The sequence below is a fragment of the Nonomuraea sp. NPDC004354 genome, assembly GCF_053602555.1.
This window is the reverse complement of record NZ_JBSGDV010000003.1, coordinates 530,172-755,051: the sequence shown is the minus strand read 5'-3', so window position 1 is coordinate 755,051 and position 224,880 is coordinate 530,172. Positions and strand designations below refer to the sequence as shown.

Below are 224,880 nucleotides of genomic sequence, written 5' to 3'. Positions count from 1 at the left end.
CCGCGGAGATGGCGACGCCCACCTGGGCCGCGCCCTTCTCCTTGACCGGGTAGACGGGCGCGCTCGTCGTCAGGCGCACCGGGCGCGGCGGCGCGGTGCCGTACACCTGGACGTCGTCCCACAGCAGGGTGCCGGAGGAGGCGGCCGGCAGGCGCATCGAGTAGCCCCACATGCGCTCCAGGTCGAGCTGCCCGTCGGTGGGGGCGCCGCCCGGCTGGTAGTCGCCGCGCCTGACGAAGTCGGCGAACTTCACCTCGACCCGCCGCCAGCCCGCCTCGGTGTCGGTGAACGACGACTCGAACAGCTCCGAGCTGCCGGGCCCGCCGCCGCCGTCCTTGATCTCGAAGAAGATCCGCTGACCCGAGCCCGTGCCTTTCACCGAGAAGGCGAAGCCCTCGTAGGGCGTCCAGTCCTGCGTGGCGGGCAGGTCGTGCGACCAGCCGCCCCACTGGCCGACGTCGTAGACGGTCTTCAGCACGCGGCTGGTGTCGGTCTCGATGCTGAGGGTGGGCGTGGACGCGGCGTCGTTGCCCCAGGCGACGACACCGGGCGGGAGGGTGTCGCTCTCGAAGTCGGTGACGGTCAGCGGGGCGGCCGCCTGGGCGGGGGCGGGGACGAAGCAGGTGGATAAGAGCAGGGCGATCGCGCTGAGGGCGCCGATGCGTCGGGGGGTCACTGCGCCTCCTGGCATGAGAGAGCGCTCTCTTGAGCGCACAGTCCTGAATTCAAGGCGTGAAGGAAAGGCGCGTCAAGGTGACCGGGCGGTTCGTCCGGCCTGCTCCGTATCGAGTGCCTGCCCGGGTCCGGCCCGCCGGCTGGTCGCCTCGGCACGCGAACGCCCCCGGACCCCCGCTCGGCAAGCGGGTGTCCGGGGGCGTCGCGAGGGTTATGCGGTCGGAGGTGCCTCGCCCGCCGGTGCCGGCGGCTCCGCCTCGGGACCCGACCGCAGCGCTCCGCCGATGGCGGCGATCGTGTGGGTCAGCCGCAGCCCCGACCCGTCGCGCCTGCCGATCTCCTCCGGCAGCGGCACCGGCTTGCCGACCGCCGACACCGCCTTGGCCGGAGCGGGACCCGCCCAGGCCATCAACAGCACGTCCTCCCCCTTGAGGAAGCGCTGCGCCCGCACGCCGCCGGTCGCCCTGCCCTTCGGCGGGAAGTCGGCGTAGTCGGACACCTTGCCGCCGCCCACCTGCGTGCCGGGCAGCGCCGTCGCCGAGCCCGCGATCGTCACCACCTGCGCCGGCACGGCCGGGTCGACCACGCCGAACCAGACGACCTTGGCCCCGCTGTCGAGCCTGATGCCCGCCATGCCGCCCGCCGGGCGCCCCTGCGGGCGGACCGTCGAGGCCGGGAAACGCAGCAGTTGCGCGTCGGAGCTGATGAACACCAGGTCGTGGTCCTCGGAGTCGAGCTCCACCGCGCCGACGACGGTGTCGCCGTCCTTCAGCCCGATGACCTCGAACTCGTCGCGGTTGCCCGGATAGTCGGGCACCACCCGCTTCACCACGCCCTGCGCGGTGCCCAGCGCCAGACCGGGACTGTCGGGATCGAGCGAGCCCAGCCCGACCACGACCTCGTCGGGTTCGAGCGCGACGTACTCGGCGATCGGGTGGCCCCCCGACAGCGAGGGCGGGTTGGCCGAGGGCGGCAACGTCGGCAGGTCGACCACGTTGACGCGGATCATGCGCCCCTGCGAGGTCACCACGCCGACCTGGCCCCTGACCGTGCTGCGCACCGCCGAGACCAGCACGTCGTGAGCCGAGCGCTCGCCGCCGCCCGCCAGCGGTGCGGCGTCGCCGGTGCGGGCCAGCAGCCCGGTCGACGACAGCAGCACCAGGCAGGGGTCGTCGGCCACCTGCAGCGTCACCGCGGCCGTGCGGGTCAGGCCCGACGACTCCAGCAGCACCGTACGGCGCGGCGTGCCGTACTTCTTCGCCACGTCGGCCAGCTCGCCCGAGACCACCTGGCGCAGCCGGGCGTCGGAGGACAGGATGTCGGTGAGGTCGGCGATCTCCTCCGACAGAGTCTCCTTCTCCCGGTCGAGCTCCAGCTTGTCGAAGCGGGTCAGGCGGCGCAGCGGGGTGTCGAGGATGTAGCCGGCCTGGATCTCCGACAGGTCGAAGACCTCCATCAGGCGGGCGCGGGCCTGCGCGGAGTCGTCGCTGGCGCGGATGACCTGGATGACCTCGTCGATGTTGAGCAGCGCGACGATCAGGCCGTCGACCAGGTGCAGGCGCTCCTCGCGCTTGCGCCTGCGGTGCTCCGAGCGGCGCCGGACGACCTCGAGCCGGTGCTCGACATAGACCTTGAGCAGCTCGCGCAGGCCGAGCGTGCGCGGCTCGCCGTCGACGAGCGCGACGTTGTTGATGCCGAAGGTCTCCTCCATCGGCGTGAGCCGGTAGAGCTCCTCCAGCACCGCCTCGGGGATGAACCCGTTCTTGATCTCGATGACCAGGCGCAGGCCCTTGTGCCGGTCGGTGAGGTCCTTCAGGTCGGCGATGCCCTGGAGCTTCTTGGCGTTGACCAGCTCCTTGATCTTGCCGATCACCCGCTCGGGGCCGACGTTGAACGGCAGCTCGGTGACGACGATGCCCTTGCGGCGCGGGGTGATCTGCTCGACCGCGCACTTGGCGCGCATGCGGAAGGTGCCCCGCCCGCTCTCGTAGGCGTCGCGCACACCCTGCAGCCCGATGATCATGCCGCCGGTCGGCAGGTCGGGCCCCGGCACGAACTTCATCAGCTCGTCGAGCGTCGCCTCCGGCTTCTTGATCAGGTGGCGGGCGGCCGCGATGACCTCGACGAGGTTGTGCGGCGCCATGTTGGTCGCCATGCCGACCGCGATGCCGGTCGTGCCGTTGACCAGCAGGTTCGGGAAGGCCGAAGGCAGGACCGTGGGCTCGGTCTCCTGGCCGTCGTAGTTGGGCTTGAAGTCGACGGTGTCCTCGTCGATCGACTGCACCATCAGCATGGCCGCGGGGGCGAGCCTGGCCTCGGTGTAGCGCATGGCCGCCGGCAGGTCGTCGGGCGAGCCGAAGTTGCCGTGGCCGTCGACCAGCGGGATGCGCATCGAGAACGGCTGGGCGCAGCGCACCAGCGCGTCGTAGATGGCGGTGTCGCCGTGGGGGTGGAGCTTGCCCATGACGTCGCCGACGACCCGCGAGGACTTCACGTGGCCGCGGTCTGGGCGCAGGCCCATCTCGCTCATCGAGTAGAGGATGCGGCGCTGGACGGGCTTGAGCCCGTCGCGCGCGTCGGGCAGCGCACGCTGGTAGATCACCGAGTAGGCGTACTCGAGGAAGCTCGTGCGCATCTCCGCGGACACGTCGATGTCGACGATCCGCTCCTCGAAGTCCTCGTCAGGCGGGGGTGTGGTCGTCCGTCGGGCCATGTCGAACATTGTGCCGAAGAATCTTGGGTGCCCGCGACTCGCGCGATGGGTTTGTCCGGCTTGCTGGTGAAAGTCGCCTGGCCCCAGGCGCGCGGGCCCTCATGACACTCCGGTCAGCCCCCTCTCCCACGCGCCCTGAAACAGACTGCGGGAGCCCTACCCGCCCTGAAGCGGGCCGCGGGAGCCCGTGCATCCTGGGGCGGGCCGCGGTAGCCCCGCGCGCTTTGGAACGGACCGCGGGAGTCCCGCGCACCCTGGAGCGCTGACCGCGGGAGCCCCACGCGCCCTGAAGCGGACTACGGGAGTCCCACTGAAACGAACTGCGGGAGTTCTACGCGCCCTGGAGCGGGCCGCGGGAACCACGTGCAGTGCCGCCGGGCCCGTGCGGCGGTCCGCGGCCGAGCCGGCCGGTGAGGGAGGCGGTCGGACTGCTCCGCCGGCCGGCGAAGTGGTGGCCGGACTGCTCCGCCGCCCGGCCGCCGGCGCCGAGGGGCTCCCGAGGCAGGGCCGGCGGCTCAGGTGGGACGGCGGGCGCCCGGCCACGGTCCAGGCGTCTCGCCCTCGTCCTCGTCGCCCGGCTCGTTCAGCCGCTCGTCATACACCTCGAACCCCCGCGCCCGATAGTTCGCCAGCGCCGCCGGGCCGTCGAGCGTGCAGGTGTGCATCCACACGCGTTCGGTGGCGGGCAGGTCGGGCCAGCGCGAGGCGAGGTCCCACGCGCGTGCCGTACCGACCGAGAGCAGGTGCCCGCCCACACCCTCGCCCATCGCGAACGGCAGCAGCCCGAAGTAGGCGATCTCCACCTGGGCGCCCGGCTGCGGGTCGAGCTCGAGGTAGCCGGCGGGTGTGCCGCGGTGCCAGGCGACCCAGGTCTCGAGGCCGGGCCTGGTCAGATAGGCCATCCACTCGTCGTAGGTCCAGCCGAGCCGGTCGGTCCACTGCCAGTCGCCGCCGACCGCCGTGTAGAGGAACCTGCTGAACTCGGGCGACGGCACCTCGGCGCGCACCACCTCAACCGGCAGCCTGGGCGGTTTGGCGGGGATCAGCGCCTCGGGTGAGCGCTGTTCCAGATACCAGGTGATGACATCCACGCCCGATATTTCAGCACGTCGTCCCCTTGGCGGGGACAACGAGGTCGGCCAGGTAGCGGTTGAGGTGGGCTCTGGCGCACGCGTTGCCCAGATAGAGCGTGTGGCCGGGGCCTTCGTGCCGCACCAGGCCGCTGCCCGGCACCTGGGCCAGCACCCGCGCCACGGCGTCCGACTCGCCCCAGGCGCCCGCGCCGACGAGCGGCGGCAGGCCCTTCGGCAGCGGGCTCGGCGGGTTGGTCACCTTCACCGGCCAGCCCACGCACGTCAGGGTCGCCGTCGCCAGCGTGTTGGCGGTGCCCGTGCCGGGCGCGATCCTGTTCAGCCTGGCCACGGTCGCGGCCATCTCCCGGCGGTCGGCGAAGCGCGGCCAGTCGGCGCACTCGGTCACGCCGGTCGCCGCGTCCGGATAGCGCAGGCCGCGGGCGGGCAGGAACCCCGACGCGTCGCCCCGCGCGGCCTTCTCGATCGCCGCCGACAGGGCAGGCCAGCCCTGCGGCCCCTGCCGGACGAACGCCATGGCCAGACCTTGCAGGTCACGACCGTCGTAGGCCACCCCGGCCCCGGCGGGGACGGGCGAGCGGTCGGCCCTGGCGACGAGCCGCCGCCAGAACGACGGCGTGCACGCCCGCTCCTCGCACGAGGCGAAGAACCTGCCCATGGCCTGCTCGTTCTGCCGGGCGGTCGCCTCCAGCTCGGCCGTCCAGTCGGCGGTGCTGTGGTTCCACGTGCCGTCCAGGACCATCGCCCTGACCTTGCCGGGGAACAGCCGGGCGTAGGCCTGGCCGTAGAAGCCGGCGTAGGAGGCGCCGTAGTAGGTCAGCCGGGGTTCGCCGAGCGCCTTCCTGATGGCCTCCATGTCCTTGGCGTGGTCGGCCGAGCTCATGTTCGCGAACAGCTCGGGGTCGCGGTTGCGGCACGCCTCGGCGATGCCGCGGTTGGTGTCGGCCATCCTGGCGAACTCGGCGTCGTCCTCGGGGAAGGCGGGGATCGGGACGCGCGTCCACACGCACGGCAGGCCCGTGCTGGTGCCCTGGAACTGCTCGCCGTAGCCGCGGGTGTCCCAGGTGACGATGTCCATCCGCGCGCGCAGCTCGGACCATAGCTGGGGCATGGACTCCGTCAGCTTGATCCCCGGCGCGCCCGGCCCGCCGTACGCGATGAGGACCGCCCCTGCCGACCGGCCCGTGGCGCGGAACCTGCCGACCTTGAGGGTGATCGTGCGCCCGTCGGGCTTGGACCAGTCCACGGGGACGGACACATCCAACCGCTCCATCCGCTCGGCCGGCCCGGTGGGCGGAGCGCTCCCCGTCGGGTTCGCCCTGGTGGACGGGTCCTGGGTCGGGGTGCCCGCCGTCAGGCGCACGGCGGCGGACGGGCCGGCGGCAGGCGGGTACGGCGCGGCGCCCGCGGGTGGGGAGGCGGTGAGGGTGGCGGAGCCGAGCAGGGCAAGGCTCACCAGAGCACGTGTGATCATGCGCGACACGCTGCCGGAGCATCGCGGCCCGGCACATCGGACCAGGGTCTGACATCCTCACCTCTCGCTCACTTGACCAAGCAATTGCTTGGCAAGTACGGTCCCGGGGAGGAGATCCCCTGGAGGCGTCATGATCGAGTTCCATCCGGTGACCAAGCACATCGGCGCCGAGGTGACCGGCGTCGACCTGCGCAAACCCCTCTCGCCCGAGGAGGTCGCCACCATCAGGCAGGGCTGGCTCGACCACCTCGTGCTCTTCTTCCGCGACCAGCACATCGACGACGACCAGCACCTGCAGTTCGCCCTCAACTTCGGCACGCTCAACCACCCCGCCTTCAAGAAGGACGGGGCCAGCCCCATCCACGTGCTCGACCAGACCGACCCCAAGGGCGAGGGCGGCGACGAGTGGCACAGCGACAACACCTTCGAGCCGACCCCGCCGATGGGCTCCCTGCTGCGCTGCGTCCAGCTGCCGAGCGTCGGCGGCGACACGCTGTGGGCCAACACCTACCTCGCCTACGAGACGCTCTCGCCGCCGCTTCAGCGCCTGTGCGACGAGCTGACCGCGGTCCACGACATCACCGGCTCCATGACCAAGGCCATCTCCAAGGGACACCCCTTCGACCTGGCCGAAGTCCAGGCCGCGTGGCCGCCGCTGGTGCGCCCTGTCGTCCGCACCCACGCCGAGACGGGACGCAAGGCGCTGTTCGTCAACCGCTCGTCCACCACCCGGCTCGTCGAACTCGGCGACAGGGAGAACGAGGCGCTGCTCCCCCTGCTGATCGACCACATCCGCTCGCCCGAGTACCAGGTGCGGCTGCGATGGCGTCCCGGCACGCTCGCCTTCTGGGACAACCGCTCTACCCAGCACTACGCCGTCGCCGACTACACCGAACGCCGCCGCATGCACCGCGTCACCATCAACGCCTTCCCCGAACACGCCGACCCCGCCTGACCCGTCTCCCGCGCCAGGCGGTCGCCCCGCCCGTCCAGGGGCTCGACGACTCCCACAGGCGATGGGCGATGTGACGGCGGCCCGCCGGAGTCCCGCTGGAGTGGCGTGGAGGACAGACCCCGGCCCCGCACCCACGGTGGGCGTGACCGGGCCTGCCGTACCGGAGGGGCCGGGCCTGCCGTACTGGAGGGGCCGGGCCTGCCGTACTGGAGGGGCCGGGCCTGCCGTACTGGAGGGGCCGGGCCTGCCGTACTGGAGGGGCCGGGCCTGCCGTACCGGAGGGGCCGGGCAGGGGGCCCTACAGGAGGGGCGGGCAGGGCCGTACGGGAGGGGCGGGCAGGGGCCGTACGGGAAGGGTGGGCAGGGCCCGTACAGGAGGGGCGGATAGGGGGCCCTACAGGGGATCTATCGGGGGTGGGGGCCGGGTCCGGCCGCGGATCGGGGATGCGGCGTGGCGCAGGCGGACGAATTCGTCGCCCGGACCTGGTAACAAGGACCACATGACTGATGCGGTCGCGATGATGCGGGAAGAAGCCGAAGCCCACCTCCGCGCGCTGGCGGGCGATCACGCCCGGCTGCGTGACGACCAGTGGTCGGCGATCGAGGCGCTCGTGGTCGACCGCCGCAGGGTTCTGGTGGTGCAGCGCACCGGCTGGGGCAAGTCGGCCGTCTACTTCGTCGCCACCGCGCTGCTGCGGGAGCTCGGCGAGGGGCCGACCGTCATCGTGTCCCCGCTGCTGGCCCTGATGCGCAACCAGATCGCCGCCGCCGAGCGGGCCGGGATCCGCGCCGTCACCATCAACTCCGCCAACCCCGAGGAGTGGGAGGAGATCTACGGCCGCGTGGCCGAGGGCCTGGTCGACGTGCTGCTGGTCAGTCCTGAGCGGCTCAACAACCCCGACTTCCGCGACAACGTCCTGCCCGAGCTGGCCGAGAGCGCGGGGCTGGTGGTGGTCGACGAGGCCCACTGCATCTCCGACTGGGGTCACGACTTCCGGCCCGACTACCGCAGGCTCGCCACGCTGTTCGAGGAGCTGCCGCCCGGCATCCCCGTGCTGGCCACGACCGCGACCGCCAACGCGCGCGTCACCCGCGACGTGGCCGAGCAGCTCGGTGGCGACGACACGCTCGTCCTGCGCGGGCCGCTGGAGCGCGACAGCCTGCACCTGTCGGTCGTCCGGCTGGGGAGCGCCGAGCAGCGGCTGGCCTGGCTGGCCCAGACGCTCCACGAGCTGCCGGGCTCCGGCATCGTCTACACCCTCACGGTCGCCGCGGCCCACGAGATCGCCACCTACCTGCGCGAGCAGGGGCACGAGGTCGCCGCCTACTCCGGCCAGACCGATCCCGCCGAACGTCTGGCCGCCGAGGAGGCCCTGCTCAACAACAAGATCAAGGCGCTCGTGGCGACCAGCGCGCTCGGCATGGGCTTCGACAAGCCCGACCTGGGCTTCGTCATCCACGTCGGCGCGCCGCAGTCGCCCGTCGCCTACTACCAGCAGGTCGGCCGCGCGGGCCGCGGTGTCGAACGGGCCGAGGTCATCCTGCTGCCCGGCACGGAGGACCGCGACATCTGGGCGTACTTCGCCTCGCTCGCCTTCCCGCCCGAGCCGGTCGTGCGGGCCACGCTCCAGGCGTTGGAGCAGGGCGGCGTGCTGTCCACCCAGGCCCTCGAGAACGTCGTCGACCTCAGCCGAAGCCGTCTGGAGATGATGCTCAAGGTCCTCGACGTCGACGGCGCCGTCCGCAGGGTCAAGGGCGGCTGGACGGCGACCGGCGAGGAGTGGGCCTACGACGCCGAGCGTTACGCCCGCATCGCCGCAGAGCGCAAGGCCGAGCAGGAGGCCATGCTCGGCTACCTGACCACGTCCGAGTGCAGGGAGGAGTACCTGCGCAGGCGGCTCGACGACGAGGCCGCGGCCCCGTGCGGGCGGTGTGACAACTGCACGGGCACGCACCGCTCGCCGGAGATCGCGGCGGCGGCGGTGGAGCGCGCCCGGCAGACGCTCGAGAGGCCGGGGGTCGAGGTGGAGGCGCGCCGGCAGTGGCCCACCGGCCTGGCCGACCTGTCCGGACGCATCAAGCCCGACCTGGGCGCCGAGCCGGGCAGGGCGCTGGGCAGGCTGACCGACATCGGATGGGGCAACCGGCTGCGGGAGCTGTTCAACGGACCCGACGCGCCGGTCCCCGACGACATGTTCAAGGCGGTCGTCCAGGTGCTGGCGGCGTGGGAGTGGCGGCAGCGGCCCGTCGCGGTGGTGAGCGTGCCGTCGGCGTCGCGCCCGGTGCTGGTCAGAGGGTTCGCCGAACGGCTGGCGCAGGTCGGCAGGCTCACCTACCTGGGCGAGCTGGGCTACCGGGCGGGCGCGCCGGGGCAGCAGTTCAACAGCGCCAAGCGGGTGCAGGCGATCAGGGCGACGCTGGCCATGCCGAGGGAGCTCGGCGCGGAGATCGCGCGGTGCGGCGGGCCGGTGCTGCTGGTCGACGACCGGGTGGACACCGGGTGGACGATGACACTGGCCGCGGCCCTGATCCGCCACGCGGGCGCGCCCGCCGTCATGCCCCTCGCCCTCGCCACCACCTCCTGACGCCGCGCCCCGGCCGCCCGCGGCCCGCCGCCGGTCCCGCGATGCGGGTCGTCGGGGCGGGCTCACCGGGCGGGCGGTCCTCCGGACGGAGGACGGGTGGCCACGCCTCAGCCGGTGACGCCGATCGTGGTCACGTCGTAGTGCTGGTAGACGCTGCTGACGTGGGCGTTCGTGACCCGCTTGCCCCTGATCAACCCCGCTTTGCTCCACAGCAGCGGCACCATCAGTCCTTCGTCCAGCACCCGCCGTTCCGCCTCCCGCCACAGCCGGAAGCGAGCCTGCGGGTCGAGCGTCCGCCGTGACTCGTCGATCAGCGCGTCGACCTCGGGCAGCCGCACGCCCACGTTGGCGGAGAACCCGCTGTCGACGATCTCCCTGCTGTCGATCAGCTGCGACAGCAGCGGGTCGGGGTCCGGCCAGTCCCCGGACCACCGCCGCATCACCAGCCCGATCTTCTCCTTGGTGAGCGCCGCCGGGTTGCCCAGCTTGTCGAACTCGTGCAGCACGTCCACGTTCTTCACCGTGACGTGGAAGCCCGCCGCCGTGAGGTTGTCGCGGATGGCGTTCCCGGCCGCCACGTCCGTCGGGCCGTTCCTGACCAGCAGCGTGAACAGGTCCCGGCCGCACGAGGCGGGAGAGGGCGCGGCCGTCGCGGTGGGGGAGGGGCCGTCCAGCTCGCCCCTGCCGGGAAGCGGCGGCGGCTGCAGGCGGGTGGCGATCTCGGTGCCGAAGGGGCCGTCGCCGTACAGGCGGTGGAGAACGCTCTTGCCGATGGCGGCGAGGACGGCCCTGCGGCACTCGCGCTGGTCCAGCGGCGCGACCCTCGTGTTGACGGCCAGGTAGCGCAGGTGGTCCAGGGACGGCGCGTCGGCCCGCGCGTTGAGCCGCGGGTCGGCCCGCACCGTGGCGAGGGTGGCCGGCAGCGGCGCGGCGTGCAGGTCCAGCTCGCCGGACAGGAGCTTCCGGTCGGCCTCCTCGCCGTCCATGCCCCAGGTGAGCTCGACCCGGTCCGGCAGAGCGGTGCGGTTCGGGTCGGTGGCCTGGTTCCAGGCGGGATTGCGGACGAAGGTCGCGGTCTTCCCCGCCTGGATGTCCAGCTTGTACGGGCCGGACGACAGGAGCTTGGCCGCGCCCTTGCGCACCGGCATCGTCACGGGCAGCGTCGCGATCTGGTTGAAGGTGGACATCGGCTTCTTGAGTCTGAAGACGATGGTCCTGTCGTCGGGGGTGCTGATCGCCTTGTCGGCGTCGGCGGCGGTGTAGCGGCCGGGCATGTCGAGCAGCCGCGCCAGCGGGTCGGGGCCGTTGGGCAGCAGCCTCCTGTCGCCCGAGCGCACGACGGCGTACTTCACGTCGCGCGAGGTGATCGGCGTGCCGTCCTCGAAGCGCAGCCCCTCACGGAGGGTGAAAGTCCAGGTCCTGCCGTTGTCGGTGGTCTCGCCGAGCTTCGCCGCCAGGTCGGGCACCACCTCGGTGCCGGCCGCGCCCGGCGCGGGCCGGTACATGGTCAGCGCGCGCCCGTAGAGACGGGCGTAGTTCCACATCTCGGTGTAGAAGGTGCCGGCCGGGTCGAGGTTGTCCAGGATGTTGGTCATGCCGATGCGCAGCGTGCCGCCCTTCCTGGCCGACGGGTTGACCACGCCGGTCAGGGCCGCGTTGAAGACGGCGGCGGTCCGGGTCGGGCTGGGTGTCGCCGTCACCTCGCCGCCCGTGCCGCTGTTCTGGCCCAGCCGCGGCCATGCCCACACCGCGACGCCCAGGACGACGGTCATCGCCGCCGCCCCGACCGGCAGCAGCACCTTCCACGCCCGGCCGGAAGGTCTGCCCACCGCCCCGGAGACCGGATACGTGGACAGGGTCCCCGGCGCCTGCCCGCCCCCCGGGTACGGCGCGGCGGTGACCGGCGTCGTCGCGCCCTGCGACGGCCGCGTCCACCCGGCAGCGTGCGGCCCGGGACCGCCGCCGTAGGGGGAGGAGACCGACACCGGGGGCGCCGACGTGCCGTAGGGCGGCTTGGAGGAGGGACCTGCAGGTGCCGGCCTGCCGTACGGCGGCGCGGGAACGGGAGCGGGTGGTGGTGCGGTGCCGTACGGCGGCGCGGAAGCGGGGGCCGGTGGTGGTGCGGTGCCGTACGGCGGCGCCTGCGGGCCCGAGCCCGCCCTGATCAGCTCCCGCAGCAGTTGCTCGGCCGTCGGGCGCGCCGCCGGGTCCTTGCCCAGCGACGCCCCCAGCAGCTCCCGCAGCGGCGCCTCCACCCCCGACAGGTCGGGTTCCAGGACCAGGATCCGATGCATCACCACCGGCAGCGGCCCGAACCCGAACGCCCCGCGCCCCGTGGCCGCGTAGACCATCGTGCCCGCCCACGAGAAGACGTCGCTCGCCGGGGAGGCGTCGCCGTGGAAGTGCTCGGGCGCCATGTAGGCGGGCGTGCCCACCACGCTCGTCGTCAGGCTCTGGCTCACGTCCAGCGCCCGCGCGATGCCGAAGTCGATCACCCGGGGCCCGTCCGGGGCCAGCAGCACGTTGCTCGGCTTGAGGTCGCGGTGGACGACCCCGGCGCGGTGGATCGCCGCCAGCGCGGTCGCGGTCGCGACCGCCAGCCGTACCAGGGAGGAGCCGGTCAGCGGCCCGGACTCGGCCACCTGCCGCTGCAGCGACGGGCCGGCGACGTACTCGCTGACGATGTACGGCTGGTCGTCGAGCGCGCCGACCTCCAGCACCCTGGCCGTGCAGAACTCGGCCACCCTGCGCGCCGCCTCGGCCTCGCGCCTGAAGCGCCGCACCGCCGAGGCGTCGTCGGCGAACCTGGCGTGCAGCATCTTGATCGCGACGGGTTCGCCGGACGGGGCGACGCCGCGATAGACGCTGCCCTGACCGCCTTCACCGAGAAACCCGGTGACCTCGTAGCCGCCGACGACACGGGGATCGCCTGGCCGTAACGGACGCACGCGGGCTCTTCACTCCCTTGTCAGGACATCGGGGAGTATCCACCATAGGCCGCGCTAGAGGCGGGGGCGAGCCCCGAGGTGAGAGATCGCCTTGGCGGCCAGGCGGCAGCCCGCCGTCAGCGCCTCGGCGGGCGGCTTGCCGGCCAGCCACGCGGGCAGGAACCCGGCGGCGAACGCGTCGCCGGCGCCGGTGCCGTCGACCACCCGGTCGACCGGCTCGGCGGGCACCTGGACCGGCTCGGGCCGGCCGTTGGTGTACCAGAGCGCGCCTTCGGCGTTCATCTTGATGACGACCTGCGGGAACCAGGCGGTGAGCACCTTGGCCGCCGCCTCGGGGTCGTCGCGGCCGGTCAGGATCTTGGCCTGGTCGGCGTTGGCGAACAGCAGCTTGGCGCCGTTGGTCCACTCGAGGAACGGCTCGGCGCCGGTGCGCTCCAGCGGCGCGGAGGAGGAGCAGTCGACCGAGATCGACATGCCCGACCTGCGGGCCATCTCGAGGGCGGCCTGACCGGCCTCGCGGGACCCCTCGTTGATCAGCGTGTAGCCGGACAGGTGGAGGTGGCCGCCGGAGTTGAACAGGTCGCGCGGCAGGTCCTCGGGTGACAGCGCAGCGTTGGCGCCCGGGTCGGACAGCATGGTGCGCTCGCCCTTGTGCGTGACGAGCACCACGCAGGTGCCGGTGGGCCGCTCGGGGTCCATGACGAGCCGGGCGTCGACGCCGTAGCCCATGAGCTCCATGTCGCGGTTGCGCCCGGTGATGTCGGCGCCGCGACGGCCGATGAAGGCGACCTCGGCACCCTCGACCGCCATCCAGGAGGCGATGTTGGCTCCGGAACCGCCACCGTGCATGGTCACGATCGCCGGAGTGTCGCTCGCCCTGGCCAGCGCGTAGCGGGCGCGCGCGACCGCATCGGTCATGAGATCGCCCACCACCACGACCCGCGTCATGATGTCACCGCCTTGCTGCAATCCTTCGCGCCTGACGCCGAAAAACTTAACAGCTTCAGGCCTGCTCGTGGGGCATACACCGGACACCCGTTCATAGTCGATGCACAAGCGTTGCCCAACGGACGCCGCACGTGGGGCGCGGGTCTACGCTCGGGACTGTGGAGGCAACCCAGTATCCCTCCCATTGGGAGGCGGACGTCGTCCTGGCCGACGGGGGCACCGCGCACGTGCGCCCGATCAGGCCCGCCGACGCCGACCGGCTTCGCGCGTTCTACTCCCGGCTGTCGGCCGAGTCGATCTACTTCCGCTACTTCGGTCCGCGGCCCAAGCTGTCGGACAGGGAAGTCGCCTTCTTCACCAACGTCGACTACGTCGACAGGGTCGCCCTCATCGCCACGATCGGCACCGAGATGGTGGCCGTCGTCCGCTACGACCGGGTCGGCCCCGCCGAGGCGGAGGTGGCCTTCCTCGTCGAGGACGCCCACCAGGGCAGGGGGGTGGCCTCGGTCATGCTCGAACACCTGGCCGCCACCGCCCGCGAGCGCGGCATCGAGACGTTCATCGCCGACGTGCTGCCCGCCAACATGCGGATGACGGGCCTCCTGCGCCAGGTCGGCTACACCGCGCAGAGCCGCTTCGCCGACGGCGTGGTCCGCATGACGCTCGACCTGACCCCCACCGAGACCTCGGCGGAGGTCACCGCCTCCCGCGAGCACCGGGCCGAGGCCCGATCGATCGCCAGGCTCCTCACACCCGGCTCGGTCGCCGTCATCGGAGCCTCCCGCGAGCCCGGCGGCGTCGGCCAGACCGTGCTGCGCAACCTGCTGGCCGCCGACTTCACCGGACCCGTGTACCCGGTCCACCGCGAGGTACGGGCGGTGGCGGGCGTGCGGGCCTACCCGAGCGTCAAGGACATCGACGGCGAGGTCGACCTCGCGGTGCTCGCCGTACCGGCCGACAGCGTGATCGACGTGGTCAAGGAGTGCGCGGAGAAGGGCGTGCGCGGGCTGGTCGTCGTCTCGTCCGGCTTCGGCGAGACCGGGCCGAAGGGCCGGGCGCGCCAGGACGAGCTGGCCAGGATCGCCCGCGCGTACGGCCTGCGCGTGGTCGGGCCCAACTGCCTCGGCATCGCCAACACCGACCCCTCCGTACGGTTGAACGCCACGCTCGCGGCGACGGTCCCCGGCAGAGGCAGGGTCGGCTTCTTCAGCCAGTCGGGCGCGCTCGGCACCGCCCTGCTGCAGCGGGTGGCCCAGCGCGGCATCGGCATCTCGAGCTTCGTCTCGGCCGGCAACAGGGCCGACGTGTCGGGCAACGACCTGCTGCAGTACTGGGAGGAGGACGAGGCGACCGAGGTCATCCTGCTGTACCTGGAGTCGCTGGGCAATCCGCGCAAGTTCACCCGCCTGGCCAGGCGCATCTCCCGCAGCAAGCCGATCGTGGCGGTCAAGAGCGGCGGCACCACCCAGGGCGTGCCCATCGGCCACTCCGCCTCGGCGCTGCGCCTGCAGGACAGCGCGCTCAGCTCCCTGTTCGAGCAGGCGGGCGTGATCAGGGTCGACGACCTCATCCAGCTGTTCGACGTCGGGCAGTTGCTGGCCTGCCAGCCGCTGCCCGCGGGGCCGCGCGTCGGGCTCGTCACCAACTCCGACGCGCTGGGCCTGCTGGCCGTCGACGCCTGCGTCAGCGCCGAGCTGGAGCCCCGGCCGCCGGTCAACCTGGGCGCCGCCGCCGGTGCCGCCGAGTTCGGCACGGCACTGGCGGGCGTGCTGGCCGATCCCGACGTCGACGCCGCCGTCGTGATCTACATGCCGCCCATCCCCGGCGACGCCACGTCGGTGGCGGCCGAGCTGGTGCGGGTGTCGCGCGAGGTGGGCAAGCCCGTGCTGGCCACCTTCGAAGGGCAGCTCGGCATGCCGCCCGAGCTGCGCACCGACCCCTCGGCCCTGCCCGAGCGCGGCTCGGTGCCCTCCTACGCGGCGCCGGAGGAGGCGGTCAGGGCCCTCGCCCACGTCGTCAGGTACGCCCTGTGGCGCAAACAGCCCCAGGGGGCGCCGCCCGAGCTCGACCACCTCGACACCGCGGCCGCCCGCGCCCTCGTGACGGACGCGCTCACCAGCCGCTCGCCCGAGCCCGAACCGGCGCGACAGGACACGCCGGACCCCTCCGCCGACCGCCTTGACGCCGGCCCCGTCGAGATCGACGCGACCGGGCTGCTGGCCTGCTACGGCCTCACCGTCTGGCCGGCCGAGGTCGTCGCCACCCCCGACGCGGCCGTCGCCGCCGCCGAACGCCTGGGCTGGCCGGTCGTGCTGAAGGCCGCCGACCCCGAGGCCGCCAAGCGGGCGGGCACCGTCCGCCTGGGGCTCACCTCGGCCGCCGCCGTCCGCCAGGCCTACGCCGATCTGGCCGGCCAGCTCGGCGCCGACGTGGTCCTCGCCGTGCAGCGGATGGCCCCGCAACCCGCGGTCCCTACCGTGGTGAACGTCCGGGAGGACCCCGCCTTCGGCCCGGTCGTCTCCTTCGGCCTCGGCGAGGTGACCGCCAGGCTGCTGCAGGACCGCGGCCACCGCCTCGCCCCGCTGACCGGCGAGGACGCCGCGGGGCTGGTGCGCTCACCGCGGGCCGCGCCGCTGCTGTTCGGCGAGTACGGTTACCCGCCCGTCGCGGTCGGCGCCCTGGAGGAACTGCTGGTCCGGGTGGGCCGCCTGGCCAACGACCTGCCGGAGGTGTCCAGGCTCGACCTCGATCCGGTGCTCGTGGGGGAGTCGGAGGTCGTCGTCCTGGGCGCGCGTGCCGTCCTCAGGAGTCCTGAGGGTCCGCGGCGCGACGGCGGCCCCCGCCGCCTCGCCTGACCGCGGTCGCCCCCTGTCTGCGCCGGGTTCGTGCCGCCTCGCCCGACCGCGGTCGCCCCTGCCTGCGCGGTTCGTGCCGCCTGGCCTGCCGGGCCGCGGCGCCGAGCGTCGAGGGCCTGCGCGGCCGCCCGTCCAGGTCCGGAACGACGAGTGTGAGCGGTGCTCGGGGGCTGGCAGGATGGATGCATGAGGGAAACCCGAGTCTCAGCCGCGGGCCTGCGTGAAGCGATCGAGCGCAGCGGCTACTACCCCGACCTCGTCACCGATGCGGTCGAATCCGCGCTGGGAAAGGAAGCGGTGACCGCCTACGTGGTGCACCACGAGGCCACGTTCGACCCGGCCATGGAGGTGCGCAGGCACGTCACCGTCCTGGTCCTGACGGGCACCCGGCTGCTGGTCTGCCACACCGACGAGCACCCGCCCGCCGAGGGGGTCTCGGCCTCGCACGCCTCCACCACCACCGAGGCGGTACGGCTGGCCCGCGTCCAGTCGGTCGCGGTGACCAGGGTCGTGCCCGATCCCGCCTCCTACGTTCCCGGCGTGCCGCCGACCGAGGTGACGCTCACGATCGGCTGGGGCGCCATCTCCCACGTCGACCTCGAACCCGCCACCTGCGGCGACGAGAACTGCGAGGCCGACCACGGCTACACCGGCGCGATCACCGCCGACGACCTGTCGCTGCGCGTCAGCGAGGCCGCCGACGGCCCCGAGGCGGTGGGTCACGTGCTCGCCTTCGCCAAGGCCCTGTCCGAGGCCACGGCCCGCGCCGCCGCCTGACGCGTCCGTTCCCGCGTAACGCCCCCTCCGCGCCTTCTCGCCGGCGCATGCCGGACCGGGACCACGCGACATCTCGGTGGACCGGCCCGGCATGCCCCGCCGCCGGGCGGGCAGGGGTTCCCCGTCCCGGATTCCCCACCGTGAGCCGGGACGGCCGGGCGGACGGCGGTGTCGAGGCCCTATCGCGAGATGGCCGGCGCCCGCTAGAACGGTTCCTGACATCCACGCGAGGCGAGCGAGGTGCTTGATGGACGACGTCCCGGCCACGCCGTACGACCGGGTTCCGCTGATCCCCGCCTACGGCGGCGCCTCCCTGGCCGACCTGCCGGGCTCCCTGCTGAGCGCGCTCGGCGCGGCCACTACGGCCGACGGCAACGTGCTGGGGCTGGAGCCGGCCGACCGGGTGTGCGTGTTCGTGGTCGACGGGCTCGGCGCCAGGCTCCTCGAGGCCCACGCCGACCGGGCCCCGTTCCTGGCCGCCGCCACGGCGCGCGCCGCCCTCACCGCCGGCTTCCCCGCCACCACCGTCACCAGCCTGTGCACGCTCGGCACCGGCCTGCCGCCCGGCGAGCACGGCATGATGGGCATGACGCTGGCCGTGCCCGGCCGCAACCACCTGTTCAACTGCCTGCGCTGGAGCCTGCCCAAGGGCCTGCCGCCCATGGACCCGCGCCGCTGGCAACCGGCCGAGACCGTCTACCAGCGCGCCGCCCGGGCGGGCATCGAGACCTCCTACGTGGCGCCGGCCGCGTTCGAGGGGACGGGACTGACCGACGCCGTCTACCGCGGCGTCCGCTACGTGCCCGCCGACACCGTCGACGAGCGGGTGGCCGGGGTGGCGGCCGCGCTGAGCGCGCCGCGCGCCTACGTGACCGTCTACTACGGCGACCTCGACGCCACCGGCCACCTGACCGGCTGGGGCAGCCCCGAGTGGCGCGACCAGCTCGAGATCGTCGACAGGATGGCCGAACGGCTGGCCGCGGCGCTGCCGCCCGGCTCGGCCCTGTACGTCACGGCCGACCACGGCATGGTCAACGCCGAAGAGAAGATCGACGCCCAGGCCACACCCGAACTGCGCGCGGGCGTGGCGATGTTCGGCGGGGAGGCCAGGGCCAGGCACCTCTACACCGAGCCGGGCGCCGCTCCCGCCGTCTTGGAGACCTGGCGGGACCTGCTCGACGGCAAGGCATGGGTCGTCTCACGCCAGGAAGCGGTGGAATCCGGGTGGTTCGGCCCCGACGTGCGCAGGGAATGGCTGGACAGGATCGGTGACGTCGTCGCCGTGCCGTACGCCGACTGTGCCATCCTCGCCTCTGAGACGCATCCGATCGAGGCGCTCTTCACCGGCTACCACGGCTCGCTCACCGCCGCGGAACAGCACGTCCCACTCCTGGAGGTATCCACCCGATGACCCTGATCAACCCGGCGGAGCTGGCCGCGATGGAGCAAGCCAGCGTGCTCGACGTGCGTTACCGGCGAGGCGGCCCGTCCGGGCGCGAGTCGTACGCCGAGGGGCACGTGCCGGGCGCCGTCTACTGCGACCTCGACGCCGACCTGGCCGCGCCGCCCAACGGCGGCGGCCGGCACCCGCTGCCCTCGGCCGAGGCGTTCACCGCCGCCATGCGCAGGCTCGGCGTCAGCGGCTCCCGTCCCGTCGTCGTCTACGACGACGCCGACTCCATGGCCGCGGCCAGGGCATGGTGGACGCTGCGCTACTTCGGTCACGAGGACGTCAGGGTCCTCGACGGCGGGTTCCGCGCGTGGACCGAGGCGGGGCTGCCGGTCTCCAAGGAGGAGCCGCACGTGTCCGGCGACTTCACGGCCAGGCCGGGCGGCATGCCCATGCTGACCGCCGAGCAGGCGGCCGAGCTCGCCGGCTCCGGCGTGCTCATGGACGCCCGCGCCGCCGAGCGCTACCGCGGCGAGGTCGAGCCGATCGACCCGGTCGCCGGCCACATCCCGGGCGCCGTCAGCGCGCCGACCGACCAGAACGTCGGGCCGGACGGCCGCTTCCTGGCCGCCGCCGCGCTGCGCGACCGCTTCGCCGCGCTGGGCGCGCTGGAGGGGGCGCGGGTGGGCGCCTACTGCGGGTCGGGCGTCACCGCGGCGCACGAGGTGCTGGCGCTGGAGCTGGCGGGCGTCCCCGCGGCGCTCTACGTCGGCTCGTGGTCCCACTGGATCAGCGACCCGTCCCGCCCGATCGCCACCGCCTGACCTCACCGCCACACCCGGCAGGACAGCCAGGGCCGCACCGCCCCGTCCGGCGCTGCGGCACGGCCGCACGCGCGACGGCCTGCCCGCCTTGCCGGCCACAGGCACACGCCCCGGGGGAGCCCGGCAGTCCCACCCGCCCTGGACCGACATCACGTGACGGCCGGGATGCGGCGGCCATGCCAACTCCGACGGCCGGGTCCTGCGGGGCAGCCGTCCCTCGACCGACGGTCACGTACCGCGGGACGAGGGCTCGACGGCCGGAGCGCCGGGCGGGCGTCTCTGGACTGACGGCCGGGTGCCGCCGGCCGGGTGGCTCTGGGTTGGGCAGGGTGCGGTCGGTTCTCAGGGGCCGGAGTCCGGTGCGGTGGGTCGGGTGTCGCGCAGGGCGGTGACGGGGAGCTCGCCGGCGCCGAAGCAGGTGAAGCCGAGCACGCCCGTCCTGCTCCCCGCCTCCGCCAACGCCACGGCGGGAGCCGTACCGGCGGCGAGCAGGTCGTGAAAGGCCGTCATCAGCGCTAGCGCCTCCTCGTCCGGCACCGGGATGAGCCCGCCCACCACACAAGAGGCGCCCTGCGCGAGGAACGTGCCCGCCAGGCCGAGCGGCGCCCCCTCGGCCGGGACCCTGGCCATCCCCGAGTCGCAGGCCGACAGCACGACCAGGCCCGGTGGCATCGACAGGGGCAGCAGGTCGTAGGCCATCAGCGGCCGGTCCTCCAGCTCGATGCTCGACAACAGCGGGCTTCGGGAGTGGAAGGTGCCATGGGCGGCCAGGTGCAGCACGTCGGCCCGGCCGAGGGCGGCGATCACGTCATCGGCGCGGGCGGGCACCTGCTCGGCGCGCCGGTGCGCGCCCACCACCCGCCGCACCTCCTCCTCGGCGTGCTCCAGCCCGGGCCCGGCCGCCGCCACCACGAGCGGCTCGCCGCCCCGAGCCGAAGCACCACTGATCGGCACGACACCCCCGGGCCGGACGGCACCATCAGAGGGAACCGCACCACCGCCCCCGACCGCGTCACCGAGAACCGCACCACCGCCTGCGACCGCGCCGCCCAGAACCGCACCACCGCCCGCGACCGCGCCGCCCAGAACACCATCGCCTGGGACTGCGCGACTCAGGACCGAGCCAGCGCCCGATACGGCGTCATCCCGCAGGGTGGTGCGATCGCATGAAGTCACAGGGGCGGCGGGCACGGTCGGCCCGGGCGAAGTCGCAGGGGGCGAGAGAACCGCATCCAGCGGAGCGGCCCAGCCCGGCGGGACAGATCGGTCCGGCGGGGCGGAGCCGTCCGGCGGGGCGGTGCGGCGGGTGCGGGCGGACAGCCAGGCGGCGGCACTGGGCGTGACGCTCACCGGCCGCCCGCGCAGCATCGGCAGCACCGACCACGGCAGTGTGTGCAGCGGCCCCGCCGGCACGACCACCAGCGGGCGTTGCGCCACCAGGTCGGCGATCGGCCCGAACAACGTCCCCTCCAGCGCGGCCGCCTCGACCGCGACCGGATCCCGCCGCGGATCGTCGGAGGCGTGGGCGCCGTCGCCGAGGCTCGCCCGGCGCAGGCCGTACCGGAGCCTGATGACGGCCTCGGCCACGCTGGTGACGTCGCCGAGGCGGCGCAGCGCGCACCCCGCCGCGGTGACCACCAGCACCAGCAGCGCCCCGTCATGGCACAGGAACTCCACCAGCGCCGCCTCGCCCAGCGCCGACGTCACGCTGTCGAGCGCGGGCGCGACGGGTCGGCCGCCGCAGACCGACCGCCAGCGTTCGGCCCATCCGAAGACGGCCTCCGGGCCGCCGCGCTCGATCGCCAGGCTGAGCCCGAAGGAGGCCAGGCGCGCCCCCGCCCGCACCCGGTGGGCCCGCAGCGAGGGGTCGTCGAAGCGTTCGGCGTCGGCGCCGAGGTCGCGCAGCCCGCGCAGCACCGCGCTGAACGCGGCCGTGCGGTCGTCGTTGATCCGGGCCAGCAGGGCCGCCGCATGCCAGCGCACCAGCGGTGGCACCTCGTCGAGGTCGTCGTCGGCACCGGCCAGGTGCTCGGCCTGCTGCGGCGAGGCCAGCCGCGTCATCCGCCGCATGGCCAGCGTGGGTGCGTCGATCATGAGCGGGAGCCGGCGTGGCTCCGTCGTGTGCGCGGCCGCGCGGGGATCGAGGAGGGCGAGCTGGGTCGTGGCCGTGCCGGTGTCGTCCAGCGCGAGGGCCAGCTCGGCCGCGGCGAGCCGGAGCGCGGCCGCGCCCGCGGCACAGGAGGTGGCGGCCAGTTCCCGCGCGCACTCCAGCAGCTCGGCCAGCAGGCCGGGGGAGGGCGGTTCGAGCACGATCCTGGCGCGTAACGCGACCTCGGCGGCCAGCGGCGCGGCGCTCTCGCGGCCATGGGCGCGCAGCTCGGCGGCCGCCCTGCCGGCGACGGCCAGCGCCTGGCGGGCGTCCCCGGTCAGCAGCTCCACCTGGGCCAGCAGCAGCCTGGCCTCCGCCAGCGCGGCCTGCGCGCCCGCGGCTTCGAGTTCGGGTACGGCGAGGCTGAGCATGGCCCTCGCCTCGCCGGGCAGCTGGGCGGCCAGTAGCGCTCCGGCGAAGTCGGCGCGCATCGTGGCCAGCCGTTCGGGGAAGCCGAACAGCGTGTCTTCACAGGCTCGGTAGTGGGCGAAGGCCGCGGCCACGTCGCCCTGCCGTACCGCCAGGAAAGGGAGGTTGGCGGCGGCGAGGCGGGCCAGGTGGGCCAGGCCCGCGCTCTGCGACAGCCGCAGGCACGCGGCGATGTCGGCGGTGGCCTGCCTCCAGCGGCTCTGGTAGGCGTGCACCAGGCCTCTGTTGAGCAGTCCGCCCGCCAGGAAACGCTGGTCGTCGACGGTGCCGGGCGCCTGCGCCAGCACGGCGACGGCCCGGTCGCAGGAGGCGACGGCCTCCTGGTAGCGGCCCAGGTGGGCCAGCGCCACCGCCCGCTGGGTGTCGAGCTTGGCGCGGTCGAGCGGCGACAGGTAGGCCCACGCCATCGCGGCGATGCGCAGCGCCTGAAGCGGATGACCGCGCTGGGTGCGCACGGTCACCAGCGACAGGCGCGCCTGCGCCAGGCGATCGGTGGGTGCGTCTCCCGTGGCGATCGCCTGGCGCAGGTGTAGTTCGGCGGCCTCCAGGTCCCCAAGCTCCCTGGAGGCAAGCGCCATGGCGCGAAGCGCGACGACGGCTGGTTCGACGGCCCCCATTCCGGAGGCGGCGGCATGGATGGCGCGGGCGCTGGCCAGCGCCCGCACCGGATCGATGCCTGACTGGAGGACCGCGTCCTCCGCCATCGCGACCAGCCTGTTCGTCACGGACGGATCCGCACCCAACCGGTGGCGACCGGGTGGTGCCCCGGCCGGTGGCAGACCACGCTGAACCAGCCCGGCGGCAAGCCCGTCGCCGCGAACTGGCCGGTCTCCCGCAGGTCACGCGAGACCGTGAGATGGGGGGTGCGGATGTCCACCGTGGCCCCGTCACCTGGATGCGGTGACACCCGCCCCGCCACATCGATGAGACCGTCCCCGATGGTCACCTCCAGATCGAAGGAGAGGTCCGCCGTGGCGAACCTGACCATGCGCGCCCCGTCCGCGTCACGTGTGCCACGCGTGGGCGCGCACTCCACGGGCCCGGCGGTGACCACCTCGGCCAGCCGGAGGGAGTACGCGTCACGGGCGGCGGCCGAGACGTGGGCGGGTATCGGGTCGTGCCCCGCGGCGATGCGGAGCGCGGCCAGGAGATACTCGTCGTTGATCATGGCACCTTTTCCTCTAGTGAGATTCGGGTGCGCAGTTTGTGGAGACAGCGCAGACGGGTGGGGCCTACGCTGCCGACCGGCACGCCCAGCCGTACCGCCATCTGGTGCGTTCCCGCGTCCGGAACGGTGGCCATCAGGCGGAGCAGGGTTCGGCATGGTTCGTCCAGGTCGGACACCGCCTGCCAGAGCAGGCGTCCCTCATCGGCCTCGAGGATCGCCGAGGCCGGGTCGGGATCGAAGGGACCGCCTTCAGGAAGGCAGAGGTGCGGGTGGCGGCCCGTCCCTCTTCGGATGATCTGGAGCGCCTCGCGCCTGGCCGCCGTGGCCAGCCAGGCGCCGACGCTCGCTGGATCCCTGATCGAGTGAAGGTGCTCGAGAAGCCGCAACCATGCACCCTGCACGGCATCAGCGGTGTCGGCTTCGTTGAGCCCGCACGCGCGGGCGACCGACCACATCCGCTGACCGAACCGTTCCTCCAGCCCGGTCCATGCGGAAGGGTCCCCGTCGGCAGCCGCTCGCAGCAGCTCCTCAGGGGGTCGGGATTCGCCCACGTTGCCTCCTCGTAATGAGACGAGGACTGAGCGTAAACTCTACAGACCCGAGGGGACGGCAACTCCCAGATCACGAATTTCCCGTGACCCCGGGAGGTCGGCGGCCTTGCGCGCCGCCGGCGCCGCCGCGAAGGCGCCCGACACCAGCGCGGCGGCGAACGACGTGCCGCTCCAGTGCGCGTAGCCGCCGAACTCGCCCCACTCCAGGAACGTGCTGGTCAGCCAGTCGGCTCGGGCCCAGGCGTCCACCCACGGGCCGAAAGCGGAGAACGGCGCCCGGCCCTCCTCCCGGGCGTCGAGGCCGCCGACGCCGACCACCCCCGGGAGCGCGGCGGGCCAGAAGGGCCGGTCGGAGGCGGTGTTGCCGGCGCAGGCCACCGTCACCGTGTCGCGCAGCGCGCCGAGCGCCTCGATCACCAGCCGGGAGGGCTGGTCGTCGAAGGTGTGGCAGCCGAGCGAGAGGTTCAGCACCTGCGGGGGGTTCTCGCGCAGCCGGTAGAGCGCGCGCAGCAGGCCCGCCTCGTCGCCGATGCCGTCCGCGCCCAGCACCCTGCCGACCCGCAGCTCGCTGCCGGGGGCGCGGCGCAGGATGAGGCCCGCGATGAAGGTGCCGTGCCCTGCCTGCGCCGCGAGCCCGCCCTCGTCGTCGCCTTCGCCGTTGTCCCGAGGCCGGTCGGCGGCCTCGGAGCCGACGCGGCCGTACCAGCGGCTGCCTGCCCACCAGGGGTGGGCCGCCACCCCGGTGTCGAGCACGCCGACCGTCACGGGCGATCCCTTGCCCGACGGCGCGGTCAGCGGCGCGGCCGGGAACGGCCTGGACGCCGGACCGCCGAACCACAGCGGCTGCCCCACCAGGACGTGGTTGGGCGAGGCCAGGAAGCCCTCCTCCCGCAGCCGCAGCGCAATCTCGCACGGATCCTCGCCGGGCGTCAACCTGATGCGGAAGACGCCGTCGGCCTCGGAGACCGCCTGTGTCCATTGCTCGGCGACTGACAGCGCGCCCCGCTCGGTCAGGACCTGGCCTGGGCGGATGAGCGCGGAGCCGACCGCTTGGATGTCCATGAACCGGTATCTTTCCGTGGCCGGGCAAGTGTCACGTGCCACAGCCGCAACATCTTGGTATAGCCCCCCTCTAGCACCCAGGGGCGACCGACGGTAGTCTCTCCCTAGTCACTTGTGATCATCCCAGGACGAGGCCGTTGGGGAAGGCGCACCTCGTACCGAAACGGGAGGTCCGGTGTCTGCTCGTGGCGTGCTGTACGTCCACTCGGCTCAGCCCGCGCTGTGCCCTCATATCGAATGGGCAGTCGCGGGTGTTCTTGGCGTACCCGTAGACCTGACGTGGACGCCGCAACCGGCCGCGCCGAACGTCGTGCGCGCCCAGGCCGAGTGGGAAGGGCGCCCGGGCATCGCCGCGGCCATCACCTCCTCGCTCATGGGCTGGCAGCGCATCCGCTTCGAGATCACCGAGGACGCCTCGCCCGGCGTCGACGGGTCCAGGCACGCCTACACGCCGACGCTCGGCGCCTTCTCCGCGGTGATCGGGGCGTCGGGAGACATCATGATCCCCGAGGACCGCCTGCGCGCGGTCATGCTCATGTCCGCCCAGGGCCGCTGCGTCCTGGAGGACGAGCTGGACAAGATGCTCGGCAAGCCGTGGGACGAGGAGCTTGAGCCCTTCCGCTACGCCGGCGACGGCGCCCCCGTCCGCTGGCTGCACGCCGCCGTCTGACCCGCGCCGCCTCCTCCTCCCGCCCGTGGGCCGCTCAGGCTCACGGGCTTCGTCATGCCCGCCCCCGCCCGAAGACCTCTCGCGAAGACCCTGCCCGGAGACACCGCGGCGAGATGCCCCCGGAGGTCTCGTCCGAAGACTCCGCCCGACGACCCGGGCCGGGGACCCGGTCCAGGGAGCCGGTCGGGGGACCCCGGATGGAGACGCCGCGGCGAGGTGCCGGGTTTCCGGCCGTACGGCGGGCGGGCTCCGCCGTACGGCAGGCGGGACGCGAGGGCCGGCTTCAGTGGGTCATGAGGGGCTGAACGGCGAGATGAAGCCTTCCCCACTCACCAGGCGTCCCAGATTCTTCTTCATCGCCTCGGAGTCGTTGAGATGCGGGAACGGCTCACCCGCGGGTACCGGCACCTCCAGGAAGTCGCACAGCGGCGCCCAGCCCTCCCGGACGTCGAAGACCAGCAGCCGCTCGGCGGGCAGGCTCTCCTTCACCTCGGCCACGTGCCGGTGGAAGGCGGCCACGGCGGTGTCCTCGTCGGGCAGGCCGGTCCTGAGGGAGTAGCCGGCGCCGAACGTGGAGCCCACGATGTGCTCCATGACGGGCCCGAGCCGCTCCATCGATCGGAACACCGTCGCGGCCGGCTCCGGCAGGTCGGCCGGCAGTTCCCTGCCGGGCCCGTTGGCGATCAGCTCCGTCATGCTGCGGTACCAGCGGTGCGGGTCGCGGACGGTCAGGACGACCTTCGCGTCCGGATAGGCGGCCGCCTGTTCGCGCCAGAAGTGGCTGGCCGGCCAGTCCATCGTGGACCGGTAGCCGTCGAGGACCGTCTCCCAGTCGACGGGGCCGCCCGAGGCGAGCGGCAGCCACCTGTCGACGTGGTCGGGGTTGGTCAGGACTTCGAACATGTGGTAGCAGGGGCCGAGTCCCAGCCGCTCGAGCGCGGCCTTCATCGAGCTGGTCCCGGTACGCGGGAAACCCGCGCCGATCACACGCAACACGTCATACCTCCGGTGGGGTGGATCCGGAAACCCGCGCGCGTGGCTCTCCCGCCGGGTGGTTCGCATTCGGAGCACGCCCTGCGCGCGGCGCGGTGTGACATCGCCTGTCAGGAAATGTCACACCGAGACGTTCCTGTCGCACCCAGGATGCACGCAAAGATCGCGACCGCCAACCCCGCCCCGAGGAAAGACCATGAACAGCCACCCGCGAGACGCCGCCACCCGCGAGACGCCGCCACCCCCGAAAACGCCGCCACCCCCGAAAACGCCGCCACCCTCGAACACGGCCACCCCTCGAAACGCCGCCACCCCCCGAAACGCGGCCACCTCCTGAAAAGGCCGGTGCCCCGCCACCCGGGCGGGTGGAGGGGCACCGGTCGTTGGAACGGCTACAGCGGGACGTTGCCGTGGGCGCCCCTGGCCGGGGTGGCCGCGGCGAGGACCCTGGCGATGGCGCCACGGGTGGCGGCCGGCTCGATGACCTCGTCGATCACGCCGATCTCCTGCGCCCGCCGCAACCCGCCGGCGAGCTTCTCGTGCTCCTCGGCCAGGCGCTGCTCCAGCTCGGCCCGCTCCTCCTCGGGAGCGGCCGCGAGCTCGCGGCGCTTGAGGACGCGGACGGCCGCGACGGCGCCCATGACGGCGACCTGGGTGGTCGGCCAGGCGAAGACCCTGGTCGCGCCGAGCGCGCGGGAGTTCATCGCGATGTACGCGCCGCCGTACGCCTTCCTGGTGACGAGCGTGACGCGCGGCACGGAGGCCTCGGCGAAGGCGTGCAGGAGCTTGGCGCCGCGGCGGACCACGCCGTCGTGCTCCTGGCCGACGCCCGGCAGGTAGCCGGGAACGTCCACCAGGACAACCAGCGGCACGCCGAACGCGTCACACATGCGAACGAAGCGAGCGGCCTTCTCGGCGGACGTGGCGTCGAGGCAGCCGCCCAACCGCAGCGGGTTGTTGGCGATGACGCCGACGGTCCTGCCGCCCAGGCGGCCGAGCGTGGTGACGATGTTGGGCGCCCACTTGGGGTGCAGCTCGACGCCCTGCTCGTCGAGCAGGCCGTTGACGAGCGGCTTGACGTCGTAGGCGCGCCTGGCCGACTCGGGAAGGAGGGGGGAGAAGTCGACCTCCTCGACCGAGGAGGTGCGCACCCTGCCCTGGTGGCCGAGCAGGACGGCCAGCCGGCGCGCCGTCAGCAGCGCCTCGGCCTCGGTCTTGGTGACGACGTGGACGACGCCGCTGCGCTTGCTGTGCGGCTCGGGGCCGCCGAGCGCGGCGCTGTCGACGTCTTCGCCGGTGACGCTGCGTACGACGTCGGGGCCCGTCACGAAGATGCGGCCCTGTTCGGCGAGGATCACGATGTCGGTGAGGGCGGGGCCGTAGGCGGCGCCGCCCGCGGCAGGGCCGACGACGACCGACAGCTGCGGCACGATGCCCGACGCCTTGGTCATCGCGGCGAAGACCCGGCCGACGGCGTGCAGCGACTCGACGCCTTCGGCGAGTCGCGCACCGCCGGAGTGCCAGACGCCGATGACCGGCACCCGCTCACGGACGGCCACGTCGTAGGCGTGCACGATGTGCTCGCAGCCCTCGCTGCCCATCGCGCCGCCCTGGAAGCGGGCGTCGCTGCAGAACGCGACGACGGGGACACCCTCGACACGGCCCATGGCGGCGAGGACGCCGCTCTTGTCCTGGGGAGTGATCGGACGCAGCGAGCCCTCGTCGAGCAGCGCGGTCAGGCGGACGACCGGGTCGCGAGGATCGGCGGGCGTCTCGTCGGAGGCGCCGGTCACCGCACCGTTGTCGAGCACGGTCATCCGGTGCTCCCTCAGTGGCTGGTGAAGACGACGGTCACGTTGTGGCCGCCGAACCCGAACGAGTTGTTCACCGCGGCGATGTCGCCCTCCGGCAGCTTGCGGGACTCGCCGTGGACGATGTCCACCTCGATGCCGTCGTCAGGGTTGGCCAGGTTGATGGTCGCGGGCACGATACGGCCCTCGAGGGCCTTCACCGTGAAGACCGACTCGATGCCGCCAGCGCCGCCCAGCAGATGGCCGGTCATGGACTTGGTGGAGGTGACCAGCGGGTGGGTGCCGATGGCCTTGGCCACCGACTGCACCTCGATGACGTCACCGGCCGGCGTGGAGGTGCCGTGCGCGTTGATGTGCTTGATGTCCTGGCCGGTCACGCCCGCGTCGGTGAGCGCCTGGGTCATCGCCATGATGATGCCCCTGCCCTCGGGCTCGGGCTGGGTGATGTGGTGGGAGTCGGCCGAGTAGCCGACGCCCGCGGCGTAGGCGTAGATCCGGGCGCCGCGCGCCTTGGCGTGCTCCTCCGACTCCAGCACGACGATGCCCGCGCCCTCGCCGAGCACGAAACCGTCGCGGTCGCGGTCCCACGGACGCGAGGCGCCCTGCGGGTCGTCGTTGCGGGTCGACATGGCCCGCGCGGCCGCGAAGGCGGCGATGTTGAGCGGGTGGATGGCGGCCTCGGTGCCACCGGCCACGACGATGTCGGCGCGGCCCGCCCTGATCATGTCCATCGCGTAGCCGATCGCCTCGGCGCCGGAGGCGCAGGCGGAGACGGTCGCGTGGACCCCTGCCATCGCGCCCAGATCGAGCCCGATCCAGGCCGCGGGGCCGTTGGGCATCAGCATCGGCACGGTGAAGGGCGACAGGCGGCTCCAGCCCTTCTCCTTGAAGGTGTCGTAGGCCGACAGCGTCGTGGTGATGCCGCCGATGCCGCTCGAGACGACCACGCCGAGACGCTCGGCGGCCACCTGCGGCGCGCCCGCGTCCTGCCAGGCCTCGCGCGCGGCCACCAGGGCCAGCTGCTCACTGCGGTCGAGCCGACGGGCCTCCGGCCTCGGCAGCACCTCGGACGGGTCGACGGCGGCGACGCCCGCGAACTTCACGGGGACGCTGTCGACCCAGTCCTCGGTGAGGGTCCGCACACCAGACTGACCGGCGAGGAGCGCCGACCAGGTCGAGGTGACGTCTCCACCGAGGGGCGTCGTCGCGCCGAGCCCGGTGACGACGACTCGTGCCCGGTTCGCACTCACGTGGTTACGCTCCTTGCTGATCAGAAGGGAAGGTTCAGGCCTGGATGAAGTTGAGGACGTCCTTGACCGTCTTCAGGTTCTTGAGCTGGTCGTCGGGAATCTCGACGCCGAACTCGTCCTGCGCGGCCACGGCGATCTCGACCATGGACAGGGAGTCGATGTCGAGGTCGTCCACGAAGCTCTTCTCCGGGGTGACCTCGGACGCCGGGATCCCAGTGATCTCGTTGACGATCTTGCCGAGGCCCTCGAGGATCTCCTGCTCGCTGACTGCCATGTCGGTAGTTCTCCTTTGGGATTCTTCTTGGGTGTTGTACGGCCGGCCGCGCCGGGCGCGGCGCGCCGTACAAGTCATGGGATCTCGACGACCTGGCCGGCGTAGGTCAGACCGGCACCGAAGCCGAGAAGGAGGGCCAGCTGGCCCGACTGCACCTCGCCGCGCTCGATCATGCGGGACAGCGCGAGCGGGACGGAGGCAGCCGACGTGTTGCCCGCCAGCACGATATCGCGTGCGATGACGGCGTTGTCCGCGCCGATCTTGCGGGCGATGGCCTCGATGATGCGGAGGTTGGCCTGGTGGGGCACGAAGGCCGCCAGGTCGGCGGGGTCCACCCCGGCACGCTCGCAGGCCTCCCTGGCCACGGGGTGAAGCGCGGTGGTGGCCCAGCGGAAGACCGTCTGACCTTCCTGGTGCAGGAAGGAGTCGCGGTCCTTGATGATGATGGCGTCGTACTTGTCGCCCGCGCTGCCCCACACCACCGGGCCGATGCCGGGCGTGTCGGAGGCCGTGACCACGGCGGCGCCGGCGCCGTCGGCGAAGATGACCGCCGTCGCCCTGTCGGTCCAGTCGATCCACTGCGACAGCTTCTCGGTGCCGACGACCAGGACGTTGGTGGCCTGCCCCGACCGTACGGCGGCGCTGGCCGCGCCGAGCGCGTAGCAGAAGCCCGCGCACGCGGCGTTGACGTCGAAGGCTCCGGGGGCCGCGATGCCCAGGCGGCTGGCCACTCGCGCGGCGGCGTTGGGGATCTGCGACTCCAGCGTGCAGGTGGCCACGATCACCAGGTCGATGTCGGCGGCGGCGAGACCCGAGCCGGCCAGCGCCTTGCCGCCGGCCTGGACGGCCATGTCGATCTCGGACTCGTTGGCGGGCGCGATCCTGCGCTCCTTGATCCCGACCCGCGACTGGATCCACTCGTCGTTGGTGTCCATCGTCTTGGCCAGGTCGTCGTTGGTGACGATGTTGGTCGGCTGGTAGTGGCCGAAGGCCAGGATCCTCGCCCCTGGGGCGACGTCGGGAATCCTCATTTGATCAGCTCCCTGGCCGCGTCGAGGTCGTCGGGGGTCTTGAGCGCGACGCTCTTCACGCCGCGCAGAGCGCGCTTGGCCAGGCCGGTCAGCGTGCCGCCGGGCAGCAGCTCGACCATCGTGGTGACGCCGAGCGCGGCCATGGTCTCCATGCAGGAGTCCCAGCGGACGGGGTTGCTGACCTGGTCGACCAGCAGCCTCACGAACTCCGTGCCGCTGCCGACGACCTGGCCGTGGGCGTTGGACAGCAGCTTGGTGTGCGGGTCGCCCGGCGTGATGCTCGCGGCGGCCGCGCGCAGGTGCTCCACGGCGGGGGCCATGTGGACGGTGTGGAACGCTCCCGCGACCTGCAGCGGGATGAGCCTCGCGCGGGCGGGCGGCTCCTCCTTGAAGGCGGCCAGCTGCTCCAGCGTGCCCGCCGCGACGATCTGGCCGGCGCCGTTGATGTTGGCGGGGGTCAGGCCGTGCTTGTCGATGGCGGCCAGCACGTCGGCCTCGACGCCGCCGAGCACGGCGGTCATGCCGGTCTCGGTGACCGCGGCGGCCTTGGCCATGGCCTGGCCGCGCTCGCGGATCAGCGCCAGCGACTGCTCGGGGGTGAGCACGCCGGCCAGCGCGGCGGCGGCGAACTCGCCGACGCTGTGACCGGCCAGCAGGTCGGGGGTGGCGCCGAGCGCCTCGGCGGCGGCCAGCGCGGCGGCCACCAGCAGGGGCTGGGCGACGGCGGTGTCACGGATCTCGTCGGCGTCAGCGGTGGTGCCGTAGGCGATCAGGTCGAGCCCGACGACCTCTGACCATGCCGAAAGCCTGTCGGCGAGGCCGGGCAGCTCTAGCCAGGGAGAAAGGAAGCCTGGAGTCTGGGCGCCTTGGCCCGGAGCGACGAGTACGAACACGAGACCCACGATGCCCTGTAGAGGTTTGACACGCGGATGGAGATCCGCACGAACTTTGTCCAGGGGGATTTGTAGGAACCCTACAGTGAGGGTTTCGGCCAGGTTACGTTAGTGCACGCCAGGTTACGGCGCTCTCCGACAGCCGTCCCAAAATCAGCCCGACCTGCAGGGTGAAGGCTGATCTGCCCTCGGTCGGCTGGTAGCCGGTCAGCTCGGTGATCTTCTTCAGCCGGTACCTGACCGTGTTCGGGTGCACGAACAGCAGCCTGGCCGTGGCCTCCAGCGAGGTGCCCTGCTCCAGGTAGGTGGCCAGGGTGTCGAGCAGCGGGGTGCCGGCCAGCGGCAGGTAGACGGACTCCACCAGCTGCTCCCTGGCGTCCTCGTCGCCGTCGAGGGCCCGCTCGGCCAGCAGTTCCTCGGCGTGCACCGGCCGCGGCGCGTCGGGCCAGCCGGCGGAGGCCTTCAGCCCCGCGATGGCGGCCCGCGCCGAGCTCGCGGCCGCGTGCAGGTCGGGCACCTCGGGCCCGATGACGATCGGGCCGGGACCGAAGCGCGGCACCACCTGTCTGGAGGCCTGCTCCACGCTCTGGGCGCCGCCCACGATCACGATCAGCCGGTCGGCCTGGACCCCCGCCAGCAGGTCCATGCCGATCCGCCGGCCCTTCTCCCGCAGGCTGTCGATGACCGCGCGCGGATCGTCGTCGGGCGCGTGCCCGGCGATCACCACGACCGGCGCGGACGTCCAGCCGAGCGCGGCCGCCCACGAGTGCAGGCCGTCGTCGACCTCGCCGCGCACCAGCGCGTCGACGATCAGCGCCTCGAGCCTGGCGTCCCACGCGCCGCGCGCCTCCGCCTCGCGGGCGTAGACCTGCGCGGCGGCGAAGGCGACGTCGCGGGTGTAGCGGAGCATCGCCTGCTCCAGCTGGTCGGCGCCGCCCGGAGCGGCCAGCTCGTCGGTCATCGTCTCGACGACCTCGACGACGATGCGGACGATGTCGACCGTCTGCTGCAGGGAGATGGAACGCTTCAGCTCGCGCGGCGCGGTGCCGAAGAACTCGATGCTCGGGGTGGGGCGGCCCTCGCCCGCGTGGGCGAACCACTCCACGAAGGCGGCGATGCCGGCCTGGGCGACCAGGCCGACCCAGGAGCGGTCCTCGGCGGAAAGCGCCCGGAACCACGGCAACCGCTCGTCCATGCGCGCCATGGCCGCGGTGCCCAGGGTGCCCATGTTGCGCTCGAGACGCCGGGTGGTGTCCTCGCGCGTCCGGTCCTCGTGGTCTGTCACGCCTCTAGAGTGCCAGGTCCCCAGGAGTGCGCCGGTCCGGCCCGGCCACGTGCGCGGGAGCGGGCCGGTCCGGCGCGGCCACGTGCGCGGCAGCGGGCCGGGGCGGCCGGGTGCGGGGAGTGCGCCGGTTGCCCGGTCGGACCCCGCCGGTCCGGTCCGGGCACGGGCTCGCCCGGGAGCAGGGGCGAGCCCGTGCCGGCTACTAGATGACGGCGACGGCGGTGATCAGGCCGATGACCAGGTGGGTGACGGCCAGCAGGCGGGCGCCGGGCTGCAACTCGCTCTCCTTGACCAGCTCGCGCACCGAGACGCCCGCGACCAGGTCGAACAGCAGCATCGCCACCGTCTGCACCGCGATGCCGACCAGTCCGAAGACGGCGGTGACGAGCAAGCCCTCGTGCAGCGCCCCGCCGGACGACCAGATCGAGGCGGCGACGATGAGGCCGACGGCGGCCAGACCCGAGGAGGTCAGCAGGGTGGCGTTGGGGTTGCGCTCATGCTTGATGACCGCGCTGAGCTTGCCCGGCGTGGCCAGGTCGATGACGTAGAAGCCGACGATCAGCAGGATCACGCCGAGGACGGCGTAGGCGGCGATGGCCAGCGCGCCGTTGGCCAGGTGGTCGATGAGGTTCACGGTGACTCTTTCTTCGCCGTCGAGCGCCTGGCACGGGCGCCGGGGGGCATGGGGGTCGGGTCGTGCCCGCCGGGGGAAGGCCGGGCGGGTGGGGCGGACAGGCCGGGGAGGAGGCGTGGGCGGCGGCGGTCACAGCTCGATCCTGTGGGGGACGAAGGACGAGGTGTCGTCGGTGATCAGCCCCGCGGTCTCGCGGATGCCGAGCCCGGCCGACTCGTCGGCGACCATCCACGCGCCGAGCACGGGCCGCTGCCCGTCGAACGAGGGCAGGGGGTCGAAGCCCTGGTAGACGTGGCCCTCGGCGCCGTAGGAGCCGGGGGTCTCCAGCGTCTCCGAGGGCGTGACGATCCGCATCGCGGCGCCCTCCCTGCCCAGCAGCGGCTTGACGATGTAGGAGGTCAGCTCGCGGGGGCCGTCGAGGTAGGCGGGCAGCAGGTTGGGGTGGCCGGGATAGAGCTCCCACAGCACGGCCAGCAGCGCCTTGTTCGACAGCAGCGCCTTCCACAGCGGCTCGATCCACGTGGTCGAGGCGGCGTGCCGTACGGCGTGCGCGCCGAAGTCGTCGGCCAGCATCCACTCCCACGGGTACAGCTTGAACGCCGAGCGGATCACCCGGCCCTCGACGTCGACGAAGCGCCGGTTGAGCGGGTCCCAGCCGATGTCCTCCATCGCGATGGCCACCGTGACGAGCCCGGCCTGGTCGGCGGTCTCCTGCAGGTAGGCGACGGTCATCGCCTCCTCGCCGGTCTCGTCCATGCTGGTCCAGGCGAAATGGGTCGGCCCGGTCGGCAGCACCAGCGCGCGCCACCTGTCGATCAGCCGCTCGTGGAGGGAGTTCCACTGGTCGTCGGCCGGGAAGCGGTCCCGCAGCCAGTACCACTGCACGACGCTCGACTCCACCAGCGAGGTGGGCGTGTCGGCGTTGTACTCCAGCAGCTTCGGCGGGGAGACGCCGTCGTAGCGCAGGTCGAAGCGGCCGTAGAGGTGCGGGTCGCGGCGCTCCCACGAGTGGGCGATCTCCTGCCACGTCCACTCGGGCAGCGCGAAGTCGGCGAAACGCCGTTCGGCGATGACGTGCTCGACCGCGGCCAGGCACATCCGGTGCAGCTCCTCGACCTGCGCCTCGAGGTCGAGCACCTGGTCCATGGAGAAGACGTAGTGGACGGACTCGTCCCAGTAGGGGCGGGGCAGGTGCGCGGCCTGCACCGAGCGGTGGAAGGCCAGGCCGTGGCCCTCGACGATCTTCTCCCAGCCGTCGCGGGGGGAGGCGTGCTCGCGCCGCATCAGGACCCCGTGGAGGTGCGGTTGCCGAAGCCGCTCCTGGAGATCTTGCCTGTCCGGGTGATCTCGTCGCCGCCCTTCGTGACGATGTACGCCCCGCGCGGGCGTATGGTCGTGCCCTTGGCAAGGCGGTTCTTGACCTTGGTGCCGCCGTAGTACCAGAGGAAGGCGCTGTGCCTGCCCGCGCCGTCGCAGCGGTCGTCGGACACGATCACGTAGCCGTCGTCGCTCTCGCTGTCGCGCCTGACGCAGCGGGCGACGACCTCGTCCTCTTCTTCCTCGTCTTCTCCAGCTTCTTCGGCTTCTTCGGCGAGGTCGTCCTCGGCGGAGGTGTCCTCCTCGGTGAAGGAGTCGGTCGCGACCTGTTCGGAGCCCACGTAGGTGGAGCCGCCCGAGGCGCAGCCCGACAGGACGACGGACGAGACGGTCACCACGGCCCCGAGCGTCACGGCGCCGGAGGAGAGCCTGCGGGCCATCAGCTGCCGCCTCCGCCCCTGCCGCCGAAGCCGCCGCGCTGGACGACGTGGCCGGTCCTGCTGGTGATGCGCGCCTCGGCGGGCCGTACCGTGGTGCCCTTGAGCACGCGCACGCCCGACCTGACGCCGCCGTAGTACCAGCCGTAGGCGCGGTGGGAGGAGTGCCCGCCGCCGCCGTCGTCGTCGCAGTAGTCGTCGTCGACGACCAGGTAGGAGCCGTCGGGGAGCTGGGTGTTGAGGTCGACGCAGTCGGCGCCGACCTCCTCGTAGTCGTCCTGTGCCGAGCAGAACCCGACAACCATCAAGGAGACCACGCCGAGCGCCGTCAGCGTGATCACCTTGGTCGACTTGCGGGAGCGGGTTTCTGCCATGGGGCTCCAGAGCTTATCGGGGGTTTATATCCGCAACAACGTTGTCGCCGAGAATGGGGTTCCCTTTGGGTAGGTATGCCGGCATGGAGCCGGTCCAGGCACTGCGTGACATCGCGTTCCTGCTGGAGCGCGCGGGCGAGCCCACCTACCGGGTACGGGCCTTCAGGAGGGCCGCGGCGACGGTGGAGGAGCTGCCGCGGGCCGAGCTCGTCCGGCTGGCGAGGGGAAACGCCCTGGCCGAGCTGCCGGGCATCGGCAAGGTCACCGCGCTGGCCGTCACCGAGGCTCTCGACGGGAAGGTGCCGACCTACCTGCGCAGGCTCCAGGCCACCGCGGGCGCCGACCTCGACGAGGAGAGCGCCGCGTTGCGGGCCGCGCTGAAGGGCGACCTGCACACCCACTCCGACTGGTCGGACGGCGGCTCGCCGATCGAGGAGATGGCCGCCTCGGCCAGGGCGCTCGGTCACGAGTACTGCGCGCTGACCGACCACTCGCCGCGCCTGACGGTCGCCCGCGGCCTGTCGGCCGAGCGGCTGCGCGAGCAGCTCGACGTGGTCGCCGGGCTGAACGAGCGGCTGGCGCCGTTCAGGATCCTCACCGGCATCGAGGTGGACATCAACGCCGACGGCTCCCTGGACCAGGATCCCGCCCTCCTCGCCCGCCTGGACGTGGTGGTGGCCAGCGTCCACTCCAAGCTGCGCATGGACGCCGAGGAGATGACGCGCAGGATGGTGACGGCGATCGCCGACCCCCACGTCGACGTGCTGGGCCACTGCACCGGACGGATCGTGAAGGGCGGCGGCAGGCGCGGCGGCCTGCGGCCGGAGTCGGACTTCGACGCCGAGCTCGTCTTCGAGGCGTGCCGCAGGTTCGGGGTCGCCGTGGAGATCAACTCCAGGCCCGACCGGCTGGACCCGCCGAAGCGGCTGTTGCGGCTGGCCTACGAGATGGGATGCGTGTTCGCCGTCGACTCCGACGCGCACGCCCCCGGCCAGCTGGACTGGCAGCGTTTCGGCTGCGAGCGGGCCGCGATGTGCGGGGTGGCGGCCGAGCGGGTGGTCAACACCTGGCCGGTGGAGCGGCTGCTGGAGTGGACGGCCGCGTAGCGGCGGTCCCCGTGGCTTTCGCATGTCTGCCGCCATGCCTGATTCGCTGAAAGTTTTCGTTGCAGTCTTGCAAGTCATCGAAACGCGGAGGTAGCGTCTGGGCGCGTCAGGCCACTCTCTGCACCCCCTGGAGATCCCCCATGGCCCACCTCGACCGCCGCCGTTTCCTCCAGCTCAGCGCGCTGGCCGCCGCGGGAGGCGCGTTGAGCGCCTGCGGTGGCGGCACCCCGGGCGCCTCGGCGGGAGGCACGGGCAAGATCACCGTCTGGAGCTGGCAGGGCCCGGCCGCGATGATGAAGCAGCTGGTCCCGGCCTTCGAGAAGCAGTTCCCCGCGGTCAAGGTCGACGTCCAGGACATCGGCAACCCGGCCATCTGGGACAAGATCACCGCCGGACTCTCGGCAGGCGGCCAGGGGCTCGGCGACGTGCTCCACATCGGCGTGGACTACCTGCCCGCCTACATCGAGAAGTTCCCCGGCGGGCTGGCCGACCTGACGCCGCTCGGCGCGGGCAAGCACAAGGAGGCCTTCGCCCAGGGCATGTGGGAGACCGTCAGCCGCGACGGCAAGGTCTACGCGCTGCCGTGGGAGGCCAACTCGGCCGGCTTCTACTACCGCGCCGACCTGTTCGAGAAGGCGGGCGTCGACGTCGAGTCGCTGCAGACCTGGGACGAGGTCATCGAAGCCGGCGTCAAGCTCAAGGAGAAGACCGGCGTCCAGCTCCTCGGCATCGACAAGCCCGCCTCCCAGGCCGACTCGGCCAACCTCTTCGAGATGCTGCTGCAGCTGCAGGACAGCTTCTACTTCGACATGCAGGGCAACATCACGCTCGACACCCCGCAGGCCGTCACCGCGCTCACCGTCATCAAGAAGCTCAACGACGCCGGCCTGGTCGCCGACCTGGCCGGCGGCTGGAACACGATGATCAGCGCGATGAAGAAGGGCGCGGTGGCGGTCCAGGCCATGCCGACCTGGTTCGGCGGCATCATCGAGGAGAACGTGCCGGGGGAGAAGGGCAAGTGGAAGGTACGGCTGCCGCCGGCCGTCACCCCCGGCGGCAAGGTCGCCGCGACCGTCAACTCCACCCACCTGGCCGTCGCCGGGACCAGCAAGGACCAGGCCGCCGCCTACGCCTTCGCCGAGTTCGTGCTGACCAGGCCGGAGAACCAGGTGGCGATCTACAAGGGCAAGGGCATCGCGCCCGCCCTGATGAAGGCCTACGACGACCCCGTCTTCCACGCCCCTTCGGAGTTCTTCAGCGGCCAGAAGAAGGGCGAGGTCTTCCTCGAGGCGCTCAAGCAGCCCTCCTACGTCACCAACTACTCCGCCGACTACCCCCGCGCGCTCAAGGCCGTGACCGACGCGCAGAGCAAGGTCCTGCTCAAGGGCGCCGACCCGGCCACGGTGCTGAAGGAGGCGGCCGACCTGGTCGCCCAGCAGACCGGCAGGAAGGTGCTGCGGTGACGGCCCTGGCCGAGCGCGCCCCCGCGGTGCGGCCGGCGGGCCTGCGGCGGTTGTCCGCGCTGCGGGTGGCGCCCTACCTGTGGGTGCTGCCGGCCCTCGTGCTCTTCGCGCTCTTCAAGCTCTACCCGATCGCCTGGTCGTTCTGGCTCAGCCTGTTCAAGACCGACGGCGCGCTGCAGACCTTCGCCGGCGCCGCCAACTACACGCGCCTGGCCGACGACCCGCTGTTCTGGACGGCCCTGCGCAACACCGTGGTGATCCTCGTCGTCCAGGTGCCGCTGATGCTGGCCATCGCGCTGGCGCTCGCGGTGGCCTTCAACTCGTCGCTGCTGCGGTTCAAGGCTTTCATCAGGCTCGGCTTCTTCCTGCCGATGATCACCGGACTGGTGGCCTACGGCCTGCTGTTCGCGGTCCTGCTCAACCCGCAGTCCGGGCTCGTCAACTGGGCGCTGGGCCTGGTGGGCGTCCCGCCGGTGCCGTGGCTGACCGACACGCTGTGGGCCCGTGTCTCCCTCGGGTTGGCGCTGACGTGGCACTACACCGGATACAACGCGGTGATCTTCCTTTCCCGGCTGCAGGCGCTGCCCCAGGACCTCTACGACGCGGCGTCGGTGGACGGGGCGGGCGCATGGCACCGCTTCAGGCACGTGACCCTGCCGGGGCTGCGGCCGGTCGTCCTGCTCACGCTGGTGATGTCCACGATCGGCACGCTCCAGCTGTTCGACGAGCCGTACGTGCTGACCGGCGGCGGGCCCGACAACAGCACGGTCACCGTCGGCCTGTACCTGTACAACACCGGCTTCAAGTACCTCGACTTCGGCTACGCCTCGGCCATCGCCTACGCGCTCGCCGTCATCATCGGGATCCTCGGGATCGTGCAGTTCCGCGTGCTGGGGGATCGGTCATGAGCCGGCAGATCATGCTGACCTCCGCCCTGCTGGTCGCGGTCGCCGTGGTGCTGGTGCCGTTCTACTGGCTGGTGGTCGCCGCCACGCACAGCACCGCCGAGGTCTTCGGCAGCCCGCCGCCGCTGCTGCCCGGCGGCCACCTGCTGGACAACCTCGCCGGTCTCGAGGCCGGCCTCGGCTTCAGCCGCGTCGTCGGCAACTCGCTGTTCATCGCCACGGTCTACACGCTGCTGGCCGGGCTGGTCTGCACGATGGCGGGCTACGGCTTCGCCAAGTACGACTTCCGCGGCAAGGAGGTGCTGTTCGGGCTGCTCATGCTGGGCCTGGTCATCCCCAGCCAGGTCACGCTCGTGCCGCTGTTCAAGATGATGCTGGCGCTGGAGTGGCTCAACACCTACCAGGCCGTCATCCTGCCGAACCTGGCGCTGCCCTTCGGGATCTTCCTCATGCGCCAGTCGATGTCCGCGCTGCCCTCCGAACTGCTGTCGGCGGGCAGGGTGGACGGCTGCGGCGAGCTGCGGCTGTTCTTCAGGGTCGTGCTGCCGCCGATCAGGCCCGCGCTGGCCGCGCTGGGCATCTACCTGTTCCTCTACCAGTGGAACGACTTCGTGTGGCCGTTGATCGCGCTGCGCACCAGGGACGCCTACACGATCCCCCTCGCGATCGCCGCCCTTCGGGGCGCCACCGAGACCGACTACGGCCAGATCCTCGCCGGCACGGCGGTCGCCGCGCTGCCGATGGCCGTCCTGTTCCTCCTCCTCCAACGACACTTCGTGTCCGGACTCCTCGCTGGAGCGGTGAAAGAGTGAGCGTCACGACCGCGGGCCTGGCGCCCGCGCCGACCGAGCACCTGCTGGACGACGTATGGCTGGCCGTACTGACCCGCGGCGCGCCGGCCGCCTGGCGGCTGGACGGCGACGTGCTGGAGATCGGCTCCCACGAGGAGCTGGAGATCCGGCTGTCGGTGCCGCTCGGCGACGCCGTCGGGTTCTGGCATCCGGCCTGCGACTGGCGGCGCACGCTGGTCGCCGACTGGGCCGGGTTCGAGCGGACCTCCCTGGTGAGGGGGGCGGCGGCCGGGTGCCTGTACGACAGCAGGGGCCGCACGCTGCTCGCCTTCGCCGCCGAGGACGCCGTGCCCGAGGTGACGATGCGGTTCGGGGTGTCGGAGGAGACCAAGACCTTCGTCGTGCACCTGGCCGTGCCGGCGGGGCCGTACCGGATCCGCCTCGCGGGGAGCGCACCCACGGTGGCGACGGCGATGCGCGAGCTGCGGCGCGCGCTGGGGGCGGGCGCCCGCCGGCCGGCGGAGGGGGCTCGCGAGCCGGTCTACTCCACCTGGTACGGCTTCGCGCAGGACGTCTCGGCCGAGGGCGTCGAGCAGGAGGCGGCGCTGGCGGTGTCGGCGGGATGCGGCACGCTCATCGTCGACGACGGGTGGCAGCAGCTGGGGCACGGCCGTGGATATCGGGGCGTCGGTGACTGGCAGCCGGACAGCGAGAAATTTCCGGACTTCGCGGGGCATGTCGCGCGGGTACAGGGCCTCGGCCTGCGATACCTGGTGTGGGTCGCGCCGCTGCTGCTCGGGCCCGACGCGGCCTGCTTCGACGAGCTCGAGCCCTACGCGCCCGCCATGGCGGGAGTGCCCGGCGCCAGGGTGCTCGACCCCCGGCGCCCCGAGGTCAGGCGGCATGTCGTCGCGCTGTGCGCCCGGCTGATGGAGTACGGGATCGACGGGCTCAAGATCGACTTCCTGGACGAGGCGATGGTCTACGCGGGCACGCCACCCCGCGGTGCCGACATCCATGACGTCGGCACGGCCATGCGGATGCTGGTGTCCGACGTCCGGCGTGCGGTGGGAGAGCGGGCGCTGCTGGAGTTCCGCCAGCCGTACGTGGGGCCCGGGATCGCCGGGCAGGCCGACCTGCTGCGGGCCGACGACTGCCCGGCCGACGCGATCGCGAACCGGGTCAGGACCATCGACACCGGATTCCTGGCCGTGGCCGGCGTCGTGCACGGCGACATGCTGATGTGGGACCCGCGGGGCGGCGCGCACAGCGCGGCCCGGCAGCTCATCGGCTCGCTGCACGCCGTCCCGCAGATCTCGGCGCGGCTGGCCGGCCTGCCCGAGGGGCATCTGCGGATGGTCGCGTTCTGGCTGGCGGAATGGCGGCGGCTGCGCGACGTCCTGCTCGACGGCCACGTGGAGCCGGGACGGCCCGACGAGCTGTATCCCGTGGTGACGGCCGCGCTCGGCGAGGAGTGCGTGATCTCGGTGAGCGCCGAACGGGTGGTGCCGGTCGACACCGCGGCCCACCGGGAGATCACGCTGGTCAACGGGACGGGCGGGGAGCGGCTGGTGCTGGAGGTGCGCGGGCCCGGCGCCCACGTGGCACGCCTGCACGCGCCCGACGGCTCTAGGATCGAGCCTGAGGTACGGCGGCTGGGCGCGGGGCTGGTCTCGCTGGCCGTACCTGCTTCGGGGCTGGTGGTCCTGAAGACCTCGGGTGAGGCGCTCCTGGAGGAGGAACGGTGAAGATCGGCATCACCGAGGTCGCCGCGCGCGCGGAGGTCAGCGAGGCCACGGTCAGCAGGGTGATCAACCGGCGGGCGGGCGTGTCCGCCAGGACCCGCGAGGCGGTCGAGCGGGCCATGGCCGAGCTCGGCTACGAGCGCTCGACCCGCGGCCAGATCGTCGCGGTGATCACGCCGTGGGTGTCGAACCCCTGGTTCGCCGAGGTCGCCGAGCTGATCGAGGCGGCGCTCGCCCCGCACGGGCTGAAGGGCGTGCTGTGCCCGGCGCTGCCCGGCGGGATACAGGAGCGCGAGTTCGTCTCCGCGCTGGCCGACCACGGCGTGGCCGCGGTGGTGTTCCTGTCGGCCAGCAACACCCTCGACGACCCCGACCCGGAGACCTGCAACATCCTGGCCGCGCGGCGGATCCCCTTCGTCGGCGTCAACGGCGGGTTCGCCGGCCACTCGATGCCCGTGCTGTCCACCGACGACGTCATGGCCGCCGAGCTGGCCGTCGACCACCTGTGGCGCCTGGGGCACCGCGCGATAGGGATGGCCTCGGGGCCCGCCGCCAACCGGCCCGCCGACCGGAGGGTCGACGGGTTCGTGACCGCCATGGCCCGGCGGGGGGTGGCGGACCCTGAGTCCCTGGTGACGCGGCAGTACTACACGATCGAGGGCGGGCAGACGGCGACCACGACGCTCCTCTCCCGGGGCGCCACGGCGGTCGTGGCGGCCAGCGACTTCATGGCGCTGGGCGCGATCAGAGCTGTCAGGCGCGCCGGCCTGTCGGTGCCCGAGGACGTCTCCGTGGTCGGCTACGACGGCTCCATGATCATGGAGTTCGTCGACCCGCCGCTCACGACCGTCCGCCAGCCGATCGACCGGCTGGCCAAGGAGGTGGCGCGCAGCGTCGTCGCGCTGGTGAGCGGGCGGGGCGTGCCGAGCGGCGAGCTGATGTTCGGCCCCGAGCTGGTCGTCCGTGGCTCGACGGCGGCACCGCGCTAGTCCTTTCCGAGAGTCCTTCCCCAGCAGACTCTGCCCAGCCGATTCATCCGATCATCGGGAGTATCCATGTTGGTGTTACCTGTCCTGCTCAGCTCCGTCCTGGCCGCCGGCCCTGTCGTCGTCGTCAACCCCGGCTTCGAGAAGGACACCGAAGGGTGGACCTTCACCGCCGGCACCGGCGTGGCGACCAACCGCCCCCACGGTGGCGCCAAGCTCGTCTACCTCGACGCCGGGCCCGGCAAGAGCGTCAGCCAGACGATCACCGTGCCCACGGCGGGCACCTACTCGGTGTCGGCGTGGATCGCCACAGGCGGGGCCGGCGGCACGTTCACCGTCCTGCGCGGCGGCACGCCCGTGGAGACGGTCACGCTGCCCTCGCGCGGCACCTACACCCGCTACACGATCTCCGACGTCGCCTTCGCCGAGGGCGACCGGCTCGGCGTCGTCTTCGGCTCGGGCTCCGGCTGGGTGAACGTCGACGACGTCATGATCTCGCCAGGGGCCACGGCCTCGCCCGCGGTACGCTCCTCCAACCCCAAGATCGTCGAGATGTTCGGGTGGGCCAAGGCCAAGGCAGGCTCCTGGGTGCACCAGAACGGCGTGCCCGGCCCGCTCAACGTGGACGAGCGCCAGCCGGGCGGCACGGGCGAGGGCGTCTACACCTCCTCCTACTGGGCCGGCTACGCCCACCGCAGCGGCTACTACTCGCGCGACTTCGCCCACCAGCTGGCCGGAGCCCACATCCTCGGGCTCGCCGAGCAGAACAAGAACATGCTGCGCTCCTTCGCCCGGTCGGCGACCGAGGAGCACAAGTTCTACCCGGTGTGGGCGCTGAACTTCGACGCCTCCACCTACCTGTCCATCGACTACCGCTCGCCCACCGACTTCGTCCGCGAGGTCCCCGCCACCTTCGAGCTGGTCGAGAAGGCCAACCAGGCCTTCAGATGGACCGGCGACCGTGCCTACCTCGACGACCCGGTCTTCTGGGACTACTACCGGCGCGCCACCGCCGACTTCGTCACCCTGCACGACGGCCTGCTGCCCAACGGCATCGCCGAGGGCACCGGCAGGGGCATCTTCCAGGGCACCGCCAGCTACAACGAGGTCGGCGGCGAGCCGCTGGCCGAGGCGGGCGACGCCATCGGATCGCAGTACCAGGCCCACAAGGCCCTGGCCGCGCTCGCCCGCGACAAGGGCGACCGCACGCTGTCCCGGGCCCAGGAGAAGCGGGCACGCGCGGTGAAGGAGTACTTCAACACCACGTGGAGCGTGAAGCAGGGCAGCGGCGAGTTCGTCAGGGCCTACACCGTCGACGGCACGCCGCTGACCGGCTTCGGCAAGGAGAACAGCTGGTTCATGCCGATGAAGGGCATCATCGACGCGGGGCCGCGCAACGACGCCTACCTCGACTTCGTCGACGCCGAGGCCTCGGGGGCGGGACGGCCGCGCAACATCGAGGCGATCACCTACCTGCCGGACACCTTCTTCCGGCACAACCGGGCCGGCACAGCGTGGAAGTGGATGCAGGACGTCTACGACAGGCGCGAGGAGCGGCACGTCAGCTCCCGCCAGGGGCTGAACGGCGACTACCCCGAGGTGCCGTTCACGCTGGTCAGCCAGACGGTCGAGGGCCTCATGGGGATCCAGCCCGACGCCCCGCGCAGGACCGTGGCCACCCAGTCCCGCCTGCCCGCGGACATCGGCTGGCTGGAGGTGGCCGACGTGCCCGTCGGCTCCGGCAAGGTGACCGTACGGCATGACGGGACGGACTCCAGCACCTTCACCAACAAGGGCGACGGGCCGGTGTTCTGGGAGGCCCGCTTCGCCGGCGAGCACCGGTGGCTGGAGGTCAACGGGCACCGCTTCCCCGGGATCCCGAAGGTGATCGACGGGGTGACGTACACGGTGGCCAAGGTGCCCGTCCGCGCGGGCGGGACGGCGACCGCCAAGATCCCCTCGTAGGCCGTCCCAGGCAGGGGCCCGCCCCGCGGCGTGCGGTGTCGTAGTGGCGCCGGGCGGGCTGCCGGTGGTCATGCCGGCCCGCCCCGCGGGCGCGCGGTGCCGTACCGCGTGATGGGGGCGCCGCGTCGGGCCCGCCGTGCGTGCGGCGGGCCTCTCGCGTGGCCACCGATGGTGACGGACGGGCGACACTGTTCTCACCATCGCCTGCCACGGCGGCGGAATTGTCGGCGGCGGCGCGTAGCGTTCCGGTTGTGAACCGTACCGATCGGCTCTACGCGCTCGTCGAGGACCTGCGCGCGATCTCCCCCAGATGCCGGTCAGCGCGCCAGCTCGCCAAGCGCTTCGAGGTCAGTGTCAGGACCATCGAGCGTGACATCGCCGCGCTCCAGGAGTCCGGCGTGCCCATCTACGCCGAGCCCGGCCGCAGCGGCGGTTACGCGATCGACAAGAACCACTCCCTGCCCCCGCTCAACTTCACCCCCGCCGAGGCGGTCGCCATCGCGATCGCGCTCAGCAGGGCGGGCGACCAGCCGTTCGGCCGCCAGGCGCGCAGCGCGCTGCGCAAGGTCGTCGCCGCGATGCCGGGCTCCGAGGGCGACCTGGCCAGGGAGCTGGCCCGGCGCGTCCAGCTCGTCGCCCCCCAGGAGACCGGCGAGGAGATCCAGCCGCTGGGCCGCGCGGGCGTCTCGCGCGCCATCGAGGACGCCCTGCTGCGCCGGCGCGTCCTCCACCTGGAGTACGCCGACAGGAAGGGCGCCCTCACCTCGCGCGACGTCGAGCCGGGGGTGTTCCTGGGCGGGCGCGGCGGCTTCTGGTACCTCGTGGCCTGGTGCCGCCTGCGCGACGACGTGCGGGTCTTCCGGCTCGACCGGATCGCCGCCGCGTCGGTGAGCGAGGAGCGCTGCCCCGACCGGCCACTGGAGGGGTACGTCACCGACGTGCCCGACATGATCGTCAGCGGCACGGTGCTCGACTAGGTGCTCGATTAAGCATTCGAAAACACCGACATAGGGTTGTCGCCATCGCGTCTTATCGTTGTCGTGTTCGAGAAACTTGACGACCTGGAGTGCACATGGTCAACACCGTGGCCTGGTTCGAAGTCGCCAGCGACGATCCCGAGGCGGCGCAGCGGTTCTACGGCGACCTTTTCGGCTGGACGTTCACCCCCGACCCGGATGCCCCGATGGACTACCGGATGATCCACGCCACCGGCGAGGAGCAGCCCGGGGGCGGCCTGTACGGCACCGGGGGCGAGGTGCCCAACCACGCCACCTTCTGCGTGCTGGTCGAGGACGTGGCGGCGACGTGCGCGAAGGTCGAGAGCCTCGGTGGCAAGGTGGTGCGCAAGGTCGTCGCCAACCCGGGCGGCACCAGCTTCGCCTACCTGCACGACGTGTCCGGCAACCTGTTCGGGATCTTCACCCCACCGGCCGGCTGACTCGCGTCACCCGTCCGCTGAAGGCCGGCGAGCCCTTCCCGCCGCCGCCCTGACCGGCGCCTTCCCCGCCGCGCGGACATGACGCAGCCTCCGCTTGCGCGACCCGGGTCACGGACCGCGCGGCAGGGGCACCGACCGCCTTCGGCGGTCCATCCTCCCTGGGCACGCCGCCAACCGCCGAGCGGCGGCGCGCCCAGGGCATCCACTCATCCCAGGCGGTGCCGACCACAGGGCACCCAACTCATCCCGGGCCAGCCACCACAGGGCATCCCCCGACACGGGCCGCCGACCGCAGTCCATCCACCCGACACGGGCCGCGCCCGGCCGCAGGGCATCCACTCATCCCCGGCGGCGACCGCAGGGCATCCGCCGGACACGGGCCGCGCCGGCCCGTGTTCGGCGGCGCCTCCGTCAGGAGGGGCAGGAAGCGCCCTCCTCGGGCATCTTGCCCTGGAGCAGGTAGGCGTTGACGGACCCGGCGATGCACTTGCTGCCCGACAGGTAGGCGCCGTGCCCCTCACCCTCGTAGGTGAGCAGGGTCGCGGTCTTCAGCTGCTTGGTCAGCTTGGGCCCCCACTGGTACGGCGTGGCCGGGTCACCCTTGCCCGCCACCACCAGGATCGGCCCCGACCCCGTAGCGTCCACCTTCTTGGCCTCGTCGCTGCCCGGCACGGGCCACACCCGGCAGATGGATCCGGCGCCCACGCTGCCGAACAGCGGTGAGATCTTCAGCGCCGCCTCCTCCGTGCGCACCAGCTCCTGCTCGCTGGGCCGCTCGGCGGTGTCCACGCAGGTGACGGCGGGGAAGCTGGACATCTCGGTGGAGTAGGTGCCGTCCGGCCTGCGCCCGGTGTAGGTGTCGGCCAGGTACATCAACGCCCCGCCGTCGCCCTTCAGCGCCGACGCCAGCGCGCTCTCCAGGAACGGCCAGCTCAGCCTCGAGTAGAGCGCGGCCGCCACGGCGGTGCCGGCCAGGCCCTGCGTCAGCTCCCGGTCACCGACCTTCAGCGGCGACTCGACCAGCTGGTACATCAGGTTCGTGATCTTCTTGTCGGCCGCCTCGACGCTCTTGCCGAGCTCGCAGCCCTGCTGGACGCAGTCCTTGAGGAAGCTCTCGTAGGCCTGCTGGAAGCCCTTGGTCTGGGCGATCGTGCGCTGCTCGAACGTCACGCTCGGGTCGAGCGGGGCGTCGAGGACCATGCGGCCCACGTTCTTGGGGAACAGGGTGGCGTAGACGGCGCCGAGGTGCGTGCCGTACGACATGCCGAAGTAGTTGAGCTTGGCGTCGCCGAGGGCGACGCGCATCTGGTCCATGTCGCGGGCGGCGTTGACGGTGCCCACGTACGGCAGGACCGGCCCCGAGTCCTTCTCGCACAGCTTGGTGAACTGCTCGGTGACCGCCTGGGTCTTCTCCCTGGTCTGCTCGTTGGACGGCAGCGAGTTGAGCGAGACGTACGCCTCCATGTCCTTGCCGTCGCCGCACCTGACACCGCGGCTGCGCTCGACACCACGCGGGTCGAAGCTGACCAGGTCGTAGCGGGTGTTGAGGGTGGTGAACGCCTTGACCGCCCGCGACATCGTGTCGACGCCCGAGGCGCCGGGCCCGCCGAAGTTGAACACCAGCGACCCGATCCGCTCGCCGGGCCCCGTGGCCGGAATTCTGATCATCGCCAGGTCGACGGTCTCGCCGCCGGGTTTGGTGTAGTCGAGCGGGACGCGCAGTTTGCCGCACTGGAGCGCGGCGTTGGGCGTGGCGGGTGCCGCGCCCTCGGGCACGGCCAGGTCGGTGCAGGCGCCCCAGGCGATCTTCTCGGCCGCCGCCGAGCCGGTGGGCGACGGGCCACCGGTGCTGCCGGTGGAAAGGCCGCAGGCGGCGAGCGCGATGGTGAGCCCTGCCGTCGCGGCGACGGTGGTGTGTGCGCGGCGCATGGAATATCCCCCGATATCGAATACCAGGGAAAATCCTTTCACATGCCTTGCCGGATGGTCGCGTGCGCCGCGCGCGCCGAGCGGCTTCCGGTAGATCGTCACCGCGATGAGGCGGCGCGCTCCCCTCCTGAACACGCCGCCGCACCCCTCCATGAGAGCGCGACGGGCCGTCCATGACGCGAAAAGGACGGCCGTCCATGACACGAAAGGACAGCGCGACGGGCCGTCCACGACGCGGAAGCTGGAGAAAAGAGAAAGAGCCCGCGCCGTCGGGCGCGGGCTCTTTCCTGGCGAAGCGTCAGACGCCCATGGACTGGGTGTCGTTGCTCTCGGCGCCGCCGGCCTCGGTGACGCCGTTCTTCAGGTGGTAGCGGGCGATCGCCTCGCGCAGCACCTCGCCGTCGAGCTCGCCCCGCTTGACCAGCTGGGTGAGCACCGCCAGCGTGATCGACGCGGCGTCGACGTGGAAATGGCGGCGCAGCGCCGAACGGGTGTCGGACAGGCCGAACCCGTCGGTGCCCAGCGAGCTCCAGTCGCCCGGCACCCACTGCGCGATCTGGTCCTGGACCGCCTTCATGTAGTCACTGACACCCACGAAGGGACCCCGCGCGCCCCCCAGCGCCCGCGTGACGTACGGCACGCGCTGCTCGGAGTCGGGGTTGAGCAGGTTGTGCTCCTCGCAGGCCAGCGCCTCGCGGCGCAGCTCCGACCACGACGTGGCCGACCAGACGTCGGCCGAGACGCCCCAGTCCTCGGCCAGCATGCGCTGGGCCTCCATCGCCCACGGGCCCGCGACGCCCGAGGCGAGGATGTTGGCCTTCGGCCCCTGCGCCAGCGGCGAGTCGGCGAACTTGTACAGACCCTTCAGCAGGCCGTCCACGTCGAGGTCGGCGGGCTCGGCGGGCTGCACGTAGGGCTCGTTGTAGACGGTCAGGTAGTAGAAGATGTTCTCCGGCTGGTCGCCGTACATCCTCCGGAGCCCGTCCTTGACGATGTAGGCGGTCTCGTAGGCCCACGAGGGGTCGTAGGCGACGGCCGCCGGGTTCGTCGAGGCGATCAGCGGGGTGTGGCCGTCCTCGTGCTGCAGGCCCTCGCCGTTCAGGGTCGTGCGGCCCGCGGTCGCGCCGAGCAGGAAGCCCCTGCCCATCTGGTCGCCGAGCTGCCACATCTGGTCGCCGGTGCGCTGCCACCCGAACATCGAGTAGAAGATGTAGATCGGGATCATGTGCTCGCCGTGCGTGGCGTAGGAGGTGCCGACCGCGGTCATCGAGGCCATGGAGCCCGCCTCGTTGATGCCCTCGTGCAGGATCTGGCCCTCGGTCGACTCCTTGTACGACAGCAGCAGGTCCCTGTCGACGGCCTCGTAGGTCTGGCCGTGCGGGCTGTAGATCTTCGCCGTCGGGAACATCGCGTCGAGACCGAAGGTGCGCGCCTCGTCGGGGATGATCGGCACGAACCGCTTGCCGATCTCCTTGTCGCGCATCAGGTCCTTCAGCAGGCGCACGAAGGCCATGGTGGTGGCCACCTGCTGCTTGCCCGAACCCTTGGCGAACTGCTTGTAGACCTCGTCGCCGGGCAGCTTGAGCGCCTTGGCGCGGACCGAGCGCCTGGGCAGCACGCCGCCCAGCGCCGCGCGGCGCTCCTTCATGTAGGCGATCTCTTCGTCGTTCTCGCCCGGGTGGAAGTACGGCGGCAGGTCGCCCTCGAGCGCGGAGTCGGGGATCGGCAGGTAGAGCCGGTCGCGGAACTCCTTCAGCTCGGCCTTGGTCATCTTCTTCATCTGGTGCGTCGCGTTGCGCGCCTCGAAGTCCTTGCCCAGCGTCCAGCCCTTGATGGTCTGGGCGAGGATGACCGTCGGCTGGCCGACGTGCTCGCGGGCCGCCTTGAACGCCGCGTAGACCTTGCGGTAGTCGTGGCCGCCGCGCGACAGCTTGCGGATGTCGTCGTCGGTCAGGTGCTCGACCATCTTGCGCAGGCGCGGGTCGCTGCCGAAGAAGTTGTCGCGGATGTAGCCGCCCGACTCGACCGAGTAGGTCTGGAACTGGCCGTCAGGCGTGGTGTTCATCTGGTTGACCAGGACGCCGTCGACGTCGGCGGCCAGCAGCGGGTCCCAGTCGCGGCCCCATACGACCTTGATGACGTTCCAGCCGGCGCCGCGGAAGTACGACTCCAGCTCCTGAATGATCTTGCCGTTGCCGCGGACGGGGCCGTCGAGCCGCTGCAGGTTGCAGTTGATGACGAACGTGAGGTTGTCGAGCTCCTCGCGGGCGGCCAGGCCGATCGCGCCGAGCGACTCGGGCTCGTCCATCTCGCCGTCGCCGAGGAAGGCCCAGACGTGGCTCCTGGAGGTGTCCTTGATCTGGCGGTTCAGCAGGTAGCGGTTGAACCGCGCCTGGTAGATCGCGCTGATCGGGCCGAGGCCCATCGACACCGTCGGGAACTCCCAGAAGTCCGGCATGAGCCGGGGGTGCGGGTAGGAGGGCAGGCCGTGGAAGCCGTGCGACAGCTCCTGGCGGAAGGCGTCGAGCTGGGCCTCGTTGAGCCGGCCCTCGAGGAAGGCGCGGGCGTAGATGCCCGGCGCGGCGTGGCCCTGGAAGTAGACCTGGTCGCCCGACTCGCCGTGGTCCTTGCCGCGGAAGAAGTGGTTGAAACCGACCTCGTACAGCGAGGCGGCGGAGGCGTAGGTGGCGATGTGGCCGCCGACGTTGGTGCGCGCGTTGGCGCGCGAGACCATCACCGCGGCGTTCCACCTGATGTAGGCCCTGATGCGCCGCTCGACATGCTCGTCACCCGGGAACCAGGGCTCGCGCTCCGGCGGGATCGTGTTGATGTAGTCGGTGCTGCGCAGGCCGGGCACGCCGACCTGGTGCTCGCGGGCCCGCTCCAGCAGGCGGAGCATCAGGTAGCGGGCGCGCGTGCGACCCTCGGTCTTGATGACGTTGTCGAGGGACTCGAGCCACTCGTTGGTCTCGCTGGGGTCGACATCAGGCAGCTGGCTGGGTAGGCCGTCGCTGATGATCGAGAAACGCTGGCGTCCGGAAGCCACTGGGTCTCGCCTTCCGAGGATCGACTGATGTCTGGTCTGGGTCGCCTTCCATCCTGGTCGCTAACTCCGGAAAGTGCATCTCTACTGACCGGTAACCAGACCGTCCCTGCTGGCAGGGAATGGATGGTGGCCTAGACCACCGATGGTAGGACGAATCGACACCAAAGGTTACATCGAGGGCCAGATTTATCAAGACCAGAAAAGAGACGAAATTTCGCTTATGGGGTCGGCCCTGTGGAGAGGCGCTGGGGCGGCACTCGCCCCGCAGTATAGGAACGGTCTCGGCGCCCACGGCCGCCGGGCGTCGCCCGGCCTCCGGTCCCGTCCGCGGGATCCTAGCGGCCCCTCCCGTACGGCACCGCGGCGGCCTGCTCCCAACCGGCGGACAGGTGGGCCGATCGCCTCGTCCGGCCTCGCCCGTGGGGCCGCTCCGTGCCGTCCGAGGGGCGTCTGAGGCGCGGCGGAGCCTCGCCCTGCACGACGTCGCCCCGGTGACTCTCAGGCTGGGCAGGAGCCGGTTGCGCGGATGCCGCGTCAGCCGGAACTGCCGCCGACGTGCCGTCCTAAGGGGTCGCGCCACCGGGGGAGGCGGCGGCGAGTTCGGCGCGGGCGGTGGCGGCCACGACCTCGCCCGCCACCCTGAGCGCCTCGGTGTCGCGCAGCGACCTGCACAGCACGAACGCCCCTTCGAGGCTGGTCACCAGGCAGATGGTGAGCCTGCGCGCCACCTCGGGCGCCAGCCCGAACCTGGCGAACCCCTCGGTGCCCGCCGCGATCCACGCCGTGAAGACGTCGGCGGTCGCCCCGCGCAGCGCCTCGTTGGTGCCGGCCACTTCGAGCGCCACCGTGGCGATCGGGCAGGCGTCGGCGTAACCGGTCTCCACCAGCGTCTCGGCCGCCGCGGCGAAGAACGCCTCGATGCCGCTGACCGGGTCCGGCGCGGGCGCGATGAGGGCGTCGAAGAGCTGGACGTACATCATCCCCGACGAGCGGATGACCTCCTCGCCCAGCTGCTCCTTGCCGCCGGGGAAGAAGTGGTAGATCGAGCCGAACGGCGCGCCGGCCGCGGCGACGATCTGCTTGAGGCCGGTGCCCGTGTAGCCGTTGCGGCGGAACAGCTCGGCGCTCGCGTCCAGGATGCGTTCCTTGGTGTTGCCCACGATCGGAGCCTACCCTAAGGTCTCGCTAGAGCGATCTATCAAATCGGAGGCCGCTGTGCCGGAGATCGAGTTGTCAGCCGGGACGATCGACTACGAGGACACCGGCGGCGAGGGGCCCGTCCTGGTGTTCCTGCACGGAGTCACGATCGACGGCTCCGTGTGGCGCAACGTCGTGGCCGACCTGCGCCACGACCACCGGTGCGTGTGCCCGACGCTTCCGCTGGGCGCGCACCGCCGTCCCATGCGGCCGGGCGCCGACCTGTCGCTCACCGGCGTGGCCCTGCTGGTGGCGGAGTTCCTCGACCGGCTCGACCTGCGCGAGGTGACCCTCGTGCTCAACGACTGGGGCGGCGGGCAACTGCTGGTGCCGCTCGGCCGGGCCGAGCGCGTCGGCAGGCTGGTCCTGACCTCGTGCGAGGCGTTCGACAACTACCCTCCGGGGCTGCCGGGCCGCATGATCGAGCTCGCGGCGCGGATCCCCGGCGGGTTGTGGCTCGTCATGCGGCTGCTCGGGCTACGGTCCTTCCGCAGGGCCCCGGGCGGATGGGGCTGGATGAGCAAGCGACCCGTGCCCGACGCGGTGATGGACGGGTGGTTCGCGCCGGCGCGGGCCAGCTCGGCGATCAGGCGGGATCTGGCGGCCTACACGCGGTCCGTGCCGCCACGCCGGGTGTTGCTGGAATGGGCCGAGGGGCTTCGCGCCTTCGCCGGGCCGGTGCTGGTGGCGTGGGCGGTGGAGGACAGGCTGATGCCGCGCGAGCACGGTCCCAGGCTCGCGGCGCTGTTCAAGGACGCCAGGCTGGTGGAGATCGAGGACAGCTACACCCTCATCCCGGAGGACCGGCCCGCGCTGCTCGCCCGCACGATCGCGGAGTTCGTGCGCGAGACCGACACGGGACGAACGCCGGCCTGACCCCCGGGTCGAGGGCCTCGAGCCGGGTACGGCAGGCGGGTACGCGCGGGGTCGACGCTGTGCGGGCGGACCGTAACGTTTCGCTTATCTTTTGCCCTTCTACCTCGGTCAAGGGGCTTTTCGGATCGGCCCCGCCGTACGAAGGTGGGAGGTATGAACGCGACGGTAGGAGACCGGCTCCTCGTGCACGGCAACACCGTTGGAGAGGCAGACCGGCACGGCGAGATCATCGAAGTGCGGGGTGCCGACGGCGGGCCTCCGTACATGGTCAGGTTCGACGACGGGCACACCGGCCTGGTGTTTCCCGGTCCGGACGCGATCGTCGAGCACACATAGGATTTCCATGTGAAATCCCAGATCATCTCGGTGACCACCGGGTCGCGCGAGACGGTGCACGACATCACAGGTGAGTGCGAGGACTTCGTACGATCGGTGGGCGGCGACGGGCTGCTGCACGTGTTCGTGCCGCACGCGACGGCCGGAGTGGCGCTGCTCGAGCTCGGCTCCGGCAGTGACGACGACCTGCTCGCCACCCTGGCCGACCTGCTGCCCGCCGACGACCGGTGGCGACACGCCCACGGCTCTCGTGGCCACGGCAGGTCGCACGTGATGCCGGCCCTGGTCCCGCCCTATGCCACCGTCCCCGTGCTCGGCGGGCGGCTGGAGCTGGGCACATGGCAGTCGATCGCCGTCGTCGACCTGAACGTCGACAACCGTGAACGGCAGGTTCGACTGTCGTTTTTGTCGGATTAATTCGTGTGGAGTACGGCCGTCATCGTGGCGACCGTTGACGACTGAGGGTCACAGCGTGTGGACTGTCCCGAAGCGATGACCGCATATCAGGAGGGATACAAGTGAGCGCGACCGCGGGTCAGGCGCAGGGCGAGCGCAGCCTGGCCGAACGACTCGGCCTCAAGCCGGGTCAGGTGGTGCAGGAGATCGGCTGGGACGAGGACTGCGACGAAGAACTTCGCGAGTCCATCGAGAACCTGACCGGCACCGAGCTGTTGGACGAGGAAACCGACGAAGTCGCCGACGTGGTGCTGCTGTGGTGGCGCGACGGCGACGGCGACCTCTTCGACGCTCTCAGCGATGCGATGCGATCTCTGGCCGAGGCGGGCCAGATCTGGCTGCTGACTCCCAAGGCCGGCAGAGATGGCCACGTGGAGCCGAGCGACATCGGGGAGGACGCCGCCACCGCGGGCCTCTCGCAGACCAGCAGCATCTCCGCAGCACCCGATTGGTCGGGGACCAGGCTCGTGGCGCCCAAGGGCCGTCGCTAGTCAGACGTTGAGGCCTGCCGTACGACCGACCTGGTCGTACGGCAGGATGAACGGCATGGCTCCCGACTTCGAACTGCCAGACCAGCACGGCACCCCGGTCAGGCTCTCGAGCCTGCGGGGCGGGCGGGTGCTGTTGATCTTCTACCCGCTGGCCTTCAGCGGGGTGTGCCAGAGCGAACTCGGCCAGGTGCGCGACGAACTCATCCCGCGCCTGCCCGCCGACGTCACGGTGCTCTCGGTCTCCGTCGACTCCATGTTCACCCACCGCGCGTGGGCGGATCAGCAGGGGTACGAGTTCCCCCTGCTATCCGACTTCTGGCCACACGGACAGGTCGCGCAGGCGTACGGTGTGTTCGACGAGGCGAAAGGGCTCGCCAGGCGCGGCACCTTCCTCATCGACGGCGAGGGCGTGATCAGGTGGTCGGTCGTCAACCCGATCTCCTCGGCGCGTGACGTCGCCGACTATCTCCAAGCGTTGTCCTGACTGTCCATCGGAGGCCATCATGCCCTGCTACCGGTGCGGGGCCCGGCAGACCGACCCGGTTCGCGGAGCGAGCCCGTGGCGGCGTGGAGTGCGCCGCGAGGCGCAGGTGCTCATCTGCCCCGACTGCCAGCGCTCCCACGACCTCGACCTCGACCTGTGCGAATCCTGCGGCTCCACGTCGCTCATCTGCCGGCTCGGCGAAGTCGAGTGCCGCTCCTGCGGTTCGGTACGGCTCGCGCGGACCAGCGAGCCGGCCGGTTCCGAGCCGATGGGTTCCGAGCCGCCTCCAGGCCTGGCCGACGAGGTCGAGGCGGCTCTCGCCAGAGTGCTCGGTCTTTCCCGACAATAGGGTGCGCTATCGTTCATAGCCGTTGACCTGCCTCCGCCTCTCAGGATGACCGCTATGAGTTCCTACGTTGTCGCGCTCGATGTCGGCGGCACGTCCATGAAGGGCGGCCTCGTCAGCGAGAACGGCCAGGTGCTGGTCACCGCCCGGCGCGCCACGCCGCGTGCCGAGGGGCCGGACGCCGTCGTCACCACCATCCGCGAGTTCATCGCCGACCTGGCCGCGCGTGGCGGTCCCGGGCTGGCCGGGGTCGGCCTGGCCGTACCGGGGCTCGTGACGGCCTCCAGCGCGCTCTACGCCGCCAACCTCGGCTGGCGCGACGTGCCCGCGCGGGCCTTCGTCGACATGGACGTCCCCGTCATGCTGGGCCACGACGTCCGCACCGGCGGGCTCGCCGAGAGCGTCCTCGGCGCCGGCCGCGGCGTGTCCGACTTCCTGTTCCTGCCCATCGGCACCGGCATCGCCGGCGCCATGATCCTGTCCGGCCAGCCGTACGGCGGAGCGGTCGGCTGGGGCGGCGAGATCGGCCACATCCCCGTCTTCCCCGACGGCGAGCCCTGCGCCTGCGGGCAGCTCGGCTGCCTGGAGACCTACGCCTCCGCCGCCTCCGTCGGACGGCGCTACAGCGAGCGCTCCGGCATACCCGGGGTCAAGGCCGAGGAAGTCGTCGCCTCCGACGACCCGGTGGCCATCGAGGTCTGGGACGAGGCCGTCGAAGCCCTGTCCCTCGCGCTGGCCACGTACACGCTCTTGCTCGACCCGTCCGTGATCGTCCTGGGCGGCGGGCTGGCCGAGGCCGGTCCCGCCCTGTTCGACCCGGTACGCACCCGGCTGGTCAAGCGCCTCGCCTTCCGCGACGCGCCCCCGCTGGTGCCTGCGGCCCTGGGGGTCAACGCGGGCATGCTCGGCGCGGCCCTGCTGGGCTGGACCGCGGCCGGGCGCCCTTCGGTGGGGCGGGAATGGACAATGGATGTGCGATCGGCGCCCGCGGTGTCGTAAGGTGTAGTGCCGATCAGGGGCGGTTAGCTCAGCGGTAGAGCACTCGCCTTACAAGCGAGGGGTCACTGGTTCGATACCAGTACCGCCCACCTGCGAAAAGGCCCCGTCTCCGACTGCGGAAACGGGGCCTGAGTGACTAAGTGAGTGACTAACTCCCAAAGATCTTGTCCATCGCCGCAGCTCCTTGCATGATCACCGGCCGGATCTGGTGTCGATAGACCGTCTCGGTCACCACCGTGTTGGAGTGGCCGACCAGGCGTGAGATGTCCTCGATCGGGACGCCGGAGTCCGACAGCACCGACACGAAGCTGTGCCGCAGCTCGCGCGGAGACCACTCCCGTCCGGTGAGTCCCGCCGCCTCGACCACCTTGCGGAAGTCGCGTCGTACGTTGTGCGCGGTGACCGGCGTTCCCGTCCTCGTGCAGAAGACGAGGTCTGTGTCCTGCCATCGCTCGCCAGCCTTCTTTCGTGCGGTCTGCTGTACGGCCCAGAGCAGGCTAAGCGCCTCCACACAGCGGCGGGGGAGCTTGAGCGAGCGCCGGGACTTCACGGTCTTCGTGTCGCCCTTCTGCCGGACGGAGCGCCACACGTAGATCGCGAACTCCGCGTGGTCCCATCCCGCTTCTGCCACTGGTAACCACGCCTGGCGCTCTGCGTTGTATGCGACGACGTGAGACCAGAGCAGTGCGCGCAGTTCCTCGGTACGCGCGCCGATCAGCAGCGACAGGATGATGTACGCCCTGATGCGCTCGCCGCTGGTCTCCGCCTCCGCCAGGACGGCCAGAGCTTGAGCGAGGGTGAGCGCCTTGGAAGGTCGGCCCGCGCGACCGTCCGGGATGTCGCAGAGATCGACCACGTTCCGCTTCACCATGTCGCGCCGCATGGCGCTCTTGACGGAGCGGTTGAGGATGCCGTGGATCAGCTTGAGCGACCGGGTGCCCAACTCGTCGGTCTTGCTCGCCAGCCAGCGATCGACGTCCTCCACGGACAAGTCACGGAGCTTGCGTGCACCGAGCGCTGGGAACACGTGCTTGTCGGCGTACGTGTGGTACATGGTGACCGTGGCCGGGGATCTGCCGCTCAAGCCGTGCTCCAGCCAGTAGCGGACCGCGTTGGCCACCGTGTAGTTGGCCGGTGCGATGGCCAGGCCGTCTTCGTAGTCACGGATGATGTCCTTGAGCTTGGCCTTGGCTTCGGTCTTGGTCTTGCCGCTGGCCTTCTTGACGATGCGTTTTCCGGCCGGGGTGTAGCCGACCGTCACTGAGGCGATCCAGCGCTGGCGTTGCTCGTCCCAGTGCAGGCCGCCGTCTCCTCTGCCGCGTCGCGTGGTCATGATGCTCGTGCCTCCTGTTCGAGCAGGGCGATGTAGTCGTCGATGGCCGAGGCGGGGATGAGCCGGGTACGGCCCTGGGTGACCGAGCGCAGGCGGCCCGATCGGATGAGTTCGTAGATCACGCTGCGGCTCAGGCTGAGCAGTCGCATGGCGTCGCAGACGCGGTAGAGACGCCGCGAGTGCATCAGGATGGGCGCGGTCATCGCTCCTCCCGCTCTGCGGCGATCTTGCGGGCGGTCTGGACGCGCTGGCGGATGTGTTCGGCGATGATCGCTTCGCCGGGGGTGTAGCCGATTCCGGCGAAGCGCCAGTGGCCGAGGACGAGGGTGGTGGTGTCGTCGAGGACGGGCAGGCCGTGTTGCTGGCGGGATTGTTCGGCTCGGTGACGGGTGCGTGCGCCTCGAAGGTCGCCGAGGTTGAGGGAGTAGGCGCGGCTCTTGCTGGAGAAGTGGCCGCGAAAGCCGAGCATGTGCGCCCACGGCCGCAGCCGCAGCGCCTTGTATTCGGGGCGGGCACCAAGGTCCCAGCAGGTTCGGATCATGGTGCGGGCGTGGTCGCTGACCGGGAGCGCGTCCAGGTGCAGGCCGGGTTTGAGGCCGGAGCCCTGGCATGACGCGCAGGTGGCCATCAGGCTCATCCGGCCCCGTCCACGGCAGGCCGAGCAGGACAAGCGGTGATCGATGGTGCCGGAGGCTTCGGCACCCTTGGTGGCGTACTTGGCGATGTAGCCCGCCACCGCCCGTTCGGACGGCCCCTCCAAGCTCGGGGCGAGCAGGATGGGGCGGATGTCGAGCTGGTCACCCCACGCGAGGGTCCACCGGCCCAGGTCGCTGGCGGGGGAGAGGAGTTCGACAGCACTGGCAGCGATGGGGACGGCTCGTGCAAGCAGGTGGTGATCAGCCCAGTCCGGGGGCTGCTGGTCTGGGCCGTCCGGGCCGTCGAGGCGGATGATGGCGTGGAAGTGGACCAGGCCGCGCCGCTGGTACTCGGCGACCTTGGCGAAGGAGACGCGTATCAGCTTGGCGAGGGCGCGGCGGCTCATGCCTGCCTGGTCGGCCAGGGTTTGGCGGAGGGCCAGGGTGAAACGGTGCCAGAGCGCGCCCGCGTGGGCCTGCCACAGCACCGCCCCTCGGTAGTCGTAGCAGCCGGGGCAGATCGGCTGACCGAGGCGGTCGTCGCCGGAGTGGTGGCGAGTGTGGCAGCCGATCGGCCGCCCGTGCTCGCACACGATGCCGGGCTTGCGAGGACGGCAGGCGCGGCCGTCGCGATGGGAGTGGACGGGCCCGAACGAGGGGGCGGTCAGGGTGACGAACGCCCGGGGGTGAGCGCTCACGGTCTCGGGGACGCCTTTGCCGCCGGACAGGCCCGCGCGGATGAGGTGGAAGGTGTCGGCCTGGTAGACCTCCGAGCAGGCCGGGCAGACGGAGGCGCGGCGGTTGCCGCAGGCTTTGAGCAGGTGCCCGCCGGGTTCGTCGGCGGTCTGGTAGTCGTGCAGTATCTCGCCGGTGTCGGCATCGACGATGGCCGAACCGCCGGTCAGGTGGACGGGCCGGGCGCAGCCGCCGGTCGCGGCGACCATGCGCTGCCATCGGGCGTATGCGGGGTCGTTGATCAGGCGTGCTAAGTCGGACATCCAGTCGGGTTGTGGGGCTGTCATGGCGCATCACCGTCCTCTCGTCTAGGCCGCTCCAGTGCTTCAGCATGTAGTACAAGTTGCGTCATGCTTTGATGGTACGTCACCCTGTAGTACAAGTGGAGAGACGAGTGAAAGGAAAGTGCATGGAATTCGACGACATTCCCGACGAGCCCCTCGGGCAGATCGATGACTCGATCTGGCGCGTGATCGCCTCGGCCCTGCGCGCCGACATCCTCGACGGCCACTACACCCCGGGCAGCCCGCTGCCCAGCGAGACCCAGCTCGCCAGCCGCTACAGCGTCTCCCGCCCCACCGTCCGCCAGGCCCTCAAGACCCTGGTCCTCGAAGGACTGGTCACCATCGTGCGCGGACGCGGCACCTTCGTCCGCACCATCCCCGACCGGTTCCTGATCCTGCTCGGTGCCGAGCCCCGCCCTGACCTGGTGGACCTGCGCTTCAACGAGATCAACCAGTCCTGGGGGTGGCTCCGCCTGCCCATCCCCGGCGAGGACGACGGCCAAGGCGGCGAGATCTACGGCCGCTCCCTCACCATCCCCGCCAACCGCGAGATCGCCGCGATGCTCGGCACCCGCCTCGGCCACAAGGTCGTGCACCGGCTCAACCTGTGGATGCACGTCAAGAAGCGCTTCATCGAGGTCAACTCCTACACCAACGCCGATGTCATCCCCCCACCTGTGAAGAGGAACGGCCGCGTCCAGCCCAGGCATGAACCGTTCTACGAGCTGATCCAGGCCGACCGGGGCCCGATCGAGTGGTTCACCACCGTCACCGCCCGCATGCCGTACGAGACCGAACGCCTGCGCCTGCGTCTGGAAGTCGGAGCGCCCATCCTGCTGATCCGTCGCATCATGCTCAGCCGCGACGGCCAGCCGCTGGAGGCCACCGAGATCAAAGCCGCCGCCGAAGAGTTCGAGACCACCACCATCAGCGAAGCCGCCGTCGACCACACCCACAGCCAGCCCGCGACCGACGAGCAGACCGGATGGCCGGAGATGAGCCCGGACGGCCCGATCGTGCTCGCGCTGTAGGTGGCTCAGAGTTTCTTTACTGGGTCAAGGGCTCGCTCCGCTCGCCACGCCGCCGCCCGCTCCGGGCGGCCTGCGCGCCGGGCGTGCGGCCTTGGGGGCCGGTCCCGGCGCGCACCGCCCCCGCTCCTGGCGGCGTGACGACCAACAAGCACAGACCACGCATAGTTCTCCGTCCAGGCAGTGAGTTGATGGTCGTTCCGCCGCCGGCCCCCACCGCTACGCGGCCCCTACGGGGTGCTTCGCATGCGCGCCGGCCGCTCCACTCCGAAGACGCATCTATCACGGGCTGAGGTCCGTACCCCGCCCCCGACACCGCATTGTTCGTGTCCCTCGGTCGGCGTCAACTCCGTCTCTGCGCCATGGGTGAAGGCCACGTGGAAGCCGCACCACAACGGCATCCGAAGACGGAGTGGACACCTCGGTCGGGCCACACAATCTGGCAGCTATCGGGGGCGGGGGGAAGAGTGGCCGTGGGAAGAACCGACCCGACGCTCACCAGGTCTCCGCCAGATGAACACAGACCGGGCAGGCTCGTGCGACTGTGGATGAGAACGGCATCGACCAGCCGCACACCGGCAGCGGGGACGCTGGCTCTCCGCACAGGCCGACTGTCGCGTCAGGCGGTACGGCATGCTGCACCAGGTGCAGCCCTACGCCGGACACCCCGAGTCGGTAGACGTCGGTAGGGTCGGCCGCTCCCGGTTGCGTGCCGTACACGAGCAAGTCATCCCAGTGAACCGGCCACCGTCGGATGCCACCCGGCAGGCGGTCGGCCGCGTCGTCCAGTTCGAGCAGGGCAAGAGTGCCGCTGCGCAGGACCATGACGACGGTGCCGCGCTGCCCCACCAGCCACGCGCCGGAAGCGCGGGTGCGGGCAGGGCTGTGCAGCAAGTACACGATCTTGGCCCGCGCGCCTGGCGTGTACCAAGGCGGTGTCACCTCGGCGCCTTGCTCGCTGTCCCCATGTCTTCAGATACGGCCGACAACGGCCCTGTCCGCCGAAGATCGGCGTAGCGGAAGGCGATCCGCCGAGCGGCGCGTGACGGGTCGGTCGCAGGGTGGCAGGCGTAGACGGCACGCTTGCGACGCTCGTCCCATCCCGACCGCCACCAGAACCACTCGCCGTCGCACCACACCACCAGCCCGACCCAGACGGAGACGAGCGCCATGCCGTACCCGTCGTGCGTGTCCGCCGGTATGTCGTGCTCTCGCAGCAGTGCGCCGCGCAGTATGTCTGCCGATAGCACTGCTTGTGACTCCTTGCCGTTCCTGGGCACGGCAGTAATCTGGTTCTGCATCGTTGACGCCCCAAAGCTCTCGATGCGTTCTGGACCCCCGTTGTGGGCGGTGTTCCAGCACCGTGCTCCCATGGCGGGGGTCCTACTTAGTCCCCCACTTTAGGGGGGCTAAAGTCGAGAGTAGAACCTGGCCTTAGCCCTCGCAATAGGGGGGCTAAAACCGGCTCTCGTCAGTCGCTGAGGAGGCATTGCCCGGATGGATCTGAAGACGCTGAGGGAAGTCGCCCAGATGAGCGACCCCGTGGAACGAGCCCGCATCCTCAGTCGGCTCATGACCGAGGAACAGGGTTTGGTCACCGAGGCGGCGAAGATGCGACGCCAGGCGATCGCCGAGGCACGCGAGTCCGGCATGAGTTTGGAAGAGATCGCCGGGCGCTTGGGCGTGTCTCCCGGCCGCATCTCGCAGATGAGGAGAGGGCCAGCGGCCCGCGCACCAGAAGGGCCAGCGTCTCCGGCCCCCAGGGTGCTGGTCCAGCGAGCGTTGCCGACCGAGCCAGCCGTACGAGGCTCGAAGTCGCTCTTCCTCGCAGAGGCCGAGCGGCAGGGGCTCAAGGCCGACCGGCGGATGCTGTACGTCGGGCTGGAGCCCGCCAGTGATCATGTAGCGGCTTGCCTCCGTACCGAACCGGGCGCGGAGATCGTTGCGAGACGAAAGATGATGTTGGCCAACGACGTGCCGGTGAGAATCGCGACCAGCTACTTTCGCGCCGACCTGTTCGGCGATACCAGGCTGGCTGAGCCCGAGTTTGTGCAGCCGTCGTTGCAGTCAGCCTTGACCGCACTCGGCTACACGTTCGGCCACGCGGAGGAGAACCTGACCGCCAGGCCGCCGACACCCTTCGAGCGGGAGACGTTGGAGCTTGAGCCCAGCGAGTGGATCGTCCAGGTCCTCCGGGCGAGCTACTCCACCGAGGGCACGCCCATCCACGTCCTGGAGACAATCTGCGCCGCCAACCGGCACATCTTCCCGATCGGACAGGTCTCCGGATACGACGAATTCTGAGTGACTAACTGGGTGACAATCGCCTTGGACGACCATGGACGATAGAGGATCACCCTGGACCGTAACCGCAGGTGAGCGCAGGAATCCGAGGTGATCCAGCGCTCGCCCAGGCTGCCTTACAAGCGAGGGGTCACTGGTTCGAACCCAGTACCGCCCACCTGCATCAGAAACCCCGTGGCGATCACCCTTCGGGGCTGTCGGGTCATTCGCCCGCGCAAGCGGGTTTCGCCGTCATCGGCGAGATTGGCCTGATCAGTCGTCGCCCAACTGGCCAACTCCTGGGCATCAGGCCTGTCTTGTCCGGCTGGGCGAACCGGCGTGCAAGGACATCAGCATCCCCTATTCCGAGAGTCTCCGGTAGGTTGTTGACCGTCCTTGGCCCCCCAGTTGCTCGACGAGTCCTCTCGATCTCAGTTCGCGGAGTGCCTTGCGGATGTTGGGTGCGGACAGGTTCAGTTCCTGCTTGAGGTCAGCGACACTGCGTGTCCCGGCCGCCAGGGCGTCGTAGACGCGTAGCTCCGTCTCGTTCAGGTCGGAGCCCGGGCGGATGACGGGAACTGCCTGCTGCCGTAGGACGACAGTGAATCGGATGGCGGCGTCGATGTAATGCGCAGGTGGGAGCTCGGCCTCTGCCAGGGCGTTGGCCACGATCGGAATGCCGGTTGCCAGCGCCTCGATCACTCGCGCGCCTGTTTCTGGCGTGCGAGCGTGTTGGCAGATCGCAACGAGTCGCGCATTGCGTGCGGAGGTGACGGCATCCCGGCCGAGCCGATCGACCGTGATGCCGTACAGACCGCCCGGGTTGGAGACGATCAACCGGTCACGGCGGAGCCGAACCTCTACGGCCATGCCAGCCGACCAATGATCGAGGTCGCGATGGATAAGAGCGTTCGCGATGATCTCGCGGAAGGCGATGTATGGATATGCGGGCTGATCACGAACGGTCCCGTCCGGAGCCGACACGACGCTGGTGTCAAAGGTTCGCCGCGCCCAGCGCAGGGCGTCTTCCAGCATCCGCGGAATGGCCCCAGTGATCGTCGTCTGATTCCGAGCTCGCGATCCTGCGGGATCGGTCGGCAATGGCTCCGCCGTAGCCTGGATGACGAAGCGCGGAAACCACTCCTGCGGATGGACCCCCAAAGCCAACAGACCTGCAACGGTCGGAGTGCCGTCGGGCAGAGTCACTCCAGCACGCCGGAGCAACTCGACATCGTCAGGGAAACGGCCGAGGCCGTGGGGATCCCGTTCGCGCACCGAACGTAGGAATGCTGTGACAAGGTCGCCGTCCAGGTCCTCGCGGGTGGCTCCTGTCACGGGTTGCCGGTCGAAGAGCGGTGGCTTACGGGCGGCAAGGAATGCCTGCTCTTCCAAATCCGACAGTGGGAAGTCCCCGTCATACCCCCGCATGTATGCCGTGCCCGACGCCGTGATCCGACACGGCTTGGCTGACGGATCGCATTCATGCACTCTGGCGACGATGATCGGCGCCCCATCCACTTCTGCGTCGCTGATCGTGAGCTGAACAGGCGGCGAGAACGACCTCGCCTTGTGAGCGAGGCCCTGCTTGAGAGCTTGCGGATCTGACAGCTGGACCGGACGAAAGCCGGTGGCCTCGTCGAGCCCGAGGATGATCGTCCCGCCGCCTGGATGGTTTGCGAGCGCGCTCAGAGTTGAGGCGAGCGACTGCGGCAGCCCTCCTGCCGCCGACTTGACCTCGACATCGTCGTAGTCGCCCCCGGTCGTGCGGAGACGTGCGACCAACTCGTGCACGTGCTGGCTCATAGGTAAATGTAACCATGGACTGGTTACATTTACTCGGGTTCTGGTTATATTTCATTCTGTTCCGATCCGGCGCCCCAGACCCGTAGCCGCCCAGAGAGTCCGGCATTCCGGAGCCGACCGTCCAAGCATCGCGCGGCCTGACGAGTTCCCGATCGACGTGATGCCGAGGCGCTCCATCCGGCGCCGCCGACGTCACCATCCTCCTGATCGAGCGCCCTTGTCAGTCCTCTCAAAGCCGCCGCCACCGCCCGTTCGCCGGGGGACGGCCCATCTGGAACACGGCCACGTCGTCCCGCAGAGTGCCTATCTGAGTGACAACGGCCAGAGGCGAGCGTGGACAGCCGAGGATTTGGGCGGAACGTTTGCCGAGGCGAGAACCCGCGTCACCCAAGATCCCGGCTTCTCCTGGCATGCCTTACAAGCGAGGGGTCACTGGTTCGAACCCCAGTACCGCCCACCAGCACAAAGAAGCCCGGTAGCGATCTTGCTACCGGGCTTCGTGCCATTAGCGTGCCATTACCCGACGCGGGCAAGCACTCCTGGAGATCCGTCATCGTCAGCCGAGTGGCCCGACGCTTGTCCGCCCACCCGGGCATCCGGAGTGAGGATGGTCTCGGACGGCAACAGCTCGTGCCGCCACGCTCAAGGCCAGGGAGCCAAGGTCGTTCGTCCAGTGAGGCGCTCCACCTTGACCCTTGCCTTTGATCCGCTGCATTGCATGTGGGACGAGGTAGACGGGAAGATCGGGGGCCGCTTCGGTGGTCCGCCACATCGAGGCGCACCGCGACCACATCCGCGGCCAGGCGTACGCCGACATGTCTGCGTACGCGGAGCACGGGCCGCCGCCCTGCGCGCCTCGGGCGGGCTCGACGACCCGATCGCCTGGTCGTTGACGCAGCGCTGCACATGCAGGGCGGCGTCATTCACACAGCCCCTCACGTCGTTGCCGCGGTCGCCTGGGAGGTGCTGGCGGTGGTGCTGGCGTTCGGCGACCAACCGGACGAGTCAGGACAATTCCGGACGGAGGGCGCTCGTGGCTGAGTGGAGGTGGCACTCGCGCGCCGCCTGCCGCGGCGAGGACCTATAGCTGTTCTTATCTGTTCTTCGGCGCGGCAGGGGAGCAACCGTCAGAGCGGGACGCCCGCGAGCGTGAGGGGAAGGCTGTGTGCCGCTGGTGCCCGGTCCGCCGCGACTGCCTCGAATACGCCCTGCACACCCCTGAGAAGGACGGTCTGTGGGGTGGCCTCAACGAGGACGAGCGCGCCTCAGGGCGGCACCGGCGGTAGCGGAGAGCGCACAGGGAGACGGTTGCCCGCCCTGAGATCGATACCCTCGCTGCATGTTCGCAGCCAGACTCGGAATCCTCAGCCCGTGGAATCAATCATCTAGGCGGCCTCACTACGCGCAATCCGTTCGCTGGCTCTCTTGAGCGGGAGAAATTCATCGCGGAGATGACCCGCATGCGGTGAGATCGTCGACCTGTCCCGCACCCTGCACACCACCTGGTGGTCTCGGGCATACACCAATCCGCCCTCGGCCGCGAGCTCTATGGGCGGCTGGTCGGCCGCGTGCGTGGCGCCGCCATATCGGAGAAGACCAATGACCGGATGTCGAGGAACTCGCTGGTCCCGCGCTACTGCCTACCCATCTCCTCGAGACACAACGAGGAAAGCCCATCGGGCGCTGGGTGGCCAAGCGCAACGCCCGTGCCTGGCTCGCCGAGCAAGCATCAGCAGACACCCGTCCTGCGCTAGAGGAAGACGCGGTAGCAACCTGAGGGTTGCTCTGCGGCGATCGATAGCGGCACTGGGGACACACGGGACGGTGGGACGCTTACACGCGGCGGCCTCGTCGGGACTGAATAGTGCCGTCTGACGTCCACTGGATCATGGAAGTCTCCCCCGCTATTGTCGAACCCATGTTCCCTTCAGTGGTGATCCGGGAGGCCCGTGTGTCCTTTTCGCGACGGTTAGCCAGTAGCGCACCACACAGACCAAAGCTCGCGCTCATCACCCGGCGCCTCGCAGCGCTATGCGGCGCCCTCACGCTGATGGCCGGCGTAGTCGTCGCCCAAGCATCCCCAGTCATGGCCGCCGACTCCCTCACCCCCCTAGGTGACGTCACTGGCGCAGGCGACATCGCCGCCGGCGGCGGCAAAGTCTTCGTAGCCGCAAGCGATCGAATCGTTGTCGCCAACACCAGCGGCACACCCACCGGAGCGATCACGGGTCTCGACGAAGCGGCAGCCCTCGCCATCACGCCCGACGGCAATCGCCTCTATGCGGCGCTGAGCGGCTCACGTGAGGTCGTTGAGATCAACACTGAAACCCTCGGCATCACCCGCCGGATTGACTTGTCGGCCTACCCATGCCCAGCCAGCCTGGCTCTGAATGGCGCCCAGCTGTGGGTGGGATTCGGGTGCCCCTCTCAATGGGGCAGTGGGTTCCTCGGCCTCGACCTGTCAGCGACCGCACCGCAGCCCACGCCGTTTGACATCTCATCCAATGGTGCTCCACTGCTCGCCGCCGCAGGCGACAAACTGGTGGCCGGCGTGACCGGTCTGGGCCCGTCCGACCTGTACGTGTACGACGTGAACGACGGCACCCCCACCCTGCACGGCACCATCAACGGGCATGAACACGATGGCCAGGGCTTCCTCGGTGACCTCGTCATCACTTCAGATGGGGCTACGTTCATCACGTCCTTCGGTGGTACGGACCCGTTCCTCGCTTGGGACACAACGACCCTGACCAAGGTTCGTGCGTACGGTGACCCCGAGACATTCCCCGGCTACGCGGTAAGCCTGGCGCTGTCGCCTGAAGGAACACATCTCGCTGGCACGATCAAACCATCCGGTCGTGTAACCGTCACCCTGTACGATCCGGCCACAGGACAAGAGGGGCCCACATACCCCAGCACAACAGGAGATGCGATCCAGGGAAGTCTCACCTTCTCCGGCAACGACCTGTTCAGCGTGATGCGTGATGCCCGCACCGGCAAACTGCTGCTCTGGCGTGTACACAAAGCAACGCTTCCAGCGTCCACGCTGACCCTGGCGGGCCCGTCGAGCGTAACACTGGGAGATCCGATCACCCTGACCGGACAGCTCGTACTTTCCGGCGACGCCAGCTCTGGAGCGCAGACGCTTTCGGTCTCCCGCAGGTCAAGAACCAAACCCACAGTAACGCTTCCCAACGTCACAACCGCCGCCGACGGGACGTTCACCTTCTCCGACACCCCACCCGACGCTGGAGACATCACCTACCAGGTGTCATGGGATGGCGGCACAATAGGGCGAGGCAGCACGGCGTATAGGACCATCGGAGTGCGCACCCTACCCAACATCGGCAACTGACCCGAACCTACTGGGCGGACCCGCGAGGTCCACCCAGTCTGGCGGTGAAGACACTGCGGTACCAATCCCGGAGTGTGAGCGTGCAACGCCTGCGGTGTCGGAAGATATGAGACAGCCACTCCTGCCCGCCGACATACGTAAGGCTCTCAAACTGACAGCGGCTTCCCGCGCCCATGGGAAGCCGCCCCGCCGCCCACAGCAACCTCGCAAGATCCATGCGCCTCACCGGTCGCCGTACAGCGTACGCCCTTTCCGGGGCCTGCATGTCCGTGATCGATCTCGACAAGTTGTGCGCCGGCGCCTGCAAATGGTGACGTGTGGGAGGAGCATGATCGTCATGCCATGAGCGTGTTGCACGCGTAGCCGACCAGGCAGGTGTTCGGTCCTGAAGCAGTGAGCGTGGTGGCGGAGAGGGGCGGAGTGGCGATGGTCAGAGCGGCGGCCGCCAGTGAGGCCATTGTGAAAGTGACATATTTCGTGATCTTCTTCTGGGAGTTCGCCGGCCGGTGATCGGTGGTCCGCGCCGATGCGGCTCAGCAGTGCTTACTCGGCGACATGTGCTCGACCAGGTCGAACAGGTCGGGGTCGAACCGGTCGTCGGCGAGCCAGCGGTACGTCCGGAATCCCACGGACAGGTTCTTGACGAAACCGCAGCTCGCCGAGCACGGCGCGGTCCTCATCCGGCAACCGTGCCCACATCGACCAGGCGTCGGCGCCGTCCAGGCTGACCACCTTGGCGACGAGCCGCGCGGTGCCGTTCGAGCCTTTGATCGAAGATCGCGGTTGGGCCTAGTCGGCGACTGCGGCGAGGATCCGGCCGAAGACGGGGGTGAACTTGGCCGCCGTGGACGTGTCGGCATTGACCCAGTAGACGTTGATCGCCCGGTCTCCGGCGCCGGCGAGTCCTTCCACGACCGAGCCGTTCCTGTCGCAGATCAGCGCCCCGGACGAGTCCCGAACGCTGCCGCCGTTCTCGGTGCAGGTGTCGGTGAAGCTCTTCCTGACGGTGGCGGAGTCCGCGCCCTCCACCAGGTCGACCCGCATCGTCAGCGGATCGGAGCCTTCCTGCGGGGCGTCGGCCGATGTGAAGAGGCAGACCGTCGCCTTGATCGACTCTGCTGTCTCCAGCGGGTACGCGTTGCGCCTCTCCTTCAGTTCCCACCGCAAGGAGGTGGCCTCGGTGAGGGCCTCGGGCGTGAGCGGGCACCCGTCCGCCGCCGGTTGCGGCCGGTCGGCGGCCGCTTCGCCCACCGCGTCGGTGGACGGCGACCCGCAAGCGGCGAGCAGGGCCGCGGACAGGGCGACGACGGCAACGAACGACTTGGCCATCACCTGGTCGCCGTTCTCGGTGAAAGCGCCGGCATGGTCAATGAGGCGGATCGTGCCATGTGGATTTCCCTTCTCGGTCTGCGGAAGGGCGGGGGAACGGATCGCGAGCATGCCTTCGGCGATGCGACGCGATCAACGCTCAGCCTGCCCGGGCGCAACAAGGTGCTCTGGCCCGGCGCGATCGACGCCTTGGCCGATGATCAGGCACGCGAACGCCGCGAGGGCGAGTGCCGTTCGGACGAGGTGCAGGTTGACCCACCGTTGTCGGCTCTCGTGCCAGTCGGCGGGCAACCGGTCGGGATCCCAGCTGTTCGCGATCTGGTTGAGAGGTTCCATGCCTGCCAGGGTGAGGCAGACCGCGAGGATCACCAGGATCAGGGCGGCCGAGCTGACGCCGAAGACGAGCCATCCGCGCCGCCACGACAGGACCGACACGACGAACATCGCCGCGATGCCGGCCAGAAGGAGCGGTGGCATGCCACGGCCGTAGTCGACGTTGAGCGCCTGCCAGTACCTGACGTACGCGGGCCCCGGCATCCGGGTCACGGACGGGGCGATCACCACGAAGAAGACACCGCCTGCGTACAGGCCGACCAGTAACAGCGCGACCATCCTGGACGCGGTGAGAACCAGGGACACGGTGCGTCCTTCCCCCGGCGAGGATTCAATTAGAATTGCACTTTTTCATTAGAAGAGTCTCTAGTCAATGAAATCATGGCTACCGATGACTGAGCAGAAGAAGCGACGCGCCTACTCCAGCGCCCTGCGCCAGGAGCACGCGCAGGCCACGCGGCGGAAGATCGCGACGGCGGCGCGGGAACTGATGATCGGCAAGGGCTACGCCGACACCACGATGGCCGAAGTGGCGCGTGAAGCCGGCGTGGCCGTACAGACGCTGTACACGTCCTGCCCCGGCGGCAAACCCGCACTGGCCAAGCTCGTCTACGACATCACGCTGGCCGGGGACGCCCGGCCCCTGCCGCAGAGCGCCCGCCCCGAGGTCCAGGCGATCATCGACGAGCCGGACCCTGTACGCAAGCTGGCCCGGTACGCCGCCATGGCCACCGCGGTCCTCCGGCGCGTCCAGCCCGTGCATCGGGTCCTGCGCGCGGCGGCCGCCGCCTCTCCGGCCGACACGGGGCTCCAGGACGTCCTGGCCGGCATCGAACGCGAAAGGCTGATGGGAAGCCGCGGACCGGCCGAACATCTGCACGCTCTTGGCGCGTTGCGCCCGGGCCTTCCCGCGGCCAGAGCGGCCGAGCGGATCTATGTCCTCACCTCGACGGAGAACTTCGAGAAGCTGACCGAGGTGTGCGCATGGAGTGAAGCCGAGTACGAGGAGTGGCTCGCCGCCATGCTCGCGGCGGCCCTCCTCGAACACCCGCATGGTTGAACGGATCGGTTGGCCGGAACATTTGTACAAGCCGCCGGTGCGCACCCGCGGCGACAGTAGGCCCATGATTATGTCCCTGGGGTTCGACGACCCCGCTGTTTCCACGCCGCCGATCTGCGGTTTCCGCACCGGTGGGCTGACGTGAGCAGCGTGGCACGGCGCCGGCGGCGCCTCCTGATCGCCTCGGCCGTCCTCTTCGTCGTCGTAGGACTGCTTCTCGTGAACGCGGTGGTGGTGACGCGGGAGGGCATCGAGGCCAGCGGGAATCCGACCCTGCCCCTCGACGGCGGGAACATCTACGTGCGCCAGGACGGCCCCCCCGATGCCCCCGCACTCGTACTGATCCACGGGGTCGCCGCGTCGACCCGCTCGTGGGACGCGCTCGTTCCGCTGCTGACCAAGTCCCATCGCGTCATCCGGATCGACCTGCTCGGGCACGGCCGGTCAGCCAAACCGGCCGGCGGCGGCTACGGGATGCCGGAGCAGGGACGCCGGGTCGGTGAGGCAATGGACCGGCTCGGGGTCAAGCACGCCTCAGTGGTCGGCCATTCCACCGGTGGCGCGGTCGCCACCGCTCTCGCCGAGCAACGCCCCGACCTGGTGACCTCGCTCGTGCTCATCGACACCGCGCCCCGTTTGGCCGCCGCCATCTCAAGCGGCGGCGTCGGCGAGCTCCTGTACGAGCCCGTCATCGGGCAACTGCTGTGGCGGCTTCGGACCGACAGCCTGATCCGCAACGCCGCGAGCACCGCGTTCAGCCGCCCCGGCTACCAGGTCCCGCAGGCGGTCGTGGACGACGTGCGCGGTATGACCTACCACGCCTTCATCGCGACAACGCAGACCGGCGACGACTACGTGAATCAGCGCGCGCTCCCCGATCGGCTGATCCCCCTCGGCAAGCCGCTGCTGGTGATCTTCGGTGAGGAGGACCGGAGATGGCGATCCTCCTCCGCCGCCGAATACCGCGCCGTTCCGGGCGCGAAAGTCGAGTTGCTGCCCGGCATCGGGCACTCGCCCATCATGGAGGATCCGCCGCGGACCGCCGCGCTTCTTCTGGCCTTCACCGCGAGCCACACCGCCCAGGCGCACTGAACGAGACGATGCGCCCATGGCGGGACCCGGTGCCGCCGGCACAGCGGGACCGGGCTGCGGTGCGGGTGGATCTGGCCGATGTGCTCAAGCCGTACGTGTACGCCGACGACAACAGACTTCGTCGAGGCTAGGAGATCGCGATGCCACACGCCGGTTCAGGTATTCACTGGGAGGAACACGGCCAGGGCCCTCTGACACTTGTCATGTTGCCGGGATTCGGCGCCTCGGCTGACCTCATGAACGGAATCGCGCGACACCTGAGCGGGTTCCGCGTCCTGATCTTCGACCTGCCCGGTCATGGCCGGTCCGTACGCGCGCCGGCGGACGGGAGGCTGCCCACGCTGGCCGAGACGCTGCACGAAGCGATCAACGAAGCGATCAACGACGCGGGCGGCGGCGCTTACTGCCTGGTCGGCTATTCCCTTGGCGGTGCGATCGCGGTGCGTATCGCGCTTGACCACCCGGACGAGGTGCGCGCGCTGGTCGGTGTCGTTCCGTGGAACGCCGCGGGGACGACTGCCGGGGACGAGGTGATCGCCGGTTTCGATGCCGCGTACGGCGATGCCGAAGCCCTCACGCAAGGCGTGGCGGCGATCTCCGTGGACCCGTCGAAGACGTCGAGTCTGACAAGCAGCATGCTGACCGTCACCGAACAGATGTGGCACGGCTGGCTGGCCGGCGGCGCGCTGACAAGCCAGGCCGGCGAGCTGTCCGAGATACGCGTACCGACCTGCTACATCCTCGGCGGGAAGGACGTCGTCGTGGATCAAGCCAAGCAGCTCGACGACGTGCGGCGCATCCCCGGAGGCCGTGCGGTCCTGCTGAGCGAGCTTGGCCACCTGTGTGGTCTCGAGATGCCCGACGTCGTCGCGAAGGAGATCTCGAACTTCCTGGAGACGGAGGTATGCGCTGATCGCCCAGGACTGCTCTAGTGCGGGCCGGGCCGCCAGGCGACGGTGAGCAGGTGGCCGCTCACTCCCAGCAGTGACGGGACGGACTCCATCGAGCGCTGGGCATCGAGAGCATGATCCCGTCCTTCGCGGCCGCGTGCGCCGTCTCCCGCTGCCGCTCCTCGGTGTACGAGCCCATGTAGACCGTGTCGTGCACGGCTGCGAATCGGTTGATGGTCGCGGCGGCCACCAGCCCGCCGGGCCGTACGGCACGCCGAGCCTCGGCCAGCGCCCGAACCCGGTCGGCGCGCTCGGCCAAGTGGTAGAGCGGGCCCAGCAGCAGGACCGCGTCCCGCTCGCGTCCGGCACCGGAAGCTCCCGTGCGTCGCCCAGCCGCGCCGTCATCCCGGCCAGCTCTGCGGCCCGCTCCACGTGCAGCGGGACCGGATCCAGCAGCTCGACCTCGTAGCCGTCGGCGACCAGCCACTCGGCGTGCACCCCGGTGCCGCCACCCACGTCCAGCACCCGGGCCGGAGCGGGCCGCAGCAACCGGCGCAGCACATCTTGTGTCCGCCAGAACTCCAACCGGTCACGCCCTGCGCGAAGCCGACCGTGCTCCCTGTCCTGTCCGTAGTAGGCGAGCAGCTCCCGTGTGATCGTGAGCCGCGCACCGCGGGCGAACGAGTTACTCCCCAACCGTTCCACGGCCCGTTCGACCTGCCAGGTCTCCTTGCCGCATCACTGGCCGTACTGCCTTCGAGCCCCCGGCTGATCTCGCCTCCAGGCCGCCACCAGGTCGTCGTCGGTCATGGCGCCTCCTTGACGATCCCCGTCGTGACAGCGCGGTTTCGATCCGACAGAGCCCGGAAACACTACGCAAAGTGATTCATCACTACTCATAGTTATCAAAGGAGGCTTGTCATGATCAAGTCACTTATCCTGATTCCGGCACTCGCCGCGGTAGCGGCCGTCTTCTCCGGTACCGCCGGCGCGACCGCACACGACCCGTCGCCCTACCAGTTCGTCGAGATGACCGGTGCCCAGGAGGTTCCCGGTCCCGGCGATCCGGACGGCGTGGGGATCTTCGCCTGGAGGGTGAGCGGACGGTCGCTCTGCTACGTCATCACCGCCCACAACATCCAGCCCGCGACCGCGGCGCACATCCATGAAGGAAGGGTGGGTGTGGCGGGTCCGATCGTGGTGACGTTGCAGGCGCCCACCCGGGGCTTCGCGAGCGACTGCATTCGCGCCGTGAAGCACCAGACGGCCGACAACGCCGCCACCACGCTGACCCGCGACGAACTGCATGCCATCCTCCAGAACCCGAGCCAGTTCTACACCAACGTCCACAACGCGGAGTTCCCGGATGGCGCCATCCGTGGCCAGCTCACCGAAGCCGTCTGACGAATCCTGGCCCTGCGGTGTCCGCGGAGAGATCCTTCGGTCACCCGCCCAACGCGGCCGGCCGTACGGGCACCGGCCAGCGCTTGCTCGATGACGTCAAGTGACCGCTTCACGGACTTCGTGCCCGTGAAGCGGCACCATCCGTGCGCCGTTCGGGCGCCGGTGGCGATCAACTGGTTTCGACATGTCGATGAGCATCAGCGCCATGCCTCGGAGCGGCTGGTCTATGGTGGCCGGCCATGAGGACCCTCATCGTCGGCGGCAGTGGCTTTCTGGGCCGCGAACTCGTTCGACAGTGTCTGCTCGCCGGGCACGAGGTGGCTGCCACCTATCTGACCCGGCCTGGGGAGACCGCCGGTCTTGAGTGGCTGCCGCTCGACGTGCGCCGGCGAGAGGACGTCGATGTGCTGATCGGCGCATTCCGGCCAGAGGTGGTCATCAACGCTGCTTTTCGGCAGACGGATTGGACGACCACGGCGACCGGCGCGGCGCACGTGGCTCTGGCTGTGTCCAGGGAAGGTGGACGCCTCGTCCACGTCTCGAGCGACGCGGTCTTCTCGGGTGCCGCGATTCGCTACGACGAGACGTGCGTCCCTGACCCGATCAGCCCGTACGGCGCGGCCAAAGCCGCCGCCGAGACAGCGGTGAACGCGATCGTGCCTGCTGCGGTGACAGCCCGGACGTCCTTGATCATCGGCGACGGCGACTCCTCGCACGAGGTCCTGGTGCATGCACTTGCCACCGGTAGGTCGAAAGGAGCGCTGTTCACCGATGACGTGCGGTGTCCCGTGCACAAGGCTGATCTCGCTGCGGCGCTTCTGGAACTTGCCGCCTCCGAGCACCGGGGTGTCCACCATGTCGCCGGAGCCGATGCCGTCAGCCGATACGAGCTCGGGCTGCTCATCGCTCGCCGCGATGGCCTCGACGCGGACCGGTTGCCTACAGGCCGGCGGGCGGACACCGGCTTGCCCGGTCCGACAGACGTGCGCTTGGACTGTGCCATGACTCAGCGGCGGCTTCGGACCACGTTGCGCGGCGCGCGGCAATTTCTCGGCGACGGCCGGCGATGATCGCGACCCCAGTCTGAAAAGCAGGGCAGCCGGCCTGCGGGATCGCCAGGTTGCCGGAGTGCTGGATTTGATCGAGCTGCAATTTCCAGATCAGAGCAGGCTGCGGGTCACCGGGGGCGGTGGCCCTTCCTCTTACGGCTCGCCGGTACGGCCCGGCGGCCGGAGCCGTTCTGGGCGGGTTTCGGTGCCTGCCGCCGTGCCGGTTTCTCCGCAGGAGGGGCGGGGGTACGGCCGCGCGAGCTGTTCACTGTCCGGCCGCGGACGATGCCGATGAACTCTTCCACCAGGTCAGTGGTCGCGTCCGTGGGCCAGGCCAGCGCGACCTGGGACTGCGGCGCGTCCAGCACCGGCCGGTAGGTGAGATCCCTGCGGTGGTGGAGGCGTGCCAGCGACTGCGGCACCAGGAGAAGCCCGGTGCCGGCCGCCACCAGGGTGACCGCGTCCGCCGTCGTGTCCGGGCGGGTGAACGCGGGCAGCCCGGGCCGGACCGTCCACTCGATGGTGTCATCCAGAGGATGGAACACCTCGTCGTCGGTCAGGTCGGCGATGGCCACCTCATCGACGGCGGCCACCGCGTGGTCCTTGGGCACCACGACCACCGTGGTCTCCACGTAGAGCGGAATCACGCTGAGCCCGTCACGGTCGACCGGCAGCCTGACGAATCCGGCGTCGGCGCCGCCGTCCCGCAGGAGTCCCACCGCCTCGGCGACGGGGACCGCGACCAGGGTGATCGGCACACCGGGCATCCTCTCGGTCCAGGTGTTGACCCATTTCGCGGGTGTCACCCCGGGCACGTACGCCAGCCGGAACGCCCTGCCGCTCTCCCCATCAGTCACTTCCTCAGGGTACCGACGTCAGGGGAACCCCTTCCGACTGACTACTCTTGACGCCATGACCTCGCCCAAACGGAAGACCATCCAGACGATGAAGCCGGAGACGGCGGCCAAGAAGCTGGGTGTCCTCTTCTCGGCCACTCCCGCCGATTTCCAGGCGGGTGTCGTCTCCAGGGACGAGCTGAACGAGTTGCAGTCGACGCCACCCGCCTGGCTCGCTGACCTGCGCCGCAACGGCCCGCACCCCAAGCAGGTCGTCGCCGCGAAGCTCGGGGTCTCCATTTCCGGCCTGACCAGAGGCGGGATCACCGGGCCGCTCACCACCGCTGAGATCGACGCGCTGAAGGAAGAGAACCCGGCGTGGCTGGAGCGCGAGCGGTCCATCCAGGCCGAGACCCGCAAAGAAGCACTCCGCCTCAAGCAACGCTAGACAGCTGAGATCCTGCACGTCTCCGACCCGAGACGAGCCCGGACATCCTTGATCATCGGCGACGGTGACTCCCCGCGCGGGGCCCTGGTGCGTTCACGTGCCACCGGCCGGGCGAGAGGAGCGCTGTTCGCCGATGACGTGCGGTGTCCCGTGCGGAAGGCTGACCTTGCCGGGGCGCTTCCGCTGGAGCCGATGCCGTCAGCCGATACGCTGTGACGCGCCTGCCGGCGAACCCCTGTACACCGGATGGATCTGGTGCCGGTAGACGGTCCCGGTCGCCGACCACACCGGGTGGCCGAGCGGGCGATGCGACCCGGCCTGCGCTGAAGCGGGCGACGCGACCCGCCTGCGCTGAAGGCGGTCATTGGGATGCCAGGAGCGTCCTGGCGACGCTCTGTTCCATCTGGGCGCCGCTCGCGCCACGGCACCGGCCTTGGCTGTTGCCGGTGTCGGCCGGAGGCGGGCTGCCGGGGTTCAGTCCGGGCAGAAGGGTGGTATCCGGTCCTCCGGTTCCGGCTCTCCGGTCGGAACTTCCGTCTCAGAAGACCCAGAAGGCGTCAGCCGTACCAGAACGCGACAGGCACGGGTCGGTTCTGTCGTAGCCGTTGCTCACACTCGTCTCCACAACCGTCCATCAGGGAGGAACCCATGGCGAGGGGATCCAGGCGAGGCAGGGGCAAGGGCAGGCGACGCGGCATCGGCGATCTGTGGATCTTAGGACTGATCGCCGCGGTCGTGGTGGTCGCGCTGGTGGTCCAGTTCGCCCGTGCCCACCCGGGTTGGGCAGTGGCGCTGGCCGGCCTGCTGTCGGTGCTCTTCGGCGGCGGCCTCGTGCTCCGCTACCGGATCATCCAGGCGGCACGCGTGCGGTTCCTGGCGGCGAACGCCGAGTTGGAGAAGGTCGACCGGATGACCGGCACCCAGTTCGAGCACCTGGTCGCCGAACGGATGATCACCGACGGGTTCCGCCAGGTCCGTGAGCGGGGCCGCAGCGGTGACGGCGGGGTGGACATCACCGCCGTGGCCCCGGGGCATGGGCGCTACGCCGTCCAGTGCAAGCGCTACAGCAAGACCGTCGGCGCGCCGGAGGTTCGCAACTTCCTCGGGGCGCTGGCCAACACCTTCGCCGGACACACCGGCGTCCTGATCACTTCCGGTCGGCTCAGCCGGCAGGCCCGCCAGGAGGCGCTGGCGGCCAGGCAGCCGCTGATCCTGGTCGAGCGCGACCGGCTGGCGGACTGGTTACTGGGGACGATCTCGCTGCTGCCGGTACGGCCCGCGGGGCGGCTGGTCGAGGGGGACGAACTCGTGGGCTGAGGGTCGCCGCCGATCCGCTGCCGATCCGCTCCCGACCCCTGCCGACCGGCTGCCGATCCGCTCGCGACTCCTCGCGACCGGCGGCCGATCCGCTCAGGATGCCGAGCTTGCTGCTCAGCCGTGGTCGAAGCGGACCGGTTCGCCTGCCCCAGCGGGTGCGGGGTGCTCGCGAGCTAGAAACGCCAGAAGGCCCACTGGGGCCTCCCTGGAATCGAACCAGGAGAGAAGGAAGCCCACGAATGGCCGCACCCGCCGGAGCGCAAGGAAGGCGGGAGAGCTAGATCCAGACCGGCGCCCGTGCGGGCCGCCCGGTTCCAATGAGGTGAGAAGGAAGCTCTCCCATGGCCTTGCGATCGCCACGGTATCAGGCCGGGATGAGCTCGTGCAGCGTGGCGGGCGTGTAGACCCGCGCCCCGGCCGGGAGGTCGGCGGGCGCCTCCAGCCCGATGTACGTGGTGTGCCCGCCCTGGGAGGCCTTGGCCCGCAGCAAGCCGGCCAGGTAGCCGACCCGGAGCTGGTCGCGCTCCACGATCGAGCGCACGAGCAGCGACGCGGTGACCCGGTTGCCCTCGACCTGGTTGAACGCCGGGTGGCCGGACATGGACAGGTGCAGCCACTTCACCCGCCACGCGCCGTCGTCGCCGCGCAGGAAGGCCAGGGGCAGCGCGATACGGCCGGAACCGCGCAGGTCGGACTTCATCCGCACGGTACGCGGCTCGAACGGCCTGCCTTCCTGCGCGGCGTCCCTGGTCATGTAGCCGAAGAACGCCTCGGCCGCCTCGTCGAACCGCTCGCCCGCGTAGATGTTGACCTGGGGGATGATGATCGGCTGGGTGGCGTCGGACAGGCGGATGTCGATGAACTCCGAGGCGCCGTCGGTGGCGTCGGTGAGATCGCCCGAGTAGGTCGCGTAGCCGTTGGCGTAGGCCGTCCACGAGATGTGCGTCGGGTTGTCGTAGGTGGCGTCGAGCATGAGCGCGGACAGGTCGTAGTCGGTACGCCGTTCGGCCTGGCGCCAGTGCACGAAGAACCGGAGCAGCTCGCCGTCCACGGGTGACAGCGAACCGCGCGGCAGCATGCCGAGCCCGGGGCTGACGGCCTTGCCCGACAGGGGCAGCGCCACGTCGAGCACGGCCGGGTCGACGATCAGCTCGCCGGGGTCGGGCAGGCGGCTGGAGATCTCCTCGTCCAGGTGGGCGAGCAGCTGACCGAGGACCTCCTCGTCGAGCGGGGGGCGGACGTCGGGGGTCGTCCAGGCCCTGCCGTACCGGTTGGTGAAGACCCGGTCCGCGGGGGCGAGCCGGTTCTGCAGGTGCTCGCGCAGGGAGAGCAGCACGCGGCCGGAGGCGCGTGCGGCCGACCGCCGCGCTGCCTCCAGGACGGCGGAGCCGCCGCTCACGCGCAGCAGGTGGTCGAGGCGGCGCAGCAGCGCGCCGGGCGTGTTCTCCAGCAGCGAGAGGGCCTCCTCGGTACGGCCCGCGGCCAGCGCGGCCTCGACCCGGCTGTCGAAGCCCGCCGCCTTGCGCGCACCCCTGGCCACCTCGAAGACCTGGGCCGCCCGGGGGAACTGCGGGTACTCGTGGGGGTGCAGCCGCTCGCCGAGCCGCTTCCACTGCTCCCGGTGGCGCTGCACGTCCCCGTGCTTGGCCGGCGGGACGGTGTCCAGGGCGGCCAGCAGGATGCGGCGTTCGGCACGGCGGAAGGAGCGCAGGCGGGTGGGGGTGGTCAGGGTGACGTCGCCGCCGGAGCAGGCGCAGGCCAGCCGGAGCACGTCTGTCACGGTGTCGACGAGCAGCGGCTGCCCGGCCGCCAGCCGTACCTCGTTGATGACGGCCCGGTTCTCGCGTACCGGGACGCGCTCGGGCCGCTCGTCGGCGCAGAAGGCGGCCAGCTCGCGCAGGGCGGCCAGGTCCTCGGCGGCGAGCGGGACCTCGGAGCCGGCCAGCGAGAGGTAGAGCTCCCGCGCTTCGTCGCGCAGGCTGCCGCCCAGCTCCAGCACGGTCACCCGGTCGCGGGCCAGGGGGACCAGCTCGGCGTGCGCGGCCAGCAGGTCGGCGTAGGTGTGCTGGTAGCCGCCGTATCGCGGCAGGTCGAGCAGGTTGAGGACGTCCGGCCGCAGCCGGGTGGCGGCGACCGGGTCGAGCATGGCCTCGCGCAGCAGCCCGGCCCAGAACTCCAGGGTGTCCGGGACGTTCCTGGGGAAGTCGATGAAGTAGGCGTTGTGCTCGACGTGGTCGCCGACCAGGCGGCGGACCGCGGCGAGGACACGCACGCCCAGGTCGATCACCTGCTCGCCGGGCAGCCCCGCCAGGCGGTCGAGCAACGCCGGCGAGCAGGTGAAGCCGACGCTGAGCAGCGCCGCGTCGAGCTGCCGGGCGGCCGCCTCTCCCCAGCCGGGCGTGCCGTCCCCCGCGGCGCCGACGGGAACACGCAGGCGCCGGGCAATGATGAGATCTTCCACGGAGGAACGATAGAGGGTGGACATGTGGGGATCGCCACCGAAATAGCGACGCCTGCGGCCTCCACGGGCCGTCAGGTGCCTGGGGCGCGGTACTGCACCTCCTGCCTCGTCGCCTCGTCGATCTCCTCGGGTGTCAGCAGGACGACCGTCCTGGTCCGGGCCGCGCCGGACGCCGACACCGCGAGGCCCACGGCGGCCATGCTCACGTTGTCCGGCATGTCGGCGATGGCGTACAGGTCCATCTCGCCGAAGGCGAAGTACATCTGCTCGATCCGGCCGCCGACGCTCTCGGCCATGCGTTCGGCCGCCTCGCGGCGTGCGGTGCCGCCCTCCTGGAGCACGCCCTTGATGCCGTCCGCGGTGTAGTTCAGCTGGATGAGGTACTTGGGCATGGGTCGACCCCTTTCCGTGCCACCGCTCCCGTGGGAACGGCCGTGCCTGCGGTCACCTGGACGGGGTTCTCGGCTTCGGGTGACGCTAATCCCAGGCGGCGGTGTGGTTTGCGCCTGCACGATGGGGGCCGCCCGGCCCGGCGGTCCGGCGGGGGCGGACCCGGCGTGACTTCGCAAGTTCTTGGAGTACCAAGACCGAAGGTAGACGTGAAGACCTCTCGCAAAGCATTCTGACGTGCGAAAGTGGTCGCACTGTGATTGCTCCCCCAGCGTTCCCTCTCGACCTGGTCGCCATGCCGAACGGCGATGTCCTCGTGCTGCCCGCCGTGTGGCCGGTACGGCTGACGCCCGAGCAGCAGCATCAGCTCGCCGAGATCCTCTCGACCCACAACCGGCATGAGGGCGAACCGGAGTCCTGACATCCCGGGCGAGCCGATCGCCGCGGGCGCCCGCCGCGCTCAGCTTCTGTTCGCAAGGCCTTCCCCGGACGTCGGTGCCGTCCGGCGGGAGGGGCGGGCGGTGGCGCCCGCGACGCACGGGTCGCTCGGTCAGGAGCGCCGGGACCGGGTCACCGGGCGGGCAGGACGTTCAGGCGCTTCAGCAGGTCGCGGGCCAGCGGGATGCGCTTGCCCGTGTCGCCGTCCTGGACCACGTCGATGTTGAGCGCGAAGGTGTACAGGCGGCCGCCGCGCTCGACCCAGCCCACCCACCAGCCGACGCTCGGCGTGACGTCGAAGGCCCAGCCGGTCTTGCCGTACAGGGTGTAGCCGTCCTCCTGCTCGATCTTGAGCATGTCGGCGACCAGACGCTGGTTCTTCACCGACGCGGGCAACTGCTGACGGGCGAACCTGGACAGGAAACGCGTCTGCTCGACCGCCGAGATCTCCAGCGGCCCTTCCAGCCAGAACGTGTCCACCACGCCGCCGACCTCGCGGTTGCCGTAGCCGAGCCGGTGGAGCCACTGCTGTTCCCGCTTCAGCCCGATACGGCGGGCGATCGTCTGGAAGACGGGCACGTTGGAGGCCCTGATCGCGTCGCCGAGGTTCATGTCCTTCTCCCACTCGGGGAAGCGCTGCGGCTTACCGCCGTACGGGATGACCTCCTTGTCGTCCTTGACGGCGCCGGTCTCCAGCGCGACGAGGGCGTGCGGGATCTTGAAGGTGGACGCGGGGATCAGGCGGCGTTCGGCCCTGGCCCGGTCGACGACCGTGACGCGGCCGCTCGAGACGTCGAGGAGGGCGAAGGCGCCGCGGACGCCTGCCTGGTCGAACAGCGCTCGCAGGTCATCGCGCACGATCGGCCCCGGCTGGACGGTGACCTGGACGGGGGCGGTGGAAAGGGTGGCGTGGGCGGTTCCGCCGAGCAGCGCGGAGACCGCCACGAGGGCGGCGCCGACCATCATCTGGGGACGTTTCATGCCGGAGATCAGATCAGCACCGCGAACGACATGTCCAATAGTGATATCGCCCCAGATCGATGGAGATTCCGATATCGCGCCTGGCAGACGCCATGAGAGGGCCCGACCTTCGCTGGAAGGCCGGGCCCGAGGGTCGTCATCTTCTTGCTGGAAACTTCCGAAAAACAGCGACAGCTTTCTGCAGGAAGCCGTCAGGCCGGATCATGACGCGGCAGCTGACGATCCGTCACGCGGGCGCGTTGCGGGGCGTGCGGTGCTTCAGCGTGATCCGGTTCGAGCGTCGCGCCGGTTCGAGCGTGATCGTGCGGGCCGTTGCCGGAACATGGCGTAGGTCGTGCGTGATCATGATGGTCGTGCGTCCCTCCATCAGCCGCGCCAGAGGCTCCATGATCCGCGCCGCGGTGGCCTCGTCGAGGCCGGTCATCGGCTCGTCCAGCACCAGCACGGGCGCGTCGCGCAGGATGGCCCTGGCGATCGCGATGCGCTGGCGCTGCCCGCCCGACATCAGCCGTCCCCGCTGCCCGATCGGTGTGTCGTACCGCTGGGGCAGGGCGTTGACGAAGTCGTGCACCCCGGCGAGCACGGCCGCCTCCACGACCTCGTCGAGCGTCGCGTCCGGCCTGCCGTACGCGATGTTGTCCCGTACGGTCCCCGAGAACAGCAGGCTCTCCTGGTGGAGCAGCGTGATGTTGTCGCGGAGAGAGGCCATGGTGACGTCGCGGATGTCGGTGCCGTCGAGCAGGACGCTTCCCGCCAGCGGGTCGTAGAAGCGCAGCAGCAGCTTGGCCAGCGTCGACTTGCCCGCGCCGCTCGGCCCCGTCACCACCACCAGTTCGCCGGGCGACACGGTGAACGACACGTTCTGGAGCGTCGGCCGGCGGCGCTGCGGATAGGTGAAGGAGACATGGGCGAACTCGATGTACCCCCGGCTGCGCGTGGCCAGCGGTACGGCGGAGGCCTTGTCGGCGACCGCGGGACGGGCCTTCAGCACCTCCATGACCCTGTCGGAGCCGGCCGCCGCCTCCGAGACCGTCAGCGCGATCTCGCCGAGCTGCTGCACGGACGGATACAGGTAGGCCAGGTAGGCGGCGAACGCCAGCAGGCCACCGATGGTGAGGCGTCCCGAGGCGATCTCCCAGGCGCCGAAGCCGATGATGACGATCAGGCAGAGCGTCTCCAGCACCTGGACGGCAGGGCCGTACGCGCCGGACAGCCACGCCTGCGTCATGTTCGCCCTCAGCCAGGTGCGCCCCTCCCTGTGCAGGTGGCGCGACTCCGACTCCTGGCGGTTGTACGCCTGGACGAGTGACTGGTTGGACAGGCTCTCCTCGATGACGCTGTTCATCGCCCCGTTGCTGAGCCGCTCGCGGGCCGCCGCCGTTCTGAACCTGCCGGCGAACAGCTTGGACACCAGCAGGAACGCGGGGACGAGCGCCATCGTCACCAGGGCCAGGTCCCACCGGATGTAGAAGGCGGCACCCGCGAAGAACACCACGCTGGCGACGGTGGTCAACACCTTGACAAGCCCTGACCCGACCAGTTCCTCGATGGCCGCCACGTCGTCGGTGAGCCTGGCCATCAGGTCGCCCAGCTTGCGGTTGTCGAAGAAGTCGGGTGTGAGGGTCTCCAGGTGCGCGAAGATCCTGTCCCTCAGCTTGAGCAGGAAACGTTCGGCGCCGAGCGCCGTGACATAGGTGGCGCCGAAGGAGAACAGGCCCGCGATCACGGCTATGCCCAGCCAGACCGCCGCGGGGCTCCAGAACGCGGCGAGGTTGCCGGAGCTGAGCACCTCGTCGGTGATGTAGCCGAACAGCGCGATCCCCGCCACTTCACACAGCGCGGCCAGGAGGGCGAGGACGCCGCCGACGGCGAACAGCTTCCGGAGGCCACGGGTGTCGGGCCAGAACTCCTTGAACGTCCTGCGGATGGTGACAGCCGGGGCGAGGGGGGAGCTGTCACGAGCATTAAATGAGAGCCGACGGATTATCCATCGGCTCTCACGAGAACTAACTACCACCATCCCCACCAGCGCCGGCGCCAGCCCCAGCCGCCGCCGCAACCGCACCGGCGACGCCAGCAGCCTCCGCCCCAGCCCCAGCCGTTCTGAGAGGTCGGGTAGATCCGTGTGAGAGTCATCGTTCCTCCCCGTGAAGTGGCTCTCGTTTCAATTCAGAACACTAGCACCCAAATCGGGATGAATCATCAATTATCGCGCATATTGAACATCTCTTTGCGGCAGGATCTCAGGGAGATCGGCTGGCCTATTTATGTAAATGCACGTTAAACCCTTCACAGGTTTGCGATACCTGGCCGGACCTGGGCAAACGCGACGTCAAGCTGATGCTGTACGGATGTCAGCGCGCGAAAGTTGCGACCTTGTTTCGTTGTACGGGCAAGGAAGTTCGTGCAACAAATCGGGCGCTAAATTCCAGCTGAGGATGCGGATGTTTCGGCATAAAGATGGTGATTTGACGGCGTGTCGCCAGGGTTATGCCTGCCGGGTCGTCTGCTCGCGGCCCCTCGGTGGGGGCCGGGAGAGTTCCGGCGGATCCCGTACGGCGAGGCGGAGGACCGCGCGCAAGCCACCCGGATCCTCGCGCCGGGCCCCACGAGGGCATGGAGTGACGGCGGGGAGAGCGGGGGAGCCGGAGGGCCGTCGGTCGGGAGGTGGTGCGGGGCCGGGAGGAGCGCTGAACCGTGTGCAGCCGGGAGACGCGTGGCGGCCAGGAGTGGTGCGGGGCCGGGAGGAGCGCTGAACCGTGTGCAGCCGGGAGACGCGTGGCGGCCAGGAGTGGTGCGGGGGCCGGGAGCAGCGCTGGACAGGCGAAGGTGTGCAGCTGGGAGACGTGCGTCGGCCGGACGTGTGCGCAGGCGCGTCGCGGGCCATGTGTGCCATGGCGGAAGCGCGGAACAGGGCGGAAAGCCGGGGTTGGCGGAGGGGACGGGGAGGTCGGTGGACCGCCGGGGTCATGGGGTCCGGCGACGCAGGACCGACGCCGGCGCGGGGAGTGGGGCGGGGTGTGAGGGAGGACGACGGCCGCGGGGGAGTGCGGTGGGGCGAGGGGAGGGGAGCTGCGGGGGTGCGGTGGGGCGCGGAACCGGAGGCTGCGGGGGAGTGGGGTGGGGCGAGGGGTCAGGGGGTTGCTGGGGAGTGGGCGGGTTGCGGGACGGAGGCGCAGGGGGTCTGGCGGTAGCGGTGAGGCGCAGGTCGGCCGGCGGGCCGCGGCCTGCGCCTCCGGTGGTCACACCCCCGCGCGGGCGCGGCTGCTGCCGGCCATCGACCGGTCGAACGTCGTCGCCTCCGGGGTCTCCTCCATGTCCTTGTGCGTCTCCTCCATGCGCAGGGCCACTCCGAGCGCGAAGCACGTCGGCGCCCACTCGCCGATGAAGATCCCCCACCGGTCGGCCCTGTCGATGTTCTCGGCGGTCCTGGAGGCCATCCAGGAGATGATGGACGCGCCGATGGCGGCGAACCCCGCGGCGTACATGTGGCTGGACCTGAGGCCCATGGCGTGCAACTTCTTGATCATCTAAGATCCCCCCTTGTCGTGGGGAATCTGCCCTTCCCATCGGACGGAAACCCGACGTGGGACACAAAGAATTGGCATCCGGCGCCTGCCATGCCCGCAGGGGATGGCCGCTCCACCGTCCGACCCGCGGTCCGCCTGGCCCGCTGTCTGTCCGACCCACGGTCCGTCTGGCCTGCTGCCTGCTCGACCCGCGGTCTGTCTGTCCGACCTGTAGTCCGTCTGATCCGCTGTCTGTCCGTCACCCGTAGTCCGACGCCTGTAGTCGACGCCTGTACTCCGTCACCCGTAGTCCGACGCCTGTAGTCGACGCCTGTACTCCGTCACCCGTAGTTCGACGCCCGTAGTCCGACGCCCGTACTCCGTCACCCGTACTCCGTCTGGCCCGCTCGCCGTCCGAGCCGCCGGCCGTCCCGCAGGAGGAGACCCTGTGACCGCTGATCGCCACCGCCCCGGCTACGTCCGCCGCCGTCTGGGCCGGGCGCTGCTCGGCTACGCCGTCGCCCTGCTCGTGGCCGCCGTGGTGGTGGCCGTCTGGTGGCTGACCCGGTGAGCGCGGCGCCGGCTCGCACCCGAGTCAGGCATTGGCCGTCTACCGCAGGTGGGTCGCCCTGCTGGCCGCGGTGACCATCCTGTCGATCTGCAAGCCGTGGGGGAGGACGCGCTGGGGACGCCGTGTGGCCGCCCGGATCCGCCCGGACGCCAGGACGGTCGTGTCCGCGATGACCGCCACCGGTCTCCCGATCGGCGCTCCAGAGGACGGCGACGTGCTCGACGTCGCCGGTCCGGACGCCTGGTCGCCGATGGCGGTCGGCGGGTTGCTGAGGTCCTGACGTCCGGGTCGACGGCCCGCTCCTACACGCCGTTCACGCCGTTGAGCAGGCTGGTGCCTTCCAGCAGCTTGCCGAGCAGGTCGGTGATCTGGTCGGTGTTGCCTCGGCTCGGCACCTCCCAGGCCGCCGCGGCGGCCGGGCCCGTTGCCATGCCCAGCGCCAGGACGACGCCGGCGGTCGTGATCGCGAAGCGCTTCATGTTGTGTTCCCCCTTGAAGATCCTTGCCCGGCACGCTATCGATTCCGGTGGCAATGGCCCGTCAAGCACGGGGCTGTGTTCGTCAACGGGATCACGGCCGCGCGGGACGGCTCGCGGTGCAGGGGACGGCCGGCGCCACGGCCGACGAGGTGGCCCTTTTGCCGCCTCTTGGGGCGTCTCCTGGCACCGTGAAGTATGGACTCCTCGGGGGAGCGCTGGTCCGCACTCCGTGACCAGGCCGCCCGCCTGGCCTTTCCCGACTGGGTGCCCGGACCCGACGACTGGACCTCCCTGTACACCAGCTTCGAGGAGGGCGGCGCCCCGCTGACGGAGGTGGCCGTCTACCGGGGCCACGACCGCATCCACTTCATCCGCTACACCGGCAACGAGCTGATCGCCTTCTGGACCAGGCTGGTCGACCGGATCGCCGAGTGACACCCGCCGCTGAACCGCGAAATTGTCGGTCAGGTACGAAAGACTGATGCCATCATGGTGATCTCCCCTTCGCTTCCCTTCACTCCCGTGCGCTCGCCCTCGGGCGACATCGTGGTGTTCTACACCGGCACGGAGCCGCGCATGACGCGTGAGCAGGCGCTGGCGCTCGCCGACCGGCTGCGTGAGCTGGCCACCGAGACCCCGCCCACCGGCATGGCCGCCGGGATCCTCTGCGGAGCCGACCGGCCGTGACCCCGGCCGCCTCCAGGACCCCGGCCGCCTCCAGGACCCCGGCCGCCTCCAGGACCCCGGCGGCTTCCAAGACCCCAGCCGCCTCCAGGACCGCGTCCGCCGGCCCGGATGAAGGCATGCGCCTGTACGTCGAGCTGGCGCTGACCGCCGCCGAGCGGGAGCGGGTCCGCGCGCTGGCCGGCGACGTGCCGGTGTGGTTCGCCCGGCCCAAGGAGCACACCGCCCGCGACGCCGAGGCGTTCGCCGGGGCGCGGGTCGCGGTCGGCAACTGCCCGCCCGAATGGCTGCCGGCGGCGCGCCACCTGCGGTGGCTCCAGCTGTCGTCCATGGGCGTCGACCGGTACGTGGGCCTCGACTGGGCCACGCTCGGGCGGCGGATCACCGTCACGAACGTGTCGGGTGCGTTCGCCGACCCCGTCGCCCAGACCTGTCTGGCGGGCATCCTCGCGCTGTACCGGGGGGTCGACGAGCTGGTCCGGCTGGGGGAGCGGCGGACCTGGTCGGACCGGCCGCTCCGGCCGGGGCTGCGGCTGCTGACCGGGGCCTCGGTGGTCGTCCTCGGGGCCGGTACGATCGCGCGGCGGCTGGCCGAGCTGCTGGCCCCTTTCGGCTGCCGCGTCACGCTCTACTCCCGCAGGATGACCCCGGACGAGCTCGACGCCCTGCTGCCGGGGACCGACGTGCTGGTGGGGCTGCTGCCCGGCACGCCTGAGACGGCCGGCCTGCTCGACGCGACCCGGCTGGCGCTGCTGCCGCCCGGCGCGATCTTCGTCAACGCCGGGCGCGGCTCCCTGGTCGACGAGGCGGCGCTGGTGGCGGCGCTGCGCGAGGGACGGCTCGGCGGCGCGGTCCTCGACGTGACGGCCACGGAGCCGCTGCCGCCCGGGCACCCGTTGTGGAGCTGTCCGAACACGCTGCTCACCCAGCACACGGCGGGCGGCTCCGACCGGGAGTCGGAGCAGATCCTCGAGATCTTCGAGGACAACTGGCGCAGGTTCGTCGCGGGCCGGCCGCTGCGCAATGTCGTGCAGTGGTCGCGCGGGTTCTGAGCACCGGCCGGGCGGCAGGATCGCCCGTGCTCTCCCGCCAGGCGGCGGCCGAGAGTTTTACCTTTCCCGCAGGCAGGGCGCTGACCTGGGGTTTCGCGCGCTGCGTGCTGTGAGCGTGATCACATGTCACCGATTTGTGACCAGTCGCCCCCTTGCTGGGGCGGTTGGGCCGTTTGTACGGTCCCTTCATTGCCACTTAACAACTTGTTCAGTGCAGAGAATCGAGACGTTCGATGGCAGCTGAGCCCTTGGGCGACCGGATCCGTGCCTACCGTCTTATGCGCCAGATGACCGTCAGGGGTCTGGCGGCACAGGCACAGGCCAGCGCCAGCTTCATCAGCCAGTTGGAGCGCGGCCAGACCAGTGCCAGCGTCGGGATGCTGCGGCGGGTCGCCGTCGCGCTCGGCATCACGGTGGCCGATCTGTTCAGCGAGGACGCGGTGGACGGCCACCGCATCGTCAGGCGGTCCGAGCGCCCCGAACTGCACGCGGGGCGCGGATCGCGCAAGTACCTGATCTCGCAGCGACCACTCCAGAACCTGGAGGTGTACAGCGGCGAGTTCGACCCGGGCGCGTCCACCGGCGAGGAGCAGTACACCCACGGCGACTCGCAGGAGATCCTGCTCGTCCTGCGCGGCACCGTCACCGTCCATCTGGGGGACAGGGAACTGTCCCCGATGGGTCCCGGCGACAGCGTCGAGTACCGCACCTCCATCCCCCACCGCGTCGTCAACGACGGCGACGAGGAGGCCGAGGTCCTCTGGATCATCGGCCCCCCCACCCCCGACTGAACCCCACACGAACCCCACATCACGCTCTACGAGGGGGCAACCCCATGCTCATCCGACCCAAGCGACTGGCCGGTACGGCCATCGCCACGGCCTCCCTCCTCCTGGTCGCGGCCTGCGGCGGCAGCGCCGCCGCGCCCGCGGACATCGACCTCGGTTCGGGACCCGCACAGTCCGGAGCCGTGAAGAAGGACGCCCTGAAGGGCGTCAACATGACCTTCGTCTCCTACGGCGGCGTCTACCAGAAGGGCCAGCAGGACGCGGCCATCGACCCCTTCGCCAAGGAGTCGGGCGCCCAGGTGCTCCAGGACGGCCCGACCGACTACGCCAAGATCAAGGCGCAGGTCGACTCCTCCAACGTCACCTGGGACGTCGTCGACACCGACTCCATCTGGGCCGAGGCCCAGTGCGGCAAGCTGCTCCAGCCGCTCGACTACACGATCATCGACAAGTCGAAGGTGCCGGCGGGCCTGGCCACCGAGTGCAGCGTCCCCGCGATGCAGTACGGCATGGTCCTCGCCTACAACAAGGACAAGTTCGGCGCCAACCCGCCGCAGGGCTGGGCGGACTTCTTCGACACCGCGAAGTTCCCCGGCAAGCGCGCCGTCCCCGGCATCCCGGGCGACGCGGCGCCCGGCCCGTACGAGGCCGCGCTGGTGGCCGACGGCGTGGCCGCCGACAAGCTCTACCCGCTCGACGTCGCCAGGGCCACCAAGAAGCTCGACGCCGTCCGCGGCGACCTGGTCTTCTGGAAGACCGGCGCCGAGTCGCAGCAGCTGCTGGAGTCGGGCGAGGTCGACATGGTCATGATGTGGAGCGGCCGCGCCTACGCCGGCATCAAGAACGGCGCGAAGTTCGACGTCCAGTGGAACGAGTGGATGCCGATCATGGACTCGCTGAGCGTTCCCAAGAACGCCAGGAACCCCAAGGCGGCCATGGCGATGATCAACTACTACCTGGGCGCCCAGCAGCAGGCCAAGCTCACCGAGCTGACCTCCTACTCGCCCATCCACACCGACGCCCAGCCCAAGCTCGACGAGCTCGGCACCTCCTTCCTGACCACCCGCCCCGAGATCGTGGACAAGAGCCTCAAGGTGGACGGCGCGTGGTGGGCGAAGAACCAGCCCGAGATGATCGAGAAGTGGTCCGCCTGGCTCGGAGGCTGAGCGCGCAGTGAAAGAGAGAACGGCGGGGCCCGCGCTCCTTCTGCTGCCCGCGCTCATCGCGCTCGGCGTCTTCTTCCTCTACCCGTTGGGGTCGATGCTGGTCAGCGCCTTCACCGACCCGGAGCCCGGCCTGGGCAACTTCGCCTGGTTCTTCGGGGAGCAGGCCAACATGCAGGTGCTCGGCAGGACGTTCAGCACCGCGCTGTGGGTGACGCTGGTCGCGCTGGCGCTGTCCTACCCCTACGCCTACGCGATGACGATCGTGGGTGCGCGGGCCAGGGCGATCCTGACGCTGCTGGTGCTGGTGCCGTTCTGGACCAGCCTCATGGTGCGCACGTTCGCCTGGGTGATCCTGCTCCAGGACACCGGTGTGATCAACAAGGCGCTGGGCGCGCTCGGGATGGGGCCCTTCAGCCTCATCCGCACCCAGACCGGCGTGGTCATCGGCATGGTGCAGCTGCTGATGCCGTTCATGGTGCTGCCGCTCTACGCGGTCATGAGCGGCATCGACCGGCGGCTGCTGCCCGCGGCCACCAGCCTGGGCGCGCACCCGGTCACGGCGTTCGTCAAGGTGTACGTGCCGCTGTCGCTGCCCGGCGTCTCGGCCGGGTGCCTGACGGTGTTCATCAGCGCGCTCGGGTTCTACGTGACGCCCGCGCTGCTGGGCTCGCCGACCGACGCGCTGATCTCGCAGCAGATCTTCACCCAGGTGAACGGCCTGCTCAAGTGGGGCCGCGGCGGCGCGATGGGCGTCGTGCTGCTCGGGCTGACGCTCGCCATGATCGCGCTGCTGGGGCTGACGCTGCGCCGTACCGGGAAGAAGGTGACGGGATGAGGGCCCGCTGGCCGCTCTGGGCCTTCTGCGCGCTGACGGGCGTGTGGCTGGTCGTCCCGGCGCTGATCGTGGTGCCGCTGAGCTTCACCGACAAGCCGTCGCTGAAGTTCCCGCCGGACGGCTACTCCACCCGGTGGTACGAGAACTTCTTCGGCGACGCGGCGTGGATGTCCGCGCTCGGCACCTCCGTGCAGGTGGCGCTGCTGGTCACGGTCGTGGCCACGACGCTCGGCACGGCCGCCGCGCTCGGCCTGACCAGGGCGAAGATCAAGGGTCTGGCCCTGGCCCAGGGCTCCATGCTGGCGCCGATGATCGTGCCGGGCGTCGTGCTGGCCATCGGCACGTACGCGGTGTTCCTCAAACTGCAGCTCGTGGGCACGCTCGCCGGGTTCGTCATGGCGCACACCGTGCTGGCCCTGCCGTTCGTCATCATCCCGGTCACCGCCTCGCTGCGTGGCTTCGACCGGCGGCTGGAGGACGCGGCCGCCAGCCTCGGGGCGAGCAGGTGGACCGCCTTCCGCAGCGTGACGCTGCCCCTGGTCGCGCCCGGCGTGGCCTCGGGGGCGCTGTTCGCCTTCGTCACCAGCTTCGACGAGGTGGTCGTCTCGCTGTTCATCCAGAGCCCGTACCTGCAGACCCTGCCGGTGAAGATGTACGCCAGCGTCACCAGGGAGACCGACCCGACCATCGCCGCCGCGGCCACGATGATCATCGCGCTCACCACGACGCTCGTCCTCGTCGCCACCTTCTTCGTCGCCAGGAGGACCCGTGCCAAGTAGCATCCAGCTCACCGGCCTCACCAAGACCTACCACGACTTCGTCGCCGTCGACGACGTGTCGCTGACGATCGAGCCCGGCGAGTTCATGACCCTGCTGGGGCCCAGCGGCTCGGGCAAGACCACGACGCTCAACATCATCGCCGGGTTCGTCAGGCAGACCAGCGGCGAGCTGACCGTCGACGGCACCTCCATCGGCGCCACCCCGCCGCACCGGCGCGACATGGGCATGGTCTTCCAGCACTACGCCCTGTTCCCGCACATGACGGTCGCGGAGAACATCGCCTTCCCGCTCAAGCAGCGCAAGGTGCCCAAGGCCCAGCGCGCCGAACTGGTGGCGGCCGCCCTGGCCACCGTCCACCTCGGCGACTTCGGCCACCGCTACCCGCGCGAGCTGTCCGGCGGCCAGCAGCAGCGCGTCGCCGTCGCCCGCGCCATCGTCTACAACCCCCGGGTGCTGCTGATGGACGAGCCGCTCGGCGCGCTGGACAAGAAGCTGCGCGACTGGCTCCAGCTCGAGATCAAGCGCATCCACGCCGAGCTCGGCACCACGTTCGTCTATGTCACGCACGACCAGGACGAGGCGCTGGTGCTGTCGGACCGGATCGCGGTGTTCAACAAGGGCCGCATCGAGCAGGTGGGCCCCGCCGCGGAGCTGTACGAGCGGCCGAAGACGTTGTTCGTGGCCAAGTTCCTCGGCGAGTCGACGGTCCTGCGCGGGCCCGTCTCCGGCCAGGGCATCGGGGTGTGCGCGCGCCTGCTGGACGTGCGCGGCGGCATCGACGGCAAGGACGGCGCCCTGGTGGTGCGGCCGGAACGGCTGGCCGTCCGCAAGCCGGGACACGAGGCCGAGCCCGGCTGGAACGCCCTGCCCGCGACCGTCACCGGCGAGATCTACCTGGGCTCCAGCCGCAAGCTGGAGCTGAAACTGCCGGACGGCAGCCCCGCGCTGGTCCGCGAGCAGGCCGGCGGCCTGAGCGAGGCCCGCGCGGGCGACGAGGTGACGCTGACCTGGCGCGTCGCCGACTCCGTCCTCCTACCTGACGAAAGCGACGCGGAGGCTGTGCTCACGTGAACCTCACCAAGGACTTCGCCAACGGAGGAGTCTCCTTCTGGTACCGGCAGATCGGCGTCCCCGACCGCAGGGCGGCCCTGCCGGGCGCGCGCGACTACGACGTCGCCATCGTGGGCGGCGGCTACACCGGCCTCTGGACCGCCTACTACCTGAAGAAGGCCCAGCCCGACCTGCGGATCGCGATCCTGGAGAAGGAGTTCGCCGGATTCGGCGCCTCCGGCCGCAACGGCGGCTGGCTGTCGGCCGAGTTCGCCGGCTCGCGCGAGCGGCACGCCAAGGCGCGCGGCCGCCAAGCGATGATCGACCTGCAGCACGCCATGTTCGCGTCGGTCGACGAGGTCATCCGCATCGCGGGCGAGGAGGGCATCGACGCCGACATCCACAAGGGCGGGCTCATCCACACCGCCACCAACCCGGCCCAGCGCCGGCGCCTGCACGAGGAGCTCGACGAGCTGCGCGCGTGGGGTTACGGCGAGCAGGACCTGCGCCTGCTCGAACGCGACGAGCGCGAGTCGCGGCTGCGCGTGGCCGGCGCGCTCGACGCCACCTTCAGCCCGCACTGCGCCCGCATCCAGCCGGCCAAGCTGGCCGTGGGCCTGGCCAGGGTGGTCGAGGCGCTCGGCGTCGACATCTTCGAGGGCACCACGGTCACCGCGATCAAGCCCAGGCAGGCGATCACCACCAGGGGGGTGGTGAAGGCGGAGTACGTCATCCGCGCCACCGAGGGCTTCACCGCGGGCATCGAGGGCCAGCGCCGCCAGTGGCTGCCGATGAACAGTTCGATGATCGTCACCGAGCCGCTGCCCGCCGACGTGTGGAAGCACCTCGGCTGGGAGGACCGTGAGCTGCTCGGCGACGAGGCGCACGCCTACATCTACGCCCAGCGCACCGCGGACGACCGGATCGCCATCGGCGGGCGCGGCGTGCCGTACCGGTACGGCTCCCGCACCGACGACCGCGGCGCCACGCAGCGCTGGACCGTCGAGTCGCTGTGGCGCATGCTGGTCAAGCTGTTCCCGGCCGCGGCCGACGCGCGCATCCAGCACTCATGGTGCGGCGTGCTCGGCGTGCCGCGTGACTGGTGCTCGACCGTCCACCTCGACCACGCGACGGGGCTCGGCTGGGCGGGCGGCTACGTCGGCAGCGGCGTCACCACCACCAACCTGGCCGGTCGCACCCTGCGCGACCTGGTGCTGCGGCGGGACACCGAGCTGACCGCGCTGCCGTGGGTGGGCCGCCAGGTCCGCCAGTGGGAGCCCGAGCCGCTGCGCTACGCAGGCGTGCAGCTCATCTACACGCTGTTCCGTGCCGCCGACCGGCGGGAGAACGACAGGGGCACCTCCACCTCCGGATACGCCCGCCTGGCCAACCTGATCGCGGGGCGCTGATGACGTATCTGAGCGACGCCTTGTCCGTGGCGATGCCGCCGGCCGTGCCCAAGCCCACCAGCCTGACCGGCCAGCGCGAGTCGACGCTGGAGCTGTGGCGTGACGGCGGCGCGGAGACCGGCGTGTGGGAGTGCGAGCCCGGCACCTTCACCGCCGTCCGCGACGGCTTCCACGAGATCTGCCAGATCCTGACCGGCAGGGCCACGCTGACCGCGGACGACGGCCAGGTGACCGAGCTCGTCCCCGGCTCCACCGTGGTGCTGAACGACGGGTGGAAGGGCACGTGGGTGGTGCACGAGACCATGCGCAAGATCTACGTCACAATTGACACTAATCCTATCTGATTAGTAGATTACCGGACGGCCCGCCGCGTGGCGGGCCGTCTTTTCGGTGTATTTCCTGCTTTTCCTACTGGGATTGTGATATGAGTAAGCGCATCGCCCTGGCCCTCGCCGCCCTCCTCGCCGTCTCCGCCTGCGGATCCAACGGCGCGGGCGACACCGCGGCAGGTGCCGCCGCCAACCCGTACAAGCTCCTCCAGCCGGGAATCGTCAGGACGGGGACGCTGACCGACGCGCCGCCGAACGTCTTCCTCAAGGACGGCAGGTTCACCGGATTCGACAACGACCTGTTCACCGCCGTGGCGGCCAAGGCCGGCCTCAAGGCGGAGTTCGTCGGCACCGACTTCTCCGCCCTGCTGTCGCAGGTGGCCACGCACAAGTTCGACGTCGGCAGCTCCTCGATCACGATCACCGAGGCGCGCAAGAAGACCGTCGCCTTCACCAACGGCTACGACTTCGGCTACTTCGGGCTCGACGTGCCCGCGGGCTCGGCGATCAAGTCCTTCGAGGAGCTCAAGGGCAAGCGGGTGGTCGTGGTGCAGGGCACCGTCCAGGACGACTACGCCACCCAGCAGGGCCTCGACCCGGTCCGGGTGCCCGACTACAACGGCGCGGTCAACCAGCTCAAGGCGGGCACCGCCGACGCCTGGATCTCGCCGGCCGAGATCGGCGAGACCAGCGCCAAGGAGAGCGGCGGCACGATCGTGCTGGCCGCCAAGCGGCTCAGCCCGGCGCCGACGGCCTTCGCGGTCGCCCACGACAAGCCCGAACTGCTGGCCGCGCTGAACAAGGCGCTGGACGAGGTCATCGCCGACGGCACCTGGAAGAAGCTGCAGGACCAGTACTACCCCGGGCGTCCCGTCCCCGCGGACTTCAAGCCGGGTAGCGCGGGCGCCAGGTGATGGACTGGCTGTCGACGCTGTGGCGGATGTTCTTCGACTGGGAGTCGATGCGCGAGGCGCTGCCCGACATGCTCACGGTCGGGCTGCCCAACACGCTGATCCTGGCCGGCGTCTCCGCCGTGCTCGGCACGGTCCTCGGCATGCTGCTGGCCATGGCGGGCATCGCCAGGACCCGGTGGCTCAGGTGGCCCGCGCGCCTCTACACCGACGTCTTCCGCGGGCTGCCCGCCGTCGTGACCATCCTGCTCATCGGCGTCGGACTCGCGCCCGTCGGGATGCGGATCTGGGGGCCCAACCCCTACCCGCTGGGCATCCTCGCGCTGTCCCTCATCGCCGCCGCCTACATCGGGGAGATCTTCCGCTCGGGCATCCAGAGCGTCGAGAGCGGCCAGCTCGAGGCGGCCCGCGCCCTGGGCTTCTCCCGCGGCGCCGCGCTGCGCCTGGTGATCATCCCGCAAGGGGTACGACGGGTGCTGCCCGCCCTGGTCAACCAGGTGATCGCGCTCATCAAGGAGTCGAGCCTGGTCTACTTCCTCGGTCTGCTGGCCACCCAGCGCGAGCTGTTCAGGATCGGCCAGGACGCGGCGGCCAACACCGGCAACGAGTCCGCGCTGGTGCTGGCCGGGCTGTTCTATCTGCTGCTCACCGTGCCGCTCACCCACCTGGTCAACCACATCGACGGCCGGCTGCGGGCCGCGCCGAAGGAGGCGAGGGCATGAGCGGCGTCGTCACCCGCGACATCCGGCTGTCCTTCGGCGCCACACCCGTCCTGCGCGGCGTGGACCTCGACGTCGCGCACGGGCAGACGGCCTGCGTCATCGGCCCGTCGGGCTCGGGCAAGTCGACGTTCCTGCGCACGATCAACCGGCTGCTCGAACCGTCCGGCGGCGACGTCCTCCTGGACGGCCGGAGCGTGCTGGGGGAGGACCCCGACCGGCTCCGCCGCCGGATCGGGATGGTCTTCCAGCAGTTCAACCTGTTCCCGCACATGAGCATCCTGCGAAACCTGACGCTGCCGCTCCGCAGGATCAGGGGGCTGTCGGCCGACGAGGCCGAGCAGGTCGCCAGGCGCCAGCTCGACCTGGTGGGGCTGGCGGGCAGGGCGGACGCGCGCCCCGGGCACCTGTCGGGCGGCCAGCAGCAGCGGGCCGCCATCGCCAGGGCGCTGGCGATGGAGCCGGAGGTGATGCTCTTCGACGAGGCCACCTCCGCCCTCGACCCCGAACTGGTCAAGGGCGTGCTGGGGCTGATGGCCGAGCTGTCGCGCGAGGGCATGACCATGGTGGTCGTCACCCACGAGATGGGCTTCGCCCGCGAGGCGGCCGACACCGTGCTCTTCCTCGACGAGGGGGTGTCGGTGGAGGCGGGGCCGCCGGCGCGGATCTTCGAGGCGCCGGTCAGCCCCCGGCTCAAGCAGTTCCTGTCGGACGTGCTGTGAGCGTGGCGCCCGGCGGCACCCGCTGGACCTGCCCGCCCGCCGTCCAGGTGTAGGTCACGTGGTCCGACAGGTTGCTGAGCGTGGTGGTGCCGCCCTCGTGGCGCACCGCCACGCTGCCGCCGCCGACGGGGATGCCCGAGATCGACAGCCAGTCGATCCCCGCGGGCAGCGCCGGCTCCGTGGCGATGGCCGCGCCGTTCGGCCGCACGCCGAGCAGGCCCTCGACCACCTGGCTGACCAGCGTGAACGACACCTCCGGGTAGTCGCCGTTGCGCCCGCCCGCGACGTGCTCCTCCTCGCGGGCGGCGTAGATCTCCCGCATCCACCGCCAGGCGGTCTCCGGCCTGCCGGCGCGGAAGAACGTGTCAGGCAGGTAGGTCCACGCCTCGATGTTGTGGGGCCTGCCAGGACCGCCGGCCTGGGCCTCGATCGTGTCGAGGAGCCCGGTGTCGGCGGACAGGCCCTTCAGCGCGGGGAACCAGCTGCTCTCCCTGCCCCAGCCGGTGACGGGGCGGCCGTCGGCGGTGAAACCGCGCACATCCGTCCACTCGGCGGCGAACCAGTCGCGCAGCTCGGCGGCCCGCCGCAGGTAGTCGTCGCCGTCCAGCCCGCGCGCCCGCGACAGCTCGGCCATGGCCAGGAAGGCCGCGTACCGCGCGGCCACCCCGTCACCCGCCACCGCCAGCGGCTCGCCCTCCAGCTCGTTGTAGGAGGCGGTGCCTTCGAAGATGCTGGTGCCCATCGCGGTGGGCGGCAGCTCGATCGCGTGCCGGTAGTAGTCCCACAGCACCGGGTCGTCGACGTAGGCCCGCTCGCCCGTCCAGCGGTGGCCGACGGCGCCCGCCTCCACCAGCTCGTACACCGCGGGGACCTCCCTGACGAAGTCGCCGGGCCCGCGATAGTCGATCGCCAGGTAGGAGCCGTCGAAGTTGAACGCCCACACCGGGCGGCGGCCGTGCTCCTCGGTGGCCGAGGCGGCGAACAGGCGCAGCATCGTGAGGTTGGCCTCGTGCAGGCCGAGCAGGTGGGCGCCGGGGAGCTGGTGGACGAAGTCGCGCAGGTAGAAGCCGCTGCGGTGGGCGTAGCCCGCCCAGTACGAGGCCAGGTAGACGCCCTCGCCGGTGCCTTCCGGCCGCCGCTCGTCCACGTCGACCGGGCCGCGCGATCCGGCCGGGTGCGCCCAGCGCAGCGCCCGGTCGCACGCCCACTCGAACATCGCCACCAGCTCCTCGTTCGAGGAGTCGATACGCATGAAAGCCTTCCGATCAGGGTCCGAGACTGGGCCGGACCACCAGCTCGCCGGGGAGCAGGAGCCCGGACGGGGGAGTGACGCCGTCCTCGATGATCCGCAGCAGCCGGCTGACCAGCGCCTCGGCGATCCGCCGCAGCGGCAGCCGCACCGTGGTCAGCGCCGGCTGCAGGAACGCGGTCACCGGCAGGTCGTCGAAGGCGACGAGGGCCACGTCGCGGCCGATCTCCATACCCTCGGCCCTGGCGGCGGCGTAGACGCCGAGCGCGAGCCAGTCGCCCCCGGCCACGATCGCGGTCGGGCGGTCGGCGCCCGCCAGCAGCTCGCGGGTGGCCGCGACGACCCGCGCGGGCTCGTCACCCGGCACGGCGAACTCCCGGCCCCGCAGGCCGTGGCGGCGCACGCCGGCGCGGAAGCCGTCGCGCCGGTCGTCCATCCACGGCTGCCCGCTGGAGGAGGCCAGGAAGGCGACCTCGCCGTGCCCCCTGTCCGCGAGCAGGCCGACCAGGTCGACCACCGCCTGGACGCTGTCGACGTCCACCCACGCCTGCGGCTGCCCTGGCTCGGTCCTGCCGAAGGCCGCGAAGGGGAAGCCCTCGGCGGTCAGGTAGGCGACCCGGGGGTCATCGCGCAGTATGTCGGACAGCAGGAAGCCGTCCACGGTCCGCGCGGCGAGCAGCTCGTCCAGCGCCTGCTCCTGGCTCTGGCCCGGGCGCGGCCGTACCAGGAGGATCCGGTAGCCGGACTCGCCCGCCGCGGACACGACGGCCTCGAGGAAGCCGCCCATCAGCGGGTTGGGGTTGGCCGGGTCGTCGACCGGCGTCGGATAGGCGATGATCCGCCTGGTGCCCGACTTGAGGCTGCGCGCCGACTGGTCCGGACGGTAGCCGAGCTCCTCGATCAGCGCGGTCACCCGCTCCAGCGTCTCCGCCTTCAGCCGGTGCGGGGCGTTGAGCGCGTTGGAGATCGTCTGACGTGACACGCCGGCCGCGCGCGCGACGTCCTCGATGGTGACCCCGCGCTCGCGCGGCCGACGTGTCGCCACTCAGTCTCTCCTCAGCTTGAGCAGACCGCCCATGGGCACCTCGACCAGCCTCGCACCCGCGTCGAACCGCAGCCTGTCGGCGCTGACGAGCGTGCCGCCGCAGTCGAAGACCTCGGCGCTCGCCTCGCCCTCGCCGTAGAGGACCACCCGGGGGTCGGAGTCGGCGTTGGCGACCAGCACCTCTCCCGTGTCCGGAACGTCCACGGGGAGCGCGGCGTAGCGGGCGATGATCGTGGTGTCCCCATCGTAGGCCCGCACGAGGGGGTAGCCGTGCTCGGGCTGCGCCGGCTCCAGGGCGCCGAGTTGCAGGGTGTCCAGGTGGGTGCGGAAGACGCCCAGCCAGAACTCGACGGCGGCCAGCTGGTCGGGCCGCTGGGCGGCCAGGTCGACCGACACCTGCGGCACCGAGAACAGCGCGTTGATCAGGTGCACGGCCACCTGCTCGGCCGGCTCGTCCGGGTGCCACAGGATCATGTCCGAGTGCACGGCGACAGGTCCGGCGACCAGCCGCAGGTCGACCGTGCGCTGCCGGTTCTCCTGCGGGCTGAGCGGGCAGTCCATCGCGCGCACCATGTTCGCGTACGGCCACAGGCCCGGCCCCGTGTACGGCTGGCGGTGCTCGATCAGCACGTCCGGCCGCGTCCGGCGGAGCCGCGCGTCGAGGTCGTGCAGCAGCCGCCGCACCCCCTCGTCGACCTCCACGCAGTCGGCGCCGTCACTCGGGGCGGGATCTCCGCCCGGCGTGGCGAACCGGTCCACGAAGTCGATCTTCAGCCCGTCCATGCCCCACCGCTCGACCGCCTGGGCGAGCCTGCCGATGAGGAACTCGCGCACCTCGGGGTGGCGCGGGTCGAGCACGGCCGCGTCCATGTGGTCCAGGTAGCGCAGGAACCTGCCCTCGAAGTGCTCGAAGGCCGCGTTGTGCTTGCCGACGAACGGCAGCGCGTACCACAGCAGGTAGGCCATGCCGTTGTCGCGCACCCTGCGCACATGGCTCGCGATGTCGGGGAAGGCGGCCGGGTTGGGCTCCCAGTCACCGCAGAAGGCGTAGCCGCGCGCCCGGTCGGCGGTCTGCCAGCCGTCGTCCACGATGATCGTCTCGCAGCCGATCCGCCTGGCCAGCCGCGCCTGCACCTCCACCGTCTCCTCGGTGACCTCCTGGTGCATGCTGTACCACGTCGAGTAGGCAGGCAGCCGCGCCTGGAGGGGCGTCGGCGGCAGCTCGCGGCCCTCCAGCCACCAGGCCGCCACGTCGGCCAGTGCGGCCGAGTAGGGCCGCTCCGACACGTCGAGCCTGATCCGCAGCCCGTCGCCCTGCAGGGTGAAGACGAACTCGCCGGTCTCCTCGATCAGCCCGCCGGTGAAGCTGACCTGCGCCACCGTCTCGGCCAGCGCCGCCGTGCACACGTTGGCGCCTGCCGTACCGACCAGGCTGACGACCGGGGAGCCCGTGGTCAGCCTGGCCGTCAGCGGCGCGGCCCAGATCGGCGGCACCCAGCGGGTGCCGCTGCCCGGCGTCCAGAAGGCGGCCGTGCTCACGCACGGCACCCTCCACTGCGCCGCCGTCGCCTCGGGGGCGTCGATCAGCCACACCCCCTCGCCGAGCGGCGTCACGGTGACGCCGGTGGTCCCCGCCACCGCCACCTCGACCCCGCCCGCGTGAACCACGGTCGTCTCGTCGAGCGCGTGCGGCCCCCAGATCTGCATGTCTATCCCTTCGTGGCACCGGCCAGCAGGCCGGAGATGAACTGTCTTTGGAGAACGAGGAAGAGGATCATCATGGGCAGCGAGGAGATCGCCGTGCCCACCATGACCTGGCCGAAGTCGGTCTTGGCCAGCCCCAGCAGGCTGGCGAGGGCCACGGGCAGGGTGTACATCTCGGGCGTGCGCATCGCGATGAGCGGCCACAGGAAGTCGTTCCACGCGCCGAGGAACAGGAAGACCGCCAGCGCCGCCAGGACCGGCCGCATCACCGGGACCACCACCCGCCACAGCACCCGCAGCTCGCCCGCGCCGTCGACCCGCGCGGCGTCCAGCAGCTCGTCGGGTATGGCCAGCAGCGACTGCCGCATCAGGAAGATGCCGAACGGCACCGACAGGCTGGGCAGGATCAGCGCCGGATAGCTGTCGATCAGGCCGATGTCGTTCATCATCTCGAAGATCGGGATGATGGTGACGCCGGTGGGAATGACGAGCGTCGACAGCAGCAGCACGAACAGCAGATTGCGGCCCTTGAAGGTGAACTTGGCGAAGGCGTAACCCGCCAGCAGCGACACCACGATCGCGCCCGCGGTCTGCACCACCGCCACGTACAGGGTGTTGCCCAGCACGGTGACCAGCCCGATCGACTCCTCCAGCTTGGCCGTGTTCGCCACGAGCTGGTCGCCCGGGTAGAACTTCGGCGGCCAGGAGAAGATGTCGGAGTTGGCGTGGGTGGCGGCCATGGCCAGCCAGTAGAACGGGCCGACGCACAGCCCGAACACCACGGCCAGCACGAAAGTCAGCGTCCAGCCTTTCATGTCTTCTGCAACCTCATCTGTGCGATGCCGAACCCGGCCACGATCAACGTCAGGGCGTAGGCGATCGCCGCGGCGTAACCGAAGTCGAAGTAGCGGAAGCCGTTCAGGTACAGGTAAAGGGAGATCGTCAGCGTGGAGTTGTCGGGCCCCCCGCCGGTCAGCACCAACGGCTCGTCGAACAGCTGCAGCGTCCCGATCGTCGACAGCACCACGGTCAGCGCCAGGATCGGCCGCAGCTGCGGCACCGTGATCGACCAGAACCGGCGGACCGGGCCCGCGCCGTCCACCATCGCCGCCTCGTACAGCTCCTTGGCGATGCTCTGCAGGCCGGCCAGGTAGATCACCGCGTTGTAGCCGGTGTAGTGCCAGGTCAGGGCGATGACGATGGAGATGCGGGCCCAGAAGGGGCTGCCCAGCCAGTCGATGGGCGTCACGCCGAAGAAGCTGAGCAGCCAGTTGAGCAGGCCCGCGTCCTTGCGCAGGATCACCGAGAACATCACGCCGTAGGCGACCAGGCCGGTCAGGCTCGGCATGAAGACGCCGAGCCGCCACAGGCCGCGGAGCCGGAGGGAGGCGGAGTTGAGCCCGAGCGCCAGCAGCAGCGCGAGGAACAGCATGATCGGGACCTGGACGACCAGGATCAGCCCGGTGTTCCAGAGCGCGGTCCAGAACAGCGGGTCGTTGACCAGCCGGACGTAGTTGTCGAGCCCGACGAAGGTGCGGGCCGCGCCCGCGCCGGTGGTCAGGCTGATGTACATCGCGGCGAGGATCGGATACGCCTTGAAGACCAGGAAGCCGGCGAGCGCGGGCACGACCAGCAGGTAGGGGACGTTGCGCCGGGTGACGAACGACCGCCTGATCCCCGCCTGCTCCCGCGGCCTGGACAGGGTGAGCGTCATCCGGCGGCCGGCTTCCTGTTGGTCTGCTGGGCCAGCTGCGTGGCGGCCTCGGTCAGCGCCGCGGCCGGGTCGGCGCCCTTGAGCAGCACCTTCGTCTGCGCGTCACTGGCGAGCTTCAGCGCCCTGGCGTAGTCGCCGGAGTAGTAGGTGGCGTCGGCGCCCTCGGTGAGCGCGTCGACGAACGTCTTGAGCGCCGGCTGGTCACCGAAGTACGGCTGGGGCGCGGTGAACCTGGGGTCGGAGTAGGCCGCGGTCAGCGCCGGGAACACGCCGCCCTCCGCGAAGACCTTGTTGATCACCTCGGGCTTGGTCAGCGCGTACTCGACGAACGCGAACGCCTCCTTCTGGTGCGTGCTGGTGCCCGACACCGACAGGTGCGTGGAGTTGACGATCGCGGCGCGCTTGCCGCCCGGTGTCACGGCCGGCGGCTGCATGACCCGCCACAGGCCCTTCTGCTCGGGACGCATCTCGGGGATGTAGCTGACCGCCCAGGCCGCCCAGGGAAGCGCGGCCAGCTTGCCGCTGCCGATCATCTGCTTGGCCGTGCCCTCGCCGGAGGTGTCGGCGAGGATGCCCGCGTCGTTCATCTTCTTGAGCAGGGTCATGGCCTGGACGGCAGGCGCGGAGCCGAGCGTGACCTCGCCCTCCCGGTTGAAGTAGAAGGCGCCCTGCTGCTGGAGCAGCGACTGGTACAGGTCCATGTCGACGCTGCCGGCGGCCGGCTTGTTGAGGCCGAGGAGGAAGGCGCCGGTCTTCTCCTTCAGCTTCTTGCCCGCCTCGATCGCCTCGTCCCAGGTGGTGATCTTCTCCGCGTCGACGCCCGCCTTGTCGAACAGGTCCTTGCGGTAGAAGAAGCCGACCGGGTTGACCTCCCACGGCATCGCGTAGACGCCGCCGTCCTTGCCGGTCACCGTCGGCCACAGCCCCTTGGCGAAGGCGTCCTTGTACTTGTCGGCGCCCAGCTTGCGCAGGTCGGCGAGGCCGCCGGGGAACTTGTCCATGTAGCCGGGCAGGTAGTCGATGCCGATGTGCAGCACGTCTCCCAGGCCCTTGCCGCCGGCGGCCATGCCGATGGTGATCTTGTCCCAGATGGCGGGGTTGCCGATCGCCTGGACGTTGACCTTGATGTTCGGGTTGGACTTCTCGAAGTCCTTGGCCACGGCGGCCAGGCCCTCACTGGCGGGCTTCCACGACCAGACGGTGATCGTGACGGGGCCGTTCTGCTCCGCGTCGGGGGAGGAGCCGCAGGCCGCGGCGAGTGCTCCGGTGAGGACGACGGCCAGGGCCGCGCGACGGTTGATCATTTCTTTCCTTTCGGGGGGTCAGGGCCTGCGTGTGATACGCAGTCCCTCGGCCAGGCGGTCCACGGCCTGGCTGGGGGTGGTGGCGTGGGGGGACAGCCGGATCCACGGGCCGCGCAGGGTGGTGGTGAGCCCTGCTCGCGCGAGGGCGGCATGGACGTCCGCGGGATCGTGCCCGGGGAGGCGGAAGCAGGCGATGCCGCCGCGCTCCTCAGGGGGCAGGTCGTCGTGCGGGATCTCCGCACCCGCGGCTCTGGCGGTGTCCAGGAGGGCGCCGAGGGTGTCGGCGAGCCTGGCGGCGATGGCATCCACGCCCACGGTGGTGACGAGATCGAGGGCGACGCCGAACGCGGCGACAGCCGGGTAGTCGGGGTTGGTCATGGTGTGCGCCGCCGCGCCGGGGAGCGGCTCGCGTGGATGGCCGCTCGTGCCGTCCGGGGCGGGGGCGGGGGCCTGTTCCGCCAGGGGTTCGCGGACGCCGGACCAGCCGCCGATGCCGGGGGAGAGGTGGCCCGAGACCCGGTCGCGGACGAGCAGGGCGGCGGCGCCCCACCCCGCCCTGAGCCATTTCTGGCCGCCGGAGGCCAGGACGTCGGCCGCCTCGACCTCCAGGGGAACGGCGCCCAGGCCCTGGATGGCGTCCACGACCAGGACCCGGTCGCGGCCGAGGACCTCCTTGAGCGCACCGAGCGGGGGCCGATGGCCGGTCAGCGCGTCCACGGCGCTGACCGCCAGCGCCCTGACGTCGGCGGTGAGGTGGGCGGCCACGACCTCGGGGGTCACCCGGGGGGCGTCGATCCACCGCACGCGTGGCCCGCCGCGATCCTGCAGGCGCAGCCACGGATAGACGTTGGCGGGGAACTCGCCGCGGCGCACCAGCACCGTGCCGCCCTGGAGGGCGGCTGCCGCCGCGAACAGCGCGTGGCTGGTCGAGGAGACGAAGGCGACCTCGTGCGGCGTGGCCCGCAGGAAGCCGGCGGTGTTCCGCCGCGCCTCCTCGAGCCGGGCGGCCAGCGTGTCCACCGCCCGCTCGCCCCTGCTCGCGCGGGCCGCCTCGACCAGGGTCATGGCGACGTCGTGTGAGATCGGGCCGACCCTGGCGAAGTCGAGATAGCCGGGCAGCTCGTCGAATCGCCCCAGGTAGCGCGCGAGTTGAACGTTCATATCAACAAGGCGTGCCATGGGGGACTCCAGGGGTGGGGGGTAGATATGAGCGTTCAATATAGGGTAATTCGGGCGCGCCGGGAAGACCCCGTGCGCGCCCGATGCTTTCTCAGTACTCGGTGGTCAGCGTGACACCGCTGAAGTCCGTCACGCCGTAAAGGCTGACGTAGTTCCAGCTGTTCGGCTGGACGTCGGCCACCAGGCTCTCGGCCGTGCCGGAGCCGGTCGACCTCGCGTCATAGGAGGTGGTGGTCGCCCACCCGCTCCGCCTGGCGTACAGGTCGGCGTTGCCGGTGCCGCCGGAGGAGGTGACCTTCAGCCTGCTCACGCCCGCCGGGATCCACAGGTAGAAGTAGGCGTGGTTAGGGCCGGGCCCCCGAGTGTCCACCGGCCGGCCACGATGGACTACGTGATGTGTAACATGTCACACTGCCTGATGGAGCGCAAACGTCCACTTGCCGAAGCGCCCGCGGCTGTCATTCCCGCCGGTCACGACCTATACTCGAACACATGTTTCAGGCTTCGCTGCTCGACCTGTTCGCCGCCGAAGGCCCCGGGCCGCTCGGATCCACGGTCAGGCGCGTCGACCTGGGCCACGGCGCCTGGATCGACCTCAGGCCCGGCTGGATCGGCGGTGCCGACGCCCTGCTCGACCGGCTGATCACCGGAGTGCGATGGCGGGCGGAGCGGCGTCACATGTACGACCGGGTGGTCGACGTGCCCCGCCTGCTGGCCTTCTACGAGGAGGGGCAGGAGCTGCCCGACCCGGTGCTGGACGAGGCCAGGGCAGCGCTCGACTCCCACTACGGCGCCGAGCTCGGCGAGCCGTTCGCCACGGCGGGCCTGTGCTTCTACCGCGACGGCCGCGACAGCGTGGCCTGGCACGGCGACACCATCGGGCGGGGCAGCACCGAGGACACCATGGTGGCCATCGTCTCCGTCGGCGCCCCGCGGGCCCTCATGCTGCGGCCCCGCGGCGGTGGCGGCGCGACCGTGCGGCACGAGCTCGGCCACGGCGACCTCCTGGTGATGGGCGGCAGCTGCCAGCGCACCTGGGAGCACGCGATCCCGAAGACGGCCCGCCCGGTCGGGCCGCGCGTCAGCATCCAGTTCCGCCCCCGCGGCGTCCGCTGACCTTCGCGCTACGCTCGGCTCGGGCGCCAGCATCCGGTTCCGGCCCCGGAGCGTCCGCTGACCTTCGCGCCGGATCAGCTCGTGCGTCAGCATCCGGTTCCGCCCCGGGGTGTCCGCCGACCTCGCGCCCGATCAGTACGCTCGGCTCGTGCCACATACCCTGACCGCAGGTTGGATCACGCTCGTGGGGCCGTCGCCCGCCGCCGCGGCCACGGGCGCCGAGCTGGTCGCCCGATGGGCCGAGCCGCATCGCCGGTACCACACCCTCGACCACCTGCGCGCGGTCCTGCGCGCCGTCGACACGCTGGCGCACCTTGCCGGCGACGCCGACGCGGTACGGCTGGCCGCGTGGTTCCACGACGCGGTGTACGAGGGCAAGGCCGGCTCGGACGAGGAACGCAGCGCCCAGCTGGCCCAGTCCCGGCTGGCGAGATGCGGTCTGCCGCAGGCTCGGGTGGCCGAGGTGGCCAGGCTCGTCCGCCTCACCGCCACGCACGACCCCGACTACACCACCGAGCCGCCCTCCTCGCCTGGGCGCGGGCGGGACGCGAACGGGGCGGTGCTGTGCGACGCCGACCTCGCCGTCCTCGCCGGCGACGACTACGCGGCATACGCGCGGGCCGTCAGGCAGGAGTACGCGCACGTGCCCGACGAGCTGTTCCGGCCCGGCCGGGCCCAGGTGCTGCGCCGGCTGATGGACGCGCCCCGGCTCTATCGCACGCCGCTCGCCCACGACCTGTGGGAGGCGAGGGCCCGCGCCAACATGAGCGCCGAACTGGCCACCCTCGAAGCCTGAGCCGCGCCGGTCTTCTCGTGCGCCACCCTGCGGTCAACGCAGTCACGGACGGATCCCGGCCGCTCGGGCCGCCACCGCCCCGCGATCAGGCGGCGTCGCGTGCCCCGGCTGGTCTCGCGCAGGATGTGCCGTCGTCCTACAGTCCGCGGTTTCGGCGGGCCTGGCTGGTCTCGCGCAGGGTGTGCCGTCGTCCTACTGTCAGCGGTTTTGGCGTGCCTGGCTGGTCTCGCGCAGTGCGGTCAGCGGCGTCGGCGTACCCTCGCTGGTCTCGCGTGGGGTGTGCCGTCGTCCTGGGGTCAGTGGCGTCGGCGGGCCCGGCTTGTCGCGTGTATCGTCCTGGGTCAGCGGGGTTCCGGGGAGCGGCGCTTGCGGTGGCGCAGGCCGGCGGCGATAAGGCGGGCCAGCAGTTCCCTGGAGCTGACCGGCTCGGCGCCCAGCGAGACGGCCCGCGAGTGCACCGTCTCCGGCACGTCGTAGTGGTCCCTGTCGAAGGCCCGCGCCGGCACCCCCAGCAGCTCCGCGAACTCGTGCAGCTCCTCCAGCGAGCGGTCGCTGACCAGATGGGACCACAGCAGCCCCCGGGGACCGGGCCAGTTCGGGGGATCGATCAGCACCGTCACGCCGTCAAGCGTAAAGCCACCCGTGCCATGAGGCGGCGCCCCGAAACCGCGGCACTTCCGCCAGTCCTTGGGGCTGGACCAGCTCGAACCGCGCGCCGGCCCCACCTTGCGGCAGGAGGCCCACCCACCGCGGATCAGGCGGTGGGCAGCTCCGCGCGCGATGGCATCAACCGATCGGTTGATGGGAGGTTCATCCAGACCCCTGATGGCCCCGGCAGGCCGCGACGGCAACCTGGAAAACGTCAAGCCGTTCCGACCTGGAGAACCGACACCATGAAGATCCGTACCCGCCTGGTCGCTGGAGCCGTCGCCGCCATCGCTCTCACCAGCGGCCTGGCCACCACCCAGGTCGCGCGGGCCGCGGCCGCGGACCCGGCCGTCGTCGAGACCAAGGTGCTGTCCGCCGACGTCGCCCTGAAGATCGCCGACGCGGTGCAGAAGGAGGCGGCCAAGCAGAAGCAGCGTGTGACCGTCGCGATCGTGGACCGCTCCGGCGCCACCCGCCTGATCCTCAAGGGTGACGGCGCCGGTCCGCAGACCGAGGAGTCGGCCAGGCGCAAGGCGTTCACCGCGGTGAGCTTCGGCCAGGCGACCAGCGCGCTGGCGAAGAACCAGGCGCTGGCGGCCATCCCCGGCACGCTCCTGCTCGGCGGCGGCATCCCCGTGGCCGTCGACGGCGCCCCGATCGCGGGCATCGGCGTCGGCGGCGCACCCTCCGGCGACATCGACGAGGCCCTCGCCCAGGCCGGCCTCAAGGCCGTCCAGGGCCTTGGCTGACCTGCTCCACTGCTGCCCGCCGACCCGCCGACCCACTGACCCGACCCGCTGACCTGGGGTGGCCCCCGCTCCTCAGGTCAGCGGGTGCGGCCGACCATCCGGTACGGCACGCCGTCCCCCGCGCCACCCGAGGGCGCGGGGCTGGTGCTGTCCAGGGATACGCTCCTCGATCGCGCGTGGCCCGGGCTCGTAACGGCGCCCCGGCACGCGACTCGGGGCCAACCCTCGCCCCCGGCCTGGGCGAGATCGGAATCGGGACCGACCTCGGACCGGGTCGCGCCGTGACGATCTTCGGGACCAATCCCGGATCCGGCCGCGCCGAGACCGGGCTCGGGACCACCCCCGCATCCAGGCCAGGCGGAGATGGGGGTCGGTCAGCCTAGGATCGGGTCGCGCCGTGGCGATCGTCGGGATCAACCCCGGATCCGGCCGCGCCGAGACCGGGCTCGGGACCACCCCCGCATCCAGGCCGCACGGAGATGGGCGTCGGTCTGTCCCGCCGCGTGTTCCTGTTGCCGGGGCGGCCGCACGGCATGCCGCAGGAGGGTGATGAAGATCACCAGCGAAATCCCGTGCGAGGGAGGCCGCCGGATCGTCCTGTCGGGAATCGTGGGAGGCCGGAGGTCACCTGATGCACGTTTTCTTATGCGATGGGCCGTCGCGCCGCGATTCCCCCTTGTCACCGGCCCACGTGGAGCCGCGGACCCGGCCGACGGCCACGCTCCGTAGGTTCCGGTATTCCCGACCGGCGGATCCCTGGCCGGCGGTGAATGCTCAATCGGCGGATTCCTGGCCGGCGGATCCCCGGCCCATGGCGAATCCCCGGCCGATGCCGAACTCCCGGCCGATGCCGAACTCCCGGCCGATGGGGGATTCCCGGCCCATGGCGGATCTCCGACCGGCGGCGGGCCCTCGACCGATGGCGAATTCCCGGCCGATGGTGGATTCCCGGCCGATGTCGAATTCCCGGGTGGCGGATCATGCCGGGGCGTGCCGGAGCCGCGATGCGGTCGCGGGCGGCCCGCACGAGCGTCCGGTCGCGTCATGACGGGCGATCTCGCGCAGCCGTACCTGCTGCCCGCAGGGGAGGGCGAGGCCGCCGCCACCCCGCAGCTCACGCCCATGCGGATCAAGGCGTCCAGCGAGCTCACGGGGGGCGCGATGGGCATGCTGGAGAGCGCGGATCCGCCCGGCTTCTCGACCGTGCTCCACACCCACGAGGTCGCGGAGCTCTGGTACATCCTGGAGGGGCACTACGACTATCACGTGGCGGGGCGGTGGTTGTCGGCCGAGGCGGGCGCCGTGGTGTTCGTGCCACCGGGATGCCCGCACGGTCTGCGTGCGGGGCCTTCGGGAGGGCGCAAGCTGACGATCTTCGTGCCCGGTGGCACCGAGGGGTTCTTCCGCGACATCCACCGTCGCGCCGAGGCGGGTGATCTCCCGGAGGAGACCATGCGCGCCCTCGACGCGACGTACGGTGTGACCACGCTCGGCCCGTTACCGCCCCTGGACGGCTGAGCCCGCCCGCGCCATGCCGCGTACCACGATCCAGTGGAAGGGCCGGATGACGGCGAAGTAGAGCCGGCCGGTCCAGTGCAGATACCTGATCACGGTCACCATCCGGAAGCGGTCGTCTCCGTCGGAGACGATCGCCAGGTAGGCGGCCAGGTGCGAGTCGCTCGCCTCCAGCAACAGGTGCCGGTCCTCGACGCCTTCGACGACCCGGAAGAACCCGATCCTGCGGCCCGGCGTGAACGGGATGTCCTCGGGCCGCATGCCGCCCGATCCCGGCTGGACGTCCGGGTGGGCCGTGCGCAGCATCCGAGCGAACACGCCCCGCATCCGGTACAGGCGCCGCAGCCAGCCGGGTTCCCATCCGAGCGCGCCCGCGACGAACTCGCGCAGGGTCCCCCGGGCGCGGACCGGCAGCGTGTCGGTGAAGTCGCCGGAGCCGGTCAGGGCGCGCAAGGCGGCGAAGTCGGTGCCCATGCATCCTCCTTTTTAGAGAGTATCCTCTAGAATTATGTTACATCCGGGCTGGCGGCCCGTTCGGGCGGGCGGCTCGGGCCGGTACGGCGGGCGGGTGGCCACCGAGTAGGCCCTGTGGAGGATCGCCAGGCGCACGGCCGCTGACCACTTTCCTGTGAGGAAAACAGGTGCTACTTTCCTGAGAGGAAAGCAGTCGACATCACGGAAGGCCCATGGACCCTCAGAACGCCCAGTCCTCGCTCGACGACATCCGGCGCCTCCAGGACAAGACCCGCGACGCGATCGTCCGCCAGATGTTCCCGCTGCCCTACGTGGTCGTCTCGGCGCTCGGCATCTTCGCCGGGTTCGCGGCGATCGACCTCCCTCGCCCGTGGTCCATCGCCGGCACTCTGCTCGGGTTCGGCCTGTACGCGGGCATCGGCATCGTGTACGCGCACTGGGCCTCCGTCCGCAGGAAGGCCACCAGCGAGGAGGTGGGAATCTATGTGGCGTTGACGGTCGGCCTCCTGCTCGTCTTCGCCGTCACCAGGATCGTCGCCTTCTTCGTGTTCGGCGTGCCGGCGCACGGACTGCCGTCCCAGGCCACCGTCGCCGGTGCCGCGTCAGCCGTGACGTACGTGGCGATCATTCCCGTGGCCCGCCGGATCTTGAAGAGGATCGTCGTGCAGGACGGTAGGCGCGGCTGATGGACCCGCTGTTCGACGAGTTCCTGCACGTTCCCGCGCGGTTGTCGATCGTCGCGGTGCTGGCGCCTGCCGACTGGGTGGACTTCGGTTTCCTCAGGGACGCGGTCGAAACCAGCGACTCGGCGCTGTCCAAGCAGGTCTCCGCGCTGGCCGCCGCCGGGTACGTCGCGGTCCGCAAGGGGCAGGACAAGCGGGCGCGGCGCACCTTCGTGCAGCTCACCCCCGAAGGACGGCACGCCTTCCGGCGGCACGCGGCGGCACTGGAACGAATCGTCGAACTCGCCAGGACGCCGGCGGAACAGCACCCGAGGGACGACCAAGGCCACACAGCCGGGGGCTGAGAGCTGCCGGTGACCGTAGGGCGGGACATCGGGGGAGAACCGGTTCAGGGCGCGGGGGTTCGGCCGGGGGTTGAGGGCTGCCGGTGACCGTAGGGCGGGACATCGGGGGAGAATCGGTTCAGGGCGCGGGGGCTGGGTCGGGACCCCTCCGATCCGGGGTGGATGCGCCGCGGCGGCCCGCTCCCAAAGTCGCATCCGACAATGGATCTTTGGGCCGAGGCGCTCCCCGGCCGCCCGCCACCAGCATGGTCACCATGTCAAAGACGACCATCCGCGGCGCGCTGGCCGCCGGCATCGCGCTGCTCGCGTTCACGGCGACCCCCTTGACGGCCACCGCGTCCGCCCGCGCCGCCGAACCGCCCTCGCCGTCCCCCGCCTCGCCGTCCCCTGCCTCGCCCTCCGCTTCGCCGGCTTCGCCGGGTGTCCTGCCCAGGCCGAGCGGCCCCCGCGCGGTGGGCGCCACCACGCTGCACCTGGTGGACGACTCCCGCCCGGACCCATGGGTGCCCGAGGAGAAGGCGCGCCGGCTCATGGTGTCGCTGTGGTACCCGGCGAAGACGTCCACCGGACGGCGGGCGCCGTACATGACGGCGGAGGAGTCGGTGCTGCTGCTGAAGGGGCAGAAGATCACCGGCGTGCCCGGAGACACGTTGAGCAGGACCAGGACCAACGCGATCGCCGACGCCGCGCCGGTCGGCCGCCGGCGGAGCCTGCCCCTCGTCGTGCTGTCGCCGGGGTTCACCATGCCCCGCTCCTCGCTGACGATCCTGGCGGAGGACCTGGCGAGCAAGGGGTACGTCGTGGCGGGGATCGACCACACCTACGAGTCCTACGGCACGAGCCTTCCCGACGGCCGCATCGCGACGTGCGTCGCCTGCGCGGAGCAGGAGAAGGAGGCCTGGACGTTCGGTGACAAGGCCACCAGGGGCCGCCAGGCCGACATCGCCTTCGTGCTCGACCGGCTGACCGGGCCACGGCCCGCCTGGAAGGGCGGCGAGCTGATCGACCGCTCCAGGATCGGGGTGGCGGGGCACTCCCTGGGCGGCAGCAGCGCCGCATGGACCGTGCTCAACGACTCCCGGGTGCGGGCCGGCGTCAACATGGACGGACCGTTCTTCGTCCCGGCCCCCGGCGAGGGGCTCGACCGCCCGTTCCTGATGATGGGCGCGGGGAAGGTCCACGAGCCCGGCGGGCAGGACTTCACGTGGGGACGTGACTGGAAGCGCATGACGGGCTGGAAGCGCTGGCTCACCGTGGACGGTGGCGACCACGGGTCCTTCACCGACTATCCGCTGCTCCTGGAGCAGGGCGGCATCGATCTCGGCACGCCGCTGTCCGGGGCCCGCGCGGCCGAGATCACCCGCCGGTACGTCGGCGCCTTCTTCGACCTGCACCTCGGCGGACGGCACCAGCCGCTGCTCGACCGGCCCTCCCGGCGCTATCCCGAGGTGAGGTTCTGGCGCTGACGTCCTGCCGGGCGCCCAGCACACCCACCGGCACCGGGCGCGGCCGTCGCCCCGGACCGCCGCCGGCCAGCGTGGTTCCCGGCGAGCAGGCGTGACCCCTCGTCCCTGGGGCGATCTCGGCCTCGCGCCCTGGGTGGAGGGCACGCCTACCGAGGTCGGCACGAAGCACCCGGAGAAACAGCCGTTCGGCCAGGGCCTGAGCGGCCGAAGTCGGTGCCGGAGCACGCCGGCCCCTGCTCGGCGTGTCCGGCGCGGGAGTCAGCCGGCCCGAGCTCGGCGTGTCGCGGTCATCGGCCCGTCGCGCGCCGCTTGAGCGCGGCCAGCATGACGCGGCGCACGAAGCCGCTGCCCAGCCTGATCACCGCCCAGTAGCGGGCCATCGCCCGGCGGGCGTCGGGGCTGGTGGTGATCAGGCGGGTCTCGGTCGTCAGCAGGATCCGGCCACGGCCGAGGTCGGACAGGCGGAAGCCGACGACCGCCTTGGCGTAGCCGGGACGGTCGAAGGCGGCGAAGTCGGCGACGGGGACGGTGCCGGCCGCGCCGAGCCGCCACCACTGGCCGACCACACCGTGCACGATCTCGCTGCCCGGCACCTCGTCGAGCACGTCGAACACCGGCAGGTCCCGCTGCGGATGCCCGTGGAGCAGGCGGGAGAGGAGGTCGCGGGCGGCGAACAGCGGCCGGGCGGCCCTGACGTCGCCCGGCTTCAGGTCGTGGAGGGCGGCCCAGACCCGCTCCCGGGAGGCGTGGATGACGACCGAGTGCCGCTCGGCGTGTTCGGGGTCGGGCATGTACCGGTCGACAAGGGTGGACATGCGGTCCACTCTCCGCCGGGAAGCCAACCGGCGGCCTCCCACGGCAGAGGGAAAACGCTCCCCCGCGCGGGGGAGCGCGTCGAGTGGCCTACAGATCCTTCTCCTGCTGGTCGAGGATGGACAGGGCCACCGACACCGCCGTGGCGGCGTCCTCCGCCTCGATCGCCGCCAGCAGCCGCTCGTGCGAGGTGTCCGAGCCCAGCACCGCCCGCTCCATGCAGTGGTCGCTGCGCACGCTGTCCCGCAGCGCGTCGCTCATGCTTCGGTACAGGTCGCCCAGCACCGGGTTGTGCGCCGCCTGCGCCACCAGCAGGTGGAAATCGACGTCGGCGTCGGCGAAGGCGTCCAGGTTCACCGAGCGGCCGGCCTCGGCCCGGCGGGCCAGGGCCTGCCGCATCAGCTCGAGGTCCTCGTCCGTCCGCTTGGTGGCCGCCAGCCGCGCCGCCACCAGGTCCAGGCCGCGCCGCACGTCGATGATGTCCATGGCGGCCGCCCTGTCCAGGCGCCGGCGCAGGGCCACCTGCGACTCGTCGCTGGCCGTCACATACGTGCCGTCGCCCTGCCTGGTCGTCAGCAACCCCGCGTGCACGAGCACCCGTACGGCTTCGCGCACCGACAGCCTGCTCACCCCCAAAGAGGCGGCCAGCTGGCTCTCCGACGGGATCTTGCCGCCGACCGGCCAGGCCCCGCTCGCGATCTCCTGTCGCAGCTCGGCGATGGCGGCGTCGACAAGCGAGATCCGGCCCACGTTCCGCATCAGTCCTCTTCTCTAAACATCTGATGTCTGATAACTCTAGTGCGGAGTTCTCCTCAGAGTAAGGGGATCACCTCCCATGAGTTCCGTGCTGTTCACCCATATCCATCCCCATGACCTGCTGGTCGTCGACGGCCGCATCGCCGACCCCGCGACCGCTCCAGAGAACACCATGATCGTGGACGGCAAGGGCGCCCTCGCGCTGCCCAGCCCCGTCGACGCGCACATCCATCCCGACAAGACGACGTGGGGCCGGCCCTGGCTGAGCCGTGCCCACGCCGAGACCCTCATGGACCTCATCGAGGGCGACGTGCGCGCCCGCGCGGCCATGACCGCGTCGGTGGCCGAGCGGGCCGGGGCGCTGATGGACACCGCCATCGCCCGCGGGACCCGGGCCTGGCGCGCCCATGTGGACGTGGCCCCCGTCTACGGCCTGGCCAATGTGCACGGTGTGTACGAGGCCGCACAGGCCCGCAAGGACCTGCTCGACGTCCAGATCGTCGCCTTCCCCCAGGTCGGCCTGCTCACCAGGCCGGGCACGGCCGAGCTGATCGAACGCTCCCTCACCGAGGGCGCCGACGTGATCGGCGGCCTGGACCCCGTCGGCATCGACGGCGACCTGCACGGCCACCTCGACGTGCTGTTCGGCATCGCCGAGCGCACGGGCGCGCCGATCGACATCCACCTGCACGACCGCGGCGAGCAGGGCCTGGCCCAGGTCAGGGAGATCGCCCGCCGCGCGGCCGGCCATCCCGTCACCATCAGCCACGCCTTCTGCCTCGGCGAGGACACGGCCGGCAGCAGGGCGGCCGACGAGCTGCTCGCGCGTTCCGGCGTCGCGCTGGCCACCTGCGCGCTCGGCGCCGACCCGGTGCTGCCCGTCGGCCCGCTCACCAGGGCGGGCGTGCTGCTGGCCGCGGGCTCCGACGGCGTCCGCGACCCGTGGACGCCCTTCGGCGACGGCGACATGATCGCGCGGGCGCACCTGCTCGCCTATCGCACCGACGCCCGTACCGACGAGGAGCTGGCCGCCTGCTACGCGGTCGCCGCGCACGGGGGCGCCGCGCTCCTCGGTCTGGAGCGGGTCGATCTCCAGGTCGGCGACCCCGCCGACTTCCTGCTGGTACAGGCCGGCTCGCTCGCCGAGGTCGTCGTGGACCGGCCCGTTCCCCAGTTCGTCGTCCGCGGCGGTGCCGTGATCGCCCAGGACGGACATCTCCTCGAAAGGTCCCCTCGATGATCCGTCGTGCCGTACCTGTCGCCGGGCTCGTCCTGGCCCTCGCCGCCTGTGGCGGCGCTCCGCAGCAGCAGCAGGCGCCGGCGCAGGACAAGCCCGCCGCCCTCGACCTGAAGACCTCCACCACCGCGGCCGCCAAGGGCCTGGACCAGGTGACGTGGAACCTGCCCTACGAGCCGCAGACGATCGACCCGATCCGGTCGTTCAACTACGCGGAGAACACCGCGCTGGCCAACATGTGCGAGAGCCTGCTGCGGCTCACGCCCGACTTCGAGATCAAGCCGGGCCTGGCGGAGAAGGCCGACAACCCCACGCCGACGACCTGGGTCTACACGATCAGGAAGGGCGTGAAGTTCTGGGACGGCAAGGAGCTGACCGCCAAGGACGTGGCCGCCAGCCTGAAGCGGCACCTCGACCCGGCGCTCGGCACCTGGTGGGGCGACTACTTCCACACCGTCGAGTCGGTCGAGGCCACCGGGCCGATGCAGGTCACGGTGACGCTGAAGCAGCCCGACGTGCTGTTCAACCAGGCCATGGCCACGGCGGCGGGCGCCGTCGTGTCGGCGGAGTTCGCCGCGAAGAAGGACCTGGGCTCGCCCACCACCGGTGTCATGTGCACCGGGCCGTTCGCCTTCAAGGGCTGGAAGCCGGGCGACTCCCTCACGCTCACCCGCAACGACTCCTACTGGGACACCACGCTCGCCGCCAAGTCGAAGGAACTGGTCTTCCGCTTCATCGCCGACGAGACCACCGCGGTCAACGCGCTGCGCTCGGGCGAGGTGGACGGCCAGTACTTCTACCTGCCGCCCGCCGGCCTGGCCCAGCTGCGCGAGTCCACGACGGGGTCGGTGACGCTGGGCAGGTCGCTGACGTTCTGGACGCTGCTCAGCGCCGCCAAGTCCGGCCCCTACGCCGACCCGAAGGTCCGCCAGGCGCTCTCGCTCGCCCTCGACAGGGCCGCCATCTCCAAGGTCGTCTTCCAGGGGACCGCCGCCCCGCAGCGCGCGCTGGCCGGCGCGGAGTACTGGGGCTACGAGCAGAACACCTTCAAGCAGGCCTACGACGCCCTGCCGCCGGAGACCCAGGACCTGGCCAAGGCCAAGCAGCTGCTGACCGAGGCGGGCACGCCGACCCAGCCGATCACCATCGGCATCCAGGGCAGCGCCGCCACCCACGAGCAGACCGCCAACCTCATCAAGGCCACGGGTGAGGCGCTCGGTCTGAAGATCGACATCAAGGTCATCCCGGTCGAGCAGTACGGCAACCTCTACAGCGACCCCAAGGCGCGCGAGGGCATCGACGCCTTCTTCTCCACCTGGTACGGCAACGTGCCAGACCCGCTCGACATCTACACGGTCTTCCTGGCGGGCGGCAGGACGAACTTCAACGACTACCCCGCGGTCGACGCCGACATCAAGAAGGCCAGGGCGGAGTACGACCCGGTCGCCCGCGCCGCGCTGGTCACCGGCATCCAGGACAAGGTCACCCGCGACGTGGCGTGGATGCCGCTGAACAACCTGCCGGTGATCCTCTACATGAACAACAGGGTCACGGGCGCGGTCGCGTCCTTCCCCTACCTGTACTACCCGTGGGCCGCCGGGCTGGGCGCCAAGTGAGATTCGCGTTGAAGCGGCTGGCAGGGCTCGTCGTGGTCCTGCTGGTCGCCTCCTTCCTCGTCTACGGCCTGCTGTACCTGGTGCCGGGCGGCCCGATGGCCTTCCTGCTCGGCAACCGGAGCGGCACTCCCGAGCAGATCGCCGCCATCCGGGCCCAGTACCACCTCGACGACCCGTTTTTCGTGCGCTACGTCTCGTGGCTGCGCGACGCGCTGACCGGCGACCTCGGCAGCTCGCTGGTCTACCGGCAGGAGGTCTCGGCGCTGATCGGCTCGCGCGTGGCCACCACCATCCTGCTGGTGGTCTACGCGACCGTGCTGATCTCCGTCGGCGGCGTCGCGATGGGCCTGCTGGCGGGCCTGCGCGGCGGCCGGGTGGAGAGCGCCGTCGGCGTGCTGACCTCCGTCCTGCTGGCCACGCCGCCGTTCGTGGTCGGCGTGCTCCTGGTGATCGTCTTCGCGCTCGGCCTCGGCTGGTTCCCCGTCTTCGGGGCGGGCGACGGCCTGCTCGACCGCCTCTACCACCTGACCCTGCCGGCGATCACGCTGAGCCTGGCCAGCGCCGCCTTCCTGGCCCGCATCACCCGCGCCTCCGTCCGGGAGGAGCTGGGCCGCGAGCACGTCGAGACGGCCCGCGCCCGCGGCTTCGCCGAGCGGCACATCGTCCGGCGGCACGTGCTGCGCAACGCCTCGATCCCGGTCGTGACCGTGACCGGGCTCAACGTCGCCGGCCTGATCGCCGGCTCGGTCGTCGTGGAGAACATCTTCGCCCTCGACGGGCTCGGCTCGCTGTTCGTCCGGGCGATCCTGCAGCGCGACTTCGCCATCGTCCAGGCGGTGGTGCTCGTGCTCGTGACCGCCTTCGTCCTGATCAACCTCCTGGTGGACCTGTGCTACTCAGCTCTCGATCCGCGCCTGTCGCGGTGACCCGCCTGGGCGGCCTGGGTACGGCGTCCGCCGTCCTGCTGGCCGCCGTGGCGGCGACGACCCTGCTGGCGCCGCTCCTGGCGCCCTACGACCCCGACTTCCCCGACCTGATGAACGCGCTGAGCGGCAGCACGGCCGCGCACCCGCTGGGCGCCGACGCGCTCGGCCGCGACGTGCTGTCCAGGCTCATGTACGGCGCGCGGACCACGCTCATCGGCCCCCTTCTGATCATCTGCGTCTCCAGCGTGGCCGGCACCGCGCTGGCGATCACCGCGGCGTGGGCGGGCGGCCGGGTCGACGCGGTGATCTCCCGGCTGCTCGACATCCTGTTCGCGGTGCCCGGCATCGTCTTCGCCCTGGTCACGGTGGCCGTCCTCGGTCCCGGCATCCCAGGCGTGGTCACCGGGCTGGCCGTGGCGTACACGCCGTACGTGGCCAGGGTGGTCCGGTCGGCGGCGCTGCGCGAGCGGAGCCTGCCGTACGTGGCGGCGGCGTGGGTGCAGGGCCGCTCCGCCTTCGCCATCTGCACCCGCCACCTGCTGCCGAACCTGCGGCCCATCATCGTGGCCCAGTCGGTGTCGGCGCTGGGTTTCGCGGTGATCGACGTGGCCGCCGTCTCCTTCCTGGGGCTCGGCGTCCAGCCGCCGACCGCCGACTGGGGGTTGATGGTCAAGAGCGGGCTGGACAGCGCGCAGCGCGGCCAGCCGCTGGAGGCGATCGCGGCAGGCGTGATGATCGCGCTGGTCGTCGCCGCCGTGAACATGCTGGGCGACCGGCTGGGGAGGCGGCGATGAGCCTGCTGTCGATCGAGAAGCTGGCACTGGCCGTTCCGGCCGGAGGCGAGTGGAAGACGCTGGTGGAGGAGGTCGATCTGACGATCGGCCGCGGCGAGGCCGTCGGCCTGGTCGGGGAGTCGGGCTCGGGCAAGTCGATGACCGCCCGCGCCGTCATCGGGCTCACCCCGCCGGGCGCCAGGATCACCGGGAAGATCCTCTTCGACGGCGTGCCGGTGCCCTCCGGCAGGGCGCTGCGCGAGCTGCGGGCCCGGCGGGTCGCGATGATCTTCCAGGACCCGCGGGCGCACATCAACCCGGTGCGCAGCGTGGGCGACTTCCTGACCGAGGCCATGGTGACCAACCTGGGCGTCCCCGCCCGGGAGGCGGGCGCGCGTGCCGTACAGCTGCTCGAGGAGGTCGGCATCGGCGACGGGGCGCGGCGGCTGCGGCAGTACCCGCACGAGCTGTCGGGCGGGCTGCTGCAACGGGTGATGATCGCCTCGGTGCTGGCCGCGGAACCCGACCTGATCCTGGCCGACGAGCCCACGACCGCGCTCGACGTGACCACCCAGTCGGAGGTCATGGCGATCCTGGACGAGCTGCGGCGCGAACGCGGCATGGCGATGCTGCTGATCACGCACGACCTGGAGCTGGCCGCCGCCACCTGCGACCGGCTCGCGGTCATGTACGCCGGCCGGATCGTCGAGGCCCGGCCCGCCGACGCGCTCACCGCCACGCCCCTGCACCCCTACACCAGCGGCCTGCTCCGCTCCCGCCCCAGCCTGGAGCGGGTCGCGCGGCGGCTGCCGGTCATCCCGGGACGGCCCGTGGCCGCCTTCGAGGCCGACCGGGGATGCGCGTTCGCGCCACGCTGCGAGCACGCGCTGTCCTCGTGCGGCGCGGACCGGCCCGCCTTCGACGGCACGGTCGCCTGCTCCCGCGCGGCCGAGCTGACCCTTCAGGGGGAGTCATGACCGGGCTCGCCGAGGTCACCAGGAGACAGCGCACCTCGGTCATGAGGCCGGCGAAGGAGGACTCATGACGGTGATCAGCGCCGAAGGGCTGCGCAAGGTGTACGGCGAGGCGGTCGCCGTCCAGGAGGTGTCGTTCACCGTCGAGGAGGGCCAGTCGCTGGCCATCGTCGGCGAGTCGGGATCGGGCAAGACCACGGTCGCCAGGATGCTGCTCGGCCTGGAGACGCCCACCAGCGGGACGATCACCGTCTGCGGACGGCCGCGCCCGCCGGGAAGGGTCTCGTCGAAGGAGCGGCGCAGGCGCGCCAGGGAGATCCAGATCGTCTTCCAGGATCCCTACTCCTCGCTGGACAAGCTGCAGCGGATCGGCGACGTCATCGCCACCAGCCTGTCGCTGCACTTCCCGCTCACCCCCGCCGAGCTGCGCAGGCGCACCCTGGAGCTGCTGGAGTCGGTCGGCCTGGCCGAACGGCACGCCGCCATGCTGCCCAGGCAGCTGTCGGGCGGTCAGCGGCAGCGCGTGGCCATCGCCAGGGCCATCGCCGTCGAGCCGCGCGTCCTGGTGCTGGACGAGGCGGTCGCCGCGCTCGACGTCTCGATCCAGGCCCAGATCCTCAACCTGCTGGCCGACATCCGCGAGCGGGGCGAGATCAGCTACGTCTTCATCTCGCACGACCTGGCCGTCGTCAACCAGATCAGCGACACGGCCATCGTGATGCACAAGGGCGCGGTCGTGGAGCGCGGTCCCACCGCGGACCTGCTGCGCGACCCTCGGGAGGACTACACCAGGGCCCTGCTGGCCGCCGTCCCCCGTCCCGGCTGGAAACCGACCCGGAGAAACAGGACACCGTGAGCACCACCACTCTCGTCACCGCGTCGTACGTCGTCGGCTTCGACGGCAGCGATCACGTCATCCACCGCGACGGCTGCGTCGTCTACGCGGGCGACTCGATCGTCCACGTCGGAGCCGCCTACGAGGGACCCGTCGACGAGGTGATCGACGCGGGGGAGGCGATCGTCGGGCCCGGCTTCATCGACCTCGACGCGCTGTCCGACATCGACCACGCGATCCTCGACACCTGGCACGCCTCCTCCGACGGGCTGACCTGGTCCCTCGACTACGCCACCACCCGCAGGGCGGCGGTCTTCCCCCTGGAGGACACGCTGTTCATGCGGGAGTACGCGCTCACCCAGCTCATCCGCAACGGCATCACCACCGCGATACCGATCGCCGCCGAGACCCACAGCGCGTGGGCGGAGTCCTACGAGGAGTTCGCGGGCATCGCCGAGATCGCCGGACGGCTCGGCCTGCGCATGTACCTCGGCCCGAGCTACCGCTCCGGCGTGCCCGTCCTGGCCGGCGGCCGGCGCGACGTCCACTGGGAGCCGGACCTGGGCGAGAAGGGGCTGGCCGACGCGGTCAGGTTCGCGCGCGACGTCGACGGCACCTACGGCGGGCGGCTGCGCGGCGCGCTGCTGCCGTGCCGCATCGAGACCCTCACCCTCGACCTGATGCGTGCCACCGCGCGGGCGGCCGAGGAGCTCGACTGCCTGGTGCGGCTGCACTGCATGCAGAGCTTGACGGAGCTGCGGCTGCTGCGGGACTGGCACGGCAGGCACCCGCTCGACGTGCTGGACGAGGTCGGGCTGCTCGGCCCGCGCCTGCTCATCCCGCACGCGCTCTACACCGGCACGCCCGACGCGCCGTTCGAGGGCTCGCCCGAGCGGCTGGCGTCACCGGCGGGCATCGTGCACTGCCCGCTGACCATGGCCAGGTACGGCGACGCGCTGCGCGACTTCGACCGCTACCGGGCGGCCGGGGTGAACGTGGCGCTGGGCACCGACTCGTTCCCGCCGGACATGATCCGCAACATGGACTACGGCACCAACCTGGCCAAGCTGGTCACGGGGCGGCTGGAGGCGGGGTCGGCGGCCGACTACTACCGGGCGGCGACGCTGAACGGGGCCAGGGCGCTGGGCCGTACGGACCTGGGCAGGCTGGCGCCGGGCGCGAAGGCGGACCTGATCGTGGTGGATCTGTCGGGGCCGAGGACCGGGCCCGTCGACGACCCGATCAGGACGCTGCTGATGAACTGCTCGGGCGCCGACGTCTCCACCGTCGTGATCGACGGGCGGGTCGTGATGCGGGACGGGGTCATCCCCGGCGTGGACGAGGAGGCGTTCAGGCGGCGGGCGCAGGCGTACTTCGAGCGGATGAAGGCCGCCTACCCGGTGCGCGACCACCTGCGCCGCCCGGTCGAGGAGCTGTTCCCGCCGTCGTTCCGCGTGCTCTGAGTAGTTGTAATCGTCATTTACGGGTAATCGCCGACGGGTCAACCGTCCAGGCGTCTATGATCATGCCCGCTGTAAAGCAATATGTCAGGACATATGGCTATATGGAGGGCACGATGAGTATCCGACTACGGGCGATCACCCTGTTATTGATCGCCCTAGGAGGCGCCGCGGCGGCCGGCGCGCCGACCGCCGCGGCGACCGCGCAGAAATCCGTCACGTTCGCGTCCACGCAGGACAGCTACGTCAGCGAGGCCGGCCCGGCGAAGACTCACAACACCGTCACCTGGCTGTCGGTCTGCACCACGTCGTGCGACGGCGCGAAGGCCTCCGAACGCGGCGCCTTCATCCGCTTCGACGTCAAGGACGTCCCCGACAACGCGGTCAACGTCAAGATGACGCTCGACGTCCAGTCTGTCAGGACCACCGACACCACCCTCGAGGCGCGCCCGGTCACCGGCCAGTGGTCGGCCGAGACGCTCACCTTCGACAACCGCCCGAGCGTCGGCGAGGTGATCGCCACCCAGCAGGGCCTGACCGCCGGCGGCACGGCGAAGCTGGACGTGTCCTCCGCCTTCGCCGGCAACCGCACCTACGACTTCGCGCTGACCTCGCCGTCCGGCGCCCACGGCGTGCTCCACTCCTCGCGTGCCACCTCCGGCCAGGGCCCCAAGCTGTCGATCAGCTACGACACCGAGGCGGCCACGCCCGCCGGCCCGCTGCCGTTCACCATGCCCTCGCTGGCGACGCTGCGCTCCTCCGAGCGCAAGGTCTTCGCCCACTACTTCACGCCGTACCCGCTCTCCCTGAACAACAAGGCCGGCGCGGACGACTACTACACCAAGCACTACCTGAACCCCGACGGCGAGAGCGGCAAGCACGCCGCCTACGGCGGCCTGCTCAGGGACCGCCCGCTGCCCCGCGGCGTCCTGTCCGGCGACTGGCAGGTCCAGGACATGAAGAAGGAGGTCCAGACCGCCGCCGCGGCCGGCCTGGACGGCTTCACCGTGGACATCCTCTCCCTCACCAGCGCCCACTGGGACCGGCTGCAGGCCCTGATCAAGGCGGCCGAGGCGGTCGACCCCGACTTCAAGATCGTCCTGATGCCCGACATGACCGCGCTGAAGACCGACGCCGCCACCCTCGCCGCCGCCATGGCCAAGCTGGCCGGCTCCACGTCCGTCTACCGCCTGGCCGACAAGCGCCTGGTGATCTCGCCGTTCAAGGCCGAGGCCCAGACGGCCGCGTGGTGGCAGAACTTCATGAAGATCATGAAGAGCTCGCACGGCATCTCGGTCGCCTTCGTCCCGGTGTTCCTCAACTTCCCCTCCAACGCCGCCGCCTTCGCGCCCATCAGCTACGGCTTCTCCAACTGGGGCAACCGCAGCCCGAGCGGGCAGAGCGGCCTGGCCGCCAACATCGCCAAGGCCCACGGCCTCGACAAGATCTGGATGCAGCCGGTGTCGGTCCAGGACGAGCGGCCCAACCAGGCGATCTACGACGAGGCCAACAACACCGAGAACCTGCGTCTCACCTGGGAGAAGTCCATCTCCGATGAGGCCGACTGGATCCAGCTCACCACCTGGAACGACTTCTCCGAAGGCACCCAGTTCACCCCGTCGGTGCACAACGGCGGCGCCTACCTGGACATCTCCTCCTACTACCTGACCTGGTTCAAGACCGGCAAGGCTCCGGCGATCGTCCGTGACACCCTCTACCTGACCCACCGCACGCAGTTCGCCGCGGCCAGGCCGACCTCGGGCACGCAGACCAGGTTCATGGCGCCGCGCGCCGGCACCAGCGCCCCGCGCGACACGGTCGAGGTGCTGTCCTTCCTCACCCGCGCCGCCACCGTCAAGGCGAGCATCGGCGGGGCCGACAAGACGTACGCGGCCCAGGCCGGCGTCCAGGCCAAGACGTTCCCCCTGGCGTACGGGACGAACAAGGCGTCGGTCGGCGCCGTGACCGTCACCTCGCCGTGGCAGGTCAAGAAGGACTTCGCCGTCCAGGACCTGCAGTACCACGCGGTCAGCAGCGGCCGGAAGTGACCCCTGGTGCGGGCCTCCGCGAGGGGCCCGCACCCCTTCCCGGCCCACGCCTGGTCGGGTGACCGGCCCGCGCCTGGTCGGGTGACCGGCCCGCGCCTGGTCGGTTGACCGGCCGGCGCCTGGTCACTTGGACCGGCCCGCGCCTGCTCGCTCCGGGCGCGGGCCTGCCGTGGGCGCCGACGACGGCCTTCGCCCTCGCTCCCCGTAAGATCCGCTGCCATGGATCGCCCGAACCTGCCCGAAAGCCTCAAGCTGCTGCTGTCCGACGAGCCCGTCCTCGACCTGTACTCCTACGGTCCCTGGCGGGTCCCCGACGGCCTGTACGAGCAGGTGCGGGCGCGGGCGGCCGAGCTGAACGACGACCCCGCCGCCGAGGCGCTCGCGGTCGAGCTGCCGGCGTTCCTGGCCGAGGGCACCACGGTCATCGGCGCCGAACTGTGGTACCTGCTGCAGTACCTCGTCGGGTCGGTGGCCGTGTGCGCCGGGTCGGCGTGCGACCTGGCGTACGAGACGATGAGCGACTTCGTCGCCGAGCCGCGACGGCCCAACCGCGGCTGGACGTGGTCGTCGGCCGACACGCCCTTCCTGCCCCCGGCGTACTGGCTGATGGACGGCACCGGCGACGACCCCGAACTGCGCGAGCTGGCCTTCGGGGTGGCGCGCCGCTGCCTGGACGTCTTCGCCGGCATCGAGCCGCTCGAACCGCGGCGCAGGGCGCTCATCGAGCTGCACGACCTGCGCGCCGCCGACCCGGCGCTGGCCAAGGAGGACCTGCTCGCACCCGTGGACGAGCTGCCCAGGCGGTGGGCCGCGCGCGCGGAGGCACGCCAGCTGGCCGTCCTGCCCGAGCTTCTCGGGCCCGCCGGGCACCTCGACTGGGCCTGCTCCGGCCTGCTGGCCGCGCACACCCGGCTCATCGAGAACGTGCCGGGGGCGACGAGCTCCGGACCGCTGCCCGGTTCCCCGTTCGCCTTCGAGCACGAGGTGACGTTGGCGTGCCTGCTGGCGCAGGCGGAGGTGCCCGAGGTGCCGGCCGAGCTCGCCGTCACCCTCGGGCTGGCGCGCTTCACCGAGGTCCAGGCGCTGTTCTCGCGGCTGCGCGAGAACTTCGACGCCGACGGCTGGCACGCGCTGGTGCGCTCGTGGCTGGCCCGCGGGGTGCTGGCGGGCGAGACGGAGGCCTGCCGCGCCTGGCTCGACATGGCCATCAGGGTGACCGGCTCGGTCCAGGGGCTGCCGGGGCCGGCGGTGAACCCGACCAGTTCCATCCCCGTCGGCGCCTTCCAGCGGGACATGCGCGTGCTGTGCGCGCCGCGCAGGGCGGTCAACCCGCTGGTGGCCACGTTCGCCGCGGGCCGTACCGGACAGCCCGGCCGCGCCAGGGAACTGGTCGGCCAGCCGGAGCTGGCCGAGGCGATCGGCGACGCCGTCTCCGCCGGATGGCACGGCGACAGGCGCCCGGCGCGGCTGCTGCTCGCCGGGCCCGAGAGCACGGGCCGCATGACGGCGGCCGACCTGCTGCAGCGCTCGCTGGCGACCGCCGACGGGCCCGCCGAGGTCGTCCACATCTCCGACCTGGTCTTCTCCGGCATGAGCGCCGGAGAGGCCGCGCTGTACGTGATGTCGCGCACCCGCGAGCTCGGCGCCGGCGACCTGCTGGTGGTGCAGGGCCTCGACCGGATCGGCGAGTACGGCCGGTGCGGCGCGGTCGCCCTCGAGGAACTCCGCAGGGCGCTGCGCAGGAGTCCGGGTGTCCACGTCGTCGCCACGTGCGCGCCGGGCGGGGACGAGCGGATCGCGCGGGCCAATCCGGCGCTGCACCACGAGTTCCGGGTCGCCCGCACCCGCGAGTTCACCCACGAGGAGCGGGCCGAGCTGTTCCACCGGGCGGTCGCCAGGCGCGGCGCGACGGCGAGCGGCGACGCCGCCGAGGCCGCGGCCGAGCTCGCGGGCGCGGGATCGCAGAACCTGCGTGGCGCCCGCCTCACGGACCGGCTGGCCGAGCACGCGGTACAGGCCGCCCGCGAGCGCGGCTCGGCGAGCGTCACCATCGCCGACCTGCCCGCCGCCCCCGGCGGCCCGCGCGCGAGCCTGGACGGCTGCCTGGGGCTCGAACCGGTCAAGGCCGAGATCGCCCTGGTCGTGGCCGAGGCGCGGGCCGCCAGGCTGCGGCGCGAGGCCGGCACGCCGGGCCTGGCCAGGCCGCCGCACCTGGCGTTCACCGGACGTCCCGGCACCGGCAAGACGATGGTGGCGGCACTGCTCGGCCGCATGCTCGGAGAGCTCGGACTGCTGTCGTCCGGCCATCTGGTCAGCATCGGCCGCGCCGAACTGGCGGGCAGGCACGGCGGCGACGCCGCGGCCGGCGTCCGGCGGGCCGTCGACCGCGCGCTCGGCGGCGTGCTGTGCGTCGAGAACGCGGGCGACCTGGCCGGCCCCGGCACGGACAGCGACAGGGCGCGCAGCCGCGACGTCGTCGACGCGCTGGTCGCGGCGCTCAGCGCACACCCCGACGACCTGGTGGTGGTCCTGTGCGGGCCCGACGGGGCCGTCAACGGGCTGCTCAGGTCCTCGGCCGAGCTGGCCGAGCACTTCCCCAGGGTGGTCCGCTTCCCCGACCTCACCGCCGAGCAGGCGGTGTCCCTCTACGAGAGCAGGGCGGCCGCGGCCGGGTTCACGCTCGGCGAGGGGGTCGCTGCCAGGGTGCTGCGGATCGTCAGGTCGGCACGTCCCGACGCGGCGGGCGCCCGGCTGGCGCTGCGGCTGCTGGAGCGTACGGTGGCCCGGCAGTCGCGGCGGGTGATGGCGGGCGGCGCGCTCGGCGGGGGCGGGTCGCTGCACGAGATCCTGGTCGAGGACGTGCCGTCCAGCGCCGTGGACGCCACGGTGACGGGCACGACGGACATCACCGGGGACATCACCGGGGATAGCACCGGGGACGGCACGGGGGACGGCACCGGGGCGGGCTGGGTTGACGGCGCCCCGGCCGCGCCGGCCGGCCCGGCGGGTGACCCGATGGCGGCCATCGACGCGCTGGTCGGTCTGGAGCCGGTCAAGCGCGAGGTGCGGTTGCTGACGGCCGAGGCCGCGGCGGACCGGCTCCGCAGGCAGGCGGGTCTGCCGATCGTCTCGCCCGCCCGGCACCTGGTGTTCGCCGGCAACCCCGGCACCGCCAAGACGACGGTCGCCAGGCTGGTCGCCGCCGCGTACGCGCGGCTGGGCGTGCTGTCGTCCGGCCACCTGGTCGAGGTCTCCCACGCCGACCTGATCGCCGAGTACATCGGCCAGACCGCGCCGAAGGTCAGGGCCGCGGTCGAGAGCGCGATCGGCGGCGTACTGTTCATCGACGAGGCGTACGCGCTGACGCCCGGCGGCTCGCACAACTCCTACGGCCCGGAGGCGATCGCCGAACTGCTGCGCCTGATGGAGGAGTACAGGGACGACCTGGTCGTCATCGCCGCCGGCTACGACGGCAGGATGGCGGAGTTCCTGGCCGCCAATCCCGGGCTGGCTTCCCGCTTTCCGACCACGGTCCGCTTTCCCGACTACAGCGAGGACGAGCTGGTCGCGATCTTCGAGAGCATGGCGGCCGGCGCCGGTCTCGTCCTGGAGGCAGGGGTGCGCGAGCAGGTCCGCCAGGCGCTGCGGGCCGTCCCGCGCGGCGAGTCGTTCGGCAACGGCCGGGTCGTCCGCAACCTGCTGGAGCGGGCGATGGCGCTGCAGGCCGAACGCGTCATGGCGGGGCAGGACCCGACGGCCGAGGACATCAGGATCCTGCTCCCCGGGGACATCCCCTCCGGCCCGACGCCCGCGACCGGCGACGCGGGCACCGGCCAGTACCTGTGACGGCACGCACCCTCAGTCTGGCCCACCTCTCCGTCCCGCCTCTCCGCCCTGCCTGTCCTCGGGCCAGGCCGTCGCTCCGCCCCGACCGTCTCTTTGCCCAGGCTGTTCCTCTACCCTGCTGTCCTTATGACACGGCCGTCTCTCCAGCGGGTCGGTCGCTACCATGGGGATCCGCTGAAGCGGGACCTGGCGAGCGCGTCCCGGTGGTCGGCTGCGCACCGGGAGGGCTGGGGCCGTCTTCGGGCGATCAGGGAGACCGGGCGGTTCGCCTACCACGCCCCCGACGTCGCAGGTCGAGCGGGCTCGGCGGGCGATGCGCCGTTGCGTCGAGTCGGCGCACACCGTCGACGAGGAGGGAGGAGCGGCATGAGCGAGCAGGGAAGCTGGCGAGAGCTCAGGGATCGCCGGATGGCCGAGCCGGGTGCAGCCGAGGCGTACGAGGCCGCGCGCCTGGCCTACGACCTGGGCAGGACGGTCCGAGCGATGCGCGAAGGGCGGGGCTGGAGCCAGAACGACCTGGCCCGCGAGGCCGGCATGACCCAATCGGCGGTGGCGCGGTTCGAAGCGGGCGGAACCGTCCCCACGTTGCCGGTCCTGGAGCGCTTGGCACGCGCCTTGGACGCGGATGTCGAGGTCCGCCTGACGCCCAAGGCGCCGGCTGCCTGACGGCCTCCGCGTCCGTATTAAGACCAGGCCTCACCGACCGAGACGTGCGCTTGACGGTCTCGGCGGCCGTGCCGCCGCAACTTGCGTCACCGCACGAGGGGCGGGTATCGCCGGGCTGCTTCCCTGATCGCCGTGTGATCCATCGGGCACGACCGAGGGCACTGATCGCACTTCGTGCGTGGCGTGGACACGACGATGGCGGCCATGCAGCGTCGCGGGCCGTCGGCCGTGAACCGGGAAACGTCATGGCCCCGCACCAAGTTCTGCGGTCCGGTCTTGCCATGCCGTGCTCAGCGGGCACAGTGAGCATGTGGGGCATGCATCGCTGAGGGTGTTCTTCGCGATCCACTGGGCGCTGCCGGGCGCGGCGGCGGTCACCGCGGGTCTGCTGTTCGGCCACCATCCGCTCCTGGTGGCCGGGGCGGTGCTGGCCTGCGTGGCGCTGCGACCCGTCCACACGGGGGCGGTCCTGCGGACGGTGATCGTGGTGGTCCTGCTGTCGCCGTTATGGTCGGCCGCGCTCGACCTCTACGCATGGACGGTGACCAAGGTCATCGACGGCCTGGAGTTCGTCGGCACGTTTCCGTCGGTCTTCCTGCGGATCCCCGGCTACCTGATCTACGTCATTCTGTTCCTGATCATCGCCACCGGGGCCGGATTTCTCCAGGTCAAGCTCATCCTCACCCCGTTGTTCGCGCTCGTCGAGCTGGAGAGCCGTGGCCGGCAGTCCTCCCGCGACCGGCGGGCCGCCCGCGTCATGAGCCTCGTCGCGGATCCCACCGGAGGGCCGCCGCCGCGCTTCTCGCTCTACCTGCGGCCGTTCGCGACCACGGGCCGCCTGGCCAGCAACTCCGTGGGCGTGCAGGCGAGCGCCAGCGAGCAGCCCGGCAACATCCAGACCGACTTCGAGGCGATCCTGGCCGCCGCCTTTCCCGCCCACCGGCCGCTGATCGCGCTCGGCGTGCCAGGCGCGCTACTGCCCACTCACCCCGAAGGGGTGCAGACCTGGCCGATCAACCACACCTGGGACATCCCCGGCACCGGCAAGGTGGCGTGCACGGACAGTGACTGGCAGGACAAGGTCAAGCTGCTCGCCAGGCAGGCCGAGCTGATCGTGATCGTCCCGCTGGCCTTCGCCGGGACGGTATGGGAGATCAGGTGGCTGCACGCGAACCGGCTGCTGGACAAGTGCGTCTTCGTGATGCCGGCGACCATGGAGGGCGCGCGCGACTACTCCCCGGACTGGGAGGCGGCCACCCGGGTGCTGAGGTCGCTCGGCGTCCGTCCGCCCGCCTACCGGGACTCGGGGCAGCTGCTCATGGTCGCGAAGGGCCGGAACGTGATGCGCTCGCTACCGTCCTTCGTCCACGCCCCGCTGCCGCGCGCCACCGCTCTACTGCTGCAGTTCGCCTTCCTCCGCCGGAGAGGGCGCGAGCTCACCGAAGACCGGCGGTGACCGCTCCGGCCGGTGACCGCACGGGGACCGCTCCCGACGGTCCCCGACCGTGACCGCCCCCGACGGTGACCGGTCCGGTGGAGAGCCTCTCGGGCGGCCCACCGGGAAGGACCGTGCCGTCAGGGGAGCAGCTTGTCCAGGGACTTGCCGATGCGTTTCTCCGAGACCGGCGTCGGGGTGCCGAGGGTCTGGGCGAAGAAGCTGACCCGCAGCTCCTCGATCATCCACCGGATCTCCAGCACGTCGGCGTCGCCCCGTCGGGCGGGCGGCAGCTTGTCGAGCACGTCGAGGTAGTCGTCCTCGACCCGGTGCACCTTGTCCATCCACTCGACGTCGCGCCACGGCTCCTCCGGCAGCTTGGCCAACCGCCGGTCGATTGCCCGGATATATCGGGAAATGTCGGTGAGGCGGGCGGCACCGGTCGCCGTGATGAAGCCGGGATGGACCAGCTTGCCCAACTGCTCGCGCACATCCTCCGTCGAGGCGGACGAGCGCAGCGCCCCCAGCTTCAGGTTGACGTCGTGCCAGGCGGCCAGGATCTGCTCGACCTTCGCCAGGATCTCGGCCGCGGTGTCGTACAGCTCGGCCCGCACGTGCTGGTAGAGCCGGTCGAAGGAGACCGGGTCCCAGGCGGGCCCGCCGACGTCGCGCATCAGCTTGTCCACGGCCGCGTTGACCACGTCCTCGAACAGCGCCACCGCCCCGCCGTGCGGCGAGCGCGACAGCGCCAGCTTCGCCTGGTTGGACAGGCCCCCGAGCAGCGCCTTGGCGGGCGAGGTCACGTTCAGCAGCAGCAGCCGTCTGGTGCCCAGCCACATCGCCCTGCGCTGCTCGGCCTCCGTCTCGAAGATCTTCACCGAGACCGAGGCGCCCGCGTCGACCAGCGCGGGATAGCCCTTCATCCGGCCCTGCTCGAACACCTTCGGCAGCGTCGCGATGCTCCAGGTGGTCAGCCCCGTACGTTCCAGGTCGTCGCCGGCCGCCGACAGCGTCTGCCGCAGCCTGGGGGCCAGGCGTTTCTTCAGCGCGTCGAGGTCCTTGTCCTCGGCGATGGTCCGCTTGCGCTCGTCGACCACCCGGTAGGTGACGCGCAGGTGGTCGGGCAGCTGGTCGATCTGCCACGCCTCGCGCGGCACCCGTACCCCCGTCAGCCGCAGCAGCTCCCGCTCCAGCGCCTCCAGCAGCGGCTCGCCACCGGCCTTGACGTGCTGGAGCACCTGCTTGGCGTAGTTGGGCGCGGGCACGAAGTTGCGCCTGATGTTCTTGGGCAGCGACCTGATGAGCGCGGTGACGAGCTCCTCGCGCAGGCCGGGGATCTGCCAGTCGAAGCCGTCGGCGCTGACCTGGTTGAGCACCTGCAGCGGGACGTGCACGGTGACGCCGTCGGCCTCGGTGCCCGGCTCGAACTGGTAGGTCAGCTTCATCCGCTGGCCGAGCTGCCGCCAGGTGTCGGGGTAGTCGCGGGCGCTGACGTCCGCGCCCTCGTTGACCAGCATCTCGGGGGAGAAGGTCAGCAGCGACTTGTCCTGCTGCTTCTTCCACCAGGCGTCGAAGTGCCCGGCCGAGACCACGTCGGCGGGCACCCGCTGGTCGTAGAAATCGAACAGCGCCTCGTCGTCGACCATGATGTCGCGGCGGCGGGCGCGGTTCTCCAGCTCCTCGACCTCCTCCAGCAGCCGCCGGTTCTCGCGCAGGAAGGCGTGGTGGGTGTCCCAGTCGCCCTCGACGAGCGCGTGCCTGATGAACAGCTCACGCGACAGCTCCGGATCGATCTTCCCGTAGCCGACCTTGCGGCCGACCACGAGCGGCACGCCGTACAGGGTGACCTTCTCCAGGGCGACGACCGCGCCCTGCTTCTTCTCCCAGTGCGGCTCGGAGTAGGTGCGCTTGACCAGGTGCTGGGCCAGCGGCTCGACCCAGTCGGGCTCGATCTTGGCGTTGACCCGCGCCCACAGCCGGCTGGTCTCCACCAGCTCGGCCGACATCACCCACGCGGGCTGCTTCCTCGCCAGCGCCGAGCCGGGGAAGATGGCGAAGCGCGCGTTGCGCGCCCCGATGTACTCCTGGAGGGGCCTGCGTCCGTCACCGGACTTCTTGTCGACGACGTCCTTGACGCCCAGGTGCGACAGCAGCCCGACCAGCAGCGAGACGTGGATCTGGTACGGCGAGGCGTCCTGGCCGTTGGGATGGGCGCCGAGCGCCTGCCGTAGCTGGCTGTAGATGTCCTGCCACTCGCGCACCCGCAGGTAGTTGAGGTACTCGGTCTTGCACAGCCGCCGGAACGCGCTGGAGGACAGCTCCTTCTGCTTCTCCCGCAGGTAGTTCCACAGGTTGAGGTAGGACAGGAAGTCGGACTCGGGGTCGGCGAAGCGGCGGTGCTTCTCGTCGGCCTGCTGCTGCTTGTCGGAGGGCCGCTCGCGCGGGTCCTGGATCGACAGCGCGGCGGCGATCACCATGACCTCGCGCACGCAGCCGTTCTTGTCCGCTTCGAGCACCATGCGGGCCAGACGCGGGTCGACCGGCAGCGTGGCCAGCCTGCGCCCCATCTGGGTCAGGCCGCCCGCGGCGTCGAAGGCGCCCAGCTCCTGCAGCAGGTTGACGCCGTCGCGCACCTGCCGCTGGTCCGGCGGCTCCACGAAGGGGAAGGCGGCGATGTCGCCGAGGCCGATCGTGGTCATCTGCAGGATGACGCTGGCCAGGTTCGTGCGCAGGATCTCCGGGTCGGTGAACTCGGGCCTGGCGAGGAAGTCCTCCTCCTCGTAGAGGCGGATGCAGATGCCGTCGGAGGTACGGCCGCAGCGGCCCTTGCGCTGGTTGGCGGAGGCCTGCGAGATCGCCTCGATCGGCAGGCGCTGCACCTTGGTGCGGTGGCTGTAGCGGGAGATGCGGGCGTAGCCGGGGTCCACGACGTACTTGATGCCGGGCACGGTCAGCGACGTCTCGGCCACGTTGGTGGCCAGCACGATCCTGCGGCCGGTGTGCGACTGGAAGACCCGGTGCTGCTCGGCGGCCGACAGCCGCGCGTACAGCGGGAGGATCTCGGTGTTGCGGAAGTCGGCCTTGGACAGCGCGTCGAAGGCGTCGCGGATCTCCCGCTCGCCGGACAGGAACACCAGGATGTCGCCCTGCCCCTCGAGCACCAGCTCCTTGCAGGCGTGGACGATGCCCTGGGTCTGGTCGTCGTCCTCGGACAGCGGCCGGTAGCGCACCTCGACCGGGTAGGTCCGGCCCGACACCTCGATGATCGGCGCGTCGTCGAAGTGGCGGGAGAAACGCTCGGGGTCGATCGTGGCGCTGGTGATGACGACTTTGAGATCCGGCCGCCTGGGCAGCAGCTGCTTGACGTAGCCGAGGATGAAGTCGATGTTGAGGCTGCGCTCGTGGGCCTCGTCGATGATCAGCGTGTCGTACTGCTCGAGCAGCCGGTCGTTCTGCAGCTCGGCCAGCAGGATGCCGTCGGTCATCAGCTTGACGAGCGTGTTGTCGCTCGCCTTGTCGGTGAAGCGCACCTTGTAGCCGACGACGTCGCCGAGCTGGGTGTCGAGCTCCTCGGCGATGCGCTCGGCGACCGTACGGGCGGCGATCCGGCGCGGCTGGGTGTGGCCGATGACACCGCGCACGCCGCGGCCCAGCTCCAGGCAGATCTTCGGGATCTGGGTCGTCTTCCCCGAACCCGTCTCTCCGGCGATGATCACGACCTGGTTGTCGCGGATCGCCTCCAGGATGTCGTCCTTGTGCTGCGAGACGGGCAGGTTGTCCGGGTACCGGATCGTGGGGACCACCTCGCGGCGGCGGGTCACGCGCTGCTCGGCACGTTCCACGTCGGCGAGGATCTCCGCGGCGATCTTCTGTTGCGCTTCGCGGGAGCGTACCCGGCGCGCGCCGTCGAGCCTGCGCCGAAGGCGCCGCTGGTCGCGCGGCATCAACGCGGGCAGGCGTGACTGGAGGTCGGTGAGCGAGGAGATCAAGGAAGGCGTTCCCATACTGCTATCAGGATATGCGTGCGGATCAACCGCTCATCGTGCCGGACTCATTCCCGCGCTCGCATCCCAATTACTCCCGCCTCCGAGCGACCGGGATGCCACCCGCCCGAGCGACCGGGATGCCGCCCTCCCGAGCGGCCGGGATGCCGCGGCGGCGCCCGCGCGGGCCGGAATTCGCGCGCCTGCGGGCCGGGTGGGGCCCGGCCACTACCGGGCGGGGACGGCGCCCGCCTGCGCGGGCGCGGCCATCAGCGCGGCGCCGATGATGCCCGCCTCGTTCTGCAGCCTGGCGGGGACCACCGGGGTGTCGATCCGCACGTGCGGCAGGAACTTGTCGGCCTTCTTGCTCACCCCGCCGCCGATGATGAACAGCGAGGGGGAGAACAGCATCTCCACGTGCTTGAGATACTCCTCGACCCGCTCGGCCCACTTGTCCCAGGACAGCTCGTGGTCCTCGCGGGCCTTGTCGGAGGCCCTGCGCTCGGCGTCCTTGCCGTTCAGCTCCAGGTGGCCGAGCTCGGTGTTGGGCACCAGCCTGCCGTCGGTGAACACCGCGCTGCCGATGCCGGTGCCGAAGGTCAGCATGATCACGACACCGTCGCGGCCCCGGCCCTCGCCGAAGGTCGCCTCGGCCAGACCGGCCGCGTCGGCGTCGTTGAGCACCCGCGCCCCGCCGAACAGCTTGCCGGCGTCGACGCCCACCCACGAACGGTGCACGTTGGCCGCGGTCCGCACGACGCCGTTGACGACCACGCCGGGGAAGGTCACGCCGACCGGCCCCTCCCACGAGAAGTGCTCGACGATCTGCGAGACGACCTCGGTCACGCCTTCGGGCTTGGCGGGCTGGGGGGTCGGGATGCGCAGCCGCTCGGCAGCGAGCGTGCCCTCTTTCACGTCCACCGGCGCGCCCTTGATGCCGGAGCCGCCGATATCGATGCCGAGAACATCCATGTCCGTGTCCTTGCCCCGAAAAGTCGCGATGAACCCGGCGTCATCCTCCCACGTATCTCGCGGCACAAGCGCACATACCAAGGAGGCAGGGATGCGGCCACGCATCGTCACACTCTGCGCATCGGCGCTGATCCTCGGCATGATCCTCGGCACCGCCACCCCGGCGTCGGCCGGTCTCGTCTCGGGTCGGACCAGGACCAGGTTCGACGTCGTCAACCTGGTCTCCGACATCAGGGGCAAGGCGCCGGTCACCGATCCCAAGCTGGTCAACCCGTGGGGCCTGGCCATGGGCAGGACGCTGTGGGTCTCGGCCGCCGGAACCGGCGTCGCCACCGTCTACTCCGGCACGGGCAGGAAGGAGGCCACCGAGGTCAGCGTGCCCGGCGGGGCGCCCACGGGCCAGGTCTTCAACCCCACCGACGGCTTCACCGTCAAGGGCAGACCGGCCACGTTCGTCTTCGCCGGCCCGAGCGGCGCCATCACCGGCTGGAACGCCGAGGCCGACCCCAGGAACGCCGTCATCGCCGCCTTCACCCGCGGCGCCGACTACAAGGGCCTGGCCCTGATGAAGACGGAGAAGGGCGCGTTCCTGCTGGCCGCCGACTTCGCCGGCGGCCGCGTCCACGTCTTCGACTCCGACTTCAACCGGGTACGGCTGCAGCACCGCCGGTTCGCCGACCCGTTCGTGCCCGAGGGGTACGCCCCGTTCAACGTCTCGGTGGCCCGCGGCGCGGTCTGGGTCTCCTACGCCCTCCGCGACTCACAGACCGGCAGGTCCGTGGCCGGCAAGGGCAAGGGGTTCGTCAGCCGCTTCGACGCCGCCGGCCGCTTCACCGGACGGCTGGCCGCCCGCGGCCCGCTCAACGCCCCGTGGGCGGTGACCGTCGCGCCGCGCGGCTTCGGGCAGTACGCGGGCGCGATCCTGGTCGGGAACTTCGGTGACGGCTGGATCCACGCGTTCAGGAACGGCCGCCACCTCGGCCCGCTGCGCGATGGCAACGGCCGCCCGATCGTGCTGCCCGGCCTGTGGGACCTGGAGCCGGGCACGGCCGCCAACGGCGGCGACAACGCGCTGTGGTTCGCCGCGGGCATCGAGGGCGCCCGGCACGGGCTGCTCGGCCTGATCCGCCCGGCGGGCGCCCGCGCCCCGCACTCGGCCCCGCCGTCGTCGTCCGCGCCGGTGCCGCCGTCCTCGACCCCGGCCCCCTCACCGGCCGCCTCCACCCCCCGCTCGGGCTACGGCTACTGAGCACCAGCTCGGCGTCGAAGACCTTCTCGTGCCACGCCCGGCCGGCTGCCGGATCGCTCGCCCAGATCTTGAGATGCCGCACGCCGGCCAACGCCGCCATGGTCACCATGATGTCGATAAAGTGCGGACGTGAGCGAGGGAAACTTCAGCGAGTGGCTGCGGGCGCAGTGCGAGCCCACGTGGACCGAGGTCGTCACCCATCCGTTCGCGGCGGCGATCTCCACCGGCGAGGTGGCCGACGACGACATGCGGCGCTATCTCGTCCAGGACTTCCAGTTCGTCGACACCTTCACGGCGCTGCTCGGGGCGGCGGTGGCCTGCGCCGACAGCTTCGAGGCGCGCGTGCCGTACGGGCAGTTCCTCGGGCAGGTGGCCACCACCGAGGAGAAGACCTACTTCCACCGCGCGCTCGAGGCTCTCGGCGCCGGCACGGGGCCCGCGGTGCTCGAACCGGTCACCGAGGACTTCCGCACCCTGATGGACGAGGCCAGGACCAGCCAGGACTATCCGCTGATCGTGGCGGTGCTGTGCGTGGCGGAGTGGACCTACCTGGGCTGGGCCTCGCGCGCCGCCCAGCCGTACCCGGACAGCTTCGTGTACAGGGAGTGGATCGAGCTGCACGAGGGGCCGGCGTTCCGGCAGTGGGTGGACTTCCTGCGCGGCGAGCTCGACCGGCTCGGCCCCGCCCTCGGCGAGGACCGCAGGCAGGAGGTGCTGAGCGTCTTCCGGCGGGCGGTGGAGCTGGAGAAGCGCTTCTTCGACATGGCCGCCGGCTGACGACGGCCATGCGCACGGCCGCCGGCCGGAAGTGACGACCTCCGGCTGGGGGTGACGGCCGCCGGCCGACCCCGGCGGCCACGGCGGAAGAGCCCCGGAGGGCGCCGCTACCGGCCGAGCGCGTCGGCCAGGTCGTCGGGCGCGGTGAAGTGCACGCCGATCATGCCCAGCGCGCGGGCGGCCGCCACGTTCTCCGGACGGTCGTCGACGAACAGGCAGCGCGCCGGCGCGACGCCCGCGATCTCGGCCGCCAGCTCGTAGATGCGCGGGTCGGGCTTGGCCAGGCCGACCCGGGCGCTGCTGACCACGGCGTCGGCGAAGTGGGTCAGGCCCAGCAGGTCGAGGTGCGCCTCCAGCGTGTCCATGGCGTTGGTCACCAGGATCACCGGCACCCGCTGCTGCGCCTCGGCCAGCAGCGCCCTGACCTCCTCGTCGACCCAGAACGGCACCTGGGCGAACTCGGTCGCCGCCTGGCGGGCCCGCTCGTCGCCGCCCAGCGCCTCGGCGATCGACTCGACCCACTGCGCCTCGGTGATGTGGCCGAGGACGGCGGGCAGGATGCGGTCGGGCGCGAAGGCCGTCTTCATCAGCGGCAGGCCGTAGCGGGCCTCTATGTCGGCCTGGACGGCGTGGTCGAACTGGCGCAGCACGCCGTCGAGGTCGCTGAGAACAGCGTCGTAGGAGGAGGTCACAGCCACCCATTGTGCCGGGCCAGCCGGGCCGCCTCGATCCTGTTCCTGGTGTGCGTCTTGCCGATGGCCGCCGACAGGTGGTTGCGCACCGTGCTCTCCGACAGGTGCAGCCTGGCGGCCAGGTCGGCGATCGTGGATCCGTCGAGCGCGGCGGCCAGCACCTCGCGCTCCCTGTCGGTGAGGGGGTTGGTGCCCGCGTGCAGGGCGGCGGCGGCCAGCGCGGGGTCGACGATCCGCTCGCCCGCCACGGCTCTCCTGATGGCCTGCGCCAGCTCCTCGACCGGCGCGTCCTTCACCAGGAACCCCGCCGCGCCCGCCTCCATCGCCCTGCGCAGGTAGCCGGGCCTGCCGAACGTGGTCAGGATCAGCACGACGACCCCCGCCTCGTGCAGCTCGGCGGCGGCGTCCAGACCGCTGCGGCCCGGCAGTTCGATGTCGAGCAGCGCCACGTCGGGCCGCGCCTGGCGGGCGGCGGCGGCGATCGCCGCGCCGTCGGCGACCTGGGCGACCACCTCCAGGTCGTCCTCCATGCCGAGCAGCAGGGCGAGCGCGTCGCGCATCATGCCCTGGTCCTCGGCGATCAGCACCCTGATCACACCGGCACCGCCACCCTGAGCGTGAACCGCTCGCCCTCGACCGCCGCGGCCACCTCGGCGCCCCGTTCGGCCAGTCCCTTCAGCCCGTTCCCCCGGACGAACGAGCCGGGCGCGCCGTCGTTGACGATCTCCAGGACCACCCTGCCGCCCGCGTCGCGCACCGTGATGGCGCACGTGCTCGCCCTGGCGTGCCTGATCACGTTCGTCACTCCTTCCCTGACCGCCCACCCGAGCAGCACGTCGGCCTCCGGCGGCAGCCGTACCTCCACTGGCTCGACCTCGGCCCGCACGCCCGCCTCCTCCAGCGCCAGCCGGGCGGCCGCCAGCTCGTCGGCCATGCCGCGCCCCCGGTAGCCCGCGACCGCGGCGCGGACCTCGCCCAGCGCCCTGCGCCCGATCTCCTCGATGTCGGCCGCCTGCGCCGCCGCCGCGCCCGCGTCGCGCGGCGCCAGCCTGCGCACCGCCTCGGCCTTGACCACCACCAGCGACAGCGTGTGGCCCAGCAGGTCGTGCAGGTCGCGGGAGAAGCGCTCGCGCTCCCGCGCGACCGCGGCCCTGGCCAGCTCCTCCCTTGCCGCCGACAGCTTCAGCGTGAGGTGCACGACGACGCCCGCCATGAACGTGCCCCAGGCGACGGCCGCCACCCCGTCAGTGCCGCCGCCCGCCCGCCACGTCACCAGCATCGAGGCGAGCGTGACGACCGCCAGCGCGTACGGCAGCGCCCGCCCCCGCACCACGATCCCGCACGCGATGGACACCAGCGGCAGCAGGTACAGCCACGCGCCGCCGTAGGCGAGGCCGAGCGCGAGCGCCGTCACGGCGAGCACGGCCAGGGGCGGCAGTGACGCGGTCCTGACCGACAGCAGGTAGGCCGCCACCACGAGCGACAGGCCCAGCGCTCCGCCCCACGTCGGCGCGCTGACCAGCGTGTAGGCGGGAAAGTAGGCCACCGCGACCCAGGCGTAGAACGGGCGCATCCTCACCTCCAGTACGCCAGATTGTGCCCGACGGCGTGGCGGGCGCCTCATCGGCATCCGGCCGGCACGTCCACGGCCGCGCATCCTGCCAGCGGGAACGCCGGAACGAGTGGAATCCTCATGCCTCCAGGGTTGCGGATCGCCCGGATCCGCCGAAGAATCATCGATCCGGTGTTCACCAGGACGAAAGTCCCGGGGCACTACGATCGTCCGAGACATGAAAACGCACCAGCTACCGGCGAGTCTTTGCCGGCTGTTCGAGGACGGCGGCCGCGGGCGGTCGCTGTCCTTCGGGTTGCCCGCGGGCGAGCTCGTGTGGCCGGATCAGCCGGCCAGACGTCCGGCTTTCTGGATGAGCGAGGAGCCCGCGTCCGGGGGGCTGTGGGCGGCGATGCGGGCCGAGCACCCCCACTCGGGGCTGTGGCCGGTGCTGCTCGACGAGTCGGCGCAGCCCTGGTCGTCGGCGCAGGTGATGCCCGACTCGCCGGACCTCATCGACACCTTCACCGCGGCCGGTTTCATGGCCGAGGTTTGGCAGGACTGGGTGGCGCAGGTGCCCGCCGACTCCCTGGTAGAGATCGAGCCGTTCGGGCCGATCTGTCCTGGCCTGGCCGCGCCGGGGAAGCTGCGCGGCGACCCCGGCCAGGTGGCCGACTGGTACGCGGGGATACTGGCCGAGCGCGGCATGCCGCTCGGGCTGGCCGCCGCCCGCAGGGGCGCCGACACGCTCGCCGTGATGGGCTGGCAGGGCGCCCTGCACCACAACGAGTGGATGGTGCCGCTGGCCGCCGTGGTGCGCAGCTGGGAGGAGCGATTCGGCGCCCGCCTGGTCGCGATGGGGTTCAACACGCTGGAGCTGAGCGTGGCCGCGCCGCCGGTCACCCGCGAGCACGCGCTGCACGTGGCGGCCGAGCACTGGGCGTTCTGCCCCGACAACGTGGTGCAGGGGGCCGGCGACCTGTACGGCTACGCCGAGCAGATCGCCGGCCAGTACTTCTGGTCCTTCTGGTGGGACTGACCGGCGGACTGAGCCCGCGGGGGCGGCCGCCCGCCGCCTAGCGGAAGTCGATCTCGGGCGTGGGCAGCTCGACGTCCTGCGGGCCGTACCACCTGGTCCGGTCGGCGGGCACCTCGGTCAGCGGCCGGCTGAGCACGAACGGCACGCTGATCTTGCTGCCGGCCAGGTCGACGGTCACGGTCGCGCCCGTGCCCGTCTCACCGCTGTAGGTGGCGTCGGTGCCGGCGAGCACCAGGCCGAGGCGGTGGCCCTTCCTGAAGACGTAGTCGTGCGGGAGCGTCTCCCAGGCGACCCTGCCGTACTCGCCGGCGGGCAGCGGGCTGGGCGACGACAGCGAGTCGCGGTTCTGCACGTCGATCCAGCCGCGAGCGACGATCTCCAGGGGACGGGTGGCCAGGTTGGTGGCCACCTTCCGGTAGCAACCGTCGTCGGCGGCGGTCGCCTCGCCGTGACAGTCCTCCTCGGCCAGCGTGGTGATGCCCTGGCCGCGCCGCCAGTCGACGCGGGTGGCCTCGCCGAAGTCGACGAGCAGCGCGGTCAGGTTGGCGGTCGGCCGGTCCAGCGCCACCCGCAGGTCGACCAGGGGCGTGCCGGAAAGGCGCAGGTCGAGGGGGAGCGGCCCGGTGGTGTAGGCGAGCCGGCCCGGCTTGGCGGTGCCGACGTCGGCGACCATCTCCGTCTCCGGCATCCGCAGGTCGGTGAACGTCGCCGTCGTCCCCCTGCGCGCCGGCAGCAGCCCGAGCCCGCCGTCGGCGGCGGGGCGCAGCGGCACCCGCACCGCCCCGCGCGCCGGCCAGTCGCGCTGGGTGATCCACTGCGCCGGGCCCACCTGGACGTCGGCGACCGGCTCGCGCATGATCCCGTTGGGCACGCCGAGGAGCCAGTGGTCGAACCACCGGTGCAGCGTGTCGACCCACAGGTCGCGCCTGCCCTCGAAGTCGAACGGGTCGACGTGCTGGTACTGGCCGACCCAGATCTTGCGCGGCACGCCGCGCCGGCCCAGCGCCGCCCACCAGGCGGAGAAGTTGTCGGGCTTGACGTTCAGGTCGTTGCCGGTGTGGACGACGAACACGCTGGCCCTGACGTTGGCGACGTCCTTCTCGTAGTCGCGCAGCCGCCAGAAGGCGTTGTAGTCGCCCGTGTCGTCGCCGTCCTCGGCGTCCATCCCGGCCCGTACGGCGGCGCACTTGGCGTCGGGGTCGGTGTCGACGACGTTGGCCAGCCACGAGGCGTAGTTGTAGTTGTAGACGACGCCGTTGGAGCGCTGGTAGCGGTACCAGGAGCTGATCGCCGAGATCGGGACGATCGTCTCCAGGCCTTCGACGCCCGTGGCGGCCACGGCGTTGGCCAGCGTCCCGTCGTACGACTTGCCGATCATGGCGGCCTTGCCGGTGGTCCACGTCGCCTCGGCGGGGGAGCCGTCGGCGCGGTAGGCCTTGGCCCTGCCGTTCAGCCAGTCGATGACGGCCTTGCCGCCGAGGACGTCGGCCTGCCCGCCGGTGTCCGGACAGCCGTCCGACCTGGTGGTGCCCAGCATGTCCACGTTGAGGACGGCGTAGCCGCGCGGGACGAAGTAGTTGTCGTAGAAGAGCGGGAACTTCGCCAGGTCGCCCGCGGCGTCGTAGACCTTGCGCTCGGCCTCGTTGCCGCGGCCCGAGTTGTCGTAGTAGGGGCTCTCGTCGATGATCACCGGCACCTTGAGCGAGGGGCCGGACTCCCGGGGCCGGATGATGTCCACCCGCACCCGGTCGAGGCGGCCGTCGGCGTCGCTGTCGATCGGGGCCTCGACGTAGACGTGCTCGCGGATGGCGTCGGCGTAGGAGAAGACGGGTTGGGAGCGGTCGTTCTCGACGGTGATGGCGACGGCGGCCCGCGCGGGGGGCGCGGTGGTCGCGACGAGGGTCAGCGCGATGAGGGTCGCCCGTAAGCGTGACACGCGAGGTCCTCCTGGGGGTGGGGGGACTGACCATGATCGGGCGTGGCGATCACCTTTTATAGTGCACCGGCTGGCCGGTATAGTTTCGGGCCATGCCGAGACCGAGTTCGAGAGAGCGGCTGCTCGATGCCGCCGCCGAGGTGCTGATCGGCGACGGGGCCGAAGCGCTGACCCTGGAGGCCGTGGCCCAGCGCGCGGGCGTGTCGAAGGGCGGCCTGTTCTACCACTTCCCGACCAAGCAGGCCCTGGTGGCCGCCATGGTCGGCCGGCTCACCGCCGCCTTCGACGCCGCGCTGGCCGTCGCGGGCGACCGGCCGGGCGACTTCCTGCGCGCCTACGTCGAGGCCACCATCCCCCCGAGCGTTCCGGAGGGCCGCACGGCAGCTCATGCCGGCAAGCCGCCGGCGCAGGCTCATGCCGGCCAGGTGCCGGGGGAGCCTCATGCCGGCCAGGTGCCGGCGGCGGCTCCCGCCGACCAGGTGACGGCGGCGCTGCTGGCCGCCGTCATCGTCGACCCCGCCGGGCTCGCGCCGCTGCGGGAGAGGTTCGCCGCCTGGCAGACGCGGCTGACCGGCGACGGCATCGACCCCGCCGTGGCCACGACCGTACGGCTGGCCGTGGACGGCTGGTGGGCGGCCAGGCTGTTCGGCCTCGGCGAGCCCGACCCTGAACTGCACGAGCGCACCCGCCGCCACCTCCTGGAGATGATCGACCGTGCTGCGAACGACTAAGGCCCTCATGCTGGTGACGGACGTCGGGTTCGTCGTGTACTTCACGGTGACCGGTCTGGGGCTGATCCCCGCCGAGTGGGCCTTCGCCGACTACGCCAACCCGTTGATGGCCGACTGGAACTGGTCGTTCCTCTGGATCGACCTGGCGGCAAGCGCGACCGGGCTGGCCAGCCTGTGGCTGCTGCGCGGCGGGCGGCGGCGCGGGGAGCCGCTCATGCTGGTGTCGCTGGTGCTCACCATGGCGTCGGGGCTCATGGCCGTGGCGTTCTGGACGCTGCGGGGCGACTTCTCCCCGGCCTGGTGGATCCCGAACCTGTACCTGCTGCTGTTCCCGCTGCCCGCCGTCATCCGGCTGACCGGCGGACCCCGCCTGGCCGCATCGGCGTCCGGCTGACCGGCTGACTGGCGGGCTCGGCCTGGCCGCATCGGCGTCAGGCTGACTGGCGGGCTCGGCCGGGCCGCTCCGGCGTCAGGCTGACTGGCGGGTCCGGCCGGGCCGCTCCGGCGTCAGGGTGACTGGCGGGTTCGGTCGGGCCGCTCCGGTGTCCGGCTGAGCGCGGGGGCGGGCTCCCGTACGCGGGGTGCCGCGGGGGAGTCCGTAGAGTTGGGGCGGACGAAGGAGATTCATGGTGATCAAGGCAGTGGTGTTCGACGTCGGCGAGACTTTGATCGACGAGACGCGCATCTGGTCGCGCTGGGCCGACCGGCTGGGCGTGCCCAGCTTCGCGTTCATGGGCGTCCTCGGCGGCACCGCCGCGCTCGACCGCTCCCACCGCGACGCCTTCGAGATCATCCGCCCCGGCCTCGACGTCGAGGCCGAGATCGCCGCATGGGAGAAGGACGAGCCCGGCAGCCTGCGCAACCACTTCGACGCCGACGACCTGTACCCCGACGTTCGGCCCGCCCTCGTCGAGCTGCGCGCGGCGGGAGTTCAGGTGATCATCGCCGGCAACCAGCCCACCAGGGCCTACGACGCGCTCGTGGCCATGGACCTGCCGGTCGACTCCATCCACACCTCCGACGGCTGGGGCGTGGCCAAGCCCGCACCCGCCTTCTTCGCCAAGGTGGCCGCCGTGGCCGGCCGGCGCCCCGAGGAGATCCTGTACGTCGGCGACCGGCTCGACAACGACGTGCTGCCCGCGGGCAGGGCGGGCATGCGGACCGCGCTCCTGCGCCGGGGCCCCTGGGGCTACCTGCACGCCGACAGGGCGGAGGCGAGCGCCGCCGACACCGTCATCGACGACCTGTACGGCGTGCTGCCCGCCGTGCGGCAGCTCGGCACCGACTAGGGCGGATCCCGCTTACTTGGGTGGATCCCGCCGGCTTGGGCGGGCCCCGCTCGGCTTGGGTGGATCCTGCTCGGCTTGGGGGATCCCGCTCGGCTTGGGCGGATCCCGGCCTGCTAGGGCGGATCGCGCTCGACCAGGGCGGATCCCGATCGTCTAGGGCAGATCTCGCTCGATGCGGATCGCCCGCTCCTCGGCGGACAGGTCACCGGAGTCGGCCCCCACCTCCTCGGCGACCTCCTCGCTCTCCAGGTCGGGGGCCAGCCCCTCGTCAGGCGCCACCAGCCGGTGCTCCTCGCGCGGCGTACGATCCCGCTCGGGCGCCTCGCGCCACATCCGCTCGGCCACGGTGTCCTGGTGCCGGGGGTCGTCCTCCTCGATGACGTGCTCCCTGCCGAGGTCCTCGGTCCAGCCCTCGACCTCTATCTCCTGCTCGTCGCTGAGTCCGTAGCGGTCCGGTGGTTGTTGGCTCATGCCTGGTGCCCTACCCCTCCTCCGGCGGGGAACCCTCCTGCCAGGCGCATCACGCCCGATGATCGCCCACCGCGCCCCTACAAGGCACATCGCGCCTGACGGGGCGGCCGGCGTATCACGCCCGACGGGGCGGCCGGCGCACGTGGAGCCCGCGCATCGCCTGACGAGGCGGCCGGCGCATCGCCCACCGCGCCCCCCCACCGCGCCCCCACCGTGTCCCCACCGCGGAGGCTCAGCGGCCGATCGCGGCGCCGATCAGGGCCCGCGGGTCGGCCGCGCCCGCGAGGACGCCTCCGGGCAGCACGTCGATCAGGTGCGCGTGCCCGAACCCCGTCCCGTACGGCCTGCCCGCCACCGGATGGCCGAGCGCGGCCAGCCCGTCGGCCCAGCCGGCGCCTTCCTCCAGCTCCATGACGGTCGCGTCGGGCGCGTCCCACGTGTCGAAGCCGGTGCCGCCGGTCGCCAGCCGCCAGCGGGGCGCGCCGATGGCCTCGCCCGGCGTCTGGCCGTGCCGGAGCAGCCTGGTGATGACCTGCAGCAGGATCTGCGGCTGCGCGTCGCCGCCCATCGTCCCCACGACCGCGCGGAGGGAGCCGTCCGGCCTGGTGACCAGGGCCGGTGTGAGCGTGTGCGGGGGACGCCGGCCGGGGCCGTACTCGGCGGGGTGCCCGGGGGTCAGCGAGAAGCCGATGCCGCGGTTGTGCAGGTTGATCCCGGTGCTCGGCTCGACCAGCAGGCTGCCGAAGCCCGAGGCGTTCGACTGGATGAGCGACACGCCCATGCCGTCGCCGTCGACCGCGCACAGGTACGTCGTGTCGCCCTCGGCGGTCAGGCCGGCCACCGTCAGCCGGGCGGCGGGATCGACCAGCGCGCGGCGCCGCTCGATCTCGGCCGCCGACACCAGGTCTTCCGCGTGCTCGTGCAGGAGCGCGAGCCGGTCGTGGCCCGCGATCCTGGCCGCCTCGCCCAGCAGGTGCGCCCAGAGGGGGTCGTCGGGCGCGGCGGGCAGGTCGAGCCCGTCCACGATGCCGAGCGACAGCAGCAGCAGGTAGCCCTGGGAGTTCGGCGGCATCGACCACACCTCGTGGCCGAAGGCCGGCACGCTCAGCGGCTCCACCCAGTCGGCCAGCGGCTCGGCCAGGTCGTCGTCCGTGTACTCGCCCGCGCCCAGCTTCAGCAGGCCCTGGCCGAACTCGCCCTGGTAGAAGCCCTCCCGTCCGGAGCCGGCGATCGCCTCCAGCGTGCGGGCCACGCCCCGTCTGGTCATGACCTGGCCCGGGGTGAAGCCGCCGGCGAAGTCGGGGTGGCCGACCGTCGAGGCGATGGGCGCCAGCAGCGGCGAGACGGGGAAGCCGCCGGCGGCCAGTTCGACGGCGGGGGCGAGCACCGTGCCCAGCGGCAGCCTGCCGTACCGGGAGTGCAGCGCGAGCCAGCCGTCGACGCAGCCGGGCACCGGCACCGACCTGATGTCGTGCTGGTGCGGCATGCGGGTGCGGCCCTCGGCCCTGAGCCGGTCGGGATCCGCGCCCGACCCGGCGCGGCCCGAGGCGTTGAGCGCGCTGACCCTGCTGCCCGCGCCGCCGGGAGCCTGCCCGCCGCCGCCCTCGTGGACGAGGGCGAACAGGTCGCCGCCGAGGCCGCACATGTGGGGAGCGGTGACCGTGAGGACCGCGTTGGTGGCGATGGCGGCGTCGGCGGCCGAGCCGCCGCGGTCGAGCATGGTCAGGCCGGCGGCGGAGGCGAGGTGGTCGACGCTGCACACCATGCCGGATCGGGCGTATCGGGTGTTCTGCACGGAAGTGACCTTACGCGGTCCTGGGCCGCAGGATCCGTACCCCCGTGACCTTGGCCAGTGCCAGCGCGGCCAGCAGTGTGGCGGCCGTGGTGCTGACGCCGCCGATCTGCAGCGCCGCCTGCGGGCCGAGGGTGTCGCTGAGCCAGCCGAGCAGCGGACCGCCCAGCGCGCCCGCCGCCGCGCTCACCAGGCCCAGCACCGCGATCACCCGGCCGCGCAGCTCGTCGGGGCTGCCGAGCTGGGCGCGCGCCCCGATCGTGGTGTCGATGACCACGGCGCCCGCGGCGATCGGCAGCAGCAGTGCGGCGAAGCTCCACAGCTCGGGCATCAGGCCGCTGAGCGCCTGCGCCACGCTGGACAGGAAGGCTGTGACCAGCAGCAGGCGCATCGTCAGGCGCGGCCGGCCCGCCGCGAAGACGCCGCCCACCACGGTGCCGACGGCGAAGACCGTGGACAGCAGGCCGTAGCCGCCGGCGCCCGCGCCGAGCGGCCCGGCCGCCATCGCGGCCATCGTCACCTGGTAGTTGCGGCCCATGCTGCCGAGGACCAGGGAGAGCGCGAGGATCACCAGCAGCCAGCGGGTGCGCAGGACGTACCGCAGGCCCTCACGGATGCCGGCGGCGCCGGCGGGGGCCTGGGCCAGCCGGTGCATCTCACCGGCGCGCATCGCGGCGATGGCGGCGATCACGGCGAGGAAGCTGATCGCGTTGAGCACGAAGAGGCCGGCGGGCCCGGTGAGGGGGATCAGCACGCCCGCCAGGCTCATGCCGAGGATGCGGCCGGCGGAGTTGACGACCGAGCCGAGCGCCATGGCGTTCGGCAGGTCGGCGGGCGGGACGACCTCCGCGCCGAACCGGCCGAGCGCGGGGCCGCCGAGCGCGGTGACCAGCCCGCCGGCCAGCGCCACGCCGTACACGGGAAGGACGGAGGTCACCCCGGAGCCGGCCACGACGGCGAGCACCACGGCGAGCAGGCCCTGCGCGATCTGGGAGGCCACGACGACGGGGCGGGCGCGCAGCCGGTCGGCGAGCGCGCCGCCCCACAGGCCGAAGGCCAGCGTGGGCAGCGCCTGCAGGACCAGGCTCACGCCGACGCTGGTGGCCGAGCCCGTGGCGGACAGGATGAGCCAGTTGACGCCCAGCACCTGCATCCAGGTGCCGGTCACGGAGACCAGGTCGGCAGCGGCCCATAGGCGGTAATTACGGTGCTTGAGGGAAGCGAAGAGCAAGGCGAGACCATCTCTTGGGGGTATACCGAGAGACTTGAACGCCCCTTTACCTGCCTCGATTTCCGAATGTGCTGTTTATCACGTTTAAAGGGTGATGAGAGGTTCTTCGCGCCGGAGGAGAGCCGCGTACCGGCCGTCGAGAGCCATGAGCTCCTCGTGCGTCCCCCGCTCGGCGATCGCGCCGCCGTCCAGCACGACGATCTGGTCGGCCGCGCGCACGGTCGACAGCCGGTGGGCGATGGTGATCGTGGTACGGCCGTCGGCCAGCGTGTCGAGCGCCTCCTGGACGGCGCGCTCGGTCTGGTTGTCCAGCGCGCTGGTCGCCTCGTCGAGCACCAGCACCGGCGGGTCGCGCAGCAGCGTGCGGGCGATGGCCAGGCGCTGCTTCTCGCCGCCGGAGAAGCGGTAGCCGCGTTCGCCCACCACCGTGTCGTACCCGTCGGGCAGGGCGGCGACGTGGTCGTGGATCCTGGCGGCGCGGGCCGCGGCCACCAGTTCCTCGTCGCTGGCTCCGGGCCTGGCGAAGCGCAGGTTCTCGGCGATCGAGGCGTGGAAGAGGTAGGTCTCCTGCGAGACCACGCCCACGGTGGCGGCCAGGGTCTCGAAGCTCAGCTCGCGCACGTCCACCCCGTCGATCGTGACCCGGCCGCCCGTGACGTCGTAGAGGCGGGGGATGAGATAGCTGAGCGTGGTCTTGCCCGAGCCGGTCTCCCCGACGACGGCCAGGCTGGTCCCGGCGGGGACGTCGAGATCGACGCCGGTGAGGGTGGGGCGCTCGCCGTAGGAGAAGTCGACGCGCTCGAAGCGGACCGCGCCGCGCGGCGCGCTCAGCTCCCGCGTGCCCGGCGTGACGTCGACCGGCAGGTCGAGGTACTCGAAGATGCGGCCGAACAGCGCCAGCGAGCTCTGCACCTCCACCCCGGTCCGCATGAGCGAGACCGCGGGCCTGAACAGCGCCGCCTGGAGGGTGGTGAAGGCGACGACCGTGCCGACCGACACCAGCGAGGTCATGCCGGCGGCCCAGTAGATCATGGCGGGCATCGCGGCCATGATGATCTGGATGGACGACTGCCGCCAGCGTCCCGCCATGCTCGCCCGCACGCCCAGCTCGGCCAGCTCGTCGGAGGCGGTGGTGAACCTGCGCGTCAGCTCGGTGGAGCGGCCCAGTGTCCGGCCGAGCAGGATGCCGCTGACCGACAGCGACTCCTGCACCATCGACGACATGGCGGCCAGTTTGCGCTGCCGCTCGGCCGTGATGCGCCTGCGCTCCACGCCGACCTTGCGGCTGATCCACACGAACAGCGGCAGCAGCGCCAGCGACACCGCCGTCAGCCGCCACTCCAGGACGAGCATCGCGATGACGCTGGCCACCACGGTGGTGAGGTTGGAGACGATCGAGGTCGCGGTCGAGGTGACGACCTGCTGCATGCCGCCGATGTCGTTGGCCAGGCGCGACTGCACCTCGCCGGTGCGGGTGCGGGTGAAGAAGGCCAGCGACATGCGCTGCAGGTGGCCGTACACGGCGGCGCGCAGGTCGTGCATGACCCGCTGGCCCACGGTGGTCGAGATGAAGGTCTGCATCACGTCGAACACGCTGGTGGTGACGGCGACGGCGACCATGCCGAGCGCCAGCAGGCTCAGCAGCGCCACGTCGCGCGCGGGGACGGCGACGTCGAGGACCTCGCGCAGCAGGAACGGCGAGGCGAGGGAGACCAGCGAGGACAGGGCGATGAGGGCCAGGACGGCGGCCAGGCGGCCGCGGTAGGGCCGGAACAGCCTGATGATGCGCCGCAAGGGCGCGCGTGGTTCCTCTGTCATAGAACTCCTTTCAGATGTTCTCTCAAACAGAGGTTAGCTCACAATTCTTCCACCGGTAGGCTCCTGATCGTGGACACCGCCTCCGAGCTGCTGGAACTCGTGCACAGGATCAGCCGTCTGTCCAGGCACGGCTACCGGAACCGTCTGGAGCCGCTGGGGCTGAGCCCCGGCCAGGCGCGGGCGCTGCGCGAGCTCATCGAGGCGGACCGGCCACTGCGGATGGTCCAGCTCGCCGAGGCGCTGCGCATCGTGCCGCGCTCCCTCACGCCCGTCGTCGACGCGCTGGAGGAGGCGGGGCTGGTGCGCAGGGAGATCGACCCGGCCAACCGGCGATCCACGCTGGTGCTGATCACCCCGCGCGGCGGCGAGGTCTACGAGCGGGCGCGCCAGGCCCGCAGGGAGGTCGCCAGGGACCTGTTCGGCGGGCTGTCGCAGGAGCAGCGCGAGCGGCTGAGGGAACTGCTGCGCGAGGTCGAGGGCGACTAGACCGTCCGGCGGCGGGCCTCAGCCCGCCTGCTCCTGCTCGGGATGCACCCTGCCAGGCGTGGCCTGGCCTGCCCTGTCCTGCCGGGTGTGGCCTGCCCTGTCCTGCCGGGCGCGGCCTGTCCTGCCCGGCCCGGCTCGGTCCGGCCCGCCCGGCCCGGCTCGGTCCGGCCCGCCCGGCCCCCCGCGCGCGTGACCGGCACGCCGCCGACCACCGTGGCCAGGCACGGCGGCTGCTCCAGGAGCGCCGCGTACGGGTCGCGCCCGCCGCGCGTGTCGAAGACCGCCAGGTCGGCGCGGCTGCCGGGGCCCAGCGTGCCGATCCGGCCGGGGCCGTCGGCCATCCCCAGGGCCCGCGCGCCGCCGACGGTCGCCGCCTCCACCAGCACCCGCTCCAGGCGGCGCATCCGCGTGGCCTGCCGTACGGCCCGCGCCGTCGCCAGCGGCGGACCGCCGAACGCGATCGCGCAGCCCTCCTCCACCAGCGCCGAGGCGTCCCCGCCGAACAGCGCCAGCGTGGTGCCGCGCAGCCGCAGCAGCTTGCGCTCGCCGGGCCCGAACGGCGCCTCGCCCGTGACGTGGCAGTGCTGCCCCAGCACGCCGGCCTCGTCCAGCTCGGCGGGGGAGTGGCGGCCGAGGTCGGCCATGAGCCGCAGCCCGAACGTCCGCGCGAGCACCGCCAGATCCTCCAGCACCAGCGGGTCGGACGCGTACGCCGCCACGCCCACCGTGCCGGGATGCTCGCGGATCGCGGTGATCAGCGCGTCCCGCTCGCTGTCCTCCCACACCTGCTCGCCGGCGCCTTCGACCTCCAGGTAGGTGACACCACCTGGGCCGCGGCGATCCCCGAGATCGGCCGCGCTCGTCACCCCGGGCACCGGCGGTCCGGTACGGCAGGCGTCCACCAGCCCGGGACTGATCAGCCCCGGCCAGCGGATCTCGTCCTCGACGGGGAAGTAGGCCAGCAGGTCGGCCCGCGAGCCCACCTGGAGCACGCGCTCGCCCCTGATGGCGACGCCACCGTCGCGGACGGGCGGGGCGCAGACGGGCAGCACGCAGGGGGCCGAGTGGAGCACGACGGGCGCGGGGGTGCGGAGGCCGAACCCCCGCGTCAACGCTCCCATTGTGTGATTAAAAGGCACGAGTGCTGGCAAATCAATCACGCTCGCCAGGTTTCCGGCCGCACCCGCCTCCCGCCGGTCCCTCTCGCGAGGGTCCCACCCGGCACGGACGGCGACTCTTCCCGCCCCTGACCCGACGCCGGCTCTCCCGGGGGAGACCTGTCCGGTTGCGGACAGGAGATGGCCCCGGCAGGTCCGGTACGCTCCTTCTCCTCCTCGGGTGAGCCGTTGCCCGGAAGATCCTGCCGGCTCCCGGTGGGCCGCGCGTGGAACCGCCCCGTGACACCGCTCCGCAGGCCCGGCGGTGGGCACGGTGGCGGGTGCGGCGGGCCTGGTGGCGGGTGTGGTCAGCTGCGAGGGCGGTAGCGGCCGGACAGGCGGGCGAGCTTGAGGCTGAGATGCAGGCTGAGCCGTTCCCCGCCGTCCTTGAGATCCGTCTCCGCCAGCTCCTCCACCCGTTGCAGCCGGTAGTACAGCGACGTCCGGTGCAGCCGCAGCCGCCTGGCGGTGGACACCGCGCTGCCGGCCAGGTCGAGGTAGGTCTCCAGCGTCTCCAGCAGCGGCAGGTGCTGAGGGTCGGCCAGCAGCCGTTCCAGCCCCGGATGCAGGTCCGCCTGCGGGACGTTGGCCAGCATCCGGTAGACGCCGAGCCTGGTCCACTCCACCGACCTGCCGAGGCCCTGCACCCTGGCCGCCACCTGCGCCGCGTGCAGGGCCTCGGCGTACGACTCGCCGGCCTCCGCGAGGGCCGGCCGGGGCCGGCCGATGCCGACCACGACGGGAAGCGCCATCGCCGCGTGCACCTCCTCGGCGGGCGGCGCGGCCGTGGTGAGGAGCGCGGCGTGGTCGTAGCGCACCAGGTGCAGCCCGCCGAGGCGGCGCCGTACGGTGAGCATGCCCTGCTCCAGCGCCAGCCGCGACCGCTCGGACGGCTCGGCGGCCAGCGGCGCGGCGACCAGCGCGGTGACCGGCAGGGCCTGCGGGAAGCCCGCCTCGACCAGGGTGCGGGCGGCGTCGCGGTCGCCGGACAGCACCCCGGTGACGGCCTCCAGCTCGCGGTGCGAGGCGAGACCGGTGGCCAGGCTCTCGTGGAAGAGCGCCAGCGCCAGCGTGCCGGCGGCGGCCATGGCCTCGTCGATCTCGGCGGCCGTCATGGCGGGGGCGGTGTCGATGAACCACAGGAAGCCCATCAGCGCGCCGTCGTGCCGTACGGGGACGCAGACCCGCGGCAGCAGGCCGAGCGCGGGCGCGCCGGGCGTGCGCAGCGGCCCGGTGGCCTCCAGGATGCCCGCGGCGTGCAGGAAGCCGCGCACCTCGGGTGTGGTGTGGCGGCGCAGGATCGAGTCGCGCCTGATGTCGTCCATAGCGCCGTCCTGCTCGGAGTAGGCGATGACGCGCTGGAGGCGGTCCTCCAGCAACAGGGGCCGTCCGAGACGGATGGCTAAGTCGTCGACGCTGCGCTGCAGCACTGCCTGGCCTTTTCAGCAAATGTCGGAAACCGCGGGTGGGCTCTTCCCTACAACTGAACGGTGATCTCCGTCAAGAGCGTCTATACCGTCCTAGATCGTGAATCTCCCGAAGAAGCTGCTGAAAGGCCTGCTGGCGGCCCTCGTGCTGGCCCCCATCGGCCTTGCGGCCACCCCCGCTTCCGCCGACCCTCCCAAGGACCCCGAGATCCCCTGGCGGCAGGACCACTGGCCGCAGACCCAGCCGTGGCAACGCGACCAGCCCGAGCCGGGCGAGCAGGCGCTGCGCGGCCGCCCCTCGGCCCCGATCGGTCCGATCGACCCGCAGAACTGGAAGAACCCCGACCACATGACGTGGGCGGACTACAAGAAGGTGCCGGACACCAACTGGGCCGACCCGAATGTCAAGGGCTCCGTCCGCACCTTCAAGGGCGCGCTGGTGCTGCTCGACTACCCCAACCAGCCGTTCGTGGTCACCCAGCCCAAGGGCTCGACGATCTACCGCAACCCCAGCGCCGAGGCGCACGACGTGCCGCGCGACCAGGTCGCCACGTTCTACCAGAACTTCCTCAACACCCCCAACGCGCTCAACCGCGGCCACACCATCCACGAGTACTGGATGGAGGACTCCGGCGGTCGCTACGGCGTGGAGCTGTCCGGGTTCGGGCCCTACACGCTGTCGGGCAAGGACCACGAGTACGCCATGGAGTTCCAGGGCGGCACCGGCTGCCCCGCCGGCGACAACTGCAACAAGAACCTGCGCACCGAAGGCAAGGCGCTGTGGGTCGGCGCCATCGGCGAGGAGGAGGCCAAGAAGTTCGACTTCATCTTCTACCTCAGCGCCGGCCAGGACGAGTCGAGCACCTGGCAGGAGTTCGGGATGATGAAGTTCCCGAACAAGGAGGCCGTGACCGACGAGTGGGGCCCTGAGGACCCCAGCCTCCCCAACTGGGTCAGGACCCGCTACGTCGACTGGACCTCCTGGCAGGCCGGCTCCAACTTCTGGCCCAACGCCGAGATCGGCGTCAACTCCGTGCAGGCCGAGAGCTCGGGCATGGCCGTCTACGCGCACGAGCTGAGCCACATCCTCGGCGTGCTCGACAACTACAACAACCCGTACGCCAACCCGGTCCGCCGCGCCTACACCGGCGTGTGGGAGATGCTCAGCAGAGGCAGCTTCAACGGCCCCGGCGGCCCGCACAGCCGCTGGCTGATCCCGCCCACCTCGGGCGCCTCGATGGGCGCCCAGCACATGCTGCGCAACAAGATCAAGCTCAACATGGTCGACGAGAAGAACGTGCTACGCCTGTCGCGCGACGCGCTCGACGAGTCGGGCCTGGTCACCGCCAAGGTCACCGCCCGCGCCGTCCAGCCGGGTCCTGACGGGCTGATGGGTCTCAACATCCAGTTCGACTCCGGCGACAAGTCGCCCGCCTGCCAGTGGCAGACCGACCCGCTGTGCGACGGCGGCGGCTACGAGAACTACACCGTCGAGGTCGTCGACCGGATGGGCACCGACTCCTTCACGCCCGACTCCGGCGTGCTGCTGGCCAAGACCAAGAACCAGGACCGGGCGCCGTTCGAGTGGGTGATCGACGCCAACCCGCAGGACATCAACATGACCGACTACGTCCTGCCGGACGGCACGAAGGTCCCGATCACCATCGGTGACTACCGTCAGCTGTCCGACGCGCTCTTCCACGCCGGGACCGACTCCGGCAGCGAGTACGAGTACGTCGACCAGGCCAACCGCCTGCACTTCTACGTCACCGACGTGCACCGCGACCGCAAGGGCACGCTCTCCTACACCGTCGCGGTCCGCTCGCTGGACGGCGCGGGGCCGCACCAGCGCGGCGTCAGGCTGCTGCCCGCCGCCGGCGTCCCGGCCGGCAAGGGTGTCTCCACCTGCAGGTTCCCGCTGTTCAACACCGGCAGGACGCGCGCCACGACGGCCGCGCACCCCGAGGACGTCTCCGCCTACCTCGGCGGCGACGTCTACCGCCTGACGGCGTCGGTCTCGGGGCAGGGCTGGACCGCCCAGCTGCCCAACGCCCTGGCCGCGGTCGGCAACGGGCAGCAGGAGGCCGTCACGGTCAACGCCGTGCGTGCCGAAGGCGGCAGCCACCTGGCCAAGGTGACGCTGACCGCCACGTCCGAGTCGGACCCGTCCAAGACGGTGAGCGCCACCTGCCACGTGGTCGGCCTGTAACCGCCTGACGGGGCCGCCACCCGGCGCCCGAGTAGCCGCATGACAGGGTTACCGCGAAGGGCTCGGATAACCGTATGACAGGGTTACCGCGAGGTGCCCGGCTAACCGGCTGATGGGGTACGGCCCGGCCGTACCCCATCGGTCACTCCAGCCAGAGGCCGGCCAGCCCGAGCGCGAACAGCAGCCCGAGCAGCACCTCCACTCCATAGGCGATGTTCGTGCCCGTCTGGCCGAACAGCACGTAGGCGACGGCCGCGACGACGCAGCACACCAGCAGGACCACGTCGACCACGCCCAGGATGATCGCCACGACCAGCCTCAGCAGGAAGAGCACGAACCCGAGGCCGAACCACCGCGACATCGTCGAGTCGTCGTAGGCCCACCGCGACAGCGCGAAGGGCGAGTAGAACGAGCCGGCCCAGTAGGTGTTCCACCGCTCCACGGGACCCGGGACGTGTTCCTTGACCGTGACCTCGGCCTGCGCGAAGGTGATGGTCCGTACCTGACCGTCGGTGACGTCGATGAGCACCGTGCGGTCGACCACCTGGATCCTCGTGGTGCCGTTCACGACGGCGGTGAACTCGCCCTGGCCGGTCCTGACCTTGTAGATGTGGTCGAACCCGACCTCCGTCTGCCCCGGCGGGACCTCGGTGGCGTTGCGGACGATCACGTAGAGGGCGTCGTCCTCGCTGTCCGGCAGCGCGTACTCCGCGCCGATCGAGAAGACCCCCACGGGGGTGACGAGCGAGCTCTGCCCGCTCACCTTGAGCCCGTCGGGCCCCCACTCGAGGCTGACGGGGACGAACGCGGGACGGAAGCTGCCCTTCACCTGGGTGTCGGAACAGGCCGAGGTGCCGACCAGGACAGCGATCACAAGCAGGACGCGGATGATTCGTAAGGCGGAGACGTCTGCGGCACGCGCCAAAGGAGCCCCTTCCGTGGAGGCGCGGTGTGGTTGAAGGGACAACGGACGCACGGGCTCGGCGGTTCCGCGATCCGGGGTGGCGCGGGCCGTACGTGATCGGCTTGAATCACCTCCGAAGGGGGTGTGTGTTGCGACTGCCGGAGGAGGTTGCCCGGCCCCGGCGCAGGCGGCGGCACTGGCTGGCGCCCGTCGCGGCGGGTGCGGCCGCGGGAGCGGCCAGCATCCTGGCCGCGTCGCTGGAGTGGGAGATCCCGCCCGTGGCCAAGATCGGCGTGACCGCGCTCGCGGCGCTGCTGGTGGGCGTGACCACCTGGGCCACCACCGCCACCACCAGGAAAGAGCCGCAGCCGTCGCCGGAGGACCAGGCGTGGCGGCCGCCCGACCAGTGGCCGCCGTCCCCCGAGCACTTCACCGGCCGCTCGGAGGCCCTGGCCGAACTGCGCGCGGTCTTCACCGCCAGGCGCAGGTCCGACGAGCTCGGACCGCCGCTGGTCGTCTCCCTGTACGGCAGGGGCGGCGTCGGCAAGTCGGCGCTCATGGCCAGGTTCGGGCAGGAGATCGCCGACTGGTTCCCCGACGGCCGCCTCTACGCGAGCCTGCGCGGCATCAGACCTGACGAAGTCCTGATCGGTTTCCTGCGCGCGCTCGGGGTGCGGCTCACCACCGACCCCGGAGGGCTGGAGGAACTGCGCAAGCTGTGGCTGACCTGGACGAAGGGCCGCCGGATCCTCATCGGCCTCGACAACGTCGACGACGCCGAGCAGGTCAAGGCGCTCATCCCCGCCGAGCGCGGCTGCGCGGTCGTGGTCACCTCGCGCCAGCCGCTGTTCCTCATGAACGCCTACGACACCCAGCTGAGCGTCTTCAGCGAGGCGCAGGGCGTGGAACTGCTGGCCAGGCTGGCCGGCGGCGAGCGGATCGTCGACGACCTGGCCGCCGCCAAGGAGATCGTCAGGATCTGCGACTACCTGCCCCTGGCGATCAACATCTGCGGCGCGCGCCTGGCCACCAGGTCCGGCTGGTCGCTGCGCGAGCTGGCCAACCGGCTCGAGCGCCGCATCCTGGACCAGCTGGAGCTGGCCCCCACGATCGACAAGAGCGTCCGCGCCTCGGTGCAGCTCAGCTACGACGACTGCACCGGCATCCAGCGCCGGCTGCTGCGCCTGCTGTCCTCGCTGACCTCGCCCGACGTGCCCGGCTGGGTGGCCGGCGAGCTGCTGGACATCTCCGAGCTCGACGGCGCCGACCAGCTGGAGGCGCTGGTCGACGTGCAGCTGGCCGAGAGCTCGGGCACCGACCAGACCGGCGCCATGCGCTACCGCCTGCACGACCTGGTCCGGCTGTTCGCCGCCGAGCTGGAGGACGACCGGCGCGAGGCGGCCATCGAACGCGTCCTGTACGGCTACCGTCGTCGCGCCGAGGCCGCCGCCCAGGCCAGGTGGCCCCAGGACTGGGGTCGCACCGGACGCGTCGGCGACGCCGGCGGGCAGGCCCACGCCAGCGACTGGCTCAACGCCGAACGCCTCAGCCTGATGGCGATGATCCACCTGGCCAGGTCGATGGAGCTGTGGGAGCTGGTCTTCGGCCTCGGCAGGGCCTTCTGCTCGATCTGCCACTCCCTGCGCGCCTACTGGAGCGACTGGGGCGAGATCGCCGAGATCACCGTGGAGGCCGCCCGCCGGATGGGCGACCGGCGAGCGCTCGGCATCGCCCTGCTCGACCGCGCCGCCGTCCTCGGCGGCGGCGAGGCGGCCGAGGAGGCACTGCGGATCTTCACCGAGCTCGGCGAGTCGTGGTGGGCGGCCAGGGCCATGCGCACGATCGGCATGCGGCTGTTCACCGGCGGCAACCTCGACCGCGCCCAGGGCTACCTCGTCGACGCGATCGCCGCCTTCGACGCCGAAGAGGACTACTGGTGGATGGCGCGCACCCAGCGCAACCTCGCCGAGCTCCGCCTGGCCGAACGGCGCTCCGAAGAGGCACGTGACCTGCTGGAGGACGCCCTCGCGGTCTTCAAACGGGACGGCAACCGCTACTCCGAGGCGCAGACGCTGCGCGCCTACGGCGAGGTGCTGGCCGCCCAGGCGCGCGGGCTCCACCGGGAGGGGGAGGCCAAGGCCGCCGCCGACCTGTTCACCAAGGCAGGCTTCAGCCTTGACCGGGCGGCCGAGATGTTCAGCAGCAGGGGCGAGCTGTGGGAGGAGGCGCGCTGCATGCGCGCCATGGGCGAGGTCGGCGACCCCGTCAACGGCCTGCGCGAGCTCGACTCGGTACGGCGGGCCGAGGAGATCCTCATCGCGCTCGGCGACTCCTGGGGTGTGGCCCGCACCCACCTGTCGTCAGGCAGGTCGCTGGCCAGGCTGGGCCGGATGGCCGAGGCGGAGAAGGAGCTCAAGCGCGCCGTCGCCGCCTTCGAGGAGCTCGGCGACCAGTGGTGGATGGCGCGCAGCCTGCGCTATCTCGGGGAGACGCACCTCGACGCGCGGGACCGGCGCGCCGCCGTACCGCCGCTGGAGCAGGCCCGCGAGATCTACCGCAGCCTCGGCAACGAGGCGGGGATGCGCAGGACCCTCGAACTGCTCAGGAGAGCGGAGTTCTGATCAGGTGGCCCGCCGCCCTGCGGGCGTCCTGGATCGACTGCTCGAACAGCTCCCGCACGTGTCGGGCCTGGTCGGCCAGCTGCTGGATGTGCGGCAGCGCCAGGTCGTCGCGCACCGTCTCGGCCAGCAGGTGCTGGTAGTCGGAGGTGCGGGCGGCCAGCATCTCCAGCCGCCGGTGGGCGCGGTAGACGTCGTCGGCCCGCAGTACCTGCACGGCGTACTCCTCCAGGTTGCGCACCCGCTGCGACAGCGAGGTCCAGGCCTGGTCCAGCGCCGTGGCGTACGGCGCGAACGCCGCCCTGAGGTTCCTCGGCAGGTCGGTCGGAACGATCCTGCGATGCTCGTCGTGCATGCGCGAGAGCTTGGCCAGCCGCCTGGCGATCTGCCATACCTCGTCGGGCAGCGTCACCCTGTTGTCGATGGAGTCGATCAACCCCGCCTTGTGCACCTCGGAGGCGAGAATGGTGTCGGCCGCGTCCTGCGCCCTGCGCAGCAGCACCTGGCAGGGATAGTCCAGATCCTCGGCCAGGACGTAGCGGTCGGCGTGCTCGTAGGCCAGCTTGAGCCGGCGGCGCGCCACCCTGTTGCCCTCGTCCGTCGCCATCCAGCGCATCAGCGCCACCAGCGACACGCCCACCAGGGCGACGATCATCCCGGCCGTGCTGGTCAGCATCCAGATCAGCAGCAGGAAGCCGGGCAGGACGAACAGCAGGGCCGTGTTGCGCGCGGGCTCGTGCTGCTTGCCCGCTCTCGCCATGTGCATCGCGTGGGGGCCCGCTCTGAGCTGTGCCGCGACCTCCTCGGGTAGAGAAGGATCGAGCACCGGACGCGGGGGAAATGCACGCGGATCCATCTCTTCATGCTGCGTTACAAATCGCGAATCCGCACAGCCTTATCCCGACATATAGGCTCCATCTCGATGAACGACTTCACGCGATGGATAGAGCTCGAAGGCGCCGCCAACGTTCGTGACCTGGGCGGACTCCCCACCACCGACGGCGCGACCACGCGCTCCGGCCGCATTCTCAGATCCGACAACCTGCAGGGACTGACCGACGCCGACATCGAGCTGCTCGTGGGCTCGCACAAGGTCAGGCACGTCGTCGACCTCCGCTCCGGCCCGGAGGTCACCCTCGAAGGTCCAGGACCCCTCACCACGGTCCCCGAGGTCACCATCCACCACCTGACCCTCTTCGCCGAGGGCGGCCGCCACACCGACGTCGACGCCGACCGGGCCCTGCCGTGGCAGGAACGGGGCGCCGACGACGACCTGCGCGTGACCGGGTTCTACTACGGCTACCTGCGCGACCGCCCCGACTCGGTCGTCTCCGCCCTGCGCGTCATGGCGAAGCACGACGGCGCGGCCATCGTGCACTGCGCGGCGGGCAAGGACCGCACCGGCGTGCTGTGCGCGCTCGCGCTCGAGGTCGCCGGGGCCACCCGCGAGGCCATCGTCGCCGACTACGAGGCGACCGGCGAACGCCTTGAGCAGGTGCTGGCCCGGCTGCGCGCCAGCGACACCTACCGCGACGACCTCGACTCCCGCCCCGCCGACGACCACCGGCCGCGGGCGAAGTACATGCTGCAGTTCCTCGGCGTGCTCGACGACCGGTTCGGCGGGCCGCTGCCGTGGCTGCACGCGCACGGCTGGACCGAGACCGACACCCGCGCCCTCCGCTCCCGCCTCCGCGACTGATCCTCCCGACCCATCCGTCCGTACGGCCGCCGCCGCGCGTGCGCATCGGCGGAGGCGCCTGGACGTCCCGGTCCTGCGGGCCGTCCGGGGCGCGTGCGCGTCCCGCACGTCGGCGGCCAGGGGGTGGCCCGTCCCGCCGGGCAACGTCCACCGGCTGAACGCCCGGGTGCGTCGGCGGCCAGGGGGTGGCCCGTCCCTCCGGGGAACGCCCGCCGGCCGCCGCCGCGCCGCTCCCTCGAAGAGGGTGGCCGCCAATGCGCCGCTCCCTTGAAGGGCGTCGGCCGGCGCCCGTCCGAGGTCCGTCCGGCTCCGAAGGGTCAGGGGATGCGCACCACCGTGCGTTCGTCGGCGGAACGGCGAGCGGCCTCGATGACGGCGAGGGCGTCGACCACGTCCCGAGGGTCGACAGGGGGCGCCGACCCGGTCCGGAGGCAGGCCGCGACCCCCAGGTAGAAGTCCAGGTAGGAGCCAGGCTCGGTGTGCACGCGTGCGGCCGACCCGATCGTGCCGAGCGTGCCCCACTGCTCCTCCGGATCCGCTCCGAACCCGGGGGCGTCCGGCGTCATCCCCGCCCGCAGCCGCTCCTCCTGCACGTCGAGGCCGTGCTTCTCGTACGCCGCCGACGAGCCGAGCACCCTGAACCGCGGCCCGAGCAGGGCGGCCACCGCGCTCACCCACAGGTGGGAGCGGGCCCCGCTGTCGTGGGTGAGCGCCAGGAAGGAGTCGTCGTCCGCGCCCACGCCGGCCCTGCGGATGTCGCTCTCGGCGTAGACCTCGCGCACCGGCCCGAGCAGTTGCAGCGCCTGGTCGACCAGGTGGCTGCCCAGGTCGTAGAGGAGCCCGCCGACCTCGTCGGCGCCGCCGCTCTCCCGCCAGCCGCCCTTGGGCACCGGCCGCCAGCGCTCGAAGCGCGACTCGAACCGGTGGACGTCCCCGAGCGCGCCCTCGGCCACCAGGCGGCGCAGGGTCAGGAAGTCGCCGTCCCACCGGCGGTTCTGGAACACGGTCAGCATCAGGCGCTTCTTGGCGGCCAGTTCGACCAGGTCGCGGGCCTCCTGGGCGGTTCTCGCGAGGGGCTTGTCGACGACGACGGGACGCCCCGCCTCCAGCGCGGCGGTGGCGAGGGGGACGTGGGTCCTGTTGGGCGAGGCGATCACCGCCAGGTCGCAGCGCGGCCACAGGTCGTCGGCGTCCTTCACCGCCGTCGCGCCGTACCTGGTGGAGACCTCGGCGGCCCTGCCGGGATCGCGGGTCACCACGGCGGCCAGTCTCAGGCCGGGCGTCGCGTGGATGAGCGGGGCGTGGAAGACGGCCCCCGCCGTGCCGTACCCGACCAGGCCCACTCGGATCTCGCTCATCACCCCACGATAACCGTCACCCGATCATGGCCAGGTGAACGGCGACGCGAACCGCGCGCACGGCCCGCTCACCGCGGCGGCCGGTCAGATGTGGTCGGGGTCGACGGCGAGGGCGACGTGGATGAGGTCCTCGATCGCGTGCGCCAGGCGCCCGTCGGCGATCTCGTAGCGCGTCTGCCGTCCTTCGGGCACCGCGACGACCAGGCCGCAGCCGCGCAGGCAGGCCAGGTGGTTGGAGACGTTCTGCCTGGTGAGCCCCAGTTCGTCGGCCAGCCGGGCGGGGTAGGAGGGCCCCTGGAGCAGGGCGATGAGCAGGCGGCAGCGGTTCGGGTCGGCGAGGGCTCTGCCGATTCTGGCCATCGCGTCGAGCCGGGTCTCCACAGTGAACACGATAATCAGGGTACACGATTTGCTGTATATACAGTTGCTGCTGTATATACATGGTTGACTGTATAGAGCGAGGAGGCGGCACATGGGACACGGGCACGGACACGGCCACGCGACGGCCGGCGCGGTTCACCGCAAACGGTTGATGATCGTGCTGCCGCTCACGCTGAGTGTCCTGGTCGTGCAGGTCGTCGGGGCGCTGCTGTCGGGAAGCCTCGCCCTGCTCGCCGACGCCGGCCACATGGCGACCGACGCCGCGGGTGTCGCGCTCGCGCTGTTCGCGATCTGGATCGCCGGCAAGCCCGCCAGCTCCCGCCGGACCTTCGGCTACCAGCGGGCCGAGATCCTGGCCGCCGCCGTCAACGCCGTGGTGCTGCTCGGCCTGAGCGGCTACATCCTCATCGAGGCCGTGCGCAGGTTCGCCAACCCCGAGCCGGTCGGCACCACCGTCATGCTGGTCGCCGCCGTGGCCGGCCTGATCGCCAACGGGATCGCGCTGTGGCTGCTGCGCGAGGGCCAGCAGGACAGCCTCAACCTCAGGGGCGCCTACCTGGAGGTCCTCGGCGACCTGCTCGGCTCGGTGGCCGTCATCGCCGGCGCCATCGTCATCCAGCTCACCGGCTGGTACCCCGCCGACGCGATCATCTCGATGATCATCGCGCTGCTCATCCTGCCCCGCACGTGGAAGCTGCTCAAGGAGGCGGTCGACATCCTCCTCGAGGCCACCCCCAAGGGCGTCGACCTGGCCGAGGTGCGCGAGCACCTGCTGGAGACGCCCGGCGTCACCGACGTCCACGACCTGCACGCGTGGACGATCACCTCGGGCGTGCCCGTCATGTCCGCCCACGTGGTCGTGGACGTCGAGACCTTCAGCCAGTGCGGCCCGCTGCTCGACCGGCTGCACGAGTGCCTGGCGGGCCACTTCGACGTGGAGCACTCCACGCTCCAGCTCGAACCCGCCGGCCACGTCGACCACGAGGGCGCCCGGCACCTCTGGCCCGGCGACAGCCGGCCGGGCGCCACCGGCTAGCTGTCGCGGTCGTCGCGCTCGGCCAGGAAGGCCTCGAACTGGGCCGCCAGCTCGTCACCCGTCGGCATCGGGGTGGCCTCGGCCATCAGGTTCTGCCGCTCCTGGCCACCGGCGAAGGCGTCGTACTGCTGCTCAAGACCCTGGATGGCCGACGACAGCTCGCTCGAGGCGCGGATCTGCTCCTCGATCTCGGACGTCGTCCGGTCCGCCGCGTCATGCAGGCTGTCCATCGGGAACACCAGTCCGGTCCCCTTCGTGATCGCCTCCAGCGCCGTGACCGCGGCCTGCGGATACTCCGCCTGCGACAGGTAGTGCGGCACATGGACGGCGTAGCCGAGCGCGTCGCGCCCCTGCCCGCCCAGGCGGAACTCCAGCAGCGCGGCGACGCTTCCCGGCACCTGCACCCGGCCGAACGCGCTCACCTGCGAGTTGATCAGCTCGGGCCGGCTCGCGTGGGCCGTGACGCCCAGCGGCCTGGTGTGGGGGACGGCCATCGGGATGCCGTGCACGGTCACCAGCCTGCTCACGCCGAGCCGTTCGACCAGCCGGCCCACCGCGGCGACGAACAGCTCCCACTCCCGGTCGGGCTCGGGCCCGGTCAACAGCAGGAACGGCGTGCCCGTCAGGTCACGCGCGTGGTAGAGGGCCAGCTCGGGGGCCTCGTAGTCGACCCACCTGTCGGTGTCGAACGTCATCGTCGGCCGCCGCGACCGGTAGTCGATCAGGCGGTCGACGTCGAAGGTCGCCACGACGCTGTGCTCAAGCTCGGCCAGCAGGTGGCCCAGCGCGAGCCGTCCGGTGCTGCCCGCGTCGACGAACCCGTCGAAGTGGTACACCAGCACGGGATCGGTGAGCTCGGGGGTCCCCTCCGCCAGCCGGTAGAGATCCGTCGGGTCGAACACGGTTGATCAGCCTTTCCCTCGGTACTCTCTCCAGCAACCTGCGGCGAGCCGGAACGATTCCGTGCACGGCACCATATCGATGAGAAATCAGCACGGAACCCCCGGGTCACACCATCCATCGCCTGAAGGGCGTACGCTCCCGCACCGGCACAATGCTCCCGTGAGCGCGCTCAAGGGGTTCGTTCACCAGGATGTTCGACCTGGCCAGGGTGGGCGACACGGTCACGCTGCCGCCTGCGTCGAGCAGGTGTCCCGGTGGCCCTCGCCAATCAGAAGGGTGACATCTTGCTGATGCCGACGGCATATCACGGTCACGCCGACACGATGAAGGCGCGCACGGAGATGGGCGCCGCCTCCGACCGGGCCAACGACAGAGGCGTGACCCCTACGGCCCGCGCGGTCTTCAGGAAAGAATCAGGCGTGGTCAGGACTTCGCCGGATGGGCGGAGCCGACCCGCGGGCGGGCATCCCGTCAGCAGTTGACACAGGGCAGATATTTTCCAGCCAACAATTTCGCCGTCAGTGCCCTGAAGAATAGGGTGGAATATCGCCATATATCGTCAGTGTGGCTTTTTGAACGGTCCATCGTCATGCTAGGGGGGTGGCAACTACGATCCCCTCTGCGCAGGCCTTCAGTAGGCGACCACTCCGCATCCCCGCACTTCCGTGTCCTTTCCCCAACGAGATCAACATCCATTCGGAAGAGGTGGACGCCGAGAGTCACCGATGGCTGGCGACCTCTGGCATGCTCGGCGACGACAAGGCCGTCGAACACTTCAGACGCTCCAAGATCGGAGTGCTGGCGGCTCGCACCAACCCGTTAGTACCTCGCGAAAGTTTGAGACTGCTCAACGACTGGTACAACTGGTTGTTCGCCTTCGACGACGCTTTCTGCGAGGGAGCCCTCATCGGGCACCGGGCCTCGGCACTGGCTCACGCCCTGCCGCCGCTCCTCGAGATCCTCGACGGCCGTCGGCAACCCGCATCGGACGATCCCTTCGGCCTGACTCTGCGCGAACTGCAACTGCGCATCACGGAAACGGCGACGCCCGCCCAGGTCGAACGCTGGCGTACGACGGTCAAGGAGTACCTGTTCGCGCAGATCTGGGAGGCGGCCAACCGGGAGGTGGACCTCATCCCCAGCGTTGAGGACTACGTGCTCATGCGCCGCATCACGGGGGCGACCTACACCTGCCTGGCTCTCATCGACGTAGGCGGCGGCTATCGCCTCGAAGCGGAGGAATGGCACCATCCGGACGTCCGCATGCTGTCCGACCTTGCCTGCGACCTCATCGGCTGGGACAACGACCTGCTGTCGTACGCCAAGGAGCGCGACAACGACAAGGCCCGGCACAACCTGGTCACGGTGCTGGCCACACACAGGTCTCTCAGCCTGCAGAAGGCTCTCGACGAGGTGTCGAACATGCACAACGACGCCGTCGCCGCGTTCATCGAACGCCGCGCCCATCTCGAGCGATGGGCATCGCTGCCGGTACGCAGATACGTGCGTGGACTGGAGCACTGGGTCCGCGGGCACATCGAGTTCTCCCTCGGCAGTGCCCGTTACATCCACGCATGGCCGACCGGCACCACCTGGAGCAAGGCCGGCTGATCAGGATGGCGGGGCGTCCACCTCGCCCAGCGCCAACGTGGACGCCTCGTCCAGATCGAGGCGCGCCCCGCTTTCGAACGCCGAGTTGTAGGCCGCCTCGCCCAGCAGCTTCTGGCACTCCTTCACGCACTTCTCGTGCTCGTTGGTCAGGAACGGCGCGCCCATCATCGGCAGCCCCGACGTCGTCCAGTTGGCCTTCAGCGCGCCCAGCAGGTGAGCGGCCAACTCGGCCTGCTCGAGCATGGCGAAGGTCCGCGCCGTCGTCTCCAACGCGACCAGAGTGCCCAGCGTGTCGTGGAAGTAGCGCTTGATGCGCAGGCCCTCCTGGGCCGTGGTCAGGGCCGCCTCCGGCCGGCCCATCGCCAGCAGCGGCAGGGACAGCGCCCAGCTGGCGTAGGAGCTGACCCACAGCTCGCCCCGCTCCTTGCACACCTGCAGCACGTCGACCAGGAGCGATTCGGCCTCGTACACCTCGCCCTGCGTCGTCAGCACGATCGACAGCTCGACGATGGCCGGCAGCAGGCCCGGGTTGAGCTCCTTGTTGCCGGTGTTGAACTCGATCGCCATGCCCAGCAGGGCGCTGGCCTTCTGCAGGTCGCCCTGGAGCAGTGCCGCCGTGCCCTGCATCTTGGATGCCAGGATGACCGCGCGGGAGTCGCCGACCAGCACCGCCTCGCTGCTGCACTGCTCGGCCGCCTCCAGCGCGCCCACGCTGTCGCCCTGGGCGCTGCGCACGTAGGACAGCACCCACAGCGCCTTGCAGCGTTCCTTGCTGGGATCGGGGTTGGCGCGCAGCGCCCGCTCCAGGTAGATGCGCCCCTCGCGGACGAACCCGCAGCAGATCCACATGAACCACAGCGACGACAGCAGCTCCAGCGCCAGGAGGCTGTCGCCCGGCGTGCGCAGGGCGTGCTCGAGCGCGAGCCTGACGTTGTCGTGTTCCTGGCGCATGCGTACGAACCAGTAGATCTGCCGCGGCCCCGACCAGGCGTCCTCGCTCCTGCGGGCCAGGCTCAGGTAGTAGGCCAGGTGCTGGTGGCGCAGGCTCTCGGACTCGCCGAGCTTCTCCAGCCACTCCTCGCCGTACTCGGCCAGCGTGTCGATGAGCTTGTAGCGCACGCCCGCGTGGTCGCTCTTGATCAGCAGGATCGACTTCTCCACCAGGCCGGTCACCAGGTCGGTGATGTCCTCGGCGGGCAGCCGGTCGTCGGAGCAGACGAACCTGGCCGCGTCGAGCTCGAAGTCGCCCGCGAACACCGAAAGGCGCGCCCACAGCAGCCGCTCGGCGGGCTCGCACAGCTCGTGGCTCCAGCCGATGGCCGCGCGCAGCGTCTGGTGGCGGGGCAGCGCCGTACGGCTGGCCCCGGCCAGCAGGCTGAAGCGGTCGGTCAGCAGGCCCAGGATCTGGTCGACCGACAGCGCCCGCAGCCGCACCGCGGCCAGCTCGATCGCCAGCGGGATGCCGTCGAGGCGGCGGCACAGCTCGGCCACCGAGTCGATGTTCTGCTCGTCCAGCACGAAGTCGGGCACGACCGCGCCGGCCCTGGCCGCGAACAGCTGCACCGACTCGTTGGTGAACGGGTTCTCGTCGGTGTTGTCGCCCGGCACCGCCAGCGGCGGCACCGGCACCACGTGCTCGTACGCCAGGTGCAGCGACTGGCGGCTGGTGGCCAGGATCTTCAGCCGCGGGTTGGCCTGCAGCAGCTCGTCGATCAGCTCGGCGCAGCCCTCGATCAGGTGCTCGCACGTGTCGAGGATGAGCAGCATGTTGCGGTCGCCGACCCACTCCGACAGCGACTCCGACTCGCCGCGCGCCGACTGGTCGGCCACGCCGAAGGCCGAGGCGATCGTGTTCTTCACCATGCCCGCGTCCTGCAGCCGCGCCAGGTCGGCGAACCACACGCCGTCGGCGAACTGCGAGCGGACCTGATGGGCCAGCCGCAGCACCGTCCGCGACTTGCCCACGCCGCCGATGCCGGTGACGGTCACGAGATTGGACTCGGACAAGTGGCGTTTGAGGTTGGCAAGCAGCCTCGTCCGCCCGACGAAGCTCGTGAGCTCCGCCGGCAAATTGCCTTCTCGACGCCAACCTGTCGGGGTGGCCATGGGCAGCCTCACGGGGGGTAGCCGGACACCTTCTCACGCGCGGGACCAACTGTACCCCGGGGAGCCTTTACTGTCCCTTGTGGCTTACCTGTGCCGGGGTGACGTTTCTTCCTCCGGATAGCATTGACGTCGTGACCGAATTCCTGCCTGAGCAAACCACGGATGACACCGACCTGGGGTGGGGCGAAATTCCGGACGAGGATCCGGACGCTTTCTACCTCGACAACAAACCACCGCACTGGGGCTGACACGGCCTGTCGCGGAGGACGAACTTCTGTAACCCTGGCGCTCAGCCGTACGATTTACCACTTTTGTCCCGTCTCTGACGGGCCCATGACGACCGATGGACCGGCGCCCTCGCGAGCCCCGGCCCATCGGCCCCCCTCCACGGCCGTGCGCGTTCCCCGCGCCGCGGCCGCCGTTCACGGGCGGATCAGCTGACCACGTCCCTGCGGCGGAAGCGGCGGAAGGCGACCGCGACCAGGATCGCGGCGTAGCTGACCGACACCGCCGCCCCCTTGGTCATCCCGCCCCAGTCCAGCGTCGGCGCCAGCGCGTCCATCCACGCGGTGTTCCAGAACGTGGGCAGGAACTCCCGCAACGACCCCAGCGCCTCCACCGCCTGCAGGATCGTGCTGACGATGACCAGCCCCACCGCGCCGCCCACCGCGCCCAGCGGCGAGTCGGTGACCGTCGAGAGCAGGAACGCCAGCGCCGCCACCGTCAGCTGGCTCACCAGCGCGTACCCGATGACGATCCCGAACCGCGGCAGCACGTCGAAGGCGGGGATCGTCTCGCCCGTCCCCGGCACCTGGATGTCGTTCCAGCCGAACACCAGCGTTCCCGCCACCAGCGCCATCACCGGCAGGCAGATCACCGCCGCCGCCGAGTAGCCGAGCGCCACGACGAGCTTCTGCCGCAGCAACCGGTCGCGCGGAACGGGGGCGGCCAGCAGGTAGCGCAGCGACGACCAGCTCGCCTCGCTGGCGACGGTGTCGCCGCAGAACAGCGCCACCGCCACGACCAGCAGGAAGCTCGCCGACACCGACAGCGCGAACGCGGCGAAGTTCAGCCCGCTCTGCGTGGCCAGGTCGGACAGGCGCAGGGCGTTCTGCTGGCCGGTGTTCTGCGGGCCGAGCTGGAAGGCGATGACCAGGATCCACGGCAGGGCCAGCAGCAGCCCGAACATCACCAGCGTGCGCCGCCGCTTGAACTGCCTGACGATCTCCACCCGCAGCGGCAGCGTACGGCGCGCGGCATAGCCCGGGGCCCCGCCGCTGTGAACGGTCATGACTTGTCTCCGATCAGGTCGAGGAAGACGTCCTCGAGACGCGGCCCGTGGCCGTTGTGCCTGGCCGTGGCGAGCAGGTCGGACACCGGGCCGGCGCTCACCAGGCGGCCGCGGTGCATGACCACCACGTGGCTGCACGTCTGCTCCACCTCCGCCAGCAGATGGCTGGAGACGATCACGGTACGGCCGTCGCGGGCGTAGCGCTTGAGGACCTCGCGCATCTCCCTGATCTGCGGTGGGTCGAGCCCGTTGGTGGGTTCGTCGAGAACCAGCAGGTCCGGCAGGCCGAGCATGGCCTGGGCGATGGCCAGGCGCTGCCGCATGCCCTGGGAGTAGGTGCGCACGGCCCGCTCCAGCGCCGAGCCGAGCCCGGCGATCTCCAGCGCCTCGGCCATGTGGGCGTCCTGCGGCGGGCGGCCCGTGGCCTGCCAGTACAGGGTCAGGTTGTCGCGGCCGGACAGGTGCGGCAGGAATCCGGGGCCTTCGACGAACGAGCCCAGCCTGGACAGGACCGGCGCCCCGGGCGTCACCGGATCACCGAAGATCCTGATCTGGCCGGCGTCGGGGTGGATGAGCCCCATCATCATCCGCATCGTGGTGGTCTTGCCCGCGCCGTTCGGGCCGAGCAGGCCGAGCACCTGGCCCTTCTCCACCCGGAACGACAGCCCGTCCACGGCCTTCTCGCCGTTCCGGTAGGCCTTCGTCAGCCCGGCGATCTCCAGCGGCACCTCGGCGCCGCCCGCGCCCGGTGCCGCGGCGCCGTTCGCGCCCGCGCCGTTCGCGCCGTTCGTACCCGTGCCGTTCGTGTCTGCGGTGTTCGTGGGTGTGCCGTGCGCGCCTGTGCCGTGCGCGCCTGTGCCGTTCGGGCTTGTGCCGTTCCCCTTGACGGATCGCCCGGAGGGGGTGCCGGAGGGGGCGGCCGTTTTGCGGCCCGTCGCCAGGACGAGGGCGGCGACCGCGACGGCCGCCAGCGGCAGCGCCCACGTCCACCACACCGGGCCGCTCGGCGGCGCGGCCAGTTCGGGCACCGTCGGCACGGTCAGCGTCGGCGCGGCCAGGCCCACCACGTAGCCGGCGGGCTCGGCGGGCGTCGCGTAGCCCATGTCGGTCGTGGTCAGCGCCAGCCGCAGCCGATGACCGGCCGGGAAGCGGTGGTCGACGGCGGGCAGCGTGACCGTCACCTCGCCGGCTCCGGCGGGCACCCGTACGGGCGTCACCAGACCGGCGGGCAGCGTCGGCGGGGTGACGGCGTCGGCCACGTCGTAGAGCTTGGCGAACAGCGTCGCCTCGCCCGGCGCCCGTACCCTGATCTTCACGGTCGCGGTGCCGGTGAGCTGCAGCGGCTCGGCCAGCGGCGCGGACTCGAAGACCGCGCTCTGGCCCGGCATGTCGAGGGAGACGCCCGGGTTGCCGCCCTGCGCGCCGCCACCGCCGAGCAGCCCGCCGATCCCCGGCACGGCCGAGATGGAGGCGGGGTTGCCGCCCGGCGGGTTGGCGACGTTCTGGTCGGGCCCGGCGAGCTGGATCGGCGTGGTGGCGGTGCCGGTCAGGCCGGGGTAGCGGTCGGTGCCGGGGTGCAGGCGGATGCGCTGGCGGGTGCCGGGGTCGCGGCCCCCGTCACGCGTGATGGTGAACCCCTGCACGGTCCCTGGGGAGCCCGTCCCCACGGAGCCCGTCTCCGCGCTGCCCGTGCCCGCTGTTCCTGTCCCCGCGCTGCCCGTTTCCGTTGTGCCTCTTCCCGCCGTGCCCGTTCCAGGGGAGACCGCGGCGGTGCCGGGGCCGGCCGCCGCCCGCAGGTGGCGGTCGAACCAGTCGAGCAGCCGCTCGTCCAGCCAGTCCACCTCACCGTTGCCGCCGTCGTGCCCGCCGTCGAACCACATCACCTCGACCGGCGTCCCCGCCGCCGCGATCGCCTTGGCGTTCGCGTCGGCCTGCGCGAGCGTGAACAGCGAGTCGCGCTGCCCCTGGATCAGCAGGGTGGGCGCCTTGATCCGCCCGGCCACCGTCACCGGGCTCGAGGCGCGCAGCATCTCGACCGCCTCGGGCGTCGGCCTGCCGGTGGCCGCGACCCGCTGGTACATCTCGCACACCGCGGGCAGGAACCGGCCGCACCTGGCCTCCTCGGCCGACAGCGGCCGCGGCGGCGCGGTCAGCGCGCGCAGCCCCTCGGCGCCGGCGGCGGGAGCGCCCCTGCTGAAGAACAGTCCCGCCCACATCTTCTTGAACACGCCGTTCGGGAACAGCGCCTCCGACAGGTCACTCCAGGTGATCATCGGGACGATCGCGTCGACCCTGGCGTCGTGGGCGGCGGTCATGAGCGCGATGGCGCCGCCGTACGAGCCGCCCGCGATGCCCACGCGCGGGTCGCCCGCGGCGTCGAGCCGGACCTCGGGCCGCTTGGCCAGCCAGTCGATGAGCTGCTTGACGTCCTTGACCTCGTAGTCCGGCGAGTTGAGCGCGATCTGCCCGGTGGAGCGGCCGAAGCCGCGCGCCGACCAGGTCAGCACCGCGTAACCCTGCCGCGCCAGCCGTACGGCCTGGGCCCTGACGCTGTCCTTGCTGCCGCCGAAGCCGTGGGCGAGCAGCACAGCGGGCGCCCTGCCCTCTCCGGCCGGCGGGAAGTACGTCGTGTCGAGCTCGACCCGCTGGTCGTCTCCCGGGCCGTCGACGACGGCGATCCGCTGCTCCTGGCCGCGCACCGCGGGCGCGGACGGCCACACCAGCCAGACCGCCGCCGCGAGCACGGCCAGCGCCGCGACCAGCGCGGCTGCTCTCTTCATGTGGCGAGCGTACTGACCGGTCCTGAGAGGCAGCTGAGACGATCTCAGCCCAGCAGGGCGTAGACGGTGCTGGCCCGGGCGGCCGGGCCGGGACCCCCTTCGGCGCTCAGCGTGATGTCGGCGAAGGCGAGCGTGCGGCCCAGCTTGGTGACTTGCGCCTCGACCAGGACGTCGGACCCTGTCACCGGCCGCTGGAACGTCGTGGACTGCTGGACCGTGGTCATCGGCACGAAACCGCCCCTGGCCGAGGAGATCGCGATGACGGTCGCGGTGTCGGCGGCGGCCATGAGCGCCTGGCCGCTGATCCCGCCGCCCTGCCTGGCCAGCCGGTCGGACCACGGCAGGCGCAGCAGCGCGTGGCTCTGACCGACCTCCTCCACGCTCAGCCCCAGGTCGAGGACCCACGGGGCGAAGTTGTCCTTGAGTATGGCGTCGCCTTCTTCAGGAGTCACGCCGTCATCATGCACGCTGGAGCCATGCTTGAGGAGGTCTTCCTGCCCTCGACGTACGGCGTGGGCGTGCCGTACGAGTTGTTCGCGACGCTGCGGCGCGAGTCGCCCGTCCGCCGGATCCCCGAGCCCGCGTTCGGGCCGTGGCGGGCCGGGCCCGGCTTCTGGGGCGTGTTCGCGCACGCGGACGTGAAACACGTGCTGCGCACCCCCGCCGACTTCTCCTCCCACCTGGGCGCGACGCAGATCCGCGACCCCGACACCCCGGCCGACCTGGCGTTCGTCCAGGCGATGATGCTCAACACCGACCCGCCGGAACACGCGCGGCTGCGCAGGATCGTCTCGGCCGCCTTCACCCCGCGGGCCGTCCGCGCCCTCGAGGAGACGATCGCGGCGCGGGCCGCGCGGCTGTTCGCGCGGGGCGCCTGCGACGTCGTCGAGGTGGCCGCCGACCTGCCGGTGTGGACGCTGGCGCACGTCATGGGCGTGCCCGAGCAGGACCGCCGCCTGCTGTACGACTGGGCGTCGCGGGTGATCGGCTACCAGGACGAGGAGTACGCGGACCTGTCCACCGCCGACGATCTCAGCCCGCTCGGCAGGATCGCGCTGGCGGCCCGGCCGCCCGCCCGGCGCCCCGGCGTCAACCCCAGGTCGAGGGCGGCGCTGGCGGACATGTTCGCCTACGCGCACGCGCTGGCCGCCCGCCCCGGCGGCGGCGACGACGTGATGGCGGCCATGCTCGGCGGCGGCCTGACCGAGGCCGAGTTCGAGAACATGTTCTTCCTGTTCGCGGTGGCCGGCAACGAGACGCTGCGCAACGGCATCCCCGGCGGCCTGCTGTGCCTGCTGGAGCACCCCGGCGCCATGGACCTGCTGCGGGCCAGGCCCGAGCTGCTGCCCTCCGCGGTGGAGGAGATGCTGCGCTTCTGGCCGCCCGTCATGAACTTCCGCCGTACGGCGACGCGCGACCTCGAGCTGTGCGGGCAGCGGATCGGCGCGGGCGAGAAGGTCGTCGTCTACCACGCCTCCGCCAACAGGGACGAGACGGTCTTCGCCGACCCCGACAGGTTCGACATCATCCGCACCCCGAACGACCACGTCAGCTTCGGGTTCGGCCCGCACGTCTGCCTCGGCGCCCACCTGGCCAGGACGCAGATGCGCGCGTTCTTCGCCGAACTGCTGAAGTGGGACGTACGGCTCGCCGGCCAGCCGGTCAGGCTGATCTCGAACTTCCAGAACGGATTAAAGCATTTGCCCGTCCTCCTAGAGTCAAGATCATGACCGACTATCTTGCTGTCAACCGGGCCAACTGGGACGAACGCGTGGGCATCCACCTGGGCAGCGACTTCTACGACGTCGAAGGGTTCAAGGCGGGCGGGCAGCCGCTGCGCCCCTTCGAACTGGCCGAGATGGGCGACGTGCACGGCAGGCGGCTGATCCACCTGCAGTGCCACTTCGGGCTCGACACGATGGCGTGGGCACGGCTGGGCGCCGAGGTCACCGGTGTCGACCTCTCCGGCAGGGCGGTCGAGGCGGCCCGCGCGATCGCGGACGAGTGCGGCATCGAGGCCCGCTTCCTGGAGGCCGACGTCTACGACGCCGCCGAGGTGGCGGGCGACGGCTACGACATCGTCTACACCGGCATCGGCGCGCTGGTCTGGCTGCCCGACATGGTCAGGTGGGCGCAGGTCGTCGCCTCGCTGCTCAAGCCGGGCGGTTTCCTCTACCTGGCCGAGTTCCACCCCTTCGGCGACATCCTCGACTTCGAGGACGGCTCCAGGGTGGCCTTCGACTACTTCGACCGCCGGCCCCAGGTGGAGGACTACCCGCACACCTACACCGGCACCGAGGTGCTGCGGAACGCCACCTCCGTCCAGTTCGCGCACGGCCTCGGCGAGATCGTGACCGCCCTGGCCGGGGCGGGGATGCGCGTGGAGTTCCTGCACGAGCACGACTTCACGCTCTTCCCCCGCTTCGAGTCGCTCGAACGCCACGGCGGGCTCTACCGCTTCCCCGAGGGACGCCCCGGCGTGCCGCTCCTCTACTCGCTGCGCGCGGCCAGGATGTAGTGGACCTGCCGCAGGCCGTCCTCGACCTTGGCGCCTCCGGTCTCCACGAACCCGAACCTCTCGTAGAAGCGGCGGGCGCGCGGATTGGAAGCCAGCACCCACAGGCCGACCGTGCGCTCGGCGGGTATCGCCTCGACCGTGGCCGTCATCAGGGCGCGGCCGAGGCCGGTCGACAGGTGGGCAGGCAGCACGTAGATCGCGTAGACCTCGGTGTCGGCGCGGTCGTCGCGGCTGTCGCCGTACATGCTGAAACCCACCAGCGCGCCGGCGGTCTCGCCGACGATGGCGCGGGTGCGGCCGGAGTCGAGCGCCTGCCGGCGCAGGCGCACGTTCTCCTCGGTGACGGCCAGGTCGTCGAGGAAGGCGTCGGGCATCGCGCCCCGGTAGGCGTACTTCCAGGTCTGGATCCGGACGGCCTCGATGCCGGGAGCGTCGTCGGGGGTCGCGGGGCGTATCTCAGTTCTCATAAGGCGCAATCATCCCGGCTACGGTCAGTCCGAGCCCGCCGACCCCGGGACCGTTCGTCACGACCGGTGGAGTCGCCGGCGGGCGTGACCCTGACCTGACCGTTTTGCGGCAGGTGTGGGGTATTGGCCCCGCCCAGGCCAAGGAAGCCCCGCCCGTCCGGTCTCTGATTGCGGAGAAGGTAAAGGCCAGGCAAGATGTCCAGGCGTGAGAATACGAGCGGCCATCGATTGGGCCCTGCCCTACTGGACACGCGGGCCGGCCGGGCGTGAGACGCCGCCAGAGCTTTTCAAGGTCCTCTACTACGGATGGCTGCTGGCCTTCGCCCTGAAAGTGCTGGGTTCCTCCTGGGACGTCTCCTGGCATTTCAAGTGGCTGCGTGACGATCTCGCGCCGCCGCACCTGCTCAACTCGGCGGGAACGGCGATCGTCCTCGCGCTCACGATCATCCACGGCTACACCGGGTACGGCGTGGACAGGACCGCGCTGCGGCTGATCCAGTGGGGTACCGGCGTCTTCCTGGTCGCGGTGCCGCTCGACCTGATCAACCACCGGATCAACGGGCTCGACATCACCTCGTGGAGCCCCTCCCACATCCTGCTGTACCTGGGCACCTTCTTCATGATCGCCGGCGTGATCCGCGGCTGGTACATCGGCGGGGGCGGCAAGCCCGTGCTCGCCGCGCTGTTCGTCTACTTCCTGGAGAACGTGCTCTTCCCCGCCCAGCACCAGGAGTACGGCGTGTTCTCCATCGCCGCCTGGGACAGGGGAACGCCGGCGGCCGAGCCGATCCTCATGCAGTTCGCCGCCGACCAGATGGGCAGGCCGGTGGACCGTGACATGATGGTCGCCTTCTCCCTGCCGGTGCCCGACTTCCTCTACCCCGTCTACTTCACCGTCGCGGGCCTGATCGTGCTGGCCGTCGCGCGGATGATGATCGGCAGGTTCGGCACCGCGACGCTGGTCGCCGCCGCGCTCGTCGCCTACCGGGCGGCCATCTGGCCGCTGCTCAGCGTCGCCGGCTTCCCCGAGTCCGCGGTGCCGTTCTTCCTGGTCGTCGCCGCGCTGGCGGTCGACGTGGCGTTCCTGGTGCGCCTGCCGTACCTGAGGGCGGTGCTGGGGGCGGTGCTGGCGACCGCCGCCGTGTACGGCGCGCTGATCGCCCAGCACTCCCTGCTGGCCGCGCCGCCCCTGGCCACCTCCTCGGCGGTGTGGGCGGCGGCCGGCCTGGCCTCGGCCTGGCTGGTCATGGAGTGGTTCGTCACCAGGTTCGGGCTGCGCGCCGCCGATCAGCCGATCGGGGCGCGGGTGAGCGCCACGGCCACCCCGTAGGCCAGGCCCATCACCACGAGCTCCGTCGCCGCCCACGCGGCGATGGAGCTCTTCTCTTTCCTGGCGATGCCGGGCATGAGCCGCCACCTGATGTTCGCCGCGAGGGGGAGCAGGAGGCCGACCAGCGCCACCTTGGCCAGCAGCAGCAGGCCGTACTCGGAGGCGACGAGGTCGACCGGCAGCTCCACGCCCGTGGTCAGCGCCATCGTGGACAGGCCGCTGACCAGGCCCGACAGCGACACCAGGGCCAGCGCGACCGTGGCGGCCCTGGAGAACCTCGGCAGCGCGACGGCCAGCAGGTCGCCGCGCGTGGCGAGCGTGGCGGCGACCGCCAGCAGGCCGCCGGTCCAGACGGCGGAGCCCATCACGTGGAGCTCCATCGAGATCATGATGGGGTCGTGCCAGACCGAGTCGACCGCGTGCCCCGTCACCGGCACCGGCAACAGCCCGAACAGCGCGATGACGATCCGCAGCTCGGCGGGGACCTTCTCGCCGAACCGTACGGCCAGCAGCCCGATGCCCGCGTAGCCGAGCGCGCACGCCGTGCTGAACAGCAGGCCCTGGCCGGCGCCCACCGAGCCGATGTAGGTGGCGATCATGCCGAGGGTCGGGACCGCGCCGGGGTTCAGCTCCGCGGTGTAGAGCACGATCGTCACCAGAGCGGTGATCGCCCAGATCCACGCGGCGGTGACGGCGTGGGCCCTGACCCGGCGCATGACCGGCTCGGTGGCGTCGGGATCGTCGAAGCCGAGCAGCTTGGGCAGCAGGCTGAGGCCGACCACCGTGGTGGCGGCCAGGTCGAGCAGGACCCTGACGACGGGCAGGCCGTACTCGACGGCCGGGCCGGGGAGCGGGATGCCGGGGACGGGGTCCTCGGCGGTCAGCGTGCCGGCGACGACGGCGGCGCAGACGGCGGCCAGGACCAGGCCCGCCGCCAGCCGGATGCCCGCCGACGGCCCGGCGAGGGCGCGGGGCCGTACTCCGGTGACGGTCATGCCTCGCCCTTCCCCGCGCCGGTGACCGTCTGGCCGGGGTGGGCGGGCGTGGGGTCCTCGCTCGCGGGGGCGGCCGGACCGGGGCGCTCGCGGGGCCCCTCGGCGACGGCGGCGGGGCCGCCGGCTGGCGCGGCGCGGCGGAGGGCGACGATCGTGCCGCCGGCGAGCAGGACGAGGGCGCCGACCACCCACACGATCGCCATGCCCGCGCCGCCGTTGGCCGCCGCCTCGGCCGCCTGCGCGCTGAGGTCGGCGGGCGGCACGCCCGGGGCGCCGCCTTCCGCGCCCCGCGCCGTGCCCGAAACCGTGCCCGAAACCGTGCCTGAAACGGGGCCTGAAACCGTGCCCGAGACCGTGCCTGGCGTCGTGTCCTGCGCCCCCTCGGCGGCCGGGGCCTGCGACGCGGGGACGCCGGTTCCTGCGACGGTCAGGGTGAAGGTCACCTTGCCCGAGATCGGGTGCCCGTCGGCCGACAGGATCCGGTAGCCGATCACGTAGTCGCCCGCCGGCCCGAGCGGCCTGAGCCGCGCGGTGACCTTCTTCGCGTTGACGGCGGCCTGCCCGGCCTCCCACCTGCCGCCGTCCGGGCCGGTCACGGTGACCTGCGTGAAGCCCTGCCGGGCCGGCTGGTCGAACTCCAGCGTGACCTGCTCGGGCGCGGAGGCCAGCCGGGCGCCCTCCGCTGGGTCGCTTCCCGTCAGCACGTTGTGCGCCTGCGCGGGCGCGACCGCGACGCCCAGCGCGGCGCACGCCAGCAGCAGGACCGTGAGTAGCCGCCTCACCGATCTCGACCTTCCGTAGAGCTGTCTTGACCAAGACATGGTCCCACTGGTCGTCACCGGCCGCGCGCGGGTGTAGCCGTGATGATCGGATACGGCGTAGCATGCCGCCACCGCGTTTCCCCGCCTTTCCCGCTTTCCCCGCGTTTCCCCGGGCTCCCCGGTTTCTCGAGGCTTCCCCGGGTTCCCCCGACCTTCACCGCGCGGAGGCCCCGATGAGCAGCCTGTCCCCGCCGCCCTCCGGCGCGCTGGCCGAACCCGTGCGCAGGGTGGGCCCCTGGTGGGTGGCGGGCATCGCGCTCGCCAACCTGGCGCTGTTCGTCGGCTACTTCGCCCCGCTGCAGGTCCTGCTGCCCGAGCAGGTCGCCGCCGCCGACCCCGCCGGCAAGGAGAGCGCGCTGGCCTGGGTGACCGGCGCGGGCGCGCTGGTGGCGATGCTGGCCAACCCGATCGCCGGCGCCCTGTCGGACCGCACGACCGGCAGGTGGGGCCGCCGGCACCCGTGGACGCTCGCGGGCGCGCTCGCGGGCGGCCTGGCGATGGTGTTCATGGCCTTCCAGACCAGCGTGCTGGGCATCGCGCTCGGCTGGTGCCTGGCCCAGGCCGCGCTCAACGCCACCCAGGCCGCGCTCAGCGCCGGCGTGCCCGACCACGTGCCGGTCGAACAGCGCGGCGAGGTGTCGGGATGGATCGGCGTCCCGCAGTCGGTGGGCGTGGTGCTCGGCGTGGTGCTGGTGACCGTCGTGGCCACCACGACCACGTCGGGGTACCTGCTCGTCGGGGCGGTGGTCGCGCTGCTGGTGCTGCCGTTCGTGCTGACCACGAAGGATCCCCGGCTGGCCGAGCGCCCGCCGTTCGACCCGAAGCAGCTGTGGGTCAGGCACCCCGACTTCTTCTGGGCGTGGATCACCCGGTTCCTGATGATGCTCGGCAACGCCATCGCCACCCTCTACCTGCTGTACTTCCTGACCGACGAGGTGGGCTACGAGCGGCTCTTCCCGGGCGAGAAGGCGACCGACGGCCTGCTGGTCCTGATACTCGTCTACACCGTCACGGTCGTCCTCACCACGGTGGTGGCGGGCGTCGTCTCCGACCGGCTGGGCCGCCGCAAGGCGCTGGTGACCTGCTCGGGCCTGGTCAGCGTCATCCCCGCGGTCATGATGGCCTGCTGGCCGCAGTGGCCCGTGGTCATCGCCGCCGCCGCCGTCCTCGGCGCGGGGTTCGGCGCCTACCTGTCGGTCGACAACGCGCTGGTCACCCAGGTCCTGCCGAGCGCCGGCGGCAGGGCGAAGGACCTGGGCGTCATCAACATCGCCAACTCCGGCCCCCAGGTGCTCGGCCCGGTGATCGCCGGCCCGATCGTCGCGGGGCTCGGCGGCTACACCGTGCTCTACCTGACCTCCGCCGTGCTGGCGCTGCTCGGCGCGGCGCTGGTGTGGAAGATCCGCGGCGTGCCGTGATCCGTACCCCGGACGTCCCGGGGAGGTCCTGAGAGGGTCACCCGGCGAAGTCGGCCGCGTGGTCGGCGAGGTAGTCGGCCAGCGAGCGCGGCGGGTGCCCCGCCAGGTCCGCCACCGTGCCGGTGGTCTTCGACCACGCGCTGTCCGGGACCGCGGCCATCATCTCGGCCAGCTCGCGGGCGGTCGCCTCGGGCAGCCCCCACCGCCGCCGGGCATGCTCGGTCATCTCCTCGATGCTCAGATCCACGTAGGTGACGGTACGGCCGAGCGCCGCGCTGAGCTGGGCGGCCACCTCCTGCTGGGTCAGCGCCTCCGGGCCGGTCAGGACGTGCGTCGCGCTCTCGCCGACGGGGGCGGTGAGCAGGGCGAAGGCCACGTCCGCGATGTCGCGCGTGTCGATGTAGCCGGTGCGGCCGGTGCCGTAGGAGCCGTGGAAGCGCCCGTCGGCGACCTCGCCGGGCAGGCTCTGCATGAAGCCCACGGGTTCCAGGATGGTGTGGGGCAGTCCCGACGCGCGCAGATGGGCGTCGGCCTCGCCGTGCGGCCCGCCGCTGAGCGGGGCGCCGGGTCGCGCGCCGAGCACCGAGACGCTCACCACCTGGGAGACGCCCGCGGCCGCGGCGCGGTCGATGACCTCCTTGTGCCGCCGGGCGAAGTTCGGCCACGGCGCGGTGTTCAGGAAGAGCCGCTCGCCCATGGGCACGGACGACGGCCGTTCGAAGTCGCCGACCGCGTACTCCACGCCGAGCGCCTCGCCCTGCTCGGGCCGGCGCACCAGGGCCAGGACGTCGGCCCCCGACTCGCGCAGCCGGGACACCAGGGCGCGGCCGATCGAACCGGTCGCGCCTGTCACCACGATCATCGAAGCCTCCATAAGTGGACGATTGGATTCCGTTTCTGTCGGGACGGTACACTAAGCGGAAGATCGTCGTCCAGTTAGGAGTGAAGGTGCGCGCTGACGCCCGCCGCAACAGGGACCGGATCGTGGAGGCGGCGCGCGCCGTGGTGGCCGAGCGGGGGATCGAGGCGCCGATGGAGCTCATCGCGCGCCGCGCCGGGGTCGGCGTCGGCACCGTCTACCGGCGCTTTCCCGACCGCCACGCGCTGATCGCGGCCATGGCCGAGCAGTACATCCACGAGATCGCCGACGCGCTCACCAGGGCGGAGGAGTCGGAGCGGGGGGCGTGGGCGGCCGTCAGGTCGTTCGTACTGTGGTGCGGAGACCAGGGCAGGGGCGCCCTGGCGGCGGCGCTGGCCGACCTGCCGCAGGAGCTGTTCGAGGAGATGCGGGAGTTCGTCACGGTCAGGGCGAACATGGTCGAGCGCCTCGAGGCGCTCGTGGCCGCGGCGCAGGAACGCGGGGAGATGCGGGCCGACGTGGGCGCCGACGACCTGATGACGTTGCTGAACATCTTCACCTGCCACCCGACGCCCCGCGGCGAGCACTACCTGCGCGTCATGCTGGACGGCATCGCCACCGGCTGACTCGGGGGTCCGCGCGTCGCGGCGCCGTCTCTCTGACCTGAACTTGACGGGGGTCTGACCGGATACCTCCCCTGACGCGGGCAAGCCGTCGTCAGGGTTCCCGTGCGGAGAGCGAGGCGGCATGGCGGCGATCATCGAGTGGCGGCTGGCGGGGGAGATGGAGCGGCGCCGGTTGCTGGCCAGGGGAGGCACGGCCGCGCCGGACCCCGAACTGGTGAAGTCGGTGACCGACCTGGTCCAGCGGGTACGGCTGCGCGGCGACGAGGCACTGGCCGAGGCGCTCGACCGTTTCCACTGCGTCAAGGCCGGCCTCAGGGTCGGCGCGGCGGAGCTGGAGGCGGCCGGCGGCGAGCTGGACGACACGCTCAAGGAGGCGGTCAGGATGTCGATCGCCCAGGTCAGAGCGTTCAACGAGACGGCGCTCGCCCGCTCGCACTGGCGGGTGGAGCGCGACGGAGTAACCGTCGGCGAGCTGGTCCGCCCGATCGAGAGCGCCGGCCTCTACGTCCCGTGCGGCAAGGGCTCCTTCCCCTCGGTCCTGATCATGCTCGCCACTCCGGCGCTCGTCGCGGGCGTGGGCAGGATCGCGCTGGTCGTGCCGCCGTGCGTGGACGGCCGGGTGGACCCGGCTGTGCTGTTCGCCGCGCACGAGCTGGGCCTCACCGAGGTCTACCGCAGCAACGGGCCCGCCGGCATCGCCGCCCTGGCCTGCGGGACCGCCACGATCCCGGCCGTCCGCAAGCTCGTCGGCCCCGGCAGCCCGGCGGTGAGCGTCGCGATGGCGGCGGCGCAGCGGCTCGGCTGCGTGGTGGAGACCGGCTTCGGGCCCACCGACCTCATGATCGTCTGCGACGGGTCGGCCGACCCCCGCCTGCTGGCCGCCGACCTGCTGAACGAGGCCGAGTACGGCTTCGACTCGGCCGCCGTCCTGGTCGGCACCGACCGGCAGGTGCTGGAACGCGCCGCCGCCGAGCTGGCCGCCCAGATCGACGAGCTGCCGGGGCCGCGCCGCGACTACGCCGAGAAGTCGGTGCGCGGAAACGGCGGCATCGTCCTGGTGGGATCGGCCGAGGAGGCCATGGCCGTCGCCAACGCCTACGCGCCCGAACATCTGCAGCTGGCCGTCGCCGAGCCGGAGGCCTGGCTGCCCCTGGTACGGCACGCGGGCGCGGTCCTGCTCGGCCAGTGGACCACGCCCGCCGCGTCGAACTTCGCCATCGGCACGCCCGCCACGCTGCCCACGACCGGCTTCGCGAAGGTGGCCAGCGGGGTGTCGGTGCACACCTACCTGACCAGGATCCCCGTCGCCCAGCTCGACAAGGACGCGTTCTGGCGGCTCGCGCCGACGATCATCGCGCTGGCCGAGCACGAGGACTTCCCCGCCCACGCCGCCACGGTCACCGTCCGGCAGAACTGAATCCGTCGCCGGCCGTGCCGTACCGCGCGGACGGCGAGCCGGGATCGGCGGGTGGTGGTCCGGGGGTGGCGGCTGGTGGGCCAGGATCGGCGGCTGGCGGGCCGGGAGCGGCGGCTGGTGGCTAGGGAGCGGCGGGTGGTGGGCCGGGTGCGGCGGGTGGCGGCTCGGCCCGGTCCTCGACGGTCCGCCAGGCCCGCTCCAGGATCGCCAGCCCCTCGCGGTCCAGGTCGCGCAGCGGCGCCCGGCAGTACCCGGCAGGCCGGCCCCAGACGCGCAGCAGCCCGCGGTAGACCGCCAGGTCGCCGGCCCCCGGCACGACGGCGTCGGTGACCAGGCGGCGCAGCGGGAGCAGGCGGCCCCACCTGGCGCGGGCGTCCGGCAGGTCGCCCGCCTGGACCGCCCGCCACAGGCCGGTGCCCTCCGCCGTGGCGACGTTGAGCAGCCCGCTGATCCAGCCGTGCGCCCCGCCCGCCATGGCCTCGAGCGGCGCGGTGAACCCGCCGTAGAAGACCGCGAAGCCCTCACCCGTCGCCGCGCGCAGCTCGTGCACCTCGTGCACGGTCGGCAGCGTGCTCTTGACCCCGTGCGCCACGCCCTCCTGGTGGAGCCTGGCCAGCTCGACGACCGGCAGGGGAGGGACGGCCGCGTTTGCCGGGATGTTGTAGACCCACAGCGGCAGCCCGCAGGCCGCCGCCACCGCGCGGTAGTGGCCGAGGATCTCCCGCAGGCTGGGACGCTGGAAGTACGGCAGGACCACCAGCGCGGCCGCCGCCCCCATCCGCTCGGCGTGCCGGGTCAGCGCGATGGTCTCGGCCGTGGTGTAGGCGCCGGTCCCGGCCAGCACGGGCACCCGGTCCCCGACCGCGTCCAGCGCCACCTCCAGCAGCCGCCGCCGCTCGGCCCCCGACATCGCCACGAACTCGCCGCTGGTGCCGCCCACGACCAGGCCGTGCGCGCCCTGCTCGACCAGCCAGTCGAGGTGCTCGGCCGTGGCCCGCTCGTCCAGGCTCCCGTCGGCGGCGAACATGGTCAGCGCCGCCGGCCAGACCCCTCTCATCGGGTGCCGCCCCGGTCGTACTCGGGCCGGAAGGGGTGCTTGACGATCTCCTCGATCCGCGGGACCGGCCCGAGCCCGGGGGCGTCGGAGACGATCCACTCGCCGTCGCGCACCTCGGGCGGGTTCTCGGTGTAGCGGTCCCAGTAGACGAGCTGCTCGGGCGTCAGCATCGATTCGGAGATCAGCAGGTTGGGCAGCGTCGCGGCCAGCTGCCAGGTGGCGGCGCTGGCCAGCGGGCCGAACGGGTTGTGGAAGGCCATGGAGATGGCGTTGGCCTCGGCCATCGTGGCGATCCGCTTGGCCGCCGTCAGGCCGCCGCAGAAGATCACGTCAGGCTGCGCGACCGCCAGTGCCCGCTGCTCCAGGAACGGGGCCGCCGCGTACGGGCCGGCCCAGCGCTCGCCGGCCGCGATCGGCGTCGTCGACCGCCTGGAGACCTCGGCCAGCCACTCCGGCCGCTCCGGCGGCACCGGCTCCTCGATGAAGGTCAGCCGGAACGGCTCCAGCACCTCGCACAGCCGCACCGCGTCGGCCACGTTCAGCCGGCCGTGGCAGTCGAGCATCAGGCGCACGTCGGGCCCGGCCACCTCGCGCGCCGCGGTGAAGTACTCGGTCACCAGCGGCCAGATCCAGTTCGGCAGCAGTTCGGTCTCGGTGTGCCGGGCCGGGATCGCCGCGGGCGTCTCGTGGTGGACGCTCGACACCTTGGTGTAGAAGCCGGGCAGCGTGGTCTTGATGGCGGTGAAGCCTCGGGCGATCCTGTCGGCCACCTCGGCCGCGAACTGCTCGGGCGTCTCGGTGGCCCTGGCGTGGGTGTAGACCGGCACCGTGTCCCTGAACCTGCCGCCGAGCAGCCGGTGCACGGGCACGCCGAGTGCGCGCGCGTTGAGGTCCCACAGCGCCACGTCGATCGCCGAGATCCCGATCGTCAGCAGCGTGCCGCCGAGGAAGGAGTCGCGGTACATCCGCTCGAAGTGCTGCTCCACCCTGGTCGGGTCCTTGCCGACGAGATACTCGCCGAGCTCCTCCACTAGCGCGGACACCGTCCTGGTACGGCGGCGCATGGCGACCTCGGCGTACCCCTCGACACCGTCGTCGGTCTCGATTTTGACGTAGATGGCGTTGTAGTAACCGAACTCGGCGATCCACTGGCGGACAGCGGTCACGCGCATGCGCTGGCTCCTTCGGGGAGGGGATGGATCCCATCCTCAGCGCACTTAGGACCTAAGTCAATAGTGTGCCTGAGCACAGTGGTTTTCCCGGAAACCCGCCATGGTCTACGCTTTCCTCGAACATAGGTCTTTGGTGAAGGAGGCACTCAGTGGCCGAGACGATGCCGCGCGACCGCGCCCTCCTCGGCACGAGGATCGCCGGACTGATCACCGAGCACATCCGCGCCAGGGGCCTGTCCGAGGGCGATGAGCTGCCCTCGGAGGCCCAGCTGGCCGACGAGTACGGCGTGAGCCAGCGCGTCGTGCGCGACGCCTTCCGCTCCCTCGCCCAGCAGGGCGTGATCCGCACCCGGCAGGGCAAGCGGGCCGTCGTGAGCGAGCTGCGCCCTGTGGCCGTGCACAGTTACTTCCGCCTGGCGATGGAGGCCGACGCCGCGGCCCTCGACGAGCTGGTCGAGTTGCGCCTCGCGCTGGAGACCAAGGCGGCCGGCCTGGCCGCCACACGCATCACCGAGGCCGAGCTCGACGCGCTGCGGGCGCTGCTCGACGAGGTGGAGCACGTGGGCGACGACCTGCGCAGGCGGGTGGAGCTCGACCTCGCCTTCCACATCGGGGTGGTCAAGGCGGCCCGCAACCGCTTCTTCAGCGGCGTGATCGAGGCGCTGTCCGACGCGCTGACCACCGAGCGGGAGCGGGGCAAGGAGCTGACGGAGGCGCTGGGGGAGGGGCACGCCGAGAGCGACGCCGAGCACCGCGCCCTGCTGCTCGGGCTCGGCACCGGCGACGCGGCCCTGGCCGAACAGCAGATGCGCGCCCACCTGCAGCGCGTCCAGCGCGCCTTCCGCGCCGACCACTGACGGATTCATCGGGTCCAGCGCGCCTTCCGCGCCGACGGCGCCGGCGCTCGCGGAAGGCCCGCGTGCGGAAGGCCCGCGTGCAGGAGGCTCGCAGGCGGAAGGCCCACGTGCGGGAGGCTCGCGTGCGGGTGGACCGCTCGCGGGAGTACCGCGGGAAAGGACCGGCTCCCGGCGAGGACCGGAGCGCCGGGAGCCGGTCCGGTCTCATTCCCAGACCGGCGCGGCCTGCGCCCTCCGGTACAGCGCGTCGAACGCGGCCGAGCCGTCGTCGTCGCGCACCCCGAGGCTCGCCCCGCTCGGCTGGACCGGCAGGTTGCCCACGTACCTGCACTCCTCGAACAGCTGCTTGATCCCCGCGTAGTGCCGCACCCTGCCGTCGCCGAGGTGGAAGCTCAGCAGCCGTCTGGGCAGCACGGGCGTGAACCCGTCGGGCACGCGCCACCGCTCCAGCGCCGCCTCGTCGAAGGTCACGCCGAGGCCGGGGCCCTCGGGCAGCCTGCCGTACCCGCCGCGCACCTCGATCGGCTCGGTCAGCAGGTCGTCGGCGTAGACGTTGAGGCACGTCACCGCGGGCCAGCGGGCGTGGGTGAGCACGGCGCCCAGGTGCAGCGTCCAGGCGGTGGTCAGCCCGGGGCCGACGATCTGCAGGAAGAGGTCCTTGTTGAACGCGGCGGCCCGCAGGCCCTGCGCGATCGTGCCCGACACGCCCGCGTTGCAGGAGACGAAGCCGTCGATCGCGTCCTGCCGCATCCACTCGGGGAACAGGGCCGCGTTGTAGTGCTCGACGACCGGCCGGCCGGCCCGCGCCCTGACCGCCCGCTGCGCGGCCACGTCCGACTGCAGCACGGGCGACTCGTACATCCGCACCCTCGGCTGCCGGTCCAGCCGCCGCAGCACCTCGATCGCCTCGCCGGGGGTGCGCAGCATGCCGTTCCAGTCGAGGTCCAGCTCGTAGTGCTCGGGGGTCACCGCCGAGATCGCCGCGACCTGCTCGTGCACGTCGAACCAGGGCCTGGCCTTCAGCTTGTGGGCCAGGTAGCCCTCCGCCAAGGCGTCCTTGGCCTCCTCGGCCAGCACCTCGGGCGGCATCTTGGTGCTCCACCACGCCAGCGGGCACCAGCGCCGCACCACCGGCTGGCCGAACAGCGCGTGGACGGGCACGCCGAGCGCCTTGCCCGCCACGTCGTACAGCGCCATCTGCAGCCCGGCGCCCAGCGTGTCGTCGGCCATCACCTCGGCGGGATGGCGGCCCACGACCCGGGCGACGGTCTCGTCGGTGGTCCTGGCCCAGGTGTAGTGGGGCAGGCTCTCGCCGTACCCCACGAGGTCGGTGGCGTTGGTGCGGACCCGCACGACCTCGACCACCGCGAACTCGGCGACCAGGATCTCGTTCCACGGGCGGGAGCGCTCGCGGAAGGGGACGTGCACGGTGACGCGCTCCACCGCGGTGACGCGCAGGCTCATGGGCTCCTCACTTCCCGTACCCGGCGGCGATGCCCTCGATGAGGCGGCTGCTCATCCACAGGTAGAGCAGCAGCAGCGGGATCACGACGATGCAGATCCCGGCGAACAGCACCGACCAGCGCGCGCCGGTGTACTGCATGGTCTGGACGAAGTTCAGCAGCGTCAGCGAGATCGTCTTCTGCTCGCGCAGGAACGACAGGGCGAAGAAGGTCTCGCCCCAGTCGCCGATCGCCTGCAGGATGAACAGCGCGATCAGCCCCGATCTGGTCAGCGGCAGCATGACGCGCCAGTAGGTGTGGTAGGGCCCCGACCCGTCCAGCGCCGCCGCCTCCTCCAGCTCCCGGGGGAGCGAGGCGAAGAAGGCGGTCAGGAAGAAGACGGAGAACGGCAGGTTGGTGGCGATGTAGACGATCAGCAGACCGGCCAGCGAGTCGATCAGGCCCATCCGGTCCAGGCCCAGGTAGATCGGGATCATGATGGCGGGGCCCGGGATGCCCAGTCCCATCGCGAACAGCACGGTGACGGGGCCCGACAGCCGCCAGCGGAAGCGCGACAGCACGTAGGCCGCGGGCGCGGCCAGCAGGATCGTGCCGAGGCCGCTGCCCGTCACCAGCAGCAGCGAGTTGAGCACGCCTTCGCCGAAGGCGGCCGAGGTCCACGCCTCGGCGTAGTTGCCCCACTGGAGCTGGGCGGGCAGCCCCCACGGGTCGTGAACGACCTCCCTGGTGGTCTTCAGCGACGACAGCGCCATCCAGCCGACCACGAACAGGTCGAAGACGGCCAGCGACCAGGCCAGCGGCATCGCCAGCAGGAACAGGGGGCCGCGGCTGCGCCGTACGGTGCGGGTGGTCATGCGGCTCCTCAGTAGTCGGTGCGCTCGCGGCGGCCCATCACCCTGCGGACCAGGAGGGTCAGCACGACGGTGAGGACCATGGTGAGGACGGCGGCGGCCGAGGCGATGCCGTACCTCGGCACACCGTCGGAGGGGAAGGCCCCCGCGTAGGCGTAGACGGAGAACGTCCACAGGTCGGTGGGCGGCAGGCTGCCCGCCGCTCCCGCGAAGACCAGCACGAACTCGAAGGTCTTGAGCGCGCCGATCGCCCACAGCACCGCGCACACCCCGATGACGTCCCACATCAGCGGCACCGTGATGTGCCAGAACCGGCGCGCGGCCGAGGCGCCGTCCAGCTCGGCGGCCTCGTAGAAGGCGCGCGGGATGCGGTCGGCCGCCGCCATGAAGATCACCGTGTACGTCCCGGCCGCCAGCCATGTCATGCCGGCCATGACGGTGGTGAACATGTTCTCCGGCGCCAGCCACAGCGGCGGGTCGGGCACCCCCAGCGACTTCAGGACCGAGGTGGCCAGCCCGTCGGGGTCCAGCAGGAACCCCCACAGGATGGCGATCACCAGCCCCGGCACCAGGCTGGGGAAGAACACCACGGCCCGCACGAACTTCCGGCCGGCCATGTCCTGCAGCAGCATGGTCAGCACGAAGGCGATGACGAAGACGGCCGCGCCCACGCCGAACAGGATCTTCATGGTGTTCGCGAACGACCGGCCGAAGACGGGGTCGGCGACCATCTCGGTGTAGTTGCCGAGCCCCGCCCACTCCATGGGGCCGGCCCCGGCCCAGTCGTTGAAGCTGATCCAGACGGTGAAGACGCTCGGCACGATCATGACGAGCGTGTAGCAGACCAGCGCGGGAAGCAGGAACGGGCCGATCATCCGGCGCCTGGCCGCCTCGAAGGGCCCCACACCCTCCCTCCGTACGGCAGGCCGCGCCGGCGCGCGCTCCAGCAGACGTACCGCCATCAGCCCTTCGACTTCCAGTAGGCGGCGGCCTGCTCGGCCATCCTCGTGGTGAACTCGGCCGCGCTGATCTTCCCGAAGAGCAGCTGGTCGCTCAGCGGCAGCAGTACCTTGCTGGTGAAGTCGCCGGAGTCGACCACGTCGGCCTTGTTGATCTCACCGCTGTCCAGCGCCTTCTTCAGGTCGGCGATCTGCGGCGCGGCGGGCACGTCCTTGCGCACCGACATCTCCAGCGCCACGGTGGAGACCTTCTCCTGGTACTTGCGCTGCAGGAAGAAGGCGACGAAGCGCTTGGCGTCGGCGGCGTTGCGCGCCTTCTTGGGGATGCCGAACCCGGTGGTCGTCACGTTCAACGTCGGCGTCTTCCCGGCCACGGCCGGGAAGCGGAAGGCGCGGAACTCGAAGCCGGGCGCGGCGTACGGCGCGACCTCCTTGGGCAGGTAGGTGCCCTGGTAGAGGAAGTCGGACTCCCCGCCTGCCCATTTCTGCTGCATGGCGGGGAACTTGGTGGCGTTGAAGCCGTCGGGGAAGTAGCCGCCCTTGGCCAGGTTCTCCACCATCGTGGCCGCCTGGAGCACCTCCGGCTTGAGCCAGCCGCGCCCCGTGCGGTCGGGCGCGAGCGCGTGCCAGCCCTCGTCGCCCATGATCGCGCGGGCGAAGTGCTCCAGGTAGCGGGCGTTGTAGTTCGGGATGCTGCCGTCCTGCCCGAGCGGCTTGCGGCCCTTGGCCTGCTGCGCCTCCAGCAGGGCGGTGAACTCCTCCCACGTCTTGGGGGGCGCGGTGACCAGTTCGGGGAAGGCCTTGCCGTTGAAGAACCAGCCGTAGGTGGAGACCTGGTAGGGGACCTGGGTGACCACCCCGTCGGCCGAGGTGGCCATCCGCCGGTAGGCCTCGCCGACGGTCTCGGCGACGGTGGCCTGCTCGCCGTGGACCTTGGCCTGGTAGACGTCGGACAGGTCGAGGGCGGCCTTGGTCGCGGCGAACTGCCTGGTCAGCTCCCTGTTGTTGCCCTCCACCAGGTCGGCGGGCACGTGGTCGGTGTTCAGGCTGGGCAGGAACGTCTTGACCGCGGTGCGGCCCTTCCACTGGGTCCTGACCTTGACGCCCGTCTCCTTCTCGAAGTCGGCGGCGGCCTCGGCCAGCACCTTCTGGTTGGGCTCGCCCTCCGACCACATGCTCCAGACGGTGATCTCCCTGTCGCCGCCGCCCGAGGCTTGGCCGCCGCAGGCGGTTAACAGGCAGACGGCGACGATCGCGGCTCCGACCTTCATGGGGACCGCCCTCTCAATTAAGACATAGGACAGATGTGTGTGCCCACCGTACAGCGCTTCCGCCCAGGGTCAAGAGGCATTCCAGCGCGGCCGATTCCTTGACGGCCCGTGGATCGGCGGTTACATTCCGGCCAATACTTCCGTCCTAGGTCCTAGGAAAGGATCGTCGTGACGCATCAGGAGACCTCCCGCCGCTCGGTCTTGGCAGGGCTCGGGCTCGCCGCCGCGGCGGCCGCCCCCGTGGTGGCCGTTGCGCCGCCCGCCCAGGCGGCCACCCCCGAGAACGCCGCCACCGTCAACAGCATCAACCTCTACCCCGCCGACGCCTACGGCGCGGTCGCCGACGGCGTGGCCGACGACTCCGCGGCGCTGCAGCGGGCGATCGACGCCGCCGCCGCGGCCGGTGGCGGCACGGTGGTGCTGCGGGCCGGCAAGCAGTACCTGCTCGGCAAGTCGCTCCAGCTCAAGACGGGTGTCGCGCTCGCCTCCGACCGCGCCCGCGCCACGCTGGCCCTCACCAGCGGCTACGCCGATCCGCACGTGCTCGCCGTCAAGGACGTCTCGGTGGTGACGCTGCGCAACCTCAAGCTGGACTGCGGCGAGCGGCGCCCGCTCCTGGCCGGTGTGCACGTCACCGCGAGCACCGACGTGATCCTCGACAACCTGCACGTCGAGGGCCTCACCGCCGGCGCCTACGACCGTCCTTCCGGCGTGGGCTCCACCGCGCTGGTGCGGATCGGGGACTCCCACCGGCTCCAGGTGGTGGGCTGCCGCCTGACCAAGGGCTACATCGGGCTCAACGTCGTCGGCAACTCCACGCACATCCTGATCGACGACTGCGACGTGCACGACCTTTCCCAGTTCGGCATGCACGTCCACGGGACGGTCGCCTCCCACACCGAGCACCTCACCATCAGCCGCTGCCGCGTCGAGCGCATCGGCGGCGGGCCGCACCCCGAATTCTCCGGTACCCCGATCTACATCACCTCCGGTGGCACCATCCATCCGGGGGCGCAGAAGCACCGCTTCGTCAGGGCGACCGACAACACCCTCACCGGCAACTACAAGGCCTTCAAGTGGGGCGGAAACGCCGACATGATGGCCATCTACGACATCCACGACGGCTTCTTCGACCGCAACGTGATCTTCGGCGGCGGCGACGCGGGCCTGTCCACCGACCGCTGCCGCAAGCTCGTGATCGCCAACAACATCATCGGCCACTGCAACACGGTCGGGATCAACGTCTGGGAGGCCGTCGACTGCACCGTCGTCGGCAACGTGGTCTACAACAACTACCAGAACTTCGACGGGCACCTCATCGCCGAGGACCGCGGCGGCATCAGGACCTACGCGAGGGACGGCAAGAAGTCGGAGAACGTCGTCATCGTCGGCAACCGCAGCTTCGACGACCAGGCCACCAAGACCCAGGACTTCGGCATCTTCATCCACCCGCGCACCAGGGGCGTGGACATCGGGGCCAACACCCTCACCGGCAACAAGACGGGCCTGTTCAAGACCAAGTCGGCCGAGGACATCACCTTCTCCTTCGTCGTCACCCTCGACGCCCTGCCGACCACGGGCTGGTGGGACAAGAACATGGTCGTCCAGCTGCGCAACCCGGCCGCGGGCCAGCCGTCCCGGTGGATCTGCACGGTGGCGGGCACCCCGGGGACCTGGCGGCCCGAGGCTTCCCTGGACGTCCCGGCGGTGATCACCGCCACCCCCGCCTACGCCGGACAGCTGGCCCTGGCGAACAACGCGCTGTACGTGGCCAAGGGCACGGCCTCGGCGGCCGACTGGCGCAAGGTCGGGGACCTCGCGTGACAGGTGCACCGGACGCGGCGCGCCCGAGGACCCTCCTGCGCCGGCGATCCCTGCTGGGCGGCGGCGCGCTGACGGTGGCGGGCGCGGCGGCCACCGTCGCCGTCCCCGCGGCCGTCCCCGCCGCGGCGGCCTCCTCGGCGGCGCCCGCGGGAGTGTCCGCGGTGTACGCGCAGTACGTGCGGCGGGAAACCAAACTGCGGCTCTGGACCAGGCGCGAAGGGCACCGGTGGATCCGCTACGACCTGCAGCGGTTCACCGCGACGGGGATCAGCCTCGACGCCTGGCGCCTGCAGGAGGTGTTCGCGGTCGACCTGTCGGCCGACGTCCCGGGTCCCGGCGTCGTCGAGACGAACCCGGCGCGGCTCGCGACGCCCGCCAACTACGAGTACGCCCTCTCGCTGCAGGGGGAGAGTCATATCGGCGGCATGCACGGCTTCGAGCTCTCGCGGGGGTCGCTGGTGGTGCTGGACGGGCGTGCCATGCCCGTCGACGAGCTCCCCGAGTACGCCTCCGCGGCCGAGTTCGAGCTGGCCCAGGAGAACGACCTGCTCTCCCGCGGCGACAGAGGCGTGGTCGGCGACCTGCGGGTGCGCCACCTCATCACGTCCGCCGGGCTGCGGCTGCGCTGGAGCCTGACCTGGCGGCAGGCGCGGACGGTCGCGAACGCCTACGGCGCGATGCTTCCGGCCGACAAGAACGCCGCCGTCTCGACCAGGTGCAGGTTCATGGGCGAAGCGCGCGAGCACGACCTCACCGTTCCCGGACGGCCGCGCGCCGACGCCTACGGCGTGCAGATGTACAACAGGAGCAACGGCCTGGCGCTCTCGGTGGAGCTGACTCCCGACTTCCAGGCGGGATACGCCCACGCGAGCGGCTCGGGGATCTGGGTCAAGACCGACCAGCCGGGCTACAACAAGGCCTACCCCACCCGCGTCTACCCGGGACAGCTGGAGGACGTGGCGGAAGGCGCGACCTGGCGGCTCGACGCCACCTACCGCTTCGCCTGCCCCGCCTGATCAGCCTGGCCTGACCGGCCTGCCTGACCTGCCCGGCATGACCTGCCCGGCCTCCAGTCTGACCGGCGTGACCTGACCGAGCATGCCCGGCGGCCGCCTCCCGCCGCCGGCGCGTGCCCTGCCCCGCCGCCCGTCCCGCCCCGCCGCCCGTCCCGCACGGGTGCCCTCGCGTACACGTGCGGGACGGGCGGCAAGGCATCCGAAGCGCTCCGGGGATCAGCCCGGCTTGACCGAGACCCCGGTGCGGGCCGACTCGTAGACCGCCAGGACCAGGGCCAGCGCCGCCCTTCCGTCGGCCGAGGTGACCTCGGGGGCCCGGCCCTCGCGCACCGCCGCGACGAAGTCCTCCAGCTGCAGGCGGTGGGCCGCCGCCCCGAGCCTGGCCGGCGGCTCCGGCTCGGCGCGGTCGTCCTCGCCGACCCTGAAGGCGGTGATCACCTCGTTCTCCACGACCGCGTGCCCGGCGTCGCCGTGCACCGAGACGCGCACGCTGTTACCGCCGTGCGCGGCCGTCGTGGCGAACAGCCGGCCCAGCGCGCCGCCCGCGAAGCGGACCACGGCCGCCGCGGTGTCCTCCACCTCGATGCCCTCGTGCGCCAGCAGTCCCGCGTACGCCGACACCTCCTGGGCCGGGCCGAGCAGCGCCAGCATCAGGTCGACGACGTGCACGCCCTGGTTCATCAGCGCGCCTCCGCCGTCCAGCGCCCATGTGCCGCGCCAGCCGCCCGAGTCGTAGTAGGACTGGGGCCGCCACAACGTCACCTCCGCCGTTCCGGACGTGAGGCGGCCGAGCTCGCCCGCCGCCACCGCGGCCCCCACCTGGCGGAACGACGGCTCGAAACGGCGCTGGCTGATCACCGTGACGGTCCTGCCCGACTCGCGCTCGGCCGCGATGATCCGGTCGGCCGCCTCCAGCGTGATGTCGATCGGCTTCTCGATGACCACGTGCTTGCCCGCCCGCAGCGCGGGGACGGCGGCCTCGGCGTGCAGGCCGCTGGGCAGGCAGACGACCACGGCCTCGATGTCGTCCCTGGCGTACAGCTCGGCCGGGTCGCCGTGCGCGTCCACGCCGTGCTCGGCGGCGAGGCGCGTGGCCCGTTCCCGGTCGGTGTCCGCGACGGCGGCCAGCTCCGCCGTACCCTCCATGGAGGCGATGAGCCTCGCGTGCAGGGCTCCGATGACCCCGCACCCCACGATCCCGAATCGCACGGTTCTCCCTTCAAAGATCTGACCTAGGACTCTAGTTTTCTGCCTCCCATAGGTCAATAAGTCCGGATTCATGGCAAAGGGAGGTCCTATGTCATAAGCTCGCGGGCACATCGAGCGATCGGAGCAGCGGATGCGACTGGGCCTCATCGGCATCGACAACACCCACGCCGACCATGCCGTCCGGCACCTGAACAAGGAGCACGCGCTGGGACCCGCCCGGGTCGTGGCCGTCCAGGGCGGCACGGGCGAGCAGGCGGAACGGCTCGGCGTCGCCACGCACGTGCGGCACCCCGAGGAGCTGATCGGCCTGGTGGACGCGGCGATCGTCATGGACAGGGACGGCTCCCTGCACCGCCGGCATGCCGAGCCGCTGCTCAAGGCGGGCATCCCGGTGTTCGTCGACAAGCCGCTGGCCACCACGGTCGCCGACGCGGAGGCGGTCATCGCGGCGGCCGCGGCGGGCGGTGTGCCCGTCACCTCCTACAGCGCGCTGCGCTGGCACCCCGCCGTGTCGGCGCCCGCCGAGCTCGGCGAGGTGCGCGCGGTCGTCGCCACCGGACCCGTGCAACGCGACAGCCCGTTCGGCGGCATCGGCTTCTACGGCGTGCACGCGGTGGAGGTGGCCCTGCACCTGCTGCCCGTCCCCACCGCGGCGCCGTCCGTCCAGGTCCTGCCGGGAGTGGTCCTGGTGACCGTCGCCGCGGGGGACGCCCACGCCGTCGTCACCCTGGTCGAGCGCGACGCTCACACGGCTGTGCCCTTCCATCTGCAGGTGGCCGGCACCAAGGCGGTGGCGGCCGAGCGGCTCGCGCTGGGCCCGGACTACACGCTGCCGTCGCTGCGGCGCTTCGCCGACATGGTGCGCACCGGCGAGTGGCCGCTGTCGGCCGAGGAGCTGCTCGCCCCCGTGCGCGTGCTGGAGGCGGTCAGCGCCGCGGTCAGGAACGCGTCGATCTCGGCCTGAGCGGCGGCCGCGCCCTCGGCCGCCGTCCGGTAGAAGAAGCCGTGCTCGGCGCGGGGGAGCGTCACGACCCTCGCCGAGGGCAGGAGCGCGGCCAGCGCGTGGACGTGCGCGTGCGGGAAGTAGCGCTCCCTGCCCACGACGACGAACAGGAACGGCGGCGCGCCCGCGTGCGCGAGCGTGCCGGGGTCGGCCGCGCGCCCCTCCGCGGCCAACTCTTCGACCGCGGGGGCGATCTCGGGATGCATGCCCTCCCATGGGAACGGCGTGCCGGGGCCGTTGAGGCTCACGCACGCCAGCGGCGCCTCGCCGTCCGGGTGGCCGCCCCGAGGGCCGTCCGGGTGGCCGCTCCGAGGGCCGTCCTGATGTGCGTCCGGGTGCCCGTCCTGATGCACGTCCAGATGGCCGGCACCATGGCCGGACAGGGCGAACAGCGTGGCCAGGTGCGCGCCGGCCGAGCTGCCGACCAGCGCGACGGGCCGATCGCCGAGCCGTCGCCGCAGCGTGCGGTAGCCGTCGGCGACGTCGGCCGTCATCTCCGCCAGCCGCCCGCCGACGCGGTAGCCGAGCGAGGCGCTCGTCACGCCGCGGCCGGCCGCGGCGCGCATCTGCTCGTGCCACTGCGCGCGGTCGCCCGACCGCCAGCCGCCGCCGTGGACGAAGCAGAGGGCGTACGGCGCGCGCACGTGGTTGGGCTCCAGCAGGTCGAGCCGGCGCCGCTCGTCGGGCCGGGAGCGGCGCGCCGCCGGGTGGTGGCCGTCCGCGGTCGGCGCGGCGTCGTAGGGCAGGGTCACGATCTTCACGGCAGCCCCCAGGATGTGATGAAATGAGCCAGCAGGTAGATCCTAGGTCCTAGGTTGGTGAGATGCGTTCGACAGACGTCTCGGTCCGCGAGGCGGCCGCCGCCTTCCACGACGTCCGGCTCGACCACCCGTTGCGCCTGTCCGGCGCGACGGTCGACAGGTTCACCCTCGCCGTGGTGCGGGTGACGGTCGAGGACCGCGCGGGTCGCGTGGCCTGGGGCGAGGGGGCGAGCGTGCTGTCCGTGCCGTGGTCGTGGCCGGTGTCCGGGCTGTCGTGGACGGTACGCGACCTCGTCTTACGCCGGTTGACCGAGCGGCTGGCCGCCGCCGCGACCGAGGTGAGGTCCGGCGACCCGTTCGCGATCCACCGGGAGCTGTCCGAGGCCGCCGCGTGCGCGCGGCGCGACGGGGCGGAAGCGGCCGGCGGCCCCGAGCCGGTGCCCGAGCTGGCCGCCGCCCTCGCTCTCGGGGCCGTGGACAACGCCGTCCACGACGGATGGGCGCGGGCCGCGGGAGCCCCGGCCACCTCGCTGTACGAGGGCCTCGACCTCGGCCCGGCCCGCCGCCGGCTGCCGGTCCAGCACGTCGTCGGGCTCGACGACCCCCTCGAAGCAGATCCCCTCGAACACCCCCGCGAACCGGACCCCCTCAAACCGGACGCGGTCGAATCGGGCCGCCTCGAGTCGGGCCCGCCCGGCCGGGCTGACGTCGCGCCCCCGCGCCGCGCGGCCGTCCGCCCGCTGCGGGAGTGGCTGCGCGCCGAGGGCATCGCCCACGTCAAGATCAAACTCTCGGGACGGGACCCCGCCGCCGACGCCCGCCGCGTCATCGAGGTGCACCGCGTGCTGCGGGAGAGCGCCGGCGCCCGGCACACCGTCTCCCTCGACCCCAACGAGGGCTACCAGGAGCCCGCCGCCGTCCTCGAACTCCTCGACGCCCTCGACGGGAGCCCGGCGTGGGACGCCCTCACCTACCTGGAACAACCCGTCCCGCGGGACGCGCCGCCCGACCCCGGCGGCATGCGGGCGATCGGCGCCCGGCTGCCCGTCCTCGCTGACGAGAGCCTGGCCACCGAGGCGGACCTCGCGCGCCTCGCCGCGGCCGGCTGGAGCGGATCGGTCATCAAGGCCGCCCGCGGGCAGAGCCTGGCCATGCGCAGCCTCGCCCACGCCCGCGCGCACGGCATGCGCGTCGCGCTCCAGGACCTCACCGCCGTCGGCCTGGCGCTGGTCCACTCCGCCAGGCTCGCCGCCGCCCTGCCGCTGGACTGGCAGGCCTTCGAGTACAACAGCCGCCAGTACGCGCCCCGCGCCAACGGCGACCTGCCCGCCGAACTCGTCCGGGTCCGGCAGGGGCACGTCGTCCCGGGACCTGCGCGGCCCGGCATCCACTGACCCAGGAGTGACCATGCAGGTGGGATGGATCGGTACCGGAACGATGGGCGAGCCGATGGCCGGCCGCCTCCTCGCGGCCGGGCACGCGCTGATCGTGCACAACAGGACGGCGGGCCGTACGGCTCGGCTGGTCGAGCTGGGCGCCCGCGCGGCGCCCACGGTCGCGGCCGCCGGCGGGGAGGTGGTGATCACGATGCTGCCGGCGCCCCGCGAGGTGATGGACGACGTCCTGGCGAACGCCGTCCCCGGCACGGTCGTCGTCGACTGCTCCACCTCGGCGCCCGACCTGGCCAGGCACTGGGCCGAGGAGGGGGAGCGGCGCGGTGTGACCGTTCTCGACGCGCCCGTCAGCGGCGGCCCCGCGGGAGCGAAGGCGGGCACGCTGTCGATCATGGTGGGCGGCGACGCGTCGGCCTTCGCCCGGGTCAGGCCGCTGCTGGAGACCCTGGGCACGACGGTCGTCCACCACGGCCCGCCCGGCTCCGGCCAGCTGGCCAAGCTGGTCAACCAGACCGTCGTGGCGGGCGCGACGCTGGCGGCGTGCGAGGCCTACGCGCTGGCCGTCCACGGCGGCCTCGACATCGCCAAGGTGCTCGCGTCGGTCGGGCTGGGCGTGGCGGGCTCGCCGCTGCTGGACTTCCTGTGGTCGCGGCTGGCCGCCGCCGATCTGGAGCCCGGCTTCAAGCTCGACCACCTGCTGAAGGATCTGCGCCTGGTGCACGAGGCGGCCGGCGAACTGCCGATGCCGGCGACGGAGCGGGCCGGCGAGCTGGCCGAGCGGATCCGCGCCGTGTACGGCGGCGAGCGCGGCACCCAGGTCCTGGTCAAGGTGGCCGAGCGGTGATCGTCGACTCCCACGTGCACGTCGGCAGGTGGAAGTATCCGCCTCTGGAGGAGTACCTGCCGGCCATGGCGCAGGCGGGGGTGGTCGCCGCCGTGCTCGTCCAGTTCGTCGGCAACACCGACAACGCCTACCTCACCCGCTGCGTCGCGGCCGATCCCGCCAGGTTCGCCGCGGTGGCGATGGTCGACACCGACACCCACGGGGCGCCCGCGCACGTCGCCAGGCTGGCCGCCACCGGCCACGTCAGGGGCGTCCGGCTGTGGGCCTCGACCAGGTCGCCCGGCCCCGACCCGCTGGCGCTCTGGCGCGCGATCGCGGCGGCGGGGCTGGTGGCCAGCGTCAGGGGCCCGCTGGCCGACATCGCCCACCCCGGCTTCGCCGGCCTGCTGGCCGAGCTGCCGGGCCTGCGCGTACGGCTGGAGCACGTCGGCTTCACCACCTACCCCGACGCCGACCGCCGCGCCTTCGACCGCTTCCTGGCCCTGGCCGAGCGCCCGCTCACCTACACGATGTGGGCGGGCTTCCACGCCAACAGCGGCACGCCGTACCCGCACGCGGACGCCGACGCCTACCTGCGCGAAACGGTCGCCGCCTACGGCGCGCACCGCATCACCTGGAGCGGCGACTGGAACCGCCCCGACCCCGGCCCCGGCGACTACGCCGCCGCCGTCAGGCACGTCCTCGAACGGCCCTACCTCACCGAGGACGACCACCGGCTCATCCTCGGCGGCACGGCCCGCGAGTTGTTCGGGCTGGCGCCGTGACCCGGAGCGCGGGCCTTCGGGTGGGGATCGTCGGACCCGGCGGCATCGCCGAACGGCACGCCGCCGCGCTGGCGCGGGCGGGCGCGGTCCTGGCCGGCGTCGCGGGGCCGGACAGGGAGCGGGCCAGGGCGTTCGCCGTCGCGCACGCCACCCCCGGGTACGGCCCGCCCGCCGTCCACCCGACCGCCGACGACCTCTACGCCCAGCCTGGCCTGGACGCCGTCGTCATCGCCTCCCCGCACGCCTGCCACGCCGCCCAGGCCGAGGCCGCGCTGCGCGCCGGGCTGCACACCCTGTGCGAGATCCCCGTCGCGCTCGGCCTGCGCGAGGCCGAGTCGCTGGCCAGGACGTCCGCCGAGACGGGCAGGTACCTGGCGGTCGCGCACACGCTGCGCCACTGCGCGCCGTACCTCGCCGTGCGGGAGCGGATCGAGGAGGGGCTGCGCGTGACGCACGTCGTGGCCCGCACGCTGATGCTGCGCCAGCGCGACACCGGCATGAACGGGCGCCCCCGCGACTGGACCGACGACGTCCTGTGGCACCACGGGGCGCACACCGTCGACGCGGCGCTGTGGTTCCTGGGCGCCGGCGAGGTCTCGGTGCGGGCGGCGCGCGGCGAGCCGTGGCAGGGCAGCGGCAGGCCGATGGACGCCGCGGCCGTGCTGCGCGCCCCGGACGGGGCGCTGGCCACGATCGCCCTGTCGTACCACGCGCGGCTGCCCGACAGGGACATCGTGGTGATCGCCGAGGACCGGACGCTGCGCCTGAGCGGCGGCCGCCTGTACGGCACCGCAGGCGTGCTGGTCGACTGCGGCGACGCCGACCGGATGGAACGCGAGGGCCTGTACCGGCAGGACCGCGACTTTCTCACGGCCGTCACCGAGGGCCGCCGCCCGCGGTGCGTGGTCGCCGACGTGCTGCCCGCGATGCGGGTACTCGACAGATGGAGGAGTCAGTGAACGAGATCGCCCGCATGGTCACCGACGAGGCGGCCACCGCGATGGCCGGAGCGAGGATCGCGCTGCTGCCGATCGGCTCCACCGAGCAGCACGGCCACCACCTGACCTACGACACCGACTACGCGATCGCCGTGGCGTTCGCCCGGCGGCTGGCCGAAGACCTCGGGCAGACGGCGGTGCTGTGCCCCGGCCTGCCGTACGGGCTGTCGGAGCACCATCTGGGCTTCCCCGGAACGCTCACCCTGCGCCCGGAGACGCTGCTCGGCTTCCTGCGCGACGTGGCCGAGTCGATCGCCCAGTCCGGGCCGCGCAGGATCGTGGTGGTCAACGGGCACGGCGGCAACGTCGACGCCGTCCGGCTGGCCGCGCGGGGCCTGCGCCGCGACAACGGCATCGTCATGGCGCACCTCATGTGGGCCGGCCTGGCCGCCGACGTGATCGCCCGTGAGGTCGGCAGCGAGCGGTACGGCCACGCGTGCGAGGCCGAGACCTCGGTCGGCATGGTGCTGGCGCCGGAGGTGGTGCGGCACGACAGGATCGGCGAGCCGGGCCGGCCGCTGCCCGTCCCTCCGCACGCCGCGCCGCCCGCGCCCCGCGTCGACCTGGCGTTGCAGTACCACCTGCTGTCGGGCTCTGGCGCGCTCGGCGACGCCAGGCACGCCTCGGCGGAGCTGGGGAAGGCGATCGTCGCCGTGGCCTACAGCCGGGCCCTGGAGTTCGCCAAGGCGTTCGCCGACGAGGAGGTGTGAGGGTGCGCGTCCTCGTCGCGGGCGGTTCCGGCGCGGTCGGCGCGCTGGTCGTGCCCGAGCTGGCCGCCCACCACGACGTGACCGTCATGGATCTGCGGCCGCCCGCCGCGGGCGTGCCGTACGTGCGGGGCAGCGTCACCGACCACGACGACGTACGGCGCGCGGCCGAGGGCCACGACGCGCTCGTCTACCTGGCCATGGGCAGGAAGGAGGGCTGGCGCGAAGGTGACGCGTGGGTCGACAGCCACTTCGCGGTCAACGTCACGGGCCTGTACGTCACGCTGCGGGCCTGCGCGCAGGCGGGGGCGCGGGTGGCCGTCCACGCCAGCAGCATGTCGGTGTTCGAGGGGTACGCCACGCGCGACTACGAAAAACGGCCCGAGCCCGACGCCGTCGACGCCTACGGCCTCACCAAGCGCCTGGGCGAGCAGATCTGCGAGGCCGCGGCCCGCGAGCACGATCTGACCGTCACGGCGCTGCGCCTGGTCCACCCCATGCCGGACGAGGAGTGGCAGGCCTACGCCGGTGACCACTCCGACCTGGTGACGGCGGCCGGCGACGCGGCCGCGGCGTTCGTCGCCGCGCTGGAGCGGCGCGGTCCTGGTTTCGCCGCCTACACGATCACCGGCGACTACAGGAGGAGCCGGCTCGACTGGACCCCGGCGCTGCACGACCTGGGGTGGTGGCCGCGCGCCCGCCGCCGGTGACCCGCGCGCGCCCGCCGCGGCGAGGGCGCCAGGGCACGCGCGTGCCGGTCCCGCACGGGAGTGACGGGACCGGCATCAGGGTCGCACCCGCTAGCTCGAACGCTGGCCGCGTCGCAACGGGAGCGAGGACTTGGCCAGCCGGTGCGAGAGTGCCCCGCCGCCCGCCGTCCGCCTGGTCCATGCCGACGACTGGCGCGTCGCCTTCGAGGGCTGCTGGACGTCCGGTGTCTCGGACTCGCCACGCAGGGCGTGCTGCTCGCGGGTCTGCCGCGACTTGGAACTCACACCACCACCTCCCCGATATGCGAGTTATGTCCGTTTCTGGGAGGGTGAAACGCGGCTGATGGCCAGCGCCGCCGCCCTGATCGCGCCGGCAGGCCAGAGCCGGGCGCCGCGCCAGGCCGCCCGCCCCGAGGCGGGGGCGACGATGATCGCCTGGTTGCGGGCGACGCCGCGCATGATGTCGGCCGCCAGCGAATCCACGGGATACAGCCGCCCCTGCGCCCTGACCGCGGCGCTGCGCGCCTGGGCGCCCGTCTCCGTGTACGGCAGGCCCGGATTGGCGTTGTCCAGCAGCGGCGTGTCGATGAACCCTGGGCAGACCACGCTCACCCTGACCCCGTGCGCCGCCGCCTCGGCGCGCAGCGCGGTCGAGAGCCCGACGACGGCGTGCTTGGTGGCCGTGTAGGGGAGCATGAGCGGCGCGGGCACCAGCCCGGCCAGCGAGGCGGTGTTGACGATGTGGCCGAACCCCTGCTCGATCATGATCGGATAGGCGGCGTGCACGCCGTGCACGACCCCGCGCAGGTTGACGTCGATCGTCTTGTTCCAGTGGTCGAGGGTGAGCTCCTCGGCGTGCCCGCCGACCGCGATCCCCGCGTTGTTGAAGACGAAGTCGAGCCTGCCGTGGCGGCGTGCGACCTCCTGGACCGCGGCGCTGACGGCGGCGGCGGAGGTGACGTCGACCTCGGCGTGGTCCACGGCGGGAAGGTCGGGCGCGGCCAGGTCGGCGACGGTGACGGCCACGCCCCGCGCCGTGAGCGCCTGGGCGAGCGCCCTGCCGATGCCGGAGGCGCCGCCGGTGACGAACGCCGTCCTCACCGGCGCGGCTCCGCCCAGATCCCCATGACCTGCCAGATCCGCCTGGTCACCGGGTTGACCAGGCCCAGCTCGGCGCAGAGCGCGCGGGTCTTGCCCACCGAGTCGCGGATCTCCGCCTTGAACTCCTGGTTGCCCGTGTAGACCTCCTCCACCACCTGGGGCGGGATCTTGAAGGCGCGGATCATCGGCCCGGGAGGGGAGAGCATGATCCTGGCCATGAAGCCGAGGATCACGGGGGACAGCACGCCGAGCGCGAAGCGGCGGTGGCGGGGCATCCGAGGCACGCGGCGGCGCAGGTAGTGGCGCGCGAAGGAGATGTGCCTGGCCTCCTCGGCGATGTGGATGCGCATGATGGTCTCTTCGAGCGGGTGGTGCCGGTAGCCGTCCTTGAGCACCTTGCGCTGCACGTGGTCGATCGGGTCCTCGCCGCCGAGCACGAAGACGAAGAACAGCTCGGTGGAGATCAGCGGGATCCACGGCGCCACCTGGGCCAGCAGCGACAGCGGCCCCGGCATGCCGCGGATCGGGAGCTTCGTACGGTTGACGAACTCCTGGAACATCATCCCGTGATGTCCCTCTTCGATGGTCTCGTGGTAGACGTAGCGGAACTCGGGCGAGCCGTTGGGCAGCCGGTAGGCGTAGTTGAGCAGCCCCCGCTTGAGCAGGTTCTCGAACTGCAGGCCGATCTTCATGGCCGTCGCCACCCGCCACAGCCCGATGCGCGCCCTGGTCTCCGGCGAGCGGCTCCGGTACCAGGGGTGCTGGCCGAGCTTGTCGACCGGCGGCAGTTCCCACCGGGGGTCGGCGGGGTCGATGAGGAAGTCGGGGTCGTCCCATGGGATGTCGACGTAGGGCTCCCAGTGCTTGTCGACCGATGCCTTCGACAGGCGCTCGATGACTGCCTCGTAAGCGTGCTTCTCCGCGACCGACTCGTCGCGTTCCCTGGCGGCGGGTGAGCTCGGTGCAGCTGTCATGGCCGCAATTGTACGGAGAATCCAATAACTACGAAAGGTCCTCCGCCGCGATGCAGAGCTCGGCGGCCGCGGCCGTGCGCACCAGTTCGGCGATCCTGCGCCGCGACAGCACCTTGCGGTGGACGGTCACCTGGACGGCCAGGCCGTCCACGAGCGACAGGATGCGCCAGGTGGCCGCCTCCGGGTCAGCGCAGACGAACGCCCCCGAGGCCACGCCCTCCTCCACGATCGTCCGGAAGGACTCCTTCCAGCGCAGGTCCAGGCGGCGCGAGGTCTCCTCCAGGTCGTCGCTGCGCATCGACTCCGCCCAGGCGTCGATCCACACGCGCCACATCTTGGCCGAGCCCGTGGGGGAGTAGATCTTGAGCAGCGTGCGCAGCCGCTCCACGGCGGTGCCGCCGGAGCGCTCCAGCCGCGCGAGCGCGTCGAGGTCCCGCCTGGCCGCGTAGGCGAAGGCCTGTGCGAAGAGTTTGTCCTTGGTCTCGAAGTGGTAGAAGAGCAACGCCTGGCTGACGCCCGCCGCCCGCGCGATGTCGAGCGTCCTGGTGTGCCCGAAGCCCTGTGCCGCGATGACCTCGCAGGCGCTCTTGAGTAAGTCTTCTCGCCGCAATCGGCTGAAACCACGTGTCACAGGGGGAAACTGTATTACCCGTGGTAACCGTTGCGTAGAGGAAGATGTAGGACAAAGCGGGCGCCTACGAGGGAGTCGGCGATCTTGAGCGTACCGCCGTGCGTCCTGGCGATCTCCCTGGCGATCGGCAGGCCCAGGCCCGTGCCCCCGGCGTCGCGGTTGCGGGAGGCGTCGAGCCTGGTGAAGCGGCGGAAGACGATCTCGCGCTGGTCGGGTGCGATGCCCGCGCCGTCGTCCAGCACCTCGAGCACCGCGTCGCGGCCCGCGGACACCGACACCTGGATGCTGGTCTCGGCGTGGCGCTCGGCGTTGTCGAGCAGGTTGGTGAGCAGCCTGGCCAGCCGCAGCCGGTCGCCGGTCACCACCACGCCCCGCTCCAGATGGCGGATGATCGTCTTGCCCCTCGATCGCCGGGCCAGTTCCTCGGCCACCAGCACGCCCAGGTCCACGGGCTCCCTCGCGCCCGGCGCGCCCGAGTCGAGCTTGGTCAGCGTGAGCAGGTCGGCCACGATCGCCTGCAGCCGGTCGATGCTGGACAGCAGGGCCTTGCTGGTCTGGGGCCAGTCGGTGTCGTCCGGATGCAGCATGGCCTCCTCGACCTGCGTCCGCATGGCGGTGATGGGGCTGCGCAGGTCGTGGGAGGCGTCGGAGGCGAACCTGCGCTGCTGCTCCACCGCCGCCTCCAGCCGGTCGAGCGTCTGGTTGACCGTCTCGGCCAGGTCGGAGATCTCGTCCTCGTGGCGCGAGGGCGGGACCCTGCGGCCCAGGTCCGTGGCGGTGATCTCGGCCAGCTCGTTCTTGATGGTCTTGACCGGGGCCAGGGCCCTGCGCACGGTGACCCACGCGCCGGCCGTGGCCAGCCCGGTCAGGACCACCACGGCCAGCCCCACCCCCAGCAGGTACAGGGGGTGGATGTACCAGGGGACCACCGGGGCGTAGGAGTTGACCATCCAGTAGCCGTCGCCCACCTTGGCCCGGTAGGTGACGGCGATCAGGCAGTGCTCGCCCGGCACCAGGCGCGTGCAGATGGTCGTGTCCACCCTGCCGTCGTCGCCCGTGGCGTTCACGTCGACCAGCAGCGGCTTGCCCGTCAGGCGGGCGCTGGCCTGGCGGACGATGCCGTGGTCGTCGGCCACCTGGATGAGGTCGATCTCCTCGGTGGGGGTCAGCGGCTTGAGGCGGTCGGGCGCGAAGGACTCCACGTTGAAGGCGACCCTGTGGCTGGCCGCGGCGGCCTGCTCGGTCCGGTAGTCGTGCAGGACCACATGGGTCAGCATGGTGACCAGGACGGCGGTGACCAGGCAGCCGGCCAGGGCGGTGATCCCGGCCAGGAGGGTCAGCCGGCGCCGTACCGACCAGGTGGTCAGCATGCTCAGCCCGCCTTCGCGGGCAGCCGGAGTACGAAGCGCGCGCCGGTGTCGGAGTCGGCCAGTCCCAGCGAGCCGCCGTGGGTCTGGGCGATCTCGCGCGCGATGGCCAGGCCGAGCCCGGTGCCTCCGGCGTCGCGGTTGCGGGAGGCGTCGAGCCTGGTGAAGCGGCGGAAGACGAACTCCCGCTGGTCCGGCGGGATGCCGGCGCCGTCGTCGAGGACCTCCAGCACCGCGTCGGAGCCCTCGTTGTAGACCGAGACGGTGAGCGCGGTCTCGGCGTGGCGTTCGGCGTTGTCCAGCAGGTTGGTGAGCAGGCGGGCGAGCCTGAGCCGGTCGCCGTCCACGACCACGTCGGGACGCAGGTCGAGCTTGACCTCCTTGCCGTGGGGCCGGCCGCGCAGCTCGTCGGTCACCAGCTGCGCCAGGTCCACCGTCTCGACCGTCTGGGGCTCACCGGCGTCCAGCCTGGCGAGGGTGAGCAGGTCGGTCACGATGGCCTGCAGCCGGTCGAGGCTGGCCAGCAGCGCGCGGGCGATCTCCTCCCAGTCGGCGTCGCCGGGGTGCAGCAGTGCCTCCTCCACCTGCGCGCGCATGGCGGTGATGGGGCTGCGCAGGTCGTGGGAGGCGTCGGAGGCGAACCTGCGCTGCTGCTCCACCGCCGCCTCCAGCCGGTCGAGCGTCCTGTTGGCGGTCCTGGCCAGAGCGTGCAGCTCGTCGGGGTTGGGTGGGACCGGCACCCGCTGGCCCAGGTCGGTGGCGGTGATCTCGTCCAGCTTCTGCCTGATCGCCTCGACGGGCGCGAGGGTCCTCTCGACCGTGCGGGAGGTGCCGAACCAGGTCAGCACGGTGAGCGCCGCCGAGATGCCGATCAGGAACGCCAGCACCCACGGATGCACGTACCAGGGCACGGTGTCGCCGAAGGCGTACACCAGCCAGTCGCCCTCGATCTCGTAGACCCTGAAGACGGTGACGATCTGGCACGGCGGATCGAACACCGTCAGCCCGCACACCACCTCCGTACGGCTGGCGCTGTCCTCGTCCGGCATGAGGGTGAGCAGCCGGTCCTTGCCCATCAGGTTGGCCGTGGAGGCCACCACCTCGCCGTCGAGGTTGATCACCTGGATGCCCTCGACGTCGGTGACGATCACGGAGGTCAGGTCGCCGCGCTTGACCAGGTGGACCACGCGCAGGGCCGCGCTGGTGACCTCCTGGGTCCGGTAGTCCACCGCGGCCTTGTGCAGGCCGACGAGGACGAGGCTGTTGACCAGGACGCAGAGCGCGGCCACGCCGACCGTCGCGATCAGCGTCAGCCGTGAACGGACCGAACCTGCGTACCGTGCGATCACACCTCTCCCCCTGGTAATCAGATGATCACACTAGGTGCCCTCGGCTCTAATTAACGGAGATTCATTAACAAATCAGGACAAATCTCTGCACTAGGCGGGTGGAGGCGGGCTGATTAGAGTAAGTGAGCACTGATACCGAGGAGGGCCCGTGAACCTTGAGGAGTATCGGAGCGCCGCCAGGAGCTGGCTGGCCGAGAACGCCGGCCGCACCGGCGACGCCAGGGAGTTCATGGCCAGGCTGCACGACGCCGGCTACTCGGGCATCACCTGGCCGCGGCGGTGGGGCGGCCAGGGACTCACCCAGGCGGAGGAGCGCGCCTTCACCGCCGAGGCCCGCGCCTACACGCTGCCCACCTACATCTTCTCCATCGGCCTCGGCATGTGCGGGCCGACGATCCTCGACCGGGGCAGCGACGCCCAGCGCGAGCGCTTCATCAGGCCCCTGCTGCGCGGCGAGGAGGTCTGGTGCCAGCTGTTCTCCGAGCCGGGCGCCGGCAGCGACGTGGCCAGCCTGCAGACGCGGGCCGTACGCGACGGCGACGGCTGGGTCGTCAACGGGCAGAAGGTCTGGACCTCGGTCGCCCAGGAGGCCGACTGGGGCCTGCTGCTGGCCAGGACGGACGTCGAGGTGCCCAAGCACAAGGGGTTGACGATGTTCGCCGTCGACATGCACCACCCCGGCGTCACCGTCAGGCCGCTCAAGGACATGACCGGGCGGGCGCACTTCAACGAGGTCTTCTTCGACGACGTGACCGTCCCCGACGCCCACCGGATCGGCGAGGTCGACGACGGCTGGAGCGTGGCGGTGACGACGCTGCTGCACGAGCGGCTGTCGATCTCCGCGGGCGTCGGCATGGGCGGCGGCGTCGACTGGCTGGCCGAGCTGCGCCAGGTCGTCGACACCGGCGATCCTTACGTCCGCGACCAGCTCGTCGAGCTGCACATCCGCACCCGTGCGCTCTCGCTGTTCAACCAGCGGCTGGCCCAGGAGACCCGGGCGGGGATCTTCCCCGGCGCGCGGGGCAGCGCGGCCAAGCTGCTGCTGGCCGAGCTCACGCTGTTCCAGGCCGACCTCGCCACGTCGCTGGTCGGACCCGAGGCCGTGGTCGACGAGCGCCTGTCGCACGCCCTGTGCCTGGCGCCCGCCATGGCCCTGGGCGGCGGCACGAACGAGATCATGCGCAACATCGTCGGCGAACGCGTCCTCGGCCTGCCGCCCGAGCCGCGCGTGGACAAGACCGTGCCGTTCAAGGACCTGAAGGTGGGGACGCAGGGGTGAAGCTCGTACTCGGCAAGGAACAGCAGGAGCTGCGCGCGACGGTCGGCTCCTTCCTGCGGACCGTCTCACCGCGCGAGGGACACTCGCCCGCCGTCTACGCCCGGCTCAACGGGGAGCTCGGCCTGTCCGGCCTGATCATCCCCGAGGAGTACGGCGGCGCCGGCGCCGGCATGACCGAACTCGCCGTCGTGCTGGAGGAGACGGGCGCGGCGCTGCTGCCCGGCCCCTTCCTCGCCACCACGCTGGCCGCCCTCACCCTGACCCGCCTGCCCGACAAGGAACTGCTCACCGCCATCGCGGAGGGACGCCTCACGGCCACGGTCGCGCCGCTGGCGGCGGGCGGCGAGCCGCTCGTCACCCTCCGCGACGGCCGGGCGCTGGTGGACGGCCGGCTGCCGCAGGTGCTCGACGCCGCCGAGGCCGACGTGCTGCTGGTGCCGGTCACCCGCCACGACGGCGTCACGCTGGCCGCGATCGAACTCGACGGCCAGGGCGTCACCCGCCTGCCGCTGACCCCCCTCGACCAGACCAGGAGCATGGCCGAGGTCGTGCTCGCGGGCGCGCCGGCCAGGGTGCTCGGCGCGCCGGACGACGGGGCCGCGCTGGAGCAGGCACGGAGCCTGTTCTCGGTCGCCCTCGCCGCCGAGCAGCTGGGCGTCATGCGGGCCTGCCTCGACGCCATCGTGGCCTACGCCAAGATCCGCGTCGCCTTCGGCCGGTACATCGGCTCCTACCAGGGCGTCAAGCACAAGCTCGCCGACATGCACGCCAAGCTCGAGCAGGCCGAGTCGATCGTCCGCTACGCGGCGTGGGCGGCCGACGCGGCGCCCGGCGAGCTGCCGGAGGCCGCCGCCCTCGCCCAGGCCTACGTCGGCAGGGCCTGCTTCGAGGTGGCCCGCGACCACCTGCTCCTGCACGGCGGCATCGGGTTCACCTGGGAGCACGACGCTCACCTGTACTACAAGCGGGCCAAGACCGACGAGGTCCTGCTCGGCCCGCCCCGCACGCACCGCGAGCGGCTGGCCCACCTGCTGGAGCTGTGATGAACGGGTTCTACGAGACGGCCGCCGCCGACCCGGGACGCCTGGCGGTGGCCGAGCCGCGCACCACCTACGGAGAGCTGCTCGCCCGCGTCAACCAGGTCTCCCACGGCCTGCGCGCCCGCGGCCTGGTCACCGGCGACGTCGTGGCGGGCGTGCTGCGCAACGGCGTCGACCCGGTCGTCATGCTCATGGCCACCGGCCAGATCGGCCTCTACTACGTGCCGGTCAACTGGCATCTCGCCCAGGCCGAGATCGACTACATCCTCGGCGACTGCGACGCCAAGGTGCTCGTCACCGGGCCCGAGGACGTGGCCGCGCTGGCCGAGGGCATGCCGTCCGGCGCCCCCGGCGACCGCACCGCGGGCGCGGTCATGTGGTACACCTCGGGCACCACGGGCTTCCCGAAGGGCGTGCAGCGCCCGCTGCCGGGGGCCGCGCCGGAGGCCGTCCTGCCGCTGTACGCGTGGTTCCTCGGCGAGGTGGTCGACCTGCGGGCCGGCGACGGCGTGCACCTGGTCACCTCGCCCATGTACCACTCCGCGCCGTGCGCGCACACGCAGTTCGCGCTGCACCTCGGCCACACGCTGGTCATCGCGCCGCGCTTCGACCCCGAGCCGATCCTGGAGCTGATCGACAGGTACCGGGTCACCAACGCGATGATGGTGCCCACGATGTTCCACCGGATGCTCCTGCTGCCCGAGGAGGTCAGGAAGAGCTACGACGTGTCCTCGCTCCGGCAGGTGATCCACACCGCCGCGGCCTGCCCCGTGGCCGTCAAGAAGGCGATCATGGATTGGTGGGGGCCGGTGCTCTACGAGTACTACGGCTCGACCGAGTCGACCATCGCCTTCTCGGTCAAGCCGCACGAATGGCTGGCCCGGCCGGGCACGGTCGGCAGGCCCGCGCCCACCTTCGAGGCGAAGATCCTCGACGAGCGCGGCGAGGAGCTGCCCCCGGGCGAGCCCGGCATGATCCACGTCAAGTCCGGCCTCGGCACCTTCGAGTACCGCAAGGACCCGGCCAAGACCGCCGCCAGCATGCGCGGCGAGTGGTACGCCCCGGGCGACATCGGCTACCTCGACGAGGACGGCTACCTGTTCCTGTGTGACCGGCGCACCGACCTGATCATCTCGGGCGGGGTCAACATCTACCCCGCCGAGATCGAGGCCGCGCTGCTCGAACACCCTGCGGTCGCCGACGCCGCCGTCATCGGCGTGCCCGACGAGGAGTGGGGCCACAACGTCGTGGCGTTGGTGCAACCGCACGCGCCGGTCACGGAGGAGGAACTGCGCGCCCACCTGGAGCCGCGGATCGCCAGGTTCAAGCACCCCAAGGTCATCGAGTTCCGGACGGAGCTGCCGCGGACGCCGACGGGGAAGCTGTCGCGCTCGAAGGTGCGGGAGGAGTACCTGGCACCCCCCGGATGATCTCCCGCTCCACGTGCTCGACAGCGGCGAACGCGCCGAAGGCCAGCAGCCGCACCAGGTCGGCGTCGGGCGCCGGCCACGCCGCCACGTCCGCCTCGGTGATCCGGTACGGCGCCAGCGCCCCCAGCAACGCCAGCCTCACCGCCGGTCGCTCGTCGGCAGGCAGCTCCGCCAGCGGGCCGTCCAGCCACGCGGTGCCGAGCGGCGGATGCGTGGCGTCGTGCTCCTCGACGGCCGCCCTGACGACCGCCCTCGCACGCTCGCCGAGGACCCGGCCCTCCGCCGCCTGCCGGAGGGCCGCGTACGCCGTGCCGACGGGGGAGCCGTCCGCCCACGCGGGCTCCGGGCCCGCCGGCCGGCGGCCGAGCGCCAGCAGCGGCAGGCTCTCTCCCGCCACGAGCCGCCGGCGCACGACGCGGGCCATCGCCGTGCCGGCCGCCCGCCGTACCACCGGCGAGGTGGCGGCGCCGGCGGGAAACAGGTTCTCGCCCACCAGCGCCGACACCATCCTGTTGATGAAGTGGAAGGCCAGTGCCGTGCCCACGTGGTCGGCCGGCAGCGCGGCCGGGCGCTCGCGCCGCGCCCACGCCAGCAGCGTCGCGTGGTGCGGGTCGGCGGGCCGCTCGCCGCGCGCGATCGCCTCGCCCAGCGCGTGGTCGCCCGTGGCGTGCAGGAGCACGGTGTGCGCGTCGACGCAGAACGGGCACCGGTTGGCCAGCGAGACGCCGAGCGCGATGACCTCCTTGTCGGTCCTGGACGAGGGGCCGGCCAGCAGCGACTCGCGCAGCAGCGCCCAGGTGGCGGCCAGCACCTCGGGCGCGGGGGAGAGGCTCATGAACATCTCGCCGACGAACCCGAAGTCCGTCTTGAGCTGCGCGTAGATCTGGCCGACGGGACCGCTGCGGACGTTCTTGCCCACGGGAGTGACGTATCGGGTCATGCCGCCACACTGACGGGGGCACGGCCCGACTGTCGTCACGCGCACGAAGTACTCCCTGCGTACGACGTCCGGCCCGGCGGCTGCCTCTATTGTGCCGGTATGAGGCTCGATCGGGACGCGCTGCTCGCCGTGGTGGTGGCGGCGGCGCAGGTGGGCGGTGAGCTGCTGCTCTCGCCGGGCTTGGCCCCGCTGGACTACGCGCTGCTGCTGGGCGGCACGCTCGTGCTCGCGCTCCGGCGCCGCCACCCCGTCGCGGTGCTGGCCGTCACCGTCGCCTGCATGCTGGCCTACAGCGCCCGCGCCCACCCCGGCGCGGCGGCCGTCTTCCCCGTCCTCATCGCCGTCTACACCACGGTCAGGCAGGGCCGGCACCCGGCCGCCCTGGCCGGCATCGTGGTCTTCCTGACCGGCATGTTCGCCTTCGGGCAGGACTCGACGACGGCGCTGCCGCCCAGGGCGGCCATCGAGGGCAGGGTGCTGCTGGTGGGCTGGCTCGTGGCGGCCGCGGTGATCGGCGAGGCCAAGCGCGCCTGGAGCCACTACCTGGAGCAGGTCGAGCAGCGTGCGACGGAGGCCGAGCGAACCCGCGAGGAGACCGCCCTGCGCCGCGCGGGGGAGGAACGGCTGCGCATCGCCCGCGAGCTGCACGACTCCCTCACCCACAGCATCTCGATCATCAAGGTGCAGGCCGGCGTGGCCGCGCACCTGGCCCGCAAGCGGGGCGAGGAGGTGCCCGCCGCGCTGACCGCCATCCAGCAGGCCAGCGCCGACGCGATGCGCGAGCTGCGCGCCACGCTGGAAGTGCTGCGCGCGCCCGACGGCAGCGGCCTCGAGCAGGTGCCCGACCTGGTCGAACGGGCCCGCGCGGCGGGGTTGCCCGCCAACGTCGAGGTCAGCGGATCGCCGCGGCCGGTGCCCGCCGAGGTCGGCAGGGCCGCCTACCGCATCGTCCAGGAGGCGCTGACCAACATCACCAGGCACGCGGGGCCCGCCTCCGCCTCCGTGCGCATCGGATACCTGCCTGACGAGGTGGTCGTGCAGATCGACGACGACGGCACCGCCGTACCGGAACACGGACACCAGCCGGGTGTCGGCCTGACAGGCATGCGCGAGCGCGTCACCGCGCTCGGCGGCCGGCTGCGCACCGGACCGCGACCCGAGGGCGGCTTCACCGTCAGGGCCGAGCTCCCGGCGGCGCAGTCATGATCAACGTGCTGCTCGCCGACGACCAGGCGCTGATCAGGGCCGGGTTCCGGGCGCTGCTGGACGCCGAGGACGACCTGCGGGTGGTCGGCGAGGCGGCCGACGGCCGCCAGGCCGTCGAGCTGGCCGTACGGCACCAGCCGCACGTCGCGCTCCTCGACATCCAGATGCCCGTCATGGACGGCATCGAGGCCACCAGGCGCATCGCCTCCGACGAGCGCCTGGCAGGCGTGCACGTGGTGATGCTGACCAACTACGGCGTCGACGAGTACGTGCTCGACGCGCTGCGCGCGGGCGCGGCCGGCTTCCTGCTCAAGGACACCGACCCGGCCGACCTGCTGTCCGGCATCAGGGTGGCGGCCAGGGGAGACGCGCTGCTGTCGCCCGCGATCACGCGCCGGCTGATGGACGAGTTCGTCCAGCGCGCCCCCGTGCGGCAGGTGACCGACCTCGGCTCGCTGACCAGGCGCGAGCGGGAGGTGCTGGCGCTGGTCGGGCGCGGCCTGTCCAACGACGAGATCGCCGCCCACATGGTGATCAGCCCGTTCACCGCCAAGACCCACGTCAGCAGGGCCATGGTGAAGCTGGGCGCGCGCGACCGCGCCCAGCTGGTGGTCATCGCCTACGAGTCGGGCCTGATCTCGAAGCGCAGCTCCCCGGTGAACCTGGTGCCGCCCTCCGGGGCGTCGCCGAGATAGAAGCGGGCGGTCAGCGTCCTGTCCCTGGTGTCGAGCACGCTCGTCCACGTGGTGCGCCACGGCTTGTCCGCTCCGGCGGCGACCTCGCCCAGCGCGCCCGACAGGCGCTCGGCCGACAGCGGCACGTCCCTGCTCCGCTCGTGCAGCCTGCGCAACCGGTCGAAGGTGTCCATCGTGGTCTCGTCGTCGTCGGGCAGCGCCATGGGGTCGGGGTGGCGGTGCAGCGGGTGGTTGGTCACGCACATCGGCGCGTCGCCCGCGTCGATGATGCGCTCGCTCTCCCACACGAACGCCTTCCCCGCGGCGTCGGCGATCAGGTAGTGCAGGGGCAGGCCGTGGTCGTAGTGCTTGGCCATCAGCAGCGCCCGCTTGGCCTGCTCGACGTTCTCGCAGGTGTCCAGCACGAACCTGGGCAGCTGCACCGAGCTGAGCCCCACCCGCGGGTCGGCCGACTCGGGCGGCGCGGCATGGGCGACGTCCGCGATGAGCAGCACGACCGCGAGACCCGCCGCGTTGACGCCGTCCATGCAGCCGTCGAGCTCGTTCATCGTGATGACGGTGGAGGCCGGGCCCTCGTCGGGGATCGTGGTGATCACGTAAGGGCGGGAGGCCATGGGCAGCTCGCCCGGTTTCGCGGCCCCGCCCATGATCTCGCTGGTGGTGAGGGTGAAGAAATCGTAGTTGCGGGCGATCCTGCCGTGCCCGTCGGTCGCGGCCGAGGGCGGGCACCACAGCGCCGAGCAGCCCGAGCCCATGGGCAGCGCGTTCAACCCGTCCATGATGAGGTCGTCACGGTCGGGGTCGAGGTCGAAGGCCGCCGCCACGCCGTCCAGCCGTTCGTGGTGCTGCGGCCAGAAGTGCTCGAACCAGGCCATGCGCGCCCTGTTCACCGTCTGGTCGGCGGGACCCGGCGCCCAGCCCGAGCGGGTGCGCGCCTCCTGCGCCAGCGCCTTACCGATCTCGAACTGGCTGCCGCGCACGGTCAGGTGCCGTACGAGCTGGAAGTCGTCCTCGCCGCCGGCGATTCGCTTGACAATGGTCATGCCACCGAGCCTCGGCCCGGGCGCTGACCGTCCGCCTACCGCTCGCTGACCGCCCTGCGGTAACGCTCCGCCAGCCTGCTGACCACCTCGGCCAGTTCCGGCGGCTCGATCACCTCGAAGTCGACGTCGAGCATGCCGATCCAGACCGCGATGCCGGTGAGGTCGTCGCCGCCGAGGTGCGCGATCGAGGTGTGCTCGTCGACCGGCTCGAAGTCGAGCCCGGTCGGCAGCCCGGCCATCCGGTCGGCGGGCGCGTGCACCAGCACCTTGGCCCGGTAGCGCCACATCGCGGTGCTGACCCCCCGCTCCACGTGCTCGGCCACGTCGAACGGCAGCTCGCGGGGGGTGAAGCGGGGGCCGTTCGGGGTGCGGGTGGTGATCCTGTCGACCCTGAACGTCCGCCAGTCGCGCCGCTCGACGTCCCAGGCCACCAGGTACCAGCGCCCGCGCCGGTGCACCAGCCGGTACGGCTCGGCCTCGCGCGTGCCGGTGGCGCCGTCATGACCGGTGTAGTCGAAGCGCAGCCGCTCGTGGTCGCGCGCGGCGTTGGCGATCGTGGTCAGCACCTCCGGCGGCACCGCGGGCGCCGCGCCGGGGATCTGCACGGTGTAGGCGTTGAGCGCGCTGACCCTGTGCCGCAGCTTGGCCGGCAGGACCTGCTCCAGCTTGGCCAGCGCCCGCACCGAGCTCTCCTCGATGCCCGCCACCCCGCCGCCGGCCGCCCGGCCGAGGCCGACCGCGACCGCCACCGCCTCCTCGTCGTCGAGCAGCAGCGGGGGCAGGGCGGCGCCCGCCCCGAGGCGGTAGCCGCCCGCCACGCCCGGGGTGGCGTGCACCGGATAGCCGAGGGTGCGCAGGCGCTCCACGTCGTTGCGCACCGTCCTGGTCGTGACGCCCAGACGGGTGGCCAGCTCCGGGCCGGACCACTCCCTGTGCGCCTGCAGCAGCGAGAGGAGCTTGAGCAGGCGAGCCGAGGTTTCGAGCATGCCCCCAGTGTGCCGCCTATCGCGGAACGTCCGCTTCCGTGATCACGACGATCTTGCCGAGCAGGTGACCGTCCTCGCTCAGCCGGTGCGCGTCGGCGGCCTGTTCCAGCGGGAACACCCGGGCGATCGGCATGCGCACGGCGCCCGACTCGACGACCCGCCGGACCGGCTCCGGGTCCGGGCCGCCCTGCGAGAAGCGCACGCCGAACTCGCCCGCCCGCGGATCGGCGATCGTGACCACCTTGCCCGCGTCGCCGGTCAGCCGCACCGAGTCGGCCAGCACGCCCCTGCCGGAGGCGTCCAGCACGGCGTCGACCCGACCGGCCCGCTCCGCCCAGCCGTCGCCGTACGTGACGGGGGTGACACCGAGGTCGCGCAGGAACGCGTGATGGCCCTCGCTGGCCGTCCCGACGACCTCGACGCCCCTGGCACGGGCCAGCTGGGCGGCGACCAGGCCGACACCGCCCGCCACCGCGTGGATCAGCAGCCGCCGGCCGGGCTCGACGTCCAGCTCCGCCAGCGTCCGCGCGGCGGTCTCCGCGGCCACGGGCAGCGCCGCGGCCTCCTCGTAGGACAGGTGGTCCGGTTTCGGCAGCAGCTGCGCGGGGTCGGCGAGCACGTGGTCGGCCAGGCCGCCGGTCGCCACCCTGCCGAACACCGGCCGGCCCACCGACCAGCCCTCGACGCCCTCGCCGAGCGCGTCGATCGTGCCGGAGACCTCGATCCCCGTGCCGGCCGGCTCCTCCAGCGGGACCACCATGTAGCCCCTGCGGAACTTCCAGTCGAGGGCGTTCACACCGGCCGCACGCACCGCCACCCGCACCTGGCCGGGGCCGGGCGCCGGGATGGGCACCTCGTCGACGGTCAGCACGTCCGCCTCGCCGTACTCGCGGTAGCGGACGGCGCGCGAGGTGGCCAGCAGGACCGCCTTGCCCACGAGCGTGCGCCGCTCGATCGCGGTGTGCGCCTCGGCCGCCCGGTCCAGCGGGACGGCCAGCCCGATCGTCGGCGTGATCCCCGCAGCGAAGGCCCGCCCGGCCAGCCGCCCGAACTCCTCTGGCGCGAACTGCACCTGCTCCATGCCGACGACGGTGATCCCGCGCCGCTCGGCCTCGGCGGCGTCGACCGGGGCGGGCCCGCCCGCCGCGACGCCGTAGGCGAAGAACCTGCCGCCCCGCACGGTCAGCTCGGCCGCCCTGGCACCCTGCTCGCCGCCCACGCCGTCGAAGACCACCTCGAACGGGCCGGCCACCTCGGTGTGCGCCGCCCCGAGCAGCTCGGCCCGGCGCCGCTTGTCAGGAGCGGTGGCCGCGGCGGTGACCTCGGCGCCCGCCGCCGCGGCCAGCTCGACCAGCACCAGGCCGAGCCCGCCGCCCGCGCCGGTGACCAGCACCCGCGTACCGGGCTTCAGCTCGGCCGCGTCGATCAGGCTGAGCGCGGCCGGACCCACCTGCAGCAACGCCGCCGCCTCGGGCAACGGCAGGTCGTCGGGCACCGGCACCAGCGCCTCCACCCCGGCCAGCGCCTGCTCGGCGTAGCCGCCGCTGACCATCGCGGCCACCCTGCGGCCCCGCCACGCCGGATCCACCCCCTCACCGACCGACAGCACGTGCCCCGCAACACCGGTCCCCGGCACGAACGGCGGGCGCGTCCCGGACCACTCGACGCCCCAGCCCGTGCGCAGCTGCGCCTCGACCGCGAGGACGTCGGCCGCCGCCACGCCCACCACGACCTGTCCCGGCCCCGCCACCGGATCGCCGACCTCGCGCGCCCGCAGCACCTCGGGACCGCCGAACCGCGTCACCTCGACAACTCTCATACCAGTCAGTCTTGAACCTCAAGCAAGCTTCAGGTCAACCTGGCCAGCACGACGTATTCACCGTTCCCGGTGAAGGCCACGACCTGCCCGCCCTCGGCCATCAGCCCGCCCAGCACCTCACGCATCGCCAGGCGCCAGGCCACGGCCGCCGAGGGGTCGTCGCGGCGCAGGGCCTCGATGTCGGCGGGCGTCCCGACCAGCGCCACCGGCCCCTTCACCGCCCCCCTGACCGGCAGCCGGTCCTCCTCCTCCAGCGCCACCACCCCCTCGTACGGCTCCCGCGCCGGGGCCCGCTCCTTCACCGGCCACTCGACCACCAGCCGGTCGGACTCGTCACCCTCGTTGATCGCGTCCGCCATCGGGCCGTAGAAGTTCTCCACGTACTCCACGGGGCGGGCGCCGAGCTTGGCGAGGTTGAAGTAGGCGTTGCGGCGCACGAGCGGGTCGAAGGTCCAGGTGATGCGGTCGATGCCGCGCCGGGCGCACCAGTCGCGCTGGTGCGCCTTCAGCGCCTGGCCGATGCCCCTGCCGCCCTGGGCGGCGCCCGTGACGTGCGAGTGCAGGGTGTTGCCCGCGGCGAGAATGCCCACCGATGCGCCCACCAGGCGGTCGCCCGCGTAGGCGCCGGCGACGTAGCTTCCCGTGTGGGACAGGACCCGCATCAGCTCGACGGTGACGGGCGGGTTGGCCGGGTCGGGGTGCCAGATCTCGTCGAACAGCCTGAACACGTCGGCGAACTCGTCGATCCGGTGCAGCTCGCGCACTTCCACCTGGACAGTCGTCACCTTGGGAATCTATCCGAGCCGGCCGCTCTCACCCCGCGCGGCGGACCCTCGCCGGCAGGGTGTTGCCGGCGGGGTGTTGCCGGCGGCGCGTTGCCGGCGCGGTCTCGTTGTGGGGTCTCACCGACGGGTCTCACCAAGAGGGGCTTGCCGGCGCGGTCTTGCCGGCGCGGTGTTGCGGGAGGGGTGTCGCGGCGGGGTGTTGCGGGCGGGGCGCCGCGGCAGCGGCGCCCCGCGCGGCCTCCGGGGTCAGGCGGCCAGCACCGCGCGGACCAGCGCCCTGAGCAGCTCCATCCGGCGCGGCAGCTCCGCCACCACGACGTGCTCGTGGTCCGCGTGCGCTCCACCGCCGACCGCGCCGAGCCCGTCGAGCGTCGGCACGCCCAGGCCGGCGGTGAAGTTCCCGTCCGAGGCGCCGCCCACCGAGGCCGACGTCAGCGCCCCGAGCCCCAGCTCCTCCGCCAGCCGCTGCGCCAGCGCGAACAGCCGGGCCGACTGCGCCGCCTCCATCGGCGGCCGGTTCGGCCCGCCGCGCACCTCCAGCCGGATGCCCTCCAGCCGCGGCGACAGCGCCCGCATGAGCGTGTCCACCTTGGCCTGGGCGGCCAGGGTCGGCACCCGCACGTCCACCCCGACGTGCGCCAGGGCGGGCACCGTGTTCACGGTGGTCCCACCGGACAGGACCGTCGGCGTCACCGTCGTTCCCGCGACCGGCCCGCCGGAGCCTGCCGGCGCCGCCGCGTCCCCGGAGCCGCCCGGACCGCCCGGACCGCCCGGGCCGGCCGGGCCGCCCGGCTCGTCCGAGTCCACCACCGCCGCCATCCCCGCGATCGTGAGGATCTGGTGGGCGAGCTCGATCCCCGCGTTGGCCCCCTTCCACGGCTCCAGCCCGGCGTGCGCCGCCTTGCCGTGCACGGTGAGCGTGTAGTCGGAGGTGCCCTTGCGGGCGGTCTTGAGCGCGCCGCCGTCCGCGCTGGCCTCCAGCACGAACGCGGCCGCGAGACCGCGCGCGGAGTCCTCGATCAGCGCGCGCGAGGTGATGGAGCCGGCCTCCTCGTCACCCGTCACCAGCACGCTGACGCCGTCGAGCGTCTCCAGCCCGGCCAGCGCGTGGAACATCTGCACCAGCCCCGCCTTCATGTCGAAGACGCCGGGGCCGCGCGCGATGCCGTCCACCACCGACCACGGGTGGGTGGCCAGCGTGCCGATCGGCCAGACGGTGTCGTGGTGCCCGAGCAGCAGCACCTTCGGCTCGCCGAAGGTCCACCGCAGGTGCGTGACACCGTCGACGACGATCGTCTCCGGCTGCGCGCCCAGGTGGCGCGCGCCCATCGCCGCGACGACCTTCGCGCTGCGCGCCACCGCCTCCAGGTCGCTGGAGAAGGACTCGCAGCCGACCAGTTCCTCCAGATCCTCGATCACGCCAGCGCCTTTCCGAAGAACCGGTGCACGTTCCCGCCGACGATCTTGTGCACGTCGGCCTCCGGCAGCCCCCGCGCCAGCAGCCCCTCGGTGACCAGCGGCAGGCCGCGGGGTCCCTCGAGCCCCGGTACGGCGGCGGCGACGTCGAGACCGGTGGAGGTGACGCTCTCGCAGCACGGAGGCGTGAGGTCGCGCCTGACCTCGTCCATGAAGTCGGGCCCGAGGCCCACGTGGTCGATCCCCACGACGCCCGCGATGTGCTCGATGTGGTCGAGCACGTGGTCGAGCGTGGCCTCGCGGGCGTTCTCGGTGAGGAAGGCGGCCAGGAAGTTCACGCAGACCACGCCGCCGGTCCCGGCCACGCCCCTGAGCTGCTCGTCGGTCAGGTTGCGGTGGTGGTCGCGCAGGGCGCGCGCCGAGGAGTGGGTCGCCATCACCGGCTTGGTCGCCAGCTCCAGCACGTGCGCGACGCCCGAGGCGCCCAGGTGGGAGACGTCGAACAGGATGCCCAGCCGCTCCATCTCCTTCAGCGCCTCGACGCCGTGGGAGGTGAGGCCGCTGCCGGTGGCGTCCTCGCCGCTGCCGTCGGCCAGCGGGGTGCGGCCCCAGTGCGCGATCGAGGCGATCCGCACGCCGAGGCGGTGCATCGTCGGGATCAGCTCCACGCTGGCGTCGATGCCGGGCATGCTCTCCATCGCCAGCACCAGCGCGATCCTGCCGGCGTCGATGGCCGCGTCGATCTGCGCGGCGTCCGTGCACAGCGCGACCTCGTCGGGGTTGCCCTCGGCGATCACGTGCGCGCACTCGATCATGCGCAACGTCTGCCTGAGTGATCCCTCCGGACGGTACTCCGAGGAGATGAACACCGGCAGGACCTGGAGGTTCACCCGGCCGGCGTGCAGCTGGGGAAGCCATTGGGCGCGGAAGAAGTTCGCCCACCGGTCGGGCGGTCTCGCCGAGACCGCCATGAGGAGATCGTTGTGCGTGTCAGCCACCACATGCGACGTCATGCCGATGACGTTATCCGGTAGGCGTCGAGCGGCGGGAGAGCGGTGAGCCTGCGGTACAGGCCCGCGCGTCCCGGCCAGTTGTTGACGACGCGCCCGTCGGCGGTCTTGTACCAGCTCTGGCAGCCGCCGCCCCACACCATCCGCTCCATCGCCGCCGCCAGCTGCCGCCGCCAGGCCGCCATGGCCTCGGGCCTGACCTCCATCGGCCCGTTCCTCTCCAGGTACGGCAGGCACGCCATGACGTGCCGCACCTGGCACTCGATCATGAAGACGATGGAGTTGTGGCCGAGGTTGGTGTTCGGCCCGTAGACCAGGAACAGGTTGGGGAAGTTCGGCACCGCGATGCCGAGATACGCCTCGGCGCCGTCCTTCCACTGGTCGGTCAGCGACACCCCGCCCAGCCCGGTGAACGCGATCGGCTGCAGGAACTCGGTGGTGCGGAAGCCCGTGGCGTAGATGATCGTGTCGGCCGCGCGCACGCCCTCGGTGGTCTGCACCCCCTCCGGCGTGACCCTGACGATCGGGTCCGTGACGACCTCCACGTTGGGCCGGGTGAGCGCCGGGTAGAACGCGCTGTCGATGACCACCCGCTTGCAGCCGACCGGGAAGCGGGGGGTGAGCTTGGCCCGCAGGACCGGATCGGCGACCTGGGCGTGCAGGTGGCCGAGCGCCCGCTTCCTCAGCAGGCCGGCGCTCCAGCCGCGGGCGAGGGCGGGGTAGAGGGTGCCCTCGGCGTACCGGTAGATCCACTCGCGGTAGGCCCGCCGCAGGCCGGGGACCAGGCGCAGGGCGAGCCGCGCCGCCGGCCCGAACGTCGGGTCGGGCTTGGGGATGACCCAGTTGGGGGTGCGCTGGAAGACGTCGAGACGGGCGGCCAGCGGCTGGATGCGGGGGATGAACTGCGCGGCGGACGAGCCGTTGCCGATCACCGCCACCCGGCGGCCGGTCAGGTCGTGGTCGTGGTTCCAGCGGGCGCTGTGGAAGGCGACGCCCGCGAAGCTCTCCCGTCCAGGGATCGGCGGATACGCGGGACGGGTCAGCTGGCCCACGCACGACACCACGACGTCGAACTCCTCGCTCCCCTCACCCGTGGTGACCCGCCAGCGCCGCCCGTCGAAGTCCGCCGCGACGACCTCGGCGCCGAAGCGGATCTTCGGCCGGACGCCGTACTTGTCGGCGCACCGGTCCAGGTAGGCGAGGATCTCCGGCTGCCCGGGGTAGCGGCGCGTCCAGCTCGCGTCCTTCTCGAACGAGTACGAATACAGCTGGGAGGGGATGTCGCAGCCCGCTCCCGGATAGGTGTTGTCGCGCCACGTGCCGCCGAGGCCGTCCGCCTTCTCGAAGACCGTGTAGGAGCCGATGCCCGCCTGCTCGAGCCTGATCGCCATGCACAGCCCGCCGAACCCCGCACCGATGATCGCGACCCTCATGCGCCCCTCCACAGATGTCAGGATCCACTTACGTTAGGCGGCGCTCGCTCACGTGTCGAGGTGGCCGAACCGGTAGTCTGCGCAGGTGACGCTGGCTGATGTGATCAACGTGTTCGAGGCCGCCTATCCGCCTGGCAGGGCCGAGTCGTGGGACGCCGTGGGCCTGGTCTGCGGAGACCCCGACCAGGCGGTGCGGCGGGTGCTGTTCGCGGTCGATCCCGTGCCCGTCGTGGCCGAGGAGGCGCTCGACTGGGGCGCCGACCTGATCGTCGTCCACCACCCGCTCTACCTGCGCGGCACCACCAGCGTCGCCGCGACCACCTACAAGGGCAGGCTGATCCACGACCTGATCCGCAACGACGTCGCCCTCTACACCGCCCACACCAACGCCGACGTCGCCAACCCCGGCGTCTCAGACGCCCTGGCCCGCGCCGTCGGCCTGGTCGGCGACCTGGTGCCGCTGCAGCCGTTCCCCGACGACCCCTGGCGCGGCCTCGGCCGCGTCGGCGACCTGCCCCGCACGATGACGCTCGGCGCGTTCGCCGAGCAGGCCGCTGCCGGGCTGCCGAAGACCTCGTGGGGCCTGCGCGTCGCGGGCGACCCGTCCAGGCCCGTCACGCGCGTGGCCGTCAGCGGCGGGTCAGGAGACTCCCTCCTCGGTACGGCACGCGCCGCCGGCGTCGACGTCTTCCTCACCGCCGACCTGCGTCACCACCCCGCCAGCGAGTTCGTCGAGGCCGGCGGTCCCGCCCTGATCGACGCCGCCCACTGGGCCACCGAGTGGCCATGGCTCGACAGCGCGGCGTCCATCCTGAGCTCCAGTGGCGTTAACGTTGAGACGCGCGTCTCCGCCACGGTCACCGATGCTTGGACAAAAGGATATTGATCATGAAAGCAGCCCCTGCCGCTCAGAAGCGACTGCTCGACCTGGCCGAGCTTGACTCCGCTGCCGACCGCCTGGCGCACCGCCGCCGTACCCTGCCCGAGCTGGCCGAGATCGACGAGCAGTCGAAGCAGCTGGCCCAGCTGGCCACCCAGGTGATCGCCGCCGAGACCGAGGCCGGTGACCTGTCCCGCGAGCAGACCAAGGCGGAAAGCGACGTCGAGACCGTGCGCACCCGCGCCGACCGCGACCAGAAGCGCCTCGACTCCGGCATGGTCACCTCGCCCAAGGACCTGTCCAGCCTGCAGTCCGAGATCGCCTCGCTGCACCGCCGCCAGGGCGACCTCGAGGAGGTCGTCCTGGAGATCATGGAGCGCCGCGAGGCCGCCGACTCCAAGGTCACCGACCTGATCGCCAGGCGCGACGAAATCGCGACCACCAGGGCCGCCGCCGAGGACCGCCGCGACGCCGCCCTGGCCGAGATCGACAAGGAGACGGCCGACGTCGAGGGCCGCCGCGCGGGCGTGCTCCCCGACATCCCCGCCGACCTGCTCGCCCTGTACGAGAAGCTGCGCGGCCAGTACGGCGTGGGCGCCGCGATGCTGCACGGCGGCCGCTGCATGGGATGCAAGGTGACGCTGTCGATCGCCGACATGAACCGCATCAAGGCCGCCCCCCACGACGAGGTGCTGCGCTGCGAGGAATGCCGCCGCATCCTCGTCCGCACCCCCGAGTCCGGCATCTGACCCAGGCCGCCGAACCGGCCGGCAGCGATCAAGGAGCTTCCATGAGCACGACCCCGTACCTCGTCGAGGCCGACGGCGGGTCGAGAGGCAATCCCGGCCCCGCCGGCTACGGGGCCGTCGTGATGGACGCCCGCGACCGCCAGGTCCTCGCCGAGCGGGCCGAGGCGATCGGCGTCACCACCAACAACGTCGCCGAGTACCGCGGCCTGGTCGCGGGGCTCGCCGCCGTGCTCGACCTCGGCGGTGAAGGCGCCGAGGTCGAGGTCCGTATGGACTCCAAGCTCGTCATCGAGCAGATGGCCGGCCGCTGGAAGATCAAGAACGAGGGGCTCAGGCCGCTCGCCCTCGAGGCGCAGGGCCTGGCCAGGCGGCTGCGGATCACCGGGTGGACGTGGATCCCCCGCGAGCGCAACAAGCACGCCGACCGGCTGGCCAACGAGGCGATGGACGCCGCGGCCAAGGGACTGGCGTGGCAGGCGGGCGGCACCGCCGTACCGGAGGCGGGCGGGCGCGGTGCTCCGGCGGCCGGCTCGCGCGGCGCCTCGGAGCCGGGCTCGCGGGAGGCTGCCGGGGCGGGCTCGCCGGGCGGTCGCGCGATCCCCGAGACCGGGGGCGTGCCGGAGACGCCGCCCGCGGGGGCCGGACGGGAGGCACCCTCGGCGCCGAAGACCGGCGGGCAGACCGACCTGCTCGACCTGTCGGCGCCGACCGCCTCGCTGGTCACCCGGCAGGCCGCCAAGGGCACCGGCTGGGGCCCCGCCACCAGGGTCGCCACCTCGCTCCTCCTGCTGCGCCACGGCGAGACCCCGCTGTCGGCCGAACGCCGCTTCTCGGGGCTCGGCGACGCCGAACTCACCGCGAACGGCCTGGCCCAGGCCAGCGCCGCCGCGCGCAGGCTGGCGGCGCCGCCGTACCGGATCGACGTGATCGTCAGCTCCCCGCTCAAGCGGGCCCGCCAGACCGCCGAGATGGTGGCGCGGCTCGTCGGCGTGGACGTCGAGGTGGACGAAGGCCTCAGGGAGACCGATTTCGGCGCCTGGGAGGGGCGCACCTTCACCGAGATCCAACGCGAGTGGCCGGACGAGCTGGCCGCCTGGCTGGCCGACCCCGCCGTCACGCCACCCAGGGGGGAGAGCTTCACCCAGGTCGCCCGACGCGTCGAGGCGACCAGGGACCGGCTGGTCGAGCAGTACGAAGGCAAGACCGTGCTGGTCGTCTCCCACGTCACGCCGATCAAGACGCTCCTCAGGCTCGCGCTGCTCGCGCCGCCCGAGGCGCTGTACCGCATGCATCTCGACGTGGCGTGCCTGTCCCTGATCGACTTCTACGCCGACGGGCCCGCCGTCGTGAAGGCGTTCAACGACATCAGCCACTTGCACTGACCCCCCCACCTGCCGACACGCTGTCTTCGGGCGGTCCCTCGGCCTGCTGGGCAGTGCCGCGGCCCACAGCCCCGCGGGTTGCGCCTCGGACCGCTGCCGCCAGGTAGCGCCTCGGACCGCTGTCTTCGGGCGGACCTCGGCCCGTCGGCTGCAGAACGGGGTCCAGACAGAACCCCGGTCCACCGGACCAAGGGCAGAACCCCGGCCCACCGGACCAAGGGCAGAACGCCTGCGCCGGGGCCGCGCCGGGTCCCCGCTCCCGTGGCCCTGGAACCGGGCGGAACCCCGCCCGCCGTTCCCACCCCGCCCGCCATGCCCTGGGAGAACACCCGCCTGCGGACGCGGCAGGCCGGCGAGCCAGGAGGGCCCGGGTCAGGTTCGCCCGCTCCGTGGGTCGGCCGGCACGAGGGAGCCCGCGCCCTCGGGAACCGCCCAGGCATCCCAGGAGCGTGTGGGCCGAGGCGTGACCGTCGTCCGGTCACGGCCCGGTCGGGCCGGATGCCGCGAGGTTTCACCCGGCACGACCGAGCCGTGGGCACCGTCCCCCTCAGACGATGACCACCCCAGGACATCAC

At 71.6% G+C, this 224,880-nt stretch carries 203 protein-coding genes, 1 tRNA gene and 2 pseudogenes (1 of these 206 cut by a window edge); 105 read left to right on the top strand and 101 right to left on the bottom strand.

From position 1 onward, the window contains the following. The 4 genes from ACWENQ_RS14225 to ACWENQ_RS14210 all read right to left on the bottom strand — a co-directional run. Nucleotides 1–676: the beginning of a glycoside hydrolase family 3 N-terminal domain-containing protein gene (locus ACWENQ_RS14225; RefSeq protein WP_452414429.1), read on the bottom strand. The gene continues 2,330 nt to the left of window position 1, outside the view; the window shows 676 of its 3,006 coding nt (coding positions 1–676); it begins with the start codon at nt 674–676; the stop codon falls past the left edge of the window. A 210-nt stretch (nt 677–886) separates the two neighbouring features. Continuing rightward, nucleotides 887–3,388, bottom strand: coding sequence for a DNA gyrase/topoisomerase IV subunit A (locus ACWENQ_RS14220; RefSeq protein WP_452414428.1), 2,502 nt, complete (start codon nt 3,386–3,388; stop codon nt 887–889). 515 nt (nt 3,389–3,903) lie between these two features. Then, nucleotides 3,904–4,479, bottom strand: coding sequence for a GNAT family N-acetyltransferase (locus tag ACWENQ_RS14215; protein WP_449927913.1), 576 nt, complete (start codon nt 4,477–4,479; stop codon nt 3,904–3,906). A 10-nt stretch (nt 4,480–4,489) separates the two neighbouring features. Beyond that, entirely contained in the window at nt 4,490–5,953 is a 1,464-nt protein-coding gene (locus ACWENQ_RS14210; RefSeq protein ID WP_452414427.1) for an alpha/beta fold hydrolase, read from the bottom strand. Nucleotides 5,954–6,083: 130 nt separating this feature from the next. On the opposite strand from ACWENQ_RS14210, the gene ACWENQ_RS14205 reads away from it, so the two are divergent. Next, nucleotides 6,084–6,908: a TauD/TfdA dioxygenase family protein gene (locus ACWENQ_RS14205; protein ID WP_354905059.1), complete on the top strand. Its 825-nt coding sequence runs from the start codon at nt 6,084–6,086 to the stop codon at nt 6,906–6,908. A gap of 500 nt (nt 6,909–7,408) precedes the next feature. Next, nucleotides 7,409–9,493, top strand: coding sequence for a RecQ family ATP-dependent DNA helicase (locus tag ACWENQ_RS14200; RefSeq protein WP_452414426.1), 2,085 nt, complete (start codon nt 7,409–7,411; stop codon nt 9,491–9,493). Nucleotides 9,494–9,600: 107 nt separating this feature from the next. Here ACWENQ_RS14200 and ACWENQ_RS14195 read toward each other — a convergent pair whose 3' ends face one another. Both ACWENQ_RS14195 and ACWENQ_RS14190 read right to left on the bottom strand, forming a co-directional pair. Continuing rightward, complete coding sequence (locus ACWENQ_RS14195; protein ID WP_452414424.1) at nt 9,601–12,441, bottom strand: ABC transporter substrate-binding protein; 2,841 nt, start codon at nt 12,439–12,441, stop codon at nt 9,601–9,603. Nucleotides 12,442–12,495: 54 nt separating this feature from the next. Further along, the gene (locus ACWENQ_RS14190; RefSeq protein WP_452414423.1) at nt 12,496–13,389 is read right to left on the bottom strand and encodes a carbohydrate kinase family protein; all 894 of its coding nucleotides are present in this window, start codon (nt 13,387–13,389) and stop codon (nt 12,496–12,498) included. A 158-nt stretch (nt 13,390–13,547) separates the two neighbouring features. Between ACWENQ_RS14190 and ACWENQ_RS14185 the strand changes: the two genes are divergently transcribed. From ACWENQ_RS14185 to ACWENQ_RS14170, 4 genes are all read left to right on the top strand, one after another. Next, nucleotides 13,548–16,244, top strand: a complete 2,697-nt coding sequence (locus ACWENQ_RS14185) for a bifunctional acetate--CoA ligase family protein/GNAT family N-acetyltransferase (RefSeq protein ID WP_449927921.1) — start codon at nt 13,548–13,550, stop codon at nt 16,242–16,244. A gap of 186 nt (nt 16,245–16,430) precedes the next feature. Continuing rightward, nucleotides 16,431–17,021 carry a DUF5998 family protein gene (locus tag ACWENQ_RS14180; RefSeq protein WP_354905046.1) on the top strand — a complete coding sequence of 197 codons (591 nt, stop codon included), beginning with the start codon at nt 16,431–16,433 and terminating at the stop codon, nt 17,019–17,021. Between the two features lie 247 nt (nt 17,022–17,268). Then, entirely contained in the window at nt 17,269–18,432 is a 1,164-nt protein-coding gene (locus tag ACWENQ_RS14175; RefSeq protein WP_449927923.1) for an alkaline phosphatase family protein, read from the top strand. Beyond that, nucleotides 18,429–19,235, top strand: a complete 807-nt coding sequence (locus tag ACWENQ_RS14170) for a sulfurtransferase (protein ID WP_449927925.1) — start codon at nt 18,429–18,431, stop codon at nt 19,233–19,235. Before ACWENQ_RS14175 ends, ACWENQ_RS14170 begins: the two co-directional genes overlap by 4 nt. Nucleotides 19,236–19,577: 342 nt before the next feature. Here ACWENQ_RS14170 and ACWENQ_RS14165 read toward each other — a convergent pair whose 3' ends face one another. The 4 genes from ACWENQ_RS14165 to ACWENQ_RS14150 are packed head-to-tail and all read right to left on the bottom strand — an operon-like array spanning nt 19,578 to nt 24,594. Beyond that, nucleotides 19,578–22,538, bottom strand: coding sequence for a CHAT domain-containing protein (locus ACWENQ_RS14165; RefSeq protein WP_452414422.1), 2,961 nt, complete (start codon nt 22,536–22,538; stop codon nt 19,578–19,580). After that, a complete protein-coding gene (locus ACWENQ_RS14160; protein WP_354905037.1) occupies nt 22,535–22,981 on the bottom strand; it encodes a hypothetical protein in 447 nt (148 codons plus the stop codon). The genes ACWENQ_RS14165 and ACWENQ_RS14160 overlap by 4 nt, the downstream gene beginning before the upstream one ends. Then, entirely contained in the window at nt 22,978–23,532 is a 555-nt protein-coding gene (locus ACWENQ_RS14155) for an RNA polymerase sigma factor (protein ID WP_449927929.1), read from the bottom strand. Before ACWENQ_RS14155 ends, ACWENQ_RS14160 begins: the two co-directional genes overlap by 4 nt. A 39-nt stretch (nt 23,533–23,571) precedes the next feature. Continuing rightward, nucleotides 23,572–24,594 carry a S8 family peptidase gene (locus ACWENQ_RS14150; protein ID WP_452414420.1) on the bottom strand — a complete coding sequence of 341 codons (1,023 nt, stop codon included), beginning with the start codon at nt 24,592–24,594 and terminating at the stop codon, nt 23,572–23,574. Between the two features lie 175 nt (nt 24,595–24,769). On the opposite strand from ACWENQ_RS14150, the gene ACWENQ_RS14145 reads away from it, so the two are divergent. After that, entirely contained in the window at nt 24,770–25,264 is a 495-nt protein-coding gene (locus ACWENQ_RS14145) for a DUF3145 domain-containing protein (protein ID WP_354905031.1), read from the top strand. A 291-nt stretch (nt 25,265–25,555) separates the two neighbouring features. Here ACWENQ_RS14145 and ACWENQ_RS14140 read toward each other — a convergent pair whose 3' ends face one another. From ACWENQ_RS14140 to ACWENQ_RS14090, 11 genes are all read right to left on the bottom strand, one after another. Then, nucleotides 25,556–26,260: a sulfotransferase family protein gene (locus ACWENQ_RS14140; RefSeq protein ID WP_449927934.1), complete on the bottom strand. Its 705-nt coding sequence runs from the start codon at nt 26,258–26,260 to the stop codon at nt 25,556–25,558. A gap of 389 nt (nt 26,261–26,649) precedes the next feature. Continuing rightward, complete coding sequence (locus tag ACWENQ_RS14135) at nt 26,650–28,074, bottom strand: carboxyl transferase domain-containing protein (protein ID WP_452414418.1); 1,425 nt, start codon at nt 28,072–28,074, stop codon at nt 26,650–26,652. 11 nt (nt 28,075–28,085) lie between these two features. Further along, complete coding sequence (gene fabF / locus ACWENQ_RS14130; protein WP_449927938.1) at nt 28,086–29,318, bottom strand: beta-ketoacyl-ACP synthase II; 1,233 nt, start codon at nt 29,316–29,318, stop codon at nt 28,086–28,088. A 34-nt stretch (nt 29,319–29,352) separates the two neighbouring features. After that, nucleotides 29,353–29,592 (bottom strand): acyl carrier protein, encoded by a 240-nt coding sequence (locus ACWENQ_RS14125; protein ID WP_183646883.1) that lies wholly within the window; start codon nt 29,590–29,592, stop codon nt 29,353–29,355. 74 nt (nt 29,593–29,666) lie between these two features. After that, a complete protein-coding gene (locus tag ACWENQ_RS14120) occupies nt 29,667–30,623 on the bottom strand; it encodes a beta-ketoacyl-ACP synthase III (protein WP_449927941.1) in 957 nt (318 codons plus the stop codon). Beyond that, nucleotides 30,620–31,516: an ACP S-malonyltransferase gene (locus ACWENQ_RS14115; protein WP_449927943.1), complete on the bottom strand. Its 897-nt coding sequence runs from the start codon at nt 31,514–31,516 to the stop codon at nt 30,620–30,622. The genes ACWENQ_RS14120 and ACWENQ_RS14115 overlap by 4 nt, the downstream gene beginning before the upstream one ends. A 103-nt stretch (nt 31,517–31,619) precedes the next feature. After that, nucleotides 31,620–32,744 (bottom strand): PucR family transcriptional regulator, encoded by a 1,125-nt coding sequence (locus ACWENQ_RS14110; RefSeq protein ID WP_449928023.1) that lies wholly within the window; start codon nt 32,742–32,744, stop codon nt 31,620–31,622. A gap of 259 nt (nt 32,745–33,003) precedes the next feature. Beyond that, nucleotides 33,004–33,435 carry a DUF350 domain-containing protein gene (locus tag ACWENQ_RS14105; protein ID WP_354905018.1) on the bottom strand — a complete coding sequence of 144 codons (432 nt, stop codon included), beginning with the start codon at nt 33,433–33,435 and terminating at the stop codon, nt 33,004–33,006. A 129-nt stretch (nt 33,436–33,564) separates the two neighbouring features. Continuing rightward, nucleotides 33,565–34,719, bottom strand: a complete 1,155-nt coding sequence (locus ACWENQ_RS14100; RefSeq protein WP_452414416.1) for a glutathionylspermidine synthase family protein — start codon at nt 34,717–34,719, stop codon at nt 33,565–33,567. Further along, complete coding sequence (locus ACWENQ_RS14095; protein WP_452414414.1) at nt 34,719–35,192, bottom strand: hypothetical protein; 474 nt, start codon at nt 35,190–35,192, stop codon at nt 34,719–34,721. The genes ACWENQ_RS14100 and ACWENQ_RS14095 overlap by 1 nt, the downstream gene beginning before the upstream one ends. Beyond that, nucleotides 35,192–35,563 carry a hypothetical protein gene (locus ACWENQ_RS14090; RefSeq protein ID WP_449927950.1) on the bottom strand — a complete coding sequence of 124 codons (372 nt, stop codon included), beginning with the start codon at nt 35,561–35,563 and terminating at the stop codon, nt 35,192–35,194. The genes ACWENQ_RS14095 and ACWENQ_RS14090 overlap by 1 nt, the downstream gene beginning before the upstream one ends. An 83-nt stretch (nt 35,564–35,646) precedes the next feature. Here ACWENQ_RS14090 and ACWENQ_RS14085 point away from each other — a divergent pair, with 83 nt between their 5' ends. From ACWENQ_RS14085 to ACWENQ_RS14045, 9 genes are all read left to right on the top strand, one after another. Continuing rightward, nucleotides 35,647–36,669: a PHP domain-containing protein gene (locus tag ACWENQ_RS14085; protein WP_354905009.1), complete on the top strand. Its 1,023-nt coding sequence runs from the start codon at nt 35,647–35,649 to the stop codon at nt 36,667–36,669. 140 nt (nt 36,670–36,809) lie between these two features. Next, the gene (locus tag ACWENQ_RS14080; protein WP_452414413.1) at nt 36,810–38,132 is read left to right on the top strand and encodes an ABC transporter substrate-binding protein; all 1,323 of its coding nucleotides are present in this window, start codon (nt 36,810–36,812) and stop codon (nt 38,130–38,132) included. Next, nucleotides 38,129–39,040, top strand: coding sequence for a carbohydrate ABC transporter permease (locus tag ACWENQ_RS14075; RefSeq protein ID WP_449927956.1), 912 nt, complete (start codon nt 38,129–38,131; stop codon nt 39,038–39,040). The genes ACWENQ_RS14080 and ACWENQ_RS14075 overlap by 4 nt, the downstream gene beginning before the upstream one ends. Beyond that, nucleotides 39,037–39,849, top strand: a complete 813-nt coding sequence (locus tag ACWENQ_RS14070; RefSeq protein WP_449927958.1) for a carbohydrate ABC transporter permease — start codon at nt 39,037–39,039, stop codon at nt 39,847–39,849. The genes ACWENQ_RS14075 and ACWENQ_RS14070 overlap by 4 nt, the downstream gene beginning before the upstream one ends. Then, a complete protein-coding gene (locus ACWENQ_RS14065; protein ID WP_452414411.1) occupies nt 39,846–41,576 on the top strand; it encodes a glycoside hydrolase family 36 protein in 1,731 nt (576 codons plus the stop codon). The genes ACWENQ_RS14070 and ACWENQ_RS14065 overlap by 4 nt, the downstream gene beginning before the upstream one ends. Next, the gene (locus tag ACWENQ_RS14060; protein ID WP_449927962.1) at nt 41,573–42,562 is read left to right on the top strand and encodes a LacI family DNA-binding transcriptional regulator; all 990 of its coding nucleotides are present in this window, start codon (nt 41,573–41,575) and stop codon (nt 42,560–42,562) included. The genes ACWENQ_RS14065 and ACWENQ_RS14060 overlap by 4 nt, the downstream gene beginning before the upstream one ends. A gap of 66 nt (nt 42,563–42,628) precedes the next feature. Continuing rightward, entirely contained in the window at nt 42,629–44,524 is a 1,896-nt protein-coding gene (locus ACWENQ_RS14055) for a hypothetical protein (protein ID WP_452414409.1), read from the top strand. A gap of 251 nt (nt 44,525–44,775) precedes the next feature. Then, complete coding sequence (locus tag ACWENQ_RS14050; protein WP_354904993.1) at nt 44,776–45,501, top strand: helix-turn-helix transcriptional regulator; 726 nt, start codon at nt 44,776–44,778, stop codon at nt 45,499–45,501. 95 nt (nt 45,502–45,596) lie between these two features. Beyond that, nucleotides 45,597–45,962: a VOC family protein gene (locus ACWENQ_RS14045; RefSeq protein WP_452414408.1), complete on the top strand. Its 366-nt coding sequence runs from the start codon at nt 45,597–45,599 to the stop codon at nt 45,960–45,962. Nucleotides 45,963–46,373: 411 nt separating this feature from the next. Here the strand turns inward: ACWENQ_RS14045 and ACWENQ_RS14040 are convergent, their stop codons facing one another. The 3 genes from ACWENQ_RS14040 to ACWENQ_RS14030 all read right to left on the bottom strand — a co-directional run bounded on the left by ACWENQ_RS14040 (nt 46,374) and on the right by ACWENQ_RS14030 (nt 52,097). Continuing rightward, nucleotides 46,374–47,891 carry an alpha/beta hydrolase gene (locus tag ACWENQ_RS14040; protein ID WP_449927970.1) on the bottom strand — a complete coding sequence of 506 codons (1,518 nt, stop codon included), beginning with the start codon at nt 47,889–47,891 and terminating at the stop codon, nt 46,374–46,376. A gap of 298 nt (nt 47,892–48,189) precedes the next feature. Then, complete coding sequence (gene aceE, locus ACWENQ_RS14035) at nt 48,190–50,937, bottom strand: pyruvate dehydrogenase (acetyl-transferring), homodimeric type (RefSeq protein ID WP_452414406.1); 2,748 nt, start codon at nt 50,935–50,937, stop codon at nt 48,190–48,192. Between the two features lie 563 nt (nt 50,938–51,500). Then, a complete protein-coding gene (locus ACWENQ_RS14030) occupies nt 51,501–52,097 on the bottom strand; it encodes a TetR/AcrR family transcriptional regulator (protein WP_452414404.1) in 597 nt (198 codons plus the stop codon). A gap of 55 nt (nt 52,098–52,152) precedes the next feature. On the opposite strand from ACWENQ_RS14030, the gene ACWENQ_RS14025 reads away from it, so the two are divergent. From ACWENQ_RS14025 to ACWENQ_RS13990, 8 genes are all read left to right on the top strand, one after another. Continuing rightward, nucleotides 52,153–53,010 carry an alpha/beta fold hydrolase gene (locus tag ACWENQ_RS14025; RefSeq protein ID WP_449927976.1) on the top strand — a complete coding sequence of 286 codons (858 nt, stop codon included), beginning with the start codon at nt 52,153–52,155 and terminating at the stop codon, nt 53,008–53,010. A 153-nt stretch (nt 53,011–53,163) separates the two neighbouring features. Further along, nucleotides 53,164–53,346 (top strand): DUF1918 domain-containing protein, encoded by a 183-nt coding sequence (locus tag ACWENQ_RS14020; RefSeq protein ID WP_354904978.1) that lies wholly within the window; start codon nt 53,164–53,166, stop codon nt 53,344–53,346. A gap of 9 nt (nt 53,347–53,355) precedes the next feature. Then, nucleotides 53,356–53,763 (top strand): secondary thiamine-phosphate synthase enzyme YjbQ, encoded by a 408-nt coding sequence (locus ACWENQ_RS14015; RefSeq protein ID WP_452414403.1) that lies wholly within the window; start codon nt 53,356–53,358, stop codon nt 53,761–53,763. A gap of 101 nt (nt 53,764–53,864) precedes the next feature. Continuing rightward, nucleotides 53,865–54,293, top strand: a complete 429-nt coding sequence (locus ACWENQ_RS14010; protein ID WP_354904973.1) for a DUF3052 domain-containing protein — start codon at nt 53,865–53,867, stop codon at nt 54,291–54,293. Between the two features lie 55 nt (nt 54,294–54,348). Then, entirely contained in the window at nt 54,349–54,777 is a 429-nt protein-coding gene (locus tag ACWENQ_RS14005; RefSeq protein ID WP_449927979.1) for a peroxiredoxin, read from the top strand. A 19-nt stretch (nt 54,778–54,796) separates the two neighbouring features. Beyond that, nucleotides 54,797–55,126 carry a hypothetical protein gene (locus tag ACWENQ_RS14000; RefSeq protein WP_452414401.1) on the top strand — a complete coding sequence of 110 codons (330 nt, stop codon included), beginning with the start codon at nt 54,797–54,799 and terminating at the stop codon, nt 55,124–55,126. A gap of 54 nt (nt 55,127–55,180) precedes the next feature. Further along, nucleotides 55,181–56,122 carry an ROK family protein gene (locus ACWENQ_RS13995; protein WP_452414399.1) on the top strand — a complete coding sequence of 314 codons (942 nt, stop codon included), beginning with the start codon at nt 55,181–55,183 and terminating at the stop codon, nt 56,120–56,122. A gap of 17 nt (nt 56,123–56,139) precedes the next feature. Next, nucleotides 56,140–56,211 (top strand) — tRNA-Val (locus tag ACWENQ_RS13990). Between the two features lie 59 nt (nt 56,212–56,270). Here ACWENQ_RS13990 and ACWENQ_RS13985 read toward each other — a convergent pair. Genes ACWENQ_RS13985 through ACWENQ_RS13975 form a run of 3 tightly spaced genes read right to left on the bottom strand, consistent with a single transcriptional unit; the run spans nt 56,271 to nt 59,088 of the window. Then, nucleotides 56,271–57,455, bottom strand: coding sequence for a site-specific integrase (locus ACWENQ_RS13985; protein ID WP_452414397.1), 1,185 nt, complete (start codon nt 57,453–57,455; stop codon nt 56,271–56,273). Then, the gene (locus ACWENQ_RS13980; protein WP_449927985.1) at nt 57,452–57,658 is read right to left on the bottom strand and encodes a helix-turn-helix domain-containing protein; all 207 of its coding nucleotides are present in this window, start codon (nt 57,656–57,658) and stop codon (nt 57,452–57,454) included. The genes ACWENQ_RS13985 and ACWENQ_RS13980 overlap by 4 nt, the downstream gene beginning before the upstream one ends. Then, nucleotides 57,655–59,088: a replication initiator gene (locus ACWENQ_RS13975; protein ID WP_452414395.1), complete on the bottom strand. Its 1,434-nt coding sequence runs from the start codon at nt 59,086–59,088 to the stop codon at nt 57,655–57,657. The genes ACWENQ_RS13980 and ACWENQ_RS13975 overlap by 4 nt, the downstream gene beginning before the upstream one ends. Nucleotides 59,089–59,234: 146 nt before the next feature. On the opposite strand from ACWENQ_RS13975, the gene ACWENQ_RS13970 reads away from it, so the two are divergent. Further along, nucleotides 59,235–60,140: a GntR family transcriptional regulator gene (locus tag ACWENQ_RS13970; RefSeq protein WP_449927989.1), complete on the top strand. Its 906-nt coding sequence runs from the start codon at nt 59,235–59,237 to the stop codon at nt 60,138–60,140. Nucleotides 60,141–60,632: 492 nt separating this feature from the next. On the opposite strand, the gene ACWENQ_RS13965 is transcribed toward ACWENQ_RS13970, so the two are convergent. Together ACWENQ_RS13965 and ACWENQ_RS13960 are read right to left on the bottom strand one after the other, a co-directional pair. After that, nucleotides 60,633–61,079: a hypothetical protein gene (locus ACWENQ_RS13965; protein WP_449927991.1), complete on the bottom strand. Its 447-nt coding sequence runs from the start codon at nt 61,077–61,079 to the stop codon at nt 60,633–60,635. Beyond that, entirely contained in the window at nt 61,076–61,387 is a 312-nt protein-coding gene (locus ACWENQ_RS13960) for a hypothetical protein (protein WP_449927993.1), read from the bottom strand. Before ACWENQ_RS13960 ends, ACWENQ_RS13965 begins: the two co-directional genes overlap by 4 nt. 247 nt (nt 61,388–61,634) lie before the next feature. Between ACWENQ_RS13960 and ACWENQ_RS13955 the strand changes: the two genes are divergently transcribed. Then, nucleotides 61,635–62,441 (top strand): UTRA domain-containing protein, encoded by an 807-nt coding sequence (locus tag ACWENQ_RS13955; protein ID WP_449927995.1) that lies wholly within the window; start codon nt 61,635–61,637, stop codon nt 62,439–62,441. A 339-nt stretch (nt 62,442–62,780) separates the two neighbouring features. On the opposite strand, the gene ACWENQ_RS13950 is transcribed toward ACWENQ_RS13955, so the two are convergent. Further along, on the bottom strand, nt 62,781–64,223 hold the full coding sequence (locus ACWENQ_RS13950; protein ID WP_449927997.1) for an ATP-binding protein: 1,443 nt from the start codon (nt 64,221–64,223) through the stop codon (nt 62,781–62,783). Nucleotides 64,224–65,179: 956 nt separating this feature from the next. Here ACWENQ_RS13950 and ACWENQ_RS13945 point away from each other — a divergent pair. Continuing rightward, nucleotides 65,180–65,509, top strand: a complete 330-nt coding sequence (locus tag ACWENQ_RS13945) for a WhiB family transcriptional regulator (protein ID WP_452414529.1) — start codon at nt 65,180–65,182, stop codon at nt 65,507–65,509. 800 nt (nt 65,510–66,309) lie between these two features. After that, the gene (locus ACWENQ_RS13940; protein WP_452414394.1) at nt 66,310–67,578 is read left to right on the top strand and encodes a hypothetical protein; all 1,269 of its coding nucleotides are present in this window, start codon (nt 66,310–66,312) and stop codon (nt 67,576–67,578) included. A gap of 533 nt (nt 67,579–68,111) precedes the next feature. Here the strand turns inward: ACWENQ_RS13940 and ACWENQ_RS13935 are convergent. The 3 genes from ACWENQ_RS13935 to ACWENQ_RS13925 all read right to left on the bottom strand — a co-directional run bounded on the left by ACWENQ_RS13935 (nt 68,112) and on the right by ACWENQ_RS13925 (nt 69,546). Continuing rightward, nucleotides 68,112–68,258 carry a hypothetical protein gene (locus ACWENQ_RS13935; RefSeq protein WP_452414392.1) on the bottom strand — a complete coding sequence of 49 codons (147 nt, stop codon included), beginning with the start codon at nt 68,256–68,258 and terminating at the stop codon, nt 68,112–68,114. Nucleotides 68,259–68,367: 109 nt separating this feature from the next. After that, nucleotides 68,368–69,018 (bottom strand): hypothetical protein, encoded by a 651-nt coding sequence (locus ACWENQ_RS13930; protein WP_452414390.1) that lies wholly within the window; start codon nt 69,016–69,018, stop codon nt 68,368–68,370. 21 nt (nt 69,019–69,039) lie between these two features. Further along, on the bottom strand, nt 69,040–69,546 hold the full coding sequence (locus tag ACWENQ_RS13925) for an anthrone oxygenase family protein (protein WP_452414389.1): 507 nt from the start codon (nt 69,544–69,546) through the stop codon (nt 69,040–69,042). A gap of 85 nt (nt 69,547–69,631) precedes the next feature. On the opposite strand from ACWENQ_RS13925, the gene ACWENQ_RS13920 reads away from it, so the two are divergent. The 3 genes from ACWENQ_RS13920 (at nt 69,632) to ACWENQ_RS13910 (ending at nt 72,324) form a co-directional block, all read left to right on the top strand. Then, nucleotides 69,632–70,300, top strand: a complete 669-nt coding sequence (locus tag ACWENQ_RS13920) for a TetR/AcrR family transcriptional regulator (RefSeq protein WP_449928015.1) — start codon at nt 69,632–69,634, stop codon at nt 70,298–70,300. Between the two features lie 141 nt (nt 70,301–70,441). Further along, complete coding sequence (locus tag ACWENQ_RS13915) at nt 70,442–71,392, top strand: alpha/beta fold hydrolase (RefSeq protein WP_452414387.1); 951 nt, start codon at nt 70,442–70,444, stop codon at nt 71,390–71,392. Nucleotides 71,393–71,532: 140 nt separating this feature from the next. After that, a complete protein-coding gene (locus ACWENQ_RS13910; protein ID WP_452414386.1) occupies nt 71,533–72,324 on the top strand; it encodes an alpha/beta fold hydrolase in 792 nt (263 codons plus the stop codon). A 40-nt stretch (nt 72,325–72,364) separates the two neighbouring features. On the opposite strand, the gene ACWENQ_RS13905 is transcribed toward ACWENQ_RS13910, so the two are convergent. Together ACWENQ_RS13905 and ACWENQ_RS13900 are read right to left on the bottom strand one after the other, a co-directional pair. Further along, nucleotides 72,365–72,601, bottom strand: coding sequence for a hypothetical protein (locus ACWENQ_RS13905; RefSeq protein ID WP_452414384.1), 237 nt, complete (start codon nt 72,599–72,601; stop codon nt 72,365–72,367). A gap of 26 nt (nt 72,602–72,627) precedes the next feature. Continuing rightward, nucleotides 72,628–72,843, bottom strand: a pseudogene (locus ACWENQ_RS13900) (class I SAM-dependent methyltransferase); the annotation flags it as partial. Nucleotides 72,844–73,203: 360 nt separating this feature from the next. Between ACWENQ_RS13900 and ACWENQ_RS13895 the strand changes: the two are divergent. Together ACWENQ_RS13895 and ACWENQ_RS13890 are read left to right on the top strand one after the other, a co-directional pair. After that, on the top strand, nt 73,204–73,686 hold the full coding sequence (locus ACWENQ_RS13895) for a CHRD domain-containing protein (protein WP_354904914.1): 483 nt from the start codon (nt 73,204–73,206) through the stop codon (nt 73,684–73,686). A gap of 239 nt (nt 73,687–73,925) precedes the next feature. Next, on the top strand, nt 73,926–74,756 hold the full coding sequence (locus ACWENQ_RS13890; RefSeq protein ID WP_452414382.1) for an SDR family oxidoreductase: 831 nt from the start codon (nt 73,926–73,928) through the stop codon (nt 74,754–74,756). A gap of 107 nt (nt 74,757–74,863) precedes the next feature. Here ACWENQ_RS13890 and ACWENQ_RS13885 read toward each other — a convergent pair whose 3' ends face one another. Next, nucleotides 74,864–75,592 carry a LysR family substrate-binding domain-containing protein gene (locus ACWENQ_RS13885; protein ID WP_452414381.1) on the bottom strand — a complete coding sequence of 243 codons (729 nt, stop codon included), beginning with the start codon at nt 75,590–75,592 and terminating at the stop codon, nt 74,864–74,866. 55 nt (nt 75,593–75,647) lie between these two features. Between ACWENQ_RS13885 and ACWENQ_RS13880 the strand changes: the two genes are divergently transcribed. Together ACWENQ_RS13880 and ACWENQ_RS13875 are read left to right on the top strand one after the other, a co-directional pair. After that, nucleotides 75,648–76,019 (top strand): DUF5997 family protein, encoded by a 372-nt coding sequence (locus ACWENQ_RS13880; RefSeq protein ID WP_354904903.1) that lies wholly within the window; start codon nt 75,648–75,650, stop codon nt 76,017–76,019. A gap of 648 nt (nt 76,020–76,667) precedes the next feature. Further along, nucleotides 76,668–77,336, top strand: coding sequence for a restriction endonuclease (locus ACWENQ_RS13875; protein WP_452414380.1), 669 nt, complete (start codon nt 76,668–76,670; stop codon nt 77,334–77,336). A 364-nt stretch (nt 77,337–77,700) separates the two neighbouring features. On the opposite strand, the gene ACWENQ_RS13870 is transcribed toward ACWENQ_RS13875, so the two are convergent. Further along, nucleotides 77,701–79,797, bottom strand: a complete 2,097-nt coding sequence (locus ACWENQ_RS13870; protein WP_452414378.1) for a hypothetical protein — start codon at nt 79,795–79,797, stop codon at nt 77,701–77,703. A 71-nt stretch (nt 79,798–79,868) separates the two neighbouring features. After that, nucleotides 79,869–80,189: a GYD domain-containing protein gene (locus tag ACWENQ_RS13865; protein ID WP_449924895.1), complete on the bottom strand. Its 321-nt coding sequence runs from the start codon at nt 80,187–80,189 to the stop codon at nt 79,869–79,871. 254 nt (nt 80,190–80,443) lie between these two features. Here ACWENQ_RS13865 and ACWENQ_RS13860 point away from each other — a divergent pair, with 254 nt between their 5' ends. Then, nucleotides 80,444–80,608 (top strand): hypothetical protein, encoded by a 165-nt coding sequence (locus ACWENQ_RS13860; RefSeq protein ID WP_449924892.1) that lies wholly within the window; start codon nt 80,444–80,446, stop codon nt 80,606–80,608. A 149-nt stretch (nt 80,609–80,757) separates the two neighbouring features. Here the strand turns inward: ACWENQ_RS13860 and blaOXA are convergent, their stop codons facing one another. The 3 genes from blaOXA to ACWENQ_RS13845 form a co-directional block, all read right to left on the bottom strand. Beyond that, the gene (gene blaOXA / locus ACWENQ_RS13855) at nt 80,758–81,606 is read right to left on the bottom strand and encodes a class D beta-lactamase (RefSeq protein ID WP_452414376.1); all 849 of its coding nucleotides are present in this window, start codon (nt 81,604–81,606) and stop codon (nt 80,758–80,760) included. A 226-nt stretch (nt 81,607–81,832) separates the two neighbouring features. Then, the gene (locus ACWENQ_RS13850) at nt 81,833–83,671 is read right to left on the bottom strand and encodes an ABC transporter ATP-binding protein (protein ID WP_452414374.1); all 1,839 of its coding nucleotides are present in this window, start codon (nt 83,669–83,671) and stop codon (nt 81,833–81,835) included. A gap of 1,177 nt (nt 83,672–84,848) precedes the next feature. Beyond that, nucleotides 84,849–85,136, bottom strand: coding sequence for a hypothetical protein (locus ACWENQ_RS13845; protein WP_449924886.1), 288 nt, complete (start codon nt 85,134–85,136; stop codon nt 84,849–84,851). A 427-nt stretch (nt 85,137–85,563) separates the two neighbouring features. On the opposite strand from ACWENQ_RS13845, the gene ACWENQ_RS13840 reads away from it, so the two are divergent. Together ACWENQ_RS13840 and ACWENQ_RS13835 are read left to right on the top strand one after the other, a co-directional pair. Further along, nucleotides 85,564–85,686 carry a hypothetical protein gene (locus tag ACWENQ_RS13840; protein ID WP_354904885.1) on the top strand — a complete coding sequence of 41 codons (123 nt, stop codon included), beginning with the start codon at nt 85,564–85,566 and terminating at the stop codon, nt 85,684–85,686. Between the two features lie 31 nt (nt 85,687–85,717). Continuing rightward, nucleotides 85,718–85,966 (top strand): hypothetical protein, encoded by a 249-nt coding sequence (locus ACWENQ_RS13835; protein WP_452414372.1) that lies wholly within the window; start codon nt 85,718–85,720, stop codon nt 85,964–85,966. Nucleotides 85,967–85,988: 22 nt separating this feature from the next. On the opposite strand, the gene ACWENQ_RS13830 is transcribed toward ACWENQ_RS13835, so the two are convergent. Then, nucleotides 85,989–86,165: a hypothetical protein gene (locus ACWENQ_RS13830; protein WP_354904881.1), complete on the bottom strand. Its 177-nt coding sequence runs from the start codon at nt 86,163–86,165 to the stop codon at nt 85,989–85,991. Between the two features lie 195 nt (nt 86,166–86,360). On the opposite strand from ACWENQ_RS13830, the gene ACWENQ_RS13825 reads away from it, so the two are divergent. The 13 genes from ACWENQ_RS13825 to ACWENQ_RS13765 all read left to right on the top strand — a co-directional run bounded on the left by ACWENQ_RS13825 (nt 86,361) and on the right by ACWENQ_RS13765 (nt 96,610). Beyond that, on the top strand, nt 86,361–86,600 hold the full coding sequence (locus ACWENQ_RS13825) for a hypothetical protein (protein ID WP_449924880.1): 240 nt from the start codon (nt 86,361–86,363) through the stop codon (nt 86,598–86,600). 54 nt (nt 86,601–86,654) lie between these two features. Continuing rightward, on the top strand, nt 86,655–86,852 hold the full coding sequence (locus ACWENQ_RS13820) for a hypothetical protein (protein WP_354904877.1): 198 nt from the start codon (nt 86,655–86,657) through the stop codon (nt 86,850–86,852). Between the two features lie 116 nt (nt 86,853–86,968). Further along, nucleotides 86,969–87,901 carry a D-2-hydroxyacid dehydrogenase gene (locus tag ACWENQ_RS13815; protein ID WP_452414371.1) on the top strand — a complete coding sequence of 311 codons (933 nt, stop codon included), beginning with the start codon at nt 86,969–86,971 and terminating at the stop codon, nt 87,899–87,901. Between the two features lie 233 nt (nt 87,902–88,134). Continuing rightward, complete coding sequence (locus ACWENQ_RS13810) at nt 88,135–88,692, top strand: helix-turn-helix domain-containing protein (RefSeq protein WP_452414369.1); 558 nt, start codon at nt 88,135–88,137, stop codon at nt 88,690–88,692. 44 nt (nt 88,693–88,736) lie between these two features. After that, on the top strand, nt 88,737–89,855 hold the full coding sequence (locus ACWENQ_RS13805) for an ABC transporter substrate-binding protein (RefSeq protein ID WP_449924871.1): 1,119 nt from the start codon (nt 88,737–88,739) through the stop codon (nt 89,853–89,855). 7 nt (nt 89,856–89,862) lie between these two features. Then, nucleotides 89,863–90,690 (top strand): ABC transporter permease, encoded by an 828-nt coding sequence (locus ACWENQ_RS13800; protein ID WP_449924868.1) that lies wholly within the window; start codon nt 89,863–89,865, stop codon nt 90,688–90,690. Then, complete coding sequence (locus tag ACWENQ_RS13795; RefSeq protein ID WP_354904864.1) at nt 90,687–91,469, top strand: ABC transporter permease; 783 nt, start codon at nt 90,687–90,689, stop codon at nt 91,467–91,469. Before ACWENQ_RS13800 ends, ACWENQ_RS13795 begins: the two co-directional genes overlap by 4 nt. Then, a complete protein-coding gene (locus tag ACWENQ_RS13790) occupies nt 91,459–92,541 on the top strand; it encodes an ABC transporter ATP-binding protein (protein WP_452414367.1) in 1,083 nt (360 codons plus the stop codon). Before ACWENQ_RS13795 ends, ACWENQ_RS13790 begins: the two co-directional genes overlap by 11 nt. Next, a complete protein-coding gene (locus ACWENQ_RS13785) occupies nt 92,538–93,929 on the top strand; it encodes an NAD(P)/FAD-dependent oxidoreductase (protein WP_452414365.1) in 1,392 nt (463 codons plus the stop codon). The genes ACWENQ_RS13790 and ACWENQ_RS13785 overlap by 4 nt, the downstream gene beginning before the upstream one ends. After that, nucleotides 93,929–94,273 (top strand): cupin domain-containing protein, encoded by a 345-nt coding sequence (locus ACWENQ_RS13780; RefSeq protein WP_452414364.1) that lies wholly within the window; start codon nt 93,929–93,931, stop codon nt 94,271–94,273. The genes ACWENQ_RS13785 and ACWENQ_RS13780 overlap by 1 nt, the downstream gene beginning before the upstream one ends. 80 nt (nt 94,274–94,353) lie before the next feature. Beyond that, a complete protein-coding gene (locus tag ACWENQ_RS13775) occupies nt 94,354–95,172 on the top strand; it encodes an ABC transporter substrate-binding protein (protein WP_452414363.1) in 819 nt (272 codons plus the stop codon). Further along, nucleotides 95,172–95,891, top strand: coding sequence for an amino acid ABC transporter permease (locus ACWENQ_RS13770; protein WP_449924854.1), 720 nt, complete (start codon nt 95,172–95,174; stop codon nt 95,889–95,891). Before ACWENQ_RS13775 ends, ACWENQ_RS13770 begins: the two co-directional genes overlap by 1 nt. Then, nucleotides 95,888–96,610, top strand: coding sequence for an amino acid ABC transporter ATP-binding protein (locus tag ACWENQ_RS13765; RefSeq protein ID WP_452414362.1), 723 nt, complete (start codon nt 95,888–95,890; stop codon nt 96,608–96,610). The genes ACWENQ_RS13770 and ACWENQ_RS13765 overlap by 4 nt, the downstream gene beginning before the upstream one ends. Here ACWENQ_RS13765 and ACWENQ_RS13760 read toward each other — a convergent pair. The 8 genes from ACWENQ_RS13760 to ACWENQ_RS13725 all read right to left on the bottom strand — a co-directional run bounded on the left by ACWENQ_RS13760 (nt 96,582) and on the right by ACWENQ_RS13725 (nt 105,175). After that, a complete protein-coding gene (locus tag ACWENQ_RS13760) occupies nt 96,582–97,862 on the bottom strand; it encodes a hypothetical protein (RefSeq protein WP_452414360.1) in 1,281 nt (426 codons plus the stop codon). The genes ACWENQ_RS13765 and ACWENQ_RS13760 overlap by 29 nt on opposite strands. A gap of 13 nt (nt 97,863–97,875) precedes the next feature. Beyond that, complete coding sequence (locus ACWENQ_RS13755) at nt 97,876–98,904, bottom strand: LacI family DNA-binding transcriptional regulator (RefSeq protein ID WP_452414359.1); 1,029 nt, start codon at nt 98,902–98,904, stop codon at nt 97,876–97,878. Further along, nucleotides 98,905–100,611 (bottom strand): glycoside hydrolase family 36 protein, encoded by a 1,707-nt coding sequence (locus ACWENQ_RS13750; RefSeq protein ID WP_452414357.1) that lies wholly within the window; start codon nt 100,609–100,611, stop codon nt 98,905–98,907. 2 nt (nt 100,612–100,613) lie between these two features. After that, nucleotides 100,614–101,423: a carbohydrate ABC transporter permease gene (locus ACWENQ_RS13745; protein ID WP_452414355.1), complete on the bottom strand. Its 810-nt coding sequence runs from the start codon at nt 101,421–101,423 to the stop codon at nt 100,614–100,616. Continuing rightward, entirely contained in the window at nt 101,420–102,322 is a 903-nt protein-coding gene (locus ACWENQ_RS13740) for a carbohydrate ABC transporter permease (protein WP_452414353.1), read from the bottom strand. Before ACWENQ_RS13740 ends, ACWENQ_RS13745 begins: the two co-directional genes overlap by 4 nt. Further along, nucleotides 102,319–103,626, bottom strand: coding sequence for an ABC transporter substrate-binding protein (locus tag ACWENQ_RS13735; protein WP_452414352.1), 1,308 nt, complete (start codon nt 103,624–103,626; stop codon nt 102,319–102,321). The genes ACWENQ_RS13740 and ACWENQ_RS13735 overlap by 4 nt, the downstream gene beginning before the upstream one ends. Nucleotides 103,627–103,644: 18 nt before the next feature. Further along, complete coding sequence (locus tag ACWENQ_RS13730; RefSeq protein ID WP_452414351.1) at nt 103,645–104,787, bottom strand: aminotransferase class V-fold PLP-dependent enzyme; 1,143 nt, start codon at nt 104,785–104,787, stop codon at nt 103,645–103,647. A 109-nt stretch (nt 104,788–104,896) separates the two neighbouring features. Then, nucleotides 104,897–105,175, bottom strand: a complete 279-nt coding sequence (locus ACWENQ_RS13725; protein ID WP_452414349.1) for a PPC domain-containing protein — start codon at nt 105,173–105,175, stop codon at nt 104,897–104,899. Between the two features lie 122 nt (nt 105,176–105,297). Here ACWENQ_RS13725 and ACWENQ_RS13720 point away from each other — a divergent pair, with 122 nt between their 5' ends. Further along, nucleotides 105,298–105,921: an alpha-ketoglutarate-dependent dioxygenase AlkB gene (locus ACWENQ_RS13720; RefSeq protein WP_452414347.1), complete on the top strand. Its 624-nt coding sequence runs from the start codon at nt 105,298–105,300 to the stop codon at nt 105,919–105,921. Between the two features lie 148 nt (nt 105,922–106,069). Next, nucleotides 106,070–106,717 carry an HD domain-containing protein gene (locus tag ACWENQ_RS13715; RefSeq protein ID WP_452414346.1) on the top strand — a complete coding sequence of 216 codons (648 nt, stop codon included), beginning with the start codon at nt 106,070–106,072 and terminating at the stop codon, nt 106,715–106,717. 341 nt (nt 106,718–107,058) lie between these two features. Here the strand turns inward: ACWENQ_RS13715 and ACWENQ_RS13710 are convergent, their stop codons facing one another. Then, nucleotides 107,059–107,337, bottom strand: a complete 279-nt coding sequence (locus ACWENQ_RS13710; protein ID WP_449924822.1) for a DUF4031 domain-containing protein — start codon at nt 107,335–107,337, stop codon at nt 107,059–107,061. 273 nt (nt 107,338–107,610) lie between these two features. Between ACWENQ_RS13710 and ACWENQ_RS13705 the strand changes: the two genes are divergently transcribed. Then, nucleotides 107,611–108,114 carry a GlcG/HbpS family heme-binding protein gene (locus ACWENQ_RS13705; protein WP_452414344.1) on the top strand — a complete coding sequence of 168 codons (504 nt, stop codon included), beginning with the start codon at nt 107,611–107,613 and terminating at the stop codon, nt 108,112–108,114. Nucleotides 108,115–109,158: 1,044 nt separating this feature from the next. Beyond that, nucleotides 109,159–109,632, top strand: coding sequence for a cupin domain-containing protein (locus ACWENQ_RS13700; RefSeq protein ID WP_449924817.1), 474 nt, complete (start codon nt 109,159–109,161; stop codon nt 109,630–109,632). On the opposite strand, the gene ACWENQ_RS13695 is transcribed toward ACWENQ_RS13700, so the two are convergent. Next, nucleotides 109,612–110,103: a DUF2867 domain-containing protein gene (locus ACWENQ_RS13695; RefSeq protein ID WP_452414343.1), complete on the bottom strand. Its 492-nt coding sequence runs from the start codon at nt 110,101–110,103 to the stop codon at nt 109,612–109,614. The genes ACWENQ_RS13700 and ACWENQ_RS13695 overlap by 21 nt on opposite strands. A gap of 212 nt (nt 110,104–110,315) precedes the next feature. Here ACWENQ_RS13695 and ACWENQ_RS13690 point away from each other — a divergent pair, with 212 nt between their 5' ends. The 3 genes from ACWENQ_RS13690 (at nt 110,316) to ACWENQ_RS13680 (ending at nt 112,596) form a co-directional block, all read left to right on the top strand. After that, nucleotides 110,316–110,789, top strand: coding sequence for a hypothetical protein (locus ACWENQ_RS13690; RefSeq protein WP_452414342.1), 474 nt, complete (start codon nt 110,316–110,318; stop codon nt 110,787–110,789). Beyond that, nucleotides 110,789–111,130: a winged helix-turn-helix domain-containing protein gene (locus tag ACWENQ_RS13685; protein WP_452414341.1), complete on the top strand. Its 342-nt coding sequence runs from the start codon at nt 110,789–110,791 to the stop codon at nt 111,128–111,130. The genes ACWENQ_RS13690 and ACWENQ_RS13685 overlap by 1 nt, the downstream gene beginning before the upstream one ends. Before the next feature lie 254 nt (nt 111,131–111,384). Continuing rightward, on the top strand, nt 111,385–112,596 hold the full coding sequence (locus ACWENQ_RS13680) for an alpha/beta hydrolase family protein (RefSeq protein ID WP_452414340.1): 1,212 nt from the start codon (nt 111,385–111,387) through the stop codon (nt 112,594–112,596). A 287-nt stretch (nt 112,597–112,883) separates the two neighbouring features. Here ACWENQ_RS13680 and ACWENQ_RS13675 read toward each other — a convergent pair whose 3' ends face one another. Then, on the bottom strand, nt 112,884–113,411 hold the full coding sequence (locus tag ACWENQ_RS13675) for a hypothetical protein (protein ID WP_452414338.1): 528 nt from the start codon (nt 113,409–113,411) through the stop codon (nt 112,884–112,886). 88 nt (nt 113,412–113,499) lie between these two features. Further along, entirely contained in the window at nt 113,500–114,168 is a 669-nt protein-coding gene (locus tag ACWENQ_RS13670) for a FadR/GntR family transcriptional regulator (protein ID WP_354904816.1), read from the bottom strand. A 76-nt stretch (nt 114,169–114,244) separates the two neighbouring features. Between ACWENQ_RS13670 and ACWENQ_RS13665 the strand changes: the two genes are divergently transcribed. From ACWENQ_RS13665 to ACWENQ_RS13615, 11 genes are all read left to right on the top strand, one after another. After that, a complete protein-coding gene (locus tag ACWENQ_RS13665; RefSeq protein WP_452414336.1) occupies nt 114,245–115,405 on the top strand; it encodes an amidohydrolase in 1,161 nt (386 codons plus the stop codon). Further along, complete coding sequence (locus ACWENQ_RS13660; protein ID WP_452414335.1) at nt 115,402–117,018, top strand: ABC transporter substrate-binding protein; 1,617 nt, start codon at nt 115,402–115,404, stop codon at nt 117,016–117,018. The genes ACWENQ_RS13665 and ACWENQ_RS13660 overlap by 4 nt, the downstream gene beginning before the upstream one ends. Then, nucleotides 117,015–117,944, top strand: a complete 930-nt coding sequence (locus ACWENQ_RS13655) for an ABC transporter permease (RefSeq protein WP_452414333.1) — start codon at nt 117,015–117,017, stop codon at nt 117,942–117,944. The genes ACWENQ_RS13660 and ACWENQ_RS13655 overlap by 4 nt, the downstream gene beginning before the upstream one ends. Further along, the gene (locus tag ACWENQ_RS13650) at nt 117,941–118,738 is read left to right on the top strand and encodes an ABC transporter permease (RefSeq protein WP_449924792.1); all 798 of its coding nucleotides are present in this window, start codon (nt 117,941–117,943) and stop codon (nt 118,736–118,738) included. Before ACWENQ_RS13655 ends, ACWENQ_RS13650 begins: the two co-directional genes overlap by 4 nt. Beyond that, the gene (locus ACWENQ_RS13645) at nt 118,735–119,694 is read left to right on the top strand and encodes an ABC transporter ATP-binding protein (RefSeq protein WP_452414331.1); all 960 of its coding nucleotides are present in this window, start codon (nt 118,735–118,737) and stop codon (nt 119,692–119,694) included. The genes ACWENQ_RS13650 and ACWENQ_RS13645 overlap by 4 nt, the downstream gene beginning before the upstream one ends. A 64-nt stretch (nt 119,695–119,758) precedes the next feature. Next, complete coding sequence (locus ACWENQ_RS13640) at nt 119,759–120,547, top strand: ABC transporter ATP-binding protein (RefSeq protein WP_354904799.1); 789 nt, start codon at nt 119,759–119,761, stop codon at nt 120,545–120,547. Continuing rightward, the gene (locus ACWENQ_RS13635) at nt 120,544–121,989 is read left to right on the top strand and encodes an amidohydrolase family protein (protein WP_452414330.1); all 1,446 of its coding nucleotides are present in this window, start codon (nt 120,544–120,546) and stop codon (nt 121,987–121,989) included. The genes ACWENQ_RS13640 and ACWENQ_RS13635 overlap by 4 nt, the downstream gene beginning before the upstream one ends. A 113-nt stretch (nt 121,990–122,102) precedes the next feature. Then, a complete protein-coding gene (locus ACWENQ_RS13630) occupies nt 122,103–124,034 on the top strand; it encodes an endo-1,3-alpha-glucanase family glycosylhydrolase (RefSeq protein ID WP_452414328.1) in 1,932 nt (643 codons plus the stop codon). 219 nt (nt 124,035–124,253) lie between these two features. After that, nucleotides 124,254–127,880: an AAA family ATPase gene (locus ACWENQ_RS13625; RefSeq protein ID WP_452414327.1), complete on the top strand. Its 3,627-nt coding sequence runs from the start codon at nt 124,254–124,256 to the stop codon at nt 127,878–127,880. A gap of 366 nt (nt 127,881–128,246) precedes the next feature. Beyond that, complete coding sequence (locus ACWENQ_RS13620) at nt 128,247–128,546, top strand: helix-turn-helix domain-containing protein (protein ID WP_449924778.1); 300 nt, start codon at nt 128,247–128,249, stop codon at nt 128,544–128,546. A 310-nt stretch (nt 128,547–128,856) separates the two neighbouring features. Beyond that, nucleotides 128,857–130,002: a hypothetical protein gene (locus tag ACWENQ_RS13615; RefSeq protein WP_452414325.1), complete on the top strand. Its 1,146-nt coding sequence runs from the start codon at nt 128,857–128,859 to the stop codon at nt 130,000–130,002. A 119-nt stretch (nt 130,003–130,121) separates the two neighbouring features. Here ACWENQ_RS13615 and hrpA read toward each other — a convergent pair whose 3' ends face one another. Together hrpA and ppgK are read right to left on the bottom strand one after the other, a co-directional pair. After that, the gene (gene hrpA / locus ACWENQ_RS13610) at nt 130,122–133,985 is read right to left on the bottom strand and encodes an ATP-dependent RNA helicase HrpA (RefSeq protein WP_452414324.1); all 3,864 of its coding nucleotides are present in this window, start codon (nt 133,983–133,985) and stop codon (nt 130,122–130,124) included. A 207-nt stretch (nt 133,986–134,192) separates the two neighbouring features. Further along, entirely contained in the window at nt 134,193–134,936 is a 744-nt protein-coding gene (gene ppgK, locus ACWENQ_RS13605; protein WP_449924770.1) for a polyphosphate--glucose phosphotransferase, read from the bottom strand. A 91-nt stretch (nt 134,937–135,027) separates the two neighbouring features. Here ppgK and ACWENQ_RS13600 point away from each other — a divergent pair, with 91 nt between their 5' ends. Further along, a complete protein-coding gene (locus tag ACWENQ_RS13600) occupies nt 135,028–136,185 on the top strand; it encodes a TIGR03118 family protein (protein WP_452414322.1) in 1,158 nt (385 codons plus the stop codon). Nucleotides 136,186–136,314: 129 nt separating this feature from the next. Continuing rightward, complete coding sequence (locus ACWENQ_RS13595; RefSeq protein WP_354904777.1) at nt 136,315–136,962, top strand: TenA family protein; 648 nt, start codon at nt 136,315–136,317, stop codon at nt 136,960–136,962. A 107-nt stretch (nt 136,963–137,069) separates the two neighbouring features. On the opposite strand, the gene ACWENQ_RS13590 is transcribed toward ACWENQ_RS13595, so the two are convergent. From ACWENQ_RS13590 to ACWENQ_RS13580, 3 genes are read right to left on the bottom strand one after another with little or no spacing between them, the layout of a single operon-like run. Beyond that, nucleotides 137,070–137,654, bottom strand: coding sequence for an HAD family hydrolase (locus ACWENQ_RS13590; protein ID WP_452414320.1), 585 nt, complete (start codon nt 137,652–137,654; stop codon nt 137,070–137,072). Continuing rightward, nucleotides 137,651–138,250 carry a response regulator transcription factor gene (locus ACWENQ_RS13585; protein ID WP_449924760.1) on the bottom strand — a complete coding sequence of 200 codons (600 nt, stop codon included), beginning with the start codon at nt 138,248–138,250 and terminating at the stop codon, nt 137,651–137,653. The genes ACWENQ_RS13590 and ACWENQ_RS13585 overlap by 4 nt, the downstream gene beginning before the upstream one ends. After that, the gene (locus ACWENQ_RS13580) at nt 138,247–139,227 is read right to left on the bottom strand and encodes a sensor histidine kinase (protein ID WP_354904768.1); all 981 of its coding nucleotides are present in this window, start codon (nt 139,225–139,227) and stop codon (nt 138,247–138,249) included. Before ACWENQ_RS13580 ends, ACWENQ_RS13585 begins: the two co-directional genes overlap by 4 nt. A gap of 352 nt (nt 139,228–139,579) precedes the next feature. Here ACWENQ_RS13580 and ACWENQ_RS13575 point away from each other — a divergent pair, with 352 nt between their 5' ends. Beyond that, a complete protein-coding gene (locus ACWENQ_RS13575) occupies nt 139,580–140,245 on the top strand; it encodes a DUF4253 domain-containing protein (protein WP_449924755.1) in 666 nt (221 codons plus the stop codon). Between the two features lie 37 nt (nt 140,246–140,282). Here the strand turns inward: ACWENQ_RS13575 and ACWENQ_RS13570 are convergent, their stop codons facing one another. Continuing rightward, nucleotides 140,283–142,181 carry a Xaa-Pro dipeptidyl-peptidase gene (locus ACWENQ_RS13570; protein ID WP_449924753.1) on the bottom strand — a complete coding sequence of 633 codons (1,899 nt, stop codon included), beginning with the start codon at nt 142,179–142,181 and terminating at the stop codon, nt 140,283–140,285. Nucleotides 142,182–142,273: 92 nt separating this feature from the next. On the opposite strand from ACWENQ_RS13570, the gene ACWENQ_RS13565 reads away from it, so the two are divergent. From ACWENQ_RS13565 to ACWENQ_RS13555, 3 genes are all read left to right on the top strand, one after another. After that, nucleotides 142,274–142,912, top strand: coding sequence for a TetR/AcrR family transcriptional regulator (locus ACWENQ_RS13565; RefSeq protein ID WP_452414318.1), 639 nt, complete (start codon nt 142,274–142,276; stop codon nt 142,910–142,912). After that, a complete protein-coding gene (locus tag ACWENQ_RS13560) occupies nt 142,896–143,306 on the top strand; it encodes a DUF5360 family protein (protein WP_452414317.1) in 411 nt (136 codons plus the stop codon). The genes ACWENQ_RS13565 and ACWENQ_RS13560 overlap by 17 nt, the downstream gene beginning before the upstream one ends. A gap of 232 nt (nt 143,307–143,538) precedes the next feature. Further along, nucleotides 143,539–144,201 (top strand): HAD family hydrolase, encoded by a 663-nt coding sequence (locus ACWENQ_RS13555; RefSeq protein ID WP_452414316.1) that lies wholly within the window; start codon nt 143,539–143,541, stop codon nt 144,199–144,201. Nucleotides 144,202–144,354: 153 nt separating this feature from the next. Here ACWENQ_RS13555 and ACWENQ_RS13550 read toward each other — a convergent pair whose 3' ends face one another. The 4 genes from ACWENQ_RS13550 to ACWENQ_RS13535 form a co-directional block, all read right to left on the bottom strand. Next, nucleotides 144,355–144,672 (bottom strand): DUF5709 domain-containing protein, encoded by a 318-nt coding sequence (locus tag ACWENQ_RS13550; protein WP_452414315.1) that lies wholly within the window; start codon nt 144,670–144,672, stop codon nt 144,355–144,357. 232 nt (nt 144,673–144,904) lie between these two features. Further along, on the bottom strand, nt 144,905–146,467 hold the full coding sequence (locus ACWENQ_RS13545) for a gamma-glutamyltransferase family protein (RefSeq protein WP_452414313.1): 1,563 nt from the start codon (nt 146,465–146,467) through the stop codon (nt 144,905–144,907). Between the two features lie 10 nt (nt 146,468–146,477). Then, nucleotides 146,478–147,695, bottom strand: a complete 1,218-nt coding sequence (locus ACWENQ_RS13540; RefSeq protein WP_354904751.1) for an MFS transporter — start codon at nt 147,693–147,695, stop codon at nt 146,478–146,480. Between the two features lie 84 nt (nt 147,696–147,779). Continuing rightward, entirely contained in the window at nt 147,780–149,513 is a 1,734-nt protein-coding gene (locus ACWENQ_RS13535) for an ABC transporter ATP-binding protein (protein ID WP_452414312.1), read from the bottom strand. A gap of 69 nt (nt 149,514–149,582) precedes the next feature. Here ACWENQ_RS13535 and ACWENQ_RS13530 point away from each other — a divergent pair, with 69 nt between their 5' ends. Beyond that, on the top strand, nt 149,583–149,999 hold the full coding sequence (locus tag ACWENQ_RS13530) for a MarR family winged helix-turn-helix transcriptional regulator (RefSeq protein ID WP_449924735.1): 417 nt from the start codon (nt 149,583–149,585) through the stop codon (nt 149,997–149,999). Here ACWENQ_RS13530 and ACWENQ_RS13525 read toward each other — a convergent pair. Further along, on the bottom strand, nt 149,996–151,120 hold the full coding sequence (locus tag ACWENQ_RS13525; RefSeq protein ID WP_452414311.1) for an amidohydrolase family protein: 1,125 nt from the start codon (nt 151,118–151,120) through the stop codon (nt 149,996–149,998). The two genes, ACWENQ_RS13530 and ACWENQ_RS13525, sit on opposite strands and share 4 nt — an antisense overlap. 344 nt (nt 151,121–151,464) lie before the next feature. Then, nucleotides 151,465–152,586 (bottom strand): PucR family transcriptional regulator, encoded by a 1,122-nt coding sequence (locus ACWENQ_RS13520; protein ID WP_452414310.1) that lies wholly within the window; start codon nt 152,584–152,586, stop codon nt 151,465–151,467. A gap of 97 nt (nt 152,587–152,683) precedes the next feature. Between ACWENQ_RS13520 and ACWENQ_RS13515 the strand changes: the two genes are divergently transcribed. Further along, the gene (locus ACWENQ_RS13515) at nt 152,684–154,792 is read left to right on the top strand and encodes a M6 family metalloprotease domain-containing protein (protein WP_452414308.1); all 2,109 of its coding nucleotides are present in this window, start codon (nt 152,684–152,686) and stop codon (nt 154,790–154,792) included. Between the two features lie 142 nt (nt 154,793–154,934). Here ACWENQ_RS13515 and ACWENQ_RS13510 read toward each other — a convergent pair whose 3' ends face one another. Then, nucleotides 154,935–155,717: a hypothetical protein gene (locus ACWENQ_RS13510; protein WP_452414306.1), complete on the bottom strand. Its 783-nt coding sequence runs from the start codon at nt 155,715–155,717 to the stop codon at nt 154,935–154,937. A gap of 125 nt (nt 155,718–155,842) precedes the next feature. On the opposite strand from ACWENQ_RS13510, the gene ACWENQ_RS13505 reads away from it, so the two are divergent. Then, a complete protein-coding gene (locus tag ACWENQ_RS13505; RefSeq protein WP_452414304.1) occupies nt 155,843–158,317 on the top strand; it encodes a tetratricopeptide repeat protein in 2,475 nt (824 codons plus the stop codon). On the opposite strand, the gene ACWENQ_RS13500 is transcribed toward ACWENQ_RS13505, so the two are convergent. Then, nucleotides 158,298–159,170 carry a hypothetical protein gene (locus ACWENQ_RS13500; protein WP_354904732.1) on the bottom strand — a complete coding sequence of 291 codons (873 nt, stop codon included), beginning with the start codon at nt 159,168–159,170 and terminating at the stop codon, nt 158,298–158,300. The genes ACWENQ_RS13505 and ACWENQ_RS13500 overlap by 20 nt on opposite strands. Before the next feature lie 66 nt (nt 159,171–159,236). On the opposite strand from ACWENQ_RS13500, the gene ACWENQ_RS13495 reads away from it, so the two are divergent. Continuing rightward, the gene (locus tag ACWENQ_RS13495; RefSeq protein WP_452414303.1) at nt 159,237–160,013 is read left to right on the top strand and encodes a tyrosine-protein phosphatase; all 777 of its coding nucleotides are present in this window, start codon (nt 159,237–159,239) and stop codon (nt 160,011–160,013) included. 317 nt (nt 160,014–160,330) lie between these two features. Here ACWENQ_RS13495 and ACWENQ_RS13490 read toward each other — a convergent pair whose 3' ends face one another. Next, entirely contained in the window at nt 160,331–161,371 is a 1,041-nt protein-coding gene (locus ACWENQ_RS13490) for a Gfo/Idh/MocA family oxidoreductase (protein WP_452414302.1), read from the bottom strand. Nucleotides 161,372–161,455: 84 nt separating this feature from the next. Continuing rightward, nucleotides 161,456–161,770 (bottom strand): Cd(II)/Pb(II)-sensing metalloregulatory transcriptional regulator CmtR, encoded by a 315-nt coding sequence (cmtR, locus tag ACWENQ_RS13485; RefSeq protein WP_449924939.1) that lies wholly within the window; start codon nt 161,768–161,770, stop codon nt 161,456–161,458. A 73-nt stretch (nt 161,771–161,843) separates the two neighbouring features. Here cmtR and ACWENQ_RS13480 point away from each other — a divergent pair, with 73 nt between their 5' ends. After that, nucleotides 161,844–162,788 (top strand): cation diffusion facilitator family transporter, encoded by a 945-nt coding sequence (locus tag ACWENQ_RS13480; RefSeq protein ID WP_449924713.1) that lies wholly within the window; start codon nt 161,844–161,846, stop codon nt 162,786–162,788. Here the strand turns inward: ACWENQ_RS13480 and ACWENQ_RS13475 are convergent. Further along, nucleotides 162,785–163,690 carry a proteasome assembly chaperone family protein gene (locus tag ACWENQ_RS13475; RefSeq protein ID WP_449924710.1) on the bottom strand — a complete coding sequence of 302 codons (906 nt, stop codon included), beginning with the start codon at nt 163,688–163,690 and terminating at the stop codon, nt 162,785–162,787. The two genes, ACWENQ_RS13480 and ACWENQ_RS13475, sit on opposite strands and share 4 nt — an antisense overlap. A 745-nt stretch (nt 163,691–164,435) precedes the next feature. Here ACWENQ_RS13475 and ACWENQ_RS13470 point away from each other — a divergent pair. Next, nucleotides 164,436–165,302: a terpene synthase family protein gene (locus tag ACWENQ_RS13470; RefSeq protein ID WP_449924707.1), complete on the top strand. Its 867-nt coding sequence runs from the start codon at nt 164,436–164,438 to the stop codon at nt 165,300–165,302. Here ACWENQ_RS13470 and ACWENQ_RS13465 read toward each other — a convergent pair whose 3' ends face one another. The 4 genes from ACWENQ_RS13465 to ACWENQ_RS13450 form a co-directional block, all read right to left on the bottom strand. Then, nucleotides 165,303–167,309, bottom strand: coding sequence for an ATP-binding protein (locus ACWENQ_RS13465; protein WP_452414301.1), 2,007 nt, complete (start codon nt 167,307–167,309; stop codon nt 165,303–165,305). A 532-nt stretch (nt 167,310–167,841) separates the two neighbouring features. Continuing rightward, on the bottom strand, nt 167,842–168,699 hold the full coding sequence (locus ACWENQ_RS13460) for an ABC transporter permease (protein WP_452414299.1): 858 nt from the start codon (nt 168,697–168,699) through the stop codon (nt 167,842–167,844). Then, a complete protein-coding gene (locus ACWENQ_RS13455) occupies nt 168,696–171,479 on the bottom strand; it encodes an alpha/beta fold hydrolase (protein WP_452414297.1) in 2,784 nt (927 codons plus the stop codon). Before ACWENQ_RS13455 ends, ACWENQ_RS13460 begins: the two co-directional genes overlap by 4 nt. Nucleotides 171,480–171,523: 44 nt before the next feature. Further along, nucleotides 171,524–171,931, bottom strand: coding sequence for a PaaI family thioesterase (locus ACWENQ_RS13450; protein ID WP_449924698.1), 408 nt, complete (start codon nt 171,929–171,931; stop codon nt 171,524–171,526). A gap of 24 nt (nt 171,932–171,955) precedes the next feature. Between ACWENQ_RS13450 and ACWENQ_RS13445 the strand changes: the two genes are divergently transcribed. Next, nucleotides 171,956–173,209, top strand: coding sequence for a cytochrome P450 (locus tag ACWENQ_RS13445; protein WP_452414296.1), 1,254 nt, complete (start codon nt 171,956–171,958; stop codon nt 173,207–173,209). Further along, a complete protein-coding gene (locus tag ACWENQ_RS13440) occupies nt 173,206–173,997 on the top strand; it encodes a class I SAM-dependent methyltransferase (protein ID WP_449924693.1) in 792 nt (263 codons plus the stop codon). Before ACWENQ_RS13445 ends, ACWENQ_RS13440 begins: the two co-directional genes overlap by 4 nt. Here the strand turns inward: ACWENQ_RS13440 and ACWENQ_RS13435 are convergent. Further along, entirely contained in the window at nt 173,970–174,464 is a 495-nt protein-coding gene (locus ACWENQ_RS13435; RefSeq protein ID WP_449924690.1) for an N-acetyltransferase family protein, read from the bottom strand. The two genes, ACWENQ_RS13440 and ACWENQ_RS13435, sit on opposite strands and share 28 nt — an antisense overlap. Nucleotides 174,465–174,669: 205 nt before the next feature. On the opposite strand from ACWENQ_RS13435, the gene ACWENQ_RS13430 reads away from it, so the two are divergent. After that, nucleotides 174,670–175,794, top strand: a complete 1,125-nt coding sequence (locus ACWENQ_RS13430) for a hypothetical protein (RefSeq protein WP_452414295.1) — start codon at nt 174,670–174,672, stop codon at nt 175,792–175,794. Here the strand turns inward: ACWENQ_RS13430 and ACWENQ_RS13425 are convergent. Together ACWENQ_RS13425 and ACWENQ_RS13420 are read right to left on the bottom strand one after the other, a co-directional pair. After that, nucleotides 175,752–176,789, bottom strand: coding sequence for a copper resistance D family protein (locus tag ACWENQ_RS13425; protein WP_449924684.1), 1,038 nt, complete (start codon nt 176,787–176,789; stop codon nt 175,752–175,754). The genes ACWENQ_RS13430 and ACWENQ_RS13425 overlap by 43 nt on opposite strands. After that, a complete protein-coding gene (locus ACWENQ_RS13420) occupies nt 176,786–177,571 on the bottom strand; it encodes a copper resistance CopC family protein (protein ID WP_452414294.1) in 786 nt (261 codons plus the stop codon). The genes ACWENQ_RS13425 and ACWENQ_RS13420 overlap by 4 nt, the downstream gene beginning before the upstream one ends. 212 nt (nt 177,572–177,783) lie before the next feature. Here ACWENQ_RS13420 and ACWENQ_RS13415 point away from each other — a divergent pair, with 212 nt between their 5' ends. Continuing rightward, nucleotides 177,784–179,028 carry an MFS transporter gene (locus tag ACWENQ_RS13415; protein WP_452414292.1) on the top strand — a complete coding sequence of 415 codons (1,245 nt, stop codon included), beginning with the start codon at nt 177,784–177,786 and terminating at the stop codon, nt 179,026–179,028. 37 nt (nt 179,029–179,065) lie between these two features. Here the strand turns inward: ACWENQ_RS13415 and ACWENQ_RS13410 are convergent, their stop codons facing one another. Then, nucleotides 179,066–179,890: an NAD(P)H-binding protein gene (locus tag ACWENQ_RS13410; protein ID WP_452414290.1), complete on the bottom strand. Its 825-nt coding sequence runs from the start codon at nt 179,888–179,890 to the stop codon at nt 179,066–179,068. 86 nt (nt 179,891–179,976) lie between these two features. Here ACWENQ_RS13410 and ACWENQ_RS13405 point away from each other — a divergent pair, with 86 nt between their 5' ends. Both ACWENQ_RS13405 and hisD read left to right on the top strand, forming a co-directional pair. After that, complete coding sequence (locus tag ACWENQ_RS13405; RefSeq protein WP_449924673.1) at nt 179,977–180,513, top strand: TetR/AcrR family transcriptional regulator; 537 nt, start codon at nt 179,977–179,979, stop codon at nt 180,511–180,513. 121 nt (nt 180,514–180,634) lie between these two features. After that, nucleotides 180,635–181,930 (top strand): histidinol dehydrogenase, encoded by a 1,296-nt coding sequence (gene hisD, locus ACWENQ_RS13400; protein WP_449924670.1) that lies wholly within the window; start codon nt 180,635–180,637, stop codon nt 181,928–181,930. Nucleotides 181,931–182,051: 121 nt separating this feature from the next. Here hisD and ACWENQ_RS13395 read toward each other — a convergent pair whose 3' ends face one another. After that, entirely contained in the window at nt 182,052–182,987 is a 936-nt protein-coding gene (locus tag ACWENQ_RS13395) for a dihydrodipicolinate synthase family protein (protein ID WP_452414289.1), read from the bottom strand. Further along, complete coding sequence (locus ACWENQ_RS13390; RefSeq protein ID WP_354904680.1) at nt 182,984–184,159, bottom strand: mandelate racemase/muconate lactonizing enzyme family protein; 1,176 nt, start codon at nt 184,157–184,159, stop codon at nt 182,984–182,986. Before ACWENQ_RS13390 ends, ACWENQ_RS13395 begins: the two co-directional genes overlap by 4 nt. A gap of 149 nt (nt 184,160–184,308) precedes the next feature. On the opposite strand from ACWENQ_RS13390, the gene ACWENQ_RS13385 reads away from it, so the two are divergent. Continuing rightward, the gene (locus tag ACWENQ_RS13385; protein WP_449924663.1) at nt 184,309–185,016 is read left to right on the top strand and encodes a FadR/GntR family transcriptional regulator; all 708 of its coding nucleotides are present in this window, start codon (nt 184,309–184,311) and stop codon (nt 185,014–185,016) included. Nucleotides 185,017–185,220: 204 nt separating this feature from the next. Here ACWENQ_RS13385 and ACWENQ_RS13380 read toward each other — a convergent pair whose 3' ends face one another. The 4 genes from ACWENQ_RS13380 to ACWENQ_RS13365 are packed head-to-tail and all read right to left on the bottom strand — an operon-like array spanning nt 185,221 to nt 189,560. Continuing rightward, nucleotides 185,221–186,480: a mandelate racemase/muconate lactonizing enzyme family protein gene (locus tag ACWENQ_RS13380; protein WP_452414287.1), complete on the bottom strand. Its 1,260-nt coding sequence runs from the start codon at nt 186,478–186,480 to the stop codon at nt 185,221–185,223. 7 nt (nt 186,481–186,487) lie between these two features. After that, entirely contained in the window at nt 186,488–187,333 is an 846-nt protein-coding gene (locus tag ACWENQ_RS13375) for a carbohydrate ABC transporter permease (RefSeq protein ID WP_449924657.1), read from the bottom strand. A gap of 8 nt (nt 187,334–187,341) precedes the next feature. Then, entirely contained in the window at nt 187,342–188,292 is a 951-nt protein-coding gene (locus tag ACWENQ_RS13370) for a carbohydrate ABC transporter permease (protein ID WP_452414285.1), read from the bottom strand. Further along, nucleotides 188,292–189,560: an ABC transporter substrate-binding protein gene (locus tag ACWENQ_RS13365; protein WP_452414284.1), complete on the bottom strand. Its 1,269-nt coding sequence runs from the start codon at nt 189,558–189,560 to the stop codon at nt 188,292–188,294. Before ACWENQ_RS13365 ends, ACWENQ_RS13370 begins: the two co-directional genes overlap by 1 nt. A 168-nt stretch (nt 189,561–189,728) precedes the next feature. Between ACWENQ_RS13365 and ACWENQ_RS13360 the strand changes: the two genes are divergently transcribed. Then, entirely contained in the window at nt 189,729–191,384 is a 1,656-nt protein-coding gene (locus tag ACWENQ_RS13360; RefSeq protein ID WP_452414282.1) for a right-handed parallel beta-helix repeat-containing protein, read from the top strand. After that, nucleotides 191,381–192,400, top strand: coding sequence for a hypothetical protein (locus ACWENQ_RS13355; protein WP_452414281.1), 1,020 nt, complete (start codon nt 191,381–191,383; stop codon nt 192,398–192,400). The genes ACWENQ_RS13360 and ACWENQ_RS13355 overlap by 4 nt, the downstream gene beginning before the upstream one ends. A 216-nt stretch (nt 192,401–192,616) precedes the next feature. On the opposite strand, the gene ACWENQ_RS13350 is transcribed toward ACWENQ_RS13355, so the two are convergent. Beyond that, complete coding sequence (locus ACWENQ_RS13350) at nt 192,617–193,609, bottom strand: Gfo/Idh/MocA family protein (RefSeq protein WP_452414279.1); 993 nt, start codon at nt 193,607–193,609, stop codon at nt 192,617–192,619. Nucleotides 193,610–193,739: 130 nt separating this feature from the next. On the opposite strand from ACWENQ_RS13350, the pseudogene ACWENQ_RS13345 reads away from it, so the two are divergent. Next, nucleotides 193,740–194,075 (top strand): annotated as a pseudogene (locus ACWENQ_RS13345) (Gfo/Idh/MocA family oxidoreductase); the annotation flags it as partial. A gap of 356 nt (nt 194,076–194,431) precedes the next feature. Here the strand turns inward: ACWENQ_RS13345 and ACWENQ_RS13340 are convergent. After that, nucleotides 194,432–195,373: an alpha/beta hydrolase gene (locus ACWENQ_RS13340; protein WP_452414277.1), complete on the bottom strand. Its 942-nt coding sequence runs from the start codon at nt 195,371–195,373 to the stop codon at nt 194,432–194,434. A 62-nt stretch (nt 195,374–195,435) separates the two neighbouring features. On the opposite strand from ACWENQ_RS13340, the gene ACWENQ_RS13335 reads away from it, so the two are divergent. Genes ACWENQ_RS13335 through ACWENQ_RS13310 form a run of 6 tightly spaced genes read left to right on the top strand, consistent with a single transcriptional unit; the run spans nt 195,436 to nt 200,790 of the window. Next, nucleotides 195,436–196,767, top strand: a complete 1,332-nt coding sequence (locus ACWENQ_RS13335) for an enolase C-terminal domain-like protein (protein WP_452414276.1) — start codon at nt 195,436–195,438, stop codon at nt 196,765–196,767. Nucleotides 196,768–196,780: 13 nt separating this feature from the next. Next, nucleotides 196,781–197,611, top strand: a complete 831-nt coding sequence (locus ACWENQ_RS13330) for an NAD(P)-dependent oxidoreductase (RefSeq protein ID WP_354904655.1) — start codon at nt 196,781–196,783, stop codon at nt 197,609–197,611. Beyond that, the gene (locus ACWENQ_RS13325) at nt 197,608–198,375 is read left to right on the top strand and encodes an amidohydrolase family protein (RefSeq protein ID WP_449924631.1); all 768 of its coding nucleotides are present in this window, start codon (nt 197,608–197,610) and stop codon (nt 198,373–198,375) included. The genes ACWENQ_RS13330 and ACWENQ_RS13325 overlap by 4 nt, the downstream gene beginning before the upstream one ends. 20 nt (nt 198,376–198,395) lie before the next feature. Further along, the gene (locus ACWENQ_RS13320) at nt 198,396–199,334 is read left to right on the top strand and encodes a Gfo/Idh/MocA family protein (RefSeq protein WP_449924628.1); all 939 of its coding nucleotides are present in this window, start codon (nt 198,396–198,398) and stop codon (nt 199,332–199,334) included. Next, the gene (locus ACWENQ_RS13315; RefSeq protein WP_449924625.1) at nt 199,331–200,083 is read left to right on the top strand and encodes a creatininase family protein; all 753 of its coding nucleotides are present in this window, start codon (nt 199,331–199,333) and stop codon (nt 200,081–200,083) included. The genes ACWENQ_RS13320 and ACWENQ_RS13315 overlap by 4 nt, the downstream gene beginning before the upstream one ends. Next, nucleotides 200,080–200,790, top strand: a complete 711-nt coding sequence (locus ACWENQ_RS13310) for an NAD-dependent epimerase/dehydratase family protein (protein ID WP_449924622.1) — start codon at nt 200,080–200,082, stop codon at nt 200,788–200,790. The genes ACWENQ_RS13315 and ACWENQ_RS13310 overlap by 4 nt, the downstream gene beginning before the upstream one ends. Nucleotides 200,791–200,880: 90 nt before the next feature. On the opposite strand, the gene ACWENQ_RS13305 is transcribed toward ACWENQ_RS13310, so the two are convergent. Genes ACWENQ_RS13305 through ACWENQ_RS13280 form a run of 6 tightly spaced genes read right to left on the bottom strand, consistent with a single transcriptional unit; the run spans nt 200,881 to nt 206,212 of the window. Beyond that, nucleotides 200,881–201,075, bottom strand: coding sequence for a hypothetical protein (locus ACWENQ_RS13305; protein WP_354904644.1), 195 nt, complete (start codon nt 201,073–201,075; stop codon nt 200,881–200,883). 24 nt (nt 201,076–201,099) lie between these two features. Beyond that, complete coding sequence (locus ACWENQ_RS13300) at nt 201,100–201,891, bottom strand: SDR family NAD(P)-dependent oxidoreductase (RefSeq protein ID WP_452414274.1); 792 nt, start codon at nt 201,889–201,891, stop codon at nt 201,100–201,102. Further along, nucleotides 201,888–202,865 carry an AurF N-oxygenase family protein gene (locus ACWENQ_RS13295; RefSeq protein WP_452414273.1) on the bottom strand — a complete coding sequence of 326 codons (978 nt, stop codon included), beginning with the start codon at nt 202,863–202,865 and terminating at the stop codon, nt 201,888–201,890. Before ACWENQ_RS13295 ends, ACWENQ_RS13300 begins: the two co-directional genes overlap by 4 nt. Before the next feature lie 28 nt (nt 202,866–202,893). Next, a complete protein-coding gene (locus ACWENQ_RS13290) occupies nt 202,894–203,475 on the bottom strand; it encodes a TetR/AcrR family transcriptional regulator (protein ID WP_452414272.1) in 582 nt (193 codons plus the stop codon). Between the two features lie 35 nt (nt 203,476–203,510). Beyond that, the gene (locus ACWENQ_RS13285) at nt 203,511–204,866 is read right to left on the bottom strand and encodes a sensor histidine kinase (RefSeq protein WP_452414271.1); all 1,356 of its coding nucleotides are present in this window, start codon (nt 204,864–204,866) and stop codon (nt 203,511–203,513) included. A gap of 2 nt (nt 204,867–204,868) precedes the next feature. Continuing rightward, on the bottom strand, nt 204,869–206,212 hold the full coding sequence (locus ACWENQ_RS13280) for an ATP-binding protein (protein ID WP_449924609.1): 1,344 nt from the start codon (nt 206,210–206,212) through the stop codon (nt 204,869–204,871). Nucleotides 206,213–206,360: 148 nt separating this feature from the next. On the opposite strand from ACWENQ_RS13280, the gene ACWENQ_RS13275 reads away from it, so the two are divergent. From ACWENQ_RS13275 to ACWENQ_RS13265, 3 genes are read left to right on the top strand one after another with little or no spacing between them, the layout of a single operon-like run. Further along, on the top strand, nt 206,361–207,491 hold the full coding sequence (locus ACWENQ_RS13275) for an acyl-CoA dehydrogenase family protein (protein ID WP_449924606.1): 1,131 nt from the start codon (nt 206,361–206,363) through the stop codon (nt 207,489–207,491). Then, entirely contained in the window at nt 207,488–208,534 is a 1,047-nt protein-coding gene (locus ACWENQ_RS13270; protein WP_449924604.1) for an acyl-CoA dehydrogenase family protein, read from the top strand. Before ACWENQ_RS13275 ends, ACWENQ_RS13270 begins: the two co-directional genes overlap by 4 nt. Further along, a complete protein-coding gene (locus ACWENQ_RS13265) occupies nt 208,534–209,961 on the top strand; it encodes an AMP-binding protein (RefSeq protein WP_452414270.1) in 1,428 nt (475 codons plus the stop codon). Before ACWENQ_RS13270 ends, ACWENQ_RS13265 begins: the two co-directional genes overlap by 1 nt. On the opposite strand, the gene ACWENQ_RS13260 is transcribed toward ACWENQ_RS13265, so the two are convergent. Then, a complete protein-coding gene (locus ACWENQ_RS13260) occupies nt 209,870–210,901 on the bottom strand; it encodes a carboxymuconolactone decarboxylase family protein (protein WP_452414268.1) in 1,032 nt (343 codons plus the stop codon). The genes ACWENQ_RS13265 and ACWENQ_RS13260 overlap by 92 nt on opposite strands. 99 nt (nt 210,902–211,000) lie before the next feature. Between ACWENQ_RS13260 and ACWENQ_RS13255 the strand changes: the two genes are divergently transcribed. Both ACWENQ_RS13255 and ACWENQ_RS13250 read left to right on the top strand, forming a co-directional pair. After that, nucleotides 211,001–212,107 carry a sensor histidine kinase gene (locus ACWENQ_RS13255; protein WP_449924596.1) on the top strand — a complete coding sequence of 369 codons (1,107 nt, stop codon included), beginning with the start codon at nt 211,001–211,003 and terminating at the stop codon, nt 212,105–212,107. Continuing rightward, entirely contained in the window at nt 212,104–212,802 is a 699-nt protein-coding gene (locus tag ACWENQ_RS13250) for a response regulator (protein WP_452414267.1), read from the top strand. The genes ACWENQ_RS13255 and ACWENQ_RS13250 overlap by 4 nt, the downstream gene beginning before the upstream one ends. Here the strand turns inward: ACWENQ_RS13250 and ACWENQ_RS13245 are convergent. The 7 genes from ACWENQ_RS13245 to ACWENQ_RS13215 all read right to left on the bottom strand — a co-directional run bounded on the left by ACWENQ_RS13245 (nt 212,727) and on the right by ACWENQ_RS13215 (nt 221,294). Further along, nucleotides 212,727–213,845: a C45 family autoproteolytic acyltransferase/hydolase gene (locus ACWENQ_RS13245; protein ID WP_452414265.1), complete on the bottom strand. Its 1,119-nt coding sequence runs from the start codon at nt 213,843–213,845 to the stop codon at nt 212,727–212,729. The two genes, ACWENQ_RS13250 and ACWENQ_RS13245, sit on opposite strands and share 76 nt — an antisense overlap. 35 nt (nt 213,846–213,880) lie before the next feature. Further along, complete coding sequence (locus tag ACWENQ_RS13240; protein WP_354904613.1) at nt 213,881–214,831, bottom strand: helix-turn-helix transcriptional regulator; 951 nt, start codon at nt 214,829–214,831, stop codon at nt 213,881–213,883. Nucleotides 214,832–214,847: 16 nt separating this feature from the next. Beyond that, nucleotides 214,848–216,650 carry a zinc-binding dehydrogenase gene (locus ACWENQ_RS13235; RefSeq protein WP_452414264.1) on the bottom strand — a complete coding sequence of 601 codons (1,803 nt, stop codon included), beginning with the start codon at nt 216,648–216,650 and terminating at the stop codon, nt 214,848–214,850. A gap of 29 nt (nt 216,651–216,679) precedes the next feature. Further along, nucleotides 216,680–217,435, bottom strand: coding sequence for a GNAT family N-acetyltransferase (locus ACWENQ_RS13230; RefSeq protein ID WP_449924586.1), 756 nt, complete (start codon nt 217,433–217,435; stop codon nt 216,680–216,682). 246 nt (nt 217,436–217,681) lie between these two features. After that, on the bottom strand, nt 217,682–218,854 hold the full coding sequence (locus ACWENQ_RS13225) for a M20 family metallopeptidase (protein ID WP_452414263.1): 1,173 nt from the start codon (nt 218,852–218,854) through the stop codon (nt 217,682–217,684). Continuing rightward, nucleotides 218,851–219,864: a dipeptidase gene (locus ACWENQ_RS13220; RefSeq protein ID WP_452414261.1), complete on the bottom strand. Its 1,014-nt coding sequence runs from the start codon at nt 219,862–219,864 to the stop codon at nt 218,851–218,853. The genes ACWENQ_RS13225 and ACWENQ_RS13220 overlap by 4 nt, the downstream gene beginning before the upstream one ends. Then, nucleotides 219,861–221,294 (bottom strand): flavin-containing monooxygenase, encoded by a 1,434-nt coding sequence (locus tag ACWENQ_RS13215; protein ID WP_452414260.1) that lies wholly within the window; start codon nt 221,292–221,294, stop codon nt 219,861–219,863. Before ACWENQ_RS13215 ends, ACWENQ_RS13220 begins: the two co-directional genes overlap by 4 nt. An 85-nt stretch (nt 221,295–221,379) precedes the next feature. Between ACWENQ_RS13215 and ACWENQ_RS13210 the strand changes: the two genes are divergently transcribed. From ACWENQ_RS13210 to ACWENQ_RS13200, 3 genes are read left to right on the top strand one after another with little or no spacing between them, the layout of a single operon-like run. Then, nucleotides 221,380–222,180, top strand: a complete 801-nt coding sequence (locus ACWENQ_RS13210; RefSeq protein ID WP_449924573.1) for a Nif3-like dinuclear metal center hexameric protein — start codon at nt 221,380–221,382, stop codon at nt 222,178–222,180. 2 nt (nt 222,181–222,182) lie between these two features. After that, nucleotides 222,183–222,923 (top strand): zinc ribbon domain-containing protein, encoded by a 741-nt coding sequence (locus tag ACWENQ_RS13205; RefSeq protein ID WP_449924570.1) that lies wholly within the window; start codon nt 222,183–222,185, stop codon nt 222,921–222,923. A gap of 41 nt (nt 222,924–222,964) precedes the next feature. After that, nucleotides 222,965–224,305, top strand: a complete 1,341-nt coding sequence (locus ACWENQ_RS13200; RefSeq protein ID WP_452414259.1) for a bifunctional RNase H/acid phosphatase — start codon at nt 222,965–222,967, stop codon at nt 224,303–224,305. Nucleotides 224,306–224,880: the final 575 nt, after the last annotated feature.

What these genes read in the sequence shown, in the direction of transcription:
- ACWENQ_RS14220 (WP_452414428.1), bottom strand. Translation starts at nt 3,388, where the DNA reads ATGGCCCGACGGACGACCACACCCCCGCCTGACGAGGACTTCGAGGAG.
- ACWENQ_RS14210 (WP_452414427.1), bottom strand. Translation starts at nt 5,953, where the DNA reads ATGATCACACGTGCTCTGGTGAGCCTTGCCCTGCTCGGCTCCGCCACC.
- ACWENQ_RS14205 (WP_354905059.1), top strand. Translation starts at nt 6,084, where the DNA reads ATGATCGAGTTCCATCCGGTGACCAAGCACATCGGCGCCGAGGTGACC.
- ACWENQ_RS14200 (WP_452414426.1), top strand. Translation starts at nt 7,409, where the DNA reads ATGACTGATGCGGTCGCGATGATGCGGGAAGAAGCCGAAGCCCACCTC.
- ACWENQ_RS14190 (WP_452414423.1), bottom strand. Translation starts at nt 13,389, where the DNA reads ATGACGCGGGTCGTGGTGGTGGGCGATCTCATGACCGATGCGGTCGCG.
- ACWENQ_RS14180 (WP_354905046.1), top strand. Translation starts at nt 16,431, where the DNA reads ATGAGGGAAACCCGAGTCTCAGCCGCGGGCCTGCGTGAAGCGATCGAG.
- ACWENQ_RS14175 (WP_449927923.1), top strand. Translation starts at nt 17,269, where the DNA reads ATGGACGACGTCCCGGCCACGCCGTACGACCGGGTTCCGCTGATCCCC.
- ACWENQ_RS14170 (WP_449927925.1), top strand. Translation starts at nt 18,429, where the DNA reads ATGACCCTGATCAACCCGGCGGAGCTGGCCGCGATGGAGCAAGCCAGC.
- ACWENQ_RS14160 (WP_354905037.1), bottom strand. Translation starts at nt 22,981, where the DNA reads ATGATCAACGACGAGTATCTCCTGGCCGCGCTCCGCATCGCCGCGGGG.
- ACWENQ_RS14150 (WP_452414420.1), bottom strand. Translation starts at nt 24,594, where the DNA reads ATGGACATCCAAGCGGTCGGCTCCGCGCTCATCCGCCCAGGCCAGGTC.
- ACWENQ_RS14135 (WP_452414418.1), bottom strand. Translation starts at nt 28,074, where the DNA reads ATGACCGTGCTCGACAACGGTGCGGTGACCGGCGCCTCCGACGAGACG.
- ACWENQ_RS14125 (WP_183646883.1), bottom strand. Translation starts at nt 29,592, where the DNA reads ATGGCAGTCAGCGAGCAGGAGATCCTCGAGGGCCTCGGCAAGATCGTC.
- ACWENQ_RS14120 (WP_449927941.1), bottom strand. Translation starts at nt 30,623, where the DNA reads ATGAGGATTCCCGACGTCGCCCCAGGGGCGAGGATCCTGGCCTTCGGC.
- ACWENQ_RS14110 (WP_449928023.1), bottom strand. Translation starts at nt 32,744, where the DNA reads ATGGGCACCCTGGGCACCGCGGCCATGGCGCGCATGGACGAGCGGTTG.
- ACWENQ_RS14100 (WP_452414416.1), bottom strand. Translation starts at nt 34,719, where the DNA reads ATGCGGCGCGAGCACGCCTCCCCCCGCGACGGCTGGGAGAAGATCGTC.
- ACWENQ_RS14095 (WP_452414414.1), bottom strand. Translation starts at nt 35,192, where the DNA reads ATGGCCCGCAGGCTCTCCTCCGGCGCCGTGACGCTCGGGGCCGTGGTG.
- ACWENQ_RS14090 (WP_449927950.1), bottom strand. Translation starts at nt 35,563, where the DNA reads ATGGCAGAAACCCGCTCCCGCAAGTCGACCAAGGTGATCACGCTGACG.
- ACWENQ_RS14085 (WP_354905009.1), top strand. Translation starts at nt 35,647, where the DNA reads ATGGAGCCGGTCCAGGCACTGCGTGACATCGCGTTCCTGCTGGAGCGC.
- ACWENQ_RS14080 (WP_452414413.1), top strand. Translation starts at nt 36,810, where the DNA reads ATGGCCCACCTCGACCGCCGCCGTTTCCTCCAGCTCAGCGCGCTGGCC.
- ACWENQ_RS14070 (WP_449927958.1), top strand. Translation starts at nt 39,037, where the DNA reads ATGAGCCGGCAGATCATGCTGACCTCCGCCCTGCTGGTCGCGGTCGCC.
- ACWENQ_RS14055 (WP_452414409.1), top strand. Translation starts at nt 42,629, where the DNA reads ATGTTGGTGTTACCTGTCCTGCTCAGCTCCGTCCTGGCCGCCGGCCCT.
- ACWENQ_RS14045 (WP_452414408.1), top strand. Translation starts at nt 45,597, where the DNA reads ATGGTCAACACCGTGGCCTGGTTCGAAGTCGCCAGCGACGATCCCGAG.
- ACWENQ_RS14040 (WP_449927970.1), bottom strand. Translation starts at nt 47,891, where the DNA reads ATGCGCCGCGCACACACCACCGTCGCCGCGACGGCAGGGCTCACCATC.
- ACWENQ_RS14020 (WP_354904978.1), top strand. Translation starts at nt 53,164, where the DNA reads ATGAACGCGACGGTAGGAGACCGGCTCCTCGTGCACGGCAACACCGTT.
- ACWENQ_RS14005 (WP_449927979.1), top strand. Translation starts at nt 54,349, where the DNA reads ATGGCTCCCGACTTCGAACTGCCAGACCAGCACGGCACCCCGGTCAGG.
- ACWENQ_RS14000 (WP_452414401.1), top strand. Translation starts at nt 54,797, where the DNA reads ATGCCCTGCTACCGGTGCGGGGCCCGGCAGACCGACCCGGTTCGCGGA.
- ACWENQ_RS13995 (WP_452414399.1), top strand. Translation starts at nt 55,181, where the DNA reads ATGAGTTCCTACGTTGTCGCGCTCGATGTCGGCGGCACGTCCATGAAG.
- ACWENQ_RS13985 (WP_452414397.1), bottom strand. Translation starts at nt 57,455, where the DNA reads ATGACCACGCGACGCGGCAGAGGAGACGGCGGCCTGCACTGGGACGAG.
- ACWENQ_RS13980 (WP_449927985.1), bottom strand. Translation starts at nt 57,658, where the DNA reads ATGACCGCGCCCATCCTGATGCACTCGCGGCGTCTCTACCGCGTCTGC.
- ACWENQ_RS13975 (WP_452414395.1), bottom strand. Translation starts at nt 59,088, where the DNA reads ATGTCCGACTTAGCACGCCTGATCAACGACCCCGCATACGCCCGATGG.
- ACWENQ_RS13970 (WP_449927989.1), top strand. Translation starts at nt 59,235, where the DNA reads ATGGAATTCGACGACATTCCCGACGAGCCCCTCGGGCAGATCGATGAC.
- ACWENQ_RS13955 (WP_449927995.1), top strand. Translation starts at nt 61,635, where the DNA reads ATGGATCTGAAGACGCTGAGGGAAGTCGCCCAGATGAGCGACCCCGTG.
- ACWENQ_RS13950 (WP_449927997.1), bottom strand. Translation starts at nt 64,223, where the DNA reads ATGAGCCAGCACGTGCACGAGTTGGTCGCACGTCTCCGCACGACCGGG.
- ACWENQ_RS13940 (WP_452414394.1), top strand. Translation starts at nt 66,310, where the DNA reads ATGGCCGCCGACTCCCTCACCCCCCTAGGTGACGTCACTGGCGCAGGC.
- ACWENQ_RS13935 (WP_452414392.1), bottom strand. Translation starts at nt 68,258, where the DNA reads ATGAGGACCGCGCCGTGCTCGGCGAGCTGCGGTTTCGTCAAGAACCTG.
- ACWENQ_RS13930 (WP_452414390.1), bottom strand. Translation starts at nt 69,018, where the DNA reads ATGCTCGCGATCCGTTCCCCCGCCCTTCCGCAGACCGAGAAGGGAAAT.
- ACWENQ_RS13920 (WP_449928015.1), top strand. Translation starts at nt 69,632, where the DNA reads ATGACTGAGCAGAAGAAGCGACGCGCCTACTCCAGCGCCCTGCGCCAG.
- ACWENQ_RS13910 (WP_452414386.1), top strand. Translation starts at nt 71,533, where the DNA reads ATGCCACACGCCGGTTCAGGTATTCACTGGGAGGAACACGGCCAGGGC.
- ACWENQ_RS13895 (WP_354904914.1), top strand. Translation starts at nt 73,204, where the DNA reads ATGATCAAGTCACTTATCCTGATTCCGGCACTCGCCGCGGTAGCGGCC.
- ACWENQ_RS13890 (WP_452414382.1), top strand. Translation starts at nt 73,926, where the DNA reads ATGAGGACCCTCATCGTCGGCGGCAGTGGCTTTCTGGGCCGCGAACTC.
- ACWENQ_RS13880 (WP_354904903.1), top strand. Translation starts at nt 75,648, where the DNA reads ATGACCTCGCCCAAACGGAAGACCATCCAGACGATGAAGCCGGAGACG.
- ACWENQ_RS13875 (WP_452414380.1), top strand. Translation starts at nt 76,668, where the DNA reads ATGGCGAGGGGATCCAGGCGAGGCAGGGGCAAGGGCAGGCGACGCGGC.
- ACWENQ_RS13865 (WP_449924895.1), bottom strand. Translation starts at nt 80,189, where the DNA reads ATGCCCAAGTACCTCATCCAGCTGAACTACACCGCGGACGGCATCAAG.
- blaOXA (WP_452414376.1), bottom strand. Translation starts at nt 81,606, where the DNA reads ATGAAACGTCCCCAGATGATGGTCGGCGCCGCCCTCGTGGCGGTCTCC.
- ACWENQ_RS13845 (WP_449924886.1), bottom strand. Translation starts at nt 85,136, where the DNA reads ATGATCAAGAAGTTGCACGCCATGGGCCTCAGGTCCAGCCACATGTAC.
- ACWENQ_RS13830 (WP_354904881.1), bottom strand. Translation starts at nt 86,165, where the DNA reads ATGAAGCGCTTCGCGATCACGACCGCCGGCGTCGTCCTGGCGCTGGGC.
- ACWENQ_RS13825 (WP_449924880.1), top strand. Translation starts at nt 86,361, where the DNA reads ATGGACTCCTCGGGGGAGCGCTGGTCCGCACTCCGTGACCAGGCCGCC.
- ACWENQ_RS13820 (WP_354904877.1), top strand. Translation starts at nt 86,655, where the DNA reads ATGGTGATCTCCCCTTCGCTTCCCTTCACTCCCGTGCGCTCGCCCTCG.
- ACWENQ_RS13815 (WP_452414371.1), top strand. Translation starts at nt 86,969, where the DNA reads ATGCGCCTGTACGTCGAGCTGGCGCTGACCGCCGCCGAGCGGGAGCGG.
- ACWENQ_RS13810 (WP_452414369.1), top strand. Translation starts at nt 88,135, where the DNA reads ATGGCAGCTGAGCCCTTGGGCGACCGGATCCGTGCCTACCGTCTTATG.
- ACWENQ_RS13805 (WP_449924871.1), top strand. Translation starts at nt 88,737, where the DNA reads ATGCTCATCCGACCCAAGCGACTGGCCGGTACGGCCATCGCCACGGCC.
- ACWENQ_RS13795 (WP_354904864.1), top strand. Translation starts at nt 90,687, where the DNA reads ATGAGGGCCCGCTGGCCGCTCTGGGCCTTCTGCGCGCTGACGGGCGTG.
- ACWENQ_RS13780 (WP_452414364.1), top strand. Translation starts at nt 93,929, where the DNA reads ATGACGTATCTGAGCGACGCCTTGTCCGTGGCGATGCCGCCGGCCGTG.
- ACWENQ_RS13775 (WP_452414363.1), top strand. Translation starts at nt 94,354, where the DNA reads ATGAGTAAGCGCATCGCCCTGGCCCTCGCCGCCCTCCTCGCCGTCTCC.
- ACWENQ_RS13770 (WP_449924854.1), top strand. Translation starts at nt 95,172, where the DNA reads ATGGACTGGCTGTCGACGCTGTGGCGGATGTTCTTCGACTGGGAGTCG.
- ACWENQ_RS13765 (WP_452414362.1), top strand. Translation starts at nt 95,888, where the DNA reads ATGAGCGGCGTCGTCACCCGCGACATCCGGCTGTCCTTCGGCGCCACA.
- ACWENQ_RS13760 (WP_452414360.1), bottom strand. Translation starts at nt 97,862, where the DNA reads ATGCGTATCGACTCCTCGAACGAGGAGCTGGTGGCGATGTTCGAGTGG.
- ACWENQ_RS13750 (WP_452414357.1), bottom strand. Translation starts at nt 100,611, where the DNA reads ATGCAGATCTGGGGGCCGCACGCGCTCGACGAGACGACCGTGGTTCAC.
- ACWENQ_RS13745 (WP_452414355.1), bottom strand. Translation starts at nt 101,423, where the DNA reads ATGAAAGGCTGGACGCTGACTTTCGTGCTGGCCGTGGTGTTCGGGCTG.
- ACWENQ_RS13740 (WP_452414353.1), bottom strand. Translation starts at nt 102,322, where the DNA reads ATGACGCTCACCCTGTCCAGGCCGCGGGAGCAGGCGGGGATCAGGCGG.
- ACWENQ_RS13735 (WP_452414352.1), bottom strand. Translation starts at nt 103,626, where the DNA reads ATGATCAACCGTCGCGCGGCCCTGGCCGTCGTCCTCACCGGAGCACTC.
- ACWENQ_RS13730 (WP_452414351.1), bottom strand. Translation starts at nt 104,787, where the DNA reads ATGAACGTTCAACTCGCGCGCTACCTGGGGCGATTCGACGAGCTGCCC.
- ACWENQ_RS13720 (WP_452414347.1), top strand. Translation starts at nt 105,298, where the DNA reads ATGTTTCAGGCTTCGCTGCTCGACCTGTTCGCCGCCGAAGGCCCCGGG.
- ACWENQ_RS13705 (WP_452414344.1), top strand. Translation starts at nt 107,611, where the DNA reads ATGAAGATCCGTACCCGCCTGGTCGCTGGAGCCGTCGCCGCCATCGCT.
- ACWENQ_RS13700 (WP_449924817.1), top strand. Translation starts at nt 109,159, where the DNA reads ATGACGGGCGATCTCGCGCAGCCGTACCTGCTGCCCGCAGGGGAGGGC.
- ACWENQ_RS13695 (WP_452414343.1), bottom strand. Translation starts at nt 110,103, where the DNA reads ATGGGCACCGACTTCGCCGCCTTGCGCGCCCTGACCGGCTCCGGCGAC.
- ACWENQ_RS13690 (WP_452414342.1), top strand. Translation starts at nt 110,316, where the DNA reads ATGGACCCTCAGAACGCCCAGTCCTCGCTCGACGACATCCGGCGCCTC.
- ACWENQ_RS13685 (WP_452414341.1), top strand. Translation starts at nt 110,789, where the DNA reads ATGGACCCGCTGTTCGACGAGTTCCTGCACGTTCCCGCGCGGTTGTCG.
- ACWENQ_RS13680 (WP_452414340.1), top strand. Translation starts at nt 111,385, where the DNA reads ATGTCAAAGACGACCATCCGCGGCGCGCTGGCCGCCGGCATCGCGCTG.
- ACWENQ_RS13675 (WP_452414338.1), bottom strand. Translation starts at nt 113,411, where the DNA reads ATGTCCACCCTTGTCGACCGGTACATGCCCGACCCCGAACACGCCGAG.
- ACWENQ_RS13670 (WP_354904816.1), bottom strand. Translation starts at nt 114,168, where the DNA reads ATGCGGAACGTGGGCCGGATCTCGCTTGTCGACGCCGCCATCGCCGAG.
- ACWENQ_RS13665 (WP_452414336.1), top strand. Translation starts at nt 114,245, where the DNA reads ATGAGTTCCGTGCTGTTCACCCATATCCATCCCCATGACCTGCTGGTC.
- ACWENQ_RS13660 (WP_452414335.1), top strand. Translation starts at nt 115,402, where the DNA reads ATGATCCGTCGTGCCGTACCTGTCGCCGGGCTCGTCCTGGCCCTCGCC.
- ACWENQ_RS13645 (WP_452414331.1), top strand. Translation starts at nt 118,735, where the DNA reads ATGAGCCTGCTGTCGATCGAGAAGCTGGCACTGGCCGTTCCGGCCGGA.
- ACWENQ_RS13640 (WP_354904799.1), top strand. Translation starts at nt 119,759, where the DNA reads ATGACGGTGATCAGCGCCGAAGGGCTGCGCAAGGTGTACGGCGAGGCG.
- ACWENQ_RS13630 (WP_452414328.1), top strand. Translation starts at nt 122,103, where the DNA reads ATGAGTATCCGACTACGGGCGATCACCCTGTTATTGATCGCCCTAGGA.
- ACWENQ_RS13625 (WP_452414327.1), top strand. Translation starts at nt 124,254, where the DNA reads ATGGATCGCCCGAACCTGCCCGAAAGCCTCAAGCTGCTGCTGTCCGAC.
- ACWENQ_RS13620 (WP_449924778.1), top strand. Translation starts at nt 128,247, where the DNA reads ATGAGCGAGCAGGGAAGCTGGCGAGAGCTCAGGGATCGCCGGATGGCC.
- hrpA (WP_452414324.1), bottom strand. Translation starts at nt 133,985, where the DNA reads ATGGGAACGCCTTCCTTGATCTCCTCGCTCACCGACCTCCAGTCACGC.
- ppgK (WP_449924770.1), bottom strand. Translation starts at nt 134,936, where the DNA reads ATGGATGTTCTCGGCATCGATATCGGCGGCTCCGGCATCAAGGGCGCG.
- ACWENQ_RS13600 (WP_452414322.1), top strand. Translation starts at nt 135,028, where the DNA reads ATGCGGCCACGCATCGTCACACTCTGCGCATCGGCGCTGATCCTCGGC.
- ACWENQ_RS13580 (WP_354904768.1), bottom strand. Translation starts at nt 139,227, where the DNA reads ATGCGCCCGTTCTACGCCTGGGTCGCGGTGGCCTACTTTCCCGCCTAC.
- ACWENQ_RS13575 (WP_449924755.1), top strand. Translation starts at nt 139,580, where the DNA reads ATGAGCGAGGAGCCCGCGTCCGGGGGGCTGTGGGCGGCGATGCGGGCC.
- ACWENQ_RS13565 (WP_452414318.1), top strand. Translation starts at nt 142,274, where the DNA reads ATGCCGAGACCGAGTTCGAGAGAGCGGCTGCTCGATGCCGCCGCCGAG.
- ACWENQ_RS13555 (WP_452414316.1), top strand. Translation starts at nt 143,539, where the DNA reads ATGGTGATCAAGGCAGTGGTGTTCGACGTCGGCGAGACTTTGATCGAC.
- ACWENQ_RS13550 (WP_452414315.1), bottom strand. Translation starts at nt 144,672, where the DNA reads ATGAGCCAACAACCACCGGACCGCTACGGACTCAGCGACGAGCAGGAG.
- ACWENQ_RS13535 (WP_452414312.1), bottom strand. Translation starts at nt 149,513, where the DNA reads ATGACAGAGGAACCACGCGCGCCCTTGCGGCGCATCATCAGGCTGTTC.
- ACWENQ_RS13525 (WP_452414311.1), bottom strand. Translation starts at nt 151,120, where the DNA reads ATGGGAGCGTTGACGCGGGGGTTCGGCCTCCGCACCCCCGCGCCCGTC.
- ACWENQ_RS13500 (WP_354904732.1), bottom strand. Translation starts at nt 159,170, where the DNA reads ATGGATCCGCGTGCATTTCCCCCGCGTCCGGTGCTCGATCCTTCTCTA.
- ACWENQ_RS13495 (WP_452414303.1), top strand. Translation starts at nt 159,237, where the DNA reads ATGAACGACTTCACGCGATGGATAGAGCTCGAAGGCGCCGCCAACGTT.
- ACWENQ_RS13490 (WP_452414302.1), bottom strand. Translation starts at nt 161,371, where the DNA reads ATGAGCGAGATCCGAGTGGGCCTGGTCGGGTACGGCACGGCGGGGGCC.
- ACWENQ_RS13480 (WP_449924713.1), top strand. Translation starts at nt 161,844, where the DNA reads ATGGGACACGGGCACGGACACGGCCACGCGACGGCCGGCGCGGTTCAC.
- ACWENQ_RS13470 (WP_449924707.1), top strand. Translation starts at nt 164,436, where the DNA reads ATGCTCGGCGACGACAAGGCCGTCGAACACTTCAGACGCTCCAAGATC.
- ACWENQ_RS13460 (WP_452414299.1), bottom strand. Translation starts at nt 168,699, where the DNA reads ATGACCGTTCACAGCGGCGGGGCCCCGGGCTATGCCGCGCGCCGTACG.
- ACWENQ_RS13455 (WP_452414297.1), bottom strand. Translation starts at nt 171,479, where the DNA reads ATGAAGAGAGCAGCCGCGCTGGTCGCGGCGCTGGCCGTGCTCGCGGCG.
- ACWENQ_RS13445 (WP_452414296.1), top strand. Translation starts at nt 171,956, where the DNA reads ATGCTTGAGGAGGTCTTCCTGCCCTCGACGTACGGCGTGGGCGTGCCG.
- ACWENQ_RS13440 (WP_449924693.1), top strand. Translation starts at nt 173,206, where the DNA reads ATGACCGACTATCTTGCTGTCAACCGGGCCAACTGGGACGAACGCGTG.
- ACWENQ_RS13435 (WP_449924690.1), bottom strand. Translation starts at nt 174,464, where the DNA reads ATGAGAACTGAGATACGCCCCGCGACCCCCGACGACGCTCCCGGCATC.
- ACWENQ_RS13425 (WP_449924684.1), bottom strand. Translation starts at nt 176,789, where the DNA reads ATGACCGTCACCGGAGTACGGCCCCGCGCCCTCGCCGGGCCGTCGGCG.
- ACWENQ_RS13415 (WP_452414292.1), top strand. Translation starts at nt 177,784, where the DNA reads ATGAGCAGCCTGTCCCCGCCGCCCTCCGGCGCGCTGGCCGAACCCGTG.
- ACWENQ_RS13410 (WP_452414290.1), bottom strand. Translation starts at nt 179,890, where the DNA reads ATGATCGTGGTGACAGGCGCGACCGGTTCGATCGGCCGCGCCCTGGTG.
- hisD (WP_449924670.1), top strand. Translation starts at nt 180,635, where the DNA reads ATGGCGGCGATCATCGAGTGGCGGCTGGCGGGGGAGATGGAGCGGCGC.
- ACWENQ_RS13395 (WP_452414289.1), bottom strand. Translation starts at nt 182,987, where the DNA reads ATGAGAGGGGTCTGGCCGGCGGCGCTGACCATGTTCGCCGCCGACGGG.
- ACWENQ_RS13390 (WP_354904680.1), bottom strand. Translation starts at nt 184,159, where the DNA reads ATGCGCGTGACCGCTGTCCGCCAGTGGATCGCCGAGTTCGGTTACTAC.
- ACWENQ_RS13380 (WP_452414287.1), bottom strand. Translation starts at nt 186,480, where the DNA reads ATGAGCCTGCGCGTCACCGCGGTGGAGCGCGTCACCGTGCACGTCCCC.
- ACWENQ_RS13375 (WP_449924657.1), bottom strand. Translation starts at nt 187,333, where the DNA reads ATGACCACCCGCACCGTACGGCGCAGCCGCGGCCCCCTGTTCCTGCTG.
- ACWENQ_RS13370 (WP_452414285.1), bottom strand. Translation starts at nt 188,292, where the DNA reads ATGGCGGTACGTCTGCTGGAGCGCGCGCCGGCGCGGCCTGCCGTACGG.
- ACWENQ_RS13365 (WP_452414284.1), bottom strand. Translation starts at nt 189,560, where the DNA reads ATGAAGGTCGGAGCCGCGATCGTCGCCGTCTGCCTGTTAACCGCCTGC.
- ACWENQ_RS13335 (WP_452414276.1), top strand. Translation starts at nt 195,436, where the DNA reads ATGCGTTCGACAGACGTCTCGGTCCGCGAGGCGGCCGCCGCCTTCCAC.
- ACWENQ_RS13330 (WP_354904655.1), top strand. Translation starts at nt 196,781, where the DNA reads ATGCAGGTGGGATGGATCGGTACCGGAACGATGGGCGAGCCGATGGCC.
- ACWENQ_RS13295 (WP_452414273.1), bottom strand. Translation starts at nt 202,865, where the DNA reads ATGACAGCTGCACCGAGCTCACCCGCCGCCAGGGAACGCGACGAGTCG.
- ACWENQ_RS13285 (WP_452414271.1), bottom strand. Translation starts at nt 204,866, where the DNA reads ATGCTGACCACCTGGTCGGTACGGCGCCGGCTGACCCTCCTGGCCGGG.
- ACWENQ_RS13265 (WP_452414270.1), top strand. Translation starts at nt 208,534, where the DNA reads ATGAACGGGTTCTACGAGACGGCCGCCGCCGACCCGGGACGCCTGGCG.
- ACWENQ_RS13260 (WP_452414268.1), bottom strand. Translation starts at nt 210,901, where the DNA reads ATGACCCGATACGTCACTCCCGTGGGCAAGAACGTCCGCAGCGGTCCC.
- ACWENQ_RS13255 (WP_449924596.1), top strand. Translation starts at nt 211,001, where the DNA reads ATGAGGCTCGATCGGGACGCGCTGCTCGCCGTGGTGGTGGCGGCGGCG.
- ACWENQ_RS13250 (WP_452414267.1), top strand. Translation starts at nt 212,104, where the DNA reads ATGATCAACGTGCTGCTCGCCGACGACCAGGCGCTGATCAGGGCCGGG.
- ACWENQ_RS13245 (WP_452414265.1), bottom strand. Translation starts at nt 213,845, where the DNA reads ATGACCATTGTCAAGCGAATCGCCGGCGGCGAGGACGACTTCCAGCTC.
- ACWENQ_RS13240 (WP_354904613.1), bottom strand. Translation starts at nt 214,831, where the DNA reads ATGCTCGAAACCTCGGCTCGCCTGCTCAAGCTCCTCTCGCTGCTGCAG.
- ACWENQ_RS13235 (WP_452414264.1), bottom strand. Translation starts at nt 216,650, where the DNA reads ATGAGAGTTGTCGAGGTGACGCGGTTCGGCGGTCCCGAGGTGCTGCGG.
- ACWENQ_RS13220 (WP_452414261.1), bottom strand. Translation starts at nt 219,864, where the DNA reads ATGACGTCGCATGTGGTGGCTGACACGCACAACGATCTCCTCATGGCG.
- ACWENQ_RS13215 (WP_452414260.1), bottom strand. Translation starts at nt 221,294, where the DNA reads ATGAGGGTCGCGATCATCGGTGCGGGGTTCGGCGGGCTGTGCATGGCG.
- ACWENQ_RS13205 (WP_449924570.1), top strand. Translation starts at nt 222,183, where the DNA reads ATGAAAGCAGCCCCTGCCGCTCAGAAGCGACTGCTCGACCTGGCCGAG.
- ACWENQ_RS13200 (WP_452414259.1), top strand. Translation starts at nt 222,965, where the DNA reads ATGAGCACGACCCCGTACCTCGTCGAGGCCGACGGCGGGTCGAGAGGC.